Source organism: Arthrobacter wenxiniae (assembly GCF_013376105.1).
GTDB classification, from domain to species: Bacteria; Actinomycetota; Actinomycetes; order Actinomycetales; family Micrococcaceae; genus Specibacter; species Specibacter wenxiniae.
This window is the reverse complement of the sequence record NZ_JAAMFM010000001.1, coordinates 56,815-282,853: the sequence shown is the minus strand read 5'-3', so window position 1 is coordinate 282,853 and position 226,039 is coordinate 56,815. Positions and strand designations below refer to the sequence as shown.

The window sequence follows — 226,039 nt, the reverse complement described above, 5'->3', positions numbered from 1 at the left end:
CTGGTGGCCACCACGGTGGGAGGGGGCGTTCCCGCAGAGGTTGCGGGGCGGGCCATGGTGTGCAGGAAGCTGGACATGTTCCCCATCGAGTGCATTGCGCGCGGCTACCTGACTGGTTCGGGACTGCTGGAATACCGCCGGCAGCAGACCGTGTGCGGGCTGCCGCTGCCGTCCGGGCTTCAGGACGGATCCCGGCTGGAGGCGGCCATCTTCTCGCCGTCGGCCAAGGCCGAAGTGGGCACCCACGATGAAAACATCACCTTTGAAGCCATGGCCGGCACCGTCGGCGCGGAAGCTGCCGACACCTTGCGCAGACTGACGCTGGAGATCTATTCCAGGGCGGAGGGGATCGCGCGCGGGCGCGGCATCATCCTGGCGGACACCAAGGTCGAGTTCGGCACGGATCCGGCCACCGGTGCAATCACGCTGGGCGACGAAGTCCTCACGCCGGACTCCTCCCGCTTCTGGGATGCGGAGCTGTGGTCCCCGGGCCGGGCGCAGCCCAGCTTTGACAAGCAGTATGTGCGCGACTGGCTGACCAGCGCGGAATCAGGCTGGGACAGGAACGGCGGGACGCCGCCCCCGGCGCTGCCTGCCGGCGTCGTGGAACGCACCCGCGCCCGCTACGTGGAGGCCTACGAGCGCCTCACGGGCAGCACGTTCAGCTAGGCGCTAGGTCCGGGTTCCCGAACGGCGCAGCGACTCGATCTCCACAATGCTCTCCATGGCCTGGGAAATCCGCTCGGTGGCACCGGCGTCGGTGAACATGGACTTCGCCTCATTGAACGCGGCCAGGGCGTCCTCCATGCGGCCCTGGGCCTTGAGCACCTTGCCCAGCAGCAGGGCGGTGTCGCCGGCGATGTGGGTGGCGAGGGCTTCGCGCTCGGAGCCGATGCTTTCCAGCAGGGCCAGGGCCGCGGGCATGTCGCCGTTGAGGTAGAGCCAGCGGGCGCGCAGCAGCGAGACCTCCAAGGCCTCGGTGCGGGTGGCGCCCACCACGGAGTGCGCCAGTTCGCTGCGCTCGATCGCTTCCAGCGTGGCCGGCTCCACCACGCCTGCGGCCAGGCGCACCCACGCCGTGGCCTTGTTGAACTGGGCCCAGCGGGACAGGTCCTGGGTGGGCGAGAGCAGCCGGCCGGCCTGGGCGTGGTGGAACAGGCCGGTGTTCACGTCCTGCCGGATGAACGCCACGTTGCCGATCACCCAGTGGATCTCCCCGGCCAGCTGGGTCGGGGTGGAATCGGTGACCGCGTCGGCCAAGGTCAGGCAGTGCTGCCACGCCCCCTCGAGGTCGCCTGCCTCGGCGAGCGCCCCCACGAGTGTTTGCAGGGCGATGAGGTAGGCGGCGTATTCCTCGTCGGTGTCCCCGGAACCGATCTCGATGGCGAGCGTGGCTTCCTCGATGGCCTCGGGCAGGCGGCCCATGCTCAGCAGCGCGGCGGCCATGGTTTGGCGGGTGCGCAGCGTCAGGGCGTCGCTGTCCGCGGTCAGGGCGTGGTTGAGCAGCTTCTTCAGCACGTCCAGCGCCTCCGCCTGGCCGCCGCAGCGCAGCAGCGAGTTGGCCTGCAGGTAGGCCATGTTCCACCAGGTGACCGAATCGTGGCTGGCAATGGCCTTTTCCGCCGCGGACCCTGCGCTTTGGGCGGCTCCCACGTAGTCGCGGGTGTCCCAGCACTGCCGGGCGTAGAGCGAGGCGATGAGGTAGCCGCTTTCCTCCGAGGAGATGGGCTGCACCCACTCCTCAATGGAGTGCGGCGCGAGCTGCAGCTGGCGGGAGAGCTGCTTGATTATTTCAACGGTGGGTTCACGCCGGCCGTTTTCGAGCAGCGAGATGTAGCTGGCCGAGTACAGCGCCCCGCCCAGTTCCGCCTGGGTGAGGCTCCGCGCCAGGCGTTCCTGCCGAAGTCGATCGCCAAAACTGCTGCCCACTGTCCCACTCCTCCTGCAAACTGCCGCGCTGGTCAAACCACCATGCGGAAAAGAATCCGCAGTCACAACTCTAAGCGCTATGACTAGTTTGTGATAACTATCTACAGATCTTGTCAACTGGACTCGTCGCGGACGTGGTCCGGCACGGCACTTGGCAGCCGCGCGCCGGGCTACTGCGGCACCCCTGCGCACAGCGTGAGCTTGTACAGGGAGGCATGCCCCTCCCGTGCCACCAGCGTGAAGCCCTCCGTGCCGGCGGCCAGCGTCACGCCCGGATACAGCGACCTGGGATTGTTGAAGGCCGGGATGTAGTCGGTGCCAAAGTCCAAGAGGTACGTCACGCCCAGCCGCTTGGCGGCGGCGCACACGGCCTGGTCGCTGCCCACCCGGTTGAGCCAGAAACGCAGCGTGTACTGGTCCGCGGTGAGGTCGCCTTGGGAACTGTACGGGAACAGCATGTGCCGCCCCGCCAGCGCCATGGCCAGCGCTGAGCCGTTGTACGGGTTGTTGGCAATGACGTCACGGGCCGTGGTGAGCGAGTCGAGCCGGTGGATCAGCGCCAGTTCCTGCGCGTCCACCTGGGCCAGGCTGTCCGGCTTGGCCGGCACGCTGTACATCTGCCCCACGGCGCCGGCCATCTGCCAGAAGCCGGGGTTTGAGAAGGCGAGGACGACGGCGAGGACGGCTGCCGCCGTCGCCGTTCCCCTGCGTGTGGAGACCAGGCGGGACGTGGGGAACCTGGTCCGGAGCCAGCCCACCAGGCCGGCCAGCCCGAGGGCGGCCAGCGGGACCGCGACCAGCGGCATGAGGGCCGCGATGCGTTCGGGGTTGTCCCACCAGGGCGCCATGACCACATTGGCCACGGGCAGGTTGGTCCCGGCGGCCAGCGGGTAGGTGAAGCTGACCAGCAACAGCGACGCCGGAAGCCAGCGCAGTCCGCGCCTTCGGGCGGCGGCCCACGCACCGGCCAGTGCGAGCAGCGTCAGGGCGGCGGCCGGGAACCAGATGGGGTCCGGCGCCTGGGTCAGGTTGCGCAGGAACGCCAGCGGAAACGGCAGGAAGGCCGGGCTGGTGTAGTTGAACAGGCTTCGAAACTGCGGCAGCGAAAGGAGGATGCCGGCCACGGCGCCGGCGGCCGCCAGCACCACGCCGCCCCGGAGCCACCCCCTGCGCCGGCTCAGCGCAAACCCGGTCCGCAGCCACACGTAGACGCGATGGGCCAGCAGCGGGGTCAGGACCAGCAGGATGCTGAAGACGCCGTTGGGCTGGGCCATGGCGGTCCCGGGCAGGAACAGCACGACCATCGCCAGGGCCATGGCCGGCTCCAGCGGCGGGCGTGCGGGCGGGCGGATGATCAGCAGCACCAGGGCCGCGCCGGCGGGAACCATCGCGTTGGAGAGCAGGTTGGGGTAGGCGGAGCCGTATTGCAGGAGCAGGTAGGGGAACGCCGGAAAGGCTGCGGACAGGGCGCCGGCCGCCAGCAGCACCGTGCGCTTTTCCCCAAACAGCGTGCGGGCAAAGAACACGCAGGACAACGGCCACACCAGCCCCGCCACCGCCAGCGTGAGGACATTCATGGCCGCGGGGATGCTGATGCCGGTCAGGATCACCAGCAGGCTCGCCAGCCCGTGCCACGCAGCCGGGTAAAACACCGACTTGCCTGACGGCAGGATGAAGCCCGAGATGGAAAAGGAGGAAGCATTCCTGGTCTGGACTGCGTATTCGGTCGCATTCAGGTGGAACACGGAATCGTAGCCCTGCGTGAACTGTTCGGGGCTGGGCGAGACCACGACGAGGAACACGACCGTCACGGCGAGGGCCGTGAGGACGCCCGTGACGGCTGCGGGCGTTATCCCGCGGGTCGCGTGGCGCCGGTGCGGGGCCGCCGGTCCCGCGGCCTGCAGGGCGGGGATGAAGCGGCGGGCCAGCCAGGCGGCCGCCGCCGCGACGGCCGTGCCCAGCAGCAGCACCGGCCAGCCCCACGGCAGGTGGAGGAGCGGGGCCACCACCGCGCTGGCGGACACGACCGAAACGGACACTGCCGGCGTGAGGCACAGTGCCGCCAGGCCGCGGATGCGCAGCGCGAGCATCACGGCGACACCGGGCACGGCAAGGAGCAGCAGTGCCACGGCGAACGCGGGCACAGCCTCGAGCCAAGACGTCACGGCGGTGCCGCGGAACTGGTGTGGTTGATGTCCGGGCGCCTAGACCTTCGCCACGCCGCTGGACTTGAGCTTCATCGGGCCGGAGCATTCGGGGCACGGCGGCAGTGTCTCACTCATGCGCCCATTCTAGCCGGGGGCCTAGATGGCCAGTTCCTCCCCTTCTTCCTCGCGCGATTCCTCCTCGGCGTCGTCAATGTACTGCTGGACCTTGGCGAGCGGCAGGTGCGAGTTCAGGGCCAGGACGAACACCACCACGGTGATGGCGGCGTTGGTGAGGAAGGCCCACCAGAACAGGCGTGGATGCGAGGCCGGGTCCATCAGCCAGCTCTGGAAACCGACCATCACCAGCCACGGGAGAAGCCAGGCCGCACCGGCCTTGAAGTCCAGCTTTGGCTTGCTCCTGCGGTCGCCGGTGAATTGGAAGAGAACCAGCACCAGGTAGCCGAGCAGGATGGTGATGAACATCTTTGAGTTGGTGCCCCAGCCGCCCCAGAACACGATCAGGTTGGCGCAGTAGAAGGCGATCAGGGGGATGGTGTGGCCTCCAGGCAGTCTGAAGGGGCGGACCCGCCCGCCCATTTGGCGGCGCAGCGCGGCCACCACCAGGGGGCCGGAACCGAAGGACAGCACCGTTGCGGAGGTGATGAAGCCCACCAGCTGCTGCCAGCTCGGGAACGGCAGGAACATGACCAGCCCCACCAGGAAGGTCAGGAAGAGGCTCCAGTGCGGCACGCCGTGCTTGTTGGTGCGCGCCAGCCATTGCGGGGCATTGCCGTTGCGGCCCTGTGCATAGGAGACCCGGGCGGCAATGGTGGTGTAGATCAGGCCGGTGTCGGTGGGCGAGATGATCGCGTCAGCGTACAGCAGGTAGGCCAGCCAGGCCAGGCCGCCCGTGGTGGCGAGGGCCGCCAGCGGGCCGAAGTCGTTGGTGAAGGACAGGTGCGACCAGCTGCCGGAGCTCTGCAGCACGTGCTCGGGGATGCCCATGGTGAAGGCGACCTGGAGGAGCGCGTAGATGACGGCCGTGATGCCTACCGAGCCGATGATGGCGAAGGGGATGTTCCGCTTTGGATTGGACGTTTCCCCGGCCAGCTCAATGCCCTGGCGGAAGCCCAGGAAGGAGAAGGTGATCCCCGCCGTGGCAATGCAGGTGAAGATCGCGGCGGTCCCGGAGGGCGCGAAGCCCAGCGACGTGAAGTTGTTCAGCGTCCCCATCTGGGTGGTGCCAAACGCCATGATGAGGAACGTGGCGATCACCAGCAGGATGATGAACAGCTTCCACCAGACCAGGACGTTGTTGATCTGGGCAAAAAGGCGCACACCGTAGTAGTTGATGGCCACAAAGACCGCCATCAGCACCACGGCAACCACAATTCCCCATGGCGTCAGGGTGTGCACCGTGGTGTTGTCCACGCGTTGGGCGATGGTGAACGGGGCGTACTTGGTGGCATAGGTCAGCGCGCCCATGACCTCAATGGCCGGGACGGCGGCGGAGCTGACCCAGGTGATGAAGCCCAGCGAGTAGCTTGCGAAGGACCCCCACACCAGGTGGGGGTACCTGACCACGCCGCCGGAGATCGGGAACATGGGCCCCAGCTCGGCATAGCACAGGCCGATCATCAGAACCATGAGTCCGGCGATCAGCCAGGAAAATATTGCCGCGGGCCCGGCAATCTGGGAGGCGTTGTAGGCTCCGAACAGCCAGCCCGAGCCGATGATGGAGCCGATGGCGGTAAAGAGGAGCCCCACGGGTCCCAGATGCCGCTTGAGTTTGGTTGCTGGTTTGGGAAACCCTTCCTGGGGTCTGCTTTCAGTTGCTGCGGTCATGGAAAACCATCTCCTTTGGCGGTTTCTTCGTTACTCTAAGCAAACTACGCCCCCGCCTTGACAGCCGTGAGTGAGTCTTCTGGGTATTTGCCTAGAAAAATGTCAGCACATTCATGGTGTTGTGTGGGGGGCTTCACCATGTTCGCCGCGTGCGGCATGTCAGCCGGGCGGGATACAGCCGTGGGAAACGTGTGGGAAACACAAAAGGCAGTGTCCGCGTGGACACTGCCTCAAGCTCTCTGGTCGGGGTGACAGGATTTGAACCTGCGGCCTCGTCGTCCCGAACGACGCGCGCTACCAAGCTGCGCCACACCCCGATCCATTGCGCTTCCATGACACTGAGGTCTGGAAAAGCAACCTCTCAAGAATAGCGGACGGATGCCGGTTACGCGAAATCGCCTGGCAAACCCGCCGCGGCTAAACCAGGGAGTCCTGCCACGCCCCGTGGAGGTCGGCAAACCGGCCGCCGCCGGCGATCAGCTCCGCCGGCGTGCCGTCCTCCACGACGCGGCCGTCGTGCACCACCAGGACGCGGTCCGCGATGGCCACCGTGGAGAGGCGGTGGGCGATGATCAACGCCGTCCGCCCCGGACCGGCGCCGTGGGAGCCGGCCCCGGCGGAGGCTCCCAGCAGCCTGTGCAGCCCGCTTTGCACCAGCCGTTCCGAGGGAATGTCCAGCGAGGATGTTGCCTCGTCCAGGATCAGCACCGCCGGGTTGGCCAGAAAGGCCCGGGCAAAGGAAATGAGCTGGCGCTGCCCGGCCGAAACCCGCCCCCCGCGCTTGTTGACGTCGGTGTCGTAGCCGTCCGGCAGGGAGCGGATGAACACGTCGGCGCCCACCTCGCGGGCCGCCGCCTCAATCTCGGCCCGGCTGGCGGCGGGGTTGCCCAGCGCGATATTCTCCGCCACGGTCCCGCTGAACAGGAAGGCCTCCTGGGTGACCATCACCACGGCACGGCGCAGGTCCGCGGTGGACAGGTCTCGCAACTCCACGCCGTCGAGCGTCAGGGAGCCGGAGGAAACGTCGTAGAAACGGGCCAGGAGCTTGGCCAGCGTGGACTTGCCGGCGCCCGTGGCCCCGACCACGGCCACGGTCTGGCCGGCGGGGATGTGCAGGTCCAGGCGGTGCAGGACCATGGGCCCGTTGCCGTAGGCAAATTCGGCGCCGGTGAAGCGGATCTCGCCGCGCGCGGCCGGCAGCGGGACCGGGTTGCGCGGGGGACGCACTGTGGGAACCTCCTCGAGCAGCCCGGACACCTTTTCCAGGGCGGCCTGGGCGGACTGGAAGGAGTTGTAAAACATGGCCATCTGGCTGACGGGCTGGAAGAATCGCTTGGTGGCGAGCAGCAGGGCCAGCAGCGCGCCCACTTCCAGGGCGCCTCCCAGCACGCGGAAGCCGCCCACCAGCAGCACCATCGCCACGGCCACATTGCCGATGAAGACCAGGCCGGGCTGGAACACGCCGTTGAGGTTGATGGAAGTGACGGTGACGCGCCGGTAGTCCTCGGCCAGCTCGTCGTAGCGGGCGGCATTGTCCTCCTCCCGGCGGAACGCCTTCACCGCGCGGATGCCGGTCATGGTTTCGATGAAGTGGACAATGAGCCGCGCCGACACCACGCGCGAGGACCGGTAGGCGGCCTGCGAACGCTTCTGGTACCAGCGCGAGAGGACGTACATGGGGACCGCGGAGGCCATGACCAAAAACCCGGTGATCCAGTCGAGGGAAAAGATGCTGACCGCCGTCAGCGCCATGAAGATCAGCCCGGAGGCGAGTGAGGAAATGCCGGAGTCAAGCAGTTCGCGCAGCGCCTCCAGGTCCGAGGTCTGGCGTGAAATGATCCGTCCGGACGTGTAGCTCTCGTGGAATTCCATGCTCAGCCGCTGCGTGTGCCGGAACACCTGGATGCGCAGGTCCAGCAGCATCGCCTGGCTCAGCCGGGCCGTGGCCGTCAGGTAGGCGGCCGTGAGCCAGGACGCCGCCAGCGCCGCCACCACGTAGCCGCCGCCCGTGACGAGAAGCGGCAGCCGGTTTCCACCTTTCAGCGCGGGCAGGGCGGAATCAATTCCGTACGCAATGAGCAGCGGGCCGGCCACCTTCGCCGCCTGCGACAGCACCACCAGCGCCACCGTGACCGCAAACCGGAGGCGCACCGGGCGCAGCAGCGTGCCCAGCAGGCGCACCGATCGGCGGCGCACGGCCCGGCTGTCCGCGCGGCTGAGGTCCACGCGGTCCTCGTTGGCTGTGCCCTGCGGACCGTCCGTGATGTTCGACGCCGGAACGGGCCTGCGCTTTTCGCCGCGGCTCACGCCGGGGCCCCCTTCTGCACGGTTTGCAGCGGCCCGGTCCCGAAGTCCTCCGGCAGCTCGTCGTCCAGGCCCGTGTCCAGGTCGCGGGGCTCCTCCGTGAGGCTGGCCAGGACGTAGCGGTAGTGCTCGTTGCCGGCGAGCAATTCGGCATGGGTGCCGACGGCCGTGATCCGGCCGTCCTGCAGCAGTGCCGCGCGGTCGGCCATGGCCACGGTGGAGGGGCGGTGGGCCACGATCAGCGTTGTGGTCCCCGCCAGCACGGCCCGCAGCCGGCTGGACACCCGCTCCTCGGTGTTCACGTCAAGGGCGGAGAGGGGGTCGTCCAGGACCAGCACGGCGGGGCGGGCGGCGATGGCGCGGGCCAGGGCAATTCTCTGGCGCTGCCCGCCGGAGAGGCTCAGGCCCTCCTCGCCGATGAGGGTGTCCACGCCGTCGGGCAGGGCGTAGGCAAAGCCGGCCTGGGCGGCGTCCAAGGCCTGGGCCAGGACGTCCTCGGGGGAGAGGCCCGGGTGGTCCGCGGCACCGAGCAGGACGTTCTCGCGCACGGAGTTGGAGAACAGCGTGGTGTCCTCAAAGGCGACGGACACGTGCCGGCGCAGCTCGGCCAGGGACAGGCGGCGGATGTCGGTGCCGTCCAGCAGGACCTGGCCCGCGGTGACGTCGAACAGCCGGGGCACCAGGCTCAGCAGCGAGCTCTTGCCGCAGCCTGTCACGCCCACCAGGGCCATGGTTTCGCCCGGGCGGAGCTTGAGGTCAATGCCGTCCAGCAGGTCCTTCGCGCCCGGAGGGGTGTCGGGGTAGTGGAAGTGGACGCCGTGGAATTCGAGGGCGCCGCGGACCGCACCCAGCCGGACCGGCGCGGCCGGATCCGCGATGGTGTTGACGGCGTCCATGACCTCGAAGTGCCGGTCCAGGGAGGTCTTGGCGGCCAGCGTCATGGCCATGAGCGGGCCCATCGACTCCACGGGCCCGGCCACGACGGCAGCCGTGGCGAAAAACGCAACGAGGGCGCCGACGTCGAGCCTGCCGCCGGACACCAACAGGATGCCGACCACCAGGCCGGCGCCCAGGGCCAGCTCGGGCAGGAGTGTGACCACCAGCGAGAACACGGCCAGGGACTTGGCCTTGTGGATTTCGGTGGCCTGAAGCTCCTGCGCCTGCCCGGCGAAGGCGTCAAGCGCCTCGCGGCCGCGCCCGAACGCCTTGAGCACGCGGATGCCGTGGACGGATTCCTCCACGGCCGTGGCGAGGTCGCCCGCCTGGTCCTGGCTCCTGCGGCTCACCAGCCCGTAGGACTGCCGGAACCTGAAGCCGAAGACCACGATCGGCGCGGCCGCGGCCACGAAGATCAGTCCCAGCTCCCAGCTCATGGCAAACATGAGGGCCACGCCAATCGCCACCGTCAGGGCCGTGACCACCAGCATGATTGCCCCGAACGCGAGCCAGCGGCGCATGAAGTTCAAATCGCTCATGGCGCGGCTGAGGAGCTGCCCGGAGCCCCAGCGGTCGTGGAATTCCACGGCGAGGGACTGCAGGTGCCGGTAGAAGCCGGTGCGCATGCGCGTTTCCACAGTGGTGGCGGGGACAATGACGAACTGCCGGCGCAGCGCGATGAGCCCGGCCTCCAGGATGCCCAGGCCAAGCACGACAGCGGCCCCCGTCCACAACCCCTTCGTCCCGTTGCCCGGCTGCAGGGCCGAGTTGACGAGCACGCGGTACACCTGCGGGACCAGGAGGGCCACGACGCTGGCGGCCAGTGCGCTGAGCAGGCCCCACATGAGGGGCCAAAAGATTGTTCTCAATTGCGGGGAAAGCCGGCCCAGTGATGCCAGGAGGGTGGCGTTGTCCGCGGTGGTGTCTGCGTCTGTCATGGCGTTGCTGTGACTGCCCAACCTTAACTGCCCATTGAATCGATACTTCATCCGAGACGTCCAGCCTACGCCCGGGGTGGCCCGGGCCGCGGCGCGGCACACGGTTAACTTGTTAACCTGGGCAAGCGGTTTAGGGGCTTTAGTTCGCGGTGAAGGCCGGCTCGAGTGTCGCGTGGACGCGGAGGCATTCGCCTTTCAGGCAGACCGAGGCAAACTGCCACAATATGGCACCGGTGGGGGCATGGACCACCATGTCGTGACGCAACGGCATCTGTAGAAGAGGGCCGTCCGCTGTGTCCTTCCAACGGGGCACCCCAGGGGCGTGCAGCCGGGCCAGCGGCACGGGGTGGAGCGAGGCCACTTCAGTTGGGTTGCGTCGCGCACGCTGCGGTCCGTTCAGGCTGACCACGACGGGTGTGATGACCATTCCGCGCGATGCGCTGAAATCGTCCAGCAGCCCCACCACGTCATCGGCAGAGGCCTGCAGGCCTGTCTCCTCCCGTAGTTCGCGCAGCGCCGTTTCCACCAGCGTCTCGCCGGGATCCAGCTTCCCTCCGGGCAGCGCCCACTGGCCGGGATTGGAACCGCGGGAGGTGCGCTTGATCATCAGGAAGTGAGGCTGGCCGTTCCTTTCGTAGAGTGTGATGGCCACGGCAGCGCGCCGGATGCCGTCGAAGTCCGGCACCGCTTCCCTTTTCCACGCCGTCAGGCGGGCGGCGGTGCGTGCGCGCAGCTCCGCCCACGCCGCCTGCGTGGCGGCCGGGAACGCCATCATGCCGTTCCGGAGGCAGCGGGCTCGGCCAAGGCGCTGCCTGTTTGCTGGAGGCCCAGGTGGGTGTCAATGATATTGACCAACATTTGGCGCATGGAATCTACGCTCATGTTGGGGGCGCCCGTCAGGATCTTGATGGCAGCGCCGTCCGTGGCCGATGTCAACAGGCGGGCAAACACGACGGGATCGGTCTCGCGGAAGATCCCCTGTCGCTGGCCGCGGCGGACGGTGCGCTCCACGGCGTCCAGCCACCGCTCGTAAAAGTCGTTGTGCAGCGACCTGAGCTCGGGGTTCAGGCAGGTCTCGGTCCAGAACTGCAGCCAAATGGACCATTCATTGCGCACTTGCACGCCTGCCGGCAGCTGCATCTCAATCAGCGCCAGGAGGCGCTTGCGTGCGTTGTCGATCTGGCGCATCGCCGCCCCCTGCCGGATGAAAGCTTGGTCCACGCAGAAACGCAACGCCTCCCGCAGGACGTCGTCCTTGCCCGGGAAGTAGTAGTGGATGGTCCCCGTGCTGGTTCCGCAGATCGCGGCGATGTCCTGGACGCGGACGTGGTGGTAGCCGCGTTCGGCGATCAGCGGCCACGCCGCCTCCAGGATCGCATTGCGGCGGTCCGGCTTCCCTCGGGCTTCAATTGCTTCATTCATGAGAAATCCTTCACCGCGGCGGATGCTTGTGAGATGACTCTAGTCCATTCGTGAAACTGACGCATCAGTCAAATCATGGCAATCTTTTCGAACGTAAAATTCCACTCTGATTCCCAGGCTAACGCCATATTTCGGCTAACTCTTGACATCTGTGATGGGAACCACAATGCTGTCTAAATGATCGACGCGTCAGTCAGACGTGACGAGACCCAAGTTTTCCTTCACTGTTGCAGGAGTCAAATGCTATGACCGCTCCCCGGCGCCCCAAGACTTTACGCACCGTTACAGCCACCCTTTTGGCGGCCGCGATGATAGGCCTGGCCGGCTGCTCATCCGCCCCCGGCACGTCCGCCGCCGCCGTCAATTCCACTCCGAAGGACGGGGGCACCCTGCGGGTGGGCATCGTCGGGGGATCAGCCAAGGACAGCCTCGACGCCCACTCTCCTGTGACCCATCCGGACGAGGCGCGCGTCATACAACTTTACGAAACGCTTGCCACCTATGACGTCAACCACAAAGTGGAGATGGCGCTGGCGGACAAGATCACGCCCTCCGCCGACGCCAAGACCTGGACCGTCCACCTGCGTGACGGATTGAAATTCAGCAACAACAAGCCGATTACGGCCAACGACGTCATCTTTACGTTCAAGCGCATCACGGACCCAAAGGCCCCCATGGCCGGAGCCAGCGCCCTGTCCACCCTGAACCGGGACGGCCTGAAGGCCGTGGATGCCCAAACCATTGTTTTCCCCTTCAAGTCCCCCTTTGCCACGTTCCCGGACAACGTGGCCCAGTACAGCACCGGAATCGTGCCAGTGGGCTATGACCCCAAGAACCCCGTCAGTTCGGGCCCCTTCATGATGAAGGACTTCACCGCGGGCCAGCAGAGCACATTTGTCAAGAATCCGAACTACTGGCGCAAGGGCGAGCCCCACCTGGCTGCCGTCACCATCATCGACTTCCCCGATGACACCGCCCGCGTCAATGCCCTTTTGGGCGGCCAGGTGGACGCCATCGACCAGCTGCCGCTGGGCCAGATCAACATTGTCAAGGCCAACCCGGCGCTGAAGGTGCTTGAATCAGCCACCGGCTCTTGGGTGCCGTTCACCATGCGCGTGGACCAGCCGCCGTTCAACGACCCCAAGGTCCGCCAGGCCTTCCGGCTGATAGTGGACCGCAAGCAGATGGTGGACCAGGTCCTCGGCGGCCATGGCACCATCGGCAACGACCTGTACGCACCCTTTGACACCTGCTACCCCAAGGGCATCCCCCAGCGCAGCCAGGACATCGCCAAGGCAAAGCAGTTGCTCGCCGAGGCGGGCAAGTCCAACCTGAGCGTGGATCTGGTGACGTCCTCGGCCGCCGCCGGCATGGTGGAGGCGGCACAGGTCTTCGCCCAGCAGGCCAAGGCGGCCGGCGTCACCGTCAACGTCAAGAAGGTGGACCCCGGCGAGTTCTACGGCGACAAGTACCTGCAGTGGAACTTCTCCCAGGACTTCTGGTTCACGCGTGACTTCCTGCCCCAGACAGCCGCTTCAGGCTTCACCAATTCCCCTTACAACGAGACGCACTGGGACAACAAAGTCTGGTCCGAGCTGGTCAACAAGGCCAGCGCCACCGTCGACATGACGGCGCGCTGCGCGCTCATCCAGCAGGCCCAGCAGATCGAGTTCAACGACGGCGGCTACATCATCTGGGGCTTCCCCAACAGCGTTGACGCGTATTCCGCCGCAGTCCAGGGATTCAGCCCGGACAAGAGCGGCATCCCGCTTACGTCATTCGGTTTCCGGAGCGTTTGGATGAACAAATGACCCGCAAGGGTGGCGGCATGAGCCGGATGCTGTTCAGGCGCTCGCTGTTTGGTCTCTTTACCCTGTGGATTGTCTCGATCGTCGTCTTCCTGGCCACGCAGGCACTTCCGGGCGACGCTGCCCAGGCCATCCTGGGCCGCGAGGCCACCCCGGAGCGGCTCGCGGCCCTGCGTGCGCAGCTCCACTTGGGGGGTTCACTGCCGGAACAGTACTTCAGCTGGCTTGGCCACGTGGTTACCTTCAACATGGGATCCTCCCTCGCCAGCGGCAACCCGGTCGTCAGCACCATTGGCCCGATGGTTCTTAATTCCACCGTCCTCATGTTTGCCTCCGCCGTGATCGCCATCCCGCTGGCCATTGTCATCGGCACCTGGAGTGCGCTGAAGAAGGACACCGCCATGGACCACGTGACGGGTGTCGTCACCTTGGTGCTCGCCTCCCTGCCGGAATTCGTGGTCGGCGTGCTGCTGGTCCTTCTGCTTTCAACCGGCCTGCTGCACCTCTTCCCGGCGGTGTTCGTGCAGATTCCCGGCGAGCAGGTCTGGAGCCATCCGGACCAGCTGGTCCTTCCCGTACTCACCCTGGTGCTGGCCGTCTCCCCATACATCATCAGGATCATGCGGGCCACCATGCTGGAGGTCCTGGACAGCCAGTACGTCCAGCAGGCGCGCCTGAAGGGCCTGCCGGAGCGCACAGTGATCTGGCGCCGCGCCATCCCCAACGCGATCGGCCCCGTGGCCCAGGTCATTGCCCTTCAGCTGGCGTGGCTGATCGGCGGCGTGGTGATCGTGGAATACCTGTTCCGCTTCCCGGGGATCGGCTTTGAACTCATCGACTCTGTCACCAACAGGGACCTGCCGGTCATTCAGGCGCTGGTCATCATCATCGCCCTCTTCTACGTCATCGTGAACCTGCTGGCCGACGTCGTGACGCTCGCGGCCAACCCGAAAGTTAGGACGGCACAATGAGCACCGTTGCAACACAGCCGGCAGGGCCGTGCGCCGGCACCCGGGTGCGGGGCCCACGCAAGAAGGGACTGCTGCGCCGGGCCTTGAGGTCCAAGCGGACGGTGGTCGGCCTGGCCTTGAGCGTGCTCATCTTCGCCCTCGCCTTCCTGGGCCCCTACATTGCTCCACACTCACCGACCGAGTTCGTGGGGGCGCCGTTCTCGCCGGCAGGCGTCGGCGGCCCCTTCGGCACCGACAACCTGGGCCGGGACGTGCTCTCCAGGTTCCTGGCCGGCGGCCAAACCCTGATGATCCTCTCGGTGCTCGCCACGGGGATCGGCGTGGGGCTGGGCGCCCTGGTCGGCGTGCTGGCCGCGTACAGCCGCGGCTGGGTGGACGAGGCCCTCATGCGCACCGGCGACGTTGCACTCGCCTTTCCACAGATCGTGCTGGCCCTGCTGTTCCTGTCCATCATCGGCCCCAAGCTGTGGCTGCTGGTGCTCATGGTGGCCCTGGGCCACCTGCCGCGCGTGGCCCGCGTGGTCCGCGGCGCGGCCATGTCCGTCGTCGAACGTGACTTCGTCAAGGCCGCCGAATCCGTCGGCATCCCGCGCTGGAAGATCATTGTCGGGGAAATCGTTCCCAACCTGAGCAGCACGCTCGCCGTCGAATTCGGCCTCCGCCTGACCTACTCGATCGGCCTGGTGGCCGGTCTCAGCTTCCTGGGTCTGGGCATGCAGCCGCCAAACCCCGACTGGGGCCTGATGATCAATGAAAATCGCGTTGCCCTGACCGTTTCGCCCTGGTCGGTGGCCCTGCCCGTCATCGCCATCGCGCTTCTGACGGTGGGCACCAACCTGGTCACCGACGGCCTGGCCAAGGCTGCCATCGGCAGCGACGAAGGAGTCGAAGCATGAGCACCGTCGCACCCACCCTGGTGGTTGACGCCCTTAAGATCGTCGGCGTCCCGTCCATGGCCAGCATCATCGACCAGCTCACACTGGAGGTGCATCCCGGGGAAATCCTGGGCGTGGTTGGCGAGTCCGGCTCCGGCAAGACCACGCTGGGGCTGTCCCTGCTGAACTACTGCAAGGAGGGGACCAGGGTCGACGGCGGAAGCGTGAGCATCCATGACCTTGACCTGGCAGCCCTGCCGTGGCGCAAAGTGCGGGAACTTCGGGGGAGGACTGTCGCCTACATCCCGCAATCACCGGCGTCGGCCCTTAACCCCGCTCTGCGGGTCGGCACCCAACTGCGCGAATGCCTTTCAGGCGACGCGGTCACCAAACTGGAGCGGGTCCGCGAGGTGCTGCGGGAGGTGGCACTGCCGGACGGCGACGAATTCCTGGCCAGATACCCGCACCAACTTTCGGGCGGCCAGCAGCAGCGCGTGGCCATTGCCATGGCATTCACCGCCCGGCCTGCCCTGATCGTCATGGACGAACCCACCACGGGCCTGGATGTCAGCACGCAGGAGCACGTCCTGCTCACCGTGCGCGACATGTGCAAGACCTATGACTGTGCCGCCGTGTACATCAGCCATGACATGGCCGTCGTCGCCGAACTGGCCGACCGCATCGCCGTCATGTACTCCGGCCGGATCGTGGAGATCGGCAGGACAGCCGACGTTCTGGGCCACACCTCCCACCCCTACACCAGCCGCCTGCTGTTGGCCGTGCCGGACCTGGACGCCCTCCGGCCCATGGTCGGCATCCCCGGGAACGCGCCGTCGCCCCTGGCCCGGCCGCAGGGCTGCGCCTTCGCACCGCGGTGCCCCATCGCCGACACCGGCTGCACCGTGGCACCGCCGGAAGCCACCGATGTGGGGGAGGGGCACAAGGTGCGCTGCTACAAGGCGGGGAACGCGCTGCCGCCGGCCATCGCGCGCCCGCAGCAGCAACGGTCCGTGCGCGCCGACGGGGACAAGCCCGTCATTGACATCAGCGGGCTGAAGGCCGGCTACGGCAATTTCACCGTCCTGGAAGACATCAACCTGTCCGTATATTCCGGGGACTGCGTGGCGCTGCTGGGCGAATCCGGCTCCGGCAAGACGACGCTGAGCCGCTGCATTGCCGGGCTGCACCACAACTTCACCGGAGGCCTGGAACTCTCCGGTGAACCCCTGGCGACCAGCAGCTTTAAGCGCACCAGGGAGCAGCGCCGGCGCGTCCAGTACATCTTCCAAAACCCCTACGAGTCGCTCAACCCCCGGCGCACGGTGGAGGAGCTGATCCTCCAGCCCGTGCTGGCCGTGCGCGGGAAGGTGAAGAACTCCAGGGACATCGTGGCCACTGCGCTGGAACGCGCCTCCCTGCGGCCGGACCATGCCCGCCGCTACCCGGACCAGCTCAGTGGTGGAGAGCGCCAGCGTGTCGCCATTGCGCGGGCCCTGGCCACCGAGCCGGAGGTGTTGATCTGCGATGAGATCACCTCGGCCCTGGATGTCTCGGTACAGTCTTCCCTCGTGGACCTGCTGCGCGGACTGCAGGCCGAAATGGGGCTGACACTGCTGTTCATCACCCACAACATCGCCCTGGTGCGCAACATCGCCCAGCAGGTGGCGGTCCTGGAGCGCGGCCGGATTGTGGAGTTCGGGGACGTGGCGGACATTTTCGAGAACCCGCAGCATGCCTATACGCGCTCGCTCATGTCCGCAACGCCAAACTTCCAGCTGCCCAGTCAGGTTTACGCTGCCGAACCAAACGGGGTGGCCCTGTGAACGGTGGCGGGCAGGGCCCGAGTCTCCATCCTGAGGCGCTGGCTGGCAGGATCGCCTTGGTGACGGGCGGGGGCACGGGCATCGGCCGCGCCACGGCCCTGTCAATGGCGCGGTCCGGCGCCAAGGTGGTCCTTGCCGGGCGCCGGGCGGCACTGCTGGAGGAAACGGCCGCCATCGTCCGTGCCGCCGGGTCCGAGGCCATCTGCGTGGCGGGGGACATCCGCGAAGCTGAACAGGTGGCGGAGCTGGTGGACCGGGCGCTGGCAGAGTACGGGCGCATCGACGTGCTGGTCAACAATGCCGGCGGCCAGTTTCAGGCCCCTGCGGAGGACATCAGCCTCAACGGATGGCGGGCCGTCCACCGGCTTTCCGTTGAGGCCGTCTGGAACGTCACCCGCGAGGTTGCCGTGCGCAGCATGATCCCGAACCGCTCCGGGCTGCTGGTCTTCATGGCCTTCTCCCCGCACCGCGGCATCCCCGGCATGGTGCATGCGACGGCGGCCCGCGCCGCCGTCGAAAATCTTGCCTCGGGACTGGCCTTGGAGTGGAGCCGTTACGGCATCCGATCCCTCGCCGTGGCACCGGGCAGCATCGAAAGCGAAGGGCTGGAGCAGTACACGGACGAGGCCAGGCGGGGGTGGGAGCAGGGTGTCCCGCTGGGGCGCCTGGGCCGCCCCGAAGACGTCTCCGACGTCATTGCGTTCCTGGCCACGGACGCAGCCAGGTACATCACCGGAACCACCATTGACATTGACGGCGGAGCCAACGCTTGGGGCTCCGGCCGTCCCGTTCCCACGAAGGAGCCCTGATGACGAGCATCATCGACAACGCAGCCCCGGCCCGCCATGGTTCGGCGTCCGGCCTGGACGCGCTGTTTTCCCCCAACGCCGTCGCGATCGTCGGCGCCAGCGACGACATCCGCAAGTACGGCAACTGGATTGCCGTGCAGGCGCTGAAGGGCTCCCGCCCGGTCCACCTGGTCAACCGCACCCGCAGCACGGTGCTGGGGCTGCCCACCGTGCCCAGCGTCAGCGCAGTCGGCAGCCCCGTGGACCTGGCCGTCATCGCCGTCCCGGCCGCCGGCTTTGAGGCGGCGGTCGACGACGCGCTCGCCGCCGGTGCCAAGGCAATCGTGGGGATCAGCGCCGGTTTGGGCGAAGCCGGCGGCGAGGGCCTCGCGCTGGAGCAGCGCATCACCGCAAAGGTGCTGGCAGCCGGAGCGCGCATGCTCGGTCCCAACTGCCTCGGCGTCCTGGACCACACCACCGGACTGACGCTGGCCTCGAATGAATTCCCCCTAGGGAACATCGGGGTGATCTCGCAGAGCGGGAACCTGGCCCTGGAGCTGTGTGCGCTCCTGGCGGACCACGGCTTGGGCGTCTCGCGTTTTGCGAGCCTCGGCAACCAGGCGGACCTGGACGCCGCCGACCTCATCGAGGCCTATGCCGGACACGAGGGCACCGCCGCCATCGCCGTCTACTGCGAGGACTTCCGCGACGGCCGGCGCTTTGCCCGCGCCGCCGCGAAGGCCGCCGCCGCAGGGAAGCCGGTTGTCCTGCTCACGGTCGGCGCCACCGACGCGTCGGTGCGCAACGCCAAGTCCCACACGGGCGCCATGGTGTCCTCGGGGATCGTTGTCGAGGCCGCCTGCCGGGCCGCCGGGATCGAGCAGGTCACGTCGCCGGCCCAGATGGCGCATCTGCTGCAGGCCCTTGTCCGCAGCAAGGTGCCGGCCGGGTCCCGGACCGCCGTTTTCGCCGACGGCGGCGGGCAGGCGTCCGTCGCCAGCGACAGTGCCGCCACGCAAGGGCTCGACGTCGTGGAATTTCCCGCGGACCTGCAGGCCGCCCTGGCCGCGGAACTGCCCCCCACGGCTGCCGTGAGCAACCCGGTGGACGTGGCCGGCGGCGGCGAGCAGGACATCATGTGCTTCGCCCGGGTGCTGGACCACCTCACCGCCAGCGACGCCGTCGACGCCACCCTCATGAGCGGGTACTTCGGCGGCTACGGCTCCTACGGCCCGGAACTGGCGGCGAAGGAGATCACCGCGGCACACGCGATGGCCTCCTCGACGGCTGCGCGCGGCGGAACCGTGGTGGTCCAGACCATGAACTGGGAATCCGCCGCCGCCGATGCCCTGCGTGACGGCGGGGTCCCGGTCTACCGTGGCATCGAGGAGGCTGCCTGGGTGCTGGGCCGGCTGGCCCGCCGCCGCACGGAACCGGCCACTGGCGTGCCGGGCCTCCCAGCGCCGGCCACGCCCGTCGAGGACACCGGCTACCACCTCTCGCGCAGGCTGCTGGCCGGTGCCGGCATCCCCTTCGTCCCGGCCGCCGAAGTGGCCACGCGGGAAGACCTCCTGTCAGCGGCCCGCGGGCTGAACTACCCGCTCGTGCTCAAGGCGCTCGGCGACGAACACAAGAGCGACCGCGGCGGTGTGGTGCTTGGCATCGCAGACCCCCCCGCCCTCGAAGACGCCTGGAACGACGTGCAGGCCCGGCTCGCGCCGTCGTCGTGCTCCCTGGAGGAGATGGCAAACCTTTCCGGCGCCGTGGAACTGCTGGTCGGCGTCCGACGGGACCCGCGCTTCGGACCGATCGTTCTCGTGGGACTGGGTGGCGTGTTCGCCGAAGTCCTCCGGGACGTGCGGTGCGCGCTGGGACCGGTGACCCGGGAACAGGCGCGCGGGCTGCTGCTTTCACTGCGCGGCGCGGCCCTGCTGACCGGGGCCCGCGGCCGGGCGCCCGTGGACCTGGACGCGGCGGCCGACGTCGTGGCCCGACTGTCCGTGCTGGCTGCCGAACACCCCGAAATCAGCGAAATCGAATGCAACCCTGTCGCCGCGCTGCCGGACCGGGCCATCGCCCTGGACGCCCGCATCGTCCTCGACTAGCACTTCCCACGTCCCCAGCACTTCCATTCCACCCGCCACTGAAGAAAGCAGAACACCATGGACTTCCGGTTCACCCCCCGCCAGATCGAACTCAAGCAGCGCGCCATCGCCTGGACCGAAGAGATGAAGCAGTATGAACTCGACTGCGAAATGAACAACGGTCTCACCGACGAACAGCATGACAAGGTCAGGCAGCTCATCAAGAACCACGGCCTTGCCGCCATCAACATGCCCGCCGAATGGGGCGGCGCGGGGCTGAACACGCTGGAACACGCCATCGTTTCGGAGGAAGTCGGCAAACTGACAGGCGCCCTGTGGGACACCATGTGGCGGCCCGCCAACGCGCTGAAGGCGTGCACGCCCGCCCAGCGCGAAGAGTACCTGATCCCCGAGATCAACGGCGAACGCCGCGACGCCGTCGCCATCACCGAACCCGAAGCCGGCTCGGACCCGCAAAACATCCAGACCAAGGCCGTCAAGGACGGCGACTCCTACATCATCAACGGCGAAAAGTGGTTTGTCACGGTCGGCGACGCGGCCGACTTCATCCTGCTGCTGGCCAGCGTGGATGGCGCACCCACGATGTTCCTTGTCGACAAGGACCTGCCCGGCGTCTCCGTCAAACGCACACCCCGCTACACCCACACCTTTGTCTACGAGCACCCGGAATTCCTGTTTGAGGATGTCCGGGTTGGGGCTGAGAAGATCCTGGGCGAGATCGGCCAAGGCTACGAGCTGACTCGCGACTGGTTTGTGGAGGAGCGCCTCATGATCGCCGCGCGCACCATCGGTGCCGCCGAGCGTGCCACCCTGCTGGCAGCTGACTTTGCCAAGGAGCGCGTGCAGTTTGGCAAGCCCATCCTGGATTTCCAGCTCATTCAGCGCATGCTGGCCCAGAACACGGTGGACATCATGACCAACCGGGTGCTGACCTACCAGGTGGCGTGGGAGGCCGACCAGGGCATGGACCGCAAGCTGCTCAATGCCAAGGCCGCCGTCATCAAGCTGGGCGCGTCCGAGGCCTCGAACCGCTGCGTGGACAACGCCCTGCAGATTTTCGGCGGCCGCGGCTACATGCGTGAGAACCCTGTGGAACGGCTGTGGCGCGAGCTGCGCGTGGACCGCATCTGGGAGGGCACCTCGGAGATCCAGACCGTCATCATCGGCAACGAAATCAGCAAGCGCGGCGCCGAAGGACTCCTCGGGTACGCCGGGGCCGTCCCGCAGTGACATTCCCTGACACGGAGCCGCTGGTTGAGCTGCAGGAGCACGGCGCCGTCGTGGTCCTGCGGCTCAACCGCCCGGCCAAGCTGAACGCACTGTCCACCGGGCTGGAACAGGCCCTGCTGGACGCCCTCCACACGCCCCTGGTCCGGGCCGCCCGCGCCATTGTGTTCGCCGGCTCCGAGCGGGCGTTCTCCGCCGGCGCGGACACGTCCGAGCTGCCCCAGATGACCCCTGACCGGATTGCCGCCTACTACCGGGGCAGCGGTTCCGTGTACGACGTCGTGTCCCGGCTCCCGCAGCCGACCCTCGCCGCCGTCTCGGGCTACTGCCTGGGCGCCGGCTTTGAGCTGGCACTGGCCTGCGACATCCGGGTGGCTGCGGACACGGCCCAATTCGGGTTGCCCGAGGTGGGGCTGGGCATCCTTCCCAGCTCTGGCGGGCTTACCCGGCTGGTCCGCGCCTTGGGTCCGGCTCTGGCCCGGGAGATCATCCTGTTCGGAGAGAGGTTCCCGGCCGGCGAGGCCCATCGGCTGGGCCTGGTGCGCGAGGTGGTCCCCCCGGCCGAGGTCCTGGCGGTGGCCCTGGAACGGGCGTCCTTCCTGGCCACGCAACCGGCCATGGCAGTCGCCTGGACCAAGGCGGCCATTGACGCGGTGGCGGAATCCTCCGCGGCGTCATCGCTCTTGATCGAACAGCTGGCCTACGCGGCCCTGAACCGGACGGACGGATAGCAGCCATGGCAGCAATCGAACGGGTGGGTGTCCTGGGTGCCGGCCTCATGGGGTCCGGCATCGCCGAGGTGTGCGCGCGGGCCGGCAGTAACGTCGTCGTGGTTGAAATGAACAACGATGCCGCGGCCGCCGGCCTGGCGCGGATCACCGCGTCCCTGGAACGGGCCGTGTCCTCGGGAAGGCTGGGAGGGGAGGACCGGGAGGCCGCACTCTCCAGGATCGGCATCGGCACGGACTTCCAGGCCTTTGCCGACCGCCAACTGGTCATTGAGGCCGTGCCCGAGCTCCCCGGCCTCAAGCTGGACGCCTTTCGGCGGATCGACGCCGCCGTCATGGACCCGGACGCCATCCTGGCCTCCAACACCTCCTCCATCCCCATCGGCCGGATCGCCTCGGCCACGTCGCGGCCGGGGCAGGTGCTGGGCATGCACTTCTTCAACCCGGTGCCCGTGCTGAACCTGGTGGAACTGGTGCCGTCCCTGCTGACCTCCGCCGGCGCCCTGGAGCGCACCCGGGACTACGCCTCGTTCGTGCTGGGCAAAAAAGTCATCACGGCCCCGGACCGGGCCGGCTTCGTGGTCAACGCCCTGCTGGTTCCCTACCTGCTCAGTGCCATCCGCATGCTGGAAGCCGGGTTCGCCACGGCCGAGGACATCGACGCCGGCATGGTGGAAGGCTGCGCGCACCCCATGGGACCGCTGCGGTTGACCGACCTGGTGGGCCTCGACACCGCGCTGCACATTGCCGAATCCCTGTATGCGGAATTCAAGATGCCACACCTCGCCCCGCCGGCGCTGTTGATGCGCATGGTGGAAAGCGGCTTGTTGGGACGCAAGGGCGGCCGCGGCTTTTACAACTACTCATGAATTCGATACAGGGGGATGCGGGAATGAACGCGACGCGGCTGCTGCAAAAGGACTTCGACCCGCTGGGCCCACAGCTGCGCAGCATGCGCGTTGCTTCAGGGCGCTTGGCCAACTACATCGACGAAGGGCGGCCCGGCTGGACGCCGCTGGTGTTCCTCGGCGGTGCCGGGACCACCGTAAGGGCTTTCGGGCTGCTGGAATTTGCACGCACACTGCGCGAGGAACTGGGCGTGCGCGTCATCTCCGTGGAACGCAATGGTTTGGGTGGGACGGCATTTGACCCCGCCGTGGGCTTTGCCGAATACGCCGAGGACGTGTGGAGCGTGCTGGATGCGCTCGGCATCGCGGAGGCGTCCGTCGTCGCCATTTCCGGCGGCGGGCCCTACGCCGCCCATCTGGCCGCGGCGCAGCCGGAACGAATCCGCTCCCTCCACCTGGCCTGCGCCTTTTCGGACGGCAGGGCGGGAACCACCGCATCCTTCGATGCCGGGAAGATCGCCGCACACCCCGTTGACTGGTGGACGTTTCCGCCGGAAAGCTCCGTCCACCACATCCCCGGCTTCACCGATTCGGCCATCGAGGAGGCCGTGCGGGGCTCATTTGCCCTTGGCCGGGACACCCCGCCCGACGGCCTCCGGCAGGCCTTCGAGCTGTACCGCAGCGCGACCCTGCCCGATCTCTCCAGTGTTTGCGCGCCGTCATTCCTCTACTGGGGTTCGGCGGACCCCCTGGTGCCCGCCGAACACAGGCTGCGGTGGCGCTCCCAGCTGCGCCGCGTGGCGCATGAACGGGTCTACGACGGTGAGGGGCACGACGTCCAGTACCGGCATTGGGACCAGATCCTCGCGGACGTGGCATTTCTGGGCGAACGCGAAATTGTCACCGCGGACGGCGAATCGCTGCTGGCGACGCCGGCCCGCGCCGCGGAACTGCGGGCAGCCGGGGCCATGGACGGCATCGCAGCATGGGGAACCTTCTAACGGCTTGAAGACGGCGATCCCCGGGAGCGGACGCTTCCGGGGATCTTTTGTGGGTAAGGATGGCAAATTTCATTAACTTTGATAGTATGACAGGACAAACTATCAAAGGGGTGTGAAGATGCCATTGGTACGCATTGATGTCAATGAAGGCCGCACGCCCGGGGAACTGAGGGCGCTCAGCCGCGCCATTCATGACGGCATCCTCGCCGAATACGGCATTCCGGAGCGGGACTACTTCCACATCCTCAGTGAACACAAGGCGGGGCAGCTTGTCGCCCAGGATGCCGGGCTGGGGTTTGAGCGCGGCAGCGGCGTGGTCATGATCCAAATTTTCACGCAGGAGGGGCGCCCGCCCGCGGCCAAGCAGGGGCTTTTTGCCGCCATCGCCGAACGCCTTGCCGCGGTGGGCGTGCCCGGGCAGGATGTGTTCATCGGCTACGTCGAAAACACTGCGGACGACTGGTCCTTCGGCTTTGGGCGCGCCCAGTATGCCACCGGCGAACTTGCCATCCCGGCCGGCCCCGGGGCCTGAGCCCCACCTGTCCGCGGCCGCCCCGCGGACGGCTGTAATTCTTAATGTGCTTATGTCAGAACAAACCTTTGACAGGACATGAAATTTCATGCAAAGTAGTAGCTGTGTCGGCCATCACGCGGCGGGCGCAACGCGGGGGTCCACCCCGGCAGCATCCTGAAACCAAGGCGCGTTCCCCAGTGAAAGGTCCTTTTGATCAACGTGATCCACGATTTGATTACCATCGGGCGCATCAGCGTCGACATCTATCCCAATGACATTGGCGTGGACCTGGAGGACGTCACGTCTTTCGGCAAATACCTGGGCGGCTCCGCCACCAACGTGGCCGTCGCCGCCGCACGGCACGGCCGGGCAACAGCCGTCGTCACCCGGACCGGCGACGACTCGTTTGGCCGGTACCTCCACCGCGAGCTGAAGAAGTTCAACGTGTACGATTCGTTTGTCTGCCCGGTGGCCCGCCTGCAAACACCGGTCACCTTCTGCGCCATCAAGCCGCCGGAGGACTTCCCGCTGTACTTCTACGGACGGCTCCCCACAGCTCCGGACTGGCAGATCGCCGCAGATGAATTGGACACTGCCGCCATCAGGGATGCCCGCGTCTTTTGGTCCACCGTCACCGGCCTGTGCCAGGAGCCCAGCCGCGGCGCGCACCTCGCCGCGCACCTGGCCCGCCCCCGTGCCGCGCTGCGGGAGGGCCAGCACACCATCCTGGACCTCGACTACCGGCCCATGTTCTGGGACTCCGAGGAGGACGCCCGCGAACAGGTGGCCAGGATCCTCCCGCACGTCACCGTCGCCATCGGCAATGACAAGGAATGCGCCGTCGCCGTGGGCGTGGGGACGCCGGACGAACAGGCGGACCGGCTGCTGGCCGCCGGGGTTGAGATCGCCGTGGTCAAGCTCGGCCCCGAAGGGGTCATGGCCAAGACCGCCACCGAACGCGTGGTCTCCGCCCCGGTCCCCGTGGAAACCGTCAACGGCCTCGGCGCCGGCGACTCCTTCGGCGGCGCCTTTGTGCACGGCCTGCTGGCCGGCTGGCCGCTGGCCCAGATCCTGGACTACGCCAACGCCGCCGGCGCCATCGTGGCCTCCCGCCTCTCCTGCGCCGACGCGATGCCGACGCCGGAAGAGGTCACCTCACTGCTCGCCGACCGCGGCCGGCTGGTGCCCGGGACCGCGGCTCCCGGGACGCCCGAAGCCGCCGAATCCGGGGCAGCCACGGCAGGGGTCATCAAGTGAGCACCCCTGCCGCCGCGGCCCCTGCTGCCACCGGGGCGGACACCGATCCCCGCCGCTATGCCCACCTGACCACCCTGCGCCTGGAGGACCCGGGCGCAGTGGCCCGGGCCGCGAAGGCCCGCCGCCGCCACCCCGGGCCGAAGTCAGGCCTGCAGAACTTCATCGTGGCCGCGGACCACCCGGCCCGCGGCGCCATCTCCGTGGGGGACAACCCCACGGCCATGGCGGACCGGCGGGAACTGCTGGACCGGCTGCAAATCGCGCTGGCGAACCCGGCCGTGGACGGCGTCCTCGCCTCGCCGGACATCATGGACGACCTCCTGCTGCTCGGCGCGCTTGAGGGCAAGCTGGTGTTTGGGTCCATGAACCGCGGCGGCCTGGCCGGGCTGGTCAATGAACTTGACGACCGCTTCACCGGGCACACGGCCGCGGCCCTTGCCGCCTTCGGGGCCGACGGCGGCAAGATGCTCACCCGCATCGCCCTGGGCGACCCGGACACCGTTGCGCTGCTGGAGGCCACGGCCAAGGCCATCGACTCGCTGGCCGAACGCAAGCTCGTCGCCATGGTGGAGCCGTTTCTGTCGGTGCGCGAAAACGGCCGCGTCCGCAACGACCTTTCCACCGACGCCGTCATCAAGTCCGTGGCCATCGCCTCCGGGCTGGGATCCACGAGCGCCTACACCTGGATGAAGCTTCCCGTGGTGGCGGACATGGAACGCGTCATGGCCGCCACCACCATGCCCACCGTGCTGCTGGGCGGGGACCCGGACGCCGGGCCCGACGAGGTCTTCGCCAGCTGGGGCGCCGCCCTGGCGCTGCCCGGAGTCCAGGGGCTGACCGTGGGCCGCACCCTGCTTTACCCCCAGGACGGGGACGTTGCCGGGGCCGTTGCCATCGCGGCGTCCCTGCTGAACCGCACCACAGAAGGACAGGAATGAGACACATGGGAACAGGAACACGCACGATGACGGTGGCCCAGGCCGTGGTGGAGTTCCTGGGAAACCAGTTCACCACGGATTCGGTGGGCACCGGGGACTACCGCGGCCGGCTCATCCCCGGCATGTTTGGCATCTTCGGGCACGGCAACGTGGCCGGGGTGGGCCAGGCCCTCAAGCAGTACCAGGTCAGCGACCCCGCGCTCATGCCCTACTACCAGGGCCGCAACGAGCAGGCGCAGTCGCACCAGGCCGCCGGCTATGCCCGGCACACCCGCCGCCGCGCCACCTTTGCCGTGAGCACCTCCGTGGGGCCGGGCTCCACGAACCTGCTCACCGGCGCGGCGCTGGCCACCACCAACAGGCTGCCCGTGCTGCTGCTGCCCAGCGACGTCTTCGCCACGCGCGCCGCGGACCCCGTGCTCCAGCAGCTCGAGCGCCCCGACGCCTGTGACGTGTCAGTCAACGACGCCTTCCGCCCGCTCTCGCGCTACTTTGACCGGGTCTCCCGCCCGGAGCAGCTGTTCTCCGCGCTGCTGAACGGCCTGCGCGTGCTCACCGACCCGGCGGACACCGGGGCCGTGACCATCTCCCTCCCGCAGGACGTCCAGGCCGAGGCGCTGGCCGTGCCGGAGGAGTTCCTGGCCCCGCGCGAGTGGCGAATCCGCCGCCCGGACGCGGACGACAACGACATCCGCCGCGCCGCCGACGCCATCCGGGAGGCCAAAAACCCGCTCATCCTGGCCGGCGGCGGCGTCCTGTACGCCTACGCCGAGGGCGAGCTCGCCAAGCTGGCCGAGGCCACCGGCATCCCGGTGGGCAACACCCAGGCGGGCGTGGGCGTGCTGCCGTGGAACCATCCGCAGTCATTGGGCGCCATCGGCTCCACGGGCACGACGGCGGCCAACGCCGTCGCGGCCGGCGCCGACCTGGTCATTGGCATCGGGACCCGCTACGAGGACTTCACCACGGCCTCCCGCACGGCCTTCCAGAATCCGGACGTGCGCTTCATCAACATCAACGTCGCCCCGCTGGACGCCTACAAGCACGGCACCTCGCTGCCCATCGTCGCGGATGCCCGCAAGGCGCTCCTGAAGTTGAACGCCGCCCTGGGCGGCTACCGCGTCGGGGCCGACCTGGAGCGGACGGTGGCCGCGCAGAAGAAGCGCTGGGACGCCGTCGTCGATGAGGCCTTCGACACCCGCCACACCCCGCTGCCCTCGCAGAACGAGATCATCGGCGCCACCAACCGCGCCATGGACCCCGCCGACGTGGTCATCTGCGCCGCCGGCTCCCTGCCCGGGGACCTGCACAAGATGTGGCGCATCCGGGACCCCTTCGGCTACCACGTGGAATACGCATACTCCTGCATGGGCTATGAAATCCCCGGCGGGCTCGGCGTCAAGCGGGCGGCCATCGCGGAGGCGGCCGGCGGCGGCACCCGGCGCGACGTCGTCGTCATGGTGGGGGACGGCTCCTACCTGATGATGCACACCGAACTCGTCACCGCCGTCGCCGAGAGGATCAAGCTCATTGTGGTGCTGATCCAAAACCACGGCTACGCCTCCATTGGGGCGCTGTCCGAGCAGCTGGGCTCCCAGCGCTTCGGCACCAAGTACCGCACGCTCGACGCCGAACACCACACCTTCGACGACGGCGAAAAGCTGCCGATCGACCTGGCCCTGAACGCCGAAAGCCTGGGCGTGAAGGTCATCCGCGTGGCCCCGGGCGGGAACGTGGTCGCGGAGCTGGAAGCCGCGGTCACGGCGGCCAAGGCCGCCCCCGAGGACGGCGGGCCGGTGCTGATCCACGTGGAATCGGACCCCCTGCTGGACGCACCCAGCTCCGAATCCTGGTGGGACGTGCCTGTCTCATCAGTCTCGCTCCTGGCCTCCACGCAGCAGGCCTACACCACGTACACCGGGCACAAGGACCGCCAGCGCACGCTGCTCGGCTGACCTCCCCCCACTTTGGAAAGAAGAACCTGACATGACTGAAACGCCAACCCTGACCACCATCAAGCACTTCATCAACGGCGCCGAAACCGCCGGCACGGGCGGGGCGACCCAGCCGGTGTACAACCCGGCCACGGGTGCCGTCTCGGCCCGGCTGCACCTGGCCGGCCGCGGGGACCTGGAGGCCGCCGTCGCCGCGGCGAAGGCCGCCGCGGCGACGTGGGGCGAGTACTCGCTGGCCAAGCGCACCGCGGTGCTGTTCAAGTTCCGCGAGCTGGTGGCCTCCCACGTGGACGAGCTGGCCGCCCTGGTCACCGCCGAGCACGGCAAGGTCCTCTCCGACGCGGCCGGGGAGATCGGCCGCGGCCTGGAGGTCATCGAGTTTGCCTGCGGCATCAACCAGCTGCTCAAGGGCGCCTACTCGGACCAGGCCTCGACCGGCATCGACGTGTTCTCCTTCCGCCAGCCCGTGGGCGTGGTGGCCGGCATCACGCCGTTCAACTTCCCGGTCATGGTGCCTTTGTGGATGTGCCCGATAGCGATCGCCGCCGGCAACGCGTTCATCCTCAAGCCCTCCGAGCGCGACCCCTCCGCCCCCATGCTGCTGGCCAGGCTGTGGAAGGAAGCCGGCCTGCCGGACGGCGTGTTCCAGGTCCTGCACGGGGGCAAGGACACCGTGGACGGGCTGTTGACCCACCCGGACGTGGACGCCATCTCCTTCGTCGGCTCCACCCCGATCGCGAAGTACGTCCACGAGACCGCCACGGCGCACGGCAAGCGCGTGCAGGCCCTGGGCGGGGCGAAGAACCACGCCATCATCCTGCCCGACGCCGACATGGACAACGCCGCCGACCACCTCTCCGCGGCCGCGTTCGGCTCCGCCGGGGAGCGCTGCATGGCGATCTCGGTGGCCGTTGCCGTGGGCGGTGCCGCGGACACGCTGCTGGGCAAGGTGCGCGAGCGCGCCGAGGCCATCAAGGTCGCCGAGGGCACCGAGCCCGGGGCGGACATGGGCCCGGTCATCACCGCCGCCTCCAAGGCCCGGGTGCTGAAGATCGTGGGGGAGGCGGCCGACGCCGGCGCCACCCTGGTCGTGGACGGGCGGGACTTCACCGTCCCCGGCAAGGAGGACGGCTACTGGGTGGGCCCGACCCTGCTGGACGGCGTCTCCGCGGACATGACCGCCTACACGGAGGAAATCTTCGGCCCCGTGCTGGCCGTGATGCGCGTGGAGACGGTGGAGGAGGGCATCGCCCTGATCAACGCCAACCCCTACGGCAACGGCACCGCGATCTTCACCTCCTCCGGGGCGAACGCGCGCAAGTTCCAGCGCGGGGTGCACGTGGGCATGATCGGCATCAACGTCCCCGTCCCCGTACCCGTGGCCTACCACTCGTTCGGCGGGTGGAAGAACTCGCTCTTTGGCGACAAGCACATCTACGGCGAGGAAGGCGTGGCGTTCTACACGCGCGCCAAGGTCGTCACCTCCCGCTGGCCCGAACCGCAGCACGCCTCCGACGCCAGCTACAACTTCCCCTCCAACTAGCCCCGGTGGTCCAGCCCCGCAGGCGGCGCCGGCATTCCCCCGGCGACTTCCCGGCCATCGGCCGCTGGCGGCCTCAGGCCTCCTTGACGTCGCCTTCGGCAACACCGACTCCGCCGCCGGTGGTCGATCCCGACCGCTTCCTTGAGACCCGGAAAGAAACCTCATGACTGAAAACAAGCTGATCATCGGCACCGCGCCGGACTCCTGGGGCGTCTGGTTTGCCGACGATCCCAAGCAGACCCCCTGGGAGCGCTTCCTCGACGAGGTGGCGGAGTCAGGGTACAAATGGATTGAGCTGGGCCCTTACGGGTACCTGCCCAACGATCCAACGCGCCTGGCCCAAGAGCTCAAGGACCGGGACCTGCAGGTCACTGCCGGGACGGTTTTCACCGCCTTCCACCGCGGCGCAGCCCAGTGGGAGGAGGCCTGGGAGCCGGCCCGGAAGGTGGCCGAACTGACGGCCGCCATGGGCGGGGAGAACGTCGTCGTCATTCCCGCCATGTGGCGCGACGACGTCACCGGGGAGGCCGTGGAAAGCGGCACCCTGGACGCGCGGCAGTGGACGGACCTGTTCGAGGGCCACAACAGGTTGGGGGAGGTCCTGCTCAAGGACTTTGGGCTCAAGCAGCAGTTCCACTCGCACGCCGACTCCCACGTGGGCGCCCAGGCCGACATCGAACACCTCCTCGCCGAGACCGACCCCGCACTGCTGAACCTGTGCCTGGACACCGGGCACGCCGAATACTGCGGGGCCAGTTCGCTGGAACTCATCGGCAAATACCCCGAACGCATCGGCTACCTGCACCTGAAGCAGATCAACCCCGAGGTGCTGGCCCGCGTCAACGCCGAGAACATGACCTGGGCCGCGGCCAACCTGGCCGGCGTCATGGTGGAGCCGCCGAACGGCCTGCCGGACCTGCGCGCCGTCGTAGAGGCAGTGGAGGGTCTTGGCCGGCCGATCTTTGGCATTGTGGAGCAGGACATGTACCCCGTGGCCTTCGACGTCCCGATGCCGATCGCCAAGCGCACCCGCAACTACCTGCTCGGCTGCGGCTCACGCACCACCGTCAACTAGAAAGAAGCACGTCATGACTGAAAAACTTCGCGTCGCCGTCATCGGCGCCGGACGCATGGGCGCGGACCACATCAACCGCCTGCATCACCGCATCAGCGGGGCCGAGGTGGCCGCCGTCGTCGACATCGACCTGGCCCGGGCCGAGGCCGCCATCAAGGGCATCCCGGGCGCGGTGGCCCTGGCCAGTGCCGAGGAGGCCTTGGACAACGGCGACGTCAACGCCGTGCTGATCGCCACCCCCGGCTTCCTGCACGAGGACATCCTGTTCAAGGCTCTCGCGCGGGACATCCCCATCCTGTGCGAAAAGCCGCTGACCCCGGACGCCGCGAGCGCCCTGACGGTGGTCCAGGCCGAGGCCAAGCTGGGCCGCAAGCGCATCCAGGTGGGCTTCATGCGCCGCTTCGACGCCGAATACGCCGCCCTCCGCGGAATCATCACCGAGGGCGGCCTGGGCGAGCTGCTGGTGCTCCACCACCAGCACCGCAACCCGGACACCCCGGCAGGCTTCACCAACGAGATGCTCATCAACGACTCCGTGGTGCACGAGTTTGACGCGATCCGCTTCTTCACCGGCGAGGAAATCGCCTCCGTCCAGGTGCGCCTGGGCAAGCCCACCCGCAACGCCCCCGAGGGCCAGCACGATCCCCAGCACGTGCTGATTGAAACCGAATCCGGCGTGCTGGCGGACGTTGAAATCTACGTCAACGCCCGCTTTGGCTACGAAGTGGCAACCCAGGCGTCCTTCGAGGACGGGATCGTGAACATCGGGAACGACGGCGGCCCGTACGTCCGCACGCAGGGCCGCTGGGGCGGGCGGATCACCCCCGGCTTCGAGGAGCGCTTCGGCACCGCCTATGACGTGGAGGTCCAGGCCTGGGTTGACGCCGCCCTGCGCGGGGAAATCGGAGGGCCGTCCGCCTGGGACGGCTACGCCACCTCCGCCTGTTGTGAAGCGGGAGTCGAGGCGCAGAAGACCGGCGCGAAGACCGCCGTCGTCCTTGCCGCGAAGCCGGACCTCTACAACTAAGGACCACCATGAAGATCGCCCTGGACCCCACGCCGTTCCACCACAGCCACGGCCTGCTCGAATTTCCGCAGCTCGTGGCGGACCTCGGGTACAAGTTCATGCAGATGACCCCGCACCCGGACTTCATCCCCTTTTACAACCACCCCAAGGCCGACGACGCACTGGTCGCCTCGCTGCGGAAGGCCGTGGCCGATGCGGGGATCCAGATCGCGTCGGTGCTGCCCGTGCTGCGCTGGTCCGGGCCCGACGAGGACGCCCGCGAGGCCGCCGTCCGCTACTGGAAGCGTGCCATCCAGATCGCCGTGGACCTGGGCGTGCGGACCATGAACACCGAGTTCAGCGGCCGGCCCGAGAAGGCGGAGGAGTCCGAACGGGCGTTCTACCGGTCCATGGAGGAACTGCTGCCCATCATTGAGCGGGAGGGCATCGACCTGCTGATCGACCCCCACCCGGACGACTTCGTCGAGGAGGGCCTGGCCGCCATCCGCATGATCCGCGGCGTCAACTCGCCCAACGTGGGCCTGGTCTACGTGGCCTCGCACAGCTTCCACATGAAGGACGTGCCGCTGGAGATCATGCGGGCGGCGGGGGACAGGCTGCGCCTGGTGCACGTGGCCGACACCATGGACCACCACGCCTCCCACGGGCTGCGCTACATCACCAACCCGCCCGGCAACCCGGTCCGCGTGCACCAGCACCTGAAGATCGGCGACGGCGACGTCAACTGGGACGAGTTCTTTGCCGGCCTGGCGGAGATCGGCTTCCTGGACCGGGAGGACACCGTGATGGTCTCCAGCGTCTTCGCCGAGGACGACGACGCCGAAAACGTCTCGCGCTACCAGCTTCAGACGATCAACAGCCAGGTCGCGCGGGCCCGGGAGGCCGTGCTTTGATGGCGGGGACGCCCACGGACCAGGCAGCCCCGGCGCCCGCCGCGCATGCCCCGCAGGTGGCGCCGCGGAAGTTCATGCGGAAGGTGGCCCTGTTCTCCACCTTTGGCGGATTGCTGTTTGGCTACGACACCGGCGTCATCAACGGCGCCCTGCCGTTCATGCAGCGTGATCTTGGCCTGACGCCGTTGACCGAGGGACTGGTCACGTCCACGCTGCTGCTCGGCGCCGCGTTTGGCGCCATCACGGCCGGGCGGCTCTCCGACCGCTTCGGCCGGCGCAGGACCATCATGGGCCTGGCCGTCATCTTCACCGCCGCCACCATCGGATGTTCACTTTCCCCCACCACCGCGCTGCTGGTGCTCGCCCGCACCGTCCTGGGGCTCGCCGTCGGCGGCGCCTCCGTCATTGTGCCGGTCTACCTGGCCGAGATGTCCCCGGCCGCCCAGCGCGGGCGGATCGTGACGCAAAACGAGCTCATGATCGTGACCGGTCAGTTCCTGGCGTTCACCTTCAACGCGCTGCTGGGCAACCTGTTCCCGGAGGCCGGCCACATTTGGCGCTACATGCTGGTGATTGCCACGCTGCCCGCCGTCATCCTGTGGTTCGGGATGCTGGTGCTGCCGGAAAGCCCCCGCTGGCTCGCGGCCGGCGGCCGCTTCGAGGACGTCCTGGAGGTGCTTCGCAAGGGCCGCGCCCCGGAAGACGTCAAGGGTGAATTCGAGGAGGTCCGCGACGCCGCCCGCGAAGACTACAAGGCCAAGCTGGGCACGGTGCAGGACCTGGCCGTACCGTGGATCCGGCGGATCTTCATCGTGGGGCTGGGCATGGCCGTCATCAACCAGATCAGCGGCATCAACGCCATCATGTACTACGGCACGTCCATCCTCTCCTCCTCCGGCTTCGGCGACCGGGGCGCCCTCATGGCCAACGTTCTCAACGGCGTGGTCTCCGTGGCCGCCGTGGTGGCGGGCATGTACTTCATGTCCAGGTTGCCGCGCAAGGCCATGCTGGTCACGGGGCTGGGCGGCACGGCGTCTTCCCTGGCCGCCCTCGCCGCCGTCTCCCTGGTGGTGCCCGAGAGCCTGTTCCGCGGCTGCCTAGTGCTGCTGTGCATGGTGGTGTTCCTGGTGTTCATGCAGGGATGCATCGGCTGCGTCACCTGGCTGACCATGGCGGAGATCTTCCCGCTCCATGTGCGCGGGGTGGGCATGGGCATCTGCGTGTTCGTGCTGTGGATGGTGAACTTCCTGATCGGCTTCTTCTTCCCCCAGCTCGTGTCCGGGATCGGCGTCTCCGCCACCTTCTTCATCTTCGTGGCGCTGCAGCTCTGCGCCATCGTCTGGGTCAAGAAGGTGGTCCCGGAAACACGCGGCAAGTCCCTGGAAGAGCTGGAACACTACTTCAAGAGCAAGGAATCCGCATGAAAACCATCACCCTGGGCCTGGTCGGAGTGGGGCGGATCGGCGTCATGCACGCCACCAACATCGCCGCCCTCAACAAGGCGCTGGCGCCCGGCGTCCGCGTTGAGCTCAAGCTCACGGACGTCGCGGCGGAGCACGCCCGCACCGTTGCCGCCGGGCTCGGCGCCGAATTCGTGCCCTCCGTGAACGGGCTGCTCGCCGCCGGGATTGACGGGCTGCTCATCGCCACCGGCACCGCCACGCACCCCGAGCTGATCAAGGCAGGCGTTGACGCGGGTGTCCCGGTGTTCTGTGAGAAGCCCGTCGGGGTGAACGTGGCCGAGTCGTTGCCTGTCCTCGACTACATCCGCGACCACGGCGGCGTGGTCCAGATCGGGCACCAGCGCCGCTTCGACGCCGGCTACCTGGAGGCCAAGCGCGCCTACGACGCCGGCGAGCTGGGCTGGATCCACTCCCTCCGCGCCATCACGGGCGACATGACACCGCCCCCGGTCGAATTCCTGGCCACCTCCGGCGGGCTGTTCCGCGACTGCTCCGTGCACGACTTCGACATCCTGCGCTGGCTGACGGGGCGGGAAATCGTGGAGGTCTACTCCCGGGGATCCAACAACGGCGACCCCGCCATCGGGGAGGTGGGCGACGTGGACACCGCGCTGGCCGTCATCACCTTTGACGACGGCACTGTCGGCACGGTGGCCGCCACCCGCTACAACGGCGCCGGGCACGACGTCCGCCTCGAGCTCCAGGGCTCGAAGGGGTCCGTCATGGTGGGGCTCGACGGGCAGGCCGCGCTCAAGTCCGCCGAGCCCGGCGTGGCATTCCCGTCCGGCACCCCGCACCAGACCTTCGCCGAGCGCTTCGCGGGCGCCTACGTCTCCGAGCTGGCGGCCTTCGTGGAGCTCATCCAGGGCCTGCGTCCCAACCCGTGCACGGCCGAAGACGCCGTGGCGGCGTCCAAGGTGGCCGACGCCGCCCAGGAGTCCCTGCTCACCGGCGCGCCGGTCCGGGTGGCCGTGTAGCCACCTGCTGCGGGCGAGCCGGCATTCCCCCGGCCGCTATCCGACCGACGGCCGCGAGCGGCCTTACGGTCTCCTCTACGCGGCCTACGGAAACACCGGCTCCCCGCCTCGTGCCGGCGCCCCGGTGGTCGAGCAGCGAGCTCTGCGAGCGCGTCGAGACCTTGAGTTCAACAGGCTCAATCACCGGCGTCGTGCCATAAAATTACCGTCCGAAGGGGAGCCTCGGGTCGATGGCGGCCGCGTCCCAGGTCTGGCGGACCCAGCCGTGATGGGGGTCGTCGCTGATGAGCCACTCGCGGACCGGGCCGGGGCCGGCCATGACGTTGAGGTAGTAGAGGTCGTAGCCGGGGGCGGCCATGGCGGGGCCGTGCCAGCCATAGGGCACCAGGACGGTGTCGCCCGTGCGCACCTCCGCGTTGACGTCAATGGGGCGGTCGTCGGAGGCGTAAACGCGCTGGTAGCCGATCGCGTCCGCGTCGGACGGGGCGGGGGAGCCTGCGGCAACCTGGGTCTCGAAGTAGTAGATCTCCTCCAGGGCCGTCTCGCCGTCCCGTTCCACGTCGTGCTTGTGCGGCGGGTAGGAGGACCAGTTTCCGGCGGGGGTGATGACCTCGCACACGATGAACCGGTCCGCCTCCAGGGCCGCCGGCGTGCCGAAGTTGTGCACCTGGCGGGAGCAGTTGCCGGCGCCGCGCAGCTCCACGGGAATCTCGGCGGCCGTGATGAGGCGGGTGGGGTGGCCCTCCCGGGCCGGGGCGGTGGCAACCGCCACGCGCCCGCCGCCGGGCGAGGTCACGGCGGCAGCCCTGCCGATCCCGGTGTACAGCACGTCGGAGGGCCCGCTGAAGACGTTGGGGCGTCCGGCGAGGACGTAGCCCGTGCCGTCAACCGTGGCCGTGAACGCACCGCTGAGCGGGATGATGATGCGTTCCTCGGCCGCGGCGGGAAGCTCGACGCCGGCACCCGGCTCCAGCGTGGCCACCTTCAGCCCGGTGTGGGCCCAGCCGTCCACGGCCAGGGCAGAATCGGAGGTGCCAAGCGAGACGTCCCAGACGCCGTCGCGGGCCGAGCCCAGCGGGTATACCCAGTTGCTCATGCGGGGAGTTCCTTCGGTTGAAAAGCGCCGGTCAGCGCTGCACCAGGGTCATTTCAAAGCTGTAGTTGTCCGCGCGGTAGACGTGGTGGCCGGTCTCCACCATGCGCCCGGTGTCATCCACGGCTGTGCGCTCCATCGTGACGAGGGCGGCGCCGGGCGTGGTGTCCAGCAGCGGGGCCTGGTAGTCGTTGGCGATCATGGCCCCGACCCGCTGCGTGGCGAGGCGGAAGTTCACGCCTCCCTGGCGCAGGATGCCGTACAGTCCCGCCGCCCCCAGGGCGGTCTCGTCAAAGGCGACGATGTCGTCCCGGACCCAGTTCTCCATGAGGGCCAGCGGCTTGCCGTCCACCTTCCGCAGCCGGGTGAAATGGTAGACCCTGGCGCCGGGGTGGAGCGCCAGCTTCTCGCGGGTGGCGGCGTCGGCCTCGACGTGGGAAAACGTCAACACGTCGGTGCTCGGCTTGCCCCCGCGGGCGATGAGGTCGTCGTAGAGGCTCGACAACTCCAGCGGCCGGCGCACCTGGCTGGCCACCACCTGGGTGCCGACGCCGCGCTTGCGGACCAGCAGGCCGGCCCGGACCAGCTCGTCCATGGCCTTGCGCATGGTGGGGCGGGACAGGTTCAGTGCCGCCGCCAGGTCGATCTCGTTTTCCAGCTTGCTGCCCGGTTCCAGGCCCCCGCTGCGGATGGCGGCTTCGATGCCCTGGACCACCTGGTGGTAAAGGGGCACGGGCGAGGAACGGTCGATGTTTAGGTTCAGCGGGGTGACCATTCGGTGCTCCTAGGGTGGGTCCTGTGGACTGAGCGGTGCTGGATGCGGCACCAACTGCGGTCATGGATCATCCTATTGTCAGGACAAACTTAATGCAAGGGATGTGGGCCACGGCTTGCTGCCGCGACCCCGGTGGAGGGCGGGGGCGCCGCGCTCGTGGTCCGGGCAACGAGCGTTGGCGTGAAGCCCTGCGGCATCTCCCCGGCGTTTTCACCTCCGAGCCGGGCCAGCAGGAGGCCGGCGGCCGCCATGCCGAGCCCGGTGCTGTTGGGGTCGACGGACGTCATGCCCAGCAGCGGGGACGACGCCAGGTCCGAGTTGTCGTAGCCCACCACCGACACGTCCTGGGGTACGCGCAGGCCGCGGCGCACCAGTTCCTCGATGGCCCCCACGGCTGAGAGGTCGTTGTAGGCAAAGATGGCGGTCGGGGGCGGGCCGGGCCGCTCCAGCAGCGCGGCGGCGCCGGCCAGGTCGTCGGTGTGGACGTAGTCGATTCCGGGGATGTCAATGTCCCGGCTGAGCACCACCGCGGGCGTGCCGTGCAGCATGGGCAGCAGCTGTTCCGGGTCACCGATGAATCCCGCCAGGATGATCCCGTCAACGCGCAGGTCCACGAGCGACTTGATGGCCGCGCGCCCGTCGTCCACATCGGTGGAGCCGACGGCGACCATCAGCTGATGGCGGCTGTCGGCAACCCGGCGCGCCACGCCGTCGTACATGTCGGCGAAAACCGGGTTATGGAGGTCCAGCAGCAGCCCGAGGGTCTGCGTGCTGCGGCTGGCCAGGCGGCTGGCGAGGCGGTTGGGCGAATAGCCCAGCGCCTCGGCCGCCCGGTATTCACGTGGGCCATGGCGGCCGGCCATTTTAGCCGGCGGCCGTGGCTTCGCCGGAGCTGCGGAAGTGTTCCTCGAGCTCCTCCAGCGAGCGGCCCCTGGTTTCCGGCACGAACTTCAACACGAAGCCGAGGGAGGCCAGGTTGACGAGGACAAACAGGCTGAATGTCCCGGTGGAGCCCAGGGCCTGGTTGACGATCGGGAACAGAAATGAGATCACGGCGGCCAGGATGACGTAGCTGACCACATCCGACTGCGGCAGCAGGAAGACGACCGCGAGCAGGGCCTGTGCGCCGACCACTCCGGAGAAGCCGATGACGAGCATGCGCCGGCGGCCCACATACCCGAGCAGCCAGATGCCCAGCACCGTGGTCAACACCGAGGTGACGCCGACGGCGACGGTGGCCACCAGCGAAGCGCTGACGCCCAGCCCGCTCTTTTCCAGGAGCATGCCCGCCAGCAGGGCGATGGCCGGAACCGATGCGACGGCCAGCATGATGCGCCACACCTCGTTGTTGTGGATCAGGGCATCGAGGAGGGCGTTGATCGCAAAGGCCAGCATCTAGCCGGTGACGATCATGAGTTCGTTGATGGTGACCATCCTCCCGCGGAGGTGGGTGGGAGCCATTTCGGCCAGGTAGAGCGGGCAGGTCACGGCGGCCGCGCCGACGCCCAGCCCCAGGATGATTCGGAAGGCGATCATGATGGACACCGTCGGAGCCAGGGCGCAGCCCAGGGCGCCGACGAGGAACAGCCCCGCACAGGCCAGCAGTGTGCCGCGGCGTCCCAGCCGGTCGGCCAGGCGGCCCCCAACCAAGGCGCCGGCCGCGGCGCCGGGGAACAGCAACGCGCTGACAACGGTCGCTTCCTGGACTGCGTTCATGTTCAGCGCCGTGTTCATGTAGAGCAGGGCGCCGGAGACGTCGCCAGTGTGCAGCTGCCCTGCCGCGTTCGACGGCGGGGCGGGGCCTGCCTACGCAGCGCCCCTGGCGGTAAGGGTGAGGACCACGGCTTCCGGGCGGCAGGCGAAGCGGAAGGGGGCCGTGCGGGAGGTGCCGATGCCGCCGGAGACATTGACCGGCGTCGTGTGTCCCCCGGCGCTCCAGTCATGGAGGCCCTTGGCGCGCCAGGTGGGGAGGTCGCAGTTGGTGACGAGGGCGCCATATCCCGGGATGCAGACCTGGCCGCCGTGGGTGTGGCCGGCCAGGATGAGGTCGGCGCCGTCGGCGGTGAAATGGTCCAGTACCCGCTGGTACGGTGCGTGGGCCACCGCAATCTTCACGTGCGGGGCCGAGTCCTGGGTGGTGGAGCCGCGGGGCCAGCCGGCATAGCGCTCCCGCTTGAGATGGGGATCGTCCACACCGCTGAAGTCAAAGCGGATGCCACCCAGCGGGACGGACTGGGCCCGGTTCGTGAGGTTGACCCAGCCGCCCATCCCGAAGCCGTCGTGCAGGGAGGCGGTGTCCAGGACCAGCGGACGCCGCCTGCCCTGCCCGGGAAGCCTCGAGGGGCCGCCCAGATAGGCGAGCGGGTTCTTGAACCGGGGGGCAAAGTAGTCGTTGGAGCCGGGGACGAAGACGCCCGTGAACTCCATCAGCGGGGCCAGCGCGGCCAGCAGCGGCTTGACCGAATCCGGGTGGCTCAGGTTGTCCCCGGTATTGACCACCAGGTCCGGCTTGAGGTCCGCCAGCCCGCGCAGCCAGGTGGCCTTCTTGCGCTCGCCGGGGGAGAAGTGGATGTCGGAGAGGTGCAGGACCGTGAACGGCTTCGAGCCGGCCGGCAGGATGGCCAGCCGCTCGTCCCGGAGGGTGAACCAGGTGCGTTCCACCAGCGCGCCGTACGCGACGCACCCCACGCCACTGGCGGCGGCCACGCCCGCCATCCAGCCCAGGGCGGCCAAGCGGGGGTGCGGGGTGCGTTGGGTGCTCATCGTGTTGGCAGCCTAGTCCTTCTTTTTGGGATCCTTGGGGGCCGTGCTGGGCTTGGTGGCGTTCTTTGCGTCGTCCTTGGCGGCGCTGGGCGGCGGGGCCACCACGATCGGGTTGAGCATGCTGGCCGGCGGCTCCGGGAAACCGCCGGTGTCGTAGTTGCCGGCAATGGCGTTCATGTAGCTTTGCCAGGCCTTGCCCGCGTAGGTGGCGCCGTCCACATAGGGAATTCGCTGGCCGGCGATCAGTTTGCCGTTGTTGGACCGGTTCTTGTCTTCCGGGCTGCCGACCCAGGAGGAAGTGACCAGGCCCTTCGTGAAGCCGGTGGTCCACGTCTGCTGGGAGTCGTTCGTGGTGCCGGTCTTGGCGCCGGCAGGGTACCGGAGCCCGATCTGCCAACCGGAGCCGTTGACCAGGACCTGCTGGAGGGTGTGGACCACGCCGGCGGCCACCTCGGGCCTGACCGCCTGCTTGCAGTTGGCGCCCGGCACGGGGAACTTGTCGCCCTTGGCGTTGGTGATGGACACCAAGGCCACGGGATCGCAGTGCACTCCGCCCGAGGCGAAGGTGGCAAAGGCCGAGGCCATGGTCAGCGGTGCCACCTCGCCGCTCCCCAGCAGGCTGGAGACATTGGAGAGGTCATAGGGCTTGTTCGGGTCCTGGCCCAGGTGGATGCCGGTGGCCGTCATCATTTTCTGGATGTTGCAGAGGTCCAGCTGGGCCGCCTCGGCAACTGTTGCCGTGTTCAGCGACAGCACCAGGCCCATGTGGGCAGTGATGGGACTGTAGCGGCCGTCCTCGGCGTTCTGCAGGTCCTGGGATCCGGGGTAGTTGTTGTCATAAATGCCGGTGGACGAACCGCAGCTGTTCCGCCAGGGGAAGCCGAGAGGGTACTTGCGCACCGAGGCGTCCACCATGTCGTTGATCTTGTGGCCCGAGTTGAGCCATTCGGCGTAGGTGAAAGGCTTGATCGTGGAGCCCACGTCAAAGCCGCCCGAACCGCCCAGCGAGTTGCCGCCCTTGTCGAACTTGTCCACCGTGAAGTTGTACTCGGTGCTCCACTGGCCCTTGGGGGCATGGAGTTTCGTGTTCTGCGCCATGGCCAGGATGTTGCCGGTCTTGGGCTGCACCGTCACCAGCGCCTGGCCCACCTTGTCCGGGTTGTTGGTCATGGGCGTGAAGTTGGCAAACTGGGCCTGGGCCGCATCCTGCAGTTTCGGGTCCAGCGTGGTCTTGACCGTCAGGCCGCCCTGGTACAGCAACTTCTCGCGGTCGGACTTGGTCTTGCCGTAGCGGGCGTCGTTGACTATCAGGTTGGTGACGTATTCGCAGAAGTATTCCGCGCGCACGGCCGTGGTGCAGCCGTTCTTGTTCGCGTGGATCTTGAGGTCGATCTTGGCCTTGACGGCGCCGTCGTACTGCTTCTTGTCGATCATCTTCTGGTCAAGCATGTTGGCCAGCACCAGGTTGCGCCGGGCAATCGCGTTGTCCGGGTTGGCGACCGGATCGTAGATGGTGGGGCTGTTGACGACGCCCGCCAGCAGGGCCGCCTGCGGCAGCGTCAGGTCCTTGGCGTGGACGCCGAAATAGTAGGAGGCGGCGGCTTCAACGCCGTAGTTGCCATTGGCGAACAGCACCCAGTTCAGGTAGCCCTGCAGGATGTCGTCCTTGGAGTACTTCTTCTCCATGGCGATGGCGAGCTTGATCTCGCGGACCTTGTCGCCAGCCGTCTTGTCACCGCCCAGCTTGATTTTGTCGTACTCGCCGTTGGCGGCGTAGGTCTGGATGATGACGTTGTTCACGTACTGCTGGGTGATGGTGGAGGCGCCCTGGCGGCCGCCTCCCTGCACCATGGACACCACGGCGCGCATCAGTCCCTTGGTGTCAATCCCGCCGTGCTGGTAGTAGCGCGCGTCCTCGACGGCGATGACGGCCTTCTTCATGAAGGGGGAAATGTCGGCAAGCTTTACAGCCGTGCGGTTCTGGTCGTAAAAAGTGGCCAGCTCGGAACCGTCGGCGGCCAGGATCTTCGACGACTGGGCCGGCACTCCCACGTTCATCTCATCCGGAAGCTGGTCAAAAAAGTCGATCGAGGAGGTGGCGGTGTTGCCCGTCAGCGCCACCGCGGGAACCATCAGACCGGCGACCAGGACACCACACACTGCGCTCACGCCAAGGAAGAGCATAAGTTTTCCGAGGGTTGTGGCGGTATCGAAAATGGGGTGTTTTTTTGCTGCCATTTTCCCAGTTTACCGGCAGGGACTACGCTTTGAAGCATGACCAAATGGGAGTACGCCACAATTCCGCTGATTATTCACGCCACAAAGCAAATCCTCGACCAGTGGGGCGAGGACGGCTGGGAGCTGGTCCAGGTAGTGACCGGACCGGACGGCAACGGACTGGTTGCCTACCTCAAGCGAGAGAAGGCGTAGCCATGGAAACCGTGCACACTCAAGGGAATTCGCGCATTGAAGCCCGCCTTGCCGAGCTCGGCCTGGCGCTGCCGGCCGTGGCCGCGCCCGTCGCCGCCTACGTGCCGGCCGTGGTGAGCGGCAACTACGTATACACCTCCGGGCAGCTGCCCTTCGTTGACGGCAAACTCACATCGACCGGCAAGGTCGGCGCGGGCGTTTCCGCTGAGGACGCAAAAAAGCTGGCCGCCACGTCCGCCATCAACGCCATTGCCGCGCTCAAGAGCGTGATCGGCGACCTGGACCGCGTGATCCGCATCGTCAAGGTTGTCGGCTTTGTGGCCTCGGACCCCTCCTTCACCGGCCAGCCCGGCGTCATCAACGGCGCCTCCGAGCTCCTCGGCGAAGTATTTGGCGCGGCGGGAGTCCACGCCCGCTCCGCCGTCGGGGTTGCCGTTTTGCCGTTGGATTCACCTGTCGAGGTTGAGTTGATTGCCGAATTTCAGTAACGCCCCCGCGGGCCCACGGCCCGCGGGAAAGCGGATTTTTCCGCTAAACGCCGACCAGCGCGAAGCCGCACAGGCCTGGGTTGACTTTGGCGAACGCACCCCCAGCAAGCCCCGCTCCGCGTCCTCCGTGGTGCTGTTGAAGGACAGCCCCCGGGGATTGCAGACGTTCATGACCTACCGCCCCGGCAATTCGCCGCTGGGCCTGGTGGCGTTCCCCGGCGGAACCGTTGAACCCGCGGACGACGACGTCACCGACTGGGCGGGCCCCTCGCCCGCGCAGTGGGCCAAGAGCATGGGGGCCGCCAGCGCGGACATTGCGAAGCGCCACGTGGTGGCGGCCATCCGCGAAACATTTGAAGAGACAGGCATCCTGCTGGCCGGGCCCGACGCATCGTCGCTGGTGGAGGATGTGTCCGGGCCCGAGTGGATGAAGGCCAGGGAAGCCATCGCCGCCCAGGACGCCACGTTCGCGAGCCTGTTGGAACGGCGGGGGCTGGTGCTGCGCACCGACCTGCTCAAGCCGCTGAGCCATTGGCTCAGCCCCGACTTTGCCCACCGCCGCTTTGACACCCGCTACTTTGTCGCCGCCGCTCCGGTGAACCAGGAACCGCGGCTGTTGGAAAGCAAGGGCGTGTGGGGCCGCTGGGTGTGCGCGGCGGACGTCCTCGCCGCACGGGCCACCACCGAGCTGGGTGACGAGGTCGGCCTCGAAACGACGGCCGGGCTGACCCTCGGCGAACTGACCGTGCCCGGGGTTGAAATCATCCTGGAGAAGCTCGCTGCGGCCCGGGGCTGCATCGCCTACCTGAACCACAAGAGGCCCATCAACGAATACCAGCCAGTCCTGATCACCGAACCGGACGGCACCTTCGAACTCGAGGTCCAGGCCTCCCCGGCGTCCGAAGGCGCAGCCTGCCGCGAGCGGTAACCACCGCACTACAGACGCTCCCGCGCAATCGGGGGTGTTTTGGTGAACGCTCCCGCAATGCATGTACTTTGACGGTCGCCACGTGCGGGAGGGCTTACGGGAAGTGCCCCGGTTGTGCGGGAGCGTTGGGGGGATGTGCCCCGGTTGTGCGGGAGCGTTGGGGGGATGTGCCCCGGTTGTGCGGGAGCGTCGGTAGGTGGACACCGACGAAAACGGCCCGGCCACCGTGAGGTGACCGGGCCGCATTAGCGTCGCGAATGTCAGCGGGAGCGCTGGCGGAGCCGGTTGACGTCCAGGATGACCACGGCGCGCGCCTCGAGGCGCAGCCAGCCGCGCTGGACAAACTCGGCCAGGGCCTTGTTGACGGTCTCACGGGAGGCGCCGACCAGCTGGGCCAGTTCCTCCTGCGTGAGCTCGTGCGCCACCAGGATGCCGTCGGTGGCCGGGCGGCCAAAGCGGTCGGCCAGGTCCAGGATGGCCTTGGCAACGCGGCCCGGGACGTCGGAGAAGACCAGGTCGGAGAGGTTGTCGTTGGTGCGGCGCAGGCGGCGGGCAAGGGCCTGCAGCAACTGCATGGACACCTCGGGGCGGTTGCGCAGCAGGGCGTTGAGGGACTCGTTCTTCAGCCCCGCCAGGCGGGTCTCCGAGACGGCGGTGGCGGTGGTGCTGCGGGGGGCCGGGTCAAAGAGGGCCATCTCGCCAAACAGTTCGCCGGGGCCAAGGATGGCGACGAGGGACTCGCGGCCGTCGGGGGAGGTGCGCCCCAGCTTCACCTTGCCGGAGACGATGAAGTACAGCTGGTCGCCCTGGTCGCCTTCACGGAATACCGAGGCACCGCGGGAGAGGTCCACCTCGGCGAGTTCATCGGTCAGCAGTCGGAAGGCCTCGTCGTCGAGCGTGGTGAAAAGGGGTGCGCGGCGCAGTACCTCGATGTCCATGAAATCTCCTTGAAGTTTGTAACTAGTCAGTTGGGGCTTGTTACTGATTCTTTCAGAACTTTCCAGCTTTTGTGACCAACTTGGCATTCCGGCGCTCCCCGTTCGGGATTTTACCGAACCCGGCCACAGGGAATGCCCGGATTGGGCCGGTAATATGTGCTTCGCGGGTGCCGTCCGGGGACCCGCGTGCAGGGCGAGGGCAACGGTCACGTTCGAGGACGGGCACAGGGAGGCGGGGACTGCGATGTTTGGCTTCTCCTGGCTGGATGCGTTGTTGATTTTGTGGCTGCTGTGGCAGCTGATTTACGGCCTCAGCACCGGGCTGGTGGTGGGCCTGGGCGGGCTGGTGGGCTTTGTGGCCGGGGCGGTTGCGGCGTTCTTTGCCGCGCCCTTTGTCAGCGGGCACGCACCCGGGCCCGGCTGGCGGACAGTGTTTGTCATTGGCGCCACCGTCATCTTGATCGCGGCGGGCCACGCCGTCGGAATCAGGATCGGCCGGGCCATTGGAGGGCGCGTGAAGCCCGGGCCCGTGCGCACCGTGAACCGCCTGCTGGGCGGCGCACTCAATGTGGTGGTCGGCGCGGCCGTGATCTCCCTGCTGGCCTTTGGGGTGGCCAACCTGGGCATTCCTGCCGTCTCAAAGCAGCTGAGCGGCTCCGCCGTCATTTCCAGGATTGACGCCTGGACGCCGGATCCCCTCAAGGCCGCGGCCGCGCAGATGCGCTCCCTGGTCCTGGACGAGGGAATTCCCCAGCTGCTCAACCCGGCCGGCCCCAACGTCCAGGTGGCGGTGCCCCGTTCCAGCACGGACACGCCCGCCTGGAACAACGCGGCGAAGTCCGTGCTGAAAATCTCCGGCACCGCGTTCCAGTGCGGGCAGAACCAGACGGGCACCGGCTTTGTGGTGGCGCCCAACCGGGTCCTGACCAACGCGCATGTGGTGGCCGGCGTTTCCATGCCAGTCGTGGCCACGCCCTCGCAGGGGTCGCTGCCTGCGCGGGTGGTGTATTTTGACCCCGTCAAGGACCTGGCCATCCTGGCCGTGGACGGCCTCAACGTGGCGCCCCTGCCCGCCGGCTCCACCCTCCGCGACAACTCCCAGGCCGCATTTGCCGGCTACCCGCTGGGCGGCCCGCTGCAGGTCCGCCCGGCCACCGTCATGGCCTCCGGACCCATGCTGATCCCCGACATCACCGGCAAGCAGAAATCTGCCCTGGACATCTACCAGCTGGCCGGGAATGTCCAGTCCGGCAACTCGGGCGGCCCGCTGCTGGACACCTCGGGCCGCGTGGTGGGAGTGGTTTTCGCCAAGTCGACCACCTCGGAGCCCGTGGGCTTCGCCTTCACCATGACCGAGGTGGCGCCCGTCGTCGCGGCGGCGCCCATGCTCAGCAGCTCGGTTGGCTCCGGCCAGTGCAGCGCCAAGTAGTCCCCAGGCGCTCCCCCTGCTCGCAGGCTCGCAGCGGGCCCTCGCGCCCGTGGGCCCAGGCTCCCCCCGCTCGCACGCTCGCAGCGGGGCCCTCGGGCCCGTGGGCCCAGCGCGGAGCGGCTACGGCAGCACCTGGTCCAGGTAGCTGACGGCCATCACATAGCCGTGGATGCCCGCGCCAACAATGACGGCGTCGCACACCGGCGAGAGGTAGGAGTGGTGGCGGAATTCCTCGCGCCGGTGGACGTTGGAGATGTGCACCTCCACGGCGGGAAGCTCGACGCCGGAAATCGCGTCGCGGATGGCCACGGACGTGTGCGTGTAGGCGCCGGCGTTGATGATGAGTCCCACCGCCGTGTCCCGCGCGGCATGGATGGCGTCCACGAGGTCGCCCTCATGGTTTGACTGGATGCACTCGGCACTGAACCCCGCGGCATTGGCGGCCGCAACGGTGAGCCGGGCGACGTCGTCGAGCGTGTGGCTGCCATAGATGGCGGGCTCGCGCGTGCCAAGCAGGTTCAGGTTGGGGCCGTTGAGGATGAGCAGTTCGCCGCGGCCCTGGGGCGTGGCGCCGGTTGTGGAAGTCATGGATCAATCATGCCGCACGTTCCGGACCGCCCCGGGTTCCCCGGCGGTAGGATGCGGCTATGGACATGTGGTGGGGGCGGATTGTCGCCAGCCTGGGAGGCTGGGGCCAGGGCTGGCTGCCCGTCATCTCCCTCACCGGCGTGTTTGTCACTGCCCTGGTGGCGTACCTGAGCTACCGGCGGGCGCTGGACGCCGACCGGCGCGACCAGTGGTGGGCGCGGGCGCAGTGGGCCATCGACGCCGCGCTGGAGCCGGGCGGCGGCCGCCGGCTGGCCGGGCTGATCGTCCTGACCAGCCTCAAGACCAGCAAGCTGGCAACCCGCCAGGACGCGGAACTGTTCGACGAGATTGCCCGCAGCGTCAAGGCCTCGCTTGGCCCGGCTGCGGCGCGCCGGCAGGTGGCTCCCGAAGCAGCTGCGCCCGGGGAAGGCGTGCCTGAAGAAGGCGTGCCCGGCCACGACTCCCTCCTGCGCCAGGCGGATACCCTGCTGCGTGCCGCGGCGCCGCCGGAGGTTCCCCGGAAGCCGCCGCGCAGCCCCATCAGCTCGCCGTGACCTCCAGCAGGATGGCATGCTCCGGGTTCAGCACGGGCATGGGCAGCCCCACCTCGGCCAGGAAGCGCCCGGACGCCACGGCCCCGCCGGCCACCCACGCCGGCGCCGCCGCCTGCACAAACGTGGCGCCGGCCGCGTCCGGGCCCGGGTAGCACAGCTGCACCCGGTAAAGCGTGTCCGGGGAGAGCCCCGGTATTCCCACCCGTCCCGGCTGCTCCGCGTACGACGTCGTCACCGCCGCGAGCGCGAACAGCGCCCGGGTGCCGTCCCCGGCCACCACGCCGTGCAGCATGAGGGAGGGATCCGGCACGTCGGCCCGCACCATGGTGCCGGTGTGGATGAGCCCGCGGTGCTTCTTGTACAGCTCGATGGCGCCGCGCAGCTCCCCGCGTGCGGCGCCCCGCACCTGGCGGATGTCCCATTCCAGGCCGAAGTGGCCGAACAGGGCCGTGATGGCGCGGAAGGAGAGGTCGTGCGTGCGGCCAGTGGTGTGCGAGGTGGTGGGGCCGATGTGCGAGCCCATGAGCTCCGGCGGCACCACCAGCCCGGTCCAGCGCTGGATGACCTGCCGTTCCAGCGCGTCGTTGCAGTCCGAGGCCCAGATCCGGTCCGTCCGCTCCAGGATGCCCAGGTCCGCGCGGGCACCTCCGGAGGAGCAGCTTTCAATCTCCAGGCCGGGGTGCGCGGCCTTCAGGGCGTCCAGCAGCCGGTACACGGCCAGGGTCTGCCGGTGCACGCCGGGGCGGCCTTCGTGGCCCAGCTCGGCCAGGTCCCGGTTCTGGTCCCATTTGAGGTAGCTGATGGCGTATTCGTCCAGCAGGGCGTCGAGGCGGTCGAAAATGTACTGCCAGGCCTCCGGGTTCGCCAGGTCCAGCACCTGCTGGTGGCGCCACGGCAGCGGCAGCCGGGACCCGGCGTCGTGCCTGGCCACGGGGCCGGCAAGCCAGTCCGGGTGGGCACGGGCCACGTCGGAATCGACGTTGACCATCTCCGGCTCCACCCACAGCCCAAACTGCATGCCGCGGGACGTGACGGCCTCCACGAGGGGGTGCAGGCCGTCCGGCCACAGGCCCGGATCCACATACCAGTCGCCCAGGCCGGCGTGGTCGTCGCGGCGGTGGCGGAACCAGCCGTCGTCGAGCACGAACCGCTCCACTCCCAGCTCCGCGGCGGAATCGGCCAGCTCGGTCAGCACCCCCAGGTCGTGGTTGAAGTAGACGGCCTCCCAGACGTTCAGGACAACGGGGCGGGGCGTGGACGGGTGGTGGCCGCGGGTCCGGAACCAGTCGTGAAACGCCTCGGAGATGCCGTCCAGGCCGTGGTCCGAGTAGGCCGCAAAGTACGGCGGCGTCACGTACCGTTCCCGGGGCGCCAGCACCACCTCGCCGGAGCCCAGCAGTTCCGCGGCGCCCATCACGGTGCGCCCGTCCGCCACGGCGTCCACGAACTGTTCGTGGTCCCCGCTCCAGCCAAAGTGGCCTGCCCACACCTTGCCGTGCCGGTTGCCGAAGCCGGGCGTGCCCACCGCCATCAGCAGGGAGGAGTCGTGGCCGGTCCGCCCGTGGCGGCCGCTGCGCACCCACGTGCCCTGGGCAACCGGACGGCGCTGCGGGTGGCGTTCCCGGCACCACCTGCCGGTGAGGTCCAGGATCTCGGTGCCGTCCCGCCCCACGGGGAGCACCACGGACAGCTCGTCCAGGGCAAAGCCGGTGCCGCCGCGGTTCTCCACCTCGTGCCGGAGCTCCAACAGGCCGCCGTCGTGCAGTTTCACGGTGGTCACCACGGACAGGCCAAGGTCCTCGTCCATTTGCTCGATCCGGGCCTCGGCACCGTGCTGGAACCAGTCGGCCAGGCGCAGCAGCGGCGAGAAACCCGCCCCCGGCCGGCCGTCGGCAACGCGGTGCCCGCGCAGTCCGGGGCGCCCCCGCCAGCCGGCCGAGGCCTGCGGAAGAAGTCCCAGCTCAACGGGAGTGTCCAGCGCGGACGGGGGGACGGCGTCGGACAGGATCCCCAGTTCCGGCAGCTCGGGGCCGAGGTCCGCGCCCCAGTGCAGGAGCTGGGGGGAGGCGCCGTCGAGCCCGATGACGAGCGATGTCCGGCCGTGGCGCAGGTATATGGATGGCACGAGTGTTTCCTGTCGGTTTTTGGGTGGGGCTAAGAGGCCAGGGGGTGGGCGGTGGTGCGGACCAGGCGCAGGCTGCCGACGCGTTCACGCAACACGCGCTGCGCCTCGTGGCCCAGCTGGTCGTCGCTGATGACCTCGTCCACCTCCTCCATGGCGGCGATGGTGCTGATGCCCACGGTGCCCCACTTGCTGTGGTCCGCCAGCACCACCACCCTGCGGGCCGCATCGATCAGGGCCCGGTCCATCTCGGCCTCGAGCAGGTTGGGGGTGGTGAAGCCGGCGTCCTGGTCCACGCCGTGCACGCCCAGGAACAGCACGTCCAGGTGCAGCGAGCGGACGGACTGCGTGGCGATGGGCCCCACCAGGGCGTCCGACGGCGTCCGCTCGCCCCCCGTGAGGATGACCGACACCCTGGAGGCCGCCTCCTGGAAGACGTCCGCGATCTTGACCGAGTTGGTCACCACGGTGAGGTTCGCCCGCGAGCTCAGTTCCTTGGCGAGGGCCCAGGTGGTGGTGCCGGCGCTGAGCCCGATCGCCATCCCGTCCCTGACCAGCAGCACGGCTTCCTTGGCGATGGCCTGCTTTTCCAGCGTTCCCAGCGTGGACTTGAGCTCAAAGCCGGGCTCGTGCGTCCCGGCGCCCCCGGGCACCTTGGCGCCGCCATGGATCTTCTGGACCAGTCCGGCGTCGTCCAGGGCCTCGATGTCGCGGCGGACGGTGACCAGGGAGACGCCGAACTGCTCGGCCAGGTCGGAGACCCGCACCACGCGTTCCCGGGCGACGGTGGCCACGATGGCCGTGCGCCTGGCGTCGGCCAGCATGGGCACGTCCTCCGTGCGCTCCGTGCGCGGGACGGGATCGCCCTTGGCGGTTTTCATCTGTTTCTCGGTCCTCACGTGGACGCTCACCCCTTGCTGGAGCCCAGTGTCAGGCCCGCCACGAACTGGCGCTGCAGCGCCAGGTAGATGACCAGGGTGGGAATGACCGTGATGGTCGCCCCGGCGGCGAGGAGGTTGTAGTTGGACAGGAACGTCCCCTGCAGGTTGTTGATGGCCGTGGTGACAGGCAGCCGGTCGCCGCTTTGGATGAAGAGCAGCGGCCAGAAGTAGTCGTTGTAGATGAAGATCAGCTCCAGCGTGGCCAGGGCGGCGATGGCCGGCCTGCACAGCGGCATGATGATGGAGACGTACTGGCGCCAGATTCCGGCCCCGTCCACCAGGGCGGCCTCCGTCAGGTCCGCGGACAGCGCCTTCATGTAGTTGGAGAGCACAAAGGTGCAGAAGCCGATCTGGAACGCGGTGTTGGCAATGATGACCGAGATGTAGGTGTTGAGCAGGCTGCCGGAATCGCTGAACCAGTACGGCAGCTGGATGAGCTTGAACATCTCAAACAGCGGCGTGGCCAGGACCTGGGGCGGGAGCAGGTTTCCGGCCGTGAACATGATCAGCAAGGTGATGTTGAACTTCCAGTTCACGCGGCTGACGGCGAAGGCCATCATGGAACTGCACAAGAGCACCAGAATGATGGTGGGGACGGTGATGATGAGCGAGTTCATGAAGTAGCGCGGGAAGCCGCCCTGGGTCCAGGCCTGCGCAAAGTTGTCGAAGTTGAACGCGCCGCCCAGGCTGAAGTAGCCGTACTTGTCCGTGTCCGCCTTGGGGCGCAGGGCCGTGAAGAGGGCCCAGCCCAGGGGGATCATCCACATGACGGCCATCACCGTCAGGAAGATGTGGGTGCCGTAGTGCGGGCGGCTGCGGCCGTGGCCTGCGCCGGTCTTGGCGGGCCGGGCCCGGCGGGCGGTGGTGGAAGCAGACATCAGAACTTCTCCTTCCGGAAGGTGCGGGACAGGTAGATGGTGATCGGCACCAGGGAGATGACGAGCAGGATGACGGCGAAGGCCGAGCCGATGCCGATGGACTGCCCCTCGCCGATCAGGTAGGTGATGACCAGGGCGCTGATGAGTTCCAGGCCGTTGGTGCCCTTGTTGATGACCCAGACGACGTCAAACGCCCTCAGGGACTCGATGATGGTGATCACCACGATGACGATGTTGATGGGGGCCATGGCGGGAAAGACGATCCGGAAGAACGTCTGCGTGGCATTGGCCCCGTCCAGGGAGGCTGCCTCCTTCAGGGAGGCGTCCACGCCCTTCAGCCCGGCCAGGTAGAGGATCATGACGTAGCCGGCATGGCGCCACGTGGCGGCGACCAGCGCCGCCCAAATGTTGACGCTGGAGTTGCCGAACCAGTCCACGGCCTGCGGCGTGCCGGCCGTGCCGAGGAGGAAGTTCAGCAGCCCGTTGTCCTTTTGGTAGAACAGCTGCCAGATGATGCCCACGAGGGCCAGGGACAGCATGACCGGGACAAAGAAGATGCTTTGGTAGATCTTGCTGCCGCGGATCTGCTGGTCCAGCAGCACGGCCAGCAGCAGGCCCAGCGGGGTGGCGATGACGGCCAGGAACAGCAGCCACAGGATGTTGTGCTGGACGGCGGGCCAAAAGGCCGGGTTGTCCGTGAAGACGTAGCTGTAGTTGGCGAGCCCCGCGGCACGGATGTCGGACAGGGCCAGGCCGTTCCACCGGGTGAAGGACAGGAGGACGGACAGCAGCGTGGGAATCCAGACAAAGGCCAGCTGCACCAGGGTCGGGATGCCCACCATGATGCCCAGGACCACCTTGTCCCGTTTGGAGAGGCGCCTGACGCGGCCCGGCTTGCGCGGGCGCGCTGCTGCAGTGTGGCCGGCCCGCGAGCCGGGGGCGGCTGGTTCGGAAAGCTCGGTTGGCGTGGTCATGGTGGAAGACTCGTTTTCTGGCGGCGGATGCATTGTGGGGCGGCTGCTTGTTGCAGCGGGTGTCCGGTGGCGGCGGGGCGCCGCCACCGGCTCGCGTCACTGGGCGGCGTACAGCGCCTTGGCCTGGGATTCGAGGTTCTTGACGTCCACGGTGCCGTCCTTGATGAAGCCCTGCAGCGCCGGGATCATGACGTTGTTCGCCATGGCCGGCAGGGCGTCGCGGTCAAAGAACTGGCTGATGCTCTTGGCGTTGGCGATGGTCTCGGCGCACTTTTTGGTGAGCGGGCTGAACGTGGAGGTGTCCGCGCCCTTGGCGGTGGCGATGTTGGAGGGGTCCACCTTCGCGTAGGCGTCCTGTCCTTCCGGGGTGCCCATGAACGCCAGGAAGTCCCGGGCGGCCTGGTTGTTGCCGCCCTTCTTGGACAGCAGCAGGCCGTCGATGGGGGCCTCCACGGCGTCCTGGCCTTCCATGGCGATTTCGGGGAACGCGAAGAAGTCGATGTCGTCCAGGATGGTCTTGTCCGTGTACTGCTGGGTGACAAAGGAGCCGAGCAGGTACATGCCGGACTTCTTCCTGCCCATGTTGATGGCCGCATCCTGCCAGGTCATGCCCAGGGCGGCCGGGTTTTGGTACGGCAGCAGGGCCTTCCAGGTGTCAAAGACGTCGCTGACCTTCTTCTGGTCCCAGGACTCCTTGTGCGCGGTCAGGTCCATGTGGAACTGGTAGCCGTTGAGGCGCATGTTGATGTAGTCGAACGTGCCCATGGCCGGCCAGCCGTCCTTGTCCGCAAATTCAATCGGGATCAGCCCGTCGGACTTCATCTTGGCGCACAGGGTCTTGAGCGCATCGAAGGTGGTGGGGACGGCGTAGCCCTTTTCGGCCCAGACGCTCTTGCGGTAGAAGAAGCCCCAGGGGTAGTTGTAGTTGGGCACAAAGTACATCTTGCCGTCGGGGCCGGTGGAGGCCTTCTTCATGGCGTCGGAGTAGTTGGCGCCAACCTTGGCCCAGACGTCGTCGATGGGGGCCAGGAGCCCCTTGCCGGCGTAGTACTGCATGCGGTACCCGGCGAACCAGGTGAAGGCGTCGTCCGGGCTGCCCTGGAGGTAGGTGGAGATCTTGTTCTGGAAATCGTTGTGGGGCACCACGTTGGTGGTGACCTTGATCTTGGTCTTCGCCGTGAACGCGTCGGTCACGGCCTTGTAGGCGGCTTTGGGGACGTCGTCGGAGGAGCCGGACCCGAAGGTCAGCGACGTTGAGGCGGAAGGCGTGGCGCCCGGGCCGCTGCCGCCCGTGCAGGCGGCCAGCAGCGGGATGCCGGCGACGCCCACGGCGCCGACGCCGAGGGTCTTCAAAAGTGTGCGGCGGTCAAGGCCCGGCCGGAAGGTTCCGTTGGCGGGCCGGTCTTCGTGGATTGACATGATTTCTCCCTTGAAAAACACAGGCCTGTGAAGTGGATCACATGAAGCAATCATAAACTGTCAAAAACGAACGTCAAGACTCAAAAAGAAAAATTTTCGATCACGATTGAGGCGCGGCGTGAAGCTGCCGTGGAAGTTCTGCGGCGGGTAAAGGCTTTCCCTGTGTGGTGGCGCGGAGCGCACGCCGCCACATCCGCGCCTGCCGGCACCCCCGCCGGGACGCGGGAAACGGCACGTGACAGCGCCGCGGGCCAATGTGACGGCCCGGAACCGCGGGGCCGCCTCCCGGGGCCGGGCGGCGGCCGCGGGGTTCCGGCGGGGGGGGTGGTGTTTAGTGAACTGTTATTTCGCAAACAATGCGTTCACCTGGCTGTTTGCGTCCGTCAGCGAGCTGGCCGGGGCCTTGCCCGAGACGACGGCGTCCATGGCCGGCTTCATGATGGCATCGATTTTCGCCGCGTTGTCGGTGATCGGGAACAGGAAGGTGGTCCCGTCCTTGACCTGCTGGGTGAATGCGCTGACGTCGGTGCCCTTGGCCGCGAAGGCCTTGGCGGCGAGTTCCGAGGAGGACTTGATGGCGGGGAACACCACGGCCTTGCCTGCCACAACGTCCTGGCACTGCGGCGAAGCAAGGTATTCGACCCACTTGGTGGCCCCGGCCGGGTTCTTCGTGGCTGCGGAGATGGAATCCGCCAGGCCGTTGAACATGCTGGACCGCTTGCCGTCCACGCCGGTGGGCGTTGGTGCGATGCCCACCTGGACGCCCTTGTAGCCGGAATACTGCCCGATCATCCAGTCGCCATTGGTGTTGATGGCGGCCTTTCCTGCGCCAAAGGTGTCGGCAACGGAGGCGCCCACGGTGGTTTCCAGCCTCGGCATGTAGCCCTTGTCGGCCAGCGATGCCCACCAGGCGATGGTTTTCTGGAACTTGGGGTCGTCGTAGTTGTACTTGGAGCCCCAGGGGTTCTTGTCCGTGTGGGTCCAGCCGGTGGTGCCGGTGAGGAAGCTCCACTCGGTCTGCCCCTGGCCCGAGCCGCTGCCCGCCAGGCCCAGTCCGTAAACGGCCACCTTGGTTTTGTCGAAGCCGGCCTCGTCGCCGCGCTTGCCGTTCTTGTCCACAGTGAGGTGGGCGATGGCCTTTTCGTACGTGCCGCCGTCGTCCGGGTTCCAGCTGAGCTGGGCCATGTGCGCATCGGAGAGGCCCGCGGCCTTGGTCATTGACTTGTTGTAGAACAAGCCCACGGTGTCCCAGTCCTTGGGCAGGCCGTAGCGCTTGCCGTCCTGCCCCACCCACAGGTCGGCCAGTCCGGGGATGAACTGCTTGGTATCGATTTTGTCGTTTTTGACGGCGTCGTCCAGTGGCAGGAGCTGGTGCCTGGCCACGAAGTCCGGGAACTTCGAGAGGTGGTCGGTGAAGACGTCCGGGGCCGTGCCGGCGACGAACGAATTGGTCAGGGTGGACCAGTAGTCGTCCCAGCCGCGCTGGGTGATCTTGACCGTCAGCTCCGGGTTGGCGGCGTGGAAGTCCGTGGCGCACTGCTGGTAGGCGGGCAGCTGGTTGGCGTCCCACAGCCAGTAGTTGATCTCGCCGGCGGAGGAGGCCGGCGTGCCGCCTCCGCAGGCGGACAGGGACAGGGCAACGGCGGCCAGGGCGGCGGCGGTGGCGAGGGGTTTTTTCATGGTGTGCCTTTCGTGGGGCGGGGCGGGGGTTATTTGATGCCGGAAAATCCGATGGAGTTGACAACCTTCTTGCCGAAGGCGAGGAACAGGATCAGGATGGGCAGGGCGGCGACGAGCGTGGCTGCCATGAGCCCGCTCCAGTCCGGCGCGCCCTGGGGCGACTGGGACTTGAAGACGCTCAGCCCGACAGTCAGGACCCGCACCTTGTCCTCCTGGCCCACCAGCAGGGGCCAGAAGTAGTCGTTCCAGGCCGCGATGAAGGTCAGCAGGGACAGCGTGGCGATGGGGCCCACGGCGTTCGGGGCCACGATCTGGAAGAAGATGCGCAGGTGGCTGGCGCCGTCCAACTTTGCCGCTTCCTCCATCTCCCGCGACATGCCGAGGAAGAACTGCCGCAGAAAGAAGATGGCAAACGGGGTCATGAGCATGGTGGGCAGCGCGATGCCGAGGAAGGTGTTGAGCAGGCCCAGGTTCTTGATCAGCAGGAAATTGGGCAGGGCGGTGAAGATTGGCGGCACCAGCAGGGTGGCCAGGAACAACGAGAACACCTTGTCCCGGCCCGGCCACTGCAGCCTGGCAAAGGCGTAGGCCGCAAGCGCGCTGAAGAACACCTGGGCCACCGTGACCATGGTGGAGACAATGAAGGAATTGCGCAGGTACAGCCAGAAGTTGATGGCCGCGCCCGAGCCGCCCTGGGCCAGCGCCTCCTCGGGGCTCTGCATGCCGAAGACCCGCTTGAACGCGCCCCAGCTGAAGTCCGCCGGCAGCAGGCTTGCGGAGTTGGCCGCCAGCGAATGGTTGCTGGAGAGGGCTGTGCGGATCATCCAGAGGAACGGGACCACCGTCACCAGGATGGCGAGCGCCAGGACCGCCCAGGCGCCGATCCGCCCCCAGCCCACGGGGCGCCTGGGGCGCCTGTCGGTGGATGGACGACGGCGGGTGCCCCCGTTGGCGGCGCCGGCCGGCGCGGCGTCGAGTCGTTGTGTGGTTGTCATGGTGTGTTCCTATCCCAGTTCGGATTCATTGCCGCGCAGGAATTTCATCTGCAGGAATGCCACGACCCCGAGGATCGCGAAAAGGATGACCGAAAGGGCCGACGCGTAGCCGAAGTCCTGCTCGGTGAAGGCCTTCTGGTAGATGTAAAGCTGGATGACGCGGGAGGCGTTGACGGGCCCTCCATTGGTCGTGACGGCAACCGTGTCAAATATTTGGAAGGAACCGATGACGGTCACCACCAGCACCAGGACCATGACCGGGCGCAGCAGCGGCATGGTGATCTTCCAAAACGTCTTCCACGCGCCCGCCCCGTCCAGCGCGGCCACTTCATAGACGTTGCGGGGGATGGCCTGCAGGCCGGCGAAGAGCAGCAGCGCCGTGTAGCCCATGTGGCGCCAGACATTGATGAAGGCAATGGTGGGGATGGCCCAGGTCCCGCTGCCGAAGAAGGCGACGCGGGGCAGCCCCAGCCACTCGATCACCTGGTTGACAATGCCGATCTGGTAGTCCAGCATCCAGAACCACAGGAGCGCGACGATCACATTGGCCACCAGGTAGGGCAGCAGCAGGACGCCGCGCACGATTGTCGACTTGGCCACGTGGTACATCAGGAGCGCCAGCCCCAAGGCAAAGACCGTCTGGAACGCGATGTTCAGCACCACGTACTCGCCCGTGACGGCCATGGCGTTCCAGAACAACTTGTCCTGGACGATCTTGATGTAGTTCGTGAGGCCGATCCAGACGGGTGATCCAAAAAGGTTGTAGTTGGTGAAGCTCAGGTACAGGCCGCGGATGGTCGGGACCAGGTAGAAGACAATGAACCCCACCACGGCCGGGGTGATGAACACCAGGGCGGTGGCGAGGTCGCTCTTGCCGCGTTTCCGCGGCGCCCGGGCCGGGGCGGCCGCTTGGCTGCGCGCCGGGATTTCGGTAGTGGCCATTGGCAGGCTCCTCGTTCGCATGTGATTTGGGTAACAGGCTGAACTGGAATCTACACGAGTAACTTTTGGAGCGCAAGGATCAGTTCTGAAGATTGCAGGGACAAACGGATTGTCAGATGACGACCCGTTGACACGAGTAGATTCGTGTGTGAGTATTCATTGACCAGTGTTCCATGTCACCTGAAGGGATCCCCATGTCAGTCACCATCGGCATCGTCGGCGCGGGCCAGTTTGCCGGCCAGTTCGCCAAGCTTTTCAAGCTCCACCCGGACGTCTCGGCCGTCACCGTCACGGATGTCCTGCCGGAACGTGCCGCCGAACTGAATGAACGCCTGTCCCTGGCCGGCACGGTGGCGGACTTTGACGCCATGCTGGCCTCCGACGTCGACGCCGTGGCCATCTTCACCCAGCGCTGGACGCACGGGCCGCTCGTCGTCCAGGCCCTCAGGGCGGGCAAGCACGTCTATTCCGCCGTGCCCATGGCCGTCTCGGAGGAAGAGATAGCGCACATCATTGACGCCGTTCGCCAGACCGGGCTGACCTACATGATGGGGGAAACCAGCTTTTACAACCCCGCCACCGTCTACGCCCGCGACAAGCATGCCGCGGGCGCGTTCGGCCGGGTCTTCTACGCCGAGGGCGACTATGTCCATGACATGGACCTCGGGTTTTACGAGGCGTACCAGTACAGCGGCGGCGAGCAGTGGAAGAGCACGGCAAGCTACCCTCCCATGCTCTACCCCACGCACTCGGTGGGCGGGGTCCTGGGCGCCCTCGACGCGCATGCCGTCAGCGTCAGCTGCATCGGCGTGAAGGACCAGCGCGGCGACGGCGTCTTCGACAAGGACGTCAGCCAGTTCGACAACGACTTCTCCAACGCCACGGCCCTGTTTGAACTCAACGACGGCGGCGCCATGCGGATCAACGAGATGCGGCGCGTGGGCTACCCTTCCCACATCCGCGAATCCCGCTTCCGCTACTTCGGCACGGAGGCGAGCCTGGAGCAGCTGGCCGAAGTCAGCGTCTGGCAGGACAAGGAATCCGTCACGGACATTTCCGCCGAGCTGGCCACGCACGCCACCATGTCCGCCGACGACGAGTCGCTGGCCCATGTTGCCCCCGCCCTGAGGGACGCGTTCATGTCCGGCCATGCCCCGGTGCACGATGTGGCACGGTTGCCCGGCGAATACGCGGGCGCACCCAACGGCCACGAAGGCAGCCACCACTTCCTGGCGGACGACTTTGTCAGCGCAGTGAAGAACGGCACGCTGCCGCCGGTCAACGCCTGGGTGGCCGCCCGCTTCACGCTGCCCGGCATCGTCGCCCACGAGTCCGCCCTCCGCGGGGGCGAGCGCCTGCCGATCAACGACTTTGGCGCAGCCCCGGTGGAAATATAGCTAGCATTGGCACCATGACTGATTCGGCGGCGCGGGCTCTTCGCACGACGGTGACCCGCAAGGACGTGGCCCGCTACGCGGGAGTCAGCGCCGCCGTCGTCAGCTACGTGGTCAACGCCGGGCCGAAGAACGTTTCACCGGCCACCGAGGCCCGCGTGCGCGACGCCATTTCCGTGCTGGGATACCGCCCCAACGCGGCCGCCCGGGCGCTCAAGCTGGGATCCAGCCGCCTGCTCGGGCTGATTGTCCCGGACACCAGGAACCCGTTCTTCACCGAGCTGGCACACGCCGTTGAAGAAGAAGCCAGCGCCAGGGGATACGCGGTCCTGATGACCAATTCGGACGGCACCATGGGCAAGGAGCGCACCCACATCCGCAACCTGGCCGCCCGGCAGGTGGACGGGGTGTTGCTGGCCAGCAACATGTTTGACCCGGACCTGGCCGAGCTGCAGGCGGCCAACATTCCGGCGGTGCTGCTGAACGCGAGCCGGGAGGCCCTGGGATTCGCGACGGTTGGCACCGACCTCCGCGCCGGGGCAAGGGCCGCCGTCGGACACCTCATCGGCCACGGCCACACGAGCATCGCCCTGGCCATGGGCAGCAACGTGGCGGGGGAGGTGGACGGCCGCGAACTGGGCTGGCTCGACGCGCTCTCCGCGGCCGGTCTGCCGGAGGGGCCCATAGTCCGCAGCCTGTTCACGCGCGACGGCGGCTATGCGGCCGGGAAGCGCCTGCTGGCCTCGGCCGCCAGTCCCACGGCGGTTTTTGCCAGTTCGGACATGCAGGCCGTTGGCATCCTGAGGGCGCTCAACGAGGCCGGCGTCGCGGTGCCCGGCGAGATGGCCATTGTGTCCTTCGACGGCTCCACCGACGCCGCCTATTGCTGGCCCCCGCTCTCCACCGTCAGGCAGCCCGTTCGGGAAATGGCCGCGGCCGCGGTCAGCGCGCTGGTGGGCCTGCACGATTCGGCGGCGCCCGCGCACGTGGTCATCCCGTCCACGCTGGTCCTGCGCCGATCCTGCGGCTGCCCCTAAGCAAAACTCTGGCGCAGCAGTTGCCAGGAATCCGCGGAAAATTGGCAACCACTGCGTCACAGTTGGGTCGTGCTACTTCTTCAGGGAGTCCGAGATCTGGTTCATCACGGTGTTGTCCGCGAGGGTCGAGGAGTCGCCGGCCTCGCGTCCCTCGGCGATGTCCTTGAGCAGGCGGCGCATGATCTTGCCCGAGCGGGTCTTGGGCAGTTCCGGGACCACCAGGATGGTCTTGGGCTTGGCGATCGGGCCGATCTCGTGCCCCACGTGGTTGCGCAGGGTGGTGACGATGTCCGGATCGTCCACGGCGGAGCCGCGCAGGATCACAAACGCCACGACGGCCTGGCCCGTCGTCTCGTCGGCGGCACCGACGACGGCGGCCTCCGCGACGGAGGGGTGGCTGACAAGCGCCGACTCGATCTCCGTGGTGGAGAGGCGGTGGCCCGAGATGTTCATGACGTCGTCCACGCGGCCCAGCAGCCAGACATCGCCGTCCTCGTCCTTCTTGGCGCCGTCGCCGGCAAAGTACATGTCATCGAAGCGGGACCAGTACGTGTCCTTGTACCGCTCGTTGTCGCCCCAAATGCCGCGCAGCATGGCCGGCCAGGGCTCGCGGATCACCAGGTAGCCGCCGTGGCCGTCCGGCACGGGCGCGCCGAGCTCGTCCACCACGTCCACGGCGATGCCGGGCAGCGGGGTCTGGGCCGAGCCGGGCTTGGCGGAGGTGATGCCCGGCAGCGGGGCGATCATGATGGCGCCGGTCTCCGTCTGCCACCACGTGTCCACCACGGGGGCCACGTCATTGCCGATGACGCGGCGGTACCACATCCAGGCCTCGGGGTTGATGGGTTCGCCCACGGAGCCGAGCACGCGGATGGAGGAGAGGTCGTACTTGGCGGGAATGTCCTCGCCCCACTTCATGAACGTGCGGATCGCCGTGGGGGCCGTGTACAGGATGGAGACCTTGTACTTTTCCACGATCTCCCAGAAACGGCCCTGGTGCGGGGAGTCCGGGGTGCCCTCGTACATGACCTGGGTGGCGCCGTTGACGAGCGGCGCATAGGTGACATAGGAGTGGCCGGTGACCCATCCGACGTCGGCCGTGCACCAGAACACGTCCGTCTCGGGGTGGAGGTCGAACACGGCGCGGTGCGTGTAGGCCGTCTGGGTCAGGTAGCCGCCCGTGGTGTGCAGGATGCCCTTGGGCTTGCCCGTGGTGCCGGAGGTGTAGAGGATGAACAGCGGATGCTCGGCGGGATGCCCGACGGCGGTGTGTTCGGAGGCTGCCGCCCCGACGGTGTCGTCCCACCACTTGTCGCGGCCCTCGACCCAGTTGACGTCCTCGCCATTGCGCTTGACCACGACGACGTGTTCCACCGAGTGCCCGGATGCGGTGAGCGCCTCGTCCACGGCCGGCTTGAGGGCACTGGGCTTGCCGCGGCGGAACGTGCCGTCGGCGGTGACGACCAGCTTGGCCTCGGCGTCGTCGATGCGGCTGCGCAGGGCCTCCGCGGAGAAGCCGCCAAAGACCACGGAGTGGATGGCGCCGATGCGGGCGCAGGCCAGCAGGGTGATGACAGCCTCGGGGATCATCGGCAGGTAGACGGCCACACGGTCGCCCTTGGCCAGGCCCAGCGCTTCAAAGGCGTTGGCGGCCTTCTTGACCTCATCCGTCAGCTGGGCGTAGGTGTAGGTGCGCGTGTCGCCGGGCTCGCCCTCAAAATGGATGGCGACGCGGTCGCCGTTGCCGGCCTCCACGTGGCGGTCCAGGGCGTTGTACGCGGCGTTGATTTCGCCGTCCTCAAACCAGGTGGCGAACGGCGGGTTGGTCCAGTCAAGGGTCTTGGTGAAGGGCTTGGACCAGGTCAGGAGCTCGCGGGCCTGCTTGCCCCAGTAGGCGGCGTGGTCCGCGTTGGCAGCCTCATATTCGCCGGCCTTGATGACCGCGTTGGCGGCAAATTCGGCACTGGGCGGGAAGTGGCGGTTCTCCGTGGAGAGATTCTCCAGTGCGTCGCCGGTGGCCCCAGCCGTGGTGGTGTCTTCGGACATCTAAAACCCCTTCATTTCCTTCTCTGCGGTGCCGCGCACCCTGCATCCAGTCTTTCTTGCTGATGCTTGGGAAGCAGGTGGCGGCACCGTGGCTCATTCGCGTTCTTCTCCAAGATTCACTGTAGCGTGTCGGGTGCCACAACGTGTTTGCCGTCACAGGACGAAGGGCCCGGCGGGGTCGGATCTGCGCCCAACTGCAGGCTGCCCGCCTGGTTGCGCGTGTGCGGCGGACAGGGTCGCAAGTCCCGATCTGTGCCGATTTTGGCGAGTTTTGGCCGTGGTCCGCTAGTGTTGTCCACCCGCGTTCACTAGGCTGTAACAGAACCGTGACTTCGAGGAGTGACCCCATGACAGAGCAAGAAGCGCCCACCACCGCGGTGGCGTCCGAACGCAGGGCCCCGGCCCAGGGCAAAGCCCTCCTTGGCCCGTTGACAGTCCGTGACGTGGCAGCGCTCGCCGGAGTCGTGGTCATTTTCGTGGCATCTCTGCTGCCACTGCTCATGGGGCCAGGCTTCGCGGGGAACTTGTGGAGCCTGAGCCCGCTGTTCTTTCTCGGCATCGGGGTGATCCTGCCGCTGGCCGTGGGAGTGCTGTTCGTGGTCCGCAGGCTGAGCCCGGAAGTGAAGCTCCGCTTCGGGTCCCTCTCGGTGGACCAGTTCGCATCCGTCATCGCCGCCTTTGCCACTTTCTACTTCTTCCTGGCCACAGTCGCCAATTTCCGGGCGGCCTACCTGGTGGGGCTGATCGGCGCCCTCATCCTGCTTTCCGCCACCGTGCTGGCACCCTGGATTCCGATTTTCGCAGCCGACTTTGCCGGCCGGGCCGAGACCCCGGCCCACCCGGTGGCGCGTGACGCCGTGGTGGCTGCCCGCCGCCCCGCCGCCCCCAAACAGGCGTTGGCACTGCCTGCCGGCCCCGGATCGGGCGGTGCCGTTGGCGCAAAGGGCGGGGCCGCCGGCGCGCGGGCAGCGGGCGAGCGGGCCGGCCAGCCGGGCCAGTTCCAGGGCCAGGGCCAGGGCTGGACCGCGGGTTCCCAGGAGCCCGGCCACACCCCGGCCGGCCAGATCTTCACCCCCGCCGGTGACGCCCCCGGCATGCCGGCGGCAGGCGCCGCTGCCGGAGCCGTCGCCCCCGTCCCTGCCGGGGCGCAGGCCGGCGCCGCGGACGCCGGAGCCTCCGCGCCCTCGGCGGCACAGCCGCCCGCCGCCCGTGACGACGCGCCGGAAACGGCCGGCCCCGCAGCAACCGGCGTCCATGCAACCAGTACGCAGGCAACCAGTGCGCATGAAAGTGTTGCCCATGAAACGGTTGCCCAGGAGCCGGGCGCTCCGGCGCAGGCGTCCGCCAACGCCCACGAACCCCAGGCGGCGCGGGGCACGGAGCCGGCTGCCGGCGTCGTGCCTCCGGGACAGGGTGCGCAGGAAAGCGCCCCGGCCACCATGCTGAACCCGAAGATCGTGGAGCCCGCGCCCGCGGGGGAAAGCATCGGCGCCACCGTCCACCCGCAGGGTGCGCCCGTGGCGGCCGACCCCTTCTGGTTCGCCGTGGACCGCCCGCAGAACGTGGTGGATGAGCACACGCGACAATTCGTGTTCAAGCTGATGCCAGGGTCGTGGATACTGGCCCTCGAGGACCGCGGAAGCAGCTTCCTGGTCCAGGACAGCCACGGAAAGACGGGCCTGCTGCTGGACCTGGTCGGAGTCGAGCGGGCGCCGGAGGGCCAGTAGGCCTTGAGACCGGCCGGCAACGAATCCGCGCTGGCGCTCAAGCGGCGTGCGCGCAGGATCAACCGCGAGCTGGCGGAGCTGTACCCCTACGCGCACGCGGAGCTGGATTTTCGGAACCCGTTTGAGCTGCTGGTGGCCACGGTGCTCTCCGCTCAGACCACTGACGTGCGCGTCAACGCGGTCACCCCGGCGCTGTTCGCCCGCTACCCCACCGCCCTGGCGCTGTCGGAGGCGCCCGCCTTTGAGCTGGAAACCCTGATCAGGCCGACCGGCTTTTACCGCGCCAAGGCGGCCAACCTGCTCGCCCTGGCCACGCGGATCGTGGACGAGTACGACGGCGAGGTGCCCGGCTCCCTGCAGGCCCTCACCACCCTGCCGGGCGTGGGGCGGAAAACGGCCAACGTGGTGCTCGGCAACGCCTTCGGCATCCCCGGCATCACCGTGGACACCCACTTCATCAGGCTGGCCCGCCGCTTTGGGTGGACCGCGTCGGAGGATCCCGTGCGCATCGAGGCCGACGTCGCCGCCCTGTTTGAACGCAAGGACTGGACCATGGTCTCGCACCGTGTGGTTTTCCACGGCCGGCGTATCTGCCATGCCCGCAAGCCCGCCTGCGGTGCGTGCCCCGTCGCCCACCTCTGCCCCGCCTACGGGGAGGGCGAGGTGGACCCCGTGAAGGCCGCCAGGCTGCTCAAGTACGAGCTGGCGCCGGGGCAGGAACAACTGCTGGCCCGGATGCTGGCCGACGTGGGCCGCGCGGCCGAGTACCGGCAGGAGTCCCAGCGTTCGGCCCGGCTGGCCGCCACCGGGCTGGCCGCCACCGGGCTGGGTGCCATTTCCGCCGGCGCGGCTTCCGCCGGCGCGGCGGGGGACGTGGGGCCGTGAGCGCCTACGCGGACTTGAAGACGCTGGCAGGACGGGCCCGCGCCGGCGAGTTCCACGCGGCGCGCGCGGCACTGTGGAATACGCCCATGGACCGCACCACCGCGCGCCCGGCTGCCGTGCTGCTGCTCTTCGGCGCGCTGGACGACGTGCCGGCCGCTTCCTCCAAGCCGCTTGCCTCCGCGGACCTGGACCTGCTGCTCGTTGAACGCGCCGCGACGCTGACGGACCATCCGGGCCAGATGGCCTTTCCCGGCGGCGGGGTCGATCCCGCGGACGATTCCGTCGTGGCGGCCGCGCTGCGCGAGGCGGAGGAGGAAACCGGTCTGGACCCGTCCGGCGTTGAAGTGCTGGGTGTCCTGCCGCAGGTGCCGGTGCCCGTCTCCAACTTCATGGTCACGCCGGTGCTGGGCTGGTGGGCGCGGCAGACGCCGGTGGACGTGGTGGACTACGGCGAATCGGCGCAGGTGCTTCGAGTCCCCGTGCGCGACCTCCTCGACCCCGACAACCGTGTCACGGCCACCCTGACCCGCAACGGGCAGACCTACCGGGGCCCCGCCTTCACGGTAAACGGCGTGGTGGTGTGGGGCCTCACCGCGGGAATCCTCACGCACGTGCTGGACGAGCTGGGCTGGTCGGTCCCGTGGGATGCGTCACGGGAGATCCCCGCACCGCTCTGAGTTGCCGCGACGCTTGCTGGCGGGGGCGCCGGCGGCTGCGGATTGGGCGCCGCGCCGCCGCGTCACTTGGCGTCCGCGTAGGACTCCACGACTGTCACGTTGACGGGAAACTCCAGCGGGATCCGGCCAAACAGCAGCCGGGTGGCGGCCCTCGAGGACTCGTGGACCATCCCGGCCACGGTCTCCACCAGCGCGTCGGGGCAGTGCACCATGACCTCGTCGTGCAGGAAGAACACCAGGGCAGGACCGGGCGCCAAGGTGCGCAGCCCGCGCCGCAGTTCCGCGAGCCAGCAGCAGGCCCATTCGGCCGCCGTCCCCTGCACCACGAAGTTGCGGGTGAAGCGCCCGCGCGACCGCGCCGCCGACTCGGCCCGGCGCTGTTCGTCGGCCGTGCTGCTGCGCTGGGCGGCCCGCCACTGCTCGGAAACCGGTGGGGTGCTGCGCCCGAGGTGCGTGGACACCTGTTCACCGCGTTCACCGGCACGGGCGGCGTCCTCCACGAACCCCACGGCCTGCGGATACATGCGCGCCAGCTGGGGCATCAGGCGTCCGGACTCGCCGGACGTCGACCCGTAGATGGCGCCCAGCAGGGCCACCTTGGCCAGGGCGCGCTCACCGCCAAACCCCTGGGCGGCGATGCCGGCGTACAGGTCCTTGTCCCGGCCGGCGGCCGCCATGGCGGAATCCTGTGCCAGGGCGGCCAGCACCCGCGGCTCAAGCTGGGCGGCGTCGGCCACGATCAGCTTGTGGCCGGGGTCCGCCACGGCCGCTCCGCGGATTTGCTTGGGAATCTGCATGGCGCCGCCGCCGCGGGAGGCCCACCGGCCGGACACCACGCCCCCCACCACGTACTCGGAATGGAAGCGGCCGTCCCGCACCCACTGCTCGAGCCACGACCACCCGTTGGTGGTGAACAGCCGGCTCAACTTGCGGTAGGCCAGCAGGGGCGCGATGGCGGGATGCTTGAATTCCTGCAGTTCCCAGGAGCGGGTGGACTTGGCCTCGATCCCGGCACGGTGCAGGGCCCGCATCAGGTCCTGCGGGGAGTCCGGGTTCAGGGCCGGCGCGTCCAGGGCGGCCCGCAGCTCCACGGCCAGGGCCTCCAGCTTGGGTGGCCGGGCATGGTCCGGCGGCTCGGTGCCCAACAGTTCATCCAACAGCCTCCTATGCAGATCGGTGCGCCAGGGGATGCCTTCATTCTGCATCTCCGCGGCGACCAGGGAGCACGCGGACTCCGCGGTGGTGAGAAGCGCCAGCCTGGCCGGGTGTGTGGAGGAGGCAATGGCAGCCTTTTGGGCGGCCAGTTCCGCAGCCACGGCGTCAAGGTCCCAGCCTGGGTTCCTGGCGGGCTGGTCAAACAGACTGCCCTGGGCATCATCGGCGCCGGCGGCCGGCGGCTGCTCCGGCGGCAGGATCCGAGCCCTCTGCCGGTAGCCGGTGCCCGCCGTGAACTGCGAATGCAGCAGGATCGCCTGGCACAGGGCCAGGTCATGGCACCGTTCCACCCGTGTGCCGGAAGCCAGCAGCCCGGGATACCAATTTTGCGCCCGGTCCCACACCCATCTGGGCCGGTGCTCCGCCTCCAGGGTCCGCACGAGGGCGGCCAGCGAATCGCGCGGCACCTGCCGGGAGGGCGCTGCGGGGCTGCCGTCGGGCGTCCACAGCTGGAGCTTCACTGCGGCGGGCTCCGCTGCGGTGGCCAATAACGCGTACATTCCTCCATTCTCCACTGCCTAGACACGCATTCGAATATTTGGACGATTCTTTGGCCGGTCCGGGGCGGAACGCCGTGGACCGCTGCGGTCCCGGCCGAGATTGCCTCCTCCACATCCGTGCCGGCCGTGCACTTTGTCACCATTCGGCCGGACGCCACTGGAACGGCGTCCGGGGCGGGCGGACAGTGGATTCATGACCAGTCGAATGAATGCCCGCCACGGGCCGGATGCGGGCACGGCCCTGCAGGCGGCACCGGTCCCCCGCGAGGCCGGGACGCGCTGGCTGCCCGGGACCGAAACCACGGTGATGGTCATTTCCGGCTCGCCCGCGCTCCACGGCGAGGTGGCGCGCGTTTGCGCGGCAGCCGCCGTCGGTCTGGTCATTGCTGAAACCGTGGAACAAAGCGGCGGGAGGTGGGGCGAGGTTGCGGCGGTCCTGATGGGGAGCGATGTCGCGGGCGGGCTGCCCGGCTGGCGCGGGCCCACCGTGGTGGTGGGGCCGACCGGGGACGCGGCACGGATGTGGCGGCAGGCCTCCCGGCTTGGCGCGGACAAGGTGGCCGTGCTGCCGGATTCGGCCCAGTGGCTGGCCAACTATTTCACCCGTCTGCGGGACCCTGCCGACGGCGCGGCGGTGGTCGGCGTCGTGGGTGGCTGCGGCGGCGCCGGGGCATCAACGCTGTCCGCCCTCATTGCCGGCCACGCGGCGTCCGGGGGCAGGCGCGTGCTGCTGGTGGATGGGGATCCATGGGGCGGGGACCTGGATGCGGCCATGGCGGCGGACAGCGTTCCCGGGCTCCGGTGGCCCGACCTCCTGCAGGCGTCCGGGGCCATCAACCCGGAGCAGCTGGCCGCGTCGCTTCCGCAGCCAAACGGAATGTCCCTGCTCTCCTGGAGCGCGGCCGGCGATGCCGGTGGCGACGGCGGTGCGGCGGCCGCGGCGGAGGCCGAGGCGGAGGCCGAGGTCATGCGCGCCGCCAGGGAGGCCTTCGGGCTGGTGGTGGTTGATGTCGGCAGGCCGGCACAGCCGGCGCTGGGGCTTGGCATGCACTGTGACGGATTCGTCCTGCTGGTTCCCGGCCGGCTGCGCGCCGCGGCCGCGGCGCAGCGCGTGCTCCGATCCCTGCCGGCCGCACCGGTCGGCCTGGTCGTGGCGGGGCCGCTGCGCGACGGCGTTGACGCCCGGCTTGTCGCCGACAGCGTCGGCGTGCCGCTGGTGGGCCGCCTGCCGCGGATCAGGGGGCTGGAGGAAGCGTTCGACGCCGGTCGGCTTCCGGACATTGCCCGCCACCGGAAAGTGCGCCGCGTGGCGGGCGGGGTCCTGGCCTGGCTGGCCGGGGACGGCATCCCGGAGGATGGCGCCGCGAGTCGCGGGAGGCGTGGCGCCGCGAGTCGCGCGCGGCGTGGGCCGTGACCCGGCACGCGGCCGGGCGCCCGTTCGATGCGCGGAGGCAGGCCGGTCCCGGAATAGTTGCCGCGACCGGTCCCGCGACAGGGGCGCGGCAGGACGGGCCGACGCTTGACCGCGCCCTGCTCGAGTCAGTGCGGCAGGCCGTGCTGGCCGAATCGGGGCCCGTGACTGAGCTGCGGGTGGCGGCTGCGGTAAGCGGGAGCGGCCGGCTGCTGGGCGCCTCGGGCTCGCTCGTGGCCATGGACAGGATCAGCGCCGAGCTGAACGGGCTGGGGCCGCTGCAGTCGCTGGCGCTGGACCCGAACGTTACGGACATCTTTGTCAATGCCCCGGGCTCGGTATGGCTGGACCGCGGCGCCGGCCCGGAGCCGGTGGACGTGGCCTTTGACAGTGAAGTTTCCCTGCGCGCCCTGGCCGTCCGCCTCATTGCCGCCGGCGGCCGGCGCCTGGACGACAGCTCTCCCTGCGTGGATGTAAAGATCGCCCCGGGATACCGCGTCCACGCCGTGCTGCCGCCCATCTCCTCCAAAGGCACCCTGCTCTCGATCAGGATTGGGCGGCGCCGGTCGTTCACCCTGGCCGAACTGCAGGCCGCCGGCTGCGTGCACCCCGCCATGTCGGAGGTGCTGCGGCGCATCATCGGCTGCCGACTGGGGTTCCTGGTCAGCGGCGCCACCGGTGCCGGCAAGACAACGCTGCTTTCCACCCTGCTGGGCCTCTGCCAACCAGCCGAGCGCCTTGTCCTGATTGAAGATGCAGCGGAACTGGAGCCCGCCCACCCCCACGTCCTGACCTTGGAGGCGCGGCATGCGAACGCCGAAGGGGCCGGCAGCGTTGACCTGCAGGAACTGGTGCGCCAGGCTCTGCGCATGAACCCCGGGCGGCTGATCGTGGGGGAATGCCGCGGGCTGGAAGTCCGGGAGCTGCTGATGGCGCTGAACACGGGCCACAGCGGCGGCGGCGGAACCATCCACGCCAACAGCGCCGCGGACGTGCCGGCCCGGCTGGCCGCGCTGGGGGTGCTCGCCGGAATGAGCATCGAGGCCGTGGCGCTCCAGGCGGCCAGTGCCCTTGACGCCGTGATCCACGTGGACCGCGGCATCGGCGGACGGCTGGTCTCCGAAATCGGGGTCGTGGCCCTCCGGGAAGGGCGGCTTGCCGTGATTCCGGCTCTGGTGGTCCGCCCGGCGCCGCCGTCCGACACGGGCGCGCCGGGCGGCGGCGTGCCCGCCCTGCTGCCGTCCGCGGGACCTGCCTGGCCGGAACTGGCGGCGCGGCTGGGGCTGGATCCCCTGCCGCCGGCGGGGCGGGAACCATGGCCGTCATGATGGTGTTCGTGTTCACGGTGGCCGCCTGCCTGTTGTTTTCCGTTCGACGGCGCCGCTGGCCCGGCGTGGCGGGTGGTTCCGGGTCCCGGCGGGACGCCGGCCCCCTGCCGGGTAGGGCAGCGTTTGGCGCGCCGGGGAGTGTCCGCCGGGGCGGCCAGGAGATATCGATGCCCCGCCTGGCCCGGCAGCTGGCGGCCCTGCTCACCTCGGGCCGGAACGGGCCGGTGCTGTGGGCGGCGCTCGCCGATGTCCTTGCCGCCGAGCTGATGTCGGCCCGCCGCAGGCCCGGCGGGGAGGGCCACAGGTACTTTGCCCGGCTGGTCCCGGGACCACCCGCCACGCCGGGGGACGAGTTGGAAAGGCATCCGGCCATTGCCCTCATCCGGGCCGTGGAGCGCGCGAGCGCCCTGGGCCTGCCCACGGCGGAAGCGGTGAGGTCCGCCTGCTGGAAGGGCGCCGGACGGCCGGAGACCGGGGGAGGCCGCCGGGGTGCCGGCGGACTTCCGCAGGAGCAGCGGCAGGTGTGGCTGGAACTTGCCGCCTGCCTTGAAGTGTGCGAGGTCAGCGGCGCACCCGTGGCCGCCGTGCTGGCACGGCTGGCGGACCGCCTGGAAACGGAGGAGGACACGGCCGAACTGCGGAAAACCGCGTTGGCCGGTCCCCGCGCAACGGTCCGGCTGCTGGCCTGGCTGCCGTTCGTGGGGCTTGGACTGGGCATGGCCATGGGAGTGGACCCGCTCGGGGTCTTGTTGGGCGGACCTTTTGGCTGGGCATGCCTGGGAACCGGTTTGGCCCTCGTGGCCGCGGGGCGGTGGTGGTCGCACCACCTGATTAGTGCGGCCGCGCGCCCAGCTCCGGGAAGTGGCCGGTAATGGCCGCACTGGGGGTTTTCATCATGCTGGCGCTGGCGGCAGGGTGCCTCCTGCATGCCGATGCAGCGCCGCGTTGGTCCGGTGGCACGGCCGGCTCCGCTGCGGCGCGGTTCCGCGCGGGGGAAGACGACCGACGGGCGGGGGCCGCATTCCCCGCATTTGGCTGGCGCGGCCCCACCGAGGCAGCTGGCGGGATCGCGGATGTTCCGCTCCTGTTGGAACTGCTGGGCGCGGCCCTGGACGCCGGCCTGGCCATTCCGTGGGCGTTGAAGCTGGTGGCGGGGGTGTCCACGGCACGGATTCGCACGGAACTTTCCCAGGTGGTGGCCGGACTCCAAATCGGGGCTTCCTGGGAACACTCGTGGCAGGGAATGAGCGACAGGGGAGCGGTGGGTCAACTGCATTCCGCCCTGAGCTTTGCGGCCTTGACGGGGGCGCCCGCGGCCCCGCTGCTGTACGCCGCGGCCGCGCAGCGCCGGAGGCAGGCCCAACGGGACGCCGAGAAGAAGGCCGCGGCACTGGGCGTAAGGCTCGTGGTGCCGTTGGGCCTGTGCTCCCTGCCGGCCTTCATCTGCCTTGGAATTGTGCCCGTGGTGGTCGCCATGATCCCGTCCCTTTAGGGGCGGGCCACGGGATCCGCCGTTCAATTGGCCCATTTCTCCCTCCACAGGGGAGGCTGCCCCGCGGCCAGTCCACGACGGCGCGGAGGGGGCTTTCGCGTCGGCCGGAGGCAGGGAAAGGTGGACAACAGGTGTCGCCCCGGCGGCCCGGAGGGCGCCGGCAACGGCCGCGTCTGACAAGCAACGACACACCGAGGAGCCCAAGATGTACAGGACCGATCTTCACGCGGCGGCAGCCGCCCCAGGCGTTCCCGCGCCCCACGCCGCCAACGTCCGCGAAATCTTCCCGGGGGCCAGCAAGGGGGTTCCGGTGGCAAACCCTCCGCGGGTGCGCCGGCCCGGGCCGCAGGCCGGCATGGCGACGGCCGAATACGCCATTGCCACGCTGGCCGCCGTAGGGTTTGCCGGGCTGTTGGTCGTCATTCTCAAGAGCGACGAGGTGCGCGGGTTCCTGCTGAACATCATCCGCACGGCGCTGAGCTTCTGACCCGCACGAACAGGCATGAGGACGATGACGGCCGGTGTCCGGACGAAGGCGGTGGACATGAGGCGGGTGCGCCAGGACACGCCGCCGCCGGGGGAGGCGCAGGCACATGCCCGCGCCCGACGCCCTTCCCCGGGGACCGCATGCGGCCATGGACGCGGACTGCCTGGCGCCGGCCCGAGGGGGTCTGTCACCGCCGAATTTGCCGTCGTCCTGCCGGCCGTCACCGCCTTGCTGGCATTGCTGCTCCTCGGCGCCGGGGCTGGCATCCTGCAGCTGCGGCTGGAGGAAGGCGCCCGGGCGGGAGCCCGCTCGCTGGCCCGGGGCGAATCCGCCGCCCAGGCGCAGGACATCGCCCGAAGGGTGACGGGTGGGGTGGGCACCGTCACGGTTGACCTGGACGGCGGCTATGCGACGGTGACGTTCACCGGCAGGATGTCGGGCCCGCTGGCCGCGATGATGCCCTGGCAACAGACGGCCAGGGCCTCGGCGCGCCTGGAAAGTAACGCCTCTGCCTCGGCACCCGGTGGCACGGGCCGGCCGGGCGCCGCAGGTCCAGGCCCGGGCCGGAAGAAGGTGGCGGCACCCCCGGCCGCAGGCGCGGGGCAGGGAATGCCGCCGCGCAAGTCCGCCCTGTGGCGGTGGGTGCACGTTCCCCTGGCCCCGGAAGGCCGCTCAGTCATGGTGCAGCTTGGACAAGGCGTGGGCGGGCGTGTGGCCGGGCAAGCCTGGTGCCCCGGGGGTCCAGGCCATGTCTGAACGGGGCCGCGGGCCGGCCCATGAGCGGGGTGCCGGGACGGTGGTGGCGGCCGGGCTGGCCATGGCCCTGCTGCTGCTGTTGGGCGGGGTGCTGGGCCTGGGCCAGGCCGCGGCCGCCGCGTCAAGGGCCGCCACGGCGGCAGACCTTGCCGCGCTCGGGGCCGCCGACGCAGCCCGCGGCCTGGCGGACGGTGACCCCTGCCAGGTCGCCGCTGATCTGGCCGCGAGGCATGAGGCCGCACTGACCTCCTGCCAAGTGCTGGGCCCTTGGGCGGACACCGTGCAGGTCGAAGTGTCGGTGCGGACCCCGCTGCCGTGGCCCGCCCACGGACTGGCACGGGCAGGTCCGCCGCCGGGACCGTAGCGGTCAGCCCGCGTGCTTGAGCAGGGTATTCAGGAGGGAGACTGCCCCGGCCTTGTCCAGCGGGTTGTTCTTGTTGCCGCACTTGGGGGACTGCACACAGGACGGGCAGCCGGAATCGCATTCGCAGGCGCTGATCGCGTCGCGGGTTGCCGCCAGCCAGACACGGGCCATGGCAAAGCCGCGCTCGGCGAATCCGGCGCCGCCCGGGTGGCCGTCATAGACAAAGATGGTGGGCTGGCCTGTGTCGGCGTGGAGTGCGGTGGAGACGCCGCCCACGTCCCACCGGTCGCTGGAGGCCACCAGGGGAAGGAGGCCAATGGCAGCGTGTTCGGCGGCGTGCAGGGCCCCGGGAAATTGGGGCTCCACCAGGCCGCCGTCCACGAGGGTGCGGGTGTCCATGGTGAACCACACGGCCTTCGTGAACAGGTCCCTGGCGCCCAGCTCCAGCGGTTCCTCACCCAAAACCTCGTTGGAGATGAAGGCCTTGCGCTGGAACGACACCACCTGGGTGGTCACCTGCACCTCGCCAAAGTGCATTTCAACCGGACCCCACACCTCGTGCCGCTCGGACTCCAGCACGGCAATCTGGGTGACGTCGCGGGCAGTTGTGTAGTAGTCGGGGTTGCCGCGGCGGACCAGGGCGCAATGGTCCTGTTCGTTCAGCTCCAGGACCACGTACGGTTCGCCCTGGTGCACGTACACGGCCCCCTGGTGGGCCTGATAGTGCGACTGGGGAGAGTCCATGGTGCCCAGCAGGGCCCCTGTGTCGGCATCGATGATGTTGATGGGCCCGCCGCCGTCGGCGCGCAGGTTGACCATGGCCGCGGCGCTTTGCGGATGCGTCCAGAACCAGCCGGCCGGGCGCCTGCGCAGGTAGCCGTCGGCAACCAGCTGGTCCAACAGCTTCGCGGCGTTGTCCGGAAACAGGGTCAGGTCCGCGTGGGTGAGGGGAAGTTCGGCTGCGGCGGCGCACAGGTGGGGGCCGAGCACATACGGATTCGAGGGGTCGAACACCGTGGCTTCCACGGGCACGTCAAAGATGGCCTCGGGATGGTGGACCAGGTACGTGTCCAGCGGGTCGTCGCTGGCCACGAACGCGGCGAGCGCGTCCTGTCCCGCACGGCCGGCCCGGCCGATCTGCTGGAACAGGGATGCGCGGGTTCCGGGCCAGCCGGCCACCAGCACGGCGTCCAGGCCGGAGATGTCGATGCCCAATTCCAGGGCGGAGGTGCTGGAGACGCCGAGCAGCTCCCCGGAGCGCAGCGCCCTTTCCAGGGCGCGCCGCTCTTCCGGGAGGTATCCGGAACGGTAGGCGGCCACGCGGCCGGGCAGGCTAGGGTCCACGTTGTCCAACAGGCGCCTGGTGACGCTGGCAATGGTCTCGGCACCGCGCCGGGACTTGATGAACGCGATGGTGCGTACCCGGGCTGAGACCAGGTTGGCGAGGAGGTCGGAGGTTTCCGCAATGGCGGTGCGCCGGGTCTTGGCGCCGTTTTCACCCTTGAACTCGGTGAGCTCGGGTTCCCAGAAGGCCACTGTCGTGGCACCATGCGGGGAGGAGTCCTCGGTCACGGCGGTGACGGCTGCGCCGATCAGCCGGGAAAAAGAATTGCCCGGGTCCGACGACGTCGCGGATGCGCCGATGAAGACGGGGTCCGCCCCGTAGTGGGCGCAGATGCGGCGCAGCCGGCGCAACAGCACCGCCACATGCGATCCAAAAACGCCGCGGTAGCTGTGGGCCTCGTCGACGACCACATACTTCAGGCGCCGGAAGAACCTGGCCCACCACGTGTGGTTGGGCAGCACGCCAAAGTGCAGCATGTCCGGGTTGGCCAGGACAAAGTTGGCGTGGTCGCGAATCCAGCGGCGGTCGGCCGGGGCGGTGTCGCCGTCGTAGGTGGCTGGGCGCAGGGTCGGCAGGTGGAGTGAGGCCAGGGCGGCGAGCTGGTCGGCGGCCAGGGCCTTGGTGGGGGAGAGGTAGAGGGCCACGGCGCCGTCGTGGTCCAGCTTGCCGGGGTTGTCCAGGACCTTAAGCTCGGCCCGGTGGACGGCGTCGACCGCCGGCAGCTGGTAGGCGAGCGACTTGCCCGAGGCGGTGCCGGTGGCCACCACCACGTGTTCGCCGCCATGTGCGGCCTCGGCCCCGGCGAGCTGGTGCAGCCAGGGGGAGTCGACGCCAAGCACGCCATACGCCTGCACGATGTCCGGGTGCACCCACCGCGGCCAGGCCACGGACACGGCCTGCCGTGCCGGAATGTGGTGGACATGCTGCAGCTGGGCGGGACTTTCACCCCCGCCCAGAAGGGAGATGAGGGAATCGTTGGCAGGCACCCCATCATTGTGCCACCGCCGGGCGGCGCAGGAACCACCCGGCGGGCGCGGGAGGCACTGCGGGAACAAGCGGACTGACCGCCGCGGGCGCGCCGGGCTTACAGCCCGGCCATGTCCCGTTCCAGCCGGGCCCGCGGCACCAGCACCGTCACGGCGCCGACGCTGTGCCAGCCCATCTTGGCGTAAAGCCGCTGCCCGTCCGTACTGGCCAGCAGCAGGCCCGTGGTGACCGGGTAGTCCTTGGCATGCGCCGCCAGCGACTGCATCATCAGCCGCCCGAACCCCTGGCGGCGGTGGTCCGGGTGGGTCTCAATCTGGTCAAAGACGGCGTACTCGCCGTAGACGGCCACCTTGCCGCTGGCCAGCACCAGGCGGCCCCGGGCAATCGTGCCGGACAGCCGGGCCTGGCACGCCGACGCTGCGCGGCGTCCGCCCATGCGGGTTACCTGCAGTGTGAGTTCGGGGTCGCCCAGAAAGGGGTCCTGGCTGTCCTGGGCTTCCATCCTGACCGCCATCATTTGTTCGGACGCCGAGAGCATGCCCAGCCCCGCGGCGTGGGCCTGCCTGACGTAGCGGTGGATGTCCGGGCCCAGCACGCACATGGCCCGGTTCTCGGCCTGTGCCACGTGGGCGGCGAGGACGGCAAAGTCCGCTGCTGCCGGGTCGCAGATGAAGTATTCCCAGTCACCGCTTCGGTCCAGGCGCAGCGCGCCGTGATAGCCCGTGTCGAAGGAGGTCCGGTAGCTGCGGAGCGCCGTCCACCCGGTAAACCAGGCGTCCAGCAGTCCGTCAAGTTCCGTGGAACCAGATGTCATGCCCCCAGCCTATGACGGGGCCCGCCCCACGGGCGACGGCATGGCCGGTTTGGCGCCACCCCGTACGCTTAAAAGCGTGGCGTTGAACAAAATTGTGCTCTTTTACGGCTTCACCCCTGTCCCGGATCCGGAGGCGGTGCGGCTCTGGCAGCGGGCCCTGTGCGAAAAACTCGGCCTCAGGGGCCGGATCCTCATCTCCAAGGACGGCATCAACGCCACGGTCGGCGGCGACATCAGGGACCTCAAGCAGTACCTGAAGACCACGCGCGAGTACGCCGGGTTCAAGGGCATCGCCGTCAAGTGGTCCGACGGCACCGGCGACGACTTCCCCCGCCTCAGCGTGAAGGCCCGCGCGGAAATCGTCAGTTTCGGCGCGCCCGGGGAACTCAGGGTCGATGAAAACGGCGTCATTGGCGGCGGGACGCATTTGAAGCCCGAGGAGCTCCACGAACTGGTGGCCGCCAAGGAGTCCGCCGGCGAGGAGGTCGTCTTCTTTGACGGCCGCAACGCCTTTGAAGCCCGGATCGGCAGGTTCAAGAACGCCATCGTCCCCGACGTCGCCACCACGCACGACTTCATCGCCGAACTGGACTCCGGCAAGTACGACGCGCTCAAGGACAAGCCGGTCGTCACCTACTGCACCGGTGGCATCCGCTGCGAGGTCCTCAGCTCCCTCATGGTGAACCGAGGCTTCAAGGAGGTCTACCAGATTGACGGCGGCATTGTCCGTTACGGGGAAACCTTCAAGGACCAGGGCCTGTGGGAGGGCTCACTCTACGTCTTCGACAAGCGCATGCACCTGGAGTTCAGCGACGAGGCCGCCACGGTGGGCCGCTGCATCCGCTGCGAGAGTCCCACGAGCAAGTTTGAGAACTGCTCCAACCCCAGCTGCCGCAACCTCAACCTGTATTGCGCCGGCTGCTCAGCCGACCCTGCAACGCTCCACTGCCCCCAGGGCTGCGCAGCCTAGTCCGGCGCCAGGTCCGGCGCCGGGCACCCGCCGTGGGCCCCCGGCAGCGGGCGTCACCGCCAGGACCTCCAAGCCCGTCGAGCGCACCAACTCGTTAGGCTGGTGGCATGACCGATTCAGCCGCCGGCCCCTTCTCCACCGTCCCGGGCGCACCCCGCAGCGACGACCCCGCCCTGCTGGCGTTCCTCGCAGCCGATCTGGCGGCCCTGGACTACACGGTCGATGGCGTGGCGCGGCTTCTGGGCGGGGAAGCCCACCAGGCGTTGGGCCGCGACCAGGTGGTCCCCGCCCAGCTGGCACTGCAAGGGTGCAGCGAGCCGCTGGCAACCGTGGTCCGGCTCTGGCTGCTTGCCGAGCCCGTCGCCGCGTCCGCGCTCGCCGACGCGCTCCCCGCCACGGGCACGGAGGCGCTCGCGTGGCTTGGCCTGGTGGAGCCCGTGGACGGCACGTCCCCGGCCCTGTTGCGTGCCGCAGTGGACCTGCGTCCCTATGGCTGGCCCGCCGAAACCCCCGGCGGCGCCGACACCGACCTCTGGGTGGCCAGCGACCTCGGCGCCCACCAGCGTCCCGGGGTGCTGCGTCACGACCATGTGCTGGGCATCGGCCAGGCGTCGCTCACGCTGGCGCAGGCCACCATCCGCAAGGGGGTGGGCCGCGCCCTGGACCTGGGCACCGGCTGCGGCATCCAGCTGTTCCACCTCCTCCATCACGCCGGCTCGGTGGTGGCCACGGACATTTCCGTCCGCGCCCTGGCGTTCACCCGCTTCAACCTGGTCCTCAACGCCGCAGCCCTGGGCCTGGCCCCCGACGACCTTGACCCAGCCAACAGGGACGCGCGCGTGTCGCTGCGCCTGGGCAGCCTGCTGGAACCGGTGGCAGGGGAGGCCTTTGACCTGGTGGTGTCCAACCCGCCGTTCGTGATCACGCCCCGGCACAGGGGTGAGGACGCCGGCGACCAGTTCACCTACCGGGACGGGGGACTGCCGGGCGACGCCATTGTGGAGACCCTGGTCCGCGGGCTCCCTGCCGTCCTTGCGCCCGGCGGCATCGCCCAGATGCTGGGCAACTGGGAGGTGGTGGACGGGCCCGACGCCGGCGCCCGCGCCCCGTGGACGGCCCGCCCCGCGGAGTGGGTTGCCGACGGCGTGCAGGCCTGGTTCATCCAGCGCGAACAGCTCAGCCCGGGCGCCTACGCCGAAACCTGGCTGCAGGACGCCTCGCAGGGAAGGGACCGGAAGGCCTACGCCGACTCCTACGCGGACTACCTGCTCGACTTCGCCTCGCGCAACGTTTCCGGGGTCGGCTTCGGCTACATCCTGCTGCGCAGGCCGGAGGAGCCCCGGGACCGGGACGCGGCAGGGGACATGGAACCGTTCGGCACCTCCGCCCGCTTTGAGGAAATCCTCCATCCGCTTGAGCAGCCCGTGGGGCCGCACCTGGCGGCCGCGCTGGACCGGGAGGCCTGGCTGGACGCCCGCGGGTCCATCCTGGGCGAGCACCTGGTGGTGGCCGGGGACGTCACGGAGGAACGCCACCAAAAGCCCGGCGCCGAACACCCCGGCGTGATCCTGCTCCGCCAGGGCGCGGGGCTGCGCCGCACCAACCTGCTCAGCACGGAACTGGCCGGCTTCGTCTCCGCCAGCGACGGCGAGCTGGCCGTGGGCCAGCTCATCGGGGCACTGGCGGCGCTGTTGGAACGGCCCGACGCGGCCTTTGCCGAGGGCCTGCACTCCGACGTGCGCAACCTGGTCCGCGACGGCTTCCTGCTCCCCGCCGGGTGATGCGGCGTGCCCGAATGACCGGTCAGAGGTGATGCGGCGTGCCCGGGCGAGCGGTAGGTTGGGGGCAACGGGCTGCCGGCGGTTGTTGTGAGTGCAAGGAGGCACCATGCTACTGAGTCCCCACGCGCCGTGGTGGGCCATCCTGCTCTGCCTCGCGGCCGCCGTCGTCCTTCCCACGTTGATCGGGCTCGAACGGCAGGTCAACAACAAGTCGGCCGGGATGCGCACGCACGCCCTGGTGGGCCTGGGCGCGGCGTTGTTTGTGGTGGTCGGCAAGTACGGCTTTTCCGACGTCCTGGACATCAACCTGGTCCGCCTGGACCCGTCCCGGGTGGCGGCCCAGATTGTCTCGGGGATCGGCTTCATCGGCGCCGGGCTGGTGTTTGTGCGCCGCAACAAGGTCCGCGGGCTGACCACGGCGTCGTCCATCTGGCTCACGGCGGCGGTGGGCGCGGCGGCCGGTGCCGGGCTGGTGCTGTATGCGGCGTTCGTCACGGCCGCCTACTTCCTCATCGTGCTGGCCTACTCGAAGGTCCTGGAGCGCGGGCGCCTGTTTGGCCGCCGCTACCATGTGCTGCAGGTGCAGTATGTCGACGGCACCGGGGCGCTGCGGGAAATCCTGCAGACCTGCACGCGGCAGGGCTTCCAGATCCTCGGCTTCAACACCCGCCCGGTCCCGGAGGGCGGGGGCACCATGGGCCGGCTTTTCAACACCGAATCGCTGCCCGAATCCGCCCGCCTGGTGGAGGTCGAGCTGGAGATTGAGGGCCTGGGCCCCAAGGACGGGCTGCTCTCCGAACTGGCCCGCCTGGCCACCATCGCCGCGGTGACGTTCGACGACGAAATAGAGTAGCCGCGCCGCCCGCCGGCCGCCGTGCGCGGCACCCGCCGTCGGGCCCGTGGCGGGGCCGGGCGGCGGTCCGGGATTCGGCCTCCGTTTCGCCTCCAATACATGTTCGCGGTAAAAATATGGTGAACTAGGCTCATGGGGGGCGCCTCCAGCCCACCCTTTCATTCCCTGTAGGAGTACCGTGCCAAGCAAGGCAGCCAGCAAGCCACAGACCGGCAAGAAGCTCGTCATCGTCGAGTCCCCTGCCAAAAGCAAGACCATCGCCAAGTACCTGGGCGAGGGGTTCGTCGTCGAAGCTTCCATTGGCCACATCCGTGACTTGCCGCAGCCCTCGGACCTGCCCGCAGACCTGAAAAAGTCCGCCATCGGGAAGTTTGCCGTCGACCTGGAAAACGGCTTCAAGCCGTACTACGTCATCTCGCCGGACAAGAAAAAGAAGGTGGCGGAGCTTAAGGCGCAGCTCAAGGACGCCGACGAACTCTACCTCGCAACCGATGGGGACCGCGAAGGCGAAGCCATCGCGTGGCACCTGCTCGAGGTGCTCAAGCCCAAGGTCCCCGTGCACCGCATGACGTTTGCGGAAATCACCAAGGAATCGCTGCAGCGCGCCCTGGGCAACCTGCGCGAGCTGGACACCGACCTGGTGGACGCCCAGGAAACGCGCCGCGTCCTGGACCGCCTGTACGGCTACGAGATTTCCCCCGTGCTCTGGCGCAAGGTTTCCCGCGGCCTGTCCGCCGGCCGTGTGCAGTCCGTGGTGACCCGCATGGTGGTGGAGCGCGAACGCGAGCGCATGGCCTTCCGTTCCGCCGGCTACTGGGACCTGCTGGGCACCTTCACCCCGGACGCCTCGGCGGGCCAGCCGTTTGGCGCCAAGCTGTCGGCCGTGGACGGCAGGCGCGTCGCCTCCGGCCGCGACTTCAACGACAAGGGCGAGCTGACCGGCCGGAACGTCGCACACCTGGACGAGGCCTCCGCCAAGGCCCTGGCGGACGCCCTGCAGCACGCGGACTTCTCCGTCCGCTCCATGGAGCACAAGCCCTACACGCGCCGGCCCGCGGCGCCGTTTACGACGTCGACCCTCCAGCAGGAGGCCGGGCGGAAGCTGCGCTTCTCCTCCAAGTCGACCATGCAGACCGCCCAGCGGCTGTATGAGAACGGTTACATCACCTACATGCGTACCGACTCCTCGGCGCTGAGCGACGAGGCCGTCAACGCCGCCCGGCGCCAGGCCTCGGAACTGTACGGCCCCGAGTTTGTGCCCGCGGCAAAGCGCGTCTACGCCAACAAGAGCTCCAACGCCCAGGAGGCCCACGAGGCGATCCGCCCCGCCGGGGACTCCTTCCGCACCCCGGCCCAGGTGGCCAGCGCCCTGCGCGGCGACGAGTTCAAGCTCTACGAGCTGATCTGGAAGCGCACCGTGGCGTCCCAGATGGCGGACGCCAAGGGCTCGACGGCGACCATCAAGCTGGGCGCCGCGGCCGCCACGGGCCAGGACGCCGAGTTCTCCGCCTCCGGCACCGTCATCACCTTCCGTGGCTTCCTGGCGGCCTACGAGGAAGGCCGCGACGAGTCCCGCAACGACGCCGACGAATCCGAGAGCCGCCTGCCCAACGTGAAGGAGGAGGACGTCCTGACGGCCGCCGACGTCACGGCCAGCGGCCACGAAACGTCCCCGCCGCCGCGCTTCACGGAAGCCTCGCTGACGAAGGAAATGGAGGAGCGGGACATCGGACGCCCGTCCACGTATGCCTCCACGCTGTCCACCATCATGGACCGCGGCTACGTCCGCAAGCAGGGTTCGGCGCTGATCCCCACCTGGATCGCCTTCTCGGTGATCCGCCTGCTGGAACAGCACTTCAGCTCCTACGTTGACTACAAGTTCACCGCCGGCATGGAAACCGGCCTGGACCGCATCGCCAACGGCGAGGACAAGGGCTCCGAATGGCTCAAGCACTTCTACTTTGGTGACGGGGCCGACGCCGGCCTGCTCGCCATCGTGAACAACCTCGGCGAGATCGACGCCCGCGACATCAACTCGATCAAGATCGGTGAGGACCTGGTGCTGCGGGTCGGCAAGTTCGGTCCCTACCTCGAAAGCACCGTCCCCACCCTGGACCCCAAGACCGGGGAGATCATCGAGTCCGCCCGCGCCAACGTCCCCGAGGACCTGGCCCCGGACGAACTCACGCCCGCCAAGGCCCGCGAACTCATGGAGACGGCAGCCCCCGAGGAGCGCGTGCTCGGCGTCGAGGAGGCCACCGGCCGGACCATCGTGGCCAAGAACGGCCGGTACGGGCCGTACGTCACCGAGGTCATCCCGGAGCTGACCGAGGAAGAGATCGCCAACCAGCCGGTCGAGTACTACAAGAACGGCAAGCCGAAGCCGGCGAAGAAGCCCGTCAAGGCCAAGCCGCGCACGGGGTCCCTGTTCAAGTCGATGACCGTGGACAGCGTCACCCTGGACGAGGCACTGCAGCTCATGAGCCTGCCGCGCGTCCTGGGCGCCGACGCCGAGGGCAACGAGATCACGGTGCAGAACGGCCGCTTCGGCCCGTACCTGAAGAAGGGCTCCGACTCCCGCTCCATCGGCTCGGAGGAGGAAATCTTCACGATCACCCTCGAAACGGCGCTGGGGATCTACTCCCAGCCCAAGCAGCGCGGGGCGCGTGCCGCGGTGCCGCCACTGGCCGAGTTTGGCGACGACCCGGTGTCCGGGAAGAAGATCGTGGTGAAGGAAGGCCGCTTTGGCCCCTACATCACCGACGGCGTCACGAACATCACCGTGCCGCGCGGAACGGACGTTGAGGAGCTGACGCACGAGATAGCCGTCGGGCTGCTGGCGGACAAGCGCGAACGCGGCCCCGCCACGCGCACGGCGAAGGCGCCGGCCAAGCGCAAGGTGGCGGCCCGGAAGTAGGAAGTCCGGCACGTGGTGCGGCCACGAACGCGCAATAATGGGCACATGAGATTAGGCGTGCTCGACATCGGTTCCAACACCGTCCACCTGCTGCTTGTTGACGCGCGCCCCGGGGCCAACCCCGTGCCCTATGCCTCGCACAAGCGGTCCCTGAGCCTGGTGCAGTACCTTGACGGCGACGGAAACATCAATGACGAGGGCCAGACCGAGCTCATCGAGTTCATCCTGGAGGCGTGGGAATTTGCCGCCAAGCACCGGGCCAAGGACCTGCTGGCGTTTTGCACCTCAGCCATCCGCGAATCCACCAACGGCGCGGCCGTGCTGGAGCGGGTGCAGCATGAAACCACCATCCGCCTGACCGAGCTGACCGGCGACGAGGAGTCCGCCATGACGTTCTTCGCCGTGCGCCGTTGGCACGGCTGGGGCGCCGGGACCATCCTGAACCTGGACATTGGCGGCGGCTCCTTTGAAATCGCGCAGGGCTCCAACGAGCTGCCCGAGCTGGCCCATTCGGTGCCGCTGGGGGCCGGACGGCTGACCCGCGACTGGCTGGCCGAGGACCCGCCCACGGCCAAGAGCGTCAAGGAACTGCGCAAGCACATCAAGGCGACCCTGAAGGGGCCGGTCGCCGCCACCCAGGCGCTCGGCGCCCCCAATATCGTCACAGGCTCCTCCAAGACGTTCCGGGCGCTGGCGCGCATCACGGGGGCGGCGCCGTCGGCCATGGGACCCTATGTGAGGCGCGAGCTGCACCTGAGCGACCTGGGGCTGTGGAGCCAGCGGCTCTCCGCCATGTCCTCGGCGGACCGGCTGCACCTGCCCGGCGTGTCCGTGGCGCGGGCCGGCCAGGTGCTGGCCGGGGCGCTCGTGGCGCAGTCCGCCCTGGAACTGTTCAAGGTGCAGTCCCTGCAGATCAGCCCCTGGGCGCTGCGCGAGGGGCTGATCCTGCGGCGCCTGGACCAGCTGGTCTTCGACGGCCCGTTGGATCCGCCCGCGCATGTGGGTAGGCTGACCAATTCGGCAACCCTTTAGGCGGACATGAACACTGAACCCCTGGATCCCTCACTTTCCCAAGGCCCGACGGCGGACGGCGGCCACGCGCCGCGGCGCCCGATTCCGGTGGCGCTGTCCACGGCGTCGGTGTACCCGCTGAGCGTGCATGACGGCTTTGCCGTGGCGGCCGACCTGGGGTACGACGGCGTCGAGGTGCTGGTGACCCACAACGGCGACAGCCAGGACGCCCGGGCCCTGAACGCCCTGGCCGAACGCTATGACCAGCCCGTCCTGGCCATCCACGCGCCCACGCTGCTGCTGACCCAGCAGGTGTGGGGGAGCGCCTGGAACAAGGTCCAGCGCTCCGCGCAGCTGGCTGTTGACGTGGGGGCCGATGTGGTGGTGGTGCACCCGCCGTTCCGCTGGCAAAACGACTATGCGTGGACCTTTGCGCACGGGGTGCGGGACATTGCCGACGCCTTTGGGATCCGCATCGCCGTGGAAAACATGTACCCGTGGCGGGTCCGCGGCCGCGAGGCGCTGGCCTACCTGCCGCACTGGGACCCGGTTCCGCAGGACTACCGCGACGTCACGTGGGACTTCTCGCATGCGGCGTCCGCCGGGGCGTCCAGTCTGGACGCCGCCAAGGCGCTTGGTTCGCGGCTGCGGCACATCCACCTGACGGACGGCGTCTCGCCGTCCACCAAGGACCAGCACCTGATCCCCGGCCACGGAACGCAGGAGTGCGTGGAGGTGCTCCAGCACATTGCCGGGAACGGGTTTGACGGCGCCGTGGTGGCCGAGATTTCCACCCGCAAGGCCAAGGGCGCCGGGCAGCGCGAGGAATGGCTGGCGGAAACACTGGAATTTGCCCGCGTCCATCTGGGCCAGACGCTGGACTGACAGCCGGCGGTACTGACAGCCGGCGGTCGGGGACCGTCGGATGGTCCCGATCCTGGACGGCGCCGCTTGTTCAGTTCCGGTGCCCGGTCCTTAAATGCGAAATCGCCGGAGAACATGGGGCCAGTGGATGGGGGGAAACACTGGCGAGTTCTCCGGCGATTTGACTGGTCTTCAGGACAGGACCAGTCCGATCATCACTCGCACCCTTATGAGGTACTTCAAACATTAGGTCCCGTGGTTGGGAAAAGGCCGGGCGCAGGCTGTGCATTTGCCCTTAAGCGTCCTCGCCCCGCGACCGTCCACGTTAAAGCGAGAAACGCCGGAAGCAATGCTGGATCTTGGGGGATGTCCAGCCGCTTCCGACGCTCCGGACCAGCGGTTGAAAACAACTGCCGGACCATCATCACTCGCACCCTTATGAGGCAGTTAAGACACTAGGGGCCCTTTCTGGGCAACGCCCCCCGCGGGGCTGGGAAGAAGCTGGCAATTCCCGTCCGCCCTCGGCGGTCGAGGCCCCCCGGCAGCCCGAAGGGGCCGTTGTTGCATGCGGGGGCCCGGGCAAGAATGATGGGGGCATGAGCAAAAAGATCGCATTTCTAGGCTGTGGGTCCATGGGCGAGGCAATCCTGACGGGGCTGCTTGCTGCCGGGACGCCGCCCCAGGCCGTGACCGTGACCGTCCGTCGGCCCGAACGCGCGGAGGAACTGGCCCAGGCACACGGCGTCACGGCCCTGGCATCCAACGAGGAAGGCAGGGCCAACATCGACGCTGTGGCCGGGGCCGGCGTCGTGCTTCTCGGCGTCAAGCCGGTGGGCATCGCGGCGCTGTGCCGGGAAATCGCCGACGCCCTGGAACCCGGCGCCGTGGTCATCAGCGTCGCCGCGGCCGTTTCACTGGACCAGCTCGAAGGAGCCCTGCGCCCCGGCCAACCCGTTGTGCGCTCGATGCCCAACACGCCGCTGAAGGTGGGGCGCGGCGTGGTGGCGCTCTCCGCCGGAAGCGCCGTTGACGAACACCACCTCGCCGCGGCGCATGAAATCTTTGACGGTTCGGGGGTGGTGTTCGACATTCCCGAGGAACAGCAGGACGCGGTGTCGGCCATCAGCGGCTCCGGTCCCGCCTACGCGTTTTACCTGGCCGAGGCCATGGCCGCCGCGGCCCAGGAACTTGGCCTGCCGGCCGGGATTGCGCAGGTCCTGGCGCGGGAGACCGTGGCCGGCGCCGGCCTCATGTTGGCCGAGCCCGGTGCCGACACCGCCGCCCTGCGCCGGGGGGTGACCAGCCCCAACGGCACCACGGAGCGGGCCATTGACATCTTTGACCGGCAGGGCTTGCCGGGCATTGTGAGGGCGGGTGCCAAGGCGGCCGCGGCCCGGGCCGCCGAGATCACGGAGGAACTCAGGGGCACGTAGCGGCGCCGGCCTCGAGGTCCAGCAGCAGGGCCTTCGCTTCCGTCCCGCCCAGATACGAGCCGCGGCTGCCGTCGGAGCGGACCACGCGGTGGCACGGCACCACCAGCGGCAGCGGGTTGCGGGCACAGGCGGTCCCCACGGCCCGGACGGCGTGGGGGCTGGACGTCAGGGCGGCAACGGTGGCGTAGCTGGCCGTGTGGCCGTAGCCAATCTCGGGCAGGTGGGCCAGCACCTCGCGCCGGAAGCCGGTGGCCAGGCGGAGGTCCAGCGGCAGGTCGAACAGCCGCCGGCGTCCGGCAAAGTATTCCTCCAGTTCCCGCGCGGCGTCATCCAGGCGGGCGGGGGCCCGGAGAATGCGGGGGCTGACCGTCACGGCGAGGGACTGCAGCACGGCGTCGTGCCCCTCCCGGGCAAAGGCCACCCGCACCAGCCCCACCGCGGTGCCGGCCAGCAGCAGGGGACCCACGGGGGAGTCCACCAGGCGGTACGCCACGTCAATCAGGCCGTCCGCGCCGGCGGCGTCGACCAGCGAGGCCCGCAGCCGTGCCACGGCCTCCGCCTCCCCGGCGGCCACGGCGGCAAGTTCCGCCGGCATTTCCAGCTCCGTGCTCATTGCCCTCTCCCTTCCGGGGTGTCCGACATGCCTGTACCCTGCAATATTTCGCGCAGCGCCTTCATCCCGTCGGCCGACGCCCGCCGCGCGGCCGCCTCCGAGTTCCCCAGCAGGCCCGCCACCTCGGCATGCCGGAGCCCGGCCAGGTGGTGGTACACCACCGCTTCCCGCTGCTTCTTGGGCAGCGCGCCAATCGCGGCCCACACGCGGGCCGCGTCCTCTCCCGCCTCCACGGAATGCGCGACGCCGTCCGCTCCACCGGAGGCCGTCCCGCCCGGCGTCCGTGCCGGCAGGCCCCGCGGCAGGCCCCGCGGCAGGCCCCGCGGCAGGGCACCGTCGGCGGCACCCTGCGAGCTGGCGGGGATGGGCAGCCGGCCGGCCTTCCGGTGGTGGTCCAGGGCCTTGTTCCGCGCGATCGTCACCAGCCAGGCCTCGCCGTTGAGCACGGCGGTGGACGGGTAGGCGCGCAGGGCCGCCAGGAACGTTTCCTGCCAGACGTCGTCGGCGTCCTGGACGCCCACCAGGGCCCGGCACACCCGCAGGACTGCCGCGCCATGGGCCTCCACCAGGCGTTCAAACGGCGGCGGCACGTGGCCGGGGCGGCTCAAAACAGCGCTTCGGTGTGGGTCCGCGACGGGTTTTCCAGCTCCAACAGGAACTGCTTGCGCTCCAGTCCGCCGGCGTAGCCCACCAGGGAGCCGTCGGCGCCCACCACGCGGTGGCAGGGGACGATGATGCTGATGGGGTTGCGGCCGTTGGCCGCCCCGACGGCCTGCGCCATGGAACGGCCGCCCAGCATGGCCGCAACGTCGCCGTAGCTTCGCAGCTCCCCGTAAGGGATCTGGCGCAGGGCGTCCCAGACGCGGTGCTGGAAGGCGTTCCCCACGGGTGCCAGCGGCACGGAAAACTCCCGGCGGGCGCCGGCAAAGTATTCGCCCAGCTGCTCCGCGGCCGCGGACAGCACGGGCGAGGCGGACGGGTCCACCCGCTCCCCGAACGATTCCCAACCCGGCCGTCGCAGGTGCTGCGCCATGTACACGGCCGCCAGTCCGGCGTCGTTCGCCACAGCCGTCAGCGGGCCGATGGGCGAGTCAAGAATGGTGTGGCTGTTCATGGTCGTTGCCTTCATGCCCAGTAGACGACGGGGGCCGGGAATGTGTGAGCCTCAGGGCCGGGCGGCGAACCGCTCCAGCAGCTCGACGTTGCCGGAGACAATGAGCATGTCGCGGCTGGAGACGCGGGTTTCCGGCTGCGCGTACGTGAAGTCCTCGCCCGGGGACTTCACGCCCACCACCGTCACGCCGTACCGCCTGCGCACATTGGATTCGGCGAGCGTGAACCCCTGGGTCTCCTTGGGCGGGTACATTTTCACGATGGCGAAGTCGTCGTCGAACTCGATGAAGTCGAGCATGCGCCCGCCCACGAGGTGCGCGGCCCGGACGCCGGCGTCGGCCTCGGGGTAGATAACGTGGTTGGCGCCGATCCGGGTCAGGATCTTGCCGTGCGACTGCGTGATGGCCTTGACCCACAGGTGGTCGATCCCCAGGTCCACCAGGTTCACCGTGATCAGCACGCTGGATTCGATGGACGTGCCCACCCCGACGACGGCGGAGCTGAAGTCCTGCGCGCCGAGCTGGCGCAGCGCGTCGATGTTGGTCGCGTCGGCCTCCACCACGTGGGTGAGGACGCCGGCCCACTTTTGCACCAGGACGGGGTCCCGCTCGATGGCCAGGACCTCCCGGCCCTGCTTGACCAGCTGGTGGGCCGTGGACGCGCCAAAGCGTCCCAGGCCGATCACGAGGACAGGTGCGTTGTGCGGCGGTCGGTTGCTGGAATTTGCCTTGTCAGCCAATGATCGGCCTCTCTTCCGGGTAGTGGTACAGCTGGCGGCGCTGACGCAGGGCCAGGGCGGCCGCCAGCGTGATGGAGCCGACACGGCCGAAGAACATCATGGCACAGAGCACATAGACGCCCGACGGCGGGAGCTCGGCGCTGAGCCCCGTGCTCAGCCCCACTGTGGCGAACGCGGAGATGGTCTCAAACAGGACCCGGTCCAGGCTCTGGCCGGAGATGGCCAGCAGCAGCCCGGTGGCAATCATGACAAGCGTGGCACCCATCATGATCACGGAGATGGCCACGCGCATGGTGCCCTGCGGGATGGTGCGGCCGTAGATCTTCACGTCGTTGTCGCCGCGGGCCTCCGCCACGATGGCCAGGAACATGACGGCGAGGGTGGTGACCTTGATGCCGCCGGCCGTGGACGCGGAGCCGCCGCCCACGAACATGAGGGCGTCGGTGAGCATCATGGTCGAGGAGTGCATGGAGTTCATGTCCACCAGGTTGAAGCCCAGCGAGCGGGTCATGACGGAGGCAAAGATGGAGTGCGTGATCTTGTCGCCCACGTCCATGTTGCCGATGGTGGCCGGATTGGTCCACTCCATGGCGCCCCACAGCACGGCGCCGGCCGCCAGCAGCAGCAGGGAAACTTGGACGGTCAGCTTGGCGTGCAGCGTCCATTTCCTGAACCTGAAGCCGGTGGCCAGCAGCACCATCAGAACCGGGAAGCCCAGGCTGCCGATGAATCCGCCAACCATCAACGGGACCAGGATCCACAGGTCCGCCTCATACGGGACCACGCCGTCGGAATGGGGCGTGAAGCCGGCGTTGTTGAAGGCCGAAATGGAGTAAAACGCGGCATGCCAGATGGCCTGCGGAAGCGTCTCGCCGAGGACCAGGAACCGGGGAGCCATGACCAGCGCCAGTGCGGCCTCAATGGCCACGGAGGTGCTGATGACAATCCGCAGGAGCGTGCCCACCTCGCCCAGCCGCCCGGCATTCATGGCCTCCTGGGCAATCAGCTTCCCGCGCACGCCGAGGCGCTTGCTCACCATCAGGGACATCAGGGAGGCCAGGGTCAGGATGCCCAGGCCGCCCACGAAGATGCCGGTCAGGATGACCAACTGGCCGAAGAAGGACCAATGCAGCGCGGTGGAGACGGTGGTCAGGCCGGTCACGCACACGGCGGAGACGGCGGTGAACAGGGCGTCGTGAAACGCCGTGGCGTGGCCGTCGCGGGAGGCCGCAGGAAGGGACAGCATGACGGTGAAGACCATGATGACCAGCGCGAAGACGGTGAGTGCAAGCCGTGCCGGGGAACTGTTGGCGACCCGGTCCACAAAGTCGCGCACGGCGGCCAATGGCCTGCTGCGTGCCGGGACGGCCTGGATGGGTTTTATGGCCAAGGTGTGCGCCGCGCCTCCTGCCCGTGATAAGCCTGTTCATTCCCTCCCCAGCCCTGCCGATACGGCAAAGCGACAAGGAGTTCGGTAGCCTGTGATGGATGTCATCCATTGCCAGCACCGGGCCAGCGGCCGTCCCGACAAGCATAGTCTGCGATGCGGCCATGTATGCGTACAATTTTGGCCCCAACCACCCCATGTCGCCAAAGCGGCTGGAGCTCACTTCCATGCTGGCCCGCGAGCTGGGCATCTATGCGCTGCCGCACGTGGGCGTGGAGGCCTCCCGTGTGGCGTCCGACAGCGAGCTTGCCACGGTGCACAGCGCCGCCTACATCGCCGCCGTCAAGCGCGTCGGGAACGATCCTTCACTGTCCGACCCGGACCGCGGACTGGGCACCGAGGACGATCCGGCCTTCGCCGGCATGCACGAGGCCAGCGCCCGCCTGGCGGGCGCATCCCTGACGGCGGCCGACGCGCTCATTTCCGGGACTGCCGTGCACGCGGTCAATTTTGGCGGCGGCATGCACCATGCGGACCGGGAGAAGGCCAGCGGCTTTTGCATCTACAATGACGCCGCCATGGCGGTGACGCGCCTGCTGGACTCCGGCGTGTCGAAAGTTGCCTACATCGACATCGACGCCCACCACGGCGACGGGACCCAGAACATCTTCTGGGACGATCCCCGGGTCCTGACCATTTCGCTGCACGAGTCCGGTCTGACCCTCTTCCCCGGCACCGGGTTCGCCAATGAGGTGGGCGGGCCGCGCGCGCAGGGTTCCGCCGTCAATGTTGCGCTCCCGGCCGGCACCTCGGACGGCGGCTGGCTCCGGGCCTTCCACGCCGTGGTGCCGCAGCTGGTGGCTGCCTTCGGCCCGGAGGTCATCGTCAGCCAGCACGGCTGCGACTCGCACCGGGACGACGAGCTTTCGCACTTGAACACGAGCATTGACGCCCAACGGGAGGCCGCGCTGTCCATTGGGGCGCTGGCGGAGCAGGTGTGCGGCGGGCGCTGGCTGGCCATGGGCGGCGGGGGATACAACATTGTCAGCGTGGTGCCGCGCGTGTGGTCCCACCTGATGGCCATTGCGGCGGGGCGGCCGGTGCCGCTGCGGACCCCCGTGCCGCCCCGGTGGCGGGAGCATGTGCTGGAGCGCTATGGCCGGGAGGCGCCATTGCTGATGGGTGAGGACGCGGACATCTGGTGGAGGTCGTGGGAAGTGGGCTACAACCCCTCCGACGCCCTGGACAGGACGGTCATGGCCACGCGCAAGGCTGTCTTTCCGCTGTACGGTTTGGACCCGTGGTTCGACTGAAACCGCATGAAGATGCCGGGGCTGGCATATGTCGTTAGGGTAGTGGGATGGTCGTAGAAGCAGTATTCGCTGTCATTGCCGAGGGAACCCGCCGGGACATCCTGGAAGCGCTGGCGCGCGAGCACAAGGCCGTGGGCCAGCTGGTGGAGGAACTGGGCGTTTCGCAGCCCACCGTGTCCAAGCACCTGCGGGTGCTCCGCGAGGCCGGCGTGGTGACCATGCGCGCCCAGGGACAGAAGCGCTACTACAGCATTAACACCCAGCCGCTGTCGCTGGTCTCGCAATGGCTCGAAGACCTCGGTGCCGGGGTGGGCGCGGCGCCGCGGACGGCGGGCGTGCCCGGCAGCGCCTTCAGCTCCAACGGCGGCGCGGCCGGCCATGGCGGCGTGAACGCCCACGGCGCCGCCGCGGGCAATGGCAATGGCGCCCCGTCCGGCGCCGTCCCGGCAGCGGCGTCGGCAGCTGCCGTGGATGTCCCGGCTGCGGCGCCGATCCGGCCGGTCCCCGAGGCGGCCGCCAGGGCGGCCGCTGCGGCGGCCCCGGCAACCGACAAGGTGCTCGCCACCGCCGGCCCCGCCGATGGGCACGACCCCTCCGTGCAGCAGCAGATATCGCGCAGCGTCGGCCGCGCCGCCAACAAGGCGGCGGACCTGCTGGCCAGCCTGCCGGCCTTCCGCCGCCGCAAGGAGTAGGCCCCCTGCGGGCCAGCCGCGTCACCGGATGGCCCTGACCCCCGGGAATCGGCAGGGTCGTGCATCCGGTCTCGAATTCCAAGAATAATTGGCTTTGCGGCGTGGGATGACTGGAAAATTGCCGGTGAGCATATTTATGCGCCCGTCGAGGCGCCCCGCACTTTCCTAGGAGACTCATGGACACCAGGCTTGAAGCCATTCGGGAGCAGGTATTGGCCCGCAATCCCGGGGAGAAGGAATTTCACCAGGCAGTTGTCGAAGTATTCGAGAGCCTCGGCCCGGTATTGGATAAACATCCAGAATTCGTCGACGCGGCCGTGCTCCAGCGCCTGTGTGAGCCTGAGCGCCAGATCATCTTCCGGGTTCCGTGGGTGGACGACGCCGGGCGGGTGCAGATCAACCGCGGCTTCCGGGTGGAATTCAACTCGGCCCTCGGCCCGTACAAGGGCGGCCTGCGCTTCCACCCCTCCGTGTACCTGGGCATTGTGAAGTTCCTGGGCTTCGAGCAAATCTTCAAGAACGCCCTGACCGGCATGCCGATCGGCGGCGGCAAGGGCGGCTCGGACTTTGACCCCCGCGGCAAGTCCGACGGAGAGGTCATGCGCTTCTGCCAGAGCTTCATGACCGAGCTCTACCGCCACATCGGCGAGTACACCGACGTCCCCGCGGGCGACATCGGCGTGGGCGGGCGCGAGATCGGCTACCTGTTCGGCCAGTACAAGCGCATCACCAACCGCTACGAGTCGGGCGTCCTGACCGGCAAGGGGATCGGCTGGGGCGGTTCGCTGGTGCGCCCGGAAGCCACCGGCTTCGGCACCGTGCTGTTTGCCCAGGAAATGCTCAAGACCCGCGGCACGTCCTTTGACGGCCAGCGCGTGGTGGTCTCCGGCTCCGGCAACGTGGCCACCTTCGCCATTGCCAAGGCCCAGCAGTTTGGCGCCAAGGTGGTGGCCTGCTCGGATTCCTCGGGCTACGTCGTGGACGAGAACGGCATTGACGTTCCCCTGCTGCGCCAGATCAAGGAAAAGGAGCGCGGCCGCCTGAAGGAGTACGCCGTACGCCGCGGCGCCTCCGTCAGCTACATTGAGGGCGGATCGGTCTGGGACGTGGACACCGCCGTGGCCCTGCCCTGCGCCACGCAGAACGAGCTCAACACCGAGGCCGCAACCCGACTGGTGAAGAACGGGCTCGTCGCCGTCGCCGAAGGCGCCAACATGCCCTCCACCTCGGGCGCGGTTGCCGTGTTCCAGGAGGCGGGGATCCTCTTCGGACCGGGCAAGGCGGCCAACGCCGGCGGCGTGGCCACCTCGGCCCTGGAGATGCAGCAGAACGCCAGCCGCGACGCGTGGTCCTTTGAGCACACCGAGCAGCGCCTCACCCAGATCATGGTTGGCATCCACGACCGCTGCGCGGAGACCGCCGAGACCTATGGCTCGCCCGGAAACTACGTGGTCGGCGCCAACATCGCCGGCTTCGTCAAGGTGGCCGACGCCATGCTGGCCCAGGGCCTGATCTAGGGACCAGGCTTCCGGGCCCACCCCGCATGTCGGACTTTCGGCGCGTCCCCCCGCCACGCGGGGGACGCGCCGAAAGTCCGTCCGGGCAGGCCACAGCGGCCCGTTTCGCCGTCCGGGGCGCGGATTCCGGTCCCGGCGAAACCCCGGTTAGGCTGGGACCGGTGCCGGCGCCAAAGATGCCGGCCAAGCCCAAGAGGAGAGTGAATCGTGGTCAGTGCAAAGGCGCCTGGGCATGTGGTTGTTGTCGGTGCGGGTATTGTCGGATTGTCCACCGCCTGGTATCTGCAGGAGCACGGCATCGGCGTCACCGTGGTGGACCGTGGCGGCGTGGCCAGCGGCTCCTCCTGGGGCAACGCCGGCTGGCTGACCCCGGCGCTCACCCTGCCGCTCAGCGAACCCTCCGTCCTCAGCTACGGGCTCAAGGCCATGATTGACCCGGCGTCCCCGCTCTACATCCCGCTCTCCGCCGACCCCCGGCTGCTGAAGTTCCTGGCCGGCTTTGCCCGCAACTGCACCCCCGGAAAGTGGCGAGCCGCCATGGGCGTTTTTGCCGAGGTGGGCCACACGGGCCTGGACGCCTTCGATGAGATCGCCCAGGCGTCGGGCCCCGGGGCCGAGCCGACGCGCCCGGCCGATCCCTTCCTGACGGGCTTCGCGTCCGCTGCGGACAGGGACGCCCTGGTGAAGGAGTTCAACGTGATTCGGGAGACCGGGGGCAGCGTCGACTATTCCCTCATGACGGGGGAGGAACTGCGCGCCCTGGAACCGACCCTCGGCCACGGCGTGGTGGCCGGCATCGGGATCCGCGGCCAGCGCTACATGAACCCGCCGGCGTTCATGGACTCCCTGGCCCGGTCCGTCGCGGAGCGCGGCGCCACCATCACAGGCGCCTTCAACGTGGTGGACGTGCGCGATTCCGGCACCGGCGTGGATGTCATCGGCTCCGAGGGCCGTTCCCTGAAAGCCGACGCCGTGGTCCTCGCCACGGGTGCCTGGCTGGGCACCCTGGCCCGCAAGTTTGGCGTCAAGAGGGTGGTCCAGGCCGGCCGAGGCTACAGCTTCACCGTGGTGCCCGAGTCCATGCCCAGCCACCCCATCTACTTCCCCGCCCAGCGCGTGGCCTGCACCCCGCTGGGCGACAGGTTCCGCGTGGCCGGCATGATGGAGTTCCGCGACGCCGACGCTCCCCTGGACCCGCGCCGCATCAAGGCGATCGTGGAGGCCGCCTCGCCCATGTTCACGGGCATCAACTGGGAGGACCGCGCCGAGGAGTGGGTGGGCGCACGCCCCTGCACCACCGACGGCTTCCCGCTCATCGGGGCCTCGAAGTCCCCGCGCGTGCACGTGGCCGGCGGCCACGGCATGTGGGGGATCGCCCTGGGCCCGCTGACCGGCAAGATGATTGCCGCCGGCCTGACCGGCACCACCGCGCCGGCCATCATGCGCCACTTCAACCCGCTGCGCTGAGCCCGGCCGCCGGTTCCTCCAACTCCGCCGCCCCATGCGGGGTGCGCAGGGCACGACGCCGTCGCACCGGCGTCGTGCCCCTCCGGCCAGGGTGGCCTCCTCGCTGGAGATCCCGGAGCAGTCCTGCCGCGGCCCGCGACACACGGGTGACACAATTTGTTGGCACGGCAGCGGGCGGTCTACAGTGGTGCCATGACAAACCGTTGGTATGCGTATTTTTCGTTGGCTCTGGAGGGGCCCGCGTCTAACTGACACGCATCCAATCACCTTCAGAGCCAACAGGACAGGGAAACTTTTCCCTGTCCTTCGCCATTTCCGGGCGGGCTTCTGAACAGGGGTCCGCTGCCACCCCACCAAAGGATCCGCTCCATGACCACCACAGCAGCCGAAACCACCAGCGGCACCGCGAATTTGCGCGTCAGCCAGTTCACCGCCCTGCCCACGCCCGCCGAACTCGAGGCGGAACTGCCGCTGGACGCACCGGCGGCTGCCGTCGTCGAGCGCGGCCGCGACCAGGTCCGGGCCGTCATGGACGGCGTGGACGACAGGCTCCTGGTGATCGCGGGTCCGTGCTCCATCCACGACCCCGCAGCCGGCCTGGAGTACGCGCGCCGCCTGGCCGCCGCCGCGAAGGAGCACGAGGAGGACCTGCTGGTGGTGATGCGGGCCTACTTCGAAAAGCCGCGCACCACGGTGGGCTGGAAGGGCCTGATCAACGATCCGCTCCTGGACGGCAGCCACGACGTCGCGACGGGACTGCGGATGGCCCGCAAATTCCTGCTCGACGTGGCGGGGCTGGGGCTGCCGGCCGGCACCGAGTTCCTGGAACCCATCAGCCCCCAATACACGGCCGACCTCGTCTCCTGGGGCGCCATCGGGGCGCGCACTGCCGAAAGCCAGATCCACCGCCAGCTTTCCTCGGGCCTGTCGATGCCCGTCGGCTTCAAGAACGGCACCGACGGCGACCTCCAGGTGGCCCTGGACGCCTGCAACGCCGCCAGCGCGGCACAGTCGTTCCTGGGGATCGACGGCGACGGCCGGGCCGCCCTGGTCAGCACGGCCGGCAACGCGGACACCCACGTGATCCTGCGCGGCGGCCGCAAGGGGCCCAACTACTCCGCGGCCGACGTCGGGGCCGCCGCGGCGTCGGCGGCCGGCGCCGGGATCAACCCGCGGTTGATCGTGGACGCCAGCCATGCCAACTCCGGCAAGAGCCACCACCGCCAGGCCGAGGTTGCGCTGGAAATCGGCGCCCAGCTCGAAGCGGGCGGCCCCTCCGCCCAGGCGATCGCCGGGGTCATGCTGGAAAGCTTCCTGGTGGGCGGTGCGCAAAAACTGGACGTCGGTGACGTTGCCGCCGGCACGGCCGTGCTGGCCTACGGGCAGAGCGTGACGGATGCCTGCATGGAATGGGACGTCACGGCGGACGTGCTGGCAGCGCTGGCCGGGGCAGCGCGGGCGCGCCGGACCCGCGCCGCGTAACAGGGCCGCGCCGCGCAGGGAATCCCGCGTCCGGGGACCAATTTCCGGTAACAGCTTTCACTTTGGCCCCGCCAGCATCTAGAGTAAGGCCTATGGTTTTCCGGGCCTCATCATCCTGGAACGGGTTAATTCGACAATAGGGAAGCCAGGGGCAATGGTGCAGGAGCAAAACTTCTCCAATGTGAACTTCCTGACGGTCCAGGAGGTCGCGGAGCTCATGCGCGTGTCGAAGATGACCGTCTACCGCATGGTCCATGCCGGGGAGCTGCCCGCCGTCCGCTTTGGCCGCTCCTACCGCGTCCCCCAGAATGCGGTGGAGACCATCTTGAAGTCGTCCGTGGTGGAGGACAAGGACCAGGGCGGGGCCTCCGGTTCGGCGCATACCGGCTAGAGGCGGTACCCTAGGAAAGATCCATTTTCGGCTTTGACCGATTCCTGCGATCGGTCGACCTAATCGTTTACGGCTCCGTTTGGGGCCAACTATGTAGTTTGTGAGGAATCCATGGGTTCAGTAATCAAGAAGCGCCGCAAGCGGATGGCCAAGAAGAAGCACCGCAAGCTGCTTCGCAAGACCCGCCACCAGCGTCGCAACAAGAAGTAAGTCGGCGTCTGCACAAGGCACCTGTCCACATCTGTGGGCGGGTGTTTTTGTTTTGTGCCCCTACTTCCGCCGCATCGAGGCGATGCCCTTCCAGAGCCCGTACACCACCCCGGCGCCCGTGGCGGCCTGCAGGCCCAGGGTCGCCGCGCGGCGACCCGAACGGTAGTCGTAAATGGGCCAGTTGTGCTCGCGCGCGTGGCGGCGCAGCCGGGCGTCGGGGTTGATGGCGACAGGGTTGCCCACCGCGGTCAGCAGCGGGATGTCGTTGAACGAGTCGCTGTACGCCCAGCACCGGGACAGGTCCAGCCCCTGCTGTTCGGCCAGGTCGCGCACGGCCCGGCCCTTGGCCGCCCCGTGCAGGATCTCGCCCACGATGCGGCCTGTGTAGAGGCCGTCCTCGACTTCCGCCACGGTGCCCAGGGCGCCGGTCAGGCTCAGCCGCTTGGCAATGACGCCGGCCACCTCCACCGGCGTGGCGGTCACAAGCCACACCTGCCTCCCGGACTTGAGGTGCTCCTGCGTGAGCGCCCGCGTTCCGGGCCAGATCTTGGAGACGATCATCTCGTCGTAGACTTCCTCGCCCAGGTGGCGGACAAACTCCGAGCTGATGCCGGCCGCCAGTTTCTTGGCCGAGTCCTGGACGGAGTGGACGTCGGCCATGTTTTCCCCGCGCAGGATGAACTTCGCCTGCTTCCAGGCAAAGCCGGCCGCGTCCCGCAGCGTGAAGGCCTTTTTCTGGTACATCTTCCGCGCCACATGGAACAGGCTGGCGCCCTTCATGAGCGTGTTGTCCACGTCAAAGAATGCGGCTTCGCCCTGAAGATTCGCAGCGGTCGAGGCGGCCTCGGCACTGTCGGTAGTCACGTCGGGCATGGAACGAGTCTAGTCAATGCGCACCTGCCTTGCCCGTCGTGCCGTTTTTGGCGCGGTTGACGGTGGCGAAACTAAAGTATGCGTACGGTTAAGGCATGGAGCCCGTTTCCGGCGCAACGCCGATTCTCGAATTGATCACCAAGGCCGAATGCCACCTGTGCGAGGACGCCCGGGAAGTGGTGGCCGGCGTGGCCGGGCGCCTGGGTGTGGCGTGGAGCGAGCGGCGGATTGACGGCGATCCCGCCCTTGTCGAACGCTACGGCGAAGAGGTCCCGGTGGTCCTCGTGGACGGTGTGCCGCGCGATTTCTGGCACATCGACCCCGTCCGGCTGGGCGCCGTGCTGGAGCGGGCCCTGGGCCGGCAGGGACCGCCGGCCGGGCGCTGATGCCACACACGGGCCCCGCTTTGGCTAACGGTTGGGCACGTCCTACAGTGGATAATGGCCGACGGCGGACCCCGGCGACATGTGTTCCCCGCCCGGGTGCGGCCATGGCAACAGAATTTGGAGCGTCACCTTGTCCCCATCGCAGACCCCGGACGAACCGGCCGCAGAAGCGGCCCGGCAACTGCCGCCTGCCACGGTGTCGCGCCTGACCCTGTACCTGCGCACGCTGAACGCCCTGCTCTCGGAGGGGACCGAACGGGTGTCCTCCGAGGCGCTGGCCGAATCGGCCGGCGTCGGCTCCGCCAACGTCCGCAAGGACCTTTCCTACCTCGGTTCCTACGGCACGCGCGGCGTCGGCTACGAGGTGGCGCACCTGAGCCGCAAGATCGCCCAGGCCCTCGGACTGACGCATGAATGGCGCGTGGCCATCGTCGGTGCGGGAAACCTGGGCCGCGCCCTGGCCCGCTATGCAGGCTTCGAGTCCCGCGGCTTTGACGTGGTGGCACTGTTGGACGCGGACCAAATGCTGGTGGGCACCGAGATTGGCTGGCTGCGCGTCACGGACGTGGCCGATCTCGAACACACGCTGGAAAAGACGCGCGCCAACATGGTGGTCCTGGCGCTGCCGGCCGCGGTGGCCCAATCGGTGTGCGACCGCGTGGTGGACGCGGGCATCCACAGCATCCTCAGCTTCGCCCCCGTGGCCCTCTCAGTTCCCGCCTTCGTAAACCTGCGCAAGGTGGACATGGCCACCGAGCTGCAGATTTTGGCCTATCACGCCCAGCGGCTGGCGGACCCGCGCCTGGACGAGGACCGCCCGGGGGCCTGAGCGACGGGCTTGTTGTCAGTAGCCGTGCGGACCGTTTCCGGGGACGCGCCTGGCAAAGTATTCCTTGGCGGGGGAGCGGTACAGGATGATGACGGCCACGAGCCCCAGCCCCACCTGGACAACGGTGAAAACGTTCGGCTGCGTCAGGGCCAGCAGGGACACGATGGACAAGACCAGCCCGGTGGTTCGTGCCCAGCCGGCCCCGCGGCGGATTTTGACGGCCAGCCAAAAGTACACCGCCGCGGCAATCAGGCTGAGCACGGTGGCACCGACCAGCAGCCCGGTGATGGCGGACTGGTCGGCCATCAGGGTGTCGTAGGCGGGGTCGCTGGGCAGGGCGGACTTTAGGGCGTCCAGCATCGTGGTCCGGACGGACGGCAGGAACAAGACAAACAGCAGCAGCAACCCCGAGAGCGCCTGCAGGCCGCCGGCCGCCATGATCAGCCTGCTGGAGACCGCCACCTGGCGGGGTGCGGCCAGGTGTTGGCCGGGCGGCACGGGGCCGGAGCCGGGGTAGGCGGAGGCGGGCGGAAGGCCCTGGGACGGCCCGGCGTCGTGCGCGGGGTCCGCGGACTGCGGCGGCCGCCACCCCTCCGGGGCGTACTGGCCGTAGCGCGGCACGCCCGGGGCGATCTCGCCATAGTGGCCGGGGCCGGGACCGGGGGTAGGCCGCTCTTGAGGTGTTTCGTCAGGAGTGGTCATGGAAGTGGTCCCTTTCGGTGGCGGCCGGCGGCAGCCTTGTGGGCCGCGCCGGGTTTGTATTTAACCCTACGCGACCGCGTGCCCCGGACCTACCCGGAACGTGCCCGGGCGGGGTGCCGGATCCGGCGGCGCCCCGCGAGCGGGCACTGATCCAGGTGGAGGACTTCGACAGCCCCAACGGCATGGCGCCGATGGACGCCGCCATGCCGTTGGGGCTGACGAACGGCACGGAAATCAGGAAAGTGGCCAGGCTCCCCAGGAGCCACCACACTGCGGGGGGCAGGCCACGCAGCCGGAACAGGCAGGCGGAGCCGCCGGGCGGAAAATCGTGGGCGGACTTGGGCGGACTTGGGCGGAAAGGGGAAGTGCCGGCCCGCCACGGGGCGGACCGGCACGTCTGGAAGGCGTTCGGGTGCCTAGGCGGCCTTCACGAAGGCAACGTCGAGGGTGATCGTGACCTTGTCGGAGACCAGCACGCCGCCGGCTTCCAGCGCCGCGTTCCAGGTCAGGCCGAACTCCTTGCGGCTGATGACGGTCTTGGCCTCGAAGCCCGCGCGGGTGGCGCCGAACGGGTCCACGGCCACGCCGTTGAACTCGCCCTTGAAGGTGACGGGCTTGGAGATGCCGCGGATGGTCAGCTCGCCGGCCAGCTCAAAGTCGCCCTCGTCGCCGGAGACGCCCGTGGAGGTGAAGGTCAGCGTGGGGTGTTCCTCGACCTCAAGGAAGTCGGCGCCGCGCACGTGGCCGTCGCGGTTCGCATCGCCGGAGTTGAAGCTGTTGGCCTGGATCGTGGCGGTGACGGCGGCGTCGGCCAGCGTCTTCCCGAGGGTCAAGGTGGCGTCCACGTCGGTGAACTGGCCGCGCACCTTGGAGATGCCGGCGTGACGGACGGTGAAGCCAACCGTGCTGTGGGCGGCGTCAAAGTTCCAGGTGCCCTGGCTCAGGCCTACGGTTTCAACGGAAGTTGCAGTCATGTGATGCTCCTAGGGATTGGGGTTCAATACAGGGTTCAGGACCCGTCAAGCGAGGTCCTTCACCGGGTATAAGCATGCGTTTGCATCTAATATTCCCTGCGGCGGAAATTTCTTGGTTTTTTTGGGCCGGACTTGTGCCACTGTGGCGCCCGAGGCTGGGAATTCCCTGATTAACCCCAATCCGCGTAACTTTGAGAAACTTGGACACATGTCCCGAGTCACTGTTCACCTGTTGCGCCATGGCGAGGTATTTAATCCCGAGGGCGTGTTGTACGGCCGGTTGCCCGAATTCCACCTCTCCGAGCGCGGCCGTGCCATGGCGGACCTGGTGGCGGGGCACTTCAAGGCCCTGGCGGACGGCGGCGCCGCCCCCGTGTACCTTGTTTCCTCACCCCTGGCCCGTGCCCAGGAAACCGCGCAGCCCACGGCTGTCGCGCTGGGACTGGAGATTGTCACCGATCCGCGCATCATTGAGGCTGAAAACCATTTCGAGGGCATGAAGGTCAGCAAGGCCGAGCTCCTCAAGCCGAGGCACTGGCCGTATCTTGCGAACCCCCTGCGCCCGTCCTGGGGCGAGCCGTACGCGGCCCAGGCGGAACGCATGCTCGCAGCGGCGCGGGATGCCCGGCGTCGTGCCTGCGAGCTGGGAGGGGATGGCGCGCAGGCCATCATGGTCAGCCACCAGCTGCCCATCTGGGCCACGCGGCGCAGCGCCGAGGGCAGGCGGCTGTGGCACGACCCCCGCCACCGCGAATGCACCCTGGCCTCCCTGACATCCCTGACGTTCGACGCGGACGACGTGGTGGGCGTGAGCTACAGCGAACCCGCCGCTGTGCTCCTGCCCGGCGCCGCCACCACCCCCGGAGCCTGAATTTGCGGCCCGGGCTAGGCGAAAGCCACCATTTCGACGTAATGTAGAAATTCCGACGAAAATAACCAGCCACGCCACAACAATCCTGCAAGATGAAAGACAACTAGAGTGACTTCCTCGATGAGCCGCCGTTCATTGTTCGCCGCCACGGGCGCCGTGCTGGCCATTGGCCTCACGGCGTGCGCGTCCAGCGACACCCTCGCAAAACAGGCCGCGGCGGGGGACAGCAAGGGATTCGTGGCGGGGGACGGCTCCGTCACGGAATACGCCCCGGCCAAGCGCTCCGCGCCCGTGGAGTTTTCCGGGAAGCTTTTTGACGGCAGCACCGTCACGGCGGCAGGGCTGCGCGGCAAGGTCACCGTCCTGAACTTTTGGTATGCCGCGTGCTCCCCGTGCCGGGAGGAGGCGCCCGAGCTGCAGGCCCTGCACGTCGAATTTGAGCCGCAGGGCGTGGACTTCTACGGCGTGAACATCCGTGACGAGGTCGCCACGGCGGAAGCGTTCGAGCGCAGCTACAAGCTGACGTACCCGAGCATCATGGACAAGGACGGCGGCGTGCTGCTGGCCCTGTCCAAGCGGAACCTGGTGCCGCCGGCCGCCGTCCCCACCACCCTGGTGCTGGACAAGCAGGGCAGCGTGTCGGCCCGCATCCTGGGCCCGGCGGACAAGGGGACGCTCAAGGCGCTCATCACCTCCGCGCTGGCCGAGAAGTAGGGACGTTGGCCAACAACCCATTTGCCGAGGCGATTTTCAGCGGCCCCATGCTGCTGGCGATCCCGGTCGCCCTGCTGGCCGGGATCGTGTCATTCCTGTCGCCGTGCGTGCTGCCGCTGGTGCCCGGCTACCTGGGCTATGTCAGCGGTCTGGCCGGCGCCGACCTGGAAAAGCAGCGGCGCGGCCGGATGCTGCTCGGCATTGGCCTTTTTGTCCTGGGGTTTTCGACGGTCTTTGTCCTCATCGGGGCGGTGTTCGGTCAGCTGGGCGCCTGGCTGCGGACCCCCGGCGCCGGCTGGGTCACGCAGGTCCTGGGCGTGGTGGTCATCCTGCTCGGCGTGGTGTTCCTGGGCGGACTGAACTGGTTCCAGCGCGATGTCAAGATCCATGCGAAGCCGCCGGCGGGCCTGTGGGGCGCCCCCGTTCTGGGGATCACCTTCGGGCTGGGCTGGGCGCCGTGCATCGGCCCCACCCTCAGTGCCGTCCTGGCGTTGTCGTATTTTGACGGGACCACCGCCGCCAAGGGTGCGTTCCTGACGTTTGTGTACTGTCTGGGGCTTGGGGTGCCGTTCCTGCTGATCGCCGTGGGCGTGCGGCGCGGGCTGGGCGCCCTGGCGTTCTTCCGCACGCACCGCCGCGGCCTGCAGTGGTTTGGCGGGGGCCTGCTGATCTCCCTGGGCCTGTTGATGGTGACCGGTTTGTGGGGGACGTGGATCAACCAGCTGCAATTCTGGTTTGCCAGCGAAGTGATACTGCCAATCTGATGAGGGATGACTCGGTGCAAGAAGAGCAAGGCAAGAAGCCGGCCAAGGACGACGTTGAGCTGCCACGGCTGGGATGGGTTGGCATGCTCCGCTGGGCCTGGCGGCAACTGACCAGCATGCGGACGGCCCTGTTCCTGCTGCTGCTGCTCGCCGTGGCGGCCGTTCCGGGGTCCCTGTTCCCGCAGCGCGCATCCAACCCCTCCAACGTCACGCAGTACCTGGCGGACCACCCCGCCTCCGGGCCCATCCTGGACTGGTTCAGGCTCTTCGACGTCTACTCCTCGCCGTGGTTCGCGGCCATTTACCTGCTGCTCTTCACGTCCCTGGTGGGATGCGTGCTGCCGCGGGCCAAGATCCACGCGAAGGCCATGCGCTCGGCGCCCCCGCGCACCCCCAAGCGCCTGTCCCGGCTGGCCGAATACGGCACCGTGGAGATCCCGGCCGGCAGCGGCGTCGACGCCGAACAGGCCGTCAGGGATGCCGCTGCCGTCCTCAAGTCGCGCCGCTACCGCGTGGACGTGCGCGATCTAGGCACGGAACGCCCCTCGGTGGGCGCCGAGATCGGCTTCCTGAAGGAAGTGGGAAACCTGGTCTTCCACGTCTCCATCCTGGGCGTCCTCGCGGCCGTCGCCTACAGCGGCCTGGCGGGGTACAGCGGCCAGCGGGTGGTGGTGGAAGGCGAAACCTTCGTCAACACGCTCGTCGGCTATGACACGTTCACCCCCGGCGCTTATTTCAACAGCGACCGCCTGAGCCCGTATTCAGTGACGCTGGACAAGCTGGCCGTCAAGTATGACCGTGAGTCGCCGGGGCACTATGGCCAGCCGATCGACTTCACGGCCACCCTGACCACCAAGGACGGCCCCGACGCCGGGGCCAGGCAGCAGGTGCTGAAGGTCAACGACCCCGTGTCCCTGGGCGGCACCAACATCTACCTGGTCGGCAACGGCTACGCGCCGGTGGTGACCGTCAAGGACGGCAAGGGAAACGTTGCCTTCCAGGGCCCGGTGGTCGCCATCCCCACCGACGGCGCCTACACCTCGCTGATAGTCATCAAGGTCCCGGACTCGAAGCCAAAGCAGCTCGGCTTTGTCGGCTTCTTCCTGCCCACAGCACTCGTGGACGACAAGGGCGTGTCCTACGGCTCCGACCCGGATCCGTTCAACCCGCAACTGAACCTCAACGCCTACACGGGCGACCTGGGCCTGGACAACGGCATTCCCCGCAACGTCTACACGCTCGACACGTCAAAGATGAAGCAAATCAACGGCCGCGACCTGAAGGCCGGCGGCATTGTGCTTGCGCCCGGCCAGAGCTACAAGCTGCCGGACGGCAACGGCACCATCAGCTTTGACGGCATCAAGCGCTTCGCCGCCCTGGACATCCGCCACGACCCGGGCCAGGGTTTCGTCCTGGTGTTCGCTGTCCTGGCCCTGGCCGGCCTGATGTCCTCCCTCTTCCTGAACCGCCGCCGGGTGTGGATCCGCACCGGCAACCACCCGGACGGGCGCACCATGGTGGAGTTCGGCCTGCTGGCCCGGGGCGAGGACCACCGCCTGGCAGGGGAGGCCGCCGCCATCAGCAAGGCACTCCATGCCAAGTGGCTGGTGCCGCTGGACCCGCAGGTGGAAGATGGTAACCGGACACCCGCCAATCGTTCCGACGCCGCAGCCGGCGTCACCATGTCAAGTAAGGACCAGTAATGCCAACAATCAATGCAGGCTTTGCCCTGCTCAGTGAGCAGTTCATGCTTATGGCCGGCCTGGCCTACGTCGTTGCGTTTTGCGCCTACGCCTGGGATCTGGTGACGTACAGCAAGACCGTCCGCCGGGGCCTGGCCGTGGACTCCGCAGCCGGCACGGTCTCCGCCGATGCCAGCCGCCTGGTGGGCGTGGGAGCGTCCGGGGCGTCCGACTCCGGCGCCATCGGCCAGGACCTGGGAGCGGGTCCCCTTGACCGCGGCGTACGCCCCAGCAGCAAGACGCACAGCGGCTCGGACGGCATCACGGCCGGCGACTCCATGCGTTACGGGAAGGAAAAGCGCCGGGCAGCGAGGATTGCCGTGGCAATCACCGTGGTGGCCGCCGTGGTCCACGGCCTGGCCGTGCTGTTCCGCGGGCTCGCCGCGGGGCGCGTGCCGTGGGGCAACATGTACGAGTTCTGCACCACCGGCGGGTTCACCGTGGCGCTGATCTTCCTGCTGGTGCTGACCCGGCGCGACCTGCGCTTCCTCGGCACCTTCGTCATCGGGCTGGTGCTGGTGATGATCACGGCCGCGTCGGTGGCGTTCTGGACGCCCGCCGGGCACCTGGTGCCGGCGCTGCAAAGCTACTGGCTGATCATCCACGTCTCCATCGCCGTCATGTCCTCGTCCCTGTTCACCCTGACCTTCGCCATGTCGGTGCTGCAGCTTCTGCAGTCGCGCCGCGAGGCCTCCATTGCCTCCGGCAAGCCGGACAAGGCCCTGGTCATGCGCCTGGTTCCGAACGCGCTGAGCCTGGAAAACATGTCCTACCGCATCAACGGCATCGCCTTTGTGGGCTGGACGCTGACGCTGATGTTCGGCTCCATCTGGGCCGAAAAGGCGTGGGGCCGGTTCTGGGGCTGGGACACCAAGGAAGTGTGGACGTTCGTCATCTGGGTTGTCTACGCCGGCTACCTGCACGCCCGCGCCACGCGCGGCTGGACGGGCACCCGTGCCGCCTGGCTGTCGATTGTTGGCTACCTGTGTGTGGTCTTCAACTTCACGATCGTCAACGTGTACTTCTCCGGCCTGCACTCCTACGCCGGCGTGGGCAGCTGATCGCGGGCAGCCAAGACAGCCCGGCGCCGGAATCCCGGTCCTCCCCGCCGGCCCGGCTGGATGTTCAAGGGCGGCGGATCGGCCCGGTTCAGTGCTTGGTTTCGTCGTTCGGGTGCTGCTCGCGGAGCTTGGCCTCGCGGGCGTCAAGTTCGGCCCGGAGCTTGCGCAGGCGTTCGGCCTCGGCCTTCTGCGCGCAGGTCACCTCCAGGTTGCGGAGGAAGTCGGGATCGTCGTCCGGGGCCCGGAACTGGCTGCTGCGGCCCATGAGGGACGGGCCGCGCTGAGCGGAGGTGGGGCTGCCAACAGCCGCCGCGTACCGCGGACGTCCCAGGAAGAGCCAGAGGAGGACGCCCACCAGGGGCAGCAGCACAATAACAATGATCCAGGCGGGCTTGGGCAGGCTCCGGACATCGGCCGGTTCGCTGCGGATGCAGTCTATGAGTCCGTAAATGAAGAGGACCACACCGAAGATCACTGGGATATAGCGCATGCTTCATTCTATCGTTGACGGACAAATTGGGCTCCGGGCGTGTGTTCAGAATCAACGGCTAAGCTTGGCCCGTGGCTTTCTTCAAATACTCCCTGATCCGCGGCCTGCTGTTTCTGGCATTCTTCCTGGTGGCCAACCTTGCCCTGCGCCTGAGCCCGCTGTCGTCCGCGCTGGCAGCGGCGCTGTGCGCCTTCGTGGTCAGCTTTTTCCTCCTGCGCAAGCAGCGCGACGGCGCCACGGCCGTCATCGCCGAGCGCTTCGCGCCCCAAGCCACCACGACACAGTCCGCGGGCGCGGTTGCCGACGCCGACGCCGAGGATTCACTCGTCGACTCAAACCCGGACGTCTGGGTCGACGCGGACCGCGCCACCAGGAAGCCCCGCGCCCAGCCCGAGGGCTGAGCGGCAGCACGACCGGCCGGACCCGCCCGCACCATGACCGCCCGCAACATGATCGACAAGGACCCGCATGCGCTGGATGGACACGGAACGGCTTGCACTCGTGGAGACGTTCCGGGCGGTGGACCCGGACGCGCCGACACTTTGCGAAGGCTGGACCGTCCGGCGCCTGCTGGCCCACCTGGTGATGCGTGAACATGCGCCCTTGAAGCGGCTCCTCGACGACGCGGCCCGCCCGGAGCCGGGCACGGAGAAACGGCTTGGCCAATACGTTTCGGCCGCCGGGTCCCCGGCCGGCTATGCGGCGCTGGTCCAGCGGTTCGCCGCCGGCACCGGGGCGGCCAACCCCATGACCTGGCTGGGCGACTCCGTCCAGCTCGTGGAATACGTGATCCACCATGAGGACGTCCGCCGGGGGACCGGCGACAACACGCCCAGGGTCCTGCCCGAAGGCCAGCTCGACGCCCTGTGGGCCAAGCTGCCGCTGATGGCCCGGATCGCGTATCTGCGCAGCCCCGTCGGCGTCACGATCGCCGCCAAAAACCGTCCCGCGGTGCCCGTGCGGAAGGGCCGCGGCACCGTCTTGGTCACCGGTGACCCCGTGGAAATGGCGCTCTACGTTTCGGGCCGCCGGCGTGCCGCAACCGTGGACGTCACGGGCAGCGAAGCCAACCTGGCGGCGTTCCGCGAGTGGGCTGCACGCAGGTAACCCGCGAAACGCAGGCATCCCCGCCGGCTACAGCCCCGTCAGCACCATCGCCGCGGCAAACAGGACGCTGAAGCCAAGGTTGAGCATGCCCGTCTGCTTCAGGACGGGGATCAGGCTCTTGCGCTTCTTGCCCTTGAGCATCAGCCAGCTGGGCATGAGCATGAACGGCACCAGCAGCAGCACCAGCAGCAGCCACGGCTTGGCCGGAACCAGAAACAGCGGCAGCGGCACCGCCAGCGCCAGCATCACCACGTAGCTGAGTCGCGCATTTCTGTCCCCGAGCCGCACGGCGAGGGTCCGCTTGCCCACCGCGCGGTCCGTGGGGATGTCGCGGACATTGTTGGCCATCAAGAGTGCGACGGCGATCAACCCCGTTGCGATGGACCCCAGGACTGCGGCCGTGCTCACGGCGCCGGCCTGGGTGAACACGGTTCCCAGGGTTGCCACGGGGCCGAAGAAGAAGAACACAAAGACGTCGCCCAGGCCCATGTAGCCGTAGGGGTTCTTGCCGCCCGTGTAGCCCCACGCGGCAATGACGGCCCCGGCCCCGACCAGCAGCAGCCACCACGCCTGGGACAACACCACCAGGACCAACCCGGCCACCATGGCCAGGCCCAGGGCGCCGAAGGCAGCCATCTTCACCTGGCCGGGCGCCGCCGCCCCGGATCCCACCAGGCGCAGCGGGCCCACGCGGACCTCGTCGGTGCCGCGGATCCCGTCGGAATAGTCGTTGGCGTAGTTGACGCCCACCTGCAACAGGAGGGACACCAGTGCGGCCAGGACGGCCCGGCCCCAATGGAGGGCGCCGAGGTCGTACGCGGCGGCGGTGCCGATGATCACCGGGGCAACAGCCATCGGCAGCGTCCGCAGGCGCGCGCCTTCAATCCATTGACCAACAGTGGCCACAGTTACTCCTTGTCCGCGCAATGTCCGCGCAGGCGGCTAAAAACCTGTCAGTGTCCATTGTGCCGGGTGCGGGCTACCTCCCGGCCGCCGCCGCGTCCGCCAGCAGCGCCAAAATCGCCGTCCTGTCAGGCTTTCCGGTGGCCAGCACGGGCAGCTCGGAGACAAACACCACAGTCTTGGGCACCTGGTGCGGCTCCAGCAGCGACGCCGCACCGGCGCGCAGTTCCTCGCGGGAGCAGCTACCTACCACCAGCGCGGCCACCTGCTGGCCCCATTCGGGATCGGCCACCGGCCCCACAAAGGCCTCGCGGACGCCCCGCACCCTGTGGAGTCCGTCGGCCACGGCCGCGGCGGAGATTTTCAGCCCGCCGGAGATGATGACGTCGTCCACACGGCCCAGGACCCGCAGCCGCCCCTTGCCGTCCAGTTCGCCCAGGTCGCCGGTTTCATACCAGCGCACGCCATTGTCGGACTCGGTGAACGCGGCCGCCGTCAGCGCGGGGTCGCCCAGGTACCCGGAGGCCACCACGGACCCGCCCAGCCGCACCCGGCCCCCGCGGATGGCGAGTTCCACGCCGCCGAGCGGGACGCCGTCGTACACGCAGCCGCCGCAGGTTTCGGACATGCCGTAGGTCGTGACCACGGTGACGCCGGCCCCGCGCGCGGCCTCGAGCAGCACGGGGCTGGCAGGCGCGCCGCCGAGCAGGATAGCGTCGAAGCGGCGCAGGACCGTGAGCGTCTCGGCCGACGGGTTGGTGAGCAGGCGGGTGAGCTGCGTGGGGACCAGCGACGTGTAGCGCAGCTTGTCGGTCAGCTCCAGGGCGGCCGCCGTGAAGGCCCCGGCCGTGAAGCCGCCGGTAAGGTCCATGGCCCACGGCCGCGTCCCGGCAAACAGCGAACGGACCAGCACCTGCAGCCCCGCCACGTAGTGCACGGGCAGGGCCAGCAGCCACTGCCCCTCGCCGCGCAGCGCCAGGGCCGTGCCCACGCTCGACGCCGCCAGCGCATCCACGCTGAGCATGGTCCGCTTGGGCGTCCCGGTGCTCCCCGAGGTGCGGACGACGGCGGCAATGACCGTTTCGCTTCCGGCCGCCAGGCCCAGCTCGCCTTGCGGGAGGCGGGTGAAGCTGCCGTCGGCCGCGATTTCGACGGCCGGGCCTTCGCCGGACAGGGCCTCGGAAAGTGCCTTGAGCAGGGGATCGATGTTCATGGGCTGCCTATTTATGGGGGATTAGAAGTAGTACGGGAAGTTGGACCAGTCGGGGTCGCGCTTTTCCAGGAAGGCTTCCTTGCCCTCCACGGCCTCGTCCGTCATGTAGGCCAGGCGGGTGGCCTCGCCGGCAAAGACCTGCTGTCCGGCCAGTCCGTCGTCGGCCAGGTTGAAGGCAAACTTGAGCATCCGGATCGCCTGCGGGGACTGCCGGGCAATGTCGGCAGCATATTCCAGGGCCACGTTTTCCAGCTCCGCGTGGTCCACGGCCTCGTTGACGGCGCCCATGCGGACCATGTCGTCAGCGGAATATTCGCGGGCCAGGAAGAAGATCTCCCGGGCAGCCTTTTGGCCGATCTGGCGGGCCAGCAGCGCGGAACCGTAGCCGGCGTCGAACGAGCCCACCGTGGCGTCCGTCTGCTTGAACTTCCCGTGCTGGCGGGAGGCGATGGTCAGGTCGGAGACGACGTGGAGGGAGTGTCCGCCCCCGGCGGCCCAGCCGTTGACGACGGCGATGACCACCTTGGGCATGGTGCGCATGAGCCGCTGGACCTCCAGGATGTGGAGGCGGCCGGCCCGGGCGGGGTCGATGGTCTCCTTCGACTCGCCGCCGGTATCTTGTACGGTGTATCGGTAGCCGTCGCGGCCGCGGATGCGCTGGTCCCCGCCGGAGCAGAAGGAATGGCCGCCGTCCTTGGGGGAGGGTCCGTTGCCGGTCAGCAGCACGGTGGCCACATCCGGGGTCATGCGGGCGTGGTCCATGGCGCGGTACAGCTCGTCGACGGTGCCGGGGCGGAAGGCGTTGCGCACCTCCGGGCGGTTGAAGGCGATGCGGACCGTGGGCAGGTCCCTTGCTTCGGTGGTTGAGCCTGTCGAAACCCGTTCCACCTGGCGGTGGTAGGTCATGTCCTGGAAATCGAAGCCTTCCACCACGCGCCAGCGGGCGGGGTCAAAGATGTCGGAAACCTGCTCGGGGAGTTTGTCTGCGCTCACCCTCACGATCTTAGCTGGCGGGGGCGGGGCAGGCAGGTGTCAGCGCCGGCGCGAAGGCATCGCCGTCCTGCGCGCTCATCTTCTGCGGTCAATCTCGCGGCGGTGTCGATCGGAGGTACTGCCGCGGACCGGGGATGGAGAATCGCACCTCGCCATGCCCGGCAGCTTCGATCGGGCCGGCATCTATGAGCCTTGCCCGGTAGTTGGCCGCCAGCGTCAATTTTGCCCCCATGCGCTCGGCAACGTTGCCCGTTCCGGAAACTCCATCGTCGACGGCCATGGCCCGCAGGTAGTCCATGTCGCGGCGGCGGGTGTTGGCCAGGGCCGGCTCCAGGACCAGTCGAATGTTTCGTTGAAGGCCTGCCGCAATGGCTCGGTCCACAGCATCGTCCCCCAACATTCCGCCAGTCTTTTCTGCCTCACGCCACAAGAAGTACCCGATCAGCTGGACCAGAAATGGATAACCGGTCGTGGCGATGGCGGCCTTGGATGCCATGTTGCCGGGCAGGGTGAGCCCGGCCGAGGCGAACAATTTGATGTACGAACTTTCCACGTCCGCGATTTCGACTGAATGAAGGTCGATTTTGTCAGCCCGCCGCAAAAAGGTCGCCACACCCTCATTAGGCAAGTCGGAGACTGCTGACGGGAGGCCGGCACACACAAAGCCGATCGGCAGGCCGTCCCGGACAAAGTGCTGAATGACCGCAGCGAGGTGAAGCAGCTCGCCACGGTTTGCGTCCTGAATTTCATCAAGCGTGATCAGCAGCCCGGTCTTGTTTTCATCCAGTCGGCGAAGAAGCTGGCCGCCGAGGCTTCGAAATTCCACCTGTCTCTCAGGGGCCAGCCGTGTGGTGACCCCGAATCCGGCGGCGACAAACGCTGTGATCTTCCTGGCGGGCGGGGCCGCCCCCAGTTCGTCATTGATCGCGCTCATGGCATCTGCGATCCGCGCCAAAAAACCATCTGTGGACGTGTCGGAGATGACGGCCCATCCTTGTTCGCGCGCCAGGTCCTGGGCCTCATTGAGCATGACGGTCTTGCCGACGCCACGGGCACCCGTGATGATCGTGAGCAGCCCGAGGACGCCCGAGCGAAGACTGAGCCCGTATTCGAACTCGTCGAGTACATCGGTGCGGTCCAGCAGTTCTGGCGGGGTGCGGCCGAACGATGGTTTGAATGGATTGTCCATCTTGCCATCCCACACCGCTTATGAATTTGTGTGAATCTTATGAATTCATAAGATTCACACAGGTTCACACGGGCGGCATCAGCTGATGCAGAACTCGTTGCCTTCGGGGTCGGCCATGGTGAACCAAGCGTGCGGACCCTGGCTGGCCTCCCACAGGAAGGTGGCGCCGCGGGCTTCCAGCCTTTGGCGCACCTCCGCCTTGTCCTCGCCGCCGACCCGCACGTCCCAGTGGATGCGGTTCTTGTCCGCCTTTTCCCGGTCACCGGACTGGAACAGGATCCGCGGCTGGCCGCTGCCCGCGTCCGGGCCGGCCGTGACCGCCTGGCCGTCCTTCCAGACCAGCACGCCGTGGTGCCGCATTGTCTGGTCCGCGGACGCGAATCCCTGGTCCACCATGGACCTGATGAATGCCTCGTCCGAGGCCTCCACGGCCCAGCCCAGCGTTTCCGCCCACCAGTCGGCAAGTTCGTGGGGCTTGAGGGCATCGACGACGATCTGCAGTGAATAGGCCATGGTGAGAGTCTGCCGCGGGCGGGCCCGGCCGTCCAGCACGGGAGCCCGGTTGGATCCCAACCGGGCTCCACTTGCCAAGTGGAGCACGGTTGGGATCCAATGGCGCGCCACTTCAGGGTTGGGCGGCATCCGCTACTGTTTTTTCATGACAGCAATTGCACCGGTCACCCTGCGCGGAAAGTACGTCACCCTGGAGCCGTTGAGCCGGGACCACCACGACGGGCTGGTCGAGGCGGCGTCCGACGGCGCGCTGTGGCACCTCTGGTACACGTCCGTTCCCCGCCCCGAGGCCATGATGGCGGAAATCGACCGCCGCCTGGCCCTGCAGGACTCCGGCATGATGGTCCCCTTCACCACGCGCCTGAATGATCCCGCCGGGCCGGCCAAGGTCATCGGCATGACCACGTACATGAACATCGACGCAGACGTGCCACGGCTGGAGATCGGCTCCACCTGGAACGCCGCCAGCGTGCAAGGCACCGGCACCAACCCGGACAGCAAGCGCCTCCTGCTGGGGCACGCCTTTGAAACCCTTGGCTGCGTTGCCGTTGAATTCCGGACACACTGGATGAACCTGCAGTCCCGCGAGGCCATTGCCCGCTTGGGTGCCAAGCAGGATGGCGTATTGCGCTCGCACACCCGCATGCCCGACGGCTCGCTGCGCGACACCGTGGTCTTCTCCATCCTCGCCCATGAATGGCCGCAGGTCCGCAACGGCCTGGACCTCCGCGTGGCCAGGCAGCGCTGAATGCCCGCACCTGAGGTTCCGCACTGGGAGGGCGCCGTCAACGCGCGCCTCCTCATCGGCGACATTTACCGGATGGGCCGCAGCGAGTGGCTCACCGAGCGCGGCTGGGAGCAGGTGTACGACGACGGCGTCCGCACCGTGATCGACCTGCGGAATCCCGGCGAGCGGAAGCGCAGGCCGACCGACCCGGTGGTGGGGGACGGCGCCATGGCCCGGTTCGACGTCGTCAATTCACCCACGGAGGACCCGGACAACGCCGAGTACCAGGCCCTGGTCCAGCCCTACATGAACCACCCGCGGCTGTACGCGGACATCCTGCGGCTGTTTCCCGGGCAGCTGGCCGCCGTGTTCAAGGAGCTGGCCGCGGCCCGGGGGAAGGTGGTGATCCATTGTTCGGGCGGGCGGGACAGGACGGGGCTGGTGGCGTCGCTGCTGCTGGCACTCGCCGGGCAGGCGGAGCGGGCGGCCGGGCAGGACGAGCTGGCGTCGCGCGGGATCAACAGCTGGCACCTGGTGGCTCCCGTGAAGCACCCGTACGAGCACTACCTGGCCGAGGACGAGATGGCCGGCGTCGTGGCGGACCGGGAGCGGGCGCTGAGCCGGTTTGTGGGCGGGCTGGACGTGCGGGCGTTCCTGCTGGCCAACGGCGTCACGGCGGCGGAGATCGACGCCGTGGTGGCGAGGTGCCGCTGAACGGCGCGGGCCTGCTGGACGGGGTCGCGGCCGCCGCGGCAGGATTGTGGGCGACGCCGGGCGCGGACGTCGCGACCCCGCGCGTGGATGCCGTCATGGCTGGCGGTCACGTACGTCAAGGTGGCGGGCAGCTCGTGGGGCGTCAACGGCGCACCCGTGCTGGTCCTCGTCGTGGCCACCAACGGGGCGGAAGGGCATGCGTTCGCCAGGGACCTCTCGCCGCAGCCGGTTCGCCTGGCGCCCTACCAGCGAACGTCCACATGCGGCGGTGCGCAGAAGTCGGAGTGCCAGTTCCTGTCCAGTTCCAGTTCAAGGACGCCGGCAACCCCGGGATCCAAGGCCAGGTCGGAGGGCCGGACCGGCCGCCAAAAAGACGCAGGCGTAGTCCGCGTAGTCACGGGCGCCGCCTTCAGCGGGCATGTCCTGCGGCAGTGTCTCGCACACTGCCGTCTGTTCCCTTGCAGCGGTGTAGAGGACGGGCACTGGCGGCCTTGCGAAGAAGGCGAACCGTGTCCGGGTCCCGAATTCGCCGCGAGGACCAGCTGCCGCGGCTTCGCGACCTGCAGCCGGCAGGGTCGGCAACGTCCGCGCCTGTCAGGAGTCCAAATTCGGCCACCCTGTGGCACCAGGCGTTTTCACTTGCCTGGACGCCGCCGCGCCAACTGCGGGGAGACCGGAACGCCAGTTGGCGCCCATTCCGCGCCCCGGGTACCGTGAAAGGACCACCGGCCGGCCAGGCCCCAAACGACTCGAGGCTCCGTGCGTTTCCCCCAGCAATTCAAGAACTGGCTGTTCAACACCCCCGGCGTCGCGGACACGGCCATCTTCACCGGGGAAGTGGGCCGGGCGGCGAAGCGGGCGGATGAAGCCACCGAACGGGAAGGCCTGGCCCAGGCCCGGAAAACCATCAAGCAACTGGCGGCGGACAATAAGCCGTGGACCGGCCAGCGCCTCGAGGACTACCTGTTCAGCGCCCGCGTCCTGGCCGGCCGTGCACTGGCCATGGTCCCGTTCGACACCCAGCTGCTCGCGGCCGCCACCATGCTCCAGGGGACCGTGGTGGAGCTGGACACCGGGGAGGGCAAGACCCTGGTGGGCGCCCTGGCGGCCGGCGCGCACGCCCTCAACGGCCGTCGCGTCCACGTCCTGACGGTCAACGACTACCTCGCCCAACGGGACGCCGCCTGGATGGGCCCCTACTATGGGGCACTGGGCATCACCTCCGCCTCCGTGACGGCCGGCAGCACCCCGGAGGAGAAGAAACACGCCTACCAGGCAGATGTTGTCTACGTCTCCGTCAATGAACTCGGCTTTGACGTCCTGCGGGACCGCAGCCGCACCGGGCCGGACCAGGCCGTCCTCCGGCCCTTTGACGTGTGCATCGTGGATGAAATCGACTCCGTGCTGGTGGACGAGGCCGTGGTGCCGCTGGTCCTGGCGGGCCGGGCCCGCAGCGAGCTGCAGGGCGTGGACGTGGCGGATTTTGTGCGCGGGCTGGACCCGGAGACCGACTACACCGTGGAACCGGACCGGCGGAACGTCTCGCTGACCGACGCCGGGATCAACAAGGCGGAGGGGAGGTGGCCCGGCGTCGAGCTGTACTCGGCGGCAGGCACGCCGCTGTTCTCCTCCCTCAATGTGGCCCTGCATGCCCAGGTCCTCCTGCAGCGGGACGTCGACTACATTGTGCGGGCCGGCCGGGCCCAGATAGTCTCGGATTCCCGCGGCCGGGTGGCGCACACGCAGCGCTGGCCGGACGGGCTGCAGGCGGCCGTCGAGACCAAGGAAGGCCTGCTGAAGACTGAACAGGGCGAGGTCCTGGACCAGCTGCTGGTGCGCGACCTGGTCAGGTCGTTCGCCACCGTGACCGGCATGAGCGGCACCGCCTCGGCCGTCGCCGAATACCTGCGCACGCACTACGAACTCGACGCCGGCCGCATTCCGCCGCACAGGCCCTGCATCCGCGAGGACCTGCCCGAGCGCATCTACGCCACCGCCGCGCAGCGCGACGCCGCCGTGGTCGAGGCGGTGGTGGCGGCGCACGCCGTGGGGCGCCCGGTGCTCCTCGGCACGCACAGCGTCGCCGCCTCGGAGCGGTTCGCCGCGGACCTTACGGCCAGGAACGTGGACTGCCAGGTCCTCAACGCGCGCAACGACGCCCTGGAGGCAGGCATCATTGCGGAGGCGGGGCGCAAGCACGCCGTGACGGTCTCCACGCAGATGGCGGGCCGCGGCACCGACATAATCCTCGGCGGCAAGGGCGCCGGCGCGGCCGCCCACGGCGAGGTCGCCGCGCTGGGCGGGCTGCTGGTGGTGATCGCCGGCCGGTTCCACTCGCCCCGCCTGGACGCGCAGCTCCGCGGCCGCGCCGGCCGCCAGGGCGATCCCGGCGCCAGCGTCACCTTCTCCAGCATTGAGGACCCGGCGGCCAACGGCCAGGAGATCCAGGGCCTGGAACTGGGCAGTTCCCTCGCCGGGGACGCGGACGACGCCGGACGCGTCACCCGGGCGGGCGTGTCCCGCCTGCTGGACCGAACCCAGCGCCTTGCCGAGCAGGAGCGCTTCACCACCCAGGAGATCTCCTGGAAGTACAACGAGCTCATTGCCCACCAGCGCCGCGTGGTGCTGGCCGAAAGGGACCGGGTCCTCACGGTCGATGCCGCGGCGCTGGAACCGTTTGAGGGCTCGGAACACGTCGGGAGACTTCGTGCCGCCCTGGGCGCGGCGGAGCTGGCGGGGATCTGCCGCCAGGTGATGCTGTTCCAGCTGGACGCGCACTGGAGCGACCACCTGGCCCTGCTGTCCGAGCAGCGTGCCGCGATCCACCTGCGCGCCCTGGGCCGGCAAAATCCGCTGGATGAATACCGGCGGGAAACGATTTTCGCCTTCGAGGGGTTCCTGGACCGGGCCGCGGACAGCGCCCGGGAATCCTTTGATGCGCTGGAAGTGGCGGACGGCACGGCGGACCTGCTGGCCGCCGGCCTCCGCCGGGCATCCTCGACCTGGACATACGTGGTGAATGAGGACCCGTTTGGCAGCCAGTCCGACGCCGCCGTGAAGTGGCTGCAAAAAAAGCTGGGCAAATAGGCTGCCGCAACACGGCGGGAAAGCGAATACTGGAGGGGCGGACAAATACTTTCCGAACGTGTGAGGGATGATCTCCTGTGGCCCAACTCTTTTACACCGCCATCACGTCACTGGACGGCTACATCAACGACACGAGCGGCAGCTTTGACTGGAGCGCGCCGGACGAGCAGGTCCACAGCTTTGTCAACGACCTTGAACGGCCCATCGGCACCTACCTGTTTGGCCGCCGCATGTACGAGACGATGAAGGTTTGGGACAGCTTTTACGGGAAGACGGACCTGATGCGCGTGGTGCGGGACTACGCGGACCTGTGGCACCTGGCGGACAAGGTGGTCTACTCCCGCACCCTGCAGGAGGTGGAGACGGCCAGGACGCGGATCGAGCCCACGTTCGATCCGGACGCGGTACGCCGCCTGAAGGCGGAGGCGGACGCCGACCTCTCCGTGGGCGGTGCCGAACTCGCCGGACAGGCGTTCGCGGCCGGGCTGGTGGACCAGATCCACCTGCTGCTCTCGCCCATCATCGTGGGCGGGGGCACCCGCGCGCTGCCCGCCGCCGTCCGGACGGGGCTGGAACTGCTGGATGAGCGCACGTTTGGCAACGGCGTCGTCCATCTCCACTATGCAGTGCGCAACGACTAGGCCAGCATCCCCCACAGCAGCCAGGCGGAGGCTGCGGCGCAGGCGGCGATGACCACGGCAAACCCGGCCAGCCATACTGCGGACGGGACGCCCGTGGCGCGGGACAGGATCCAGGCGTCGGAGCTGGACAGCTGGCTGCGGCGGCTGGTGTGCACGGCCGCGACCTTGAGGAAGTCACGCACCGAGCCCACGCCCAGCGCGATCCCCAGTGCCAGCACCACATAGCTGACGCCCAGCGGATCCACCAGCATCACGAGCGCCTGGGCCACGGCCGCGCTGGCCACGGCCACCAGGATGCCGGTGAAGTTGCGCAGGAAGACGAGGGCCACGAGCAGCACCAGTGCCCCGAGCGACATGGCGGCACCGGCCCACCCCGCCGTCACCGACCACACCAGCGCCGCGCCCACCACTGCCGGCGCAGGATAGCCCCAGAACCCGGACCAGGTGGCGCTGAAACCGCGCCGCCCGCTGCTGACCAGCTGCCCGGAATGGTCCAGCCCGATCTTCAGCCCGTGGATGTAGCGGCCGGTCATGAGCGCGGCGAAGGCATGCCCGAGTTCGTGCACGAACGTCACGTACAGGCCGAACCAGCGCCACGTTGCGCGCGGGATGCTCAGGACAACGGCCGCAGCCACTATCCCGCCAAGCACCGCGCCGGGCACCACGGGAGCGCCGGTGTGCACAAATCCGGCCAGCACGGCGTGCCACCAGTCGGCGGCTGCGTTAAGGGGTTGTTGAACGTCCATCGTGGAAGCCTATGCGAAAAGTCTGGGCGCCCGCGTTCGTCGTCTCCAGCCACCACGACGCATTCCTGGCGGAACTGAAGCCGGACCGGGACTGGGAACTGCGCCGGGCCAACTCTCTATAGGCTGGGGCATGTGATCGAACCAACAAGCACCACCCGCCGCTTTGAACTGACCCTGCACAAGCCGTGGCTGGGCTGGTTCCCCAAGCCGACGGTCGTGGTCGACGGCATGGGCCAGCCGGCGCAGTGGGGGACCCGGAACTGGAAGGTCCCGGGCAGCGGCGCCGCGACGGTGGAGATTTTCCTGTTCAACCGGCTGTGGAAGTTTGGCGAAGCGAGCTTCACCGTGGAGCCCGGCGCCGGGGCCACGCTGGTCTATTCGGCGCCCTGGCTGCCATTCCTGCCGGGCAAGGTCCGCCCCGCCTCCTGAGCCTCACCACGCCGCGGCGAGGAGCTCGCCCAGGAGGGCGCCGTCGTCGACCTTCAATCCGCGGGAGGCGAACCAGGCGCACATGTTCCGGCAGTCGCGGGCCAGCAACTCCGCGGCCTGCAGGTTTCCGGCCAGGTCCACCAGTTGGGGCAGGTCGATGACCACCAGCCGGTCGCCGGCCACCAGCACGTTGTACGGCGAGAGGTCGCCGTGGGCAAAGCCCATCCGGGCGAATCCCAGCATGGCCTCCACCACCTGGTCCCAGTAGCCGCGCAGCTGGGCGGGCCCGGGGTGGGCGGACTGCAGGCGGGGCGCCGCCACGCCGGGATGCCCAGGGTCCTCGATGAACTCCATCATGATCTCGGTGCCGAAGATCTGGACCGGATACGGCACGGGGATGGCGGCCCCGTGTGCCATGCGCAGGTAGGTCCATTCGGCGTCGGCCCAGCGGGCGGCCTCCACCCCGCGGCCGTACGTGCTGCCGCCCTTGATGGCGCGGGCGTCGCGGGAGCGGCGCACGGACCGGCCCTCCGTATAGGCCGAGGAGCGGTGGAACAGGCGTTGGTCCGCGGAGCGGTACCGCTTGGCGGCGAGCAGTGCGCTGCGGTGTTCGGTGGCGCGCTCCACGAGGAACACGTCCGCCTCCTTGCCGGTCTTCAGCACGCCGAGGTCGGTGTCCACCGCCGCGGCGTCCTCAATGACAAAGTCCGGGTAGGGGGAGGGCCCGCGCATGAGCTTTTCCAGCTCGGGCCAGGTGGACCACCGCTGGTTGTCCGCGAGGGAATCGTCCAGCATGTTCCAGTCGCGGGGGCGCGGGTCGGATCCGAAGATGTCGCGCACGGGCGTGCCGCGGCGGTTCTTGATGGGTGAAAAAGACGGTGCTTCGAAGTGCTGTGGGTCAGCAGAAGACTTCATGGGTGAATCGACTCCTGTGGAAGGACAAGCTGATGTTTTGGGCGCGAACTGCTGCGTGAACATTCATGTGGTCCTCCTTAGGGTCGACGAGCGGGCACGTCTGTAAAACACTGCCAGTTGACCACGGCTGCAAGCCGCCTGTCAACGAAATGTGGGCTTGGGGGCAAACTCACGAACCGGGCCGCAGCTGGGCCTCGCGCCGCAGCGAGCCCCAGCCCCTGAAGCCAAACACGGCAAGGGCCGCCTGCGCCATGAACAGGAAGATCAGCACCGATCCCTGGGCCGCCAGGGCCACGCCGCCGAGCGACGCCACGGAGGACCCCGCGATAGGCAGCCAGGCCCAGCGGGACCGGACCGCCAGTCCGGCCAGGCCGGCGGGCAGCAGTCCCGTGAGCAGGCCCGCGGCCAGGACCGGCACCACCGGGAAGCGGTCCAGCCCGCCGGAGCCCCCCAGGCCAAACGACAGCGCCAACGGAGGCAGCAGGTAGGCCACGGCAAAAACCACGGCCACCGCCAAGGGCGCCACAACATCCGCCGGGCGGAACCGCCGCAGGGCAACGTCGCGCACCAACGGCCGTGCCAGGGGCGCCTTCCGGAACCAGGCCAGCCCGTACAGCGCCGCGCCAACACCCACGAGCGGCGCGATCCACGAGGCCGCCAGGTACAGCAGCAGGCCGGCCGGGGAGACGGGGACGCTGGCGGAAATCTGGAAGAACGCGGCCGGAATTTGCAGGGCGAACGATCCAACGGCCAGCCACCACCCCACCTCGTTGCGCCGCCCCAGCAATGCCATGCCGGCGCACATGATGACAACCCCCAGGATCCGAAAGGCGAGGGAGAAACCCTGGGAGGGGGTGGTGAGGTGGCCAAACAAGATGTCCATCCCCCAACCCTATGCGTCGGCCGCGCGCCTTCGGATCCCCAGGCGGCAGGCTGCAACCGGCCGGGAGCCTTCTCCCGCGGGTGATTCCTGCCGCTTTCCATGTTGCTGCCCCGCCCGGCGTGCTTGGATTGGGGGAGACGCTTGAAAGGCGGTCCCATGATCCGTGGAATATATGTCAGTGCCACGACGCCGGGCTCCGGCAAGACGCTCGTGTCCCTGGGCCTGGCCGACGCCCTGCACCGGCACGCGGACAGGATCGGCTTCTTCCGGCCCATCACTTCGGGTCCCGAACCGGAAAACGACCCCACGGTGGTCATGCTCCGGCGCATGTACCGGCTCGCCCCGGACGTGTGCCGGGCGGGCATGAGCGGGGCCGAGGCACGGGCACTGCTCGCGGCCGGCAGGCGTGAGGACATTGACGCCCGGTGCGTGGAGATCTACAGCGAAATTGCCAAGGCGTGCGACGTCGTCATCGTCGAGGGTACGGACCTCACCGGCCAGGACGCGGCGGTGGAATTCGACCTCAACGCCCGGCTCGCCAACAACCTGGGGCTGCCCGTGCTCGCCGTGGTCGGCGCACGCGGGCTCAGCGCCGAAGAGTCTGCCGATGCCGTGGACGTGGCCCGCAAGGAACTGGTGGCCGCCAACTGCTCCCTGCTGGCCATGATGGTCAACCGCGCCGATCCCGGGACGGTGGCTGCCATCCAGGCCGCCGTCCGCCCGGGCGCCAGCCACCGTCCCGTCTATGTCATCCCCGAGATTGCCGAAATTTCCCGGCCCACCGTGGGGGAGGTCGCCAAGGCCATGCGGCTGCAGCAGATTGCCGGCAGTGCGGAGCTGGAACGCGACGTCCACGCCATCAAGATTGCCGCCATGACAGTGGGCAACTTCCTCCACCTGCTCGAAGCCAACGACCTGGTCATTGTGCCCGGCGACCGTGCCGACGTCATGGTGGCGTCGCTGGCCTCCGCGTTCTCGCCCGAATTCCCCGTGCCCAGCGGGATGATCCTGACCGGAGGCCTTGCACCGGACCCGAACGTGCTGCCCATCCTGGCCCACGCGCCGTTCCCCGTTTTTAAGCACGACGACGACACGTTCAGCACCGCCCGCGCCGTCATCGAGGTGCGCAGCGAGATCCACTCGGGCCAGCGCCGAAAGGTCGCGGCGGCAATGGGCGCCTGGGCGCGCAGCGTGGACGAGGCCGAACTCCTGGAAAGGATGGCGCTGCCGCGCCCGGCCACCATGACGCCGCTGCGCTTCCTGCACGAGCTGATCGAGCGGGCCCGCAGCGACCGCAAGAGGATCGTGTTGCCGGAGGGAAACGATGTGCGCGTGCTGCGGGCCGCCGAAATCCTGCACCGCCGCGACGTGTGCGATTTGACCGTGCTGGGAAACGCAGGCACGGTTGCCGAACTGGCGGCCGCCCACGGCGTCGACCTGGACGGCGTGGAGATCGTCGACCCGGACACCTCGGAACTGCGCGAAGGATTTGCCAAGGAATACCAGCGGCTGCGCGCCCACAAGGGCGTGGACCTGGCCCGGGCGCGGGAGGTCATGGCCGACGGCTCCTATTTCGGCACCATGATGGTCCAGCTGGGCCACGTGGACGGCATGGTGTCCGGCGCCGCCCACACCACCGCCAACACCATCCGCCCCGCACTGGAATTCGTGAAAACCCGCGACGGCGTGCGCCTGGTCTCCTCCGTGTTCCTGATGCTGCTCGCCGACCGGGTGCTGGTGTACGGGGACTGCGCCGTCAACCCCGAACCCAATGAAGAGCAGCTGGCCGACATTGCCGTCGCCTCGGCGGAGACGGCGGCACAGTTTGGGGTGGAGCCGCGCATCGCCATGCTCTCCTACTCCACCGGCGGTTCCGGTTCGGGCTCGGCCGTGGACCAGGTGCGCCGTGCCACGGCCCTGGTCCGGGCCGCCCGCCCGGACCTGCCCGTCGAGGGTCCCATCCAATACGACGCCGCCGTCGACGCGGCCATTGCCGCCTCGAAACTGCCCGCCTCCGCCGTGGCCGGGCAGGCCACCGTGTTTATCTTCCCGGACCTGAACACCGGCAACAACACCTACAAGGCCGTGCAGCAGTCCTCCGGCGCCGTGGCCGTGGGCCCGGTCCTGCAGGGCCTGCGCAAGCCCATCAACGACCTCTCCCGCGGCTGCACCGTGGAGGACATCGTCAACACCGTGGCCATCACCGCCATCCAGGCGCAGGCTCCCGCCGAATCGAAGGAATCCTAGTGCGCGTTCTGGTCATCAACTCCGGCTCCTCCTCGCTGAAGTACCAGGTGCGCGACACCGCCAGCAACGAGGTCCAGGCAAGCGGGCTGATTGAGCGGATCGGCGAGGGCGCCGGCGGGCCGGCTGACCACGGCGCCGCCATGGACCAGGTGGAGGCCGAGCTGGAAGGCGTGCTGGAAGGCAGGCCGCTGGACGCCGTCGGGCATCGGGTGGTGCATGGCGGGGAACGCTTTGGCGAGCCGGTGCTCGTCAACAACGAGATCACCCGGGCCATTGAGCGGCTGAACCCGCTGGCGCCGCTGCACAACCCCGCCAACGTGCTGGGCATCCGCGCCATCACCGCCAAGTGGCCGGAACTGCCGCAGGTGGCCGTTTTTGACACTGCGTTCCACCGCACCCTGCCCGAGCACGCCTGGCGCTATGCGGTGCCGGATTCGCTGTACCGGCAATACGGGATCCGCCGCTACGGTTTCCACGGGACCTCGCACGAGTTTGTCACGGGCCGGGCCGCGGAACTGCTGGGCGTCCCGCGGGAAAAGTTCAACGCAGTGGTGGCCCACCTCGGGAACGGCGTGTCCCTGACCGCCATCGAGGGCGGGGCCAGCGTGGACACCTCCATGGGCTTCACGCCGCTGGAGGGGCTGGTCATGGGCACCCGCAGCGGCGACCTGGACCCGTCCATCCTCATCTACCTCCAGCGGCAGGGTCTGTCCGCGGACGACATCGACACCATGCTCAACCGCGACTCCGGGCTCAAGGCGCTGGCCGGCAACAACGACATGCGCGCCATTGTGGACGCCGCGGAAGCTGGGGACAGGCGGGCGCGGATGGCCCTGGACGTCGCCTCACACCGGCTGGCGAAGTACATTGGCGGCTACCACGTGGCTGTGGGCGGCGCCCACGCCCTCGTGTTCACGGCCGGGATCGGGGAGAACTCCTCCGCCTTCCGGGCGCAGGTGGTGGGGCGCCTGGGTGCCTTGGGCCTGACGCTCGACGCCGAGGCAAACCTGGTGCGGTCCGGCTCGCCGCGGGTGGTCAGCGCCCCGGACTCGGCGTTCCCGGTGCTCGTGGTCCCCACGGATGAGGAGCGGGCCATAGCAGAGGCGACGGCCGCCGTCGTAAGCTCGGTTCATGGTTGAAATTCCCTACCCGCTGACCACCGAGCGGCTGGTGCTGCGCCGCTTCTGTGCCGACGACCTTGACGCCTACTACGCGTACCAGCGCCTGCCCGAGACCGCGCGGTATCTGTACGGCGGGCCGCGGAGCTACGTGCAGTGCATGGCGCGCATTGCCAAGTACGTGGAGGACCCCTTTGCGGGCCCCGGCGACTGGGCCACGTTCGCGGTGGAGCGGGCGGGGCTGCCCGGGCTGGTGGGGGAACTGGCGTTGAAGTGGAATCCGGGCGGCAGGACCGGGGACGGCGACGGGGCTGAGCGCGTCGGGGAAATCGGCTGGACGCTGGCCCCGGGGGCGCAGGGGCACGGCTACGCCACAGAGGCGGCGCGCGCCGTGCTTGACCTGGCCATCGACCACCTCGGCTTCCACCGGGTGGAGGCGCGGCTGGATGCGCGCAACGGCGCCTCCGCCGCCATCTGCGAACGGCTCGGGATGCGCCGCGAAGGCGTGCTTCGGGACAACATGTACCTCAAGGGCGAATGGACGTCGGAGGCCATCTACGCCGTGGTGCGCAGCTGATCCCTTCGCCTACCGCAGCGTGCGCGCCCCGATCGCGTCGGCCAGGAACGCGTAGTCCCAAGCGCGCGTCTTCCAGCCTTCGTACCGGCCGGAGGCGCCGCCATGGCCGCCGTCCATCTCGATCTTGAGCACAATCGGTGCCGTCCCCGTGGACCTGGCCCGCAGCTCCTGCACCCACTTGGCAGGCTCCACGTACAGGACCCGGGTGTCGTTGAAACTCGTCACGGCCGCGATGGCCGGGTAGGCCGCGGCCCGCACGTTCTCATACGGCGTGTAGTGCTTCATGTAGCCGTACACCTCGGGGTCGGTGATGGGATTGCCCCATTCCTCCCACTCGAGCGCGGACAGCGGCAGCTCCGGGTCCAGAATGGTGGTCAGCGCGTCGACGAACGGCACCTGCGCCACGATGGCCGCGTACTTTTCCGGCGCCATGTTCGCCACGGCGCCCATCAGCAGCCCGCCGGCCGAGCCGCCCATGGCGCCGATCCGCGCGGGGTCCACCCAGCCGGACTGCGCCAGCCAGTCCGTTGCCGCAATGAAGTCGCTGAAGGTGTTCTTCTTGCGCAGCTTCTTGCCGTCCTCGTACCAGTGCCGGCCCATCTCGCCGCCGCCGCGCACGTGCGCGATCACAAACACCACGCCGCGGTCCAAAAGCGAGAGCCGCGGCACGCCGAAGCCGGGGTCCATGCTGACCTCGTAGGACCCGTAGCCGTACACCACGCCGGCATTCGTCCCATCCCGGGGCAGGTCCGCGCGGCGCAGCACGGACAGCGGGACCTTGGTGCCGTCGTCGGCCGTCGCCCACTCGCGGGTGGCCACGTAGTCCGCGGCACGGTAGCCGCCCAACACGGGGGTTTCCTTGCGCAGCAGGAGCTCGCCGTGGGGCAGTGCCGCCGTGGGCAGCACGTAGTCATAGACGCGCGGCGGCGTGAAGTCGGAGGTGTACACCACCCGGATCACGGGCGAGTCAAACTCGCTCCCGCCCATCGAGGCCGTGTACAGCTCCTCGTCAAAGGAGGGTTCGACGCCGGACTCCTGCGCCGCGGTGCCCAGGCCTTCCAGCGGGGTTGCCTGGATGCGCTCGATGGTGTCCTTGCGCAGCGAAACCACCATGTGGGTGGCCGTGACGGTGGCCCCGTTGATGCGCACGGCCTCGTCGTGGGCGACCACGGTGGCCCACTCCTGTTCGGTCAGGGGCTTGGCGAACTCCGCGGCGTCGACCAGCGAGATCATGGAGTTGGCGGCGTCGCGGTCATGCGTCAAAAGGATCTTTTCGACGCCCTTCCACAGGAACGGTTCGGCGTCGTACAGGATATGCCCGCCGCGCGGGATGAGGGTTTGCAGGCCCTTTTCCGGTGAGTCAAAGGCCAGCAGCCGGGTCTCGCTGAATTCGGAGCAGCCGATGCTGACCAGCAGGTGGCGGCGGTCGGCGGAGAGGCCGAAGCCCGTCCACATGGCGACGTCGTCCTCCTGGTACAGGACCTGGTCTTCGGCGACGGGGGTGCCGAGGATGTGGGTTTTGACCTGGTAGGGGCGCCAGGAGTCGTCCGCCACCATGTAGTACAGGGTGCCGCCGTCGGGGGAGAAGGCAAGTCCGTAAAACGCCTTCTCGATGGTGTCCGGCAGCAGCCCGCCGGTGCGCAGGTCCTTGATCCGAATGGTGAACAGCTCGTCGCCGGCGAAGTCCGCGGCGTAGGCGTACAGGTTCCCGTCGCGGGTCACGGCGGCGCCGCCCAGGGAGAAGAACGGCTGGCCCTGCGCCTCGGCGTTGCCGTCGAGCAGGACCTGTTCCCCGGGGACGTCGACGCCGGGTTCCACCACCGGCGGCGTCCAGTGCTCCACGGTGCTGCCATCGCCTGCGGCGCGGACCCTGCACTGGATCGAGTAGGCACTTCCTTCGACCATGCGGGAGTAATACCACCAGCCGTCCTTGCGGCTCGGGACGGACAGGTCCGTTTCCTGCGTCCGGTTCTTGATCTCGTTGAAGATGTCCTGGCGCAGTTGCTCCTGCCCGGCCGTGACGGCGTCCGTGTAGGCCTGCTCGGCGTTGAGGTGGGCCACGACCTCCGGGTTGTCCTTCTCGCGCAGCCATTCGTAGCTGTCCGTGAAGGTGTCGCCGTGGTGGGTGCGCGTGACCGGGACCTTCTTGGCCACGGGCGGGGAGGCCGGCGCGGCGGGTACTGACGCCGCTGCCGGCGCGGCGGTGCGTTCGGGTGCTGACGGAGTTGCTGCGGCGCGGGAGGTGGTCATGGAATCCACTGTATCGAGGCCAGCCCACCGCGGCGCCGGTGTATGCCCACAGCGGAGTTTCTGCGTGAACGTGGTTGACCGGTTGCCGGGCCGGCCGCGAGACCGGGGCAGCCAGGCGTCCTCACGGATCCGGTGCGGGTCGGCACCGCCGCCAGCGGGTCGGCACCGCCGCCAGCGGGTGGCAGCCGCCCGGCTGGGAACTGGGCCTGACTTCGACGGATGACGGCTCCGCAGTTGACCGTGCGCCCCATCACATGGAATATTTATAGAACGAACGGTCGGTAAATTGCGGCCGGGTCCCTGGCGGAAGCAATTGCCACGCCGCACAGCACGTTCGAAGGGTACTTTCATGGCCACAGCAACACCGCAGGCATTCCTGGTGGGCGGCGTCCGGACGCCGGTGGGGCGCTACGGCGGGGCCCTGTCCAGCGTGCGCCCGGACGACCTCGCGGCACTGGCCGTCAAGGAGCTCATCGCCAGGACCGGGATCGATCCGGCGGACGTGGACGAGGTCATCCTCGGCAACGCCAACGGCGCCGGCGAGGAAAACCGCAACGTGGCGCGCATGGCGTGGCTGCTGGCCGGCTTCCCGGACACCGTCCCCGGCATCACCGTCAACCGGCTGTGCGCCTCCGGCATGTCCGCCATTACGATGGCCTCCCACATGGTCAAGGCCGGCGCCGCGGACATCGTGGTGGCCGGCGGCGTGGAGTCCATGTCCCGCGCCCCGTGGGTCATGGCCAAGCCGGAGAAGGCCTTCGCCAAGCCGGGCGCCACCTTCGACACCTCCATCGGCTGGCGCTTCACCAACCCGGACTTCCTCTCGGGCGAGCTCTCCCGCGGAGGGAAGATGACCTTCTCCATGCCGGAGACCGCCGAGGAGGTGGCCCGCGTCTACGGCACCTCCCGTGAGGACTGCGACGCCTTTGCCGTCCGCTCCCACGAACTCGCCCTGGCTGCCATCGCCGCCGGCCGCTTCGCGGGGGAGATCGTCCCCGTCACGGTCCGCGGGCGGAAGGGGGACACCGTCGTGGACACCGACGAGGGCCCCCGTCCCGGCACCACGATGGACGTACTCTCAAAACTGCGCCCCGTGGTCAAGGGCGGCACAGTGGTCACGGCCGGCAACGCCTCGTCCCTTAACGACGGCGCCTCCGCCATCATCGTCGCCTCCGAAGCCGCCCTCAAGAAATACGGGCTCGTCCCGCGCGCCCGCATCCTCGATGGCGCCGCGGCGGGCGTGGCCCCGGAAATCATGGGCATGGGCCCCGTCGCGGCCACCCGCAAGGTCCTCGAACGGCAGGGGCTTGGCGTCAGCCAACTCGCCGCAGTGGAACTCAACGAGGCCTTCGCCTCCCAGTCCCTGGCCAGCATGCGTGAGCTCGGCCTGGACCCGGGCACAGTCAACAACGACGGCGGCGCCATCGCCCTGGGCCACCCGCTCGGCTCCTCCGGCTCGCGGATTGTCATCACCCTGCTCGGGCGCCTCGACCGGGAAGCACCCGGCGGGCTGGGCCTGGCGACCATGTGCGTGGGCGTGGGCCAGGGAGCGGCGCTGCTCGTGGAGGGGCTGTGATGGGGGATTCCCTGGCGCACGACGCCGGGCCCCGCCTGGACCCCGGAGCCTTTGCCACGCTTGTGGTCACCGAGGCGGAGGACCGGGTGGCCGTCCAGCTCAACCGGCCCGCCGTGCGGAACGCGATCGACGTGCAGATGGTCGAGGAGCTGCACGCCGTCTGCACGCACCTGGAGCAGACCCCCAAGGTGCTCATCCTCTCGGGGATTGCCGGCGACGAGGGCGCAGGGACTAAAGGGATCTTCGCCTCCGGCGCGGACATCGCCCAGCTGCGCGAACGCCGCCGCGGCGACGCCCTCGCCGGCATCAACTCCGGCCTGTTTGACCGCATTGCCAGGCTGCCCATGCCCGTCATCGCGGCCCTGGACGGGTACGCGCTCGGCGGCGGGGCCGAGCTGGCCTACGCCGCGGACTTCCGCATCGGCACCCGGGCACTGCGCATGGGCCAGCCGGAAACGTCGCTGGGGATCATGGCGGCCGCCGGGGCCACCTGGCGGCTGAAGGAGCTGGTGGGCGAGCCCGTGGCAAAGCAGATGCTGCTGGCCGGGCGCATCCTCACCGGCGAGGGCTGCCTGGCCGTGGGACTCATCACCGAACTGGTCGAGTCCGCGGAACTGATGGCCGCGGCCCATGGCCTGGCGGAGCGGATCGGTCTGCAGGACCCGCTGGCGGTGCAGGCCACCAAGCGCGTGTTCCACGCACCGCGGGAAGCCCATCCCGAGGTCGACAACCGGGAGCAGGCGGAGCTGTTTGAATCGCCCGCCAAGTTTGAGCGCATGCAGGCGTTCCTGGACAGGAGGAAGAAATGACACAAACACCAGACGCTCCCTCACAAACGGGTGCTTTTTCACCAACGCTTCCGCACTTTGTGGGCGTCCTGGGCGGCGGGCGCATGGGCGCCGGCATCGCCCACGGCTTCCTGATGGCCGGGTGCGAGGTGCTGGTGGTGGAGCGCGACGACGATGCTGCCGCCGGCGCCCGCACCCGGGTGGAAGGCTCCGTGGCCAAGTCCGTGGAACGCGGCCTGGCCGATGGCGCGGACGAGGTGCTGGCACGCCTGGCAGTGTCCACCGACTACGCCGGCTTTGCCCGGTGCGGGCTGGTGGTCGAGGCCGTCCCGGAAATCTGGGAGCTGAAAGTCTCGGCGCTGCAGGGCGTGGAGCGGCACCTGGACCCCGCCGCATTCCTGGCCTCCAACACCTCCTCCCTGACCATGTCCGGGCTCGCCGCGGAGCTGGCGCGGCCGGAGAACTTCATCGGCCTGCACTTCTTCAACCCGGTCCCGGCGTCCACGCTCATCGAGGTGGTCGTCGCCAGGCAGACCAGCCCGGACCTGGTGGCCACGGCGAAAGGCTGGGTGGCGGCGCTGGGCAAGACCGCCGTCGTCGTCAACGACGCACCCGGCTTCGCCTCCTCGCGCCTGGGCGTGATGCTGGCCCTGGAGGCCATGCGCATGGTCGAGGAGGGCGTGGCGAGCGCCGAGGACATCGACAACGCCATGGTGCTCGGCTACAAGCACCCCACAGGGCCGCTGCGCACCACGGACATCGTGGGCCTGGACGTGCGCCTGGGCATTGCCGAATACCTCGCCGAAACCCTCGGGGAGCGCTTCGCACCGCCGCAAATCCTGCGCGAGAAGGTGGCCCGCGGCGAACTGGGGCGCAAGTCCGGCAAGGGATTCTTCGACTGGAGCTAATGCTTTTCCGGGCTGGAAGGCCCGCCAAGACAACACTGAAAGGACGTGCCGGCCATGGCCACAGCTACGTCAATTGAAACGGTTCCGAGCTACATCCAGGACGCCTGGTGGACCCCCGCCGACGGCGCCCGTTCCACCGATGCGCGCGACGCCAGCACGGGCGAGGTCCTGGCCCGGGTGTCGGCCGAGGGGCTGGACCTGGCCGCGGCCGTGCACCACGGACGGACCGTGGGGCAGGCCGCACTTGGCACGCTGACCATCCACGAGCGGGCGCTGAAGCTGCGCGAGCTGGCGGCATATCTCAACGGGCGCCGCGAGGAGCTTTACGCGATATCCGCCCGGACCGGCGCCACCAAGATCGATTCCATGGTGGACATCGACGGCGGCATCGGCGTGCTGTTCACGTTTTCCTCCAAGGGCCGGCGCGAACTGCCCAACGCCAACGTCATAGTGGACGGGCCCGTGGAGGTGCTGAGCAAGGACGGCTCGTTCATCGGCGAGCACATCTACACCCGCATCCCGGGCGTGGCCGTGCAGATCAACGCCTTCAACTTCCCCGTCTGGGGCATGCTGGAAAAGTTCGCCCCCGCCTTCATCGCCGGCGTGCCCACCATCGTCAAGCCGGCCACGCCCAGCGGCTACCTGGCCGAGGCCGCCGTGCGCGCCATCGTCGAATCCGGGATCCTGCCCGCCGGCTCGCTGCAGCTGATTTCCGGCTCCGCCCGGAACCTGCTGGACCAGCTCGACTACCGGGACATGGTCTCCTTCACCGGCTCCGCCAGCACCGCGAACCTCCTGAAGAACCACCCCAACGTGGCCCATGGCGGCGTCCGCTTCACCTCGGAGACCGACTCGCTCAACGCCGCCATCCTGGGCCCCGACGCCGTCCCCGGCACGCCGGAATTCGACGCGTTCATCAAGTCCGTCGTCACCGAGATGACCGTCAAGGCCGGCCAGAAGTGCACGTCCATCCGCCGCGCCATCGTCCCCAACGGGCTGCGCCAGGCCGTCATCGACGCCATTGGCGCGCGCATCACCGAGCGCGTGGTGGTGGGCGACCCCCGCGCCGCCGGCGTCACCATGGGCGCCCTTGCCTCGCTGGAGCAGCTGGCCGACGTCCGCTCTGCCGTGGAGACCATGCTCGCCGCCGGCGGCGAGCTCGCCTTCGGCAGCCTGGACGCGCCCAGGGTGACCCGCGCGGACGGGACCGTGGACGCCGTCGCCGACGGCGCGTTCATGTCGCCCGTGCTTCTGAGTTGGGCCGACGCCGAGGCCCCCGCCGTCCACGCCCTGGAGGCCTTTGGTCCCGTCACCAGCGTCCTGGGCTACGACACGCACGACGGCGGCGACGTCTCCGAGGCGGTCCGGCTCGCCGCGCTGGGGGCCGGGTCCCTCGTCGCCACGGTGTGCACCAACGATCCCGGGGTGGCCCGGCAGATGGTGACGGGCATCGCCGCCCACCACGGCCGCGTGCTGGTCCTCAACCGCGAGGACGCGCGCACCTCGACGGGCCACGGTTCCCCCGTGCCGCACCTGGTCCACGGCGGCCCCGGGCGCGCCGGTGGCGGCGAGGAACTGGGCGGCATCCGCTCCGTCAAGCACCACATGCAGCGCACCGCCATCCAGGGCTCGCCCAACATGCTCACCGCCGTCACCGGCGTGTGGCACACCGGGGCTGACCGGACGGCCGCCGGTTCCGTGGAGTTCGGTGCCGTGGCCGGTGCCGTCCACCCGTTCCGGAAGTCGCTGGCCGAGCTGCGCATCGGCGACGCGTTTGCCTCCGGGCTGCGGCAGGTCACGTTGGAGGACATCACGGCGTTTGCCAACTCCACCGAAGACACGTTCTACGCCCACACGAATGCCGCGGCGGCCGAAAGGAACCCGTTCTTCCCCGGCATCGTGGCCCACGGCTACCTGCTGGTCTCCTGGGCGGCCGGGCTGTTCGTGGAGCCGGAGCCGGGCCCCGTGCTCGCCAACTACGGCCTGGAAAACCTTCGTTTCATCACGCCCGTGGCGGCGGGCGACTCCATCCGGGTGACCCTGACGGCCAAGAAGATCACCCCGCGCGTCACCGACGAATACGGCGAGGTGTGCTGGGACGCGATCCTGCACAACCAGGACGGCGAGATCGTGGCCACCTACGACGTCCTGACCCTCGTGGAGAAAGAGGACACGCTCTACAAGTAGAGGCACGGGGCGGCGAAGCCCGCATTCCTCCAGCCGCTGGTGCCCAAGCGCTCCCTTTGCCCACAAGCTCGCAAAGCGCCATGCGTCAGACTGCCGGCGGGTTGTGCGCATGGCGACAAGCGGGGCATGCCGACTGCGCCCCCTGACCTTGAATCGGACATGGACGCTCCCGGCGACGTGCTTGGGATCGTCCGGCCTCCGTGACCCGTCCTGCGCCGCCGTGTAGGCGGGGGCCGTGCGCTGGGCAGTGTCGTGCGTGCGGCTGGAGCCTGCCGTTGCGCACAACAGGCCAGGAAGCTGCCTGGCGGCCGGCTAGAGCTCCTTGACGTCCACCAGGTTGGCGTAAAAGCACACCAGCCCGGCGATTTCCGCCGCGGGCGGCAGCGGTTCCTGGTAGCTCCAGGCCACGTCCTCCCCGGACCCGCCGGCCAGCCGCCAGTAGCTCGCCGTGCCCTTGTAGGGGCACAGCGTCACGGAGTCGGTTGTGATCAGCTGGTCCCAGTTGATGTCGGCCGCCGGCAGGTAGGTCCGCTCGACCAGGTTGGTTTCAAACACCATGACCGGCGCCGTGGACTCGGCCAGCACCAGCCCGCCGCTGCTGACCAGGACGTGCCGCGAGCTGTGGCGGATGTCCACGCGGTGGAAAGGGTCGCGCGGGTGCGACTGGACGGCGTCGTCCTCCTCCAGCCAGCCAAAGGCGTCGGGGTCGAACGCCACGTAGCCGGCAAGGTCCGGGTCCTCGAGCTCAAACGCGCCGCCCGCCGCCGTCTGCCCGGCGGCCGAGACATCGAGCGGTTTCCCCGGGGAGCTGTGCCGGCCAAACGGGATGCCCGGGTGCAGGACGGGCCGCGTGTCCGGTCCCGGCGGCTGGGGCGCGGCCGGGCTCAGGACGCCCACGACGTCGTTTGCCGGCACCGCGTAGCACGGCACCACCCGCCGGGGTTCCCAAAGCACCACGGCGCTGCGGGAATCCAGGACGGGCTGGTCCCCGAGCAGGGCACGGATGCGCTTGGTGGTGGGTTCGTAGCGGAGCTCCGGAGTGAGCGCCCGCAGGGAGTCTGAAATTTTGGTGGCCATGCCTAAATCGTGCGCCTGCCCGGGGGCGCAGTCAACGGCGCCGTGCCGGCTACTTGTGCAGGCCCTGGAAGGACATGGTGATGACGTCGTCGGCCAGCTTTTCGGCCGAAAGCGCGCCGCCGGGCTTGTACCATTCCACGATCGAGTTGATGGTGCCGAACAGCAGCCGGGTGATGGTGCCGGGCGCGATGTCCGTGCGCAGGGAGCCCTCCTGCTGGGCGGTGGCGACGAGCCCGGTGATGGTGCGGTCGAACACGCGGCGCCGGGCCAGGGCGTCGCGTTCCATGTCCGTGTTGCCGCGCAGGCGCAGCAGCAGCGTGACGAACGGGAGCCGGTCCACCAGCACCCCGATGGTACCCCGGAGCACAAACTCAAGGCGGGCGTCCGGCGCGCCGGTGGTGGCGCCGTCGAGCGTCAACACGCCTTCAAGGCCGCCCATGGCCTCCTCCAGGGCCAGACGCAGCAGGTCCTCCTTGGAGGGGACGTGGTGGTAGATGGCGGATTTGGAGATGCCCAGGTGCTCGGCCAGGAGGCCCATGGACGTGGCGTCGTAGCCGTGCTTGTTGAAAACGTCCACGGCGATCCGCAGCACGGACCGCTGGTCGTAGCCGGGACGGCCCCGCTTGGACGCGGCGGAGTTCGTGGCGGTGGCGGGTGCGGTGTTGGGCATGGTTCCTAGTTTCTCACGCGGGGATCGACCCCCGGGATCAAGGCCTGGGCCGGTTGTCGTAGATCCGGCGCAGCTTGCCGTTGGAGCGTTCCAGGGTCCCGGGTTCCACGACGTCGACGGTGCACGATGAGCCCACGTGGATCTTGATCTGGGACTTCAGTTCCGCGGCGGCGGCCGCACGGTCCCCGGGGGTGGTGTTTTCGCGGGGCTCGATGTGGATGGTCATGGCATCCATGCGGCCGCTGCGGGTCAGCTCCAGCTGGAAGTGGGGACTCAACGCAGGGATCCGCAGGGCGATTTCCTCGATCTGGGAGGGGAACATGTTCACGCCGCGCAGGATGATCATGTCGTCGCTGCGGCCGGTGATCCTGGCCATCCGGCGCATGGACGGGCGGGCCGTTCCGGGCAGCAGGCTGGAGAGATCCTTGGTGCGGTACCGGATGATGGGCAGCGCTTCCTTCGTCAGGGCGGTGAACACGAGTTCGCCCTTGTGGCCGTCCGGCAGCACCGTGGTGTGGTCGAAGGGGTCGATGATTTCGGGCCGGAAGTGGTCCTCCCAGATGTGGTTCCCGTCCTTGGTCTCCACCGATTCGCCGGCCACGCCCGGGCCCATGACCTCGGAGAGCCCGTAGATGTCGCAGGCGTCGAGGTTCAGGCCCTGCTCAAGCTCGTGGCGCATCTCCTCAGTCCACGGCTCGGCGCCGCACACGGCGAATTTCAGCGAGGTGGCACGGGGGTCGATGCCGCGGTGGATCATCGCGTCCATGATGGTCAGCAGGTACGTGGGCGTGCACATGATGGCGTCCGGCGCGAAGTCCTGGATCAGCTGGATCTGCTTCTCGGTCTGGCCGCCGGACATGGGGATGACGGTGGTGCCCAGCGCCTCGGCGCCATAGTGTGCGCCCAGACCGCCGGTGAACAGGCCGTAGCCATAGGCGTTGTGGACCTTCATCCCGGGCTTGACGCCGGAGGCGCGCATGGAGCGGGCCACGAGGGATGCCCAGACGTTGAGGTCGTTTTGCGTGTAGCCCACCACGGTGGGCCGGCCCGTGGTGCCGGAGCTGGCGTGGATGCGCACCACCTCGCTCTGGGGCACGGCAAACATGCCGAACGGGTACTCCTGGCGCAGGTCCTCCTTGGTCGTGTAGGGGAACTTCGCCAGATCGGAAAGGTCCTTCAGGTCCTGCGGGTGGACGCCGACCTCGTCAAACTTGCGCTTGTACAGCGGCACGCGGCTGTAGGCGTAGGCCACGGTGTCCTGGAGCCGCTTGAGCTGCAGGGCCTCCAGTTCGTCGCGGCTCATGAGCTCCGCGGCGTCCAGCAGGGAGGGGTCCTTCTGGGTGGTTTCGGTCATCGTGGGTCGGACCTTTCAATTCGTGTGTCTGTTGGGGATGGTCCGGCTGCGGCCGCGGAATTCAGCCACGACGGTGGGGGTGCCGCCGTCGTCGGCGATGACCTGGACGTCATAGAGCCCGCTGCGGCCCTGCTGCTGGCGGCGGCTGGCGACGGCGGTGATCCGCTGGCCCGCGCGGGTGGGGGCCAGGAAGGTGACGTCTGCGCCGGAGGCCACGGTCACAAGGCCGTCGTCGCCGTGGGCTGAGTTGCAGGCCAGCGCAAAGGCGGAGTCGGCAAATGCGAAGATCATGCCGCCGTGGGTGATGCCAAAACCGTTCATCATCTCCGGACGCAGCGTCATGGCAATGGTGGCATGGCCGTCGTCGAGGTTCAGCACCTCGATGCCCAGCCACTCCGACGCATGGTCATTCAACAGGATGGGGTGCTGTTCCCCGGCCTCGATGGCCCCCATGTGTCACTCCTCACGCTTTCTTACCGAATGTTCATTAGGTAATACCCTTGCACACGCATCTGTCAATCCACAGCCGCCCGATTGACGAGGCGCCCGTCACATTATATTCTGAACGAACGGTCGGTAAATAATGTCGGCGCCACATCGAGGAGTTGCCATGGCACGGAACGTGCAGCCGGCGGGCCAGCCCGCCCCCCAGAACGCAATGGAAGCCCTGACCCCGGAGGACGCCGCGGGGCAGGAGAATTTTGACCGGATCATCGCCAAGGATTCCCGCGTGGAGCCCAAGGACTGGATGCCGGAGGCCTACCGGCGGTCCCTGGTGCGCCAGATCTCCCAGCACGCGCACTCGGAGATCATCGGCATGCAGCCCGAGGCCAACTGGATCACCCGGGCCCCGAGCCTGAAGCGAAAGTCGATCCTCATGGCCAAGGTCCAGGACGAGGCCGGGCACGGGCTCTACCTCTACTCCGCAGCCGAAACGCTGGGCACCACGCGGGACGAGATGATGGACGCCCTGGTGGCCGGCAAGGCCCGCTATTCCTCCATCTTCAACTACCCCACCGTGACCTGGGCGGACATGGGCGCCATCGGCTGGATGGTGGACGGCGCCGCCATCTGCAACCAGGTGCCGCTGTGCCGGGCATCGTACGGCCCATACGGCCGGGCCATGGTGCGCGTGTGCAAGGAGGAATCCTTCCACCAGCGCCAGGGCTTCGAGATCCTGCTGGAACTGGCCAACGGCACCCCCGCACAACGCGCCATGGCCCAGGACGCCGTCAACCGCTGGTACGCGCCGTCGCTGATGATGTTCGGCCCGCCGGATGACGATTCGCCCAACTCCAAGCAGTCCATGGCCTGGAACATCAAGCGCTTCAGCAACGACGAGTTGCGCTCCCGCTTTGTGGGGATGCTCGCCGAGCAGGTCAAGGTGCTGGGGCTGACCCTCCCCGACGATGAAATCCGCTTTAACGAGGACACCAAGAAGTGGGAACACGGCCCGCTGGACTGGGAGGAATTCAAGGAAGTCCTGGCCGGCCGCGGCCCCTGCAACGCGCAGCGCCTGGAGCGCCGCCGCTCCGCGCATGCCGACGGCGCCTGGGTCCGCGAGGCGGCCGCGGCCTACGCAGCGAAGCAGGCCGCGAAGCAGTCGTCCACGAACGCACAGAAAGCAGCAGCCTAGACATGAATGAAGCCCGTTTACCAGAAGGCACGGCACCTGCACCCGCCGAAGGTGCCCCCCGCTGGCCCCTGTGGGAGGTCTTTGTGCGCTCCAGCCGGGGACTGAGCCACGTCCACGCCGGCTCCCTGCACGCACCCGACGCGTCCATGGCGCTGCGCAACGCCCGGGACCTGTACACGCGCCGCAACGAAGGCGTTTCCATCTGGGTGGTCCCCTCCGACGCCATCGCCGCCTCGGACCCCGACTCCAAGGGCTCCTTCTTTGAATCGCCCCAGGGCAAGGACTACCGCCACGCCACCTACTACACGAAGAGCGAAGGGGTGAAGCACCTCTAATGGACCACTCAAGCAGCCTGGGTGGCGACGCCTCAGCCTCCGCCACCCGCATCACGCCCGGCTTTGCCCTCCGGCCCGAGGACATTGCGCTCGCCGCCGAACAGGGCACGGCGACGCCCGGCGGGGACGTCGCCGACTACGCGCTGCGCCTGGGCGACGACGCCCTGATCCTGGCCCAGCGGCTGGGTCACTGGATTTCCCGCGCCCCCGAGCTTGAAGAGGACGTGGCCCTGGGCAACATCGCCCTGGACCAGCTGGGCCACGCCCGTTCCTTCCTTACGTATGCCGGCTCCGCCTGGGGGAAATCGGAGGACGAGCTCGCCTACTTCCGCCACGAACCCGAATTCCGCTCCGCGCACCTCTTTGAGCAGCCCAACGGCGACTTCGCCGCCACCATTGCCCGCCAGTTCATCGCGGCCAACTATCAGTTCCCCCTGTACCGGGAGCTGAGCAAGTCCACGGACCCCATGCTGGCCGCCATCGCTGCCAAGGCCGTCAAGGAGGTGGACTACCACCTGGACCACAGCACCCAGTGGGTCCTGCGCCTGGCGGGCGGCACCGAGGAATCCCGGCGCCGCATGGAAGCCGGACTCGCGCTCATGTGGCCGTTTGTCGGCGAGCTCTTCGAAGACGATCCGTTGATCGCAAAAGTCGGGGACGCCGGCGTCGTGCCGTCATCACTGAAGGAAGAGTTTGACCGCTCCACCGGCGCCGTGCTGGCTGAGGCGGAACTGGACGTCTCGGGCCACCCCATGGCCACGGGCGGGGGCCGGCTGGGCCGCCACTCCGAATACCTGGGCTTCATTTTGGCCGAGATGCAGGTCCTGGCCCGCGAATTTCCCGGAGCGGGCTGGTGAGTGCCGTGGAGGTCCAAGAAAAGGGGGCGCCCCGAAAGACTGCGCAGCAGCAGGCCTGGGACATCGCCGCACGCGTCTGCGACCCCGAAATCCCCGTGCTCACCATCGCGGACCTGGGCATCCTGCGCAGCGTGGAGGTGCACGACGCCGGGACCCCGGCCGCCTCTGCCCCGCGCGTTGACGCCAGCCGGCCGGCCGTCCGGGTCACCATCACGCCCACCTACTCCGGCTGCCCGGCCCTGGACGCCATCCGTGACGACGTGGTGGCCGAGTTCGCCAGGGAAGGCCAGTCCGCGGAGGTGGTCACGGTGCTGTCCCCGGCCTGGACCACGGACTGGATGAGCGCCGCGGGCCGGGCCAAGCTTGAGGAATACGGCATCGCCCCGCCCAGCGGCCACTCGCGCGCCGGCGGCCACAGCGGCCCGGTCCGGCTGGCCCTGGCAGTCAAGTGCCCGCAATGCCAATCGCTCCATACCAAGGAACTCACCCGCTTCGGCTCCACTTCCTGCAAGGCGCTCTACGTCTGCCAGGACTGCAAGGAACCGTTCGACTACTTCAAGGTGCTCTAATGACTGTTCCCGCTGACGCCACCGCCCGGCGCCGGGCCTCGTTCCACGCGCTTACCGTCAAGGCGGTCCGCCGGCTCACCGAGGACGCCATCGAGGTCACCTTCGAGGTGCCCGCCGCGCTGGCCGGCTACTACGACTACCTGCCCGGCCAGTACGTGGCGCTGCGCGTGCAGATGCCGGGCGCGGACGGCGTGGACCGCGAGGTGCGCCGCAGCTACTCGATCTGCGCCGTGCCGGTGCAGTTTGAGGACGGCTCCTCGGAGATCCGCGTGGCCATCAAGCGCGACATCGGCGGCGAGTTCTCCACCTGGGCCAATGCGGAGCTGGCGGCGGGGGCCGTCATGGACGTCATGAGCCCCATGGGCGCCTTCATCTCCAAGCACGGCGAAGCCGCCGGGGGAGTGTCCAACGTCCTCAACAGCATGAACCACCCCGAGGACATCGCGCGCGACGCCGGAACGTACGTGGCCATCGCCGCCGGGTCCGGCATCACGCCCGTCATGGCCCTCGCGAAGTCCCTGCTGGCGGGCAACCCCGGGACCCGCCTCGACCTGGTCTACGCGAACAAGGCCACCATGGACGTCATGTTCCTGGAGGAGCTGGCGGACCTCAAGGACAGGTATCCGCAGCGCTTCGCCCTCCACCACGTGCTTTCCCGCGAACAGCGCATCGCCCCGCTCATGAGCGGGCGCCTCGACGCGGACAAGCTCGAATCCCTGCTCGGCACGGCCATCCACGCGGACGACGTCGACGAATGGTTCCTCTGCGGGCCCTTCGAACTGGTGCAGCTGTGCCGTGACGTGCTCGAGGCCCGCGGCGTCCCCCGGGACAGGGTCCGCTTTGAACTGTTCACCACGGGCCGCCCCGACCAGCCGGAAGGCCAGGCCGGCCGGGCCGTCCTGGTGGACGAATCCGAGGAAACCTACAAGATCACGTTCACGCTCGACGGCCTCACCGCGGACATCCTCAGTCCCATCCATGCGCGCGAATCCATCCTCAACGCCGCCCTGCGCGTGCGCCCCGATGTCCCCTTCGCCTGCGCCGGCGGCGTGTGCGGGACCTGCCGGGCGAAGCTGGTGTGCGGCAAGGTGGAGATGGAGGAAAACTACGCACTCGAACCCGACGAGATCGAGAACGGCTACGTCCTCACCTGCCAATCGCGCCCCACCACCCCCGAGGTCACCGTTGACTACGACGGCTGACCCGTGCCCCCGGTGGCCGGGCGGTGAGCTCTGCGAACGCGTCGAGACCGAGAAGCGCACAACCTCCGAGGAGTCCCCATGATTGAGCTTTCGATTTCCGACGGCGTGGCCGAGATTGTTCTCAACGCCCCCGAGAAGCTGAACTCGCTCAACGAGGCCGCTCTGGGGGAGCTGTCCGCTGTCTATGACGAAGCGGCAGGCGCCGCCGGTGCGGGCACCGTCCGGGCGCTGCTCCTGCGCGGTGAGGGACGGGCGTTTTGTGCCGGCCGCGACATCGCCGGGGTGGACGGCGCCACGGACGATGTCAGCGGCTACCTCGACGGGCTGCTGGCCCCGCTCCTGAAGAAGATGGGCGGATTCCCGGCCCCCACCTTCGCCGCCGCGCAGGGCGCCTGCCTGGGCGTGGGGCTGGGCCTGCTGGTCGCCACCGACGTGGTGTACGTGGCCGAGAACGCCAAGATCGGCTCGCCGTTCGCCAACCTCGGGGCCACGCTGGACTCGGGCGGCCACTGGCTGTTCACCGAGCGCCTCGGGATGCACCGCACCCTTGACCTGATCTACACCGCCGAACTCATCAGCGGCGGGGAGGCCGTGGCCTCCGGGCTGTTCAGCCGGGCCAGGCCGGCGGAGGAACTGCTCGACTTCACCCGCGCCGCGGCAGCCAAGGCGGCCAACGGGCCCACCCGGGCGTTCAACGCCAGCAAGACCCTGGTGGCGCAGATCCGCGACCGTCGGCTGGGGCTCTGGGACGCCGTCGTCCTTGAAAACCAGGCGCAGGCCGCCCTGTCCGGGACGGCCGACTACGCCGAGGGCTTCGCCGCCTTTACCGCCAAGCGAAAGCCAAGCTTCACCGGCCGCTGACCCGCCCCAGTTCTGCACGTTACCGTCCCCCGCCGATCCATCGGAGGGTTTTCGACACCAACCCGGTTTCAGCCTCTGCCGGGCATGCGCCATCGCCGGGCAGCTCAGTTCAGCGGGCGGGTGCCTTCGGGGAGGGAGCCGTCGTTCATGAGTTCCGTGGCGGCGTCGGCGATGGCGGTGAGGGCCACGCGCTGGATCCACGGGCCGTAGGAAATCCGGGCCACACCCAGCTCCTGAAGCCTGGACGGGCTGAGCGAGCCGGGGACGTTGATGACGCTGACCTTGCCGCGCCCGATGCCGGCGACGAGCGCCTTGACGGTGGGCTCGTCGAGCTTGCCGGGCACGAAGACGCATTTGGCCCCCACCTCGAGATATGCGCGGCCGCGTTCGACGGCGGCCTCCAGCACCTCCCGGGGGTCGCGGTCCGCGCCGCGCAGGAAGGCGTCGGTGCGGGCGTTGAGGACAAAATCGATGCCTTCGGCGGCGCCCGCGTCGGCGGCCTGCTTCATCTGGGCGACGGCCTGTGGCAGCGGGCGCATCTGGTCCTCGATGTTTGCCCCCACAATGCCGACGCCGATCGCCTTGCGGATGGTCTCCCCGGGGTTGCCGTAGCCGGCCTCAAGATCGGCCGTGACGGGCAGGTCCGTGGCCGCCGCGATCCGGCCGACTGCCTCGATCATCGTGGCGATGGGGATGTGCTCGCCGTCCTCATAGCCGTAGGACGCGGCGATGGAATGGCTGGCGGTGGCGAGGGCCTTGGTGCCGGGCAGCTCCGAAATCACCTTGGTGCTGATGACGTCCCACACATTGGCGAGCTGGAGGATTTCGGGGGCGTGGTGGAGGCGGAGAAGTTCCGTGGCCTTGCTGGCTGTGCTCATGCAACGAGCCTAACCCTCATTGCCCGCGGAGTCAGGAGGACAGCGGGAGGGCTTCCTCCTCCTCAACCAGCGCAGAGTGGACCACCTTGTTGATCTCCTCCGTGGTCAGTGCCACGTGCACCGCCCAGTAGTAGATGATGGCGCTGAAGACCGCCGTGGCCACAATGTCCCAGTACAGCGGGAACCAGGGGTGGGCCAGCGGCCCGAAGTCGCTGAGGAACACAATCAGTCCCATGCCCACAAGGTAGACCGGCAGCCATTGGGCGGCCTTCCAGTCCATCTGCGGCTTGGTCGGGTTCAGCTTGAAAACGCGGTTGCCGACGAGGATGACATAGCCAATGAGGATGGCGACGCCGAGCTTCCAGTCGGTGCCCCAGCCGGTCCACATGATCAGCAGGTTCGCCACGATGAACGCCAGCGGTGACATGATGGTGGCTCCGGGGAGCCGGTAGGGGCGGTCCTCATCCGGCAGCCTGCGCCGGAACACGCCCAGGGCCAGGGGTGCGCCCGCGTACATCAGGACGCTGGCGCTGGTGATCAGGCCAACGATTGACTGCCACGTGGGGAACGGCAGGAAGCAGATGCAGCCAATGACGAACGCCGCGATCAGCCCAACCCAGGGAACGCCTGACTTGTTGGTCTTTTCAAACACCACCGGCACATAGCCGTTGCGGCTCAGACCGTAGGAAACACGCGACGACGCCGTGACATAGATCAGAGCCGTGCCGCCCGGGGAGATGAGGGCGTCGATGTAGAGGATCGATGCGAGCCAACCGAATCCCACCAGTGTGGCAATGTCCGCGAAAGGTCCGGTCATGGCCGTGTCCAGGCCATCCTTCCAGGTCGTGCCGATCTGGGAGGGCGGCAGCGCCACCAGGAACGCGAACTGCACCAGCAGGTAGATGAAGACGCCGATGATGGTGGATCCGATGACTGCCCGCGGTATGTCCCGTTTCGGGTTCTTGCTCTCCCCGGCAAGCTGGTCGGCCTGCTCGAATCCCAGCAGCGCAAAGACGATGCCGCCGGTGGACACGGCGGACAGGATGCCCTTGACGCCGTCGGGGGAGAATCCGTTGGCGCCGGTGAAATTGCCTGGATGGAAATTGAACACGGCCAGCATGAAAATTGTCAGCAGCGGCACGCCGACCTTCCACCAGGTGGCCGCGCTGTTGACGTTGGCCAGCTTCCTGATGCTCAGGAAGTTGATGGCCGTGACGAAGGCCATGAGCAGGATGGCAACCACGAGGCCGCTGCCGGTCAGGGTGGGCTGCGGTCCGGCAGCCGTTTGCTTGATGACGAGCCAGGACTTCGCAAAGGAATAGTGTCCGGCGTAGTTGATCATGGCCTGGACCTCGATGGGTGCCACCGTTGCTGCCTGGACCCATGAAAACCAGCCAAAGGATGCGCCCACCGCGCCGCCGAAGGCATAGTGCGGGAATCGGGCGGTGCCGCCGGACACGGGGTACATGCCGCCAAGCTCGGCGTGGGGCAGTGCCAGGATCAAGATGCAGATGCCGCCGATGACCCAGGAAATAATCGCGGCCGGCCCGGCGATCTGCAGGGCGTCCTTGGCCCCGAAGAGCCAGCCGGACCCGATGATGGAGCCGGTGGAGGCCCACAGCAGTCCAATGAACCCAATCTCGCGCTTAAGTCCGGGCCTGGCGCCGGCGGGCGGAACAGGTGTCTTCAACGTGGCCATGGCGCGCTCCCCTCCGAGATGTCCCCGCACCAGAATGCGCCCGGTGCGCATTAACGTCAACGGGCCGATTGTGATTCATGGCAAATTCATGGTTTCATCGCGCGTAAACCGGGGGCGGGGGCGGGTCTGTTCGGCAGCGGCCGCTCACCGGTTGTCGAGGTCCTCAAAGACGAGGAACGTCTGGGTGTCCTGGATGCCGGCCATGGACTGGAGCTGGTCAAAAATGACCCGCCGGAGCCCGGCGTTGTCCTCCGCCCGCACCAGCAGGATGACGTCGAAGTCCCCGCCCACCAGGGCGATGTGTTCCACCTCCGGAATGGCGCGCAGCTCTTCCTTTAATTCGCGCCAGGAATGTTGGCTGACCTTGAGGGTTACATAGGCCGAGGACTTCAGCCCCGCCTTCACCGGGTCGATCAGGGCGGTGAACTTTGTCAGCACGCCGGTGGAGGTCAGGCGTGCAATCCGCGCGTAGGCGTGTGCACGGGAGATGTGCACATTCTCGGCAACGGTGGTGACTGACAGCCGGCCGTCGCGGACCAGTTCGGCGATGATCCGGCGGTCCACGTCGTCCAGCGGCACGGGGGAGTGGTCTGGCATGGCGGGTCCTTTGGTTCTGCCGGAAGGCCCGTCAGACATCCCGGCCGGTAATGCACGTCACATGATTGTTTTGTCTTCAAGATTATGACAGTAGATCGCAAAATTCCACACTCTGCGCAGCCTGTCGATACAGATCGCCATCCAATCGCATACTTGAGGGACGGAACATCTTTACGCCTGCGGTCCGCCGCGCGCCCCCAACCAGGGGCGCGCAGGGACCGCGCAACTCCCTGGGAGGAGTGGGACTTCAATGACGAACCACCCGGAATTTATGGACTACGCCGGCAATGCGGGGCGCCCGGAGGGATACCTCCTGCCGTCCGCCGCGCCAGTCCAGCTGATTGCCCCCGACGGCTCGGCCGCCCCCGCCGCCGAGTACAAGGAAAGCTACCCCATCCCGGACCCGGCAACGCTCGTGGACGGCTACGGGCGCCTGGTGGTGGGCCGGCGCATCAACGACCAGGCCAACGCCCTGGTGCGGCAGGGGCGGATGGCGGTGTATCCGTCGTCGGCCGGCCAGGAGGCCTGCCAGGTGGCGGCGGACATGTGCCTGCGCCCCAGCGACTGGCTGTTCCCCACCTACCGCGACACCGTGGCCATCCTGGGCCGCGGGGTGGACCCCATGGAGGCCTTCGAGTCCCTGCGCGGCGACTGGCACAGCGGCTTTGACCCGCACCAGCACAACACCGCACTTCCCGCCACGCCCCTCGCCACCCAGCTGCTGCACGCCGTCGGGGTGGCCCACGCCGCCAAGCTGCGCGGCGAGGACACCGTGGCGCTGGCCCTGTGCGGCGACGGCGCGACCAGCGAAGGCGACTTCCACGAGGCGCTGAACTTTGCCGCCGTGTTCCACGTCCCCGTCGTGTTCCTGGTGCAAAACAACCAGTACGCCATTTCCGTCCCGCTCATCCACCAGTCCGTGGCCCCGTCCCTGGCGCACAAGGCCGTGGGCTACGGCATGCCCGGGGAGCGCGTGGACGGCAACGACCTCGCCGCGCTGCTCGCGGTGGTGGGGCACGCCGTCGAACGCGCCCGCAATGGCGGCGGCCCGGCCCTCGTGGAGGCCCACACCTACCGCATGGAGTCCCACACCAACGCCGATGACGCCACCCGCTACCGCAGCGCCGGGGAAGTGGCGCAGTGGGTGCCGCGGGACCCCCTGCTGCGCATGGAGAAGTACCTGCACGACGCCGGCCACCTGGCTCCGGCGGACGCCGCCCGGATCACGGCCTCCGCCGAGGCCATGGCGAAGGTGATCCGCGACGGCCTCAACATGGAGACCGTGCCGGACCCGGCGGACCTCTTCGCCTTTGTTTATTCCGAGCCCACCCCGCAGCTGCGCGAGCAGGCCCGCCAGCTGGCGGACGAGCTCGCCGCCGCTTCCCTGGAAGGAGCACACCAGTGACCACCATGGCGCACCAGCCCCAGTCCAATGCCGGCACGGCCCGCCCCGCCGCCCGCCCCGGCCCCGGCCCCGAATTGTCCGGCGTCCAGACCATCACCTTTGCCAAGGCACTGACGCTGGCCATGGCCGATTCCATGGCGGCGGACGCCTCCGTGCTGGTCTTCGGCGAGGACGTGGGCACCCTGGGCGGCGTGTTCCGCGTGACTGACGGCTTGACTCGGCGCTTCGGGGAGGACCGCTGCTTCGACACCCCGCTGGCGGAGTCCGGCATCATCGGCATGGCCACGGGCATGGCCGTCAACGGCATGAGGCCCGTCGTCGAGATGCAGTTCGACGCCTTCGCCTACCCCGCGTTCGAGCAGATCACCAGCCATGTGGCCAAGATGGGCAACCGCACCAAGGGCCGCGTCCGCCTGCCTCTGGTCATCCGCATCCCGTATGCCGGCGGGATCGGCGGGGTGGAGCACCACTGCGATTCCTCCGAGGCCTACTACGTGCACACGCCGGGCCTGACGGTGTTGACGCCGTCGACGGTCACCGACGCCTACATCATGCTCCGCGACGCCATCGCCTCCCCGGACCCCGTGGTGTTTCTGGAACCCAAGAAGCTGTACTTCTCCAAGGACACCGTGGACCTGGACGCCCTGCGCGCCCGCTACGCCGCCGGAAGCGCCATCCCCGGCACCATCGGCCGCGCCGCGATTGCCCGCGAGGGCACCGACGCCACGCTGATCGCCTACGGCCCGTCCATGGCCGCCGCGCTCGCCGCCGCCGAGACCGCAGCCGCCGAAGGCCGTTCCCTCCAGGTCATCGACGTCCGTTCCCTTGTCCCGTACGACGACGAGACCATCAGTGCCGCCGTCCGCTCCACCGGGCGGGCCGTGGTCATTGCCGAGGCCCCGGGCTTCGCCTCCATGGCCTCCGAGATTGCCGCCCGCATCCAGGAGCGCTGTTTCCACTCGCTCGCCGCGCCCGTGCTGCGGGTGACCGGCTTCGACATCCCGTTCCCGGCGCCACGGCTGGAAAAGCATTACCTGCCCGGCGTGGACCGGATCCTGGACGCCGTCGACTCGCTCCAGTGGGAGGAATCATGAGCCTGCAGGTCTTCATGCTGCCGGACCTCGGCGAAGGGCTCGTTGAGGCCGAACTCGTCACCTGGCTGGTTGCCGAGGGTGACACCGTCCACGTCGACCAGCCCATCGCGGAAGTTGAAACCGCAAAGTCCGTGGTGGAGGTGCCCTCCCCGTTTGAGGGAACCGTCGCCACGCTGCACGGCGCCGAGGGCGACACCCTGGAGGTCGGCAAGCCCCTGATCTCGGTTTCAGCGCCCGGCGCGGCGGTCCCGGCTGCCGCGGCGCAGGCACCGTCTCCGGACGTCGCGGCCGCGCCTTCCTCCGGCGTGGGCGCCGCTTCCGGCTCGGGCAATGTTCTCATCGGCTACGGCACGCCCGGACACGGCGGCCCGGGCCGGACGCGTCCGTCGCGCCGCAGCCACTTGCGCCAGGAGCCGGCCGAAGTTGCTGCTGGGGCCGCGCCGCAGCGCCGGGTGCACCTGGTGGTGTCGCCGCTGGTGCGCAAGATGGCCCACGACTCCGGGCTTGCCCTGGCGGACATCCCCGGCTCGGGTGCGGACGGGTTGATCCTGCGCCGCGACGTTGAAGCGGCCATGGCGCAGGCCGTGACCCCGGCTGTCGCCCCTGCTCTTGCCCCGGTGCCGGCCCCGGCAGGCCCCGGCTCCGCCGCCGTCGATCCCCGGACCGGGCTGCGCGTGCTCGCGCGGACGCCGCTGACGGGTGTGAAGAAGGCCGCGGCCATTGCCCTGTCCAGGAGCCGGCGGGAAATTCCCGAAGCCACCGTGTGGGTCGACGTCGACGCCACGGCGCTGGTGGAACTGCGGGCGGGGATGAAGGCCAAGGACGGCACGGCGCCAGGCATCCTGGCCTTCGTGGCCCGCTTTGTCACGGCCGGGCTGGCCCGGTTCCCGCAGCTGAACACGCAGCTGGTCAGCGCGGAAGGCGCGGACACCGTCGTTGAATTTGACGGGATCAACCTGGGCTTCGCCGCGCAAACCGACCGCGGACTCGTGGTTCCCGTGCTCCGCAACGCCCAGGGCCGCAGCGCGCGGGCGCTTGACACGGCCATCCGGGACCTGGCGAAGACCGCCCGCGACGGCAAGGCCGGGCCGGCCGAGCTCAGCGGCGGCACGTTCACCGTCAACAACTACGGCGTGTTCGGCGTGGACGGCTCGGCCGCGATCATCAACCACCCGGAGGCCGCCATGCTGGGGCTGGGGCGCATCGTTGACAAGCCTTGGGTGGTCGACGGGGAACTGTGCGTGCGGAAGATGACGGAGCTGACGCTGGCCTTCGACCACCGCGCCTGCGACGGCGCGGTGGCCGCCGGCTTCCTCCGGTTCATTGCCGACGCCATGGAAAATCCCGCAGCTGCCCTGGCCGACCTTTAAGGGTGCGCCGACCTTTAAGGGTGCGCCGACCTTTAAGGGTGCGCCGCCGTCGCCTGGATGACCATGTCGTCCAGCTTCGGCAGTGCCTGCCCCAAACGGTGCTTAGCGTCGGCCAGCGTCTGCTCCACGGCTGACAGCGGCGCATCCTCGGCGGTGACAGTCGCCGTGCCCTGGAGCCGGTGGCCCACCCAGCGCAGCTGGAGACGCTCCACCCCGACCACGCCGGGCGTCCCGCGGAGCGCCGTCAGGGCCCTGTCCGCGAGTTCGGGCTCGATCCCGTCCATGAGCCGGCGCCCAATGCTGCGGATCGTTCCCCACAGCAGGACGATGATGGCTGCGGAGATCAACAGGCCCACGATCGGGTCTGCCAGCGGGAAGCCGACCATCACCCCGCCTGCGCCCAGGACGACGGCAAGGGAGGTGAAACCGTCGATCCGGGCGTGCACGCCGTCGGCCACCAGCGCGGCGGAGCCGATTTGCCGGCCCACCCGGATTCGGTAGACGGCCACGGCCTCGTTGCCGGCGAAGCCGATCAGTCCGGCCGCGATCACCCACCACAGATTGTGCAGCGGCTGCGGGTGGACCAGCCGGTCTATCGACTGCCAGGCGGCGACGACCGCGGAGAGTGCCACGACCGCGACGATGAACAGCCCGGCCAGGTCTTCGGCCCGCCCGTATCCGTAGGTATAGCGCCGGTTCGCTGACCGGCGGCCCAGGATGAACGCGATCCACAGGGGGACGGCGGTGAGGGCGTCGGAGAAGTTGTGGATGCTGTCGGCCAGCAGCGCCACCGATCCGCTGATGAGCACCACGACGAATTGCAGGACTGTGGTGGCCAGCAACACAAAGAGGCTGATCTTCAACGCCCGGACGCCCTGGACGCTGGATTCAAGGGCGTCGTCTATCGAGTCCGCAGAGTCGTGCGTGTGCGGGACAAAAAGTTCGAACAGCCATCCCTTGAATCCGCCGTGGTGCTCGTGGGAATGTCCGTCATGGTCGTGGTCGTGGTCGTGGTCGTGGTCGTGGTCGTGGTCGTGCCGTGCCGTGCGGGAGTGCTGGTGTCCTGCGCTCATGCCTGGTCGCCGCCCTGTTCGTGGTGGTGGCGGGGGATCCCGCCCAGGGAGTGCTCTGCCTGGAAGATCGCGTCGGTCACCAGCTGGCTGGCGTGCTCATCTTCCAGCCGGTAGTAGACCCGCTGGCCGTCCTGACGGGTCGCCACCATGCGTGCCAAGCGCAACTTCGCCAGGTGCTGGGAGACGGCGGCCGGCGACTTGTCCACGAGGTTTGCCAGGTTGCTGACGGACAGCTCGCCGTCGCGCAGGGCCAGGATGATGCGCACGCGCGTGGCATCGGCGAGCATGGAAAAGACTTCAACAGCCAGCTCTACAAATTCTCCGTCCGGGGAACGCCCGCACGTCTTCTTATCTGCGTTCATACGCATATAGTGGCACCGTGAGGGCCGGGCCCGCAAATGAGGCCCGCCTTCCTGTCCCTTGTGTGTCCCGGCCGGGCACGCCATGCTGTAGTTCAAGGTCGCAGGCAACAACAGGGGGTATCCATGGCCCAAGGAGCCTCATGGCGGCGTCTTGGCGGCCCCAGCCAGGTGATGCGCAGCAGTTACGCCAGGGCGCTGGTCAACATAGGGCTGATCGTCGGCTCCGAGCGGGCCCTGGTTGTCGACACCGGTTGCGGGCCGAGGCACGCCGCGGAAGTCCTGGCGGCGGTGCGCAGTGTGACGCCCCTGCCGCTGGTGGTGGCGAACACGCACGCCCACTGGGACCACTTCTTCGGGAACGCCGTTTTCAGGCACGACGGCGTCTCCGACTTTTGGGCGCACGCCGCCGCCCGGCGGCACATGGCCGGGACGGGGGAGTCGCAGCGGGCGGCCGTGTCCGGCGTCGAACCTGAAATGGCGGCGGGGGAGGGGCCATGCACGGAGTTGGTGCTGCCCACCCGGACGGTGGGCGCGGACCCCGTGGAACTGGACCTTGGCGGCGTGTCCGCCATACTGTTCTGCCTCGGTCCGGCGCACACCGACGGCGACCTCATGGTGGGTGCGCCCGGCGTGTTGTTTGCCGGCGACGTGCTGGAGGAAGGCGCCGATCCGCAGTTTGAGGACGCGGACCGAGGCGGCTGGGTCCGTGTGCTGAGGACGCTGGCCGGCATGGGCGGCGGGTACCCGGTCATGGTTCCCGGGCATGGGAACCCTGTGACGGCGGAATTTGCCGCGCGGATGGCGGACACCATGGAGGGCGCAGTGGAGGGCGGGGCCTTCGAGTCCCGCGCGAACCCGTGACACAGGGGCCAACCCGCGAACGCCCCGACAAGATACACCGCCGGTGCGGGTTGACCCCTCCCTCCGCGAACGCCCCGACGGGATTCGGCCGCCAGGGGTTTGGCCGCCGCGTCCGGAGTGGCCGCCGGGTCTAGAGTGGAAGCAGTGAGCAAAACAGCAAATCCCGGCGACTTCAGCCTGTGGTCCATCGCGGTTCCGGCGTTCGGACCGTCCCTGTTGTTTGGCGTGGGCGAGGGCGCCATCCTGCCCATCATTCCCCTGAGCGCCCGCGACATGGGTGCCTCCCTGGCCGGCGCGGCCCTGGTGGTCTCGCTGATCGGCGTCGGCTCGCTGGTCAGCAACATTCCGGCGTCGGTAATCACGGCGAAATTTGGGGAACGGATTGGCATGGTCGGCGCCGCCATGCTGAGCCTGCTGGCCATGCTGCTGTGTGTGTTCTCCGGCAGCCTCGTGCTCTTTGGGCTGGGCGTGTTCCTGATCGGGGCCGCCGCCGCCGTGTTCAACCTGGCCCGGCAAAGCTACCTGACCGAGGCCGTGCCGCCGATCCTGCGGGCCCGGGCCATGTCAACGCTGGGCGGGGTGGGGCGGATCGGCCTCTTTGCCGGGCCGTTCATTGGCGCGCTCGTCATCCACCTGGTGGGCCTGACCGGCGCGTATTGGGTGGCGGCCGTCTCCGTCGCGGGGGCGGGGGCGGTGGCTTGGGGCCTGCCGGACCTTGTCAGCGGCCAGGGCCCGACGCCGGGCGGCCCCCTCCCCACGGTACGCTCGCTCATCGCCGCCCACCGGAAGGTGTTTCTGACGGTGGGCTTTGGCGTGTTGCTCGTCAGTGCGGTGCGCTCCTCCCGCCAGGTGGTGGTGCCGCTGTGGGCGGACAACCTGGGCCTGAACCCCGCCGTGACGTCCGTCATCTACGGGCTGTCCGGGGCCATCGACATGCTGGTGTTTTACCCGGCGGGCAAGGTCATGGACCACAAGGGCCGCATCTGGGTGGCGGTGCCGTCCATGGTGCTGATGGGCGTTGCGCTGCTGCTCATGCCCCTGACCACGGGGGCCGCTTCCCTGCTGCTGGTGGCGCTGCTGATCGGTTTTGGCAACGGGATCGGCTCCGGGCTGATCATGACCATGGGCGCGGACTACTCGCCGCGGCACGGACGCGCCCAGTTCCTGGGCATCTGGCGCTTCCTCTCGGACGCCGGCGGTTCCAGCGGGCCCGCCATCCTCTCCGGGCTTACCGCCGCCGTGACGCTGTCCTTCGGGATTGCCGCCACCGGCCTGCTGGGACTGGCCGCGGCCGCCGTCCTGGGTTATTGGGTGCCGCGCAACAAGCCCGTTGCGCGGTAGGCGGGTAGCCTGAAGGAACCCGACCCTGACGGCACCCGACGGGGCGCCATGGAGCATCTGCAAAGGACAACCCGATGACCGATCCTGCCTTTGAAGCCGCGTACCAGGCGGCGCGTGAGAGCCTGTCCCAGGGCGGCATTCCCATCGGCGCGGCATTGGCGCGCGGTGGCGAGGTGATCGCCGTCGGACATAACGAACGGGTCCAGCACGGGGACCCCATCGCCCACGGGGAAATGTCCGCGCTGCGTGCGGCCGGCCGCCAGCGCAGCTACCGCGACACGGTCCTCTACACCACGCTCGCGCCGTGTGCCATGTGCACGGGGACCATCATCCAGTTCAAGATCCCCCACGTGGTGGTGGGCGAGGCGCAAACATTTGCGGGCGAGTTTGAGCTGCTGCGCTCCCGCGGAGTGGTCGTGGAGGTCCTCGACGACGGGCGCTGCGTGGACATGATGCGCCAGTTTCAGCAGGAACACCCCCAGCTGTGGGCCGAGGACATCGCCGAATAGTGCGTGCCGGGACTGCAGCCGGCGATGAGCCCGCCCTGCCCGGAGTTCAGGAGAAGTCAAGCGCTTCCATGCTGGACCTTGCCGGCAGTCCGCACCGGGTGGCCATCGACGCGGCACATTTGGCCGGTGCCGGGGGCCGCAGGATTCCTGTGCTGAAAGGCAGCGTCGGCAGCGGCCGGGACGGCTGGCAGGGCCTGGTGTGCAGCGATTTGACCGCCTCAGGGGCGCTGGCAACGCGTGTCGGCGGATCGAAACCTCGACCTGCAGTTTGCCGTCGCATGGCTCACGGCCAAGGAGACCCCACGCCATCGGGAACCTCAAGGACAGGCATCGGGGTGAGTTTGCAGATTCGCTGGCTTTGTCGCCAAGGCCGCGGCGCCGCGAACCGAAGTGCCCTGGCCGCGGCGAGCGCCATCCGGCTGGGGAGCTGCCCTTCACGGCGTTCCCGTCTCGGGGCGCGCAAAGGGAACTGCGCTTTTGGCGGGCCGAATTCACCGATGGACCGCGTGACCGCCTGCCGCCCCAATAACGGTTGACGGCACCGGCCGGGCCGCGAATCATGGAATCATGAGCGCACAATTCGAACCCGTTTGGCAGGCCTTGCGGGACAAGGTGGAGTCGGGCTGGGCGCCCGGCATGGTCGCCGGCATCAGGCACGGCGGCACCACGGAGTTCTTCGCCACCGGCGTCCGCACGCTGGGAAGGGCCGAACCGATGCGCGTCGACACGCCCTTTCGGATCGCGTCGCTGAGCAAGCCCGTGGCCGGGGCGATCGCCGCGTCCATGGTTGCCGACGGCACGCTGGCGCCCGACGACCCGGCCGATGTCTGGCTTCCCGAGCTGGCCTACCCACGCGTGCTCACCAGCCCGGATGCCCCGCTGGAAAGCACTGTTCCCGCCGGGCACGACATTACCGTCCGCCACCTTATGACCCTCACCCACGGCTTGGGCGTCATCGTCGGCGACACGCCGCTGGCGAGGGCCATTGCCGCCGCGGGGATAGCGCCCGGACCCATTCCTCCGTCCATGACAAGCGAAGAATTCATGCACCGGGTCGGCGCACTTCCACTGGAGCACCAGCCCGGCGAGCGCTGGAGCTACCACACCGGCAGCGACCTCCTCTCGGTGCTCATGGCCCGCGCCGGCCAGGCCCCCCTGCGGCAAATCCTGGCCGAACGCATCACCGGGCCGCTCGGCCTGCATGACACCGGGTTCTTGGGGGACGCCGCCGAACTGCCCACCGCCTACCGCCCGGGTGTGGACGGACTGGAGATCCTGGACGCGCCGGACGGCGTTTTCTCGCGGGAGCCGGTGTTCGAAACCCTGGCCGGCGGACTCGTGTCCACCGTCCCGGATTACCTGGCGTTTCTGACAGCCCTGGCGGAGGATTCGCTGCTGCCGGCTGAACAGCGCCGGCACATGACCTCGGACCAGCTCACCGTTGCGCAGCGCGAAGGCATGGTGGAAATGGTGGGTCCGGGCATTTCCTGGGGCTGGCAGGTCGGCGTCACCACTGACGGAGCCGGGTCCTGGACGACACCGGGCGGCTACGGCTGGACGGGCGGTACGGGCACCACGGCCTACGTCAACCCGACCGCAGACTTCATCGGAGTGCTGTTCACGCAGCGGGCCATGGCCGGTCCGGAAGAAGACTTCAGCTACTTCTGGGAGCCGCTCGCAGCGGCACTGTGAACCGGCGGCCCCTGGCCCATGGCGGCCCCTGGACCACGGCGGCCCCTGGACCACGGCGGCGCCTGGACCACGGCGGCGCCGGGGGCAGGGGCCTAACGGACGGAACGGCGTCGTGCTTCCCGGGTGAGCAGCAGTGTGCCCAGGACGGTCAGGCCGTAGCCGGACACCACAATCAGGCCCACACCGGCCAGGAAAAAACTAATGACGCTGTCGTGGGCGTGGGAGGAAACCGCCCGCAGGACCAGCGCAGTTGAGACGGCGGCGAGGACGGCGGCCAGCGCGGCCAGCCCCGTCCACCAGCGGCGCGACGCCCAGTGGCGCCCCGAGCCCAGCCACACGTTCCAGGACCGGCCGGTCCGCAGGATGGGCAGGGCCGCAACGCAGGTCCAGAAGGACACCACGAAGAAGGCGGCCACCACGTCGGCCGGGCGGTGCCACTGGTTGATCAACGTCGCGATCCCGGCGACCACGGCGTAGCTGCCGCCCACAAACGCCGCGGCCGGGCGCCAGCGCGGGGAGGCCACCAGGAACACCGCCGCGGCGGCACTCGCCGCGAGCGTGCTGTGGCCGGACGGGAGCGAGTTCAGCGACAAGGTCTGCACGCCCACGAACGGCCGGTCCGGCAGGCCGAACTTGATCAGCTGCGTGCTGAGGTTGGCGGCGGCCATGGCAACCAGGGCGATGCCGGCGGCCTTCCACCGGCGCCGGGCCAGCGTGACAAAAAGCACCACCAGGGACGCGATCACCACGGAGGTGGCCGGAAGCAGGTCCAGGACCCCGGCCGCCGGAAGACCAATGAAACGCTGGGCCACCTTCGCCTGGACCAGGGCGGACTCGTCCAGAAACTGTCCCAGGGTGCTGTTGACGAAAAACAGGTACGTTGCGACGACTCCGGCCACCGAGACGAGGGCGCCGGTCAGGAACGGGGCGGCCGGGATGGGCCTGCCCCGGGGCAGCGTGCTGCCGCGGCGGGAACGGGGGGCTTTCGTACTCATCCTGACTAGGTTCCCACAGATTCATGAAAGCAAGCTGGCCGCGCTCCGGAACCGGGGCGCCGGCCGGGGCGCTAAAGTGTTGGCCATGGTTGCCCTCGACGAACTCCTCGCCTCCGCCCGCGTTGCCTCCCTGCCCATGCGCGTGAAATTCCGGGGCGTGCTGGAGCGGGAGGTGCTGCTCCTGGAGGGCCCGGCGGGCTGGGCCGAGTTCTCACCGTTTGTGGAGTACGACGACGTCGAGTCGGCCCGGTGGCTCGCCTCGGCAGTCGAGGCCGGCTGGCTGGGGTACCCGGAGGGCGTGCGGGAGTGGATTCCGGTCAATGCCACGGTGCCGGCCGTGTCCGCGGCCGAGGTGCCGGCCGTCCTCGCGGCGTTCGACGGCGTTCACACTGTGAAGGTCAAGGTGGCCGAGCCCGGTCAGACGCTGCGGGACGATGCCGCCCGCGTGGGTGCCGTGCGGCACCTGCTGCCGGACGCGCGGATCCGCGTCGATGCCAACGGGGGGTGGGACGCCGACCAGGCCGTCCGGGCGCTGGCCATGCTCTCCGTGTTTGGGCTCGAATACGCCGAACAGCCGGTTGCCTCGGTTGCCGACATGGCCGCGGTGCGCCGGGCCCTGGCCGGGTCCGTGCTGATTGCCGCGGACGAAAGCGTCCGCAAGGCCACCGACCCGCTGGCCGTGGCCCGCGCCGGGGCGGCGGACCTGCTGGTGGTCAAGGCGGCACCGCTGGGCGGCGTGCGGCAGGCGCTGGAGATCGTGGCGGAGGCCGGGCTGCCCGCCGTCGTCAGTTCAGCGCTGGATTCCTCGGTGGGGATCCGGGCGGGCCTGGCGCTGGCCGCCGCGCTGCCGCAGCTCCCCTACGCCTGCGGGCTGGGGACGGTCTCGCTGATGGCCGGCGACGTGACCGCCAACAGCCTGGTGGCCGTGTCCGGTGGCATCGCCGTGCGCGACGTCGCCGCGGACCCGGAACTGCTGGACCGCTTCGCCGCGCCGGCAGAACGCCGCGACTGGTGGCTGGACCGCCTCCGCCGCTGCCACGCTCTGCTGTAATTCGCACGCTGGACCTGCCTGCCTGCCCCGGCGGTCGGGCAGCGCGCCCCGCGAGCGCATCGAGACCCTGCCCGGGTGGTTAGATGGTGGCGTGGGTTTACTTAGTTCGATGGACACCGCCCGGTATGTGGTGGATGCGCTGGAGCGTGCCGGTGTGCGGCATGTGGTGGTGGCGCCGGGCTCTCGCAGCGCGCCACTTGCCTACGCGCTGGCGGAGGCCGAAGCCGACGGCAGGCTGACCGCCTACGTCCGGATCGACGAACGCGTGGCAGGCTTCACGGCCCTCGGCCTGGCGCAGGGATCGGGGCACCCGGCAGCCGTCCTGACCACCTCCGGGACGGCCGTGGGCAACCTGATGCCGGCCGTCATGGAGGCCAACCACGCCGGCACGCCCCTGCTTGTGCTGTCCGCCGACCGCCCCGCGGAATTGCGCGGCACCGGCGCCAACCAGACCACCATCCAGCTGGACCTCTTTGGCGACCACGTCCGGTTCGCCACCGACGTGGCCGCCGGGATCGACCCCACCGCCGCCATCGCCACGGCCCTCAGCGGCGCCCGGGGACGGCTTGAGGGCATCCCCGCCGGGCCGGCGCAGGTCAACCTCGCGTTCCGCGACCCCCTCACGCCGGCGCTCGACGGTTCCGAGTGGGAACGGCTTCTGCCGGTGGTTCATCCCGCCCCGCTGCTTGAGCCGGTCGAAACCACCGGATCTCGACAGGCTCGAACACCGGAGATCGCCCTGCCCTCCACGAGCCACCGCACCGTGGTCCTCGCCGGGCACGACGCCGGACCCGCCGCCGAACACTTTGCCCGCACCTTGGGCCTGCCGCTCCTGGCCGAGCCGTCGTCGAACGCCAGGTTCGGCCCCAACGCCGTGGGCCCGTACCGCCTGCTGCTGGAGCAGTTCGGCCCGGCGTCCGCGCAGCCGATCGAGCGCGTGGTGGTCCTTGGCCGGCCCACCCTGTCGCGGCCCGTGGCCCGGCTGCTGGCCCGCACCGAGCTGGAGCGGGCCTTGTACCTGCCCCGCCCCGTCGCCTGGTTTGAGCCCGGCAGGCGCCCGGAACTGGTGTTGACCCAGTGGGACCAGCTGGTGGGATTTGCCGGAACGGGCCCGGCGGGCTGGCTCGAGGCCTGGCAGGACGCGGCAGGGGCCGCCGAAGACAGCCTGGATGCCGTCCTGGCGGAGGCCGCCCAACCCGGGAGGCTGAGCGGCCCGGCCGTTGCCCGCCAGGTGTGGGACCGCGCGCGGCACGATGCGGCGCAGGGCCCCGCCAACCTGCTCCTGGGTTCGTCCAACACGGTGCGTGACGCGGACCTGGCCGGCAGGCCCGCGCCAGCCGGCGGCGACGGTGCGGAAGACGGGACCCGGGTGTTCGCCAACCGCGGACTGGCCGGCATTGACGGCACGGTCGCCACGGCCACCGGCATTGCCCTGGCCACGGCCGCGCCCACCCGCGTGCTCCTGGGGGACCTCACCCTGCTGCATGATTCCGGCGCGCTGCTGCTGGGCACCGGCGAACAGGAGGCGGACGTCCAGCTCATCGTCCTCAACGACGCCGGCGGCGGCATCTTCTCGGTCCTGGAGCACGGGAGGCTGGCCGAGTCACCCAACTACGCGGCCGCCGTCGAACGCTTCTTTGGCACGCCGCACGCCGTGGACCTGCGCGCCCTGGCCGCGGCCTACGGCTGGCGCCACACGGCGGCGGGCACGACGGCGGAACTCGCCGCCGCGCTGGCCCCGCCGGTGCGCGGGCGCAGCATCGTCGAAGTCGCGGCCACCCGCGAGGGGCTCCGGGAACTCCACGCCCGGATCGCCGCGGCGCTGAACCCGTAGACACAGAAACGTCCGGGCCCACCCCTGCAGCTACAGCACGCGGCTGAGGAACTCCTGCGTCCGGTGGTGCTGCGGGTTGGCGATGATCTCCCGCGGGTTGCCGGATTCGACCACCACGCCGGCGTCCATGAACGTCAGGGTGTCGCCCACTTCGCGGGCAAAGCCGATCTCGTGGGTGACCACGATCATGGTCATGCCGGACTTGGCCAGGTCCTTCATGACTTCCAGGACGTCGCCCACCAGCTCGGGGTCCAGGGCGGAGGTGGGCTCGTCAAAGAGCATCAGCTCCGGCTCCATGGCCAGGGCCCGGGCGATGGCAACGCGCTGCTGCTGGCCGCCGGAAAGCTGGGAGGGGTAGAAGTCGGCGCGGTCGCCCAGCCCCACCATCTCCAGCAGCTCCGTCGCCTTCAGCTTCGCCGCAGCCTTGGACTGGCGCTTGACCTGGGTGGGAGCCTCGATCACGTTTTGCAACGCGGTCTTGTGCGGGAACAGGTTGAAGCGCTGGAACACCATGCCGATTTCACGGCGCTGGGCCGCGATCTGCTTCGTGGTCAGGTCGTGGAGCTTGCCGTTGACCTCGCGGTAGCCGATGAGGTCGTCATGGACGTAGATCCGGCCGGCACTAATGGTTTCCAGCAGGTTGATGCAGCGCAGCAGCGTGGATTTGCCGGAGCCGGACGGGCCGATGATGACCGAGACCTCGCCCTGCTTGACCGTCATGTCAATGCCCTTGAGGACGTGGTGGGAGCCAAAGAGCTTGTGCACGCCCTGGATTTCCACAAGGGGCTTGGTGCGGGTGGATTCCTGCTTCTTGATCGATGCGGTGTCCGTCATGGCCGGCCGCCTTCCGTGGTTCCGTCGGCGGGATCCACCGGCTTTGCATGTGCCGCGGCCGCCGCGGCCGTGGCCTGGACGGGCGCCTTCGTGACGTTGTCCACGCCCTTGCCGTAGTGCCGTTCAATGTAGTACTGGCCCACCATCAGCACCGAGGTGATGCCCAGGTACCAGAACGCGGCCACCATGAGCAGCGGGATGGGCAGGAACGTCCGGCTTGCCAGGGCGTTGGTGACGAACGTCAGGTCCAGGGTGAACGGGACGGCGAGCACCAGCGAGGTGGTCTTGAGCATGCCGATGGTTTCATTGCCGGTCGGCGGGATGATGACGCGCATGGCCTGGGGCAGGATGATCCGCCACATGACCTTTGAACGCCGCATGCCCAAGGCCTCGGCGGCCTCCATCTGGCCGTTGTCCACGGACTTCAATCCGGCCCGGAAGATCTCTGCCAGGTAGGCGGACTCGTTCAGGCCCAGCCCGACAATGGCAGCGACGGTGGCATTGATGACCGTGGCCGTGTCCCAGGAAAACAGCTCCGGTCCGAAGGGCACCCCGACAATGATCTTGGGGTAGAGGGCCCCCACGGATCCCCAGAACAGCAACTGCGTGTAAACGGGGGTGCCGCGGAAAAACCAGACCCAGACCCAGGAAACATACCGGAACAGGGGGTTGTCGGACTGGCGCATGAAGGCGAGCAGGATGGCCAGCACAATGGCGATGATCATGGAGGTGACCGTCAGGATGAGCGTCCAGCCCACGCCCTGGATGACCAGCACGTCAAAGAGGTACGTCCTGAAGGTGCCCCAGTAGAACTTCGGGTTGGTGGTCATCGACTGGACCACCAGGACCAGTATCAGCAGGATGACGACGGCGCCGACCCACCGCCAGGGGTGCCGGACCGGAACTGCGTCAATCAGTTCCAGGCCGGCGCCCCCGCTGTGGGCGGTCCGGCGCGAAAGTAGGCGGCTCAATGGCTAGCCCGCCGTCGGGTTCAGGACTGCCTTCGGAAGCGCACCCTCGACGTTGTTCCACTTGGTCAGGATCTTGGTGTAGGCGCCCTCCTCGATCAGCTTGTTCATGACCTTTTCGATGACGCCGGCAAACGCGGTGTCATTCTTGGCAACGGCAATGCCCTGCTGGGCGGAGTCATAGACGGCACCCAGCGTCTCCAGCTGCCCGTTGGTCTTGGCCAGGGCATTCTTGATGATGGGGGAGTCGGCGCTCATGGCGTCGATGGTGCCGCCCACCAGGCGCGTGGTGACGTCGGTCTGGTTCTTCAGTGAAACCACCGTGATGGCGGGCTTGCCGGCCTTGACGCAGGCCGCGGAGCGGTCCTTGACGTCGGGATCTTCCTCAACGGTGCCGGTCTGCACGCCCACCTTCTTGCCGCAGAGGTTGTCCATGGTGATGCCCTTGGGATTCCCCTTCTGCACGGCCCACAGGACGCCGGCATTGAAGTAGCTGACAAAGTTCACGGCCTTGGAGCGTTCCGGGTTGATCGTGAAGGAGGAGATGCCGAGGTCGTACACGGTGCCAAGCTTGGGCAGGATGGAGGAGAAGTCCGCGGTGTGGACGTCCGCCTTCATGCCCAGCGTGGCTGCAATGGCCTTGGCGAAGTCCACGTCGTAGCCGATCGGCGTCTGGCCGTCCTTGTCCAGGAACTCGGCGGGCTCGTAGGAGGTGTCAGAGCCAACGTTGATGGTGGACTTGCCCTTCATGGATGCCGGGAGCATGGCGATGAGGGCGTCGTCCTTGGCAACCGTTGTCGGGTCGAAGGAGGCGTCGGATCCCGTGTTGGCGGGCGCCCCGCTCGGAGCCTCCTGCGATGCGGTGGTGCAGCCGGTCAGCGCCAATGCTGCGACTGCGGCGAGGGAGGCCAGTCGAACGGTCAGCCGGGAAGAGATTTGCATGTTTTACCCTTTGTTTCATAACTGGAGCAGAGCTAATGGAAACTAGTGTAGCGTCCTGTGATTTGCGTCACGGTAAACGATATTTCACTATTGAACAACTTTATCCCTTGGATGGCAAGGGGCCCGCGGGTGTTGCTGTCTGGAATCCAAGACAGATTCAGGCGTGCAGGCCGAGTGCCTGGAGCATGGGCCGGAACTTGGCCCATGTCTCAGCCAGTTCGGCCTCCGGATCGGAGGCCTCAACTATGCCGGCGCCGGCATACAGGCGCACCGAGAACGGGTCCTCAAGGACTGCCCCGCGGAGCGCGATCCCCCACTCGCCGTTGCCCGCGCCGTCGAGCCAGCCGACGGGGCCCGCGTACGGTCCCCGGTCCATTTTTTCCAGGGTCAGGATGAGTTTTCCGGCCTCCTCCCGGGGCGTACCGCACACCGCTGCCGTGGGGTGCAGGGCCTCAACGAGCGCCAAGGACGTGGGCAGGTGGCCTTCGAAGTCGGCCAGCTCGGCCGTGACGTCGGAGGCCAGGTGCCAGACGTTGGGCAGCTCCAGGATGAAGGGTTCGGCCGGGAAGGAGAGGTCCGTGGCGAAGGGTGCCAGCTGGCGGGTCAGGGACCGGACGGCGAAGTCGTGTTCCTGCCGCTGCTTCGCGGAGCCGCCCAAGACGGAGGCTGCAAAGCCCACCGATCCGGCGGGCTCGTCCTCGCGGTCCAGGGTGCCGGCGAGCACCCTGGCCTGCGCCGTGGTGCCGTCCACCTTGATGAGGATTTCCGGCGTGGCGCCGACCAGTCCGCGGACCCCGTAGGTCCAGCATTCGCCGTAAATCTCCAGCAATCGTTGCAGGATTGAGACCCTGCTGACGGGCTTGTCAAAGCTAGCCACCACATCGCGGGCCAAAACCACCTTGTCCAGGCCGCCGCGGCCGATGGCCAGCACGCCCTCGGCCACCGACTCCTTCCACTGCTCCTCGGTGAGCGCCCCGGAACGCACGGTGCCCGCGGAGGGGGTGCCCGGCGTCGTCCCGCCAAGGCCTTCGGGGCAGCCAGGGGCGGCGGCCAGGAAGCCACGCAGCAGTGCGTGCGCGGATTCGGCGGTGGGGACCGAGCCGTCCACGGTGAGGTGGGTGAGCCAGGCCGTGCCGTCGCGGAAGCCCACCACCAGCTCGGGAATGACCAGCACCGAAGCGTGCGGACTCGTCTTGGAGAACGCGAAGGAGCCGAAGGCCAGGGCCCCGGTGCCCGGAACCCGGAGGGGGTCGCGGACCAGGGCGCCGGCAAGCATGTCCTTCCACCACTGTTCGGCGTCTGCGAAACGCTCGGGCCCCGTGCCGGTGAACTGCGCGATCTCCCCGTAACCCAACAGCCCCTCGCCGCGGCGGAGCCAGCAAAAGGCGTCCGGTGCCAGGAGGTCGGCGGGGGCGGCTGCGGGATGCCCGCCCAATGCCGCGGCATCCAGGGCGGTGGTCAGGGTGCGCAGCGGAGGGGTGCCGAGGGTTGCAGTCATGATGAGTCAAGATTACTCGTCCGCACGCGCGCGCAAAGTTTGAGAGACTTAGGGGGTGAACCGTGCATCCCTTGAGAAGCGTCCGGAAGAAGTGGCCGCCATGTTCGACGACGTGGCCCCCAAATACGACATCGTCAACGACATCCTGTCCCTGGGGCAGACGCGCCGCTGGCGCCGGATCGTGGTGGATGCCGTCGGCGCCGTTCCCGGCCAGCGCGTCCTGGACCTGGCCGCCGGCACCGGAACCTCCAGCGAGCCCTACGCCGACGCCGGCATTCACGTGGTGGCCTGCGACTTCTCCGTGGGCATGCTCAAGGTGGGCAAGCGGCGCCGCCCCGACATCGACTTCATCGCCGGGGACGCCACCAACCTGCCGTTCGCGGAGAACTCCTTCGACGCCACCACCATTTCCTTTGGCCTGCGCAACGTCATCGACCCGAAGAAGGCGCTGCGCGAAATGCTGCGCGTGACCAAGCCAGGCGGCAAGCTCGTGGTGGCCGAGTTCTCCCACCCCGTCAACCCCGTGTTCCGCACCGTCTACACCGAATACCTGATGCGCGCCCTGCCGGCCGTGGCCCGGAAAGCCGCCTCCAACCCCGACGCTTACGTCTACCTGGCCGAGTCCATCCGCGCGTGGCCCAACCAGGACGAGCTGTCCGCGTGGCTGGCCGGGACCGGCTGGGCCTCCGTGGCCTACCGGAACCTCAGCGGCGGCATCGTGGCCGTGCACCGCGCCGTGAAGCCCGCCTAGCGGCCCCCATGAAAGTACTTGTTGTAGGGGCCGGGCCCGCCGGATCCACCGCCGCCTGGCACCTGGCCTCCGCCGGGATTGAGGTCACCGTCCTCGAGAAGACGCGCTTCCCGCGCGAGAAGGTCTGCGGCGACGGCCTGACCCCGCGCGCCGTGCGCGAAATGCAGCTCATGGGCGTGCCGCACCCGGCCGGGGACGGCTGGCGGCGGAACAAGGGACTGCGCCTGATTGCCGGCGGCCGCACGGTGGAGGTGCCCTGGCCCGAGCTCACCAACTTTCCCAGCTACGGCTTGATCCGCACCCGGCTGGGCTTCGACGAGTCCCTGGCCCGCCACGCCCAGGCCGCCGGCGCTTCGATTCTTGAGGGCCATTCGGTCACCGGGGCCCTGACGGACGACGCCGGAACCGTGGTGGGTGCCCGGGCGTCGCTCTTGGACGGGGACGGGCGGAAGACGGGCGGGACGCGCGACTTTTTCGCCGACGTCGTGCTTGCCGCCGACGGCAATTCAACGCGGACGGCCGTCTCCCTGGGGCACCAGAAGCGCGACGACAGGCCCCTGGGGGTGGCCTACCGGACCTATTTCACGTCCCCGCGGCACGACGACGACTGGATGGAGGGCTGGCTGGAACTGGCCGCCCCGTCCGCGGCGGGGCAGCCGGGCAAGCCGCTGCCCGGCTATGGCTGGGTGTTCGGCGTTGGCGACGGCACCTCCAATGTGGGCCTGGGCATCCTGAACTCGTCCAAGGAGTTCGGCAAGCTGGACTACCGTTCCGTGCTGCGTGAATGGACGGCGTCCATGCCGGTGGAGTGGGGATTCACGCCGGAAAACCAGGTGGGGCCCATCCGCGGTGCCGCCCTGCCCATGGGCTTCAACCGGACGCCGCACTACTCCGACGGGCTGATGCTGCTCGGCGACGCCGGCGGCATGGTCAGCCCCTTCAACGGCGAGGGCATTTCCTACGCCATGGAGTCGGCCCGCTACGCCGCGGAGTTCATTGTCCGGGCCTCCGGCGCCAACTCCCGGCTCGCCGCCGACCACGCCCTGGCCGGCTACAGTGGCTTCGTCCGCGCGCAGTGGGGGAGCCACTTCACCCTGGGCCGCGTTTTCGCCAGGCTGATCGGCAACCCGTCCATCATGAAGCTGGCCCTGCGGACTGGCATGCCCGTCCCCGCCCTCATGCGGTTTGTGGTGCGGATGATGGCCAATCTGACGGACGCGGGAGAGCGCGGATTTGAGGATAGAGTGATTCATCTACTGGAGAAGCTGGTGCCGGCCACCGGCAACCAGGGCACCACCGCTCCCAAGCACCATTCCCTTCCAATAGTTAGTGTTAAGCAGTGACTACTTCCGCAGACCATAGCTGGACCCATGCCGGGCACGGGCGCACCGACACCGAGGACGCCAACCCCAGCACCATGGCCATTGCCACCGGCCTGCAATTGCCCGCCGGCTTCTCCTCCGTGGCGGACGACCCCGAGTTGGGTCCGTCCATTGCGCTGCGCATGGCCAAGGTGGAGAAGGTCCTGCGTGAGGCGATCGCGAATTCCGACCCCCTGGCCGACGCGACCAGCCGCCACCTCGTGGAGGCCGGCGGCAAGCGCATCCGCCCGCTGCTGGTGCTCCTGGCCGCCCACCTCGGGGACGCAGGCCGGCCGGAAGTGGTGCAGGCCGCCGTCGTGGTTGAACTGACGCACCTGGCCACGCTGTACCACGACGACGTCATGGACTCCGCGCCCTACCGCCGGGGGGCGCCCACGGCCCACGAGGTGTGGGGCAACACGGTGGCCATCCTCACCGGCGACCTCATTTTTGCCCGCGCCTCCATCCTGGTCTCCGAGCTGGGCGGCCGGGCCCTGGAAATCCAGGCACGGACCTTCGAGCGGCTGTGCCTGGGCCAGCTCCACGAGACCGTGGGGCCCCGCGAGGACGAGGACCCCGTGGAGCACTACCTGTCCGTGCTTGCAGACAAGACCGGCTCGCTCGTGGCCGCCTCGGGGCAGCTGGGCGCCATCTTCGCCGGCGTGCCCGAGGACCTGCAGGACGTCATGCTCGAATACGGCGAAAAGGTGGGCATCGCCTTCCAGCTGGCCGACGACGTCATTGACGTCACCGGGCTGAAGCAGGTTTCCGGGAAGTCACCCGGCACCGACCTGCGCGAAGGGGTCCCCACGCTGCCCGTGCTGCTGCTGCGCAAGGCCGCCGCGGCCGGAGACACCTCCGCCGCCGCCGTGCTGGCGCTGGTGGACGGGGACCTCGGCAGCGACGAGGCCCTCGCAAAGGCCGTGGCGGCGCTGCGCGAGCACCCCGTCACGGCCGAATCCTGGACCGTGGCCCGCGAATGGTCCGCCCAGGCCATCGCCGCGCTGGCCCCGCTGCCCGAGGGCATGGTCAAGACCGCACTGGCCAGCTTCGCCGAAGCGGTCGTGGACCGCGACGTCTAAGGCCGGCCAGGCCCACCGCGGGCCGGGTCAGTCGTCGTCGCCCTCGTCGTCGTTGAAGACCCAGTCGAGCATGTCGAAGACGAACTCGCTGAACGTGCCTTCCTCATTGACCCATTCGCCGGTGCGGTTGTTGCGGCGCCAGACTATCGGGTCGGGGACGTCGGCCTGGTCCGCCCGCATGCCCCACGTGTAGGACTCGTCCTCGTCCTCGAGGAACAGGAGGTAGCCATCCTCGACTTCGAGCTCTTCCGGATCCCAGAAGTAGTAGTAGGCCTCCATGAGTTCCTCACAGTTGCCCAGGGTGTTGAAAAATTCCTGCAGGGCCCGTGGCACGGCGATGCGCAACTCGGCGAAGATGCTGTCCAGATCGGCCTGGTCGATCCCGTCCGCTTCCTGCCACGGCTCCCCAAGGTAGAGGGGCACCAGGCCGCGGAACTTCTCAACGAAAATGTCGGACATTCAATACTCCAGGATCGGCGAGTGTGGATACACCCAATCCTAGCCGCGACGGAATCGCGGGCGAGCCCAGCTGCGGGCGGCGAGCGGGGCCTGCCAGCGGAACTTCAGGGCCAGCATGCGTAGCGTGAACACCAGCAAGGCTGAGATGGTTCCCGTGGCCAGGTTCAGCCACCCCAGGTACCACAGGCCCGTGGCCAGGGCGGAGCCGAGCAGCGCCGGGATGGCGTACATGGTCTTCGGGTCGAAGACGCTGGGCACCTGGTTGGCCGTCACGTCGCGCAGTATGCCCCCGCCCACGGCAGTGGTGACGCCCAGCAGGATCGCGGCGGCCGCGTTCATGCCTGCATCGAGTGCCTTCAGCGCGCCGGTAACGCAAAACAGGGCCAGCCCGCCGGCGTCGAACGTCAACACCAGCCGGTTCGCGCGCTTCACGCCGCCCACCACGAAGTACACCACCACGGCGGCCAGCAGCGGTGCGGCCAGGTAGAGGGGGTTGCTGAAGGCTGCGGGCGGCCCGGCATTGAGGATGAGGTCGCGGAGCACGCCGCCGCCCAGCCCCACCAGGGACCCCAGGAGCACGGAGCCCACGAGGTCGAAGCCTTTCCGGACCGCCAGGAGGCAGCCCGAAACGGCAAAGAAGAAGCAGCCCAAAAGGTCCAGCATCAGGGCAAGGTCAAGGTTCATGGGGGCAATTCCGTCGGTGGGCGTAGGGCTGAACGGCCATGGGAAAGGCCGCCTCAAGCCTACGGCGGCAGAAGGCGGACAAGCCAGCGCGCAGGTGCCATGGATGCGGAAAGGTCGATACGCTGGCCAAATGGAATACCGCGCCGCGAAGCCACTCATCCACGTCAGGGACTTTCGCATGCAGTTTGGGGACAACACCGTCATAGACGGGCTGTCCTTCGACGTGGCCCGCGGTGAGACGTTTGGCTTCCTGGGCAGCAACGGCAGCGGAAAGACGACGACCATCCGGGCCCTGCTGGGCATCTACCGTCCCACCTCGGGAACCCTGGAAATCAACGGCCGGGTGTTCAGCGACGACTTCGGCGCGCGGCTGGGCTACCTGCCGGAAGAGCGCGGCCTGTACAAAAAGGAGTCCGTGCTGGACGTCATGACGTACTTTGGCCGGCTCAAGGGCCTGTCCCGGGCGGAATCCCAAAGGTTTTCCCGCGCCTACCTGGACCGGGTGGACCTGGCGGACAAGGCGGACGTGCGCGTGGACAAACTCTCCGGCGGGCAGCAGCAAAAGGTGCAGCTCGGCGTGACCATCATGAATGATCCCGAGCTGCTGATCCTGGACGAACCCACCAAGGGCTTTGACCCGGTGAACCGCAGGCTCCTGCTGGACATCATCGAGGACAGGAAAAAGGCCGGCGCCACCGTCATGATGGTCACCCACCAGATGGAGGAGGTGGAGCGCCTGTGTGACAGGATCATCCTGCTTAAGGACGGAAAGTCGGCGGCCTACGGCACCATCGATGAGGTCCAGAACCAGTTTGGCGGGCGCACCGTGCGCCTGAAGTACTCCGGGACGCTGCCGGAATCGCCGCGCTACAGGGTGGGGCTGCAGGAAACCAATTATGCCGAACTGGACTTGGACGACTCCGCGGACGAGGCGGACGTGCTCCGGGAGCTGGTCAATTCCGGGCTGCTGGTGCGCGGCTTTGTGGCGGCCAAGCGGAGCCTGGACGACATCTTCATCCAGGTCTACGGCGACAATGCCGCTATCGATAAGACGGTGAAATAGCATGGCACGGCACAATCTGGGCACCGTGGTGCAGTTCGAGTTCACCCGCACCATCAAGAAGCGCCGCTTCTGGATTGCCACGCTGGCCATCCCGGTGCTGCTGGCCATCGTGTTTGGGCTGGTGTTCGCCAGCAGCTCCAACACCAAGTCCCTGACCGAGGCGCAGAAAAGCGACAAGCTCAGCTTCACCTACACGGACGCGTCCGCACTGCTGGACCCCGCCGTGGCGAGGGCCCTGGGGGGCGAGGTGGAGGCGGACCCGGGGACCGCCGTCGAACGTGTCAGGGCAGGCACGCTCAACGCCTACTTCAGCTTTCCGGCAACCCTGGGCAAGGATCCCGTAAAGGTGTACGGCGCGGACCACGGCATTTTCAAGAATGGCAGCTATGAGGCTGTGGCACGGCAGCTGGTGGTCCTCTCCGCGCAGGAAAAGGTGGGCTCGGCGGAGCTGGCGGCGGCCGTGCAGGGGAATTTCAGGACCGAGTCGGAGACGTTCAAGGACGGGCAGGTCTCCGGCGGGCTGGAAACCGTGGTGCCGCCGCTGCTGTTCCTGGTGTTGTTCTACGTGGTGATCATCCTGCTGGCGAACCAGATGCTGGCGTCCACGCTCGAGGAGAAGGAAAACCGGGTCACGGAGATGATCCTGACCACGCTGAACCCGACCACGCTGGTAGTGGGCAAGGTGATCTCGCTGTTCCTGGTGGGCGCCGTGCAGGCCGTGGTGTTCGCCGCCCCCATGGTCATTGGCTACGTGTTCTTCCACGACCAGCTCTCCATGCCGAACTTTGACCTCTCGCACCTGCAATTCCAGTTTTGGCCCATGCTGGTGGGCGCCCTGCTGTTCATCGGCGGGTTCATCCTGTTCACGGGTGTGCTGGTGGCCATCGGCGCGGTGATGCCCACGGCCAAGGACGCCAGCACCGTGTTCGCGCCGGTCATGATCATGATGTTCATCCCGTTCTACATTGTGACCATGGTGGTGAGTGACCCCAGCAACATCATCGTGCAGATCTTCACGTTCTTCCCGTTCAGCGCCCCCGTCACGGCCATGCTCCGCAACGGCTTTGGCTCGCTCAACGCGGTGTCGGCGGCCGTGGTGGTGGCCGAGCTGTTCGTCTTCGGCCTGCTGGCGCTGCGGCTGGCCGTGCACCTGTTCCGGTACGGCTCCATTGAATATTCGCGGAAGCTGTCCCTCCGCACGGCCTTCGCCCGAAAGGGCTGAACCGTGCAGCGGCGTGTCCTGTGGGTGGCCATCCTGGCGTCCTTTGTCGCGTTCCTGGACGGGGCAATCGTCAACGTGGCGCTGCCGGCCATGACCCGCCAACTGGGCGGCGGCCTCACCACGCAGCAGTGGGTGGTGGACGCGTACCTGCTGGCGCTGGGCTCGCTCATCCTGATCGCCGGCTCCCTGTCCGACACCTTTGGCCGCGTCCGGGTCCTTCGTGCCGGGCTCCTCATCTTCGGCGCGGCGTCGCTGGCCTGCGCCGCGGCCCCCACGGCGCTGCTGCTGATGGTTGCCCGCTGCGTGCAGGGTGCCGGTGCGGCGCTGCTGGTCCCGAGCTCGCTGGCACTCATCACCTCCACGTTCAGCGGGCCCGCCCAGGCCAAGGCGATCGGCTCCTGGACCGCCTGGACCGGCACCGCATTCCTGGCCGGCCCGCTGCTGGGCGGGCTGTTGGTGGACTTCGCCAGCTGGCGGCTCATCTTCGCCATCAATGTCCTGCCCCTGGCGGCGACCCTGTGGCTGCTGCGCGGGCTGGCACTGCCCGTTCCCGGCGCGCCCATTCCTCCCGGCGCGCACGACGCCGCGGCTGCCGCCGGCCCCCCGCGACGGGTGGACGTCCCGGGGGCCCTCCTGGCCTCGGTGGGACTGGCCGGCACCGTGTACGCCTTGATTGAGCAGGAAAGGCTGGGCTGGGGCAGCCCGGCCGTGTTTGGCCCGTTTGTGGCGGGGCTGTGCGCCCTGACGGTGTTCCTGTGGTGGGAGCACCGCTCGCGTGCGCCCATGATGCCGCTGGACCTGTTCCGGATCCGCAACTTTGGCATGGGCAACGTGGCCACCACCTTCATTTATGCGGGAGCTTCCCTGGGCGGGCTCATGATGGTGCTGTTCCTGCAGGAGGTGGCCGGGCTGTCGGCGGCCCTGGCCGGGCTGGCGTCCATGCCCACGGCCGTCATCCTGCTGCTGCTTTCCGGCCCGTTTGGCGCCTTGGCCGGGAAATACGGGCCGCGGCTGTTCATGGCGGCCGGGCCAGTCATTGCCGGATGCGGGTACCTGTTGATGGCCACCACCTCGCGGCCGTTCAACTTCTGGCTGCAGATCCTGCCGGGCCTGGTGGTTTTCTCCGTGGGCATGTCCATCACGGTGGCACCCCTGACGGCGGCCATCCTGGGTGCCGTGCCGAAACGGCAGAGCGGCATCGGCTCGGCCATCAACAACGCCGTGTCCCGGGTGGCTGGGCTGATCGCCGTGGCCTTGGCCGGCGTCATGCTGGGCGGCATCCTGGACTACGGGTCATTCCGGCGGATTGTGGTCATCACCGCGTTCATGTTCATCACCGGCGGCATTGTCTCCGCCATCGGGATCACCAACAAGGCAGCCGCCGCGGCGGCGGAACCGGCGGCACGTGACATACATTGATTTGGGACATGCACACGATTCTTGGAAGGCGGGCCCATGATTGACGCCACCCCGGCCACAACCCGCGCCCCGGAAACGGCCCTGATCGCCTGCGCGCACGGCACGGACAACCCCGACGGCCGGGCGCGGATCAACCAGCTCCGGGCGGACATTGCGGCGCTGCGCCCCGGGCTGGCGGTGCTGGAAGCCTACGTGGACGTCCAGGAGCCGGCGCTCCCCGACGTGGTGGCCGGGCTGCCGGAGGGAATGAGGGCCGTCGTCGTGCCCCTCCTGCTGACGGTGGGGTACCACGTCCAGGTGGACATTGCGCAGGCCGTGGCGAGCCGCCCCGGAACGCTCGCGGCGGTGCCGCTGGGGCCGGACCCGCGCCTGGCCGGACTGCTCCATGAACGGCTGGGGGAGCTGCCGGCGGGGTGGGCCGTTGTGCTCGCGGCGGCAGGATCCTCCCGTCCCGAGGCCGCCGAGCAGGTGGAGGTGCTGGCCGCCGACCTGGCCGTCCGCCGGCCCGAGGCAATCCTGGCCGCCTACGGTGCCAGCGCCCGGCCGACAGTGCCGGACGCCGTGGCGCAGCTGCGTGCCGGGGGTGCCGCCGGCGTGGCAATCGCCTCCTATCTGCTGGCGCCCGGCTACTTCCACGACCAGCTGGCCACGGCAGGCGCGGACCGGGTCAGCGAGCCGCTGCTGCCCTCCGTGCTGCTCGCTGAATTGGCCCTGGAACACTTTGACGCTGCGGTCCTGCGGAGCGCTGCGACCTAGCGGCGCGTCACTTCAGAAGTGGCGCACAGTAGCGCCGTAACCGTGCGCCACTTCAGAAGTGGCGCACCGTGGCGCCGTAACCGTACTCAGGAGCAAAGCGTCCGCCGTCGTGGGTGGCAAGGCAGCCAAGCACACCCGGCCGCAAAAAGGGGCACGTGACGAAATATTGCCTAAGGTGAACCCGCGTTGCAGGCGTTGTTTGCCAGCCATGACGGGCCCCCTACGCTCGTTTTATGACACAGACAGCTCTAGCCGGAGCAGCCGCCACCGGCACTGAAACCGTCCCCGCCGAGGCACCTGCAAACGTCCGCACTGTCCGGGCCCGCCCGGCAGCGAAGCCGCACGGGCAGTGGAAGGTGGACGGCAAGGCGCCGCTGAACCCGGTCGAGGTCTGGAAGCAGGACGACGACGGCCTGGCCGTGCGCCAGCGGATCGAGTCGATCTACTCCCGCGAGGGCTTTGACTCGATCGCGGATGACGACCTCCACGGCCGCTTCCGCTGGTGGGGGCTGTACACGCAGCGCAAGCAGGGGATCGACGGCGGCAAGACGGCGTCGCTGGAACCGCACGAGCTCGAGGACAAGTACCTCATGCTGCGCGTGCGCATTGACGGCGGCGTGCTTTCCACCGAGCAGCTGCGCGTCATCGCCGGGATCTCCACTGACTTTGCCCGCGGCACGGCGGACCTGACCGACCGCCAAAACATCCAGCTGCACTGGGTGGAAATTGAAAGCGTGCCGGAGATCTGGCGCCGCCTGGAGTCCGTGGGCCTGTCGACCACCGAGGCCTGCGGCGACGTGCCGCGCGTCATCCTCGGCTCCCCGGTGGCCGGCATCGCCAAGGACGAAATCCTGGACCCGTCCGGGTTCATCGAGGAGCTCAACCGGCGCTTCATCGGAAACCCCGAGTTTTCCAACCTGCCGCGCAAGTACAAGACCTCCATTACCGGGCACCCCAACCAGGACACCGTGCATGAGATCAACGACGTCTCCTTTGTGGGCGTGCTGCACCCCGAACTGGGTCCCGGCTATGACCTGTGGGTGGGCGGCGGCCTCTCCACCGCGCCGCGCCTGGCCAAGCGCGTGGGGGTGTTCGTGCCGCCCGGGGACGGCCCCGCCGTGTGGGAGGCCGTCACCAGCATTTTCCGCGACTACGGCTACCGCCGCATGCGCAACAAGGCCCGCATGAAGTTCCTCATCGACGACTGGGGGATCGGGAAGTTCCGCCAGATCCTCGAGGAGGAGTACCTGGGCCGGAAGCTGCCCGAGGGCATCGTGCCCCCGCAGGCCAAGGCCCTGGGCGACCACATCGGCGTCCACGAGCAGAAGGACGGCAAGTTCTTCATCGGCACCAGCCCCATCGTGGGCCGCCTCTCCGGCGACACGCTGCTGGCCCTGGCGGAGGTGCTTGAAGCCCACGGCACGCACCGCCTGCGCACCACCCCGCACCAGAAAATCCTGGTGCTGGACGTCGACGGCGGCGACGTCGAATCAATCATCGCCGACCTCGACGCCATTGGACTCTCGGCCCGGCCGTCGATCTTCCGCCGCGCCACCATGGCGTGCACTGGCATCGAGTTTTGCAAGCTGGCCATCGTCAACACCAAGGGCACGGCAGCCCACGCCATCGCCGAGCTGGAGGTCCGCCTGGCCGACCTCATCGACTCCGGCGAGCTGGTCCAGCCGATCGGGCTGTACATCAACGGCTGCCCCAACTCCTGCGCCCGCATCCAAACCGCGGACATCGGCCTGAAGGGCATGATGCTCCCCACGGACGACGGCGGCCACACCCCCGGCTTCCAGGTTCACCTGGGCGGCGGGCTGGCTTCCGTGGAGCGCGAGGAGGCGGGCCTGGGCCGCACGGTCCGCGGGCTCAAGGTGCCCGTGGACGACCTCCCCGACTATGTGGAACGCGTCATCCGCACCTACGTGGCGAACCGGACCGCGGGGGAGACCTTCGCCGAATGGTCCCACCGCGCCGACGAGGGGCTGCTCCAATGAGCGCGGCGCAAGCCGCCTCGGCGCTGCGCCCGTCATCCGAACTCCGGGCGCTCGCCGAGGCGGGCGCCGCGGAACTGGACTGGGATGCGCCCGCCAAGGACGTCATCGCCTGGGTGGCGCGCAACTTCGCAACGGAGGCTGCCGCCGTCGCCTGTTCCATGGCCGACGCCGTGCTGCCGGCCCTGGTTGCCGACCAGCTCCCCGGCGTGGACGTCCTGTTCCTGGACACCGGCTACCACTTCCCGGAAACCTACGCCACGCGCAACGAGGTGGCCGAGAACCTGCGGGTGAACGTGGTGGACGTCAAGCCGGAGCACTCGGTGGCCGAACAGGACTCGCTGCTGGGCCGGGACCTCTTTGCCCGCGACCCCGGCCGCTGCTGTGCGCTGCGCAAGGTGGAGCCCCTGCACAGGGCCCTCGCCGGCTACGAGCTGTGGTTCACCGGCGTGCGCCGCGACGAGGCCCCCACCCGCACCAACACGCCGCTGGTCAGCTGGGATGAAAGGAACGGGCTGGTCAAGGTCAACCCCGTTGCCACCTGGAGCCACGACGGGCTGATCTCCTACTCCGGGGACAATCTGCTGCCGGTGAACCCCCTCCTCAGCCAGGGCTACCCGTCCATCGGCTGCGCACCCTGCACCAAGAAAGTGGCCCCCGGCGCGGACCCCCGGTCGGGACGCTGGGCCGGAACCTCCAAGACAGAATGCGGGCTACACGCATGAGCACCCAAATAACAGAGACCCCGGTGGACGAGCCGGTGATTGAGCCTGTCGAAATCGTCGAGCTGAACTCGCTCGACCTGCTCGAATCCGAGGCCATCCACATCATCCGCGAGGTCGTGGCCGAGTTTGAGCGCCCCGCGCTGCTGTTCTCCGGCGGCAAGGATTCGGTGCTCATGCTGCACCTGGCCACCAAGGCGTTCTGGCCCGGCAAGGTGCCGTTCCCCGTGCTCCACGTGGACACCGGCCACAACTTCCCGGAGGTCATCGACTTCCGCGACCGCACGGTGGAGCGCCTGGGCCTGCGCCTGGAGGTGGGCTCCGTGCAGGAGTTCATCGACCGCGGCGAACTGGCCGAACGCGCCGACGGCACCCGCAACCCGCTGCAGACCGTCCCGCTGCTGGATGCCATTGCGCGCAACAAGTTCGACGCCGTGTTTGGCGGCGGCCGCCGCGACGAGGACAAGGCCCGCGCCAAGGAGCGCATCCTGTCCCTGCGCGACGAGTTCGGCCAGTGGGACCCGCGCAACCAGCGGCCCGAACTGTGGAACCTGTACAACGGCCGCCACACGGTGGGCCAGCACGTGCGCGCGTTCCCCATCAGCAACTGGACCGAGCTGGACGTGTGGCGCTACATCGCCCGCGAAGGCATCGAGCTGCCCCCCCTGTACTACGCCCACGACCGCGAGGTGTTTGCCCGCGACGGCATGTGGCGGGCCGTGGGCGAGGTCTCGCAGCCGCGCCCCGGCGAGGACGTCGTCACCAAGCAGGTCCGCTACCGCACGGTGGGGGACATGTCCTGCACCGGCGCCGTGGCCTCCAGCGCCGCCACCGTCCACGACGTGGTGCGCGAGGTTGCCGCCTCCACCCTGACCGAACGTGGCGCCACCCGGGCCGATGACCGCATCTCCGAGGCAGCCATGGAAGACCGCAAGAAGGACGGCTACTTCTAATGAGCACACTCTCCAACCCGCTGGTCGAGCCTGGAGTCGCGCCGGTCGGGACCCGGATGTCGGCAAGCGCAATCACCGGCGGAACCCTGTTCCGCTTTGCCACGGCCGGCTCCGTCGACGACGGCAAGTCCACCCTGGTGGGCCGGCTGCTCCACGACTCCAAGGCCATCCTGGCGGACACGCTCGACGCCGTCACCCGCACCTCGGCGGAGCGCGGCTTCGGCGGGGACAACGACAGCGCGCAAAAGATCGACCTCGCGCTGCTGACCGACGGGCTGCGCGCCGAGCGCGAGCAGGGCATCACGATCGACGTCGCCTACCGCTACTTCGCCACTGACCGCCGCAGCTTCATCCTTGCGGACTGCCCGGGTCACGTGCAGTACACCAAGAACACGGTGACGGGCGCGTCCACGGCGGATGCCGTCGTCGTCCTCATCGACGCGCGCAAGGGCGTGCTGGAACAGACGCGCCGGCACCTGTCCGTGCTGCGCCTGCTGCGGGTGCCCCACGTGGTGGTCGCGGTGAACAAGATCGACCTCGTGGACTTCAGCGAGGAGGCCTTCCGCGCCATCGAGGCCGAGGTGCAGTCCGTGGCCGCGCAGATTGGCGTCTCCGACGTTCTGGTGGTGCCGGTGTCCGCGCTGGAGGGCGACAACGTGGTGGAACGCTCCGCCCACACCCCTTGGTACACGGGCCCGGGCCTGCTGCAGATCCTGGAGGCGCTGCCCACCCTGGACGAGGTGGAGCGTGGCCTGGAGCCTTTCCGCTTCCCCGTCCAGCTGGTGATCAGGCCGCAGGGTGCGCTGGCTCCCGACCTTGCCGACGCGGACGACGCCGGTGCCTCCTACCGCGACTACCGCGCCTACGCGGGGCAGGTAGCTTCCGGGTCCGTGTCTGTCGGGGACGCCATCACGGTGCTGCCGTCCGGGCGGACCGCCACCGTGGTGGGCATCGACTTCGCCGGCCGGTCCCTGGAGCGGGCCGTGGCGCCGCAGTCGGTTTCGCTGAGGCTGAGCGAGGAGATCGACATTGCCCGGGGCGACGTCATCGCCGCCACCGGCACGTTCGGCGAGGTCAGCCAGGACCTGTACGCGGAACTGTGCTGGCTCTCCACGAAGCCCCTGCGCGAGGGCGCCAAGGTGCTGATCAAGCACGGCAGCAAGACCGTGCAGGGCCTGGTCCGCGCCGTGACGGGCAAGCTGGACCTGGACAGCTTCGAGCTGGGCGCTGCGGCCGGACTGGAACTGAACGACATCGGCACGGCCCAGATCCGCCTGGCGTCCGCGCTGCCGCTGGAGACGTACGCGCTGCACCGACGCACCGGGGCGTTCCTGGTGATCGATGCCCAGGATGGCAACACGCTCGCCGCCGGCCTGGTCAAGGACCATCCGGGCGACCGCGAGGGCGAGCGCTACGTGATCTAACCCGCCCGGTGCTCTGTACAGCACTTCTGCCGCCGTTTCCGCATTTCTGCCCCCGCCCTGACACCGGCGGAAATGTGGAAGCGGCGGCATTTTGCGCGGCATTTTCCCCCGACGAGCCACTCCAGCTTCGGAAACGATGAAGGATCCGAACATTTACGGCCTGGTGCTCGCCCCGACGTTCCTGGCCACATTCACGGACAAGCCCCTTGTCGACCCCGCAACGGCCATCCAGGTGCAAACAGCCGTGAGCCGCGAGAGCCGGGCGGCAGTGGATGAACTGGCCGGGAAGGCGTTGGCATCAGGCGGCAAGGGACCGTGCGCGGCCCAGGACCTGGCTTCATGTGCTCCCGTGGACGTCGAGGGGGTCATCGGATCCGGTGGGCGCATGCCCGCTGGACGGCGGCTTGACCAGGGCAGCCATCGGAACGGCGTCGTCATCAATTTCCGTGAAGGTATTGCACGCGCGCTACTTAACGCTACTATGTACTGGTAGCTAGTAACACTGAGTAGTTGGAGAAGGGGGCCACATGGGCAAGCAGATGACGGAGATGCTCAAGGGCACGCTCGAGGGCATTGTCCTGGCCATCCTGTCCGTGCAGCCCGCCTACGGGTATGAAATCACCACGCGGCTGCGCGAACAGGGCTTTACGGACATCGCCGAGGGCACCGTCTATGCGCTGCTCCTCAGAATTGAACGCAACGGCCTGGTCGAGGTGGAGAAGGTGCCCTCCGGGAAGGGGCCGCCGCGCAAGGTGTATTCACTCAACGTCCCCGGGCGGGAATATCTCGACGAATTTTGGGCAACATGGGGCTTCCTGGCCGAGCGGCTGGGACAGCTGAAGGATGAAGGGAAATAGGGTGGCAAGGAATTGGATCGAGCTGGTCACCGGCTCGCTCGAGCAGAAGAAGCAGTACCGGCAGTACAAGGCGCGCGTGAAGGCACTTCCGGAGAACTACCGCACGGCCATCGAGGCGCTGGACCGGTACCTGATGTACTTCGGTGCGGTTACCAAGGGGGACACCCTGGTGACGATGTTGGAGGATCTCCTCGAGCTCTTCGAACAGAGCGCCGCCGACGGCACGCCGGTCCGCGCCATTGTCGGGGCGGATCCCGTGGAGTTTGTGGAGACGTTCCTGGCGAACTATTCGGAGGGGCAGTGGATCAACAAGGAGCGGAAGCGGCTGACCGACGCCATCGACTCCGTCGCGGACAGCGAACCGTAATCCCGGCTTGGGAAGGACATTCAGATGAAAACCACCAGCAGCCAGGCGCCCGTGATCCGCGTGCGGGGCCTGGAGAAGTCGTACAAGGAATTGCAGGTCCTGCGCGGCGTGGATTTTGACGTGGTGAAGGGAAGCGTTTTTGCCCTGCTCGGGTCCAATGGGGCGGGCAAAACCACCATTGTGAAGATCTTGGCCACCCTCCTCAAGGCCGACGCCGGTGCTGCCACCGTCAACGGCTTCGACGTCGCCACCCAGGCGGGCGAGGTGCGCGAGTCCTTCAGCCTCACCGGGCAGTTCGCTGCGGTGGATGAAATCCTCACCGGACGGGAAAACCTGGTCCTGGTTGCGAAGCTGCGGCACGTCAAGGACCCCGGCGCCGTGGCGGATGAGCTGCTCGGACGGTTCTCCCTTGCCGATTCGGGCGGCCGGAAGGTCTCCGGGTACTCGGGCGGCATGCGCCGCCGGCTCGACATCTCGATGAGCCTCATCGGGAACCCGCCGGTGATCTTCCTCGACGAGCCGACAACGGGGCTCGACCCACAGGCGCGGCTCGAGGTGTGGGCGGCCGTGAGGGAGCTCGCGGCCCACGGCACCACGGTGCTGCTCACCACGCAGACACTGGACGAGGCCGAACAGCTCGCGGACAGGATCGCGATCCTGCACGGGGGCAGGATCATCGTCAATGGCACGCTCGCCCAGCTCAAGGCACTGCTCCCGCCGGCCAAGGTGGAATACGTTGAAAAGCAGCCGACCCTTGAGGACGTTTTCCTCGCGTTGATTGGCGACACCAGCAAGAACGGCGACGCCGGAGACGCCAGCGTCGGAGCGAAAGACTGAGGAGCATCCGATGAACAAGCACTTTTTCGGCGACACCGCCGTTCTGCTGGGACGGTCCCTGCGCCACATCTCGCGCAGCCTGGACACGATCATCACCACCACCATCATGCCGATCGCGTTCATGCTGCTGTTTGTCTACGTTTTCGGCGGGGCCATCAAGACCGGCACCGGCAACTACGTCAACTACCTGCTGCCCGGCATCCTGCTGATCACGATTGCCTCCGGCATCTCCTACACGGCGTTCCGGCTGTTCCTGGACATGAAGGGCGGCATCTTCGAACGGTTCCAGTCCATGCCGATTGCGCGGTCGTCCGTGCTGTGGGCGCACGTGCTCACGTCCCTGGTCGCCAACCTGGTCTCGATCGTGGTGGTGGTGCTGGTGGCCGTGCTCATGGGCTTCCGGAGTCCGGCCGGCCCGATGGCGTGGCTTGCCGTGGCCGGAATCCTGCTGCTGGTCACGCTGGCGCTGACGTGGATTGCCGTCATCCCGGGACTTTCCGCGACGTCGGCGGACGGGGCGAGCGCGTTCTCCTACCCGATCATCTTCCTGCCGTTCATCAGTTCCGCGTTTGTCCCCACCGCCACGATGCCAGGCCCGGTGCGCTGGTTCGCCGAAAACCAGCCGGTCACCTCCATCGTCAACTCGATCCGCGAGCTGTTCGACGGGCAGGCGGTGGGCAGCGACATCTGGATCGCCCTTGCCTGGTGCGTCGGCATCCTGATGGTGGCATACGTCTTCGCGATGGCTGCCTATCGCAAGAAGATTGCATAAGGTTGGCGCTGCCGGATGGTGTGGCGCACGGATCCGCGGTGTCCGCCTGGGACTTAATTTCACCTGTGGTCACCTGGTGGGGTTTAGCCGCGGGGACGGGAAGTGGATGCCGTCAGTCGTCCTCATCGAGGTGCTTGAAATTGTGTTGGATGAGGCTCTCGAAGGGGCTGTGGCTGGGGTCGATCCGTGGTGCCGCGCCGGCCGCGCCGGCGAGTCTGGCAGCTCCCTTGGTGATGCGTTTTTTGAGCCATTTGGGGTAGGCGGGCGGCTGGGTGGTGCGGGGCTTCGGCGGGTGGTATTTGCCGGTGGGTGAGGTCCAGGCGATGCGTCCGTCGTTGGTGGTGCAGGGTTTCCAGCCGCGCAGCTTGATCCCGCGACGGTCGGGGTCCAGGTCCTGGCGGTAGCGGCCGTGCCTGTCCTTGTCGTCGCGGAAGTGCTTGTAGCCGTGGTGGCGTTTGCATTCGGGCAGGGAGTTTTCCACGGTGGTGGGCCCGCCGGCGGAGTAGGGGGTGATGTGGTCGGTTTCGGTGTCCAGGGCCGGGTTGGTGCAGTTCGGGAACGAGCAGGTTTCGTGCAGGGCCCGGAGCAGGGTTTTTTCGGCCTGTCGGAGCCGGTAGCGGTCCGGGGGCAGGCCCGCCAGCGGGGTGTTGGTGAGCGGGTCGGTCAGTACGCGCAGGAACGCGCCGGCGTTGAGCAGGAGCTTGCGGGCGATCTCCTCCGGGATGGGCCCGTGTCCGGCCAGTTGCGCTGGCTCGTTCGTGAGGCCGAGCAGGGCCAGGGCCGGGACGGTGACGATGACCTGCGCAGAAGGCAGTGGCGGCTCCGTGACCGCCTGCCCGTTGCGGGTGGCCTCCAACTGCGTGAAGTACTCCTGCACCGGGTCCTCGGGCATCCCGTCCACGCCGCCGTCCACCACGGCGGCCGCCAAAGCCGTGACCCGCTCCCCGACGGGGATGCCCTCCCCGACGGGGGTGCCCTCCCCGACGGGGGTGCCCTCCCCGACGGGGGTGCCGGGGGTGGTGCAGGCCTCGGGGAGGGCCTGGCCGAGGAGGAGGATCGCGGCGGTGTCGGCGCGGAGCTGGTCCAGGGTGCAGTGCTCGCCGGGGCCTTGCTGGGCGCGGGCCAGGCGGGTGCACTGGACCAGGGCGCCGAGCGCTGCCGGGGCGGGGAGGTGCAGGGTCAGCCATGCCATGCCGTCCTTGCCGGGGTCGACACTCAGGGACCGTTTCGCGATGGCTTCGCGCATGCGGGTCGTGAGGGTTTCCGGGTGCAGGCCTTCGCGCAGCTTGCGGGCGCGGGCAGCGAACGCGCCCGCGGTCGTGCCGGGCGCGGCCGCCAGCAGCCCCGCCTCGAAGGCGGTGATGTCTGCCGGCTCGACGGCCGGGGTTTGGGCCAGGGTCTGGGTTTCCTCAAGGATCGTGCACGCGTGGCGCCAGGAGAGCACGCCGCGGCCCAGGGCGTCGAAGGTGTCCGGGTGGGCGGCGAGGCTGGCGCACTGGTGGGCCAGTGCGGTCGCGCTGCCCTGGGGGATGAGCAGGGTCGTGGCGATCTCCGCGACCGCGCTGGATTCCGCCACCTGGCCCTGGTGCCGGTCCAGGGCCAGGGCCGCGGCTTCCACCGCGACGGCCGCGAGGTGGCGGGCCACCAGGGCCGCCTTCAACGCCGCCGTCCGGGCCTCCAGGACCCGCACAGCCGCCAGCGCCGCCACCGAGGCGTCCTGCACGGCCCGGGCCACCGAGACCCGGGAGGCAGGCTCCGGGACCGGGGCCGGATGCCGCGCGTACGGCGGCAGGCCAGCCAGCACGGCATTGTCGGGGCCAAAGGGTTCAATGGAGGGAAGGGACAGGGCGGAGATCAGTGCCGCCACCTCCTGCGTGGCGGGAAGCCCCCCGTTGCCGGGGTCACAAACCGGCTCGTCCATACCATGGATTCTACACCCCTTGTACTATTATCTCAACATGTATTAGAAGATTAGTTCTAATAATTTTTGACTCGTTCGCGACACCGCTTTCAGCAAGTCCAACTGCCGCAGCCGCCAAGTGGGTAGAGTTGGAGCCAAGGCCGGCAGGAGTTAAGGATGTGACCATGCGGCAGTCCGTTGGCGAGTTCAGCCCGGAAGTTTTGGACTTTGCCGGGCGCATTTGCGAGTTCGAGGCCGCGGCGGAGGCCATCCGGAAATGCATCGTCGCCCGGCTCCGGGACGACGGCCTGAACCACCACGACGTCCGCTGCCGCGTGAAGTCCCCCAAGTCCGTGCAGGAAAAGCTGGACCGCCGCGATCACGCCGGGCATCCCCGCTACCCCGGCGGCCCCGAGGACCTTGACGACCTCATCGGCGTCCGTGTGATCCTTTTCGTGGAAACTGACATCAAGGCCGTCGCCATCGCCCTGACCAGCCAGTTCATCTGCCACGACGACGAGGACAAGACCGCCGTGATCCGCAAGAACGGCGGGATCGGCTACTCGGGCCGGCACCTGACCCTGGAAGTTCCGGTGGACAACCCGCCGCTGGGCTGCGAGGCCTACCGCGGGCAGCGCTTCGAAGTTCAGCTGCGCACAGTCCTCCAGCACGCCTGGGCGGAATTTGAGCACGACATCCGCTTCAAGGGAACCCACGTGGACAATGCCGAGATCAGCCGCGCGTTCACCATGGCATCCACCCTGATCGAGCTCGCCGACCAGCAGTTCGTCAACATCTCCGACATCCTCAAGCGCCTCCAGTCCGAAACCGACGCCACCGAGTCGCGCGACCTGGACGCGAACTCCATCCAGCTGCTCCTGGACCGGGTGTTCCCCGCCTACCCGCACAGCAAGGCGGGCCAATACCAGTGGCTGGTGGACGTGCTCGCGGCCAACGGCTTCAGCACCGTGGCCGCCGTCGAACAGTGGTTTGCGGACATCGATCAACAGGCCATGGTCCCTTCCATGGGCTACCGCTTCCTGCCCGGCCAGGTCCGCGTGGTGGACGACCTCCTGCTCAAGACCTTCGGCGAACCCTACATCGAGGCCACCAGAAACGTGGGCAACGACTTCAATCGGGAAGGCAAGCTGCGCTTCCGCCTGCGCCGGTTCCGTGCGTTCCACTCCTGAGGCGGCCACCCTTTCCTGCAGTACGACGCCGGACCCCCCGACGCCCTGCCGCTCACCCCTGCCGGCCGGCCCAGCCACCGCGCCCCGCACCAGGACCCCACCGGGCGGGGCTGGGCCGTCGGCGCGCTCCTGCTGGCCAACGCCATGACCCAGGTGCCCGGCAGCGGGGCAGATGTGGTCCGCATCGGGGACGCCGCCAGACGCCTTGCCATTTCCACACGGACCCTGCAGCGGCGGGCGAGGAAGCATGTGGGCCTGAGTCCGTCGGCCCGAAACCGGCGCCGCTGGCTGCAGGAAGCCGCAGACCGCTCCCGTACGCATCCCGCACTGGGACTGGCCGCCGTGGCCGCCGCATTCGGCCACGCCGACCAGGCGCATCCGGCCAAGGACTTCCAGAGCGTCCCCGGCCTCACCCCCGGCAGCCACCGGCGGTCCGTTGACCAGGACCCGCCCCCGGCCCCGCAAGCAGGCCGGAACCCTGAAAGCACCCCGCCACAGCCTTTGTGACGCTGCGTGAACCCCCGTGACCCCGGGTGTCCGGACCGTTGAAGCGCGCCCGCACCATTCCCTAGCGTTTACCCATGACCACTTTGGCAGAGCCCGCCGGCACCCCCGCACGGACCACCGTGAGGGGCTCGCAGGCACCCGCACCACGGAAGCCCATGCCGCGATGTAGCGCGCAATAGCCGCCCGCCCGCACCTCACCGACCAAAGGACTCACACCATGCCGAACACCCCAGAACAGCCCCCTAGGCTCGCCACCACCCGGATCGTCGCCGGCGAAAAGCCCAAGGGCAGGCGCCGGACCGTGGAGATTGTCGCCGTCGCCGCGCTCGTGGCGCTCATTGGTGCCGGGGCCGCCGTCGCCTCCGTCACTGCCGACAACAACGCCGCCAGGAGCGACGCCGCCCCCCAGCCAACCGCCGCCGCGACTCTTAGGCTGGGCTACTTTGGGAACGTCACGCATGCCCCGGCCGTGGCCGGCCTGCAGGAGGGCCTCCTCGCGAAGGACCTGGGCGCCACGAAACTGAGCACCCAGGTGTTCAACGCCGGCCCCTCCGCCATTGAGGCGCTCAATGCCGGGGCCATCGACGCCGCCTACCTTGGCCCGAACCCCGCCATCAACTCCTATGTCAAGAGCGGCGGGGCATCCATCCGCATCATCGCCGGGGCAACCAGCGGGGGGTCGCAACTGGTGGTCAAGCCGTCCATCACCTCCGCCGCCCAGCTCAGGGGCAGGGTCCTGGCTTCGCCGCAGCTTGGCGGGACCCAGGACGTGGCCCTGCGCTCGTGGCTGGCGAGCCAGGGCTTCAAGACCACGCCGGGCGGCAGCGGGGACGTGACCATCAACCCCACCGACAACGCCCAAACCCTCAAGCTCTTCCAGGACGGCAAGCTCGACGGCGCCTGGCTCCCCGAGCCGTGGGCCTCCCGCCTGGTGCTCCAGGCCGGGGCCAGGGTCCTGGTCAACGAGGCCAAACTGTGGGACAAGGGGCAATTTAGTACAACCGTGCTGGTCGTCAACAAGTCATATCTCGATGCGCACCCGCAGACAGTCGAGGCGCTGCTGAAGGGCCATGTGGACTCCATCCAGTGGCTCAACACGCACAAGGCGGAATCGGCGGCGGTCATCAACGCCGGGCTGAGGGGTGCTGCCGGGAAGCCGTTGGCCCAAAACGTCATTGACCGCTCCCTCACCGAACTGGCCTTCTCCGCGGACCCTCTCGCGGCAACCTTCCCGGAGCTCTTGGCACACGGCGTGGCGGCCGGCGTGACCAGGCAGGCGGACATCAAGGGCATCTTTGACCTCGGGCCGCTCAACAAGGCGCTGACATCCGCCGGGCAAAAGCCCGTCTCGGCTGCCGGGCTGGGGACGGAATGACGGATACGCTCACGCAGGCGCAGGTGCTGCCCGGAACTGGCGCACGGCGCGCCGGGGACGGGCAGCGCGGCGGGGCTCCCGCCGTCGTACTTGAAAACGTGGGCAAGCGCTTCGGCGCCGGCCCGGCAGTCCTGGCGGACGTCAACGCCACCGTGCGGCAGGGCGAGTTCGTGGCCCTGCTGGGGGCGTCGGGCTGCGGAAAGTCGACGCTGCTGAACATCATTTCCGGGCTCGACGTGCCAACGTCCGGTGCGCTGGAGGTCCCTTCGGACGGCGCGGCGTTCATGTTCCAGGACTCGTCGCTGTTCCCGTGGCTGAGTGCCGGCGGCAACGTGGAGCTGGCCCTGAAGCTGCGCGGCGTGGGCCGGGCCGAACGGAAGGCTCGTGCCCGGGAGCTGCTGGAGCTGGTGAACCTGGGGCACGCCGCGGACAAGCGCCCGCACGAGCTCTCCGGTGGCATGCGCCAGCGCGTGGCGCTCGCCCGTTCGCTCGCCCAGGACCGGGCCGTGTTGCTGATGGACGAGCCCTTTGCGGCCCTGGACGCCATCACCCGCGACCTGCTGCACAACGAGCTGGAACGGGTGTGGCAGGAAACCGGGCGGACCATCATTTTTGTCACGCACAATGTGCGCGAGGCCGTGCGGCTGGGCCAGCGCGTGCTGCTGCTTTCCTCGCGCCCGGGCACCGTGGTGGCGCAGTGGCAGGTGTCCGAGGAGCACCGGACCGACGCCGCCAAGGCCGGGGAACTGACCGGTCGCATCACCGCCCGACTGCGCGAGGAGATCCGCCGCCATGCCTGACACCGCCCTGCCTGACACCGCCCTGCCTGACACCGCCCTGCCTGACACCGTCACCTCGCCCCTGCTCAAGGGCGACAGCGCCGAGGACATGCGGTCACTGGAAGCCGGGCTGGACTCGCTGCAGTCCGAAACGGCCCACCGCAGGAAACTGGATCTCTCCCGCATGCTGCTGCCCGTCGCCGCGCTGCTGGTGCTGGTACTGGCCTGGCAGTTCTATGTGTCGCTGGGCTTCCGGCGCCGCGACCAGGTGCCGGGGCCGCTGGACGTGCTCGGCTCGCTCGGTGTGCTCTGGCAGGCGGGCACTGCCCAGGAGGCCATCTGGACGTCGCTGCAGCGCGGCTTCGTGGGGTTCGCCATCAGCATTGTGGTGGCCACGCCCATCGGGCTGCTCCTGTCGCAGGTGCACTTTCTTCGCCGCGCCTTTGGGCCGCTGGTGTCCGGGCTGCAGGTGCTGCCGTCCGTGGCCTGGGTGCCCGCTGCCATCATCTGGTTCGGACTCAGTGACGCCACCGTCTACTTCGTCATGTTCATGGGCGCCATCCCGTCCATCATCAACGGGCTGATTTCCGGCGTGGACCAGATACCGCCCCAGTACCGGCGCGTGGGGCGCATCCTGGGCGCCTCGCGCTGGGAAATGGCCCTGCACGTGGTGCTTCCCGCGGCCCTGCCTGGTTACGTGGGCGGGCTGAAGCAGGGCTGGGCGTTCTCTTGGCGCTCACTCATGGCGGCGGAAATCATCGCGATGGGCGGCACGCTGGGGTTCGGCCTGGGCTCGCTGCTGGAGCAGGGCCGCCAGCTGGCGGACATGGGCATTGTGATGTCCGCGATCCTGGTCATCCTCTTCGTGGGGATCACCGTGGAGCTGCTGGTGTTTGCCCCGGTGGAAAAGCGGCTCCTGCGCGGGCGGGGCCTGCTGGCCGGCAGCACGCGGTAGTCCCCGGCAGCTTGCCGACGGTGGTCGAGCAGCGAGCTCTGCGGGCGCCTCGAGAACCGCCCGTGGGCGACCCGGGGCGTCAACCGCTACCTGCGAGCTATAAAAGCGCCATGACAACGGAAATACGCAAATCCGAGTTGCGTCATGACAACGCAGTGGTCATGCGCCGGGTCGCCGCCGGCGAGTCCTTCGTCGTGACGGTCAATGGGCGGCCTGTCGCTGATGTCGCACCGCATCAGCGGGACGCCGGCAAACGCCGGTTTGTGTCCACCGCCGCTGCGGCCGCGGCATTGACCGCCACCCCAATTTCCCAACCGGATGACGGCAATGGCGGCACGACCTCCGCGAGGGCGCAGACAACCCGGAAGACCCCTCGGAGCGTCAGGCCCGACGGCGATGAGCAGCGAGCCGCGCCGTGCCCTTCTGGACACGTCGGCGCTGAGCGACCCCCGCCGGTGCAGCAGGTCAGCCGGCACGCCGACGGGCTTGCGGTGTCGGTGACCGCCATTGCGGAGTTGCAATATGGTCTCACCGCCGCGACCGACCCACTGGAACAAGCTGTGACCGTCATTGGGCCGCCTGACCACCATTGACCGGCGCTTCCCCGGGTGGTCGGGCACGTCCGGATCGGGGCAGGCTCGATCACGCGCAATGTGTCCCCGCGTGACGCCACGTGAACGGGTGTAACGCACGCCTTGAACCGCGTTATTTCCAGTCCCTAAGGTCAATCCATGGCAATTGTCGATCTTTTCCCAACCTCGCTGCGGCTCCTCGGCCGCCCCGCCCTCGTGGTGGGCGGCGGCCCCGTTGCCGCGCGCCGCGCCAAGGCCCTGCTCGACGCCGGGGCCCGGGTCACGCTGGTGGCCCCCGTCCTCAGCGACGCAGCCCGGGAACTCACGGACTTCCTGAGCTGGGAGGCGCGCGGGTACCGCGGCACCGACATGGACCATGCCTGGTTTGCGGTTGCCGCCAGCGGCAACCCCGCCGTCGACGCCCGCGTGGCGGCCGACGCCGAAGCCCAGCGCGTCTGGTGCGTCAACCACTCCCACGCGGACGACTCCGCCGCCTGGACACCCGCCGTCGCCACGGTCGAGGACGTCAAGGTGGCCGTCAACGCCGGGGGAGACCCGCTGCGTGCCGTGGCCATTCGCAACGCCATCAAGTCGTCGCTGGAGACCGGGGAGCTGCCGCTCGGGAGATTCCGCCGGGACTTGGACAAGCTCGATCACCGGGGCTCAGTGGCCCTGGTCGGCGGCGGGCCCGGGGCGGCGGACCTCATCACGGTCCGCGGCCGCCGGCTGCTGGCCGAGGCCGACGTCGTCGTGGCGGACAGGCTGGGCCCGCGGGGACTCCTGGCGGACCTGGGCGGGCACGTGAAGGTCATCGAGGTCGGCAAGACGCCCGGCCACCACCCGGTACCGCAAACGGAAATCAACGCGATCCTGGTCAGGGAAGCCCAAAAGGGCAACCGGGTCGTCCGGCTCAAGGGCGGGGACCCCTATGTGCTGGGCCGCGGCGGCGAGGAGGCCATCGCCTGCCGCGAGAACGGCGTGGACGTGGAGGTGGTCCCCGGCGTCACCAGCGCGGTCAGTGTCCCGGCCGCCGCCGGCATCCCGGTCACGCACCGCGGCCTGGCCAAGGCGTTCACCATGGTCAGCGGCCACGAGGAGCTGGACAACGTCCCCGCCGGCAGCGACCACACGGTCGTCCTGCTCATGGGCGTCGGCACCCTGAACCGCTCCATCCCGACCCTGCAGGCGGCGGGACGCGGACCGGACTGCCCCGTGGCCATCATCGAGAACGGCTTCGCCAAGAACCAGCGTGTCACCATTGGCACGCTGGGCACCATCGTGGCCCAGGCCCAGGCGGGCCGGGTGCGCAACCCGGCCGTCGTCGTCGTCGGCGACGTGGTGCGGGTCAGCCCGCTGGCCCCGGCCGAGCTGGCCACCGCCCACTACGGCACGCGCGAAACTTTCAGCGCACTCTCCTAGACTTGACCCCAGGCCCTTCCTGATTGACAGAAATGAGCACAGCCTTGCCTTCAACCACACCCTCGACAACAGCCGGGGATGCCCGCGGCACCGCCGGGCGCCCGCTGCGCATTGCCGTCATCGGATCCGGCCCGGCAGGCGTCTACGCCGCGGACATGCTGACCAAGAGCCAGGACGTGCAGGACGGGCTGGTCCTGGCCATTGACCTCTTTGACCGCTACCCCGCCCCGTACGGGCTGATCCGCTACGGAGTGGCCCCGGACCACCCCCGCATCAAGGGCATCGTCAACGCCCTCCACAAGGTGCTGGACCGCGGGGACATCCGCTTCTTCGGCAACGTGGACTACGGCACGGACCTCTCCCTGGCGGACCTCCAAACACACTACGACGCCGTGATCTTCGCCACGGGCGCCATCAAGGACGCGGACCTGAACATCCCCGGCATCGAGCTGGAGGGCTCGTTTGGCGGCGCCGACTTTGTCTCCTGGTACGACGGCCACCCGGACGTCCCCCGCGAATGGCCGCTGACCGCCAAGGAGGTCGCCGTGATCGGCAACGGCAACGTGGCCCTGGACGTGGCCCGCGTGCTCTCCAAGCACGCCGACGACCTCCTGGTCACCGAAATCCCGGACAACGTCTACCAGGGCCTGAAGGCCTCGCCGGTGACGGACGTGCACATCTTCGGCCGCCGCGGCCCCGCCCAGGTCAAGTTCACGCCCATGGAGCTGCGGGAGCTTTCCCACTCCCGCGACGTGGACATCGTCCTGTACGAGGAGGACTTTGACTTCGACGAGGCCTCCGACGTCGCGGTGAAGACCAACAACCAGGTCAAGACCATGGTGAACACGCTGACCAACTGGCTCGTGGAGCAGGACGACGACGCCGCGGACCCCGCCACAGGGGCCTCGCGCCGCCTGCACCTGCACTTCCTGCACAACCCGGTGGAAATCACCGGCGAGGACGGCCAGGTCACGGGCATCACGTTTGAGCGCAACGAGCTCGACGGCACGGGGAACGTCCGGGGCACGGGCGAGTTTGTGGAGTACCCGGTCCAGGCCGTCTACCGCTCCGTGGGGTACTTTGGCTCCGCCCTCCCCGACGTGGAGTTTGACCACCGCCGCGGCGTTGTGGTGAACGACGGCGGCCGTGTCCTCAGCGCCGACGGCACCCAGGTGCCGGGCATCTATGCGACGGGGTGGATCAAGCGCGGGCCCGTGGGGCTGATCGGCAGCACCAAGGGCGACGCCCTGGAAACCGTCACGCACCTGCTGGCCGACCGCGCGGGGCTGCCGGCCGCCGCCGTGGTTGAATCCGACGCCATCACCGAACTGCTCGGGGACCGCGGCGTGGAGTACACCACCTGGGAAGGCTGGCACGAGCTCGATGCCCACGAAAAGGCGCTCGGTGCCGAAGCGTCCGCCAACGGCCCCGTCCAGCGCGAACGCGTGAAGGTGGTTTCGCGCGAAGGGATGGTCAACGCCTCCCGCGGGGCTGCCGTCCTGGGCTAGCACTCCGCCGTCCGCAGCCGGGGGGCAGGCCGGCGGTGACAGCCGGCGGGGTCAGGCCGGCGGTGACAGCCGGCGCACCGCCAGGGCCAGCCACAGCTGGACCCGGTCCGGCGTCAGGGCCGGGTCGTAGCCGGTCAGTTCCGCAATCTGGGTCAGCCGGTACCGGACGGTGTTCCGGTGCAGGGTGAGGGCGTCGGCCACCGCGGCCACGGAGCCGTTGAGCCGCAGGTACGTCTCGAGCGTGTCCACCAGTTCGGCGCCGTGTGCGGTGTCGAAGGCAACCAGCGGACCCAGGGCCTCGTCCGCCATGGCCGCCATGGGCACGTCACCGCTGGCCAGGAGCAGGGAAGTAAGGCTCAGCCGCTCGGGGACGTTGACATCCAGCCCCCGGGTGGCGGCCTCCCTCGCCTCGAAATAGCTCCACCGCAGGCCGTTGGCCTGCGAGTACGTGCCGCCGATCCCCACGGGCTCGTTAATGCCGACGTCGTTCATCTGCCGGCTCAGCGCGCGGCCCAGCGCCGCGGGATCGCCGAGCTGCGAGGGAACAATGAGCAGCAGTTCATTGTGCTCGTCCGCCTTGATGACGGCAGCCACTGCGGCTTCCAGTCCAGGGGGCAAGGCCATGGATGACAGCGTGGAAAAACTGTCCTGCCGCCCCCGGACCAGCAGCACAAAGTACTTTGACGCCGGGTTGAGCCCCAGGCTCTCGATCCTGGCGGCGGCGTCGGCGGCCTCGAGCGTGCCGCGGACAATGTCCGTCAGGACCTGCCCGGCGATCTGGCGGGCCGTGTGCCGGCGCTGCACCAAGTTGTTCAGTTCAATGCTGATCAATCCGCGCGCGTAGTCCACAATGCCATCGTCGTTGAACGGCTTGCGCAGCCACAGCGTGCTCGCGTCCCGCTTGCCGGTGGAGAGCGCCACGGCGTGCCAGCCGTCGTCGGCCGGGCCGGGCCGGGCGTGCGCCGAAGCCGGCGGGGACGTTGAAAAAATCTCGCTGCCGTACTGGGTGATGGACAGTTCCGAGCCCACCATGCCTGCCAGCTTGCGCAACAGCGCCGGGAGCCCGGCACCAGTCAGCAGCGCCCGGGCCAGCACCTGGTGTTCGCGCAGCAGCCGTTCCAGCTTGGTGTAGTGGTCCGCGGACCGGGCCTCGGCCACGAGCTTGCCGATGGCGATGAACGGGGTGACATAGGGGACTTCCACCACGGGCACGCCCCAGCGGTTGGCCTCGGCAATGAGTGCCTGGGGAACGGCGTCGTGCTCAAAGCCAATCCCAAAGCCAATTCCGACGGCGCCCGCCCGCCTGATCTGGCGGACAAAGGAACGCTGGGCGTCGGCCGTGCCTTGCCGGGCGCCCGTGGTGAGCACCAGCTCGCCGCCGCTGAGGAACGCCTGGGGGTTCTCCAGCTCGGTGACGGCCACCCAGTCAATGGGCGCCGTCAGGGGCGTGCGCGATGAACCCATGTTTTTCAGGCGCAGGGCAGGGACAGCCATGAGGTCAGCCAAGGATAGTGCCATGCATCAACTATACAAACGCACTACCGGGTGTGCTCCCGGTGGTGCAAACGGCCATTCGTCGAAGCGGTGTCGGGGGCTTAGGCTCAGATGAGGCGGCACATGAAGGCCGCGTCACACACCGAGCTAAAGAGGTTGAACACCGTGGTCCAAACCTTGCAGAATTTCATCAACGGCGAATTTGTGCCCGTCACGGGGACGGAATCCTTGGACATCGTCAACCCCGCCACCGGAGACATTGTGGCCAAGGCGCCGATTTCCAGCCAGGCCGATGTTGACGCAGCCATGGCCGCCGCGGCCGCCGCCTTCAAGACGTGGCGGCACTCCACCCCAGGCCAACGCCAGGCCGTGCTCCTTAAGGTGGCTGACGCCATTGAGGCCCGCAGCGATGAAATTGTTGAGGCACAGCACCGCAACACCGGCCAGGTCAGGCAAATGATCGCGGATGAGGAAGTGGCGGCAGGCGCCGACCAGTTCCGCTTCTTCGCCGGTGCGGCGCGCCTGCTCGAGGGCCGCTCCGCGGGCGAGTACATGGAAAACTTCACCTCCTACGTCCGCCGCGAGCCCGTCGGCGTGGTGGCACAGGTGACGCCGTGGAACTACCCGTTCCTGATGCTGGTCTGGAAGATCGGCCCCGCCCTCGCCGCCGGCAACACCATTGTCCTCAAGCCCAGTGACACAACGCCGGAAAGCACCCTGGTGTTTGCCGACATCGCCAAGGACATCCTGCCCGCGGGCGTGCTGAACATTGTGCTGGGCAACGGTGCCACGGGCGCCGCCATGGTGGACCACAAGACCCCGGCCATGGTGTCCATCACCGGCTCCGTCCGGGCCGGCATTGCCGTGGCCGGCGGCGCGGCCAAGGGCCTCAAGCGTGCCCACCTGGAGCTGGGCGGCAAGGCCCCCGCCATCGTCTTTGCCGATGCCAACCTCGGCAGGACGGCGCAGGAAATCGCGGAGTTCTCGTTCTTCAACGCCGGCCAGGACTGCACGGCCATCACCCGCGTGCTGGTGGAGGAGTCGGCGCACGACGACTTTGTCTCACTGCTGGCCACGGCGTCCAAGGGCCTGGAGACAGGCAACGCCGACGACTCCAAGAACTACTACGGACCGCTGAACAACATCAACCACTTCAACGAGGTGGTCAAGGTGGTGGAGAACATCCCCGACTACGCCACGGTGGTCACCGGCGGCAAGCGCGTTGGCGAGAAGGGCTTCTTCTTCGAGCCGACAGTGGTGGACGGCGTCAAGCAGACTGACGACATCGTGCAGAAGGAAACCTTCGGCCCGGTCATCACCGTCCAGACCTTCAAGACCGAGGAGGAAGCGGTGGAGCTGGCCAACGACGTCGAATATGCGCTCGCGTCCAGCGTGTGGACGTCCAACCATGGCGTGGCCATGCGCGTCTCCCGCGACCTGGACTTTGGCGCCGTCTGGATCAACACCCACATCATGCTCACGGCCGAGATGCCGCACGGCGGGTTCAAGCAGTCGGGCTACGGCAAGGACCTCTCGATCTACGGGGTCGAGGACTACACCCGCATCAAGCACGTCATGAGCAACCTGGACGCGTAGGCGCCCCCACCCATTTGCACTTCCATTGTGAAAGGTCATTCCATGTCTGAAATCCACTACCGGCTCGAGCAGAAGCGCCACCTCAGCGGTTCCTTCCCCGGACCAAAGTCCGCAGCCCTGGACGCCCGCCGCAAGGCCGTCGTGGCCGGCGGCGTCGCCTCCAGCGTTCCCGTCTACGTGGCCGACGCCGACGGCGGCATCATCACCGACGTTGACGGCAACTCCTTCATCGACCTTGGCTCGGGCATCGCCGTGACCACCGTGGGCGCCTCGGATGAGAACGTGGTCGACGCCGTCCGCGAGCAGGTGGGCCACTTCACGCACACCTGCTTCATGGTCACCCCGTACGAAAGCTATGTGGCCGTCGCCGAGGAGCTTAACGCCCTGACCCCCGGCACGCACGAGAAGCGCACCGTGCTGTTCAACTCCGGCGCCGAGGCCGTGGAAAACGCCGTCAAGGTCGCCCGCCTGGCCACGGGCCGCGACGCCATCGTCGCCTTCGACCACGCCTACCACGGCCGCACCAACCTGACCATGGCGCTGACCGCCAAGGCCATGCCGTACAAGACGAACTTCGGCCCGTTCGCGCCGGAAATCTACCGCGTGCCCATGAGCTACCCGTACCGTGAAGAATCCGACATCAAGGGCGAAGAGGCAGCACGCCGCGCCATCACCATGATCGAAAAGCAGATCGGAGCGGACTCCGTGGCCGGCCTCCTGATCGAGCCGATCCAGGGCGAAGGCGGGTTCATCGTCCCCGCGGACGGCTTCCTGCCGACCCTCGCCGCCTGGGCCAAGGAAAACGGCGTCGTCTTCATCGCCGATGAGGTCCAGTCCGGATTCTGCCGCACCGGCGAGTGGTTTGCCTCCCAGCACGAGGGCGTTGTGCCGGACATCATCACCATGGCCAAGGGGATCGGCGGCGGGCTGCCGCTTTCGGCCATCACGGGCCGCGCCGACCTCATGGATGCCGTGCACCCCGGCGGCCTCGGCGGCACCTACGGCGGCAACCCGGTGGCCTGCGCCGCGTCGCTGGCGGCCATCAAGACCATGAAGGACCACGACCTCAACGGCCGCGCGCAGAACATCGAAAAGACCGTCACTGCACGCCTCACCGCGCTCGTGGAGGAACTTGGCGAGGCCGGCATCATCGGCGAAATCCGCGGCCGCGGCGCCATGATGGCCATCGAACTGGTCAAGCCGGGCACCGCCCACACCACGAAGGAAGTGAACCCGGAGGCCGCCAAGGCGATCGCCGCGGCGTGCCTGCAGGCCGGGGTCATCATCCTCACCTGCGGGACGTACGGCAACGTCATCCGGCTGCTCCCCCCGCTTGTCATCAGCGACGAGCTGCTGAACGACGGGTTGGACGTGCTGGCCGCCGCCGTGCGCAAGGCGGCCTGACCCCGCCGGGGTGCCGTTCCCGTCTTCCGCTGGATAAACTTGGGGGATCAGCGGCTTGGCGGGGGTCACAACATGGGAGCCGACATGGACAGCGGCTTTGACGAACGATATCCGGCAATCTTCCAGCCCGGGGGCGAGGGGCTGCCGCGGGCCTTCGCGGGGCCCGCGGAATCCGGGCCACCGGACACTGGGCCGGCAGAATTTGCGACCGCGGAACTGCCGCAGCCGCAACAGCCGTCCGTGGACCGGCCGGCCGGCGCCCTCCCGGCCGGGGACCAGTCGGTGGACCCGGCGGTGGAGTCCGGCGCCGGGGACGAGCCCCAGGACGCGGCCGGGACGGGGCATGCCGTCCCGGGTCCCGTGCCGTGGACCGCGCGGACGTGGGTTCTTGGCCTCGGGACCGGCATGGCGACGATCGTGCTCGGGGTGCTTTGCCTGTTGCCCAAAAAAGCGCCCGCCCTTGACCCCGCAACCGCCAGCTACGTGCTCGTGACGCTGTTCTTTCCCCTGACCGACAAGGTCGTGGCGCTGGGTCCCGTCATCATCATTGCGGGGATGTGCCTGCTGGTGGCCATGTTCCTCACGGGGGCGCCCCGCCACCCGCGGGCCTCTCCCTGGCTGCGGGGCGGTGCCGCCCTGGTGGCGGCGGCAGCCATGGCGGCGGCTGGACTTTCGCTCTTCGCGGTCACGCTGCGTCCTGACATCCTGCTGTCCATGTTTGGCTCCCCAGAAGGCTCATCCGTCAGTTACCCCTGGTTTCAGCTGACCACCATTGCCACCATGCCCCTGGCCCTGTTTGGGTTGTTTGCCGGTTCCGCCGTGGCAATCGTCAGGCCCGCTGTTGACGGGAGGAATTCGCTGTCGACGGCGCGCGCCGTTGCCACGGGCGCCGTCTTGCTGGCGGGCGCCGCGGTGTCTTTTTATGCGCCGCAGATATTCACCGGCTCGATGGCGTCCGGTACCTTCGGGAGCGGCGAAGACGGTGTCCCGCTGACTCCGTGGCCGGTAACGCTGATCCAGCTGGGGCCGTACCTGCTTTTGGTGGGACTGGCGGCGTTGCTGCTGGCGATCTACCTCCGGCTGACGACGGTGCCCGTCGAAACCGGCGCCGGTCCGGATGAGGCTCGTGGCGAGGGTCCCGTCGACGTCAGTTGACCGCCCCTGCGGCGGGGGGCCGTGACGAACTCGGTGGGCAGGCCGAGGTGCTGCTCCAGGGGACGGAAGGTGCTGACAGCTGCGACAGCCACGCCGGAGACGGCGGCCCCGCCGAGCAACACGGCCAGCCGGTTGGCGGCCTCCCGCCGCATCCGCTGCGAGCCGATCCGGAGGACGTCCGGCGGCGCTTGGTTGACGGGCGAATTGGGCCGGCGCTTGGGTCACCGCCACACCGACGCTCCGGGAATTCGGGCCGGCGCTGACGCCGGCTCCGGACATCCGCACGATGCTGCCGCCCAGGAAAGGTTGCACGCAACCCCGTGCAACCCCTGAGCAGGATTCGCCGCTGCCTGGGTAGTCCAAGGCGCTGCGCTCGTCGTCCATCTGCACCCGTTTGGAGCCCATGGCGCCGTGGACGGCGTGCGCGCCCACGCCGGCCTGCCGGTAGATGTATCCGCCCTGGTGGCTCTGGACGCGGCCGCGTGAAATCAGCGCGCGGTGCTCGCCCTTGACGGGATCGCCGCATCACCTGCCGTGTCCCTATCGGCGCGGCGGCCGGCGGCTGTACAGTCAGTGCTGTGAACGCCGCGGCGTCCGCGGAATGTTCGCACGCGGGCGGCCCATCGAAAGGTTGATTGCATGAAATATGTCGTTGGATACAGACCGGACGAGCGTGGCGCCGATGCCATTGCGCTGGCGGGGGTCATCGCCAAGACGCAGGGCGCAGGACTCCACCTGGTGAACGTGGTGCACGGCGGCAGGGAGGCCGATCCTTCCGAGGAAAAGGCGGCACTGGCCCTGGTGCCCGACGGCGTCGCCGCCACGTACTCAACTCGCACCGCCGATTCGTTTGTCCACGGGCTGATCGACGCGGCCAAGGAGGACAATGCGGCGCTGATCGTGGTCGGGGCCGCCAGCAACGGACTCTTCAAGCGGTTCACGGTCGGCTCCGTGGCCAACGGGTTGCTGCACGCATCCCCCGTCCCCGTGGCACTGGCGCCGCGTGGCTACAACCGCCGGGAGCCGCTGACCCGGCTGACAGTCATGACCGGTGTCCGTGAGGGCTGGCAGGCCGTGCTCGACGTCGGCATCGCCGCAGCCGGGCGGCGAAACGTTCCGCTGCGCCTGGTGTCCCTGGTCGAAATCGACCAGCTGGAACAGGACGACTTTGATCTTGACCATGCGCTCAGCCCCGCCCGGCAACACGTAAACACCGTGTTGGCGGAGGCCGCCTCCAAGCTCCCCGAGGGCAAGGTCGCCGTAACCCTGGCGCACGGTCGCAACATTGAGGAAGCCGTGGACGGGATCGGCTGGAAGTCGGGGGAACTGGTGGTGGTCGGTTCCAGCCGCCTGGCCGAAAACCACAAGATCTTCCTCGGGTCCACGGCGAACAAGATCCTGCGCGCCCTGCCGGTTCCCATGGTGGTGGTGCCGCGCGACCTCGTGCGGCAGGGGATCTAAGTGTGCCGTTGGTTGAGCCTGTCGAAGCCTGGATCCCGACAGGCTCGACCACCGGTTCTACGGCGCCAGAAACGCGTCGCTGAAGAGTAGCTGGAGGCCCTCGGCCATGGTCGGGTGCGTGATGACCGCGTCGCGCAGCTGCTGGTAGGGGACGTCGCCCAGCATCGCCATGTGGATCACGGCGATCACTTCGCTGGACCCGCGGCCGTGAAGGGCCGCGCCCAGGATCCTGTCGGTGCCGCGCTCCACCACGGCCTTCCAGGCCCCGTCAAGCTGGCCCACGGTGCGGGCGCGCGGAATGGCGGAGACCGGCATGGTGGCGATCCTGATGCCGTACCCGGCGTGCAGGGCTTCGGTTTCGCTCAGCCCCACCCTGCCCAGCTCCGGCGTGGTGAACACACAGTAGGGGATCAGCCTGTCCTTGGTGGCTCCACGAGCCGCCGGCGAGGCTGGCCTTCAGTATCCGGTAGTCGTTCCACGACCCACAATGACAATGCTGGCAGGCAGCGATTCCAGGGCCAGGATGGAGGTGCTGGTCAACGGCTCGGCTGTGCGCAAGCCGGGGATGTCGGGCACGAACGGGACCATCCCGGTGTTAATCACCACATTGGTGCCGGACAGCGTGCGGTGCGTGCCGGCGTCGTCCGTCACCTCCACCGTGCGCGGGCCCACAAAGCAGGCCTCGCCAATGACCAGGTCCATGGCCAGCGACTTCCCGGCCTTGCCCCCGCCTACAATCAGCAGGTCAAAAGCCTCAACGGACATGCACGCACCTTTCGCCTGCGACGACGGGCTTCAGGCGCCCGCCCGGCGCAGTCGTGCGGTGTGCCGGTAGTGGACCAGGGAGTCCGCCGTCAAGATCACCAGTGCCAGCCACACTATGCCAAAGCCAATCCAGCGGTCGAGCCCCATGTGTTCACCCAGGAGCGTAGTGGCCACGACGAACTGCAGCAGCGGCGCCACGTACTGGAGCAGGCCAATGGTGGTCATGGGCAGGCGCCGGGCGGAGGCGCCGAAGAACAGCAGGGGGACGGCCGTGACAACGCCGGAGGCGGCCATGAGCCAGAAGTGGCCGGCGCCCAGGCCGGTCAGCGTGGCCTGCCCCAGCACGGCCAGGACCACCATGGTGGCGATGGCGAACGGCGCCAGCACGGCCGTCTCCACGCTCAGGCTGGTGAGCGCGTCCACCCTGCCGCCCACCCGGTTCTTCACGAACCCGTAGAGGCCGAAGCTGAACGCCAGGACCAGTGCGATCCACGGCAGCTTCCCGTAGCTGATGGTCAGGACCACGACGGCCGCGAACCCCACGCCGACCGCCACCCATTGGAGGGGACGCAGTTTTTCCTTCAGGACGATCACGCCCAGGAGCACGGAGACCAGCGGGTTGATGAAGTAGCCCAGCGAGGCCTCGATCGCATTGCCGTGCGTCACGGCAAACACGTAGGTCAGCCAGTTGATGACGATCAGGACGCCGGCCACGCCGAGCGTGCCGAGGATGCGCGGGTTCCGCACGGCCGCGCCGATCTTCGCCCAGCCGCGCGTGAGGGTGATGACCAGGGCGCAAAAGACCACCGACCAGACCACCCGGTTGGCGACGATTTCCAGGCTGCCGGCCGGCATGAGCCAAATGAAGTAAAGCGGAAGCAGGCCCCACAGTCCGTAGGCGCCAATGCCAAAGAGCATGCCGGTTGCCGTCTCGCTCCGGACGGGCTTGATGCGGGCCGTGGACGTGGTTTTCGCTGGCGTGGTCGCTGTGGAGGGTTTGCTGATCGGCACAAGGCCTACAACAGCACGGAAGGGGACATTATTCCATGGCCACCCGGGGTGCGACTGGACTGGGATTGGCAGGAACATGCGGGCATCCGCCCGAATCCAGGGGTGGCTGAGGGGTTGATCACGTTCGCCGGGCGCCCCTTACCGGCACCGGTCCCGGACACCTAGACTGGGAAAGCAGCGTCCGCGTGGCGTTCCCGCCGCGGTCCGGTGACCCCTGGTGCCGCGGACCACAGTTCGGAAGGACTCATCCTTGTCTAACTCGACAACCGCCCGCCCGTTCCGCGTCGCCATTGTTGGCTCCGGACCGGCCGGTGTCTATGCCGCGGACATCCTGACCAAGTCGCAGGAAGTGGCCGGCGGGGACGTCGAAGTCAGCATTGACATTTTCGAGTCGCACCCCGCACCCTACGGCCTGATCCGCTACGGGGTCGCGCCGGACCACCCCCGCATCAAGGGCATCGTCAACGCCCTCCACAAGGTGCTGGACCGCGGGGACATCCGCTTCTTCGGCAATGTCACGTACGGACGGGACCTTTCACTGCGCGACATCCGCTCCTTTTACGACGCCGTCATTTTCGCCACGGGCGCCATCAAGGACGCGGACCTGAACATCCCCGGCATCGAGCTGGAGGGCTCGTTTGGCGGCGCCGACTTTGTCTCCTGGTACGACGGCCACCCGGACGTCCCCCGCGAATGGCCGCTGACCGCCAAGGAGGTCGCCGTGATCGGCAACGGCAACGTGGCCCTGGACGTGGCCCGCGTGCTCTCCAAGCACGCCGATGACCTCCTGGTCACCGAAATCCCGGACAACGTCTACCAGGGCCTGAAGGCCTCGCCGGTCACGGACGTGCACATCTTCGGCCGCCGCGGCCCCGCCCAGGTGAAGTTCACCCCGCTGGAGCTGCGGGAGCTTTCCCACTCCCGCGACGTGGACATCGTGCTCTATGAGGAGGACTTCGACTTTGACGAAGCCTCCGACGAGGCCATCCGCACCAACAACCAGGTCAAGACGATCGTGAAGACCTTCACCAACTGGCTGGCCGAGGAACACGACGAAAGCCGCGTGCCGGCGTCGCGCCGCCTGCACCTGCACTTCCTGCACACGCCGGTGGAAATCCTGGGCACCGACGGCAAGGTTTCCGGCATCAGGTTTGAGCGCAACGAGCTCGACGGCACCGGCAACGCCCGGGGCACGGGCGAGTTTGTGGAGTACCCCGTCCAGGCCGTCTACCGGGCCGTGGGCTACTTTGGCTCCGAGCTTCCAGAGGTGGGCTTCGATTCGGCGCGCGGGGTGGTCCCGAACGACGGCGGCCGCGTCCTCGGGCACGACGGCGCCCCCGTGCCCGGCCTGTATGCAACGGGGTGGATCAAGCGCGGGCCCGTGGGGCTGATCGGGAGCACCAAGGGCGACGCCCTGGAAACCATCGGCTGCCTGCTGGAGGACCGGGCCAGCCTGCCCGTGGCGGTGCATCCGGACGAAAACGCCATTGTGGAACTGCTTGAATCCCGGGGCGTGGAGTACACCACCTGGGACGGCTGGATCAAGCTTGACGCCCACGAACAACGCCTGGGCGCCACGTTTGTTCCCGAGTCCGGGATCGAGGTGGTCCGCGAGCGCGTCAAGGTGGTGGACCGCGAACAAATGGTCAACATTTCCAAGAAATAACGCCGCCGCTTCCGTCGCCCCCGCCTGGCCCGTCTCAAATAGTGAGAAATGATATCCGGAATTCCGCTGATCTGGTAGGGCTTCGGTAAAGTCAAATGGTTGAAAATACCTGAAGATTAAGCGACCTGTGATGAACCTGTTCCGAACCAAATCCATTGAGCTCTCCCTGGCCGACGCCGGCGAGCCCGGGCGCACCCTGAAGCGGAGCCTGAGCAGCTGGGACCTGATGATCATGGGCGTTGCCGTGGCCGTCGGTGCCGGCATCTTCTCCGTCGGCGCCAAGGCCGCCGCCAGCTATGCCGGCCCGGCCGTCACCATCTCCTTTGTCCTGGCCGCGGTCACCTGCGCGCTGGCCGTCATGTGCTACGCCGAGTTTGCCACCGCCATCCCCGTCACGGGCAGTGCATATGTGTTCACCTACGCCACCATGGGCGAGTTGCTGGCCTGGATCATCGGCTGGAACCTGATTCTGGAGCTGCTGATGGCCGCCTCCGTCATCGCCAAGTACTGGGGCGTCTACCTGAGCAACTTCCTCGAAGCCGTCCACATCGACATTCCGTCCAACTTCTCGCTGCTCGGCGTCACGGTGTATTGGGGCCCGCTGGTGGTGGTGGCCGCCTTTACCGTTGTCCTGGTGCTGGGGACCAAGCTGTCCGCACGGATCAACAACGTGTTCACGATGATCAAGATCGCCATTGTGCTGTTCGTGATCGTCGTGGGATTCTTCTACGTCAGGGCCGCAAACTTCGCCCCTTTCGTCCCGTCATCCAAGCCGGCGCCGGTCACGGACACCTCGTGGGCCACCCAGCCGTTTCTCTCCTTCCTCACCGGCGCCACCCCGGCCATGTACGGCTTCACCGGCATCATCTCCGGCGCCGCCCTCGTGTTCTTTGCATTCATCGGGTTCGACGTCGTCGCCACCAGTGCCGAGGAAGTGAAGGACCCGGCCAAGACGCTGCCGCGCGGGATCTTTGCCGGCCTGGCCGTCGTGACGGTCCTGTACATCCTGGTCACCCTGGTGGTCACCGGGATGGTGTCCTACAAGGACCTGGCCGCGCAGGCCGAGCCGTCGCTGGCCACCGCCTTCCACCTGGTGGGGGCCGACTGGGCCGTGGTGATCATCTCCCTGGGCTCGCTGATCGGGCTCACCACCGTCATCATGGTCCTGCTCATGGGCCTGGCCCGCGTCACCATGGCCATGAGCCGCGACGGCATGCTGCCGCGCGCCCTCAGCCGCACCTCCGACAAGCACGCCACCCCGGCCCGCACCCAGATCATGTGCGGCGCCGTGGTCGCCGTGTTGGCAGGATTCACGCCGGTGGAACTGCTCAGCGAGATGATCAACATTGGCACGCTCAGTGCGTTCGTCATGGTCAGCGTCGGCATCCTGGTGCTCCGGCACAAGCGCCCGGACCTCAAGCCGTCCTTCCGCGTGCCGTTCGGCCCCGTGCTGCCCATTGTGTCCGCCGTGCTGTGCATCTACCTGATGTTCAACCTGGCCACCGTCACCTGGGTCTTCTTTGCCGTCTGGGTGGCCCTCGGGCTTGTCTTTTACTTCTCCTACGGCCACTGGAATTCGCGCCTGCGCCGGGAAGCGGCCGAAGGGCTTGCTCCCGCCGTGCCCGCAGGGCTGCGCGGCTAGCCATGCGCCGGCCGGTGGCAGGGATCGCGGGCTTCGCGCCGGAGTCCGTGCTGCTGGCCAGCGCGGGCCGGGCGATCCTGCTCCAGCTGGCCAACCCCGCCGTCGGCCACGGCGTGGCCAGGCATTCCAATTTTGCCGCCGACCCGCTCAGCCGTCTCCACGCCACCCTGGGCTACGTCTACGCGCTGAGCAACGGCACCCCCGAGCAGCAGCGACTGGTCGCCGCCAGGGTCCAGCGCGCGCACCGGCCGGTCAGGGGTGTGGCCGGACCCGGGCGCCCCGCCTACGACGCCGGCGACCCCGCGCTCCAGCTGTGGGTGGCCGCCACCCTGTATGCATCCGCCATCCAGGTGTACGACGCCGTGTTCCCGGCCCTTGCCCCGGACGCCGCCGACGCCGTGTACCGGGACTACGCCGTGCTGGGCACGGCCCTGGGCATGCCCGCCGCCTTGTGGCCGGCAACCCGCGCAGATTTCACCGCCTACTGGGAGCGCAGCCTCGGTGGACTGGCCGTGGACGCCACCATCCACGAGGTGGCCCGCGAACTGCTGGCGGCCCGGCATGCCCCGCTGTGGATCAAGGCGGCCATGCCGCTGGTCCGCCTTCTGACAGTGGGCCTGCTTCCCCCTTCTGTGCGGGAGCTGTATGAATTCACGTGGTCCAGGCGCCAGGAGCGCCTGCTGCGGGGATTCTTCGGGACGGCTGGCGTCCTGGTCCGCATCACCCCTGCCCGGATCCGCCAGGCCCCGATGCATTACTACCTGAAGCGGGTGCGCTGACACCAGCCTCCGCAGCGGGGCCCTGTCCCGTGGGTCCTGGCGGGTTCTGTGACTGTACATCCGCGGCGCCAAGCAATCGACCAATCTGGCCTGGGTCACGGAGCCGCGTAGCGGATGGTCCAGTCAACGAGGGGGCGCAGCTGCTCCCAGCGCCGGGCGACCTCGTTGCGCGCGCCCGCCGTCTCCATCCAGTCCGGCTGTCCCAGGTGCATGGAGGCGCTGAGTGTCCTGTGCTTGAGCAGTTCCGCGCGCGCATGGTCCTTCGGGAAGCCGCGTGGAACGGTCTTGAGCCTGTTCCCGTCGACCGAAAACCCGGACTCCGAGAGGGCCTGCGCAATGCCGGCCAGCGCGTCCCCGCTGACGGGGGCGTCCACGGCCGTGCGGTAGCGGGCCAGCTGGGCGGGGGAAGTGGAATGAAATCCGCCGCCCAGCAGCAGACCGTCGGCGCTGACCTGAAGGTAGAAGCCGACGCCCTCATGGTTCGAGACAAACGCGCCCTGCGCTGTCTTGTAGGGGCTTTTGTCGGGTGAAAAGCGTACGTCACGGTTGGGGCGGAACAGCTTGGCGGGGCCGAACACCGGCGCCAGCTCCGCAAGGAGGGACTCCAGCGGCAGCCGCACCACGGCGTCGTACATGGCCTTGTGGGCCAGCCACCAGTCGCGGTTGTTGTTGTCCTCAAGCTCGGCGTAGAAGGCGCTGGCCGCGGTGGGGATGCCGGTGAAAGTTTCCATGAAGGCGAGCCTACGGACATCCCCGGCCGCACAACAGGGGGACCACGGAAGGTGTGGACGGCACGGTGGCCGGCAGCGCTTGTGGAGGGCGCGTCGAAAATTTAACTGGACTCAGTCCAGAAAACATGAAAGTGTGGGTCACATGGTCGATGTACGGGAACCGGAGGAGATGTTGCGGGCGGCTGCGCTGCGCGTGACACGGCCACGGCTGGCCGTCCTCCGGGCCGTCCGGGCCCATCCGCATGCCGATGCCGACACCATCATTGGTGCCGTCAGGGAAGTGCTGGGCAGCGTCTCCAAGCAGGCCGTCTATGACGTGCTGGCAGCCCTGGCAGACGCCGGACTGGTCCACAGGATTGAGCCTTCGGGGTCTCCGGCCCGGTTTGAGGCCCGGGTGGGCGACAACCACCACCACGTGGTGTGCCGCAGCTGCGGCGACATAGCCGATGTCGACTGTGCCGTTGGCGAGGCTCCGTGCCTGCACGCCTCCAACGACCACGGCTTCACCATTGACGAAGCCGAGGTCATTTACTGGGGCACCTGCCCGGACTGCGCCGCCAAGAAGACTTGAGAAACACAAAACACCTAGGAGCGAAATACTTTCATGGCTAATGACAACACTCTGCCGCTGACCACCGTCGCCGGGGCGCCCGTCGCCAACAACCAGGACAGCCTCACGGCCGGTCCCCGCGGCCCCATGCTTCTCCAGGATGCCTGGTTCCTGGAGAAGATGGCCCACTTTGACCGCGAGGTCATTCCCGAGCGCCGCATGCACGCCAAGGGCTCCGGCGCATTCGGCACCCTGACCATCACCAACGACATCTCCCGGTACACCAGCGCCAAGGTGTTCTCCGAGGTGGGCAAGAAGACGGACATGTTTGCCCGTTTCTCCACCGTGGCCGGCGAACGCGGCGCTGCCGACGCCGAGCGCGACATTCGCGGCTTTGCCGTGAAGTTCTACACCGAGGAAGGCAACTGGGACCTGGTGGGCAACAACACCCCCGTGTTCTTCTTCCGCGACCCGCTGAAGTTCCCCGACCTGAACCACGCAGTGAAGCGTGACCCACGCACCAACCTGCGCAGCGCCGAGAACAACTGGGACTTCTGGACCAACCTGCCCGAATCGCTGCACCAGGTCACGATCGTCATGTCCGACCGCGGCATCCCGGCGTCGTACCGCCACATGCACGGCTTCGGCTCGCACACCTACTCCCTGATCAACGCGGAGGGCGAGCGCTTCTGGGTCAAGTTCCACCACCGGACGCAGCAGGGCATCAAGAACCTCACGGACGAGGAAGCCGGCGCGCTCGTTGGCAGCGACCGCGAGTCGCACCAGCGCGACCTCTTCGACTCGATCGAGAACGGCGACTTCCCGAAGTGGAAGCTCATGATCCAGGTCATGCCCGAGGCCGACGCCGAGACCTACAAGTACCACCCCTTCGACCTCACCAAGGTCTGGTCCAAGAAGGACTACCCGTTGATTGAGGTGGGCGAGTGGGAACTGAACCGCAACGCCGAGAACTACTTTGCCGACGTCGAGCAGGCAGCATTCTCCCCCGCGAACGTGGTGCCGGGCATCAGCTACTCACCGGACCGCATGCTGCAGGGCCGCCTGTTCTCCTACGGTGACGCCCAGCGCTACCGCCTCGGAGTGAACCACCACCAGATCCCGGTGAACGCCCCGAAGAACCCGGTCAACTCCTACCACCGCGACGGCGCCATGCGCGTCGACGGCAACCAGGGCCGTACGCCGAGCATCCAGCCGAACTCCTACAGCCGCTGGGCCGAGCAGCCTGCCTACGCCGAGCCGGCCCACGCCGTCGGCGCCGTGGCCGACCGCTTCAACTACCGCGAGGACGATGCCAACTACTTTGAGCAGCCCGGCATCCTGTTCCGCGAAAAGATGACCGAAGAGCAGCGCCAAGTCCTCTTCGAGAACACCGCCCGCGCCATCGACGGTGCCTCCGAGGCCACCATTGAGCGCCACATCCACAACTGCACCCAGGCGGATCCCGCCTACGGCGAAGGTGTGCGCAAGGCCGTCGAGGCCCTGCAGGCGTCCAAGTAGCGCCCGCTTCTTCAAGCACGACGGCGGCACCTTGCCTTGCGCATCAAGCGTCAGGCGGGGTGCCGCCGCCGTCGGTTAACCCGCGCCGCGGCCCTGGCGGTGGTCGGGCAGCGAGCTCTGCGAGCGCGTCGAGACCCTGACAGGTTCAAGCGCCGGCGCCGGGCTCAGCCGAGCAGGTGTTCGCGGCCAAACATGGCCGAGGCCGCCCTTGCGGTGGGCGTCCCGGCGTCGAGGTCCGCCCCGGCGGCCACCAGCAGGGCCACGACGGCATCCTCGCCCTTGAACAGCGCGCCGGCGAGCGGCGCCTGGTCGCGGCCGTTGCGGATGTTGGCGTCGGCGCCACGGTCCAGCAGCATCTTCACGGACTCCGGTCGGCCGTTGTAGGCGGCCAGCATCAACAGGGTGTTGCCGCCCTCATCCTGCACATCCACAGCCAGTCCGTGGTCGAGGAATTCCGCGAGGTCGGCCGTGCGGCCCTCGCGGGCCAGGCCCATGGCCAGGGCGACGACCTTGGCGGCCTGTTCGTCGTTGAGTGAGGTGTCGGAAGTCATGTCTCCACAGTAGGCGATGGGCCGCCGGATTTCCCGCGAAAGTCCGCCTCGGAGGTCAAGTCCAGGCCGCCGCCCGCCACGGAGTTCCAGACATCCGCGGCCCACACCGTGGAACCGTGGGCGCCGGGCCGGGAGGCGCAAGGGGGTGGCCGCCGTCGTGCCTGCGGACGAGTGGAAAAGAGGTGGACGGCGGCCAGCGGAAACGTGGGCCGCCTGGTGCTCCAGAACGTGGAGGCGAACAGCTTGGCGTAAATCAAGGCCACGGCAATCCCCTCCCTGCGGGCCGGCGCCCAGGGATGCACTGCCGGCGTAGCTGAGGGGCGGCGCGGGGCGGTTAGGCTGGGCAGGTGCCAAAAATCCTTGCCGACGTGGCGCCGCTGAAGGAAAGCCCGGCGTTCAGGCGGCTGTGGCTGGGGAACGGGCTCTCGTCGATCGGGACGCAGCTGACGGTGGTGGCCGTCAGCCTCGAGGTGTACGACCTTACCGGCTCAACGCTGGCCGTTGGCATGCTGGGCCTGGTGGCCCTGCTCCCGCTCGTGTTTGCGGGCCTGTACGGCGGCTCCATCGCCGACGCGCACGACCGCCGGCGCGTGGCGCTGGCATCCTCCGCGGCCCTCTGGCTGGTGACCATCGGCATCGCCACACAGGCCTGGCTGGGGCTGGGCAATGTGTGGATACTGTACGGGCTGATCGCGGTCCAGTCCGCCGCCGCCGGGGTGAACGGTTCGGCACGCAGCGCCATTGTGCCGCGGCTGGTCCGCCCGGAACTGCTGCCCGCGGCGAACGCGCTCAGCATGATCGTCATGGGCCTGGGCACCACCATCGGGCCGCTGATGGCGGGAATCCTGGTGGCCGGCGTGGGTTATGGCTGGACGTACACCGTGGATGTTTTGACGTTCACGGCGTCGCTGTGGGCGCTGTTCAAGCTGCCGCCGCTGCCCCCGCTGGCGCCGCTGGGCGTTGGGGGCGGCGGGGGCGGCACGGTCCAGCGTGCCGGATTCAGGTCCGTGCTGGAGGGCTTCCGCTTCCTGGGCACGCGGCACAACGTGCGCATGACGTTCCTCGTCGACCTGTGTGCCATGGTCTTCGCCCTGCCCCGCGCCCTTTTGCCGGCCATCGGCGCCGTCTGGCTGGGCGGCGGGCAGCAGACCGCGGGGCTCCTGCTGGCGTCCATCGCCGCCGGGTCCTTTTTGGCCGCCCTGTTCTCCGGCCCGCTCGGCGGCGTGCGGCGCCAGGGCCTGGCCGTGGTCTGGTCCGTCACCGTGTGGGGGGCGGCGATCGCCGCGCTGGGCGGGGCGGTTTTGGCCGGCGGCCGCCACGGGTACGACGGCGGCGTGTCGCCCTGGATTGCGGGTGCGGCCGCGGCGCTGGTGGTGGCCGGCGTGGCCGATTCCATCAGTTCCGTGTTCCGCTCCACGATCCTGCAGTCGGCCACCCCGGACCACCTCCGGGGCCGGCTGCAGGGCATCTTTGTGGTGGTGGTGACGGGCGGCCCGCGCCTGGGCGACGTCTTCGCCGGCTCCACTGGCCAGTGGATCGGCGAGGGATGGGCTGCCGTGGCCGGCGGGCTGCTGTGCATTGCGGCCGTTTGGGGCCTGGCGTGGTGGCAGCGGGGCTTCCTCCACTATGACGCCCGCCACCCCAGGCCCTGAGGCGGGAACAAGGGCCCGGCCCGGCTCGTTTTACGTGAAGAAGGAATAGCACGATGAGGAATTGCACGATTAATGGACTGCGAGGGAAGGAAAGGCACGTGCACAGCCATTTCAACGGACTGAAGACCACTGCACTCTTCGGCGTGCTCTGGGCGGTCCTGCTCGGCATTGGTGCGTTGGTGGCCGGCGGGACCGGCAGTGCGGCTCCGCTGTGGATCTTTGCCCTGATCGGCGTCGGCACCACCGCCTACGGCTACTGGAACAGCGGCAAGATCGCCATCCGCTCCATGCAGGCCTACCCGGTCACGGAGGAACAGGCGCCGGGCATCTACCGCATTGTGCGCGAACTGTCAGTCAAGGCCAACCAGCCCATGCCCGCCATTTTCGTCTCGCCCACGCAGGCACCGAACGCCTTCGCCACGGGGCGCAACCCCAAGAATGCCGCCGTCTGCTGCACCGAGGGCATCCTGAACCTGCTGGACGAGCGGGAGCTGCGCGGCGTGCTGGGACACGAACTCATGCACGTGTACAACCGTGACATCCTCACCTCCTCCGTGGCGGCGGCCGTGGCCGGAGTCATCACCTCGGTGGCGCAGATGATGCTGTTCTTCGGTGGTGGCGACCGCCGCAATGCGAACCCGATCGCCATGATTGCCATGGCCCTGCTGGCCCCCATGGCCGCCTCCATGATCCAGCTGGCCATCAGCCGCACCCGGGAATACGACGCAGACGAGGACGGCTCGAAGCTGACCGACGACCCGCTGGCCCTCGCCTCCGCGCTCCACAAGCTCGAATCCGGCATCCAGCAGGCCCCGCTGCCCGAGGAGCAGAACCTTGTCAACGCCAGCCACCTGATGATCGCGAACCCCTTCCGAAACGGCGGTGCCCGCAGGCTGTTCTCCACCCACCCGCCCATGGCCGACCGCATCGCCCGGCTCGAAAGGATGGCCGGCCGCCCCCTGGGCTAGGCAATATCAGGCGGAGGCGGTTGTGCTTGCGGCCCGGCCGGGGCGGCCGATGGGCAGGAAGCGGTCACCATTTTGCTGCCTTGGTGGCGGAGAGCCCGCGACTCTTGGGCTGGCCGGCCTGGCGTGGGCGCCTCTCCTTCCCCCGCAACCCGAAGCCGAGCGCCACGGCGTGGTGAGTGCGGACATTTACCGATTGAGGACGGGGCCAAGCTGCGAGGAAGGGGCCGGCCCGTAACGGTGAAGGTCCCTATTTGATGAGGAAGGGGCCAACCCGTGAGACAGGTGCGAAGACCCACCTTTCTCGCGGGTGGGCCCCTTCCTCACGGATCCGGCACACCCACAGGTGCTGTCTTTTCCATGCCCGGGACAGCCAGTGGCACGGCCGGGATCTGCACAGGCCCGGGACCGGCATGTCCGGCGGACCGCCGCAACGCAGCGGGGGTCCAGCCAGGTAGGACAGAATGGGAATATGCGATTGATCCTGATTCGGCACGGCCAGACCCCCAACAATGTCCGCTCCCTGCTGGACACGGCCATTCCCGGCCCCGGGCTGACGGCCGTGGGCAAGCAGCAGGCGGCCGCCGTGCCCGGCGCCCTTAGCGGGCAGGTGATCAGCCGGCTTTACGTCTCCAACCTGACACGCACCACCCTGACGGCGGCGCCGCTCGCAGCGGACCGTGCCCTGGACGCGGTGGTCCGCCCGGGCATCCGCGAGATCAGCGCCGGCTCCCTGGAAATGAGGGGCGACCCCGACTCCATCACGGCGTACCTGGAAACAGTCAAGGCCTGGCTGGGCGGCGACCTGTCCGTCAGGATGCCCGGGGCCGACACCGGGGCGGAGGTGCTTGAACGCTTTGACGCCGTGGTGGCGGAGGCTGCCGCCGGCGACGGCAGGGGAGCCGTCGCCATGATCAGCCACGGCGCCATGATCCGCTTCTGGGCAGGGCACCGTGGCACCAACATCGACTGGTCGGACCCGAAGTACCACGAGCTCTCCAACACCGGGATTGTCACCCTTGACGGCGAGCCGGGCACCGGGAATGCCCCCGGCGGCTGGACGGTCACCGACTGGCAAGGCGCCCCCGCCGGCGGCGTGGGCGGCACCGACTTTGACGGCCCGACGGCAGACCTGGACGCGGACGCGCCCCGCACCGGCCATGCCCAAGACTAGGGGCGCGACCGCGGGGACGGCCGGGCTGGCCGCTGGCGGCCAGGGCGCGTTCAGCACCGCCAAGCTGTGGGACTTGAAGCGGACCAGCTGGGTGTGGCTGGGCACGGCCGCCGTGTGCATTGCCCTGCTTGCCGTCGGGGCTCCGCTGAACATGACCCTGTACCACATGGTGCTGCCCTTTGGGCTGGGCATGGCGATCCTGCATGCGGCGTCCCTCGGGCTGACGGCGGCGCGGCCCGTGGCCGGCATGCTGGTCTCCCTGGTTCCCATGGTGGTCATGCCGCTGGTGTCCATCCCGGAGGGGGCGGCCCCCCTGCCGTTCAGCGTGGTGGCCATGGTGACGCAGGTCCTGGTGATTTGCGTGGCCGGGCTGCGGAGCCACTGGATGGTGCCGGCCGCGGGGTGGCTGCTGAGCGTGGGCGTGGGGGTCATGGACAACTACCTGACCATGCCGAACGGGCAGACCCAGGGCGCCCAAATCAACGTGGTGGTCTTTGCGGCCGTGTCCGGCGGGCTGATGGTGGCCTCCGTCGTGGCCCAGCAATGGCAGCACCTCCGGGAGGAACTTGCCGCTGAACGCAGTGTCAGTGCTGAGGAACAGTCCCGCCGGCGGCTGGCCGAGGAACGCACGCGCATTGCCCGCGAACTGCACGACGTGGTGGCCCATGGAATGTCAGTGGTGGTGGTCCAGGCGACCACGGCCGCGTACCGGCACGCCGGGCTCAGCGACGAGCTCAAGCAGGAATTTGAGGACATCGCCGACAACTCGCGCCGCGCGATGACGGAAATGCGCAGCATGCTTGGCTCGCTGCGCGATTCCGGGGCGGGCCGCGCGACCGCCCCGCAGCCCGGCTTCGCGGACCTTGCGGGGCTTCTGGCTTCGGCCCGCACGGCGGGGGTGAGGGTCCGCGACCCCGCGCTTTCCGGTGTCGACCTCGACGCGGTGGGCGAGGTCATTGCCCTGACGGCCTACCGGATTGTCCAGGAGGCGCTGAGCAACGTGGTCCGCCACGCCCCGGGGGCGTCCGTGGAGATCCGCTTCACCACGGCGGGGGGCCGGCTGGAAGTGTCGGTGGTCAATTCGCCGTCGGCCGTTGGCGCCGTCATGGCCCAGCTGGACCGCGGTTCCCATGTGGGCCAGGGTTTGATCGGCATGCGGGAGCGCGCCACCATTGTGGGAGGCTCGGTCATATGCATGCCGACGCCGGAAGGCGGCTTCTCCGTGGTGGCCTCGCTGCCGCTGATCAGCGTGGGCAAGGCAGGCAGCGGCAGGACTCGGGAAGGGAAGGGAGCCTGATGGCCATCCGGGTGTTGGTGGTGGATGACCAGGCAATGGTCCGGGAGGGATTTGCCGCGCTGCTCGGCGCGCAGGCGGACATTGAGGTGGTGGGGCAGGCGGAGAACGGTGCCGTGGCCGTCGACCTGGCCGCGGCATGCCGCCCGGACGTGGTGCTCATGGATGTGCGCATGCCCGTGATGGACGGGCTGGAAGCCGCGCGGCGCATCCTGGCGCAGGCCGGCTGCGACGGTCCCCGGACGTCCGTCCACGTGCTGATGCTGACCACCTTTGACGTGGACGACTACGTTTATGACGCCCTGCGCATGGGCGCCAGCGGCTTCCTCTTGAAGGACGCGCTTGCCGACGAGCTGGTGGCGGCGGTGCGGATCGTGGCCGGCGGGGAGGCCCTGCTGGCGCCGTCCGTGACCAGACGGCTGATTGAACAGTTTGCGCAGTCCAACCCCCGCGCCGAACTGTCCAGGGACCGCCTCGACGGGCTGACCGAGCGCGAGCTGGAAGTCATGACGCTGGTGGGCCGCGGGCTGGCCAACCATGAAATTGCGGCGCAACTTTTCATCGCCCAGCAGACGGTGAAGACGCACGTGAGCAAGATCCTGGCCAAGCTGGAGTTGCGGGACCGCGTGCAGATGGTGGTGCTGGCCTACGACACCGGGCTCGTCGAGCCCGGTGCCTGAAGGCTGCGGCGGCCTGAAGGCGGCGGCCTACCGGACCGGCGGCTGGATGATCTTGAACATGGCCCCGGTGGGGTCGGTCAGCCCCGCCAGGCGGCCAAACGGCGTGTCCTCGGCGGCCTGGATCACGGTGGCGCCCAGGGCGAGGGCCGTCGCCACGGAGGCATCGGCGTCCGCCACCTGAAAGTAGACCTGCCACGTGGCGGGGAGGTGTGCGGGGAGGTCGTTGGTGGCGTCCAGGACGCCGGCCACGGCGTCCTGGCCCTCGCCCACCGTGGAGTACTTGAATTCCGCGGTGTCGCTCATGACGGCGGTCTTCCAGCCGAAGACGTCCTGGTAGAACCTGAGGGCGGCCGGGTAGTCCTTGGTCCAGAGCTCGTGCCAGCTCGCCGCGCCGTCGACGGCGTGGGCCTGGAAACCGGTGTGTCCGCCAAATTCCCACACGCCCACGGATGCGCCGCCGGGATCGCCCAGCATGGCCATCCTGCCCTGCTCGGGGACGTCCATGGGCGCCATGTAGGTGACGCCGCCGGCCGTGGTGGCCGCGGCAACGGTCGCGTCAATGTCCTCGACGCGGAGGTAGGTGGACCACATGTCCGGGTACCCGGCGTCGTCCTGGTTGCTTTGCATCAGCCCGGCCACGGACTTTCCATCCTTGAAGGCCATGATGTAGCCGCCGTACTTTTCGACGTCGCCCACCTCGTAGGTCCAGCCGAACAGGGCCGTGTAGAACTCCTTGGCCTTGGCCGGGTCCGAGGTCATCAAGTCGATCCAGCACGGTGCTCCCGCGGGGATTTCAGTCATGGCTGCTCCTTGCAAAAGTGAACGGGTCGATCAGCTAAACCACGAGCCTATGCCCGCCCGGACCGCCCCACAAGTACGGCAGGGCACTTGCAGGCTGGGAATTCACCCGGCGTTCACCACAGGATTCCCAGCACGCAGGTGCACTTCAAAAGTGCCGCGCGGGAGGTCAGCGCATGTTGACGAACTGCAGGTCCGCGTCCTCAAACTTGCGCAGCAGCGCCATGACGGCCTGCAGGTCGTCGCGGCTCTTGGAGCTCACACGCAGTTCGTCGCCCTGGATGGTGGACTTCACGCCCTTGGGCCCCTCGTCGCGGATGAGCTTGTTGATCTTCTTGGCCACGTCCTGGGCGATACCTTCCTTGATGGAGGCCTCCAGGCGGTATTCCTTGCCGGAGGCGTACGGCTCTCCCGCGTCGAGCGACTTCAGCGAAATGCCGCGCTTGATCAGTTTCGATTCGAAGACGTCCATGACGGCCATGACGCGCTCCTCGGAGTTGGCCTTGAGCAGGATCTTCTCGCCGCTGAAGTCGATCTCCGCGCCCACGCCCTTGAAGTCGTAGCGCTGGGCCACTTCCTTCTGGGCCTGGTTCAGCGCGTTGGCGACCTCCTGCTTGTCGACCTTGCTGACGACGTCAAACGTTGACTCACTAGCCATGGTTCCTCCTGCATAAATAAGCGACGGGCGTTCCGGTTGATTTGATGACAAGCCTAGCGCCCGCGGCATGGTCGGGTGGCGTTCACAGTTCGCTCCAAGCGGACGCGGGGCGGGAGCACATTTGGGACCGGCATCGTTGTACCCAGTGACAGACGCCATTTCAGGAGGACTGATGAGACAAGCCCAAGGCCCGACGCCGGATCCCGGCCCCGCTCCTGCCGCACCATCCGCTGTGCCGCCCGTGGACTGCAACGCGGCCGTGGCCAGGCCCCGGCCCGGTGTGAAGGCGACGGTGGGAACGGCGATGGCGGCGGCAACCCTGGCGGCCGTGACGGTCCTCGCCGCCCCGGTCATCAGCCAGGATCCTGCGGCCATCCTCGCGTCGCCGGTCAACTCGGCGTCGTCGCGGATCGCCGGCGTGCACGAGGACATTGCCCGCGCCGTGGCCTTGAATCAGGTGACGCCCGAACAGGCCGCGTTCCTGGAGAAACAGCTGGTCCGGCGCATCCAGGCAGGCACCCAGGCCTGATCTCCGGCAGTGCCGGCCACGGAAAACTCCCGATTCGATTCTTGGCCAAATACCTTGTATTGTTTTACTGCTCCCACTTGATGGGGGTGATTGTCGGGCGGGAATGATCACGCTTGGCAGGCCATGGCAGATTACCCGAGTGGCCAAAGGGGGCTGACTGTAAATCAGCTGGCAACGCCTTCACTGGTTCGAATCCAGTATCTGCCACCAGTCCCGGAAGCCCGGAGCGCCGCACAGCGGGGTTCCGGGCTTCCGCCGTTAATGGGGGTCCACGCGCAGGGCGGGGGAACTACAGTTAAGGCATGGAATATCTCGTGCCGCTGGTCATTGTGCTGGTCATCGTCATTGCCGTGATCGTGGGCGCACGAGTCATGGGGCGCAGGGGCCGGGCCATGCAGGATGCCCAGGGACCGGGGCCGCGAACGGCGGCCCCGGCGCAACGCCGGCCACGGGCAACGCGCGAGATGGCGGTGGAGGCCAGCGCCAAATTGTCGCCGGAAGCGCACCGTGCCGTCTATTCCCTCATTGCACGCCAGCAGGTGCTCGACGCCGTGAAAGCCTACCGGAAGGCCACCAACTCCAGCCTGGGCCAGTCCGCGGCCGCGGTGGCGGCACTTGCCGAGTTCCCGCAGCCGCTGCCGGACCCTGTCGCCGCGGAGGCGCCGCTGTTGGTCGAGGACATCCTCGAGGCCGTGCCCAAGCCTGCCGTGCCCAAGCCTGCCGTGCCCAAGCCCGCCGAGGCGAAGCCTGCGGAGCCAGGTCCGGCCGCGGGCGCCTACCGCTACCGCGCCATCGTCTCGCGGGGCGAGGAGGTCCGCGAGGTGGCCAGCACGCGGCTCAATGAAGAGGTTTTCGGGCGCATCCGTTCCCTTGCGCTTTCCGGTGACCTCGACGGCGCTGCCGGCCTCCTGCGCGACCATGCGGACATTTCCGGAGACGACGCCCGCGAGTTTGTCTCGATGATCGGCCTGGAGGAGTAGCCGGCAGATAGCATGAGACGTCAACGTCATCTGCCGTCTTGACGGCCGGCTCCTTGGGGGAGAACTTGAACAAGTCACTGCACAAACACCGGTCCGCCCTGCGCCGCCTCATCCTTGTCGCCGCCGCGTCCCTGGCCGTCCTTGCCCCGGCCCTGGCGGCACCGGTCCACGCCGCCGCCACGGCGAACAGCCGCGTGGCCACGTTCGCGGCCGGTCCCGCCAGCGTCGTCAAGGGGAAACCGGTCACCATCTCGGCGCAGGCGCAGAAGGTTGCCGGTGCCCGCTGGGTGAATACCGGGGCCGTCACCGCAACCGTCTATTTTGATCCCGACGGGGCGGCCCCGAACAAGGCGGCGCGGACGGTGCGCAGCAATGCCCGCGGATACGTCAGGCTGGCCTTTCCCGCAGCGGTGTCCGGAAAGTGGTCGCTGCGGATTCCCGGACAAGCGGCGTTGAAGGCGTCCTCCAGTGCGGCCAGGTACGTCAAAGTCCTCCCCGCGCCGAAACCAACGTCGTCCAGGCCGGCGAGCAAGTGGACCTGCCCGGCCTGGGCGCCCATCAAGGGCAACGCGCCGAGCAGGATCTACCACCTGAAGGGCCAGCGGTTCTACAACAGGACCACTCCGGAAATCTGCTTTGCCACTGAAGCGGCGGCACGTCAGGGCGGATACCGCAGGTCGAAAGTCTAGCCCGACCCGGCGGCCTGTTTGGCGGCGGCCGGACCGTCAGGGCCGCTCCTTGCATGTCCCACTTCCCGACAGACTTTAAGGCGCAATTCCAAATTCTGTAAGGCGCAATTCCAAATTTCCGCGCCCAATCCGGTCAAACCCGTCGGGGGCAGGGCAGGCATTCTTTGCCTCCGCGCTACGCCGGTTCGTCGCGTTCGAGCACAAAGCCGTCCTGGTGGTGGATGAGCTGGCGGCCCATGCCGGCGTCGAGCTGGATCCACAGGCATTGGCGGTCGTTGGTCAAGGTTTCAACCTTGCCCGAGAGGCGCCAGCCGCGTTCGTTGACGAGAGCAACGTGCTGGTCCCTGGACAGGGCAGGCCAGACTTCACTGTCGGCGCGCCCCTGGGATGCGTGGTCGGCGCCGCGGTGGTGGTGGTGGCTGGGACGGGTCAAAATTTCCTCCTGGCGGCTGGCGGCGGGTGATTTTGTTGCGGCTTGTCTTGCACCAGTTTTACTCAGCCAACATGTTCAAAATGCACGCACCAGGTTAATGGCCTGTGAACTCCATGTGTCTGCGCTGACCGGATCCGGCGAGCGGTTCACTGCGTCAATGGCGAAGACCAGGGAGTCCATCCACCGGCCGCTGATGAGGCGGTCGTTCTTCAGCAGCCCCACCTGCCCCATTCCCACTTTTTGCAGGACCCCTGCGGACGCCACGTTCTCGGGGCGGCAGGTGGCTGTGATGCGCGAGAGGTGCAATTGGGAAAATCCAAAGTCGATCAGGGCCGCGGCCGCTTCCGTGGCGTAGCCGTTCCCCCATTGGTCCGGGCGGATCGTGTAGCCAATTTCCGCCTCCCGCGCCCTGTCCCGTCGGGCCCGGGCGTTCATGGTCAGGCCGGCGGAGCCGATGACTTCGCCGTCCCGGGTGATGGCGAGTGTGTGGTTGGTGCGCGGCACCTCACTGGCCTTCCTGCGGCAAAATTCGAGGAAGTCGAGGGTGTCCTGTTCCGCGTTGGGTCCCCAGTCGACAAAGGCGGTGGTTCGGGGATCGGAGGCAAAGGCATGGACGGCCTCGAAATCCGACGCCCCGTAGTCGCGCAGCACCAGACGCCTTGTGGCCAACTTCATGGGGCAAGTCTAGGCGCTGGCGCTTTGACTGCCAGGCCCCACATTGTTAGACTACCTAACTATGAGCGAAGATCTTGAGGAACTGGCCGGCCGCTATCGTGACATCCTCCGCCAGGCCGTCTACCTCCTGCGGTCAATTGACGCCGAAGGCGAGCTGAGCACCAGCCAGGTCAGCACCTTGAACATGCTCGCCAGCCAACCGCTGCGGGTCGGCGCCGTGGCACGCTTTGCCGGGATCCGGGTGCCGAGCGCCACCGAGCAGGTCATCAAGCTCGAATCCGCGGGACTGGTCCAGCGGACGCCCGACGACTCGGATGCCCGGGCGGTGCTGGTCAGGTTGACGGAGGACGGGCGCAAGGCGCTCGCCCAAGCCAACAAGCGGCGAAACGCCGACGTCGCGGCGGCCCTTGCCACCCTCTCGGAGGAAGAGCGCGGGGCAGTGAAGAACGCCCTTCCCGCAATAGGCAAGCTCAATGCGGCGCTGAAGTCGTGACCACTGCGGCGGGTGGGTCCGCCGCCCGCGTACATGCAATTTGGATCATTTGAAGGAGTAAACGTGCAGGCCAATGCGGCAGAAAATGCTGTCCAGGAAATCGAGGACGTCCTCGTCGACGAGAAGCGGTCGATGCTCAAGCAGCCAAAGGCCGTGTGGGCCGTCGCCTTTGCGGCCGTCTTCGCGTTCATGGGGATCGGCCTGGTGGACCCGATCCTGCCGGCCATCGCCAAGAACCTGCAGGCCACGCCGAGCCAGGTGTCGCTGCTGTTCACCAGCTACTTCCTGGTGACGGCCATTTCCATGCTGATTACCGGATTTGTCTCCTCCCGCATCGGCGGCAAGAAGACACTGCTGATCGGCCTGTCCGTCATTGTGGTCTTTTCCGCCCTCTCCGGCCTGTCCAACACGGTCGATGCGCTGGTCGGTTTCCGAGCCGGCTGGGGGCTGGGCAACGCCCTGTTCGTGGCGACCTCGCTGGCCGTGATGGTGGGCGTGGCTTCCGGTGGCGCCGCGACCGCCATCATCCTCTATGAGGCGGCCTTGGGCCTGGGCCTTTCGCTTGGACCGCTCATGGGCGCGCTGCTGGGCGGCTGGCAGTGGCGGGCGCCGTTCTTCGGCACCGCAACGGCCATGGCGGTCGCCTTCATCCTGGTGGTCGTGCTGCTGCCGAAGACCCCCGTTCCCGCGGTGAAGACCAGGCTGCGGGACCCGCTGGTGGCGTTGGGCCACAAGGGCCTGCGCACCACGGCCGGGAGCGCCCTGTTTTACAACTACGGCTTCTTCACCATCCTGGCGTTTGTGCCGTTCATTCTGGGCTTCAACGCCTACGGCATCGGTGCCGTGTTCTTTGGCTGGGGCGTGTCCGTGGCCGTGTTCTCCGTGTTCGTGGCCCCGATTGTGCAGCGCCGCTTCGGCCCGGTGAAGTCGCTTACCGGCTCGCTGCTGTGCCTGATGGTGGTGCTGGCCGGGCTGGCGCTGGCCGCCGGGCACTCGGTGACGGTGATCGTGGTCCTGACCGTCGTCTCCGGCGCGCTGCTGGGCATCAACAACACGCTGTTCACCGAAATGGCCATGGCCGTCTCCGATTCCCCGCGTCCCGTGGCGAGCGCCGGCTACAACTTTGTCCGCTGGATGGGCGGCGCCCTGGCCCCGTTCTCGGCTGCAAAAATTGCCGAGCACTCCTCCGCATCCGTCACCTTCCTGGTGGCTGCCGCCATGGTGCTGGTCAGCGCCGGGGTGGTCTTTGGCGGACGGAAGTACCTCGCCGCCCATGAGCCTCGGGGCGTTTGACGCCGATATTCCCGCTCACGCGCTGAGCGAAACCAGTAGCCATGCCTTCCCGCGGCCACGTACCGTGGGAGGCATGGCTACAGTTGAAATCACCACCGAATCGTTCGGCACCACCATCGAAAGCAACGACATCGTGTTCGTTGACTTTTGGGCCTCCTGGTGCCAGCCGTGCGTGCGCTTTGCGCCCACTTATGAGGCTGCCTCGGATAAGCACCACGACGTCGTGTTCGGCAAGGTCGACACCGAGGCGCAGCAGCAGCTCGCCGCCGAGGCCAACATCACCTCCATCCCCACGCTGATGGCGTTCCGCGAAAAGGTGCTGGTGTTCGCCCAGCCCGGCGCGCTCAGCGGCACGGACCTGGACAAGGTCATCACCGCCGTCAAGGACCTGGACATGGCCGAGGTCCACTCCGCCGTCGCGAAGCAGCAGGCCGAAGGGGCGGAGGGCGCCAAATAGCGTTCTCAATTCCTTCGGGATCGTGACCGGATCGGCCATTGCCTCCAACGGCGTTTAAAACCGTTCCAGCTTCACGGGCTCTGCCAGCAGCGCGCTCAGTGACTCGTTGAGGTCCTGCACGGCAATGCCCTTGCTGTGCTTGTCAAGGTCTTCCTCGGACGCCCACTGCTCGGTCAGGACGATCTTTTCCTCGGACGCCTGCGTGATCTCATACTGGATGCAGCCGGCCTCCTCAACGACCTGCTCGATGGCGATCTCGAGCGCAAGCTTCACACGGAAGAACTCGCCCTGGTTGGGGATGAAGGTGGCCTGGAGGTTGATGACGTCGCTCATGGGTTCAGCCTAGGGGACGCGGGCTTTGGGATGGGAAGACGTTCCGCAGTGTGAACGCCCCGGGCGGCGCCGTCAGTGCCCGCGATGGTCCTGGATTGTCATGCGCGGCCCGAACGCGGGTTTCCGGAAGCCGCTGAGGTACAGCATCCGCACCACGCGCTGCCGGTGCCCTGACCACGGTTCCAAAAGCTCCAGCATGCCGGAATCGTCCACGGGCCTCCCGGCCAGCGCCCAGCCCACAAAGGCGGCCAGATGGTAATCGCCCACGGCGACCTGGTCGGCGTCGCCGTGGGTGCGCTGGGTGACCTCGGCCGCGGTCCACGCACCGATCCCCGGGATGCCTTGCATTTTCGCGGCGGCTTCCGGGGCCGCCAGCGTTGCCAGCCGTTCCAGGCCCGACGCCGAACCCACCGCGCGCAGCACCGCCGCCGAACGCTGTGGTCCCACACCTGCCCCATGCCACTCCCACGAAGGGATTTTCGCCCATTGCCGCGGGGTGGGCGCGACCATCAGGTCAGCCGGGACGTCCGGGTGGCTGCCGGCGCCCGGCGCCGCGGAGCCGAACTTTCGCACGAGGGTGGCATAGCCGCGGCGGGCTTCCTGCGAGGTGACCTTTTGTTCCAGGATGGCGGGGACCAGGGAGTCAACCACGCGCCCGGTCGCGGGCAGGCGCAGGGCAGGGTTCCGGCGTCGTGCTTCCCGGGCGAGCCGGGGAAGGGTGGCGTGGAATTCCGGGGAATCAAAGCGGGACCAGTCGTCGCGGGCGCCGAGGAGGGCCGGGGCGCCCGCCAGTGCATGCCCGGCGCCAGGGCCCCAGGCGCGGGCGTGCAGCTCGGTGCCGCGCTGGCTGATGCCGAGCGTAGCCGGACCTCCCGGCGTGTTGAAGGCCAGCCAGGCGGCGCCGGGGGCGAGGCGCACCGTGCGGTCGGCGGGTCCCCGGCCGATGATGCCGAGCGTCTGGTGCAGGCTGTACGGGCCGCCGGCGTCCCAGACCAGCGGTGGCCCGGGGTGCGCGGCGGGGGCGGTCATGGATCCATGGTCCCACGCCGGGCTGGGAGGTGCTGGTCATGGCTGCTGAGGCGGGCCGTTCCGTCAGGAGCCATGGCCAAAGCACGACGGCGGCCATAGGCTGGGCGGATGGTTGTGGCAAGGGGAGTGGGGATGCCATGCAACGGGTTGGGAGCGTCTGGGGCAGGAAGGAACCTGCCAGCTGGCAGATGGGCGAGGACTTGTCATGGCCGCTCACTGTGGCCCTGTATGTCCGGGATGCCTTGAAACTGCCCGCCACGGCACCGTTCTTCATTCCGCCGCTGGTGCCGGCGGAAGTCCGCGCCCTTCAACCTGAACGTGCGCATCCTGCCGGTGGAAGGATTCTGGCTGCACCGGACCGGCCCCACGCGGGCGCTCATGAGCGAGGCCGCCCGCAGGAACCCGGCGCAAGTGCGCAGCCTGCTGGGCCCCATCGTCAGGGAACTGGCGCGCTAGGCCCGGCCGGCCGGCGTCGTACTTAAGATGGCAGCTCCGCCGGGTCCCCGGAAATGCCATGCGCCGCCCGTTCCAGGATTTCCCGGCATGCCAGGATGGCGGGGCGGCTGCGGCTGGCCCGCCGCGCCGCGGTGAACACCGTGCGTCGGGGGCGCCCCGGCAGCTCAATGAGGGTCAGGGCCGGGTCGCGGCCGGTCCACATCAGGTCGGGCATCAGCGCGACGGCGTTGCCGGACTCAATGAGGCGCACCTGGGCCTGGAGGTCGGCCGTTTCAAAGCGCACGTCCGGCTCAAATCCGGCCTGGCGGCACGCCTGCTCGGCCCAGTGCCGTGACGCCGCCCCACGCGGTTCCATGACCCACGGCAGCCCGGCCGTGTCCTCAATGTGCAGAACGGGCTCGCCGCGCAGATGGGACACGGTGCCCCTGACGCCGGGGGACGGGACAGCGAGGCGGATGGCGTCGGTGGTCAGCACGACGCGGTCCAGCTCGGGGTGGCGGGGGGCGGCATGGCCCGGATATTGCTCCGCGACCACCAGGTCAAAGTCGCGTGCCCAGGTTTCGTACAGGGCGGTTTCGGGCTCGCGCTGGGTCATTTCGATCCGCACGTCCGGGTAGTCCTGCGCCATGGCGGTCAGCATCTCCGGGAGCAGGGCCAGCGCGGCGGACTGGAACACGGCCAGCTTTACAGTTCCCGTGACGGTGGTGAGGGACGCGGACATGTCCGCCTCGGCCCGTTCCAGCGTCTCAAGGATTTCGGCGGTGTGGGCCACGAGGATCTGCGCCTGCGGTGTCAGCTGGACCCGCCGGCCCACCTTCCGCAGCAGTTTCACGCCTGCCTCCTTCTCCAGCAGGGCCAGCTGCTGGGACACGGCGGAAGGGCTGTATTGCAGGGCCAGGGCAACGTCGGCGAGGGTGCCGCGGATGTGCAATTCGCGCAGCAGGCGCAGGCGCTTGACGTCCAACACGGGGACCTCCGGAGGGTTAAGGGAATTTGACTAATATTCATCACAAAACATCACTTTTACTTATTGAATATTAGTCCCATACTGGACTTGAAGGGAACCACCCGGAGGCGCTGGGGACGCGCGGGACGGAGCCCGGCCCAGCCCAAGCACCAGCAGAAAAGAACGCACCAGCCACCATGACAAGCACCGTCAGCGCGGCCACCGCCGCCACCATTCCGGCACCCGGCAACGACCTCGCCGCCGAAACCATCGCCCTGGTCCGGCACTGGCTCACCGAGGCCGCAAAATTCCCCGCGGACATCTCGGCCCAGCGCCTCGCCGGCGTCCTGAAGGACCCCGGCGGCCTCGACTTCACGGTGGGCTTCGTCGACGGCGTGATCCGCCCCGAGGACCTCGCCGTGGCCGGCCGGAACCTGGCCGCGCTGGCGCCGAAGGTGCCCGCCTTCCTGCCGTGGTACATGCGAGGTGCCGTCCGCCTGGGCGGCGTCATGGCGCCCGTGTTGCCGCAGCTGGTCATCCCGATCGCGCGCCGGGTGCTGCGCGAGATGGTGGGGCACTTGATCGTGGATGCCACGGACGCCAAGCTGGGACCGGCCATCGCCAAGATCCGCCAGGGCGGCGTCGCCTTGAACCTCAACCTCCTCGGCGAGGCCGTGCTGGGCGAAAACGAGGCCGGCCGCCGGCTCGAGGGCACCATGCGCCTGCTGGCCCGGGACGACGTCGACTACGTCTCCATCAAGGAGTCCTCCACCGTGGCCCCCCATTCCGCCTGGGCCTTTGACGACGCCGTCAACCACGTGGTGGAGGAGCTCACCCCGCTCTACGCGCTGGCCAACTCCTTCCCGAAGCCAAAGTTCATCAACCTGGACATGGAGGAGTACAAGGACCTCACCATGACCATCGCCGTGTTCAAGCGCATCCTGGACAAGCCGGAGTTCAAGAACCTCGAGGCCGGCATTGTCCTCCAGGCCTACCTCCCGGACACCCTCGGCGCCATGATCGAGCTGCAGGAGTGGGCGGCCGCCCGAAGGGCCGACGGCGGCGCCGCCGTCAAGGTGCGCATCGTCAAGGGCGCCAACCTGCCCATGGAGCAGGTCCAGGCCTCCGTCTATGGCTGGCCACTGGCCACCTGGGGCACCAAGCAGGACTCGGACACGAACTACAAGCGCATCGTGAACTACGCGCTGACCCCGGAGCACATCGAGAACGTGCACATCGGCGTTGCCGGCCACAACCTCTTCGACGTGGCCCACGCCTGGCTGCTCGCCAAGGACCGCGGCATCAGCACCACCACCGGCCAGCTGGAATTTGAGATGCTCCTCGGCATGGCCACCGGCCAGGCCGAGGCCGTGCGCCGCGACGTGGGCTCCCTGCTGCTCTACACGCCCGTGGTCCACCCCGGCGAGTTCGACGTCGCCATCGCCTACCTGATCCGCCGCCTGGAGGAGGGCGCCAGCCAGGACAACTTCATGTCCGCCGTCTTTGAGCTCTCCGAGAACGAGGCCCTCTTCGAGCGCGAGAAGAACCGCTTCCTCGCCTCACTGGCCGCGCTGGACACCTCGGTCCCCGGCCCCAACCGCACCCAGGACCGCTCCGCCCCGGCCGCCCCCGCAGCGACCGACGCGTTCGCGAACACCCCGGACACCGACCCGGCCCTGCCCGCCAACCGCGCCTGGGGCAAGGAAATCCTGGCCCGCATCCCGGGCTCCGAGCTGGGCAACGACCTCGTTGCCGCCAGCCGCGTTTCCGGGCTGGACCAGCTGAACGGCATTGTGGACGCCGCCTTGGAGGCCGGAAGGGCCTGGGGTGCCATGGGCGGCGCCGGGCGTGCCGCTGTGCTGCACCGCGCCGGCGAGGTCCTGGAATCCCGCCGCGCGGAGCTCCTGGAGGTCATGGCCGCCGAGACCGGCAAGACCCTGGACCAAGGCGACCCCGAGGTCAGCGAAGCCATTGACTTCGCCCACTACTATGCCGAGCGGGCCAAGGACCTGGAAACGGTCGACGGCGCCACCTTTGTCCCCGCGAAACTCACCGTCGTCACCCCGCCGTGGAACTTTCCGGTCGCCATCCCGGCAGGGTCCACGCTCGCAGCCCTCGCCGCGGGATCCGCCGTCGTCATCAAGCCGGCAACCCAGGCGCGCCGCAGCGGCTCCGTCATGGTGCAGGCGCTCTGGGACGCCGGCGTCCCCCGCGAGGTGCTGGCGCTCGTGCAGCTGGAGGAGCGCGAGCTCGGCCGGGCGCTCATCTCCCACCCCGCCGTGAACCGGGTGATCCTGACGGGCGGCTATGAAACGGCCGAGCTGTTCCGCAGCTTCCGCACGGACCTGCCGCTGCTGGCCGAGACGTCCGGCAAGAACGCCATCATTGTCACGCCCAGCGCCGACCTGGACCTGGCCGCCAAGGATGTGGTGCAGTCCGCCTTTGGGCACGCCGGGCAGAAGTGTTCCGCCGCCTCCCTGGTCGTCATGGTCGGCTCCGTGGCAAAGTCCGCACGCTTCCACAACCAGCTCCTCGACGCCGCCCGCAGCATGTTCGTGGGCTACCCGGAAACCGCCACCAGCCAGATGGGACCGATCATCGAGCCGGCCGCCGGCAAGCTCCGCAAGGCGCTGACCACCCTGGACGACGGCGAATCCTGGGCCCTGGAGCCCAGGCAGCTCGACGCCACCGGCCGGCTGTGGTCCCCGGGCGTGCGCACCGGCGTTGCGGACGGTTCCGAATTCCACCTGACCGAATACTTTGGCCCCGTCCTGGGCGTCATGGCGGCGGAGACCCTTGAGGACGCCATCGCCATGGTCAACAAGATCGACTACGGACTGACCAGCGGGCTGCACTCGCTGGACCCGGCGGAGATCGGGCTGTGGCTGGACACCGTCCAGGCCGGCAACCTGTACGTGAACCGCGGCATCACCGGCGCCATCGTCCAGCGCCAGCCGTTCGGCGGCTGGAAGAAGTCGGCCGTGGGGGCCGGCACCAAGGCAGGCGGCCCCAACTATCTGGTGGGCCTGGGCAACTGGGTTCCCGCCCCGTCCACGGCCACGGCGCCGCTGGGCGACACGGCGCGCAAGCTGCTCACGGCCGCGTCGTCCCTGAGCGCCGACGAGCAGGCCTTCCTGACCCGCTCGCTGCACAGCGACGCCGCGGCCTGGGCTGCCGAGTTCGGCACCGCCAAGGACGTGTCCGGACTGTCCGCGGAGCGCAACGTGTTCCGCTACCTGCCGCTGAACCCGCTCGTCCGCCTGGCCGAGGGCGAGCCGGTGGCCAAGCTGCTGCGCGTGCTGGCGGCAGGCATCCTGGCCGGGGCCACCCCGGAGGTCTCCTCCGGCGTCGACCTTCCCAACGCCGTCAAGGCGCTGCTGGTGAGCCTGCGCATCCGTGTCACGGTGGAGAACGACGCCGACTGGCTCGCCACCGCGCGCCGCTTCGGTGCCGGGCGCATCCGCCTGATCGGCGGGGATCCGACGGCCGTGCATGAAGCCACCGGCGGCCGCCCCGACCTGGCGATCTACCACGGCGCGGTCACCGAGGCAGGACGCGTTGAGATGCTGCCATTCCTGCACGAGCAGGCCGTCAGCATCACGGCGCACCGCTTCGGGACGCCGAACCACCTCTCGGACGGGCTGATCTAGCCGGTTCGGCAGTCGAGCCCGTCGAGGCCCGCGCCCGTCCCCCATAAATGCGCCCCTTCCACCGGGCGCATTTATGGGGGACGGGCGCATTTCTTGCCAGGGACTACCTTTGCGGGATCCCGGCTTGGAGGAGCAGCTGTTCAAAGCCCCGAAGATCCATCATTTCCTGCCATGTCCATCGAAAGACGCCCACGTTCTGGGCGCGGATCTGGTCCTCACGGTTCTTCTCGGCCATGATCCGGTCCTGAAGCGACTTTCCGCCCGCCCAGTCCTTGCGCAGGTACTTGCCGCGGCCGTCGAACTCGCCAGCCTCGCGCTGCATCTCGAACCAAAAGTCAACGAATGCGTTGCTGCCATCGCGGAGAACGAAGCGGTGTTGCAGTTCCGGGGCGGCGAAACCCAGCTGCCTCATTCGGACCCGGCTGAGGGATTCGCCGGCAGAACCGGACAGTCCCGACGCGAACTCAATGACGGCCACGGCCCTGTTTCGGGCCGACTTTGACGGAAGGAACTCGGCCGCATGCAGCAGGTCCGGCTTGGACAGGGGCGCACCCTGCGGTTCATCGACGCGCCACACGGGCTCATGGTTGGATGCGGGGAAACCCATGGGAGTGAAGACGTTGACCGGCCGGGGATACGCGGCCGTGTGCAGGCTGGAATCACACACGGCCACGGCCCGTTCAAATGTCAGCCGGGTGATCAATTCCATGGTGGTGGTGAGCTTGTCCGTCAGGAGAAGTGGGCCGCAACGCACCACCCCGTCGTTGATACGCCCAAAATGCCGGGCGATGTCACCACGGCTGCGGCCGCCGCCCCTCTCCTCCGTCAGGACGTGCAGCTTTTGCGGAGTGCCGATGGTCCACAAGCCCCACAGAAGCGCGGCCGTGTTCCGGCAGAAGACCGGCTGGTGCCTGGTGGCCAGCTGGAACGCAATTGCACGAAGCCCGTACTGCGAGGACTCATCGAGTGGATGCCATTCAGAAGCCTCCGCATAGACGCCGCGGCGGACACGAACATAACGCCCGATGTTGCACAGCCGGGCGAGGAGCCGTGAGTCCTGGCCGGCAAGCTCCACATCGGAGGGGAGTATCAACCGTGGCGTGCTCATGCATCCAAGCGTTCCAGAGACCGGGGGACCATGTAAGTGGGGCCCGGCTGGACTGTGGATAACCCCTCGGAAGGGGCAACATCGGTTTGTCGATGCGTGCGGGCAGTTTGCGCGCCCGGTCCCCAAATATGCGCCCCGTGGAGCTGGCGCATTTTCGGGGGACGGGCGCATTTCCTGCGGAGGTCAGGCCTGCGAGATGCGGACCGTGTTGCCGGAGGGGTCGCGGAAGGCGCAGTCGCGCGGGCCCCACGGCTGTTCGATGGGTTCCTGCAGCACCTCCGCGCCAAACGCCCGGGCCTGCTCGAACGTGCCGTCGAGGTCGTCGGTCTGGAACACGAGCATGGGCAGCACGCCCTTGGTGAGCAGTTCCTGGAGGGCATCGCCGTCGGCCTGGGAGCGGCCGGCGTGCGGTTCGGAGATGACGATGCCCAGGCCGGGCTGGGCGTCGCTGCCCAGTGTGACCCAGTGGAAGCCGCCCGAGGCCACGTCGTTGAGGACGGACAGGCCCAGCCCGTCGCGGTAAAAGGCCACGGCCTCGTCCGTGTTGTTGACGGTGACGTTGGTGTATTGCAGTGAAATGGTCATGCAATGACGCTATCCTGTGACGCGGGGCGCCGCTTCTTCGATCCTGCTCACCTTGGCCGGCGCCGCTTCCGGCGCCGGAAGCGGCGCATGGGGCGCGTGGCAAAGCGGGCAAAGCAGGCGGGCATGGCTTCAATGGCGCTGTGTTCCCGCGACCGGTACGCGCTGGGGGTCTCGCCCATGATCTCGGTGAAGCGGGAGCTGAACGAGCCCAGGGAGGTGGCGCCCACGGCCATGCAGGAGTCGGTCACGGACATGCCGGACCGGAGCAGCGCGGCCGCCCGCTCGATGCGGCGGGTCATGAGGTAGTTGTACGGCGTCTCCCCGTAAGCGGCGCGGAACTTGCGGGAAAAGTGTGCCGGGGACATGAACGCCCGGGCCGCGATGGCGGGCACGTCCAGGGGCTGCGCGTAGTCCCTGTCAATCATGTCCCGCGCACGCCGCAGCAGGGTCAGCGTGGCAAGTTCCTCCGGGGTCATGGTTCGAAGCTACCAGCCGGACGCGATGGAAAGCTGAAGATTTTCCACCCAGGCTTCCACGGCCCGCGGCGACTCCAGCCGCACCACGCACAGCCCGGGAAAGTCGCGTTCCAGCGCCGGCACCCTCGATTTGTACAGGTTCCTGGTGCGCCAGCCCCACCTGACAATGTGGTCGCGGTCGGTCATGAAGGTGAAAAATGGCGGCTCCATGTTGCCGTGCCACAGCTCCTCCCGCCGCAACCTGCGCCGGACCGTGCGC

General features: G+C 68.4%; 215 protein-coding genes, 2 tRNA genes and 1 pseudogene (2 of these 218 running past the window's edge). 135 read left to right on the top strand and 83 right to left on the bottom strand.

Annotated elements, in window-relative coordinates; translation table 11 throughout:
* On the top strand, positions 1-669 hold the 3' portion of the coding sequence (locus G6034_RS01350) for a phosphoribosylaminoimidazolesuccinocarboxamide synthase (RefSeq protein WP_176633286.1). The gene continues 345 nt to the left of window position 1, outside the view; the window shows 669 of its 1,014 coding nt (coding positions 346-1,014); the start codon falls outside the window, past its left edge; it ends in the stop codon at positions 667-669.
* A gap of 3 nt (positions 670-672) precedes the next feature.
* On the opposite strand, the gene G6034_RS01345 is transcribed toward G6034_RS01350, so the two are convergent.
* The 8 genes from G6034_RS01345 to G6034_RS01310 form a co-directional block, all read right to left on the bottom strand.
* Positions 673-1,929 (bottom strand): helix-turn-helix domain-containing protein, encoded by a 1,257-nt coding sequence (locus G6034_RS01345; RefSeq protein WP_176633285.1) that lies wholly within the window; start codon positions 1,927-1,929, stop codon positions 673-675.
* A gap of 170 nt (positions 1,930-2,099) precedes the next feature.
* Complete coding sequence (locus tag G6034_RS01340; protein ID WP_176633284.1) at positions 2,100-4,094, bottom strand: DUF6541 family protein; 1,995 nt, start codon at positions 4,092-4,094, stop codon at positions 2,100-2,102.
* 138 nt (positions 4,095-4,232) lie between these two features.
* On the bottom strand, positions 4,233-5,921 hold the full coding sequence (locus G6034_RS01335) for an APC family permease (protein ID WP_176633283.1): 1,689 nt from the start codon (positions 5,919-5,921) through the stop codon (positions 4,233-4,235).
* A gap of 240 nt (positions 5,922-6,161) precedes the next feature.
* A tRNA-Pro gene (locus tag G6034_RS01330) sits at positions 6,162-6,238 on the bottom strand.
* 100 nt (positions 6,239-6,338) lie between these two features.
* Positions 6,339-8,228: an ABC transporter ATP-binding protein gene (locus G6034_RS01325; protein WP_425485437.1), complete on the bottom strand. Its 1,890-nt coding sequence runs from the start codon at positions 8,226-8,228 to the stop codon at positions 6,339-6,341.
* Positions 8,225-10,099, bottom strand: coding sequence for an ABC transporter ATP-binding protein (locus tag G6034_RS01320; protein WP_176633282.1), 1,875 nt, complete (start codon positions 10,097-10,099; stop codon positions 8,225-8,227). Before G6034_RS01320 ends, G6034_RS01325 begins: the two co-directional genes overlap by 4 nt.
* 139 nt (positions 10,100-10,238) lie before the next feature.
* Positions 10,239-10,874, bottom strand: coding sequence for an NUDIX hydrolase (locus G6034_RS01315; RefSeq protein WP_218063418.1), 636 nt, complete (start codon positions 10,872-10,874; stop codon positions 10,239-10,241).
* Positions 10,871-11,521, bottom strand: coding sequence for a TetR/AcrR family transcriptional regulator (locus G6034_RS01310; protein ID WP_176633281.1), 651 nt, complete (start codon positions 11,519-11,521; stop codon positions 10,871-10,873). Before G6034_RS01310 ends, G6034_RS01315 begins: the two co-directional genes overlap by 4 nt.
* A 245-nt stretch (positions 11,522-11,766) precedes the next feature.
* On the opposite strand from G6034_RS01310, the gene G6034_RS01305 reads away from it, so the two are divergent.
* The 20 genes from G6034_RS01305 (at position 11,767) to G6034_RS01210 (ending at position 35,337) form a co-directional block, all read left to right on the top strand.
* Complete coding sequence (locus tag G6034_RS01305) at positions 11,767-13,332, top strand: ABC transporter substrate-binding protein (protein WP_176633280.1); 1,566 nt, start codon at positions 11,767-11,769, stop codon at positions 13,330-13,332.
* A complete protein-coding gene (locus G6034_RS01300) occupies positions 13,329-14,300 on the top strand; it encodes an ABC transporter permease (RefSeq protein ID WP_246295192.1) in 972 nt (323 codons plus the stop codon). The genes G6034_RS01305 and G6034_RS01300 overlap by 4 nt, the downstream gene beginning before the upstream one ends.
* Positions 14,297-15,196, top strand: a complete 900-nt coding sequence (locus tag G6034_RS01295) for an ABC transporter permease (RefSeq protein ID WP_176633279.1) — start codon at positions 14,297-14,299, stop codon at positions 15,194-15,196. Before G6034_RS01300 ends, G6034_RS01295 begins: the two co-directional genes overlap by 4 nt.
* The gene (locus G6034_RS01290; RefSeq protein ID WP_176633278.1) at positions 15,193-16,998 is read left to right on the top strand and encodes an ABC transporter ATP-binding protein; all 1,806 of its coding nucleotides are present in this window, start codon (positions 15,193-15,195) and stop codon (positions 16,996-16,998) included. Before G6034_RS01295 ends, G6034_RS01290 begins: the two co-directional genes overlap by 4 nt.
* 59 nt (positions 16,999-17,057) lie before the next feature.
* Complete coding sequence (locus tag G6034_RS01285) at positions 17,058-17,807, top strand: SDR family NAD(P)-dependent oxidoreductase (protein WP_218063417.1); 750 nt, start codon at positions 17,058-17,060, stop codon at positions 17,805-17,807.
* On the top strand, positions 17,807-19,891 hold the full coding sequence (locus tag G6034_RS01280) for an acetate--CoA ligase family protein (protein ID WP_176633276.1): 2,085 nt from the start codon (positions 17,807-17,809) through the stop codon (positions 19,889-19,891). The genes G6034_RS01285 and G6034_RS01280 overlap by 1 nt, the downstream gene beginning before the upstream one ends.
* Before the next feature lie 57 nt (positions 19,892-19,948).
* Positions 19,949-21,121 carry an acyl-CoA dehydrogenase family protein gene (locus G6034_RS01275; RefSeq protein WP_176633275.1) on the top strand — a complete coding sequence of 391 codons (1,173 nt, stop codon included), beginning with the start codon at positions 19,949-19,951 and terminating at the stop codon, positions 21,119-21,121.
* Complete coding sequence (locus G6034_RS01270; protein ID WP_176633274.1) at positions 21,118-21,849, top strand: enoyl-CoA hydratase-related protein; 732 nt, start codon at positions 21,118-21,120, stop codon at positions 21,847-21,849. The genes G6034_RS01275 and G6034_RS01270 overlap by 4 nt, the downstream gene beginning before the upstream one ends.
* 5 nt (positions 21,850-21,854) lie before the next feature.
* Entirely contained in the window at positions 21,855-22,715 is an 861-nt protein-coding gene (locus G6034_RS01265; protein ID WP_176633273.1) for a 3-hydroxybutyryl-CoA dehydrogenase, read from the top strand.
* A gap of 23 nt (positions 22,716-22,738) precedes the next feature.
* Complete coding sequence (locus tag G6034_RS01260) at positions 22,739-23,695, top strand: alpha/beta fold hydrolase (RefSeq protein WP_176633272.1); 957 nt, start codon at positions 22,739-22,741, stop codon at positions 23,693-23,695.
* Between the two features lie 118 nt (positions 23,696-23,813).
* Positions 23,814-24,227 (top strand): tautomerase family protein, encoded by a 414-nt coding sequence (locus G6034_RS01255; protein WP_176633271.1) that lies wholly within the window; start codon positions 23,814-23,816, stop codon positions 24,225-24,227.
* Between the two features lie 201 nt (positions 24,228-24,428).
* Entirely contained in the window at positions 24,429-25,466 is a 1,038-nt protein-coding gene (gene iolC, locus G6034_RS01250) for a 5-dehydro-2-deoxygluconokinase (RefSeq protein ID WP_176633381.1), read from the top strand.
* The gene (locus tag G6034_RS01245; protein WP_176633270.1) at positions 25,463-26,404 is read left to right on the top strand and encodes a Cgl0159 family (beta/alpha)8-fold protein; all 942 of its coding nucleotides are present in this window, start codon (positions 25,463-25,465) and stop codon (positions 26,402-26,404) included. The genes iolC and G6034_RS01245 overlap by 4 nt, the downstream gene beginning before the upstream one ends.
* Before the next feature lie 5 nt (positions 26,405-26,409).
* A complete protein-coding gene (gene iolD / locus G6034_RS01240) occupies positions 26,410-28,359 on the top strand; it encodes a 3D-(3,5/4)-trihydroxycyclohexane-1,2-dione acylhydrolase (decyclizing) (protein ID WP_176633269.1) in 1,950 nt (649 codons plus the stop codon).
* 31 nt (positions 28,360-28,390) lie between these two features.
* Positions 28,391-29,902 (top strand): CoA-acylating methylmalonate-semialdehyde dehydrogenase, encoded by a 1,512-nt coding sequence (locus tag G6034_RS01235; protein ID WP_176633268.1) that lies wholly within the window; start codon positions 28,391-28,393, stop codon positions 29,900-29,902.
* 163 nt (positions 29,903-30,065) lie between these two features.
* Positions 30,066-30,977 (top strand): sugar phosphate isomerase/epimerase family protein, encoded by a 912-nt coding sequence (locus G6034_RS01230; RefSeq protein WP_176633267.1) that lies wholly within the window; start codon positions 30,066-30,068, stop codon positions 30,975-30,977.
* 13 nt (positions 30,978-30,990) lie between these two features.
* Complete coding sequence (locus tag G6034_RS01225; RefSeq protein ID WP_176633266.1) at positions 30,991-32,004, top strand: Gfo/Idh/MocA family protein; 1,014 nt, start codon at positions 30,991-30,993, stop codon at positions 32,002-32,004.
* An 8-nt stretch (positions 32,005-32,012) separates the two neighbouring features.
* A complete protein-coding gene (locus G6034_RS01220; RefSeq protein WP_176633265.1) occupies positions 32,013-32,897 on the top strand; it encodes a sugar phosphate isomerase/epimerase family protein in 885 nt (294 codons plus the stop codon).
* Positions 32,897-34,321: a sugar porter family MFS transporter gene (locus G6034_RS01215; protein WP_176633264.1), complete on the top strand. Its 1,425-nt coding sequence runs from the start codon at positions 32,897-32,899 to the stop codon at positions 34,319-34,321. The genes G6034_RS01220 and G6034_RS01215 overlap by 1 nt, the downstream gene beginning before the upstream one ends.
* Positions 34,318-35,337, top strand: a complete 1,020-nt coding sequence (locus G6034_RS01210) for a Gfo/Idh/MocA family oxidoreductase (RefSeq protein WP_176633263.1) — start codon at positions 34,318-34,320, stop codon at positions 35,335-35,337. The genes G6034_RS01215 and G6034_RS01210 overlap by 4 nt, the downstream gene beginning before the upstream one ends.
* Positions 35,338-35,539: 202 nt before the next feature.
* On the opposite strand, the gene iolB is transcribed toward G6034_RS01210, so the two are convergent.
* The 7 genes from iolB to G6034_RS01180 form a co-directional block, all read right to left on the bottom strand.
* On the bottom strand, positions 35,540-36,433 hold the full coding sequence (iolB, locus tag G6034_RS01205; RefSeq protein ID WP_176633262.1) for a 5-deoxy-glucuronate isomerase: 894 nt from the start codon (positions 36,431-36,433) through the stop codon (positions 35,540-35,542).
* A 31-nt stretch (positions 36,434-36,464) separates the two neighbouring features.
* Positions 36,465-37,205, bottom strand: coding sequence for a GntR family transcriptional regulator (locus tag G6034_RS01200; RefSeq protein WP_176633261.1), 741 nt, complete (start codon positions 37,203-37,205; stop codon positions 36,465-36,467).
* An 89-nt stretch (positions 37,206-37,294) separates the two neighbouring features.
* On the bottom strand, positions 37,295-38,068 hold the full coding sequence (locus G6034_RS01195) for a LacI family DNA-binding transcriptional regulator (protein ID WP_176633260.1): 774 nt from the start codon (positions 38,066-38,068) through the stop codon (positions 37,295-37,297).
* A 1-nt stretch (position 38,069) separates the two neighbouring features.
* Entirely contained in the window at positions 38,070-38,600 is a 531-nt protein-coding gene (locus G6034_RS19645; RefSeq protein ID WP_246295191.1) for an MFS transporter, read from the bottom strand.
* Entirely contained in the window at positions 38,601-38,948 is a 348-nt protein-coding gene (locus G6034_RS19640; protein ID WP_425485439.1) for an MFS transporter, read from the bottom strand. It lies immediately after the preceding gene.
* Between the two features lie 63 nt (positions 38,949-39,011).
* The gene (locus tag G6034_RS01185) at positions 39,012-39,968 is read right to left on the bottom strand and encodes a metallophosphoesterase (protein WP_176633259.1); all 957 of its coding nucleotides are present in this window, start codon (positions 39,966-39,968) and stop codon (positions 39,012-39,014) included.
* A 12-nt stretch (positions 39,969-39,980) separates the two neighbouring features.
* A complete protein-coding gene (locus G6034_RS01180; RefSeq protein WP_343037888.1) occupies positions 39,981-42,137 on the bottom strand; it encodes a transglycosylase domain-containing protein in 2,157 nt (718 codons plus the stop codon).
* A 105-nt stretch (positions 42,138-42,242) separates the two neighbouring features.
* Here G6034_RS01180 and sp36 point away from each other — a divergent pair, with 105 nt between their 5' ends.
* The 3 genes from sp36 to G6034_RS01165 are packed head-to-tail and all read left to right on the top strand — an operon-like array spanning position 42,243 to position 43,814.
* Positions 42,243-42,398 (top strand): Sp36 family protein, encoded by a 156-nt coding sequence (sp36, locus tag G6034_RS01175; RefSeq protein ID WP_107503899.1) that lies wholly within the window; start codon positions 42,243-42,245, stop codon positions 42,396-42,398.
* 2 nt (positions 42,399-42,400) lie between these two features.
* A complete protein-coding gene (locus G6034_RS01170; protein WP_176633257.1) occupies positions 42,401-42,886 on the top strand; it encodes a RidA family protein in 486 nt (161 codons plus the stop codon).
* Positions 42,870-43,814: an NUDIX hydrolase gene (locus G6034_RS01165; protein ID WP_176633256.1), complete on the top strand. Its 945-nt coding sequence runs from the start codon at positions 42,870-42,872 to the stop codon at positions 43,812-43,814. Before G6034_RS01170 ends, G6034_RS01165 begins: the two co-directional genes overlap by 17 nt.
* A gap of 260 nt (positions 43,815-44,074) precedes the next feature.
* Here the strand turns inward: G6034_RS01165 and G6034_RS01160 are convergent, their stop codons facing one another.
* Positions 44,075-44,752, bottom strand: coding sequence for a Crp/Fnr family transcriptional regulator (locus tag G6034_RS01160; RefSeq protein ID WP_062007784.1), 678 nt, complete (start codon positions 44,750-44,752; stop codon positions 44,075-44,077).
* A gap of 244 nt (positions 44,753-44,996) precedes the next feature.
* Here G6034_RS01160 and G6034_RS01155 point away from each other — a divergent pair, with 244 nt between their 5' ends.
* Positions 44,997-46,181, top strand: coding sequence for a MarP family serine protease (locus G6034_RS01155; protein WP_176633255.1), 1,185 nt, complete (start codon positions 44,997-44,999; stop codon positions 46,179-46,181).
* A gap of 120 nt (positions 46,182-46,301) precedes the next feature.
* On the opposite strand, the gene aroQ is transcribed toward G6034_RS01155, so the two are convergent.
* Positions 46,302-46,769, bottom strand: a complete 468-nt coding sequence (gene aroQ / locus G6034_RS01150) for a type II 3-dehydroquinate dehydratase (RefSeq protein WP_176633254.1) — start codon at positions 46,767-46,769, stop codon at positions 46,302-46,304.
* Positions 46,770-46,828: 59 nt separating this feature from the next.
* Here aroQ and G6034_RS01145 point away from each other — a divergent pair, with 59 nt between their 5' ends.
* Positions 46,829-47,323 carry a hypothetical protein gene (locus tag G6034_RS01145; RefSeq protein WP_176633253.1) on the top strand — a complete coding sequence of 165 codons (495 nt, stop codon included), beginning with the start codon at positions 46,829-46,831 and terminating at the stop codon, positions 47,321-47,323.
* Here G6034_RS01145 and G6034_RS01140 read toward each other — a convergent pair.
* The 8 genes from G6034_RS01140 to G6034_RS01105 all read right to left on the bottom strand — a co-directional run bounded on the left by G6034_RS01140 (position 47,310) and on the right by G6034_RS01105 (position 57,274).
* Entirely contained in the window at positions 47,310-49,448 is a 2,139-nt protein-coding gene (locus tag G6034_RS01140; RefSeq protein WP_176633252.1) for an alpha-galactosidase, read from the bottom strand. The two genes, G6034_RS01145 and G6034_RS01140, sit on opposite strands and share 14 nt — an antisense overlap.
* Positions 49,449-49,477: 29 nt before the next feature.
* A complete protein-coding gene (locus G6034_RS01135; protein WP_176633380.1) occupies positions 49,478-50,269 on the bottom strand; it encodes a DeoR/GlpR family DNA-binding transcription regulator in 792 nt (263 codons plus the stop codon).
* An 83-nt stretch (positions 50,270-50,352) separates the two neighbouring features.
* The gene (locus G6034_RS01130; RefSeq protein ID WP_176633251.1) at positions 50,353-51,264 is read right to left on the bottom strand and encodes a carbohydrate ABC transporter permease; all 912 of its coding nucleotides are present in this window, start codon (positions 51,262-51,264) and stop codon (positions 50,353-50,355) included.
* Positions 51,264-52,238, bottom strand: a complete 975-nt coding sequence (locus G6034_RS01125) for a carbohydrate ABC transporter permease (RefSeq protein ID WP_176633250.1) — start codon at positions 52,236-52,238, stop codon at positions 51,264-51,266. The genes G6034_RS01130 and G6034_RS01125 overlap by 1 nt, the downstream gene beginning before the upstream one ends.
* 96 nt (positions 52,239-52,334) lie before the next feature.
* A complete protein-coding gene (locus G6034_RS01120) occupies positions 52,335-53,657 on the bottom strand; it encodes an ABC transporter substrate-binding protein (protein WP_176633249.1) in 1,323 nt (440 codons plus the stop codon).
* 342 nt (positions 53,658-53,999) lie between these two features.
* Positions 54,000-55,337 carry an ABC transporter substrate-binding protein gene (locus G6034_RS01115; RefSeq protein WP_176633248.1) on the bottom strand — a complete coding sequence of 446 codons (1,338 nt, stop codon included), beginning with the start codon at positions 55,335-55,337 and terminating at the stop codon, positions 54,000-54,002.
* A gap of 29 nt (positions 55,338-55,366) precedes the next feature.
* Positions 55,367-56,332, bottom strand: coding sequence for a carbohydrate ABC transporter permease (locus tag G6034_RS01110; protein WP_176633247.1), 966 nt, complete (start codon positions 56,330-56,332; stop codon positions 55,367-55,369).
* Positions 56,333-56,341: 9 nt separating this feature from the next.
* Positions 56,342-57,274, bottom strand: a complete 933-nt coding sequence (locus tag G6034_RS01105; RefSeq protein WP_246295189.1) for a carbohydrate ABC transporter permease — start codon at positions 57,272-57,274, stop codon at positions 56,342-56,344.
* 194 nt (positions 57,275-57,468) lie between these two features.
* Here G6034_RS01105 and G6034_RS01100 point away from each other — a divergent pair, with 194 nt between their 5' ends.
* Both G6034_RS01100 and G6034_RS01095 read left to right on the top strand, forming a co-directional pair.
* Positions 57,469-58,671 (top strand): Gfo/Idh/MocA family protein, encoded by a 1,203-nt coding sequence (locus tag G6034_RS01100; protein WP_176633245.1) that lies wholly within the window; start codon positions 57,469-57,471, stop codon positions 58,669-58,671.
* 14 nt (positions 58,672-58,685) lie between these two features.
* Entirely contained in the window at positions 58,686-59,705 is a 1,020-nt protein-coding gene (locus G6034_RS01095) for a LacI family DNA-binding transcriptional regulator (protein ID WP_176633244.1), read from the top strand.
* Between the two features lie 72 nt (positions 59,706-59,777).
* Here the strand turns inward: G6034_RS01095 and acs are convergent, their stop codons facing one another.
* A complete protein-coding gene (gene acs, locus G6034_RS01090) occupies positions 59,778-61,751 on the bottom strand; it encodes an acetate--CoA ligase (protein WP_176633243.1) in 1,974 nt (657 codons plus the stop codon).
* Positions 61,752-62,098: 347 nt separating this feature from the next.
* Between acs and G6034_RS01085 the strand changes: the two genes are divergently transcribed.
* From G6034_RS01085 to G6034_RS01075, 3 genes are read left to right on the top strand one after another with little or no spacing between them, the layout of a single operon-like run.
* Complete coding sequence (locus G6034_RS01085) at positions 62,099-63,478, top strand: hypothetical protein (protein WP_176633242.1); 1,380 nt, start codon at positions 62,099-62,101, stop codon at positions 63,476-63,478.
* Positions 63,479-63,481: 3 nt separating this feature from the next.
* Positions 63,482-64,363, top strand: coding sequence for an endonuclease III (gene nth / locus G6034_RS01080; protein ID WP_176633241.1), 882 nt, complete (start codon positions 63,482-63,484; stop codon positions 64,361-64,363).
* Entirely contained in the window at positions 64,360-65,040 is a 681-nt protein-coding gene (locus G6034_RS01075; RefSeq protein ID WP_343037887.1) for an NUDIX hydrolase, read from the top strand. Before nth ends, G6034_RS01075 begins: the two co-directional genes overlap by 4 nt.
* Before the next feature lie 62 nt (positions 65,041-65,102).
* Here G6034_RS01075 and G6034_RS01070 read toward each other — a convergent pair whose 3' ends face one another.
* Positions 65,103-66,755 carry a bifunctional 3'-5' exonuclease/DNA polymerase gene (locus tag G6034_RS01070; protein WP_176633240.1) on the bottom strand — a complete coding sequence of 551 codons (1,653 nt, stop codon included), beginning with the start codon at positions 66,753-66,755 and terminating at the stop codon, positions 65,103-65,105.
* Between the two features lie 193 nt (positions 66,756-66,948).
* Here G6034_RS01070 and ssd point away from each other — a divergent pair, with 193 nt between their 5' ends.
* From ssd to G6034_RS01035, 7 genes are all read left to right on the top strand, one after another.
* Positions 66,949-68,169 (top strand): septum site-determining protein Ssd, encoded by a 1,221-nt coding sequence (gene ssd, locus G6034_RS01065; RefSeq protein WP_176633239.1) that lies wholly within the window; start codon positions 66,949-66,951, stop codon positions 68,167-68,169.
* 53 nt (positions 68,170-68,222) lie between these two features.
* Positions 68,223-69,494 (top strand): TadA family conjugal transfer-associated ATPase, encoded by a 1,272-nt coding sequence (locus G6034_RS01060; protein ID WP_343037892.1) that lies wholly within the window; start codon positions 68,223-68,225, stop codon positions 69,492-69,494.
* Positions 69,482-70,366: a type II secretion system F family protein gene (locus G6034_RS01055; protein WP_176633238.1), complete on the top strand. Its 885-nt coding sequence runs from the start codon at positions 69,482-69,484 to the stop codon at positions 70,364-70,366. Before G6034_RS01060 ends, G6034_RS01055 begins: the two co-directional genes overlap by 13 nt.
* On the top strand, positions 70,366-70,986 hold the full coding sequence (locus tag G6034_RS01050; RefSeq protein ID WP_176633237.1) for a type II secretion system F family protein: 621 nt from the start codon (positions 70,366-70,368) through the stop codon (positions 70,984-70,986). Before G6034_RS01055 ends, G6034_RS01050 begins: the two co-directional genes overlap by 1 nt.
* A 205-nt stretch (positions 70,987-71,191) precedes the next feature.
* Positions 71,192-71,473 carry a DUF4244 domain-containing protein gene (locus G6034_RS01045; protein WP_176633236.1) on the top strand — a complete coding sequence of 94 codons (282 nt, stop codon included), beginning with the start codon at positions 71,192-71,194 and terminating at the stop codon, positions 71,471-71,473.
* A 15-nt stretch (positions 71,474-71,488) separates the two neighbouring features.
* On the top strand, positions 71,489-72,229 hold the full coding sequence (locus tag G6034_RS01040) for a TadE family type IV pilus minor pilin (protein WP_218063414.1): 741 nt from the start codon (positions 71,489-71,491) through the stop codon (positions 72,227-72,229).
* On the top strand, positions 72,222-72,593 hold the full coding sequence (locus tag G6034_RS01035) for an Rv3654c family TadE-like protein (protein ID WP_176633234.1): 372 nt from the start codon (positions 72,222-72,224) through the stop codon (positions 72,591-72,593). Before G6034_RS01040 ends, G6034_RS01035 begins: the two co-directional genes overlap by 8 nt.
* Before the next feature lie 3 nt (positions 72,594-72,596).
* Here G6034_RS01035 and G6034_RS01030 read toward each other — a convergent pair whose 3' ends face one another.
* Both G6034_RS01030 and G6034_RS01025 read right to left on the bottom strand, forming a co-directional pair.
* Positions 72,597-74,924 (bottom strand): DEAD/DEAH box helicase, encoded by a 2,328-nt coding sequence (locus G6034_RS01030; RefSeq protein WP_176633233.1) that lies wholly within the window; start codon positions 74,922-74,924, stop codon positions 72,597-72,599.
* Positions 74,925-75,022: 98 nt separating this feature from the next.
* Entirely contained in the window at positions 75,023-75,739 is a 717-nt protein-coding gene (locus G6034_RS01025; protein ID WP_176633232.1) for a GNAT family N-acetyltransferase, read from the bottom strand.
* A gap of 76 nt (positions 75,740-75,815) precedes the next feature.
* Here G6034_RS01025 and trhO point away from each other — a divergent pair, with 76 nt between their 5' ends.
* The 7 genes from trhO (at position 75,816) to proC (ending at position 85,568) form a co-directional block, all read left to right on the top strand.
* Positions 75,816-76,709, top strand: a complete 894-nt coding sequence (trhO, locus tag G6034_RS01020; protein WP_176633231.1) for an oxygen-dependent tRNA uridine(34) hydroxylase TrhO — start codon at positions 75,816-75,818, stop codon at positions 76,707-76,709.
* 107 nt (positions 76,710-76,816) lie between these two features.
* Positions 76,817-78,490 (top strand): DUF7059 domain-containing protein, encoded by a 1,674-nt coding sequence (locus G6034_RS01015; RefSeq protein WP_176633230.1) that lies wholly within the window; start codon positions 76,817-76,819, stop codon positions 78,488-78,490.
* 106 nt (positions 78,491-78,596) lie between these two features.
* A complete protein-coding gene (locus G6034_RS01010; RefSeq protein ID WP_176633229.1) occupies positions 78,597-79,343 on the top strand; it encodes an MgtC/SapB family protein in 747 nt (248 codons plus the stop codon).
* A 178-nt stretch (positions 79,344-79,521) separates the two neighbouring features.
* Positions 79,522-82,260 (top strand): type I DNA topoisomerase, encoded by a 2,739-nt coding sequence (gene topA / locus G6034_RS01005; protein ID WP_176633228.1) that lies wholly within the window; start codon positions 79,522-79,524, stop codon positions 82,258-82,260.
* Between the two features lie 45 nt (positions 82,261-82,305).
* Positions 82,306-83,292, top strand: coding sequence for a Ppx/GppA family phosphatase (locus G6034_RS01000; protein ID WP_176633227.1), 987 nt, complete (start codon positions 82,306-82,308; stop codon positions 83,290-83,292).
* Positions 83,293-83,298: 6 nt separating this feature from the next.
* On the top strand, positions 83,299-84,156 hold the full coding sequence (locus G6034_RS00995; RefSeq protein WP_176633226.1) for a sugar phosphate isomerase/epimerase family protein: 858 nt from the start codon (positions 83,299-83,301) through the stop codon (positions 84,154-84,156).
* A 575-nt stretch (positions 84,157-84,731) separates the two neighbouring features.
* Entirely contained in the window at positions 84,732-85,568 is an 837-nt protein-coding gene (gene proC / locus G6034_RS00990; protein WP_176633225.1) for a pyrroline-5-carboxylate reductase, read from the top strand.
* On the opposite strand, the gene G6034_RS00985 is transcribed toward proC, so the two are convergent.
* Genes G6034_RS00985 through G6034_RS00965 form a run of 5 tightly spaced genes read right to left on the bottom strand, consistent with a single transcriptional unit; the run spans position 85,555 to position 89,423 of the window.
* On the bottom strand, positions 85,555-86,181 hold the full coding sequence (locus tag G6034_RS00985) for a methylated-DNA--[protein]-cysteine S-methyltransferase (protein WP_176633224.1): 627 nt from the start codon (positions 86,179-86,181) through the stop codon (positions 85,555-85,557). The genes proC and G6034_RS00985 overlap by 14 nt on opposite strands.
* On the bottom strand, positions 86,178-86,789 hold the full coding sequence (locus G6034_RS00980; RefSeq protein WP_218063411.1) for an RNA polymerase sigma factor: 612 nt from the start codon (positions 86,787-86,789) through the stop codon (positions 86,178-86,180). The genes G6034_RS00985 and G6034_RS00980 overlap by 4 nt, the downstream gene beginning before the upstream one ends.
* Positions 86,786-87,295, bottom strand: a complete 510-nt coding sequence (locus G6034_RS00975) for a methylated-DNA--[protein]-cysteine S-methyltransferase (RefSeq protein ID WP_176633223.1) — start codon at positions 87,293-87,295, stop codon at positions 86,786-86,788. The genes G6034_RS00980 and G6034_RS00975 overlap by 4 nt, the downstream gene beginning before the upstream one ends.
* Positions 87,296-87,346: 51 nt before the next feature.
* The gene (locus G6034_RS00970; protein WP_176633222.1) at positions 87,347-88,033 is read right to left on the bottom strand and encodes a potassium channel family protein; all 687 of its coding nucleotides are present in this window, start codon (positions 88,031-88,033) and stop codon (positions 87,347-87,349) included.
* On the bottom strand, positions 88,026-89,423 hold the full coding sequence (locus tag G6034_RS00965; RefSeq protein ID WP_246295188.1) for a TrkH family potassium uptake protein: 1,398 nt from the start codon (positions 89,421-89,423) through the stop codon (positions 88,026-88,028). The genes G6034_RS00970 and G6034_RS00965 overlap by 8 nt, the downstream gene beginning before the upstream one ends.
* 161 nt (positions 89,424-89,584) lie before the next feature.
* On the opposite strand from G6034_RS00965, the gene G6034_RS00960 reads away from it, so the two are divergent.
* The 7 genes from G6034_RS00960 (at position 89,585) to G6034_RS00930 (ending at position 96,492) form a co-directional block, all read left to right on the top strand.
* Entirely contained in the window at positions 89,585-90,733 is a 1,149-nt protein-coding gene (locus tag G6034_RS00960; RefSeq protein ID WP_176633221.1) for an acetoin utilization protein AcuC, read from the top strand.
* 47 nt (positions 90,734-90,780) lie between these two features.
* Positions 90,781-91,425 carry an ArsR/SmtB family transcription factor gene (locus tag G6034_RS00955; protein ID WP_176633220.1) on the top strand — a complete coding sequence of 215 codons (645 nt, stop codon included), beginning with the start codon at positions 90,781-90,783 and terminating at the stop codon, positions 91,423-91,425.
* Positions 91,426-91,601: 176 nt separating this feature from the next.
* Positions 91,602-92,942: an NADP-specific glutamate dehydrogenase gene (gdhA, locus tag G6034_RS00950; protein ID WP_176633219.1), complete on the top strand. Its 1,341-nt coding sequence runs from the start codon at positions 91,602-91,604 to the stop codon at positions 92,940-92,942.
* Positions 92,943-93,149: 207 nt separating this feature from the next.
* Positions 93,150-94,409, top strand: a complete 1,260-nt coding sequence (locus tag G6034_RS00945) for an FAD-dependent oxidoreductase (protein ID WP_176633218.1) — start codon at positions 93,150-93,152, stop codon at positions 94,407-94,409.
* A 369-nt stretch (positions 94,410-94,778) separates the two neighbouring features.
* On the top strand, positions 94,779-95,891 hold the full coding sequence (locus tag G6034_RS00940; protein ID WP_176633217.1) for a 3-deoxy-7-phosphoheptulonate synthase: 1,113 nt from the start codon (positions 94,779-94,781) through the stop codon (positions 95,889-95,891).
* Positions 95,892-96,045: 154 nt separating this feature from the next.
* A complete protein-coding gene (locus G6034_RS00935; protein ID WP_176633216.1) occupies positions 96,046-96,282 on the top strand; it encodes a helix-turn-helix domain-containing protein in 237 nt (78 codons plus the stop codon).
* 111 nt (positions 96,283-96,393) lie between these two features.
* Positions 96,394-96,492: a 30S ribosomal protein bS22 gene (locus G6034_RS00930; RefSeq protein WP_003792170.1), complete on the top strand. Its 99-nt coding sequence runs from the start codon at positions 96,394-96,396 to the stop codon at positions 96,490-96,492.
* A 60-nt stretch (positions 96,493-96,552) separates the two neighbouring features.
* Here the strand turns inward: G6034_RS00930 and G6034_RS00925 are convergent, their stop codons facing one another.
* On the bottom strand, positions 96,553-97,365 hold the full coding sequence (locus tag G6034_RS00925) for an HAD family hydrolase (protein WP_176633215.1): 813 nt from the start codon (positions 97,363-97,365) through the stop codon (positions 96,553-96,555).
* Between the two features lie 95 nt (positions 97,366-97,460).
* Here G6034_RS00925 and G6034_RS00920 point away from each other — a divergent pair, with 95 nt between their 5' ends.
* Together G6034_RS00920 and G6034_RS00915 are read left to right on the top strand one after the other, a co-directional pair.
* A complete protein-coding gene (locus tag G6034_RS00920) occupies positions 97,461-97,751 on the top strand; it encodes a glutaredoxin family protein (RefSeq protein WP_176633214.1) in 291 nt (96 codons plus the stop codon).
* Positions 97,752-97,830: 79 nt separating this feature from the next.
* Positions 97,831-98,580 carry a redox-sensing transcriptional repressor Rex gene (locus G6034_RS00915; protein ID WP_176633213.1) on the top strand — a complete coding sequence of 250 codons (750 nt, stop codon included), beginning with the start codon at positions 97,831-97,833 and terminating at the stop codon, positions 98,578-98,580.
* 15 nt (positions 98,581-98,595) lie between these two features.
* Here the strand turns inward: G6034_RS00915 and G6034_RS00910 are convergent, their stop codons facing one another.
* Positions 98,596-99,282, bottom strand: coding sequence for a hypothetical protein (locus G6034_RS00910; protein WP_176633212.1), 687 nt, complete (start codon positions 99,280-99,282; stop codon positions 98,596-98,598).
* A 416-nt stretch (positions 99,283-99,698) separates the two neighbouring features.
* The gene (locus tag G6034_RS00905; protein ID WP_176633211.1) at positions 99,699-100,256 is read right to left on the bottom strand and encodes a YceI family protein; all 558 of its coding nucleotides are present in this window, start codon (positions 100,254-100,256) and stop codon (positions 99,699-99,701) included.
* A gap of 208 nt (positions 100,257-100,464) precedes the next feature.
* Between G6034_RS00905 and G6034_RS00900 the strand changes: the two genes are divergently transcribed.
* The 5 genes from G6034_RS00900 (at position 100,465) to ccsB (ending at position 105,408) form a co-directional block, all read left to right on the top strand.
* A complete protein-coding gene (locus G6034_RS00900; RefSeq protein ID WP_176633210.1) occupies positions 100,465-101,127 on the top strand; it encodes a histidine phosphatase family protein in 663 nt (220 codons plus the stop codon).
* 108 nt (positions 101,128-101,235) lie between these two features.
* A complete protein-coding gene (locus tag G6034_RS00895; protein WP_343037886.1) occupies positions 101,236-101,841 on the top strand; it encodes a TlpA family protein disulfide reductase in 606 nt (201 codons plus the stop codon).
* Positions 101,842-101,888: 47 nt separating this feature from the next.
* Positions 101,889-102,605, top strand: coding sequence for a cytochrome c biogenesis CcdA family protein (locus tag G6034_RS00890; protein ID WP_176633374.1), 717 nt, complete (start codon positions 101,889-101,891; stop codon positions 102,603-102,605).
* Positions 102,605-104,308, top strand: a complete 1,704-nt coding sequence (gene resB / locus G6034_RS00885; protein WP_176633209.1) for a cytochrome c biogenesis protein ResB — start codon at positions 102,605-102,607, stop codon at positions 104,306-104,308. Before G6034_RS00890 ends, resB begins: the two co-directional genes overlap by 1 nt.
* A complete protein-coding gene (ccsB, locus tag G6034_RS00880; protein WP_176633208.1) occupies positions 104,308-105,408 on the top strand; it encodes a c-type cytochrome biogenesis protein CcsB in 1,101 nt (366 codons plus the stop codon). Before resB ends, ccsB begins: the two co-directional genes overlap by 1 nt.
* 88 nt (positions 105,409-105,496) lie before the next feature.
* On the opposite strand, the gene G6034_RS00875 is transcribed toward ccsB, so the two are convergent.
* On the bottom strand, positions 105,497-105,898 hold the full coding sequence (locus G6034_RS00875; RefSeq protein ID WP_176633207.1) for a PLDc N-terminal domain-containing protein: 402 nt from the start codon (positions 105,896-105,898) through the stop codon (positions 105,497-105,499).
* Between the two features lie 71 nt (positions 105,899-105,969).
* On the opposite strand from G6034_RS00875, the gene G6034_RS00870 reads away from it, so the two are divergent.
* Together G6034_RS00870 and G6034_RS00865 are read left to right on the top strand one after the other, a co-directional pair.
* On the top strand, positions 105,970-106,299 hold the full coding sequence (locus G6034_RS00870; RefSeq protein ID WP_176633206.1) for a DUF4229 domain-containing protein: 330 nt from the start codon (positions 105,970-105,972) through the stop codon (positions 106,297-106,299).
* Between the two features lie 67 nt (positions 106,300-106,366).
* Positions 106,367-107,005: a TIGR03085 family metal-binding protein gene (locus G6034_RS00865; RefSeq protein WP_176633205.1), complete on the top strand. Its 639-nt coding sequence runs from the start codon at positions 106,367-106,369 to the stop codon at positions 107,003-107,005.
* Between the two features lie 27 nt (positions 107,006-107,032).
* On the opposite strand, the gene G6034_RS00860 is transcribed toward G6034_RS00865, so the two are convergent.
* The 5 genes from G6034_RS00860 to G6034_RS00840 all read right to left on the bottom strand — a co-directional run bounded on the left by G6034_RS00860 (position 107,033) and on the right by G6034_RS00840 (position 111,816).
* A complete protein-coding gene (locus G6034_RS00860; RefSeq protein ID WP_176633204.1) occupies positions 107,033-107,911 on the bottom strand; it encodes a 1,4-dihydroxy-2-naphthoate polyprenyltransferase in 879 nt (292 codons plus the stop codon).
* Positions 107,912-107,984: 73 nt separating this feature from the next.
* Positions 107,985-109,121 (bottom strand): AMP-binding protein, encoded by a 1,137-nt coding sequence (locus tag G6034_RS00855; protein ID WP_176633203.1) that lies wholly within the window; start codon positions 109,119-109,121, stop codon positions 107,985-107,987.
* A gap of 21 nt (positions 109,122-109,142) precedes the next feature.
* On the bottom strand, positions 109,143-110,114 hold the full coding sequence (locus G6034_RS00850; RefSeq protein WP_176633202.1) for a 1,4-dihydroxy-2-naphthoyl-CoA synthase: 972 nt from the start codon (positions 110,112-110,114) through the stop codon (positions 109,143-109,145).
* An 88-nt stretch (positions 110,115-110,202) separates the two neighbouring features.
* Positions 110,203-111,303 carry an ATP-binding protein gene (locus tag G6034_RS00845; protein ID WP_176633201.1) on the bottom strand — a complete coding sequence of 367 codons (1,101 nt, stop codon included), beginning with the start codon at positions 111,301-111,303 and terminating at the stop codon, positions 110,203-110,205.
* A 78-nt stretch (positions 111,304-111,381) separates the two neighbouring features.
* Positions 111,382-111,816, bottom strand: coding sequence for a VOC family protein (locus G6034_RS00840; protein WP_176633200.1), 435 nt, complete (start codon positions 111,814-111,816; stop codon positions 111,382-111,384).
* A gap of 145 nt (positions 111,817-111,961) precedes the next feature.
* Here G6034_RS00840 and G6034_RS00835 point away from each other — a divergent pair, with 145 nt between their 5' ends.
* Both G6034_RS00835 and G6034_RS00830 read left to right on the top strand, forming a co-directional pair.
* The gene (locus G6034_RS00835) at positions 111,962-112,564 is read left to right on the top strand and encodes a GNAT family N-acetyltransferase (protein ID WP_176633199.1); all 603 of its coding nucleotides are present in this window, start codon (positions 111,962-111,964) and stop codon (positions 112,562-112,564) included.
* Positions 112,565-113,257, top strand: coding sequence for a tyrosine-protein phosphatase (locus tag G6034_RS00830; RefSeq protein WP_176633198.1), 693 nt, complete (start codon positions 112,565-112,567; stop codon positions 113,255-113,257).
* A gap of 242 nt (positions 113,258-113,499) precedes the next feature.
* On the opposite strand, the gene G6034_RS00825 is transcribed toward G6034_RS00830, so the two are convergent.
* Positions 113,500-113,655 carry a hypothetical protein gene (locus tag G6034_RS00825; RefSeq protein ID WP_176633197.1) on the bottom strand — a complete coding sequence of 52 codons (156 nt, stop codon included), beginning with the start codon at positions 113,653-113,655 and terminating at the stop codon, positions 113,500-113,502.
* A 361-nt stretch (positions 113,656-114,016) separates the two neighbouring features.
* On the opposite strand from G6034_RS00825, the gene secA2 reads away from it, so the two are divergent.
* The gene (gene secA2 / locus G6034_RS00820) at positions 114,017-116,344 is read left to right on the top strand and encodes an accessory Sec system translocase SecA2 (RefSeq protein WP_176633196.1); all 2,328 of its coding nucleotides are present in this window, start codon (positions 114,017-114,019) and stop codon (positions 116,342-116,344) included.
* A 77-nt stretch (positions 116,345-116,421) separates the two neighbouring features.
* Complete coding sequence (locus G6034_RS00815; protein WP_176633195.1) at positions 116,422-116,985, top strand: dihydrofolate reductase family protein; 564 nt, start codon at positions 116,422-116,424, stop codon at positions 116,983-116,985.
* Here the strand turns inward: G6034_RS00815 and G6034_RS00810 are convergent.
* Complete coding sequence (locus G6034_RS00810) at positions 116,982-117,731, bottom strand: M50 family metallopeptidase (protein ID WP_176633194.1); 750 nt, start codon at positions 117,729-117,731, stop codon at positions 116,982-116,984. The genes G6034_RS00815 and G6034_RS00810 overlap by 4 nt on opposite strands.
* A 132-nt stretch (positions 117,732-117,863) precedes the next feature.
* On the opposite strand from G6034_RS00810, the gene G6034_RS00805 reads away from it, so the two are divergent.
* Complete coding sequence (locus G6034_RS00805) at positions 117,864-118,160, top strand: hypothetical protein (protein ID WP_176633193.1); 297 nt, start codon at positions 117,864-117,866, stop codon at positions 118,158-118,160.
* Between the two features lie 3 nt (positions 118,161-118,163).
* Here the strand turns inward: G6034_RS00805 and G6034_RS00800 are convergent, their stop codons facing one another.
* Together G6034_RS00800 and G6034_RS00795 are read right to left on the bottom strand one after the other, a co-directional pair.
* On the bottom strand, positions 118,164-119,075 hold the full coding sequence (locus G6034_RS00800) for a serine protein kinase RIO (protein WP_176633192.1): 912 nt from the start codon (positions 119,073-119,075) through the stop codon (positions 118,164-118,166).
* 169 nt (positions 119,076-119,244) lie between these two features.
* Complete coding sequence (locus tag G6034_RS00795; RefSeq protein ID WP_176633191.1) at positions 119,245-119,958, bottom strand: hypothetical protein; 714 nt, start codon at positions 119,956-119,958, stop codon at positions 119,245-119,247.
* Positions 119,959-120,114: 156 nt separating this feature from the next.
* Here G6034_RS00795 and pta point away from each other — a divergent pair, with 156 nt between their 5' ends.
* From pta to G6034_RS00780, 3 genes are read left to right on the top strand one after another with little or no spacing between them, the layout of a single operon-like run.
* A complete protein-coding gene (gene pta / locus G6034_RS00790) occupies positions 120,115-122,205 on the top strand; it encodes a phosphate acetyltransferase (RefSeq protein ID WP_176633190.1) in 2,091 nt (696 codons plus the stop codon).
* Positions 122,205-123,344 (top strand): acetate/propionate family kinase, encoded by a 1,140-nt coding sequence (locus G6034_RS00785; protein WP_176633189.1) that lies wholly within the window; start codon positions 122,205-122,207, stop codon positions 123,342-123,344. Before pta ends, G6034_RS00785 begins: the two co-directional genes overlap by 1 nt.
* Entirely contained in the window at positions 123,337-123,900 is a 564-nt protein-coding gene (locus G6034_RS00780) for a GNAT family N-acetyltransferase (protein ID WP_176633188.1), read from the top strand. Before G6034_RS00785 ends, G6034_RS00780 begins: the two co-directional genes overlap by 8 nt.
* Positions 123,901-123,909: 9 nt before the next feature.
* Here the strand turns inward: G6034_RS00780 and G6034_RS00775 are convergent, their stop codons facing one another.
* The gene (locus G6034_RS00775) at positions 123,910-126,150 is read right to left on the bottom strand and encodes a S9 family peptidase (RefSeq protein WP_176633187.1); all 2,241 of its coding nucleotides are present in this window, start codon (positions 126,148-126,150) and stop codon (positions 123,910-123,912) included.
* Positions 126,151-126,499: 349 nt separating this feature from the next.
* Here G6034_RS00775 and G6034_RS00770 point away from each other — a divergent pair, with 349 nt between their 5' ends.
* From G6034_RS00770 to paaZ, 4 genes are read left to right on the top strand one after another with little or no spacing between them, the layout of a single operon-like run.
* Positions 126,500-127,726 (top strand): thiolase family protein, encoded by a 1,227-nt coding sequence (locus G6034_RS00770; RefSeq protein ID WP_176633186.1) that lies wholly within the window; start codon positions 126,500-126,502, stop codon positions 127,724-127,726.
* On the top strand, positions 127,726-128,535 hold the full coding sequence (locus G6034_RS00765; RefSeq protein WP_176633373.1) for an enoyl-CoA hydratase/isomerase family protein: 810 nt from the start codon (positions 127,726-127,728) through the stop codon (positions 128,533-128,535). The genes G6034_RS00770 and G6034_RS00765 overlap by 1 nt, the downstream gene beginning before the upstream one ends.
* Positions 128,532-129,422: a 3-hydroxyacyl-CoA dehydrogenase family protein gene (locus G6034_RS00760; RefSeq protein WP_176633185.1), complete on the top strand. Its 891-nt coding sequence runs from the start codon at positions 128,532-128,534 to the stop codon at positions 129,420-129,422. The genes G6034_RS00765 and G6034_RS00760 overlap by 4 nt, the downstream gene beginning before the upstream one ends.
* A 54-nt stretch (positions 129,423-129,476) precedes the next feature.
* Complete coding sequence (gene paaZ / locus G6034_RS00755; protein ID WP_176633184.1) at positions 129,477-131,609, top strand: phenylacetic acid degradation bifunctional protein PaaZ; 2,133 nt, start codon at positions 129,477-129,479, stop codon at positions 131,607-131,609.
* A gap of 312 nt (positions 131,610-131,921) precedes the next feature.
* Here paaZ and G6034_RS00750 read toward each other — a convergent pair whose 3' ends face one another.
* From G6034_RS00750 to paaI, 4 genes are read right to left on the bottom strand one after another with little or no spacing between them, the layout of a single operon-like run.
* On the bottom strand, positions 131,922-132,686 hold the full coding sequence (locus G6034_RS00750) for a DUF427 domain-containing protein (RefSeq protein WP_176633183.1): 765 nt from the start codon (positions 132,684-132,686) through the stop codon (positions 131,922-131,924).
* Between the two features lie 49 nt (positions 132,687-132,735).
* Positions 132,736-133,356: a TetR/AcrR family transcriptional regulator gene (locus G6034_RS00745; RefSeq protein ID WP_176633182.1), complete on the bottom strand. Its 621-nt coding sequence runs from the start codon at positions 133,354-133,356 to the stop codon at positions 132,736-132,738.
* Positions 133,357-133,393: 37 nt separating this feature from the next.
* Entirely contained in the window at positions 133,394-134,710 is a 1,317-nt protein-coding gene (gene paaK / locus G6034_RS00740; protein ID WP_176633181.1) for a phenylacetate--CoA ligase PaaK, read from the bottom strand.
* A 15-nt stretch (positions 134,711-134,725) separates the two neighbouring features.
* Positions 134,726-135,163, bottom strand: coding sequence for a hydroxyphenylacetyl-CoA thioesterase PaaI (gene paaI, locus G6034_RS00735; protein ID WP_176633180.1), 438 nt, complete (start codon positions 135,161-135,163; stop codon positions 134,726-134,728).
* Positions 135,164-135,368: 205 nt separating this feature from the next.
* Between paaI and paaA the strand changes: the two genes are divergently transcribed.
* From paaA to G6034_RS00705, 6 genes are all read left to right on the top strand, one after another.
* On the top strand, positions 135,369-136,346 hold the full coding sequence (gene paaA, locus G6034_RS00730) for a 1,2-phenylacetyl-CoA epoxidase subunit PaaA (protein WP_176633372.1): 978 nt from the start codon (positions 135,369-135,371) through the stop codon (positions 136,344-136,346).
* A 2-nt stretch (positions 136,347-136,348) separates the two neighbouring features.
* Positions 136,349-136,681, top strand: coding sequence for a 1,2-phenylacetyl-CoA epoxidase subunit PaaB (gene paaB / locus G6034_RS00725; protein ID WP_176633179.1), 333 nt, complete (start codon positions 136,349-136,351; stop codon positions 136,679-136,681).
* On the top strand, positions 136,681-137,538 hold the full coding sequence (gene paaC / locus G6034_RS00720) for a 1,2-phenylacetyl-CoA epoxidase subunit PaaC (protein ID WP_176633178.1): 858 nt from the start codon (positions 136,681-136,683) through the stop codon (positions 137,536-137,538). The genes paaB and paaC overlap by 1 nt, the downstream gene beginning before the upstream one ends.
* Complete coding sequence (gene paaD / locus G6034_RS00715) at positions 137,535-138,107, top strand: 1,2-phenylacetyl-CoA epoxidase subunit PaaD (protein ID WP_176633177.1); 573 nt, start codon at positions 137,535-137,537, stop codon at positions 138,105-138,107. The genes paaC and paaD overlap by 4 nt, the downstream gene beginning before the upstream one ends.
* The gene (gene paaE / locus G6034_RS00710) at positions 138,107-139,309 is read left to right on the top strand and encodes a 1,2-phenylacetyl-CoA epoxidase subunit PaaE (protein WP_176633176.1); all 1,203 of its coding nucleotides are present in this window, start codon (positions 138,107-138,109) and stop codon (positions 139,307-139,309) included. The genes paaD and paaE overlap by 1 nt, the downstream gene beginning before the upstream one ends.
* Before the next feature lie 78 nt (positions 139,310-139,387).
* On the top strand, positions 139,388-140,170 hold the full coding sequence (locus G6034_RS00705) for an enoyl-CoA hydratase/isomerase family protein (RefSeq protein WP_176633175.1): 783 nt from the start codon (positions 139,388-139,390) through the stop codon (positions 140,168-140,170).
* A gap of 104 nt (positions 140,171-140,274) precedes the next feature.
* On the opposite strand, the gene G6034_RS00700 is transcribed toward G6034_RS00705, so the two are convergent.
* From G6034_RS00700 to G6034_RS00690, 3 genes are all read right to left on the bottom strand, one after another.
* Entirely contained in the window at positions 140,275-141,048 is a 774-nt protein-coding gene (locus G6034_RS00700) for an isocitrate lyase/PEP mutase family protein (protein WP_176633174.1), read from the bottom strand.
* A 31-nt stretch (positions 141,049-141,079) separates the two neighbouring features.
* Positions 141,080-142,747 (bottom strand): APC family permease, encoded by a 1,668-nt coding sequence (locus G6034_RS00695; protein ID WP_176633173.1) that lies wholly within the window; start codon positions 142,745-142,747, stop codon positions 141,080-141,082.
* Between the two features lie 144 nt (positions 142,748-142,891).
* Entirely contained in the window at positions 142,892-143,344 is a 453-nt protein-coding gene (locus G6034_RS00690) for an Lrp/AsnC family transcriptional regulator (protein WP_176633172.1), read from the bottom strand.
* A 250-nt stretch (positions 143,345-143,594) separates the two neighbouring features.
* Between G6034_RS00690 and G6034_RS00685 the strand changes: the two genes are divergently transcribed.
* From G6034_RS00685 to G6034_RS00675, 3 genes are read left to right on the top strand one after another with little or no spacing between them, the layout of a single operon-like run.
* Positions 143,595-144,749 carry a thiamine pyrophosphate-dependent dehydrogenase E1 component subunit alpha gene (locus tag G6034_RS00685; protein WP_218063408.1) on the top strand — a complete coding sequence of 385 codons (1,155 nt, stop codon included), beginning with the start codon at positions 143,595-143,597 and terminating at the stop codon, positions 144,747-144,749.
* Positions 144,750-144,754: 5 nt separating this feature from the next.
* The gene (locus G6034_RS00680) at positions 144,755-145,843 is read left to right on the top strand and encodes an alpha-ketoacid dehydrogenase subunit beta (protein WP_176633370.1); all 1,089 of its coding nucleotides are present in this window, start codon (positions 144,755-144,757) and stop codon (positions 145,841-145,843) included.
* Positions 145,840-147,213 carry a dihydrolipoamide acetyltransferase family protein gene (locus G6034_RS00675; protein WP_176633171.1) on the top strand — a complete coding sequence of 458 codons (1,374 nt, stop codon included), beginning with the start codon at positions 145,840-145,842 and terminating at the stop codon, positions 147,211-147,213. Before G6034_RS00680 ends, G6034_RS00675 begins: the two co-directional genes overlap by 4 nt.
* 32 nt (positions 147,214-147,245) lie before the next feature.
* On the opposite strand, the gene G6034_RS00670 is transcribed toward G6034_RS00675, so the two are convergent.
* Entirely contained in the window at positions 147,246-148,286 is a 1,041-nt protein-coding gene (locus G6034_RS00670) for a cation diffusion facilitator family transporter (protein ID WP_176633170.1), read from the bottom strand.
* Positions 148,283-148,648 carry an ArsR/SmtB family transcription factor gene (locus tag G6034_RS00665; RefSeq protein ID WP_176633169.1) on the bottom strand — a complete coding sequence of 122 codons (366 nt, stop codon included), beginning with the start codon at positions 148,646-148,648 and terminating at the stop codon, positions 148,283-148,285. Before G6034_RS00665 ends, G6034_RS00670 begins: the two co-directional genes overlap by 4 nt.
* A gap of 123 nt (positions 148,649-148,771) precedes the next feature.
* Here G6034_RS00665 and G6034_RS00660 point away from each other — a divergent pair, with 123 nt between their 5' ends.
* The 4 genes from G6034_RS00660 (at position 148,772) to G6034_RS00645 (ending at position 153,051) form a co-directional block, all read left to right on the top strand.
* On the top strand, positions 148,772-149,509 hold the full coding sequence (locus G6034_RS00660; RefSeq protein WP_176633168.1) for an MBL fold metallo-hydrolase: 738 nt from the start codon (positions 148,772-148,774) through the stop codon (positions 149,507-149,509).
* Positions 149,510-149,653: 144 nt separating this feature from the next.
* Entirely contained in the window at positions 149,654-150,850 is a 1,197-nt protein-coding gene (locus G6034_RS00655; protein WP_176633167.1) for an MFS transporter, read from the top strand.
* A 74-nt stretch (positions 150,851-150,924) separates the two neighbouring features.
* Complete coding sequence (locus G6034_RS00650) at positions 150,925-151,359, top strand: nucleoside deaminase (protein WP_176633166.1); 435 nt, start codon at positions 150,925-150,927, stop codon at positions 151,357-151,359.
* 567 nt (positions 151,360-151,926) lie between these two features.
* On the top strand, positions 151,927-153,051 hold the full coding sequence (locus G6034_RS00645) for a serine hydrolase domain-containing protein (protein WP_176633165.1): 1,125 nt from the start codon (positions 151,927-151,929) through the stop codon (positions 153,049-153,051).
* A 92-nt stretch (positions 153,052-153,143) separates the two neighbouring features.
* Here the strand turns inward: G6034_RS00645 and G6034_RS00640 are convergent, their stop codons facing one another.
* Positions 153,144-154,046, bottom strand: coding sequence for a phosphatase PAP2 family protein (locus G6034_RS00640; protein ID WP_176633164.1), 903 nt, complete (start codon positions 154,044-154,046; stop codon positions 153,144-153,146).
* Between the two features lie 85 nt (positions 154,047-154,131).
* Between G6034_RS00640 and G6034_RS00635 the strand changes: the two genes are divergently transcribed.
* Complete coding sequence (locus G6034_RS00635) at positions 154,132-155,097, top strand: o-succinylbenzoate synthase (RefSeq protein ID WP_176633163.1); 966 nt, start codon at positions 154,132-154,134, stop codon at positions 155,095-155,097.
* A gap of 109 nt (positions 155,098-155,206) precedes the next feature.
* Positions 155,207-156,931, top strand: coding sequence for a 2-succinyl-5-enolpyruvyl-6-hydroxy-3-cyclohexene-1-carboxylic-acid synthase (gene menD / locus G6034_RS00630; RefSeq protein ID WP_176633369.1), 1,725 nt, complete (start codon positions 155,207-155,209; stop codon positions 156,929-156,931).
* Between the two features lie 30 nt (positions 156,932-156,961).
* Here the strand turns inward: menD and G6034_RS00625 are convergent, their stop codons facing one another.
* The 4 genes from G6034_RS00625 to G6034_RS00610 form a co-directional block, all read right to left on the bottom strand.
* Positions 156,962-157,765 (bottom strand): amino acid ABC transporter ATP-binding protein, encoded by an 804-nt coding sequence (locus tag G6034_RS00625; protein WP_176633162.1) that lies wholly within the window; start codon positions 157,763-157,765, stop codon positions 156,962-156,964.
* A complete protein-coding gene (locus G6034_RS00620) occupies positions 157,762-158,736 on the bottom strand; it encodes an amino acid ABC transporter permease (RefSeq protein ID WP_246295186.1) in 975 nt (324 codons plus the stop codon). The genes G6034_RS00625 and G6034_RS00620 overlap by 4 nt, the downstream gene beginning before the upstream one ends.
* Positions 158,737-158,739: 3 nt before the next feature.
* On the bottom strand, positions 158,740-159,675 hold the full coding sequence (locus G6034_RS00615; protein WP_176633161.1) for an ABC transporter substrate-binding protein: 936 nt from the start codon (positions 159,673-159,675) through the stop codon (positions 158,740-158,742).
* A 157-nt stretch (positions 159,676-159,832) separates the two neighbouring features.
* Positions 159,833-161,173 carry an isochorismate synthase gene (locus G6034_RS00610; protein WP_176633160.1) on the bottom strand — a complete coding sequence of 447 codons (1,341 nt, stop codon included), beginning with the start codon at positions 161,171-161,173 and terminating at the stop codon, positions 159,833-159,835.
* Between the two features lie 55 nt (positions 161,174-161,228).
* On the opposite strand from G6034_RS00610, the gene G6034_RS00605 reads away from it, so the two are divergent.
* The 3 genes from G6034_RS00605 to G6034_RS00595 are packed head-to-tail and all read left to right on the top strand — an operon-like array spanning position 161,229 to position 164,367.
* Positions 161,229-161,924: a demethylmenaquinone methyltransferase gene (locus G6034_RS00605; protein WP_176633159.1), complete on the top strand. Its 696-nt coding sequence runs from the start codon at positions 161,229-161,231 to the stop codon at positions 161,922-161,924.
* A gap of 8 nt (positions 161,925-161,932) precedes the next feature.
* A complete protein-coding gene (locus tag G6034_RS00600) occupies positions 161,933-163,267 on the top strand; it encodes a geranylgeranyl reductase family protein (RefSeq protein ID WP_176633158.1) in 1,335 nt (444 codons plus the stop codon).
* Entirely contained in the window at positions 163,264-164,367 is a 1,104-nt protein-coding gene (locus G6034_RS00595; protein WP_176633157.1) for a polyprenyl synthetase family protein, read from the top strand. Before G6034_RS00600 ends, G6034_RS00595 begins: the two co-directional genes overlap by 4 nt.
* Positions 164,368-164,394: 27 nt before the next feature.
* Here the strand turns inward: G6034_RS00595 and G6034_RS00590 are convergent, their stop codons facing one another.
* Entirely contained in the window at positions 164,395-164,826 is a 432-nt protein-coding gene (locus tag G6034_RS00590) for a hypothetical protein (protein WP_176633156.1), read from the bottom strand.
* Between the two features lie 39 nt (positions 164,827-164,865).
* On the bottom strand, positions 164,866-165,510 hold the full coding sequence (locus G6034_RS00585; protein ID WP_176633155.1) for a trimeric intracellular cation channel family protein: 645 nt from the start codon (positions 165,508-165,510) through the stop codon (positions 164,866-164,868).
* 130 nt (positions 165,511-165,640) lie between these two features.
* Here G6034_RS00585 and G6034_RS00580 point away from each other — a divergent pair, with 130 nt between their 5' ends.
* The 13 genes from G6034_RS00580 to G6034_RS00520 all read left to right on the top strand — a co-directional run bounded on the left by G6034_RS00580 (position 165,641) and on the right by G6034_RS00520 (position 177,899).
* Positions 165,641-166,573, top strand: coding sequence for an ABC transporter ATP-binding protein (locus G6034_RS00580; protein ID WP_246295185.1), 933 nt, complete (start codon positions 165,641-165,643; stop codon positions 166,571-166,573).
* A gap of 1 nt (position 166,574) precedes the next feature.
* Complete coding sequence (locus G6034_RS00575) at positions 166,575-167,795, top strand: ABC transporter permease (protein WP_176633154.1); 1,221 nt, start codon at positions 166,575-166,577, stop codon at positions 167,793-167,795.
* A gap of 3 nt (positions 167,796-167,798) precedes the next feature.
* Positions 167,799-169,214 carry an MFS transporter gene (locus G6034_RS00570; RefSeq protein ID WP_176633153.1) on the top strand — a complete coding sequence of 472 codons (1,416 nt, stop codon included), beginning with the start codon at positions 167,799-167,801 and terminating at the stop codon, positions 169,212-169,214.
* A 36-nt stretch (positions 169,215-169,250) separates the two neighbouring features.
* The gene (locus tag G6034_RS00565; RefSeq protein ID WP_176633152.1) at positions 169,251-169,970 is read left to right on the top strand and encodes a sirohydrochlorin chelatase; all 720 of its coding nucleotides are present in this window, start codon (positions 169,251-169,253) and stop codon (positions 169,968-169,970) included.
* Positions 169,971-170,203: 233 nt separating this feature from the next.
* Entirely contained in the window at positions 170,204-171,970 is a 1,767-nt protein-coding gene (locus tag G6034_RS00560; protein ID WP_176633151.1) for a nitrite/sulfite reductase, read from the top strand.
* Entirely contained in the window at positions 171,967-172,692 is a 726-nt protein-coding gene (locus tag G6034_RS00555) for a phosphoadenylyl-sulfate reductase (RefSeq protein ID WP_176633150.1), read from the top strand. Before G6034_RS00560 ends, G6034_RS00555 begins: the two co-directional genes overlap by 4 nt.
* Positions 172,689-173,642: a sulfate adenylyltransferase subunit CysD gene (gene cysD / locus G6034_RS00550; RefSeq protein ID WP_246295184.1), complete on the top strand. Its 954-nt coding sequence runs from the start codon at positions 172,689-172,691 to the stop codon at positions 173,640-173,642. Before G6034_RS00555 ends, cysD begins: the two co-directional genes overlap by 4 nt.
* A 56-nt stretch (positions 173,643-173,698) precedes the next feature.
* Positions 173,699-175,066 (top strand): sulfate adenylyltransferase subunit 1, encoded by a 1,368-nt coding sequence (locus G6034_RS00545; protein ID WP_176633366.1) that lies wholly within the window; start codon positions 173,699-173,701, stop codon positions 175,064-175,066.
* A gap of 136 nt (positions 175,067-175,202) precedes the next feature.
* Positions 175,203-175,559 (top strand): VOC family protein, encoded by a 357-nt coding sequence (locus G6034_RS00540; RefSeq protein ID WP_176633149.1) that lies wholly within the window; start codon positions 175,203-175,205, stop codon positions 175,557-175,559.
* Between the two features lie 34 nt (positions 175,560-175,593).
* On the top strand, positions 175,594-175,923 hold the full coding sequence (locus tag G6034_RS00535; protein ID WP_176633148.1) for a PadR family transcriptional regulator: 330 nt from the start codon (positions 175,594-175,596) through the stop codon (positions 175,921-175,923).
* Between the two features lies 1 nt (position 175,924).
* Positions 175,925-176,290: a DUF1048 domain-containing protein gene (locus tag G6034_RS00530; protein WP_176633147.1), complete on the top strand. Its 366-nt coding sequence runs from the start codon at positions 175,925-175,927 to the stop codon at positions 176,288-176,290.
* 24 nt (positions 176,291-176,314) lie between these two features.
* The gene (locus G6034_RS00525; protein WP_176633146.1) at positions 176,315-177,127 is read left to right on the top strand and encodes an ABC transporter ATP-binding protein; all 813 of its coding nucleotides are present in this window, start codon (positions 176,315-176,317) and stop codon (positions 177,125-177,127) included.
* A 10-nt stretch (positions 177,128-177,137) separates the two neighbouring features.
* Positions 177,138-177,899, top strand: coding sequence for an ABC transporter permease (locus G6034_RS00520; protein ID WP_176633145.1), 762 nt, complete (start codon positions 177,138-177,140; stop codon positions 177,897-177,899).
* A 112-nt stretch (positions 177,900-178,011) separates the two neighbouring features.
* Here G6034_RS00520 and G6034_RS00515 read toward each other — a convergent pair whose 3' ends face one another.
* Positions 178,012-179,820: an HNH endonuclease signature motif containing protein gene (locus G6034_RS00515; RefSeq protein ID WP_176633144.1), complete on the bottom strand. Its 1,809-nt coding sequence runs from the start codon at positions 179,818-179,820 to the stop codon at positions 178,012-178,014.
* A gap of 164 nt (positions 179,821-179,984) precedes the next feature.
* Between G6034_RS00515 and G6034_RS00510 the strand changes: the two genes are divergently transcribed.
* The 8 genes from G6034_RS00510 (at position 179,985) to G6034_RS00475 (ending at position 188,104) form a co-directional block, all read left to right on the top strand.
* Positions 179,985-180,989 (top strand): GTP pyrophosphokinase, encoded by a 1,005-nt coding sequence (locus G6034_RS00510; RefSeq protein WP_176633143.1) that lies wholly within the window; start codon positions 179,985-179,987, stop codon positions 180,987-180,989.
* Between the two features lie 144 nt (positions 180,990-181,133).
* Positions 181,134-181,496 (top strand): helix-turn-helix domain-containing protein, encoded by a 363-nt coding sequence (locus G6034_RS00505; protein ID WP_176633142.1) that lies wholly within the window; start codon positions 181,134-181,136, stop codon positions 181,494-181,496.
* 217 nt (positions 181,497-181,713) lie between these two features.
* Positions 181,714-182,871, top strand: coding sequence for an ABC transporter substrate-binding protein (locus G6034_RS00500; protein WP_176633141.1), 1,158 nt, complete (start codon positions 181,714-181,716; stop codon positions 182,869-182,871).
* Complete coding sequence (locus tag G6034_RS00495; RefSeq protein WP_176633140.1) at positions 182,868-183,671, top strand: ABC transporter ATP-binding protein; 804 nt, start codon at positions 182,868-182,870, stop codon at positions 183,669-183,671. Before G6034_RS00500 ends, G6034_RS00495 begins: the two co-directional genes overlap by 4 nt.
* Positions 183,664-184,605 carry an ABC transporter permease gene (locus G6034_RS00490; RefSeq protein ID WP_176633139.1) on the top strand — a complete coding sequence of 314 codons (942 nt, stop codon included), beginning with the start codon at positions 183,664-183,666 and terminating at the stop codon, positions 184,603-184,605. Before G6034_RS00495 ends, G6034_RS00490 begins: the two co-directional genes overlap by 8 nt.
* Positions 184,606-184,715: 110 nt before the next feature.
* Complete coding sequence (locus G6034_RS00485; RefSeq protein ID WP_176633138.1) at positions 184,716-185,198, top strand: type II toxin-antitoxin system Phd/YefM family antitoxin; 483 nt, start codon at positions 184,716-184,718, stop codon at positions 185,196-185,198.
* A 138-nt stretch (positions 185,199-185,336) separates the two neighbouring features.
* A complete protein-coding gene (gene cobA / locus G6034_RS00480) occupies positions 185,337-186,596 on the top strand; it encodes a uroporphyrinogen-III C-methyltransferase (protein ID WP_176633137.1) in 1,260 nt (419 codons plus the stop codon).
* Positions 186,597-186,640: 44 nt separating this feature from the next.
* On the top strand, positions 186,641-188,104 hold the full coding sequence (locus G6034_RS00475) for an FAD-dependent oxidoreductase (protein WP_246295183.1): 1,464 nt from the start codon (positions 186,641-186,643) through the stop codon (positions 188,102-188,104).
* A gap of 51 nt (positions 188,105-188,155) precedes the next feature.
* Here the strand turns inward: G6034_RS00475 and G6034_RS00470 are convergent, their stop codons facing one another.
* A complete protein-coding gene (locus G6034_RS00470; protein WP_176633135.1) occupies positions 188,156-189,622 on the bottom strand; it encodes a PucR family transcriptional regulator in 1,467 nt (488 codons plus the stop codon).
* A gap of 99 nt (positions 189,623-189,721) precedes the next feature.
* Here G6034_RS00470 and G6034_RS00465 point away from each other — a divergent pair, with 99 nt between their 5' ends.
* The 3 genes from G6034_RS00465 (at position 189,722) to G6034_RS19635 (ending at position 193,753) form a co-directional block, all read left to right on the top strand.
* Positions 189,722-191,194 carry a gamma-aminobutyraldehyde dehydrogenase gene (locus G6034_RS00465; protein ID WP_176633134.1) on the top strand — a complete coding sequence of 491 codons (1,473 nt, stop codon included), beginning with the start codon at positions 189,722-189,724 and terminating at the stop codon, positions 191,192-191,194.
* A 42-nt stretch (positions 191,195-191,236) separates the two neighbouring features.
* Positions 191,237-192,598, top strand: coding sequence for a 4-aminobutyrate--2-oxoglutarate transaminase (gene gabT / locus G6034_RS00460; protein ID WP_176633133.1), 1,362 nt, complete (start codon positions 191,237-191,239; stop codon positions 192,596-192,598).
* A gap of 84 nt (positions 192,599-192,682) precedes the next feature.
* The gene (locus tag G6034_RS19635; protein ID WP_246295182.1) at positions 192,683-193,753 is read left to right on the top strand and encodes a hypothetical protein; all 1,071 of its coding nucleotides are present in this window, start codon (positions 192,683-192,685) and stop codon (positions 193,751-193,753) included.
* 405 nt (positions 193,754-194,158) lie between these two features.
* Here G6034_RS19635 and G6034_RS20370 read toward each other — a convergent pair.
* Positions 194,159-194,263: pseudogene (locus tag G6034_RS20370) on the bottom strand (hypothetical protein); the annotation flags it as partial.
* Between the two features lie 129 nt (positions 194,264-194,392).
* Between G6034_RS20370 and G6034_RS00450 the strand changes: the two are divergent.
* Positions 194,393-195,214: a universal stress protein gene (locus tag G6034_RS00450; protein WP_176633132.1), complete on the top strand. Its 822-nt coding sequence runs from the start codon at positions 194,393-194,395 to the stop codon at positions 195,212-195,214.
* Positions 195,215-195,271: 57 nt separating this feature from the next.
* Here G6034_RS00450 and G6034_RS00445 read toward each other — a convergent pair whose 3' ends face one another.
* Genes G6034_RS00445 through rarD form a run of 3 tightly spaced genes read right to left on the bottom strand, consistent with a single transcriptional unit; the run spans position 195,272 to position 196,990 of the window.
* A complete protein-coding gene (locus G6034_RS00445) occupies positions 195,272-195,613 on the bottom strand; it encodes a hypothetical protein (RefSeq protein WP_176633131.1) in 342 nt (113 codons plus the stop codon).
* Between the two features lie 57 nt (positions 195,614-195,670).
* Positions 195,671-195,979 (bottom strand): FAD-dependent oxidoreductase, encoded by a 309-nt coding sequence (locus G6034_RS00440; protein WP_176633130.1) that lies wholly within the window; start codon positions 195,977-195,979, stop codon positions 195,671-195,673.
* Between the two features lie 30 nt (positions 195,980-196,009).
* Positions 196,010-196,990: an EamA family transporter RarD gene (gene rarD / locus G6034_RS00435; RefSeq protein ID WP_425485429.1), complete on the bottom strand. Its 981-nt coding sequence runs from the start codon at positions 196,988-196,990 to the stop codon at positions 196,010-196,012.
* 250 nt (positions 196,991-197,240) lie between these two features.
* Here rarD and G6034_RS00430 point away from each other — a divergent pair, with 250 nt between their 5' ends.
* The 3 genes from G6034_RS00430 to G6034_RS00420 all read left to right on the top strand — a co-directional run bounded on the left by G6034_RS00430 (position 197,241) and on the right by G6034_RS00420 (position 201,077).
* Entirely contained in the window at positions 197,241-198,656 is a 1,416-nt protein-coding gene (locus tag G6034_RS00430) for an FAD-dependent oxidoreductase (protein ID WP_176633128.1), read from the top strand.
* Between the two features lie 130 nt (positions 198,657-198,786).
* Complete coding sequence (locus tag G6034_RS00425; RefSeq protein WP_176633127.1) at positions 198,787-200,298, top strand: amino acid permease; 1,512 nt, start codon at positions 198,787-198,789, stop codon at positions 200,296-200,298.
* Between the two features lie 14 nt (positions 200,299-200,312).
* Positions 200,313-201,077, top strand: coding sequence for an oxygenase MpaB family protein (locus G6034_RS00420; RefSeq protein WP_343037884.1), 765 nt, complete (start codon positions 200,313-200,315; stop codon positions 201,075-201,077).
* A 95-nt stretch (positions 201,078-201,172) separates the two neighbouring features.
* Here the strand turns inward: G6034_RS00420 and G6034_RS00415 are convergent, their stop codons facing one another.
* Positions 201,173-201,808 (bottom strand): DUF2461 domain-containing protein, encoded by a 636-nt coding sequence (locus tag G6034_RS00415; RefSeq protein ID WP_176633125.1) that lies wholly within the window; start codon positions 201,806-201,808, stop codon positions 201,173-201,175.
* 142 nt (positions 201,809-201,950) lie between these two features.
* Here G6034_RS00415 and G6034_RS00410 point away from each other — a divergent pair, with 142 nt between their 5' ends.
* Both G6034_RS00410 and G6034_RS00405 read left to right on the top strand, forming a co-directional pair.
* Complete coding sequence (locus G6034_RS00410) at positions 201,951-202,379, top strand: Fur family transcriptional regulator (protein WP_176633124.1); 429 nt, start codon at positions 201,951-201,953, stop codon at positions 202,377-202,379.
* Between the two features lie 33 nt (positions 202,380-202,412).
* Positions 202,413-203,876, top strand: a complete 1,464-nt coding sequence (locus G6034_RS00405; protein ID WP_176633123.1) for a catalase — start codon at positions 202,413-202,415, stop codon at positions 203,874-203,876.
* A 164-nt stretch (positions 203,877-204,040) separates the two neighbouring features.
* Here G6034_RS00405 and G6034_RS00400 read toward each other — a convergent pair whose 3' ends face one another.
* Positions 204,041-204,427 carry an ankyrin repeat domain-containing protein gene (locus tag G6034_RS00400; protein ID WP_176633122.1) on the bottom strand — a complete coding sequence of 129 codons (387 nt, stop codon included), beginning with the start codon at positions 204,425-204,427 and terminating at the stop codon, positions 204,041-204,043.
* Positions 204,428-204,774: 347 nt separating this feature from the next.
* On the opposite strand from G6034_RS00400, the gene G6034_RS00395 reads away from it, so the two are divergent.
* The 5 genes from G6034_RS00395 to G6034_RS00375 all read left to right on the top strand — a co-directional run bounded on the left by G6034_RS00395 (position 204,775) and on the right by G6034_RS00375 (position 210,192).
* Positions 204,775-206,079, top strand: coding sequence for an MFS transporter (locus tag G6034_RS00395; RefSeq protein WP_176633121.1), 1,305 nt, complete (start codon positions 204,775-204,777; stop codon positions 206,077-206,079).
* A gap of 98 nt (positions 206,080-206,177) precedes the next feature.
* On the top strand, positions 206,178-207,047 hold the full coding sequence (gene htpX / locus G6034_RS00390; RefSeq protein ID WP_176633120.1) for a zinc metalloprotease HtpX: 870 nt from the start codon (positions 206,178-206,180) through the stop codon (positions 207,045-207,047).
* 469 nt (positions 207,048-207,516) lie between these two features.
* The gene (locus G6034_RS00385; protein ID WP_176633119.1) at positions 207,517-208,218 is read left to right on the top strand and encodes a histidine phosphatase family protein; all 702 of its coding nucleotides are present in this window, start codon (positions 207,517-207,519) and stop codon (positions 208,216-208,218) included.
* Positions 208,205-209,515 carry a histidine kinase gene (locus G6034_RS00380; protein WP_176633118.1) on the top strand — a complete coding sequence of 437 codons (1,311 nt, stop codon included), beginning with the start codon at positions 208,205-208,207 and terminating at the stop codon, positions 209,513-209,515. The genes G6034_RS00385 and G6034_RS00380 overlap by 14 nt, the downstream gene beginning before the upstream one ends.
* Positions 209,515-210,192, top strand: coding sequence for a response regulator (locus G6034_RS00375; protein WP_176633117.1), 678 nt, complete (start codon positions 209,515-209,517; stop codon positions 210,190-210,192). The genes G6034_RS00380 and G6034_RS00375 overlap by 1 nt, the downstream gene beginning before the upstream one ends.
* A 27-nt stretch (positions 210,193-210,219) precedes the next feature.
* On the opposite strand, the gene G6034_RS00370 is transcribed toward G6034_RS00375, so the two are convergent.
* Together G6034_RS00370 and G6034_RS00365 are read right to left on the bottom strand one after the other, a co-directional pair.
* Complete coding sequence (locus G6034_RS00370; RefSeq protein ID WP_176633116.1) at positions 210,220-210,993, bottom strand: VOC family protein; 774 nt, start codon at positions 210,991-210,993, stop codon at positions 210,220-210,222.
* Positions 210,994-211,159: 166 nt separating this feature from the next.
* Entirely contained in the window at positions 211,160-211,648 is a 489-nt protein-coding gene (locus tag G6034_RS00365) for a YajQ family cyclic di-GMP-binding protein (RefSeq protein ID WP_176633115.1), read from the bottom strand.
* 172 nt (positions 211,649-211,820) lie between these two features.
* Between G6034_RS00365 and G6034_RS19630 the strand changes: the two genes are divergently transcribed.
* The 4 genes from G6034_RS19630 to G6034_RS00345 all read left to right on the top strand — a co-directional run bounded on the left by G6034_RS19630 (position 211,821) and on the right by G6034_RS00345 (position 213,846).
* Complete coding sequence (locus tag G6034_RS19630; protein WP_246295181.1) at positions 211,821-212,177, top strand: hypothetical protein; 357 nt, start codon at positions 211,821-211,823, stop codon at positions 212,175-212,177.
* A 125-nt stretch (positions 212,178-212,302) separates the two neighbouring features.
* Positions 212,303-212,387 (top strand) — tRNA-Tyr (locus G6034_RS00355).
* A 92-nt stretch (positions 212,388-212,479) separates the two neighbouring features.
* Positions 212,480-213,157, top strand: coding sequence for a hypothetical protein (locus G6034_RS00350; RefSeq protein WP_176633114.1), 678 nt, complete (start codon positions 212,480-212,482; stop codon positions 213,155-213,157).
* A 65-nt stretch (positions 213,158-213,222) separates the two neighbouring features.
* On the top strand, positions 213,223-213,846 hold the full coding sequence (locus G6034_RS00345) for a sunset domain-containing protein (protein ID WP_176633113.1): 624 nt from the start codon (positions 213,223-213,225) through the stop codon (positions 213,844-213,846).
* Between the two features lie 175 nt (positions 213,847-214,021).
* Here the strand turns inward: G6034_RS00345 and G6034_RS00340 are convergent, their stop codons facing one another.
* Together G6034_RS00340 and G6034_RS00335 are read right to left on the bottom strand one after the other, a co-directional pair.
* A complete protein-coding gene (locus G6034_RS00340; RefSeq protein ID WP_176633056.1) occupies positions 214,022-214,279 on the bottom strand; it encodes a hypothetical protein in 258 nt (85 codons plus the stop codon).
* A 75-nt stretch (positions 214,280-214,354) separates the two neighbouring features.
* Positions 214,355-214,954: a GNAT family N-acetyltransferase gene (locus tag G6034_RS00335; RefSeq protein WP_176633112.1), complete on the bottom strand. Its 600-nt coding sequence runs from the start codon at positions 214,952-214,954 to the stop codon at positions 214,355-214,357.
* A gap of 61 nt (positions 214,955-215,015) precedes the next feature.
* Here G6034_RS00335 and G6034_RS00330 point away from each other — a divergent pair, with 61 nt between their 5' ends.
* The 3 genes from G6034_RS00330 (at position 215,016) to G6034_RS00320 (ending at position 217,197) form a co-directional block, all read left to right on the top strand.
* Positions 215,016-215,447: a MarR family winged helix-turn-helix transcriptional regulator gene (locus tag G6034_RS00330; RefSeq protein WP_176633111.1), complete on the top strand. Its 432-nt coding sequence runs from the start codon at positions 215,016-215,018 to the stop codon at positions 215,445-215,447.
* A gap of 63 nt (positions 215,448-215,510) precedes the next feature.
* The gene (locus G6034_RS00325; protein ID WP_425485428.1) at positions 215,511-216,740 is read left to right on the top strand and encodes an MFS transporter; all 1,230 of its coding nucleotides are present in this window, start codon (positions 215,511-215,513) and stop codon (positions 216,738-216,740) included.
* Between the two features lie 73 nt (positions 216,741-216,813).
* On the top strand, positions 216,814-217,197 hold the full coding sequence (locus G6034_RS00320; protein ID WP_176633109.1) for a thioredoxin family protein: 384 nt from the start codon (positions 216,814-216,816) through the stop codon (positions 217,195-217,197).
* Positions 217,198-217,251: 54 nt separating this feature from the next.
* On the opposite strand, the gene G6034_RS00315 is transcribed toward G6034_RS00320, so the two are convergent.
* Both G6034_RS00315 and G6034_RS00310 read right to left on the bottom strand, forming a co-directional pair.
* Positions 217,252-217,530, bottom strand: coding sequence for a putative quinol monooxygenase (locus tag G6034_RS00315; RefSeq protein ID WP_176633108.1), 279 nt, complete (start codon positions 217,528-217,530; stop codon positions 217,252-217,254).
* Positions 217,531-217,602: 72 nt separating this feature from the next.
* The gene (locus G6034_RS00310) at positions 217,603-218,559 is read right to left on the bottom strand and encodes a DNA-3-methyladenine glycosylase family protein (protein ID WP_176633107.1); all 957 of its coding nucleotides are present in this window, start codon (positions 218,557-218,559) and stop codon (positions 217,603-217,605) included.
* Positions 218,560-218,877: 318 nt separating this feature from the next.
* Between G6034_RS00310 and G6034_RS00305 the strand changes: the two genes are divergently transcribed.
* Complete coding sequence (locus G6034_RS00305; protein WP_176633106.1) at positions 218,878-219,015, top strand: hypothetical protein; 138 nt, start codon at positions 218,878-218,880, stop codon at positions 219,013-219,015.
* Positions 219,016-219,037: 22 nt separating this feature from the next.
* Here the strand turns inward: G6034_RS00305 and G6034_RS00300 are convergent, their stop codons facing one another.
* Positions 219,038-219,982 (bottom strand): LysR substrate-binding domain-containing protein, encoded by a 945-nt coding sequence (locus G6034_RS00300; RefSeq protein ID WP_176633105.1) that lies wholly within the window; start codon positions 219,980-219,982, stop codon positions 219,038-219,040.
* Between the two features lie 176 nt (positions 219,983-220,158).
* On the opposite strand from G6034_RS00300, the gene G6034_RS00295 reads away from it, so the two are divergent.
* Positions 220,159-223,611 carry a bifunctional proline dehydrogenase/L-glutamate gamma-semialdehyde dehydrogenase gene (locus G6034_RS00295; protein ID WP_176633104.1) on the top strand — a complete coding sequence of 1,151 codons (3,453 nt, stop codon included), beginning with the start codon at positions 220,159-220,161 and terminating at the stop codon, positions 223,609-223,611.
* 103 nt (positions 223,612-223,714) lie between these two features.
* Here the strand turns inward: G6034_RS00295 and G6034_RS00290 are convergent, their stop codons facing one another.
* The 4 genes from G6034_RS00290 to G6034_RS00275 all read right to left on the bottom strand — a co-directional run.
* Positions 223,715-224,719 (bottom strand): type IV toxin-antitoxin system AbiEi family antitoxin domain-containing protein, encoded by a 1,005-nt coding sequence (locus G6034_RS00290; RefSeq protein WP_176633103.1) that lies wholly within the window; start codon positions 224,717-224,719, stop codon positions 223,715-223,717.
* Between the two features lie 183 nt (positions 224,720-224,902).
* The gene (locus tag G6034_RS00285) at positions 224,903-225,304 is read right to left on the bottom strand and encodes a VOC family protein (RefSeq protein WP_176633102.1); all 402 of its coding nucleotides are present in this window, start codon (positions 225,302-225,304) and stop codon (positions 224,903-224,905) included.
* Between the two features lie 47 nt (positions 225,305-225,351).
* Entirely contained in the window at positions 225,352-225,780 is a 429-nt protein-coding gene (locus G6034_RS00280) for a helix-turn-helix transcriptional regulator (RefSeq protein WP_176633101.1), read from the bottom strand.
* Between the two features lie 9 nt (positions 225,781-225,789).
* Positions 225,790-226,039, bottom strand: partial view of a hypothetical protein gene (locus tag G6034_RS00275; protein WP_343037883.1) — the 3' portion only. Its footprint extends 146 nt past the window's final position; only the last 250 of its 396 coding nucleotides appear in the window; its start codon lies beyond the right edge, outside the window; the stop codon is at positions 225,790-225,792.

Bases quoted from the DNA above. Each gene is read 5' to 3' on its own strand.
- G6034_RS01335 (WP_176633283.1), bottom strand. From the start codon at position 5,921: ATGACCGCAGCAACTGAAAGCAGACCCCAGGAAGGGTTTCCCAAACCA.
- G6034_RS01320 (WP_176633282.1), bottom strand. From the start codon at position 10,099: ATGACAGACGCAGACACCACCGCGGACAACGCCACCCTCCTGGCATCA.
- G6034_RS01315 (WP_218063418.1), bottom strand. From the start codon at position 10,874: ATGATGGCGTTCCCGGCCGCCACGCAGGCGGCGTGGGCGGAGCTGCGC.
- G6034_RS01310 (WP_176633281.1), bottom strand. From the start codon at position 11,521: ATGAATGAAGCAATTGAAGCCCGAGGGAAGCCGGACCGCCGCAATGCG.
- G6034_RS01305 (WP_176633280.1), top strand. From the start codon at position 11,767: ATGACCGCTCCCCGGCGCCCCAAGACTTTACGCACCGTTACAGCCACC.
- G6034_RS01300 (WP_246295192.1), top strand. From the start codon at position 13,329: ATGACCCGCAAGGGTGGCGGCATGAGCCGGATGCTGTTCAGGCGCTCG.
- G6034_RS01295 (WP_176633279.1), top strand. From the start codon at position 14,297: ATGAGCACCGTTGCAACACAGCCGGCAGGGCCGTGCGCCGGCACCCGG.
- G6034_RS01290 (WP_176633278.1), top strand. From the start codon at position 15,193: ATGAGCACCGTCGCACCCACCCTGGTGGTTGACGCCCTTAAGATCGTC.
- G6034_RS01280 (WP_176633276.1), top strand. From the start codon at position 17,807: ATGACGAGCATCATCGACAACGCAGCCCCGGCCCGCCATGGTTCGGCG.
- G6034_RS01275 (WP_176633275.1), top strand. From the start codon at position 19,949: ATGGACTTCCGGTTCACCCCCCGCCAGATCGAACTCAAGCAGCGCGCC.
- G6034_RS01265 (WP_176633273.1), top strand. From the start codon at position 21,855: ATGGCAGCAATCGAACGGGTGGGTGTCCTGGGTGCCGGCCTCATGGGG.
- G6034_RS01260 (WP_176633272.1), top strand. From the start codon at position 22,739: ATGAACGCGACGCGGCTGCTGCAAAAGGACTTCGACCCGCTGGGCCCA.
- G6034_RS01255 (WP_176633271.1), top strand. From the start codon at position 23,814: ATGCCATTGGTACGCATTGATGTCAATGAAGGCCGCACGCCCGGGGAA.
- iolD (WP_176633269.1), top strand. From the start codon at position 26,410: ATGGGAACAGGAACACGCACGATGACGGTGGCCCAGGCCGTGGTGGAG.
- G6034_RS01235 (WP_176633268.1), top strand. From the start codon at position 28,391: ATGACTGAAACGCCAACCCTGACCACCATCAAGCACTTCATCAACGGC.
- G6034_RS01230 (WP_176633267.1), top strand. From the start codon at position 30,066: ATGACTGAAAACAAGCTGATCATCGGCACCGCGCCGGACTCCTGGGGC.
- G6034_RS01225 (WP_176633266.1), top strand. From the start codon at position 30,991: ATGACTGAAAAACTTCGCGTCGCCGTCATCGGCGCCGGACGCATGGGC.
- G6034_RS01220 (WP_176633265.1), top strand. From the start codon at position 32,013: ATGAAGATCGCCCTGGACCCCACGCCGTTCCACCACAGCCACGGCCTG.
- G6034_RS01215 (WP_176633264.1), top strand. From the start codon at position 32,897: ATGGCGGGGACGCCCACGGACCAGGCAGCCCCGGCGCCCGCCGCGCAT.
- G6034_RS01210 (WP_176633263.1), top strand. From the start codon at position 34,318: ATGAAAACCATCACCCTGGGCCTGGTCGGAGTGGGGCGGATCGGCGTC.
- iolB (WP_176633262.1), bottom strand. From the start codon at position 36,433: ATGAGCAACTGGGTATACCCGCTGGGCTCGGCCCGCGACGGCGTCTGG.
- G6034_RS01200 (WP_176633261.1), bottom strand. From the start codon at position 37,205: ATGGTCACCCCGCTGAACCTAAACATCGACCGTTCCTCGCCCGTGCCC.
- G6034_RS01195 (WP_176633260.1), bottom strand. From the start codon at position 38,068: ATGGCCGGCCGCCATGGCCCACGTGAATACCGGGCGGCCGAGGCGCTG.
- G6034_RS19645 (WP_246295191.1), bottom strand. From the start codon at position 38,600: ATGCTGGCCTTTGCGATCAACGCCCTCCTCGATGCCCTGATCCACAAC.
- G6034_RS01185 (WP_176633259.1), bottom strand. From the start codon at position 39,968: ATGAGCACCCAACGCACCCCGCACCCCCGCTTGGCCGCCCTGGGCTGG.
- sp36 (WP_107503899.1), top strand. From the start codon at position 42,243: ATGACCAAATGGGAGTACGCCACAATTCCGCTGATTATTCACGCCACA.
- G6034_RS01170 (WP_176633257.1), top strand. From the start codon at position 42,401: ATGGAAACCGTGCACACTCAAGGGAATTCGCGCATTGAAGCCCGCCTT.
- G6034_RS01160 (WP_062007784.1), bottom strand. From the start codon at position 44,752: ATGGACATCGAGGTACTGCGCCGCGCACCCCTTTTCACCACGCTCGAC.
- G6034_RS01155 (WP_176633255.1), top strand. From the start codon at position 44,997: ATGTTTGGCTTCTCCTGGCTGGATGCGTTGTTGATTTTGTGGCTGCTG.
- aroQ (WP_176633254.1), bottom strand. From the start codon at position 46,769: ATGACTTCCACAACCGGCGCCACGCCCCAGGGCCGCGGCGAACTGCTC.
- G6034_RS01145 (WP_176633253.1), top strand. From the start codon at position 46,829: ATGGACATGTGGTGGGGGCGGATTGTCGCCAGCCTGGGAGGCTGGGGC.
- G6034_RS01135 (WP_176633380.1), bottom strand. From the start codon at position 50,269: ATGCTGGCCGACGCCAGGCGCACGGCCATCGTGGCCACCGTCGCCCGG.
- G6034_RS01130 (WP_176633251.1), bottom strand. From the start codon at position 51,264: ATGTCTGCTTCCACCACCGCCCGCCGGGCCCGGCCCGCCAAGACCGGC.
- G6034_RS01125 (WP_176633250.1), bottom strand. From the start codon at position 52,238: ATGACCACGCCAACCGAGCTTTCCGAACCAGCCGCCCCCGGCTCGCGG.
- G6034_RS01120 (WP_176633249.1), bottom strand. From the start codon at position 53,657: ATGTCAATCCACGAAGACCGGCCCGCCAACGGAACCTTCCGGCCGGGC.
- G6034_RS01115 (WP_176633248.1), bottom strand. From the start codon at position 55,337: ATGAAAAAACCCCTCGCCACCGCCGCCGCCCTGGCCGCCGTTGCCCTG.
- G6034_RS01110 (WP_176633247.1), bottom strand. From the start codon at position 56,332: ATGACAACCACACAACGACTCGACGCCGCGCCGGCCGGCGCCGCCAAC.
- G6034_RS01105 (WP_246295189.1), bottom strand. From the start codon at position 57,274: ATGGCCACTACCGAAATCCCGGCGCGCAGCCAAGCGGCCGCCCCGGCC.
- G6034_RS01100 (WP_176633245.1), top strand. From the start codon at position 57,469: ATGTCAGTCACCATCGGCATCGTCGGCGCGGGCCAGTTTGCCGGCCAG.
- G6034_RS01095 (WP_176633244.1), top strand. From the start codon at position 58,686: ATGACTGATTCGGCGGCGCGGGCTCTTCGCACGACGGTGACCCGCAAG.
- acs (WP_176633243.1), bottom strand. From the start codon at position 61,751: ATGTCCGAAGACACCACCACGGCTGGGGCCACCGGCGACGCACTGGAG.
- G6034_RS01085 (WP_176633242.1), top strand. From the start codon at position 62,099: ATGACAGAGCAAGAAGCGCCCACCACCGCGGTGGCGTCCGAACGCAGG.
- G6034_RS01070 (WP_176633240.1), bottom strand. From the start codon at position 66,755: ATGTACGCGTTATTGGCCACCGCAGCGGAGCCCGCCGCAGTGAAGCTC.
- ssd (WP_176633239.1), top strand. From the start codon at position 66,949: ATGACCAGTCGAATGAATGCCCGCCACGGGCCGGATGCGGGCACGGCC.
- G6034_RS01055 (WP_176633238.1), top strand. From the start codon at position 69,482: ATGGCCGTCATGATGGTGTTCGTGTTCACGGTGGCCGCCTGCCTGTTG.
- G6034_RS01050 (WP_176633237.1), top strand. From the start codon at position 70,366: ATGGCCGCACTGGGGGTTTTCATCATGCTGGCGCTGGCGGCAGGGTGC.
- G6034_RS01045 (WP_176633236.1), top strand. From the start codon at position 71,192: ATGTACAGGACCGATCTTCACGCGGCGGCAGCCGCCCCAGGCGTTCCC.
- G6034_RS01040 (WP_218063414.1), top strand. From the start codon at position 71,489: ATGAGGACGATGACGGCCGGTGTCCGGACGAAGGCGGTGGACATGAGG.
- G6034_RS01035 (WP_176633234.1), top strand. From the start codon at position 72,222: ATGTCTGAACGGGGCCGCGGGCCGGCCCATGAGCGGGGTGCCGGGACG.
- G6034_RS01025 (WP_176633232.1), bottom strand. From the start codon at position 75,739: ATGACATCTGGTTCCACGGAACTTGACGGACTGCTGGACGCCTGGTTT.
- G6034_RS01015 (WP_176633230.1), top strand. From the start codon at position 76,817: ATGACCGATTCAGCCGCCGGCCCCTTCTCCACCGTCCCGGGCGCACCC.
- G6034_RS01010 (WP_176633229.1), top strand. From the start codon at position 78,597: ATGCTACTGAGTCCCCACGCGCCGTGGTGGGCCATCCTGCTCTGCCTC.
- G6034_RS01000 (WP_176633227.1), top strand. From the start codon at position 82,306: ATGAGATTAGGCGTGCTCGACATCGGTTCCAACACCGTCCACCTGCTG.
- G6034_RS00995 (WP_176633226.1), top strand. From the start codon at position 83,299: ATGAACACTGAACCCCTGGATCCCTCACTTTCCCAAGGCCCGACGGCG.
- proC (WP_176633225.1), top strand. From the start codon at position 84,732: ATGAGCAAAAAGATCGCATTTCTAGGCTGTGGGTCCATGGGCGAGGCA.
- G6034_RS00985 (WP_176633224.1), bottom strand. From the start codon at position 86,181: ATGAGCACGGAGCTGGAAATGCCGGCGGAACTTGCCGCCGTGGCCGCC.
- G6034_RS00975 (WP_176633223.1), bottom strand. From the start codon at position 87,295: ATGAACAGCCACACCATTCTTGACTCGCCCATCGGCCCGCTGACGGCT.
- G6034_RS00960 (WP_176633221.1), top strand. From the start codon at position 89,585: ATGTATGCGTACAATTTTGGCCCCAACCACCCCATGTCGCCAAAGCGG.
- G6034_RS00955 (WP_176633220.1), top strand. From the start codon at position 90,781: ATGGTCGTAGAAGCAGTATTCGCTGTCATTGCCGAGGGAACCCGCCGG.
- gdhA (WP_176633219.1), top strand. From the start codon at position 91,602: ATGGACACCAGGCTTGAAGCCATTCGGGAGCAGGTATTGGCCCGCAAT.
- G6034_RS00940 (WP_176633217.1), top strand. From the start codon at position 94,779: ATGACCACCACAGCAGCCGAAACCACCAGCGGCACCGCGAATTTGCGC.
- G6034_RS00935 (WP_176633216.1), top strand. From the start codon at position 96,046: ATGGTGCAGGAGCAAAACTTCTCCAATGTGAACTTCCTGACGGTCCAG.
- G6034_RS00930 (WP_003792170.1), top strand. From the start codon at position 96,394: ATGGGTTCAGTAATCAAGAAGCGCCGCAAGCGGATGGCCAAGAAGAAG.
- G6034_RS00925 (WP_176633215.1), bottom strand. From the start codon at position 97,365: ATGCCCGACGTGACTACCGACAGTGCCGAGGCCGCCTCGACCGCTGCG.
- G6034_RS00920 (WP_176633214.1), top strand. From the start codon at position 97,461: ATGGAGCCCGTTTCCGGCGCAACGCCGATTCTCGAATTGATCACCAAG.
- G6034_RS00915 (WP_176633213.1), top strand. From the start codon at position 97,831: ATGTGTTCCCCGCCCGGGTGCGGCCATGGCAACAGAATTTGGAGCGTC.
- G6034_RS00910 (WP_176633212.1), bottom strand. From the start codon at position 99,282: ATGACCACTCCTGACGAAACACCTCAAGAGCGGCCTACCCCCGGTCCC.
- G6034_RS00905 (WP_176633211.1), bottom strand. From the start codon at position 100,256: ATGACTGCAACTTCCGTTGAAACCGTAGGCCTGAGCCAGGGCACCTGG.
- G6034_RS00900 (WP_176633210.1), top strand. From the start codon at position 100,465: ATGTCCCGAGTCACTGTTCACCTGTTGCGCCATGGCGAGGTATTTAAT.
- G6034_RS00890 (WP_176633374.1), top strand. From the start codon at position 101,889: ATGCTGCTGGCGATCCCGGTCGCCCTGCTGGCCGGGATCGTGTCATTC.
- resB (WP_176633209.1), top strand. From the start codon at position 102,605: ATGAGGGATGACTCGGTGCAAGAAGAGCAAGGCAAGAAGCCGGCCAAG.
- ccsB (WP_176633208.1), top strand. From the start codon at position 104,308: ATGCCAACAATCAATGCAGGCTTTGCCCTGCTCAGTGAGCAGTTCATG.
- G6034_RS00875 (WP_176633207.1), bottom strand. From the start codon at position 105,898: ATGCGCTATATCCCAGTGATCTTCGGTGTGGTCCTCTTCATTTACGGA.
- G6034_RS00865 (WP_176633205.1), top strand. From the start codon at position 106,367: ATGCGCTGGATGGACACGGAACGGCTTGCACTCGTGGAGACGTTCCGG.
- G6034_RS00855 (WP_176633203.1), bottom strand. From the start codon at position 109,121: ATGAACATCGATCCCCTGCTCAAGGCACTTTCCGAGGCCCTGTCCGGC.
- G6034_RS00845 (WP_176633201.1), bottom strand. From the start codon at position 111,303: ATGGACAATCCATTCAAACCATCGTTCGGCCGCACCCCGCCAGAACTG.
- G6034_RS00840 (WP_176633200.1), bottom strand. From the start codon at position 111,816: ATGGCCTATTCACTGCAGATCGTCGTCGATGCCCTCAAGCCCCACGAA.
- G6034_RS00835 (WP_176633199.1), top strand. From the start codon at position 111,962: ATGACAGCAATTGCACCGGTCACCCTGCGCGGAAAGTACGTCACCCTG.
- G6034_RS00830 (WP_176633198.1), top strand. From the start codon at position 112,565: ATGCCCGCACCTGAGGTTCCGCACTGGGAGGGCGCCGTCAACGCGCGC.
- G6034_RS00810 (WP_176633194.1), bottom strand. From the start codon at position 117,731: ATGGACGTTCAACAACCCCTTAACGCAGCCGCCGACTGGTGGCACGCC.
- G6034_RS00800 (WP_176633192.1), bottom strand. From the start codon at position 119,075: ATGAAGTCTTCTGCTGACCCACAGCACTTCGAAGCACCGTCTTTTTCA.
- G6034_RS00795 (WP_176633191.1), bottom strand. From the start codon at position 119,958: ATGGACATCTTGTTTGGCCACCTCACCACCCCCTCCCAGGGTTTCTCC.
- pta (WP_176633190.1), top strand. From the start codon at position 120,115: ATGATCCGTGGAATATATGTCAGTGCCACGACGCCGGGCTCCGGCAAG.
- G6034_RS00780 (WP_176633188.1), top strand. From the start codon at position 123,337: ATGGTTGAAATTCCCTACCCGCTGACCACCGAGCGGCTGGTGCTGCGC.
- G6034_RS00775 (WP_176633187.1), bottom strand. From the start codon at position 126,150: ATGACCACCTCCCGCGCCGCAGCAACTCCGTCAGCACCCGAACGCACC.
- G6034_RS00770 (WP_176633186.1), top strand. From the start codon at position 126,500: ATGGCCACAGCAACACCGCAGGCATTCCTGGTGGGCGGCGTCCGGACG.
- G6034_RS00765 (WP_176633373.1), top strand. From the start codon at position 127,726: ATGGGGGATTCCCTGGCGCACGACGCCGGGCCCCGCCTGGACCCCGGA.
- G6034_RS00760 (WP_176633185.1), top strand. From the start codon at position 128,532: ATGACACAAACACCAGACGCTCCCTCACAAACGGGTGCTTTTTCACCA.
- paaZ (WP_176633184.1), top strand. From the start codon at position 129,477: ATGGCCACAGCTACGTCAATTGAAACGGTTCCGAGCTACATCCAGGAC.
- G6034_RS00750 (WP_176633183.1), bottom strand. From the start codon at position 132,686: ATGGCCACCAAAATTTCAGACTCCCTGCGGGCGCTCACTCCGGAGCTC.
- G6034_RS00745 (WP_176633182.1), bottom strand. From the start codon at position 133,356: ATGCCCAACACCGCACCCGCCACCGCCACGAACTCCGCCGCGTCCAAG.
- paaK (WP_176633181.1), bottom strand. From the start codon at position 134,710: ATGACCGAAACCACCCAGAAGGACCCCTCCCTGCTGGACGCCGCGGAG.
- paaI (WP_176633180.1), bottom strand. From the start codon at position 135,163: ATGGGGGCCATCGAGGCCGGGGAACAGCACCCCATCCTGTTGAATGAC.
- paaA (WP_176633372.1), top strand. From the start codon at position 135,369: ATGGAAGCCCTGACCCCGGAGGACGCCGCGGGGCAGGAGAATTTTGAC.
- paaB (WP_176633179.1), top strand. From the start codon at position 136,349: ATGAATGAAGCCCGTTTACCAGAAGGCACGGCACCTGCACCCGCCGAA.
- paaC (WP_176633178.1), top strand. From the start codon at position 136,681: ATGGACCACTCAAGCAGCCTGGGTGGCGACGCCTCAGCCTCCGCCACC.
- paaE (WP_176633176.1), top strand. From the start codon at position 138,107: ATGACTGTTCCCGCTGACGCCACCGCCCGGCGCCGGGCCTCGTTCCAC.
- G6034_RS00705 (WP_176633175.1), top strand. From the start codon at position 139,388: ATGATTGAGCTTTCGATTTCCGACGGCGTGGCCGAGATTGTTCTCAAC.
- G6034_RS00700 (WP_176633174.1), bottom strand. From the start codon at position 141,048: ATGAGCACAGCCAGCAAGGCCACGGAACTTCTCCGCCTCCACCACGCC.
- G6034_RS00695 (WP_176633173.1), bottom strand. From the start codon at position 142,747: ATGGCCACGTTGAAGACACCTGTTCCGCCCGCCGGCGCCAGGCCCGGA.
- G6034_RS00690 (WP_176633172.1), bottom strand. From the start codon at position 143,344: ATGCCAGACCACTCCCCCGTGCCGCTGGACGACGTGGACCGCCGGATC.
- G6034_RS00685 (WP_218063408.1), top strand. From the start codon at position 143,595: ATGACGAACCACCCGGAATTTATGGACTACGCCGGCAATGCGGGGCGC.
- G6034_RS00680 (WP_176633370.1), top strand. From the start codon at position 144,755: ATGGCGCACCAGCCCCAGTCCAATGCCGGCACGGCCCGCCCCGCCGCC.
- G6034_RS00675 (WP_176633171.1), top strand. From the start codon at position 145,840: ATGAGCCTGCAGGTCTTCATGCTGCCGGACCTCGGCGAAGGGCTCGTT.
- G6034_RS00670 (WP_176633170.1), bottom strand. From the start codon at position 148,286: ATGAGCGCAGGACACCAGCACTCCCGCACGGCACGGCACGACCACGAC.
- G6034_RS00665 (WP_176633169.1), bottom strand. From the start codon at position 148,648: ATGAACGCAGATAAGAAGACGTGCGGGCGTTCCCCGGACGGAGAATTT.
- G6034_RS00660 (WP_176633168.1), top strand. From the start codon at position 148,772: ATGGCCCAAGGAGCCTCATGGCGGCGTCTTGGCGGCCCCAGCCAGGTG.
- G6034_RS00650 (WP_176633166.1), top strand. From the start codon at position 150,925: ATGACCGATCCTGCCTTTGAAGCCGCGTACCAGGCGGCGCGTGAGAGC.
- G6034_RS00645 (WP_176633165.1), top strand. From the start codon at position 151,927: ATGAGCGCACAATTCGAACCCGTTTGGCAGGCCTTGCGGGACAAGGTG.
- G6034_RS00640 (WP_176633164.1), bottom strand. From the start codon at position 154,046: ATGAGTACGAAAGCCCCCCGTTCCCGCCGCGGCAGCACGCTGCCCCGG.
- G6034_RS00635 (WP_176633163.1), top strand. From the start codon at position 154,132: ATGGTTGCCCTCGACGAACTCCTCGCCTCCGCCCGCGTTGCCTCCCTG.
- menD (WP_176633369.1), top strand. From the start codon at position 155,207: ATGGACACCGCCCGGTATGTGGTGGATGCGCTGGAGCGTGCCGGTGTG.
- G6034_RS00625 (WP_176633162.1), bottom strand. From the start codon at position 157,765: ATGACGGACACCGCATCGATCAAGAAGCAGGAATCCACCCGCACCAAG.
- G6034_RS00615 (WP_176633161.1), bottom strand. From the start codon at position 159,675: ATGCAAATCTCTTCCCGGCTGACCGTTCGACTGGCCTCCCTCGCCGCA.
- G6034_RS00610 (WP_176633160.1), bottom strand. From the start codon at position 161,173: ATGACTGCAACCCTCGGCACCCCTCCGCTGCGCACCCTGACCACCGCC.
- G6034_RS00600 (WP_176633158.1), top strand. From the start codon at position 161,933: ATGAAAGTACTTGTTGTAGGGGCCGGGCCCGCCGGATCCACCGCCGCC.
- G6034_RS00590 (WP_176633156.1), bottom strand. From the start codon at position 164,826: ATGTCCGACATTTTCGTTGAGAAGTTCCGCGGCCTGGTGCCCCTCTAC.
- G6034_RS00585 (WP_176633155.1), bottom strand. From the start codon at position 165,510: ATGAACCTTGACCTTGCCCTGATGCTGGACCTTTTGGGCTGCTTCTTC.
- G6034_RS00580 (WP_246295185.1), top strand. From the start codon at position 165,641: ATGGAATACCGCGCCGCGAAGCCACTCATCCACGTCAGGGACTTTCGC.
- G6034_RS00575 (WP_176633154.1), top strand. From the start codon at position 166,575: ATGGCACGGCACAATCTGGGCACCGTGGTGCAGTTCGAGTTCACCCGC.
- G6034_RS00565 (WP_176633152.1), top strand. From the start codon at position 169,251: ATGATTGACGCCACCCCGGCCACAACCCGCGCCCCGGAAACGGCCCTG.
- G6034_RS00560 (WP_176633151.1), top strand. From the start codon at position 170,204: ATGACACAGACAGCTCTAGCCGGAGCAGCCGCCACCGGCACTGAAACC.
- G6034_RS00555 (WP_176633150.1), top strand. From the start codon at position 171,967: ATGAGCGCGGCGCAAGCCGCCTCGGCGCTGCGCCCGTCATCCGAACTC.
- cysD (WP_246295184.1), top strand. From the start codon at position 172,689: ATGAGCACCCAAATAACAGAGACCCCGGTGGACGAGCCGGTGATTGAG.
- G6034_RS00545 (WP_176633366.1), top strand. From the start codon at position 173,699: ATGTCGGCAAGCGCAATCACCGGCGGAACCCTGTTCCGCTTTGCCACG.
- G6034_RS00540 (WP_176633149.1), top strand. From the start codon at position 175,203: ATGAAGGATCCGAACATTTACGGCCTGGTGCTCGCCCCGACGTTCCTG.
- G6034_RS00535 (WP_176633148.1), top strand. From the start codon at position 175,594: ATGGGCAAGCAGATGACGGAGATGCTCAAGGGCACGCTCGAGGGCATT.
- G6034_RS00525 (WP_176633146.1), top strand. From the start codon at position 176,315: ATGAAAACCACCAGCAGCCAGGCGCCCGTGATCCGCGTGCGGGGCCTG.
- G6034_RS00520 (WP_176633145.1), top strand. From the start codon at position 177,138: ATGAACAAGCACTTTTTCGGCGACACCGCCGTTCTGCTGGGACGGTCC.
- G6034_RS00515 (WP_176633144.1), bottom strand. From the start codon at position 179,820: ATGGACGAGCCGGTTTGTGACCCCGGCAACGGGGGGCTTCCCGCCACG.
- G6034_RS00510 (WP_176633143.1), top strand. From the start codon at position 179,985: ATGCGGCAGTCCGTTGGCGAGTTCAGCCCGGAAGTTTTGGACTTTGCC.
- G6034_RS00505 (WP_176633142.1), top strand. From the start codon at position 181,134: ATGACCCAGGTGCCCGGCAGCGGGGCAGATGTGGTCCGCATCGGGGAC.
- G6034_RS00500 (WP_176633141.1), top strand. From the start codon at position 181,714: ATGCCGAACACCCCAGAACAGCCCCCTAGGCTCGCCACCACCCGGATC.
- G6034_RS00495 (WP_176633140.1), top strand. From the start codon at position 182,868: ATGACGGATACGCTCACGCAGGCGCAGGTGCTGCCCGGAACTGGCGCA.
- G6034_RS00490 (WP_176633139.1), top strand. From the start codon at position 183,664: ATGCCTGACACCGCCCTGCCTGACACCGCCCTGCCTGACACCGCCCTG.
- G6034_RS00485 (WP_176633138.1), top strand. From the start codon at position 184,716: ATGACAACGGAAATACGCAAATCCGAGTTGCGTCATGACAACGCAGTG.
- cobA (WP_176633137.1), top strand. From the start codon at position 185,337: ATGGCAATTGTCGATCTTTTCCCAACCTCGCTGCGGCTCCTCGGCCGC.
- G6034_RS00470 (WP_176633135.1), bottom strand. From the start codon at position 189,622: ATGGCACTATCCTTGGCTGACCTCATGGCTGTCCCTGCCCTGCGCCTG.
- G6034_RS00465 (WP_176633134.1), top strand. From the start codon at position 189,722: ATGAAGGCCGCGTCACACACCGAGCTAAAGAGGTTGAACACCGTGGTC.
- gabT (WP_176633133.1), top strand. From the start codon at position 191,237: ATGTCTGAAATCCACTACCGGCTCGAGCAGAAGCGCCACCTCAGCGGT.
- G6034_RS19635 (WP_246295182.1), top strand. From the start codon at position 192,683: ATGGACAGCGGCTTTGACGAACGATATCCGGCAATCTTCCAGCCCGGG.
- G6034_RS00450 (WP_176633132.1), top strand. From the start codon at position 194,393: ATGAAATATGTCGTTGGATACAGACCGGACGAGCGTGGCGCCGATGCC.
- G6034_RS00440 (WP_176633130.1), bottom strand. From the start codon at position 195,979: ATGTCCGTTGAGGCTTTTGACCTGCTGATTGTAGGCGGGGGCAAGGCC.
- G6034_RS00425 (WP_176633127.1), top strand. From the start codon at position 198,787: ATGAACCTGTTCCGAACCAAATCCATTGAGCTCTCCCTGGCCGACGCC.
- G6034_RS00415 (WP_176633125.1), bottom strand. From the start codon at position 201,808: ATGGAAACTTTCACCGGCATCCCCACCGCGGCCAGCGCCTTCTACGCC.
- G6034_RS00410 (WP_176633124.1), top strand. From the start codon at position 201,951: ATGGTCGATGTACGGGAACCGGAGGAGATGTTGCGGGCGGCTGCGCTG.
- G6034_RS00405 (WP_176633123.1), top strand. From the start codon at position 202,413: ATGGCTAATGACAACACTCTGCCGCTGACCACCGTCGCCGGGGCGCCC.
- G6034_RS00400 (WP_176633122.1), bottom strand. From the start codon at position 204,427: ATGACTTCCGACACCTCACTCAACGACGAACAGGCCGCCAAGGTCGTC.
- G6034_RS00385 (WP_176633119.1), top strand. From the start codon at position 207,517: ATGCGATTGATCCTGATTCGGCACGGCCAGACCCCCAACAATGTCCGC.
- G6034_RS00380 (WP_176633118.1), top strand. From the start codon at position 208,205: ATGCCCAAGACTAGGGGCGCGACCGCGGGGACGGCCGGGCTGGCCGCT.
- G6034_RS00375 (WP_176633117.1), top strand. From the start codon at position 209,515: ATGGCCATCCGGGTGTTGGTGGTGGATGACCAGGCAATGGTCCGGGAG.
- G6034_RS00370 (WP_176633116.1), bottom strand. From the start codon at position 210,993: ATGACTGAAATCCCCGCGGGAGCACCGTGCTGGATCGACTTGATGACC.
- G6034_RS00365 (WP_176633115.1), bottom strand. From the start codon at position 211,648: ATGGCTAGTGAGTCAACGTTTGACGTCGTCAGCAAGGTCGACAAGCAG.
- G6034_RS19630 (WP_246295181.1), top strand. From the start codon at position 211,821: ATGAGACAAGCCCAAGGCCCGACGCCGGATCCCGGCCCCGCTCCTGCC.
- G6034_RS00350 (WP_176633114.1), top strand. From the start codon at position 212,480: ATGGAATATCTCGTGCCGCTGGTCATTGTGCTGGTCATCGTCATTGCC.
- G6034_RS00335 (WP_176633112.1), bottom strand. From the start codon at position 214,954: ATGAAGTTGGCCACAAGGCGTCTGGTGCTGCGCGACTACGGGGCGTCG.
- G6034_RS00330 (WP_176633111.1), top strand. From the start codon at position 215,016: ATGAGCGAAGATCTTGAGGAACTGGCCGGCCGCTATCGTGACATCCTC.
- G6034_RS00320 (WP_176633109.1), top strand. From the start codon at position 216,814: ATGGCTACAGTTGAAATCACCACCGAATCGTTCGGCACCACCATCGAA.
- G6034_RS00315 (WP_176633108.1), bottom strand. From the start codon at position 217,530: ATGAGCGACGTCATCAACCTCCAGGCCACCTTCATCCCCAACCAGGGC.
- G6034_RS00310 (WP_176633107.1), bottom strand. From the start codon at position 218,559: ATGACCGCCCCCGCCGCGCACCCCGGGCCACCGCTGGTCTGGGACGCC.
- G6034_RS00295 (WP_176633104.1), top strand. From the start codon at position 220,159: ATGACAAGCACCGTCAGCGCGGCCACCGCCGCCACCATTCCGGCACCC.
- G6034_RS00290 (WP_176633103.1), bottom strand. From the start codon at position 224,719: ATGAGCACGCCACGGTTGATACTCCCCTCCGATGTGGAGCTTGCCGGC.
- G6034_RS00285 (WP_176633102.1), bottom strand. From the start codon at position 225,304: ATGACCATTTCACTGCAATACACCAACGTCACCGTCAACAACACGGAC.
- G6034_RS00280 (WP_176633101.1), bottom strand. From the start codon at position 225,780: ATGACCCCGGAGGAACTTGCCACGCTGACCCTGCTGCGGCGTGCGCGG.